This window comes from Actinomadura rupiterrae (assembly GCF_024172125.1).
Lineage (GTDB): Bacteria > Actinomycetota > Actinomycetes > Streptosporangiales > Streptosporangiaceae > Spirillospora > Spirillospora rupiterrae.
Genome location: NZ_JAMZEA010000004.1, coordinates 1 through 229,258, shown reverse-complemented (window position 1 = coordinate 229,258; position 229,258 = coordinate 1). Strand labels below are relative to the sequence as shown.

Sequence of the window (229,258 nt, the reverse complement as noted above, 5' to 3'; positions counted from 1 at the left end):
GCACCGTCATCCCGGACGAGTCCTACTCGCGCACCACCCGCCGACACCAGCTGCTCATCAGCCGCTGGCTGTAGCAGGAACGGCCCACCCATGACTCTTTACGGACTGTGGTGGGGCGGCCCGAGCTACAGCCGCCCCACCCCCGATGACGATCTCGAACGGCTCCACAGTCTGAGCGCCGCCAAGGAAGCCCTACGCGACAGGTACCACAGCAACGGCTGTCGGACCGAGCACTTCGACTTCATCGAGCGGGAGCCGGAACAGGTGTACCTGCCCGCCGTCACCACCGACAGCGAGATCTGGCTCTACGCCTCCCCGGACAGCGACCCCGCCTGCCCTGACTGGCGCGTCTACTTCGGGCCGCGCGCGGGTGTGCGCGTCGAGCGGTGCTGACCGTCTCCGGACGAACCGAAGCAGACCAGCCGCCTCGTGGGCCGTGTGTGCCTTGTCGCGCACGGCCCTTCGCGCGGAAAGGACCACCACCGATGAACCTTCCGATTCCGCCGTCCGGCCTGCCCGGCGTGGGCGCCCCGGCGCGTTTGACGGTCCGGACACCGGCCGACATGATCGCCGCCGTCCCGTACCTGCTCGGGTTCCACCCCGCCGATTCCCTGGTGGCCGTCGGCTTCAACGACTCCAAGGGAGTCGGCGCCATCCGGATCGACCTCCCTGACCCCGGCGACCCGTCCGAGGACCGGACGTGCGGGTCACAGATCGTCGCGGTCCTGCGCAACCGGGGCTTCCGGAAGGCCATCCTGATCGGCTTCGGCAGCGAGCGGGCCGTCGAGCCGCTCGGCCGGCGGCTCATCCAGGACGCCGCGGAGGCCGGCCTGAGGATCGTCGACCTTCTTCGCGTGCAGGACGGCAGGTGGTGGTCGCTGAACTGCCCCAATCCCGCCTGCTGTCCGCCCGAGGGCGTGCCGTTCGACCCCTCCGCGCTACCGGTCTCCGCGTCCGCCGTCTTCCAGGGCCTGGTCGCTGAGGCCAGCAGGGACGACCTGGCTCTGCGTCTGGCGCCAGTCGTCGCCGAACTCCCGGCGATGCGCGAGGCCGTCGCGTGCGCGGAGCGTCGTCACCACGACACCCGTCACATCGACCCGAGGCGCACGCCGAAGGAGACGATCACCGGCTTTCTGCGCGGCCTCGACGACCTGCGCGCGCGGACGCGTGACGGCGGGCCGAAGGCGACGGTCGAGGAGATCGCCGAGTTGAGTGTCCTGCTGGGCAATCTTCGCCTTCGGGACGAGGCGTGGATCCGTATCGACACCGACGATCCCGGCGTCGACGTCGCCCTGTGGACCGACGTCCTGCGCCGCACCACCCCGGAGCTCGCTGCGGCGCCCGCGTCACTGCTGGCGTTCGCCGCCTACATGACCGGCAAAGGCGCACTGGCCAACCTCGCGCTCGACCGCGCCGAGCGGGCCAACCCGAACTACGCCCTGGCAGCACTTGTCCGGGTCACCATCAGTCAGGGTGTTCCGCTCTCCAGGCTGCGCGACTTCGTGAATCGCGAAGACGTCGACCGCGCCTACGGGGCACCGTCCGAGTCCACCTGATCCACCGACCGCCCCGCGACGCGCGCCGACCCGTCGCGCGCGGCGGGTGCTCACCGAACGGCGGGCCGTCCTCACCGCAGGGACGGTCCGCCGGTCCCGTCGTAAGGAGGCAGGCCACCATGGCCGAGGACAAAGCCAAGCAAGTGCGGAAGGTCAAGCAGCTCCTGGCGTTGGCCGAACACCCCGACACCTCCGATGCCGAACGTGAGGCGGCGTTCGCGCGCGTGGGGCTGCTGATGCTCAAGTATGAGATCGCCGATGCCGACCTGGACACCGGCACCGGTGAGGTCAGCGAGCGGATCGTCCTATATGAGCACGCGGTGTCGGGACGCGGCGGCCACGGCAAGGAACGCGCTTGGGCCCTCGGTGACGTCGCCGAGGGGATGGGCTGCGAGGTCGCCTTCCGCGGCAACGATGTCGGCAACCGCATCCGCTGGGTCCTGATCGTCGGCCCAGAACCGACGATCGACAATCTCAAGATCCTTCTTCCCTCCGTGCTGCTCCAGATGGAGAACGCCGCGGGCAGAAGCGCCAGGGAACGGGTGCGCGCCCTGCCCAGCTGGTTGAGCCCAGCCGAGAAGACGGCCGAATCGGCCAGAGCGCGGCGCAGCTTCATGCGCGGCTTCGGTGTTGGCATCAAGGACAGGCTCCAGGCGGCCCGCGCCGAGTACGCCGACGAGCTCAGCGGCGACGCCGCGACCGGCGACACGCTTGCCAAGTCGCGTGAGCTGGTACTGGTGAACCGCGAGCAGCTCGTGCACGCCGAGTTCCAGCGCCGGTTTCCCAAGCTGGGCAAGGCCCGCGGCCGCCGCCGCTTGGACGAGCACGCCTATCGACGCGGCAGGGCCGCCGGACGGTCCGCCGATCTCGGTGACAGCCAGCTCGGCCGCCCTCGCCGAGATGAGCTGAACTGACCGAGCCCTACCCGCCTTCCGTCGGTCCTACGGTGGGACATGACGGCAGGCGGGCGGCGGGTGTCACGACGGAGGGCTGAGGATGAACGATGAGACCGAGGCGCTGTTGCTCGACGTTGTCGCTCGTGTCTCCAAGGCCGTCGAAACCCGCGACTGCCCGGCCATCGTCGTCCTGGACGGCAACCCCCGCCTGGTCCTGAGCGACTACGACTACCTGCGCAACCAGGCCACCGCCCGCGCTTTCGAACGGCGCGCTGCGGACAAGGCCAAGCAGACCGGCGCGACGCGCTGGGCGCTGGCGGTCCCCATGGTCTGGCTCATCACGCCCGACAGCATCGCTGCCCGCCCCGTCTCCAATCACCCGCTCCGCGAAGGCGAGCAGGAGGTCATCATGTGGACCACCTGCGACCTGGCCGAAGGCGTCGACTACGGCCGCGTGCCCTACACCCGTCGTCCCGACGGCACCCCCGTCTTCGACGATCCTGAAATCGTCACCGTGGCCCTCCGCCCCAGCGAGCACACTCTTGGTCACACGTTGCTTCGGGTGCTCTGCGGCACCCCTCCCGGGTGAAACATCATCAGAAGCTATGGAAGCGCTTGCCGCCTGAGGTCGAGTGGACGCCTGGAGTTCGGTGCTCCGACCGCGAGGTTGAGGTGTTGGCACGGACAAGCTCAGTGAAGTGGACAACTGAGCGCTGCGTAGGCGAGTCGACCAGGTAGGAAATGGCCGCGACCAGGTGGTACCGGAGGGTCCCTGGCGTGCGGCCGCGCAGGTCAGGAGCATCGACGATGACGAGTGGCGACAGCGGTGCTGACAGGCGTCATTTCTGGGGACGTGACAGGGGTTGACTCGCTTCGAGGAGTTGCGGCATGATCACGCGCTGAGTCCCCGCGCCTTCTCATCCGCTCCGCTCCCCCGGAGGAGTCGATGGCCCATGACGGCCCGAACACCAATCCACAGGACAACTGGAAGGGACTCGCCAGCGCCGGTCAGGACATCATCCACCAGGACCTGCGTCCCCTGGCCAAGAAGCTGGAGGGCTACCTGGAAGTCATGGTGGACTCAGCGACCGCGCATCTGAGCACGGCCAGAGCGATCCCGGCCGCCGCCTACGGCCAGTGGGACGCCGCCGTCGGACTGGCCGGCAACGTCGCGACCGCCCATCGAGGCATCACCGCGCAGCATGTCGCATTCGTCCATGCTCTGCGTGACATGGTGCGAAAACTGCACGCCTCGATGCAGGTCTACGACGAGCACGAGCAGATCATCGACGCCAAGATCAAACGCCTCGACCAGCTCCTCAAGGCCGCCCCGCAGCCCAGCCAGATGCCGAGTCCGCTGACCACCCAGCCCAGGCCAACCGGCCCATCCTGGTAGAGGGGCGTTCCTGTCATGACCAACGTCAACGACGTGCCCCTGAAAGGCTCCGCACCGGCGGGTTCGCCGGGGTCCTACACCTCCAAAGAGCAGATCGTCGCGCTGCTGAAGGGCACCGACCCCGCCGCCGTGAGCCGTGCGGGGCAGTCCTACGTCAACTTCGCCGGTGCCTACGAGCAGATGGTTGCCAACCTCAAAGGGTTCTCCAACGAGTTGGCGGAGGCGTGGACGGGCCCGGCCTCCAACGCCGCTCAGGCGCAGCTGCTGGACATGCACGAGGCGGCGATGCAGATCTTCCAGCAGTCCGACAGCACCGGGCGGGCGGTGCAGGCACACGGTGACACCTACCTGTCCTGGTATCACACCAGCATGCCCACCCCCAAGACCACCCAAGAGGCTCAGCAGTGGATGCAGGCCGCCAACGGCCGCATCAGCCAAACCTGGCAGGCCATGCCCGACAGCCTCGCCACCAGACTTCCCCCACCACCGGGTGGGGGGCGTGGCGACTGGGGGCCTCCGAGCAGACCCGACTCCGGACCGGGGAACGGCTCGGGCCCTGGCAGCGTGGCGGGACCGGTCGGCGGGGGGAAGGGCCCGGAGTACCACCCCGACGAGTCGTCGACGGGGGGAGGACATCACCCTGGCGGAAATGGATGGCGGCACGGGTCGGGAAACGGTGCGGCCACGCCGCATCCCCAGGGCCACGGTCAGCCACAGCAGTGGTGGCCGGATGGCAACGGCGGCCCACGCGGAACCGATCTGTCCAGCTTCGCCCCCTCCGCTGATGGACAGGGTCCAGGAGGATTGGGGGCTGGACCCGCAGGCTCAGGTGGGCCGCCTGGTTCGTCCCCCTTCGGAGGCGGCCTGGGCCCCGGCGCCAACCCGGGAGGCCCGGGCTTCGGTGTCGTCCCCGGGCCGGGTGTCGGCCCCGGCTCGGCCATTGGCCCGGGTAGGGGCACGCCCGGCATCGGGGGCCCCGGCGTGAGTGCCGCGGGACGTTCCGGATCGCCGGGCGTTGCGGGCGTGCCCGGCCACCGGACCGGCGAGGGCGAGGACCGCGAGCGCAACCGCGGTGCCTGGCTGGCGGAGGAGCGGTCGCTCTGGGACGGCGACGTGGAATCGGTCCCGGGGATCATCGGTGAGGCCCCGCCACAGCCGAGCACGGAGGCGCCAGAGGACTCAGCGGCGACCGAGCCCGACACCGCGGAGCTGTTGCAGGCGGCCCTGGCGCGCATCATCGAACTCGAAGCCCGCGAGGCGCAAGGCCCCGCAGCCTCCGAACCTCCGAGCGTGCCATGATCAAGCGCGCTGCGCGTCCGTGGCGCAGACTGACCGCGGCGGTGCTGGCCGGCACCGCCGCGATCAATTCACCGGTCCCCGCCGGTGCCGCCGCTCTGTCGCCGCGACCGGACGAGTGGTGGTTTCGGACCTGGTCGATTCAAGACAAGATCTGGCCTACCACCCGGGGAGCCGGGGTCACCATCGCGGTCCTTGACTATGGCGTCAATGCCAAACTGCCGGAACTCTCCGGTGCGGTCGTCCCCGGCGTCGACCTGATCGACCAGAGCACCGACGGCCGGGTCGACCTGGACAGCGAATCACCCGGCCACGGAACCGCCATGACCGTTCAGATGGTCGGCCGCGGTGGAGGGGCGACCGGCTACGTGGGCATCGCCCCGGAGTCGAAGGTGCTTCCGATCCGTGTCCCGGTCTCCACACTGGACGGGGACGTCCTGGCCAAGGCGATCACGACCGCGGTCGATCGAGGCGCCAAGGTCATCAACATGTCCTTTGGCCAGACCTCCTCGACCTTCTTGCCCGTGCACTGCAGTCCGCAACTGGCGCCGGCCATCGGCTACGCCCTCGAACACGACGCCGTGTTGGTGGCGTCGGCGGGCAACGACGGGAACGCCGATAACGCGCCGGAGCAGCCCGCGTCCTGCCCCGGCGTCCTCGCCGTGGGCGGTGTCACCAAGAACCTCACCCCATGGAAGAAGACCCAACGCCAGAACTATGTGACCCTCGCGGCGCCAGGTGCGGACACGACCCTGGTCGACAAGCACGGCGTCCCTCACTCCGGAGCCGGGACCAGCTCTGCGTCCGCCCTGACCTCGGCCGCCGTCGCGCTGATCCGGGCGGCGAACCCGACCATGCCCGCTCGAACCGTGGTCCAGCGACTCTTCGCCACGGCCCGACCCGTAGGCGGCCCGGGCTGGAATGACCGAACCGGCTTCGGATGGCTCGACCTCGCCGCGGCCATCGATCCCCGGCATCACCCTGTCTCCGCCTCTTCTCCCAATCCGCTGTACGACGCCTACGCCCACTGGCAGGGAAGCGCGACCAGCGCCAAACCGTCGGGCCCCACGGCGAAGAGCGCCCAGCGAGCCGACAAACACGACCACTCCTCCAGGGTGCTCTGGATTTCGGGAGGCGCGGGCACAACGCTGCTGGTCCTCATCGTGGGGGCAGCCTTGATCACGTCACGGGTGCGGAAGAGTTCCGTTCGTACACGCTGAGTGTCTCCCGATCGGAGAAACATTGAGACTGGAGATGATCCGTGGATAAATCCATCGGCGGGCTGCTTAATTCCCGCATTCAGAATGCCCCCAAGGACGCGGACGAGGTCGCTCGTCGTATCGGCGCCACGCCTGTAAGCGCTCCCGTCCACGCCGCTGAACGCGAACCTGAGCCCGAGCCCGAGGAGAACGGCGCTGCCCCGGCGTACGTGTACGTTCCAACCCGCTCGTACGACGACTCTGGTGAGCGGGCGCAGGAGGTTCGCCTCGAGCTGCGGAGACTGGCCGACGGCGAACCGGGGCTGGCCGTGTTCACAGACTCCCACATCCTCCTGCAGGAACTTGGCCCCGGCCAGCCCTATGCCAAGGTGTCGGTGTTCGAGTTGATGCTTCACATGTGCGAAGCGAAGATCAGGGTCGTTGCGAACCCCACGCTAGAGGCCGGCATGGAGAAATCCGAGAAAGATGCGACGGACGGGAGACGTAACCCATGACCGGCTTCGAAGTTACACTGGACAGCCTTCATGAGACAGGGAAGAAGCTGGAATTCCTGGGAGTGGATTACGCACTGCTCCTGCCTCCGCTCTCCCTGCCCAAGCCGAACACCCAGAACGCCGAATGCAACAATGCCATATCCACGGCTCTGGACATGGTGGCGGATCTTCAAAGCCTCATCGGCACGGGGGTGCAACAGCATGGCAAGAAGCTGCGGTGGGCTGCGGAGAACTATCAGAACCACGACGACAACGTCGCCTCACTTTTCACCTACGCCATAAATACGGCCGCTCCCGGCAGCGACGCCCAAACGGGGCTTCCCGAGGGCGGCCCCGACGGCAAGAAGAAGTAAGCGGAGGCCGCCGATGGGTAATCACGAGCAGGAGCCACTCCCGAATCCTCTCAAGATCGAGGAGCCGGCCCCGGGGACCCTGCCTTCACTCCCGCAATGCTGGGGGCACGAGATCACGGCCGACTACAAGGGCCTCGATGATCTCGCGCACCGACTGCAGGATTTTGTGAGGCGCGCGAACCCTCTGATCACGCGACAAGTAGGCTACGTCAACGCTCTGGTCGCCACGGACAACGACACGTGGCGTGCCATATCGGCGCGGGAGTTCCAAAGGTCGTTCGGCCAGGACGCGGCACTGATGAGCGGTTTTCACAAGACCCTGTTGGGTATGGCGAAAGTCATCAACAACCTGGCTCGTGGACTCGCTACCATTCAGCGTGATATCGACTCCGCCTGGCAGCGAGGGATCAGCGCTGGCGAATTCGTCACCGGGGCGAGTGTGGGGCACCCCGAGGTTCCGGCATCCCCGATCCCGGGGAACCAGGTCTCCAATGCCAAGTACGCGGCGATGCTCAGGTGGATCGTACAGAAGAAAGAAGACGCTGATCAGGCTTGCCTCAAGACCGCCACGGAATTGGTCCTGTACCAGCAGTACCTGATGGCGGGGCTTGACTATTACACGAAAGGAACCGGCATCCCGGGCACCCTGGATCCGAACGGACTCCTCTCGGGGCCGGCCAAGACCGCGTCCGACCAGTTGGCCAAGAATCTAGAGCAGCAGATGGAGGCGGAGAAGAAGGCCCTCGCGAAGTCTGGCGTCGACCTCAACTCCGTAATAGCCGATCTGCAGAAATTCAGCGGGAAAGCCAATACGGTCGGAACCGCGCTCGGAGACATCGAGAATCTCCGGAACGCGACAAGCGCCATGGGCAGGGCAAAGAGTATCGGTCCCATCGCGGGTGACATCGCCTTGTTCCTCCTGATGGTTCCCAAATGAGCAGCAAGCTGCGCCTCGGGTATGCACTTCTCTCCGCTCTGGTGGTGTCCGCCGCGTCGTGTTCCGCCCAGTCGGACGACACCTCCCACGGGCCCCCCACGCCTTCGCCGTCCGGCGGTGCGCCGGACTGGGCCCTGATCGGCGCCAGCCCTCCGCCTAGGGCGCCGACCGACAAAGAGGGCCTGGCGACCGAACTCCCGGACGTCTTCAACCTGGCGATCGGTTCCATCCCCGCGGATATAAAGTCTGGACAGCCAGGACGAGATGTAACGGACTTTCGAAACAATCAATCCTATTACTGGGTCAGCGTCGGCGCGAAGAACATCAGGATACTGAGGATCTCGGTCAGGCGAGAGAAAAGTATCGCCGCAGCTAAAAGTTGGATTCTTGGTCAACGGAAAGGCTTGAGCGGCAATCCCGGCCCGGCGTCAGGCGAAGGAGCTGCGGAAACCGGTCGTGCCGAGAACCTCACGGGTCTGGGTGATGAAGCGTTCACGTTCTGGATGAAACAGAATGATCTTCCTCAAGGTACTGGGAGTGCCCGCTCCAAGTACAATGTCGGCGGCGCTTTCATCTGCGCCCGCCAAAAGAACGTCTGGATCAGCATCACCCTTGAGGGCGCCGACGGCCTCCAGGGCGCGGCTTCGGGAAGATCGATCTCGGGAACGCCTCTGCCCTTCGCGCCATCCCGCGACCAGGAGGTGTCCATCGCGCGTTCCATCTTCTCCGGGATGAGATAGGCGCCGCAGCTTCCCCGCTGATGAGGCGACAGTGGATCTGATAACTGTAATAGTCGAGGCGGCAGGGTTTTGCGCAGCTTTGGCGACCGGAGCCTGGCGATTCATGGCAGGTACATAGAACCTTTTCCAGCAGCCTCTTCAAGGCTGCTGATCACAGCATGATCGCGGGCGGCGTGGCTGGCCGTGGAGGTGAAGAAACCCCTGGTAGGAGAGGGGTCTCTGACCTCCGCCCCCCACAACCAGAGGTTTCACGTGCTTTTCTATCGTGCTTCGCTGCCGTTGTCGCGTTCGACTCTGAACTACCTGACCGGTCTCGTCCGGCGGGAGCGGACGAAGCTGAAGAGCAAGGGCCGGGCTTTGAACGCGGGGCAGCAGGCGCTGATGACGCTCGCATACTTGAAGAAGGGCGATACGTTCGCGCAGCTCGCGGCAGGTTTCGGGGTCGGGACGACGACCGCGTGGAGGTATGTGAACGAGGTCGTGGCTTGGCTGTCGGCCCGCTCACCCAAGCTCGGCACCACACTCGCCAGGGCGAAGAAAGACGGGCTGGGACATCTGATCCTGGACGGCACTCTCATCGCGACCGACCGCCTCCGCGCCGACCGGCTCTTCTACTCGGGCAAGCATCACAAGCACGGCGTGAACCTGCAGGTAATTGCCGGCCCGTACGGGCAGATCGTGTGGGTGTCGGGTGCGGTACCCGGCTCGATCCACGACCTGAAAGCGGCCCGGAACTGGGGAATCATCCGCGCCCTGGCAGCGTGCGGGCTGCCGGTCCTGGCCGACAAGGGCTACGTCGGCGCCGGTCCCGCGATCATCGTTCCTTACAAGGGCAGGAACAAGCCCGCCTCCCAGAAACAAGCCAACCGGGCCCACGCCAAGCTCCGCGGACCAGGTGAACGCGGAAACGCCCAGCTCAAGTCATGGAAGATCCTCACCAAGCTCCGCTGCTGCCCCTACCGCGCCGGCCACCTCGCCAAGGCCATCAGCGTCCTACAAAACCGCGAGGCCGCCCTCGCCCCGTGATGGAAAAGGCTCATAGTCCGGGCCGCCCATCTATCCTGTTCCCCATGAATGCCCGTGAGTCCCGACCGCGTTGTATCGATTGATGAGATGGAGCGATCTGCTGGTATCGGCGTTGTCGCGAACCTGTGGTACTGGGACTCGTCATGCGTTGGCCGTCGATGTTGAGGGCGACGTGGTGGATGGTGGCGGGGTCGCTGGGGTTGGTGGCGAAGAAGATCAGGTCGCCGGGCTGGAGCTTGTCGCGCGGGATGTGGGGGCCGTCGTGCCATTGGGTGTCTGTGGTGCGGGTGATGGAGGTTCCGGCCCTGGCCCAGGCGTCCTGAGCGAGGCCCGAGCAGGCCCAAGTCTCCGGCCAGCTTCTGAAAACGGTCACCGGAATCACAGCGGGAGTGCTTGCCGGCCACATCATCAGTTCAGTCACCCTTTGGTGCGGCCAATGTGCCGGATGTCAGGATCCTCCAGGCGGAACTCGACGACAGTGTACTTCGGGAGTGGAAGGATTATTCGTCAAACCCTCCTGACCCCAGGAGGTTGACGAAAGATGAGAACGACTTGGCGGAGAAGCTGCACCGAACCCGCAAGGAGATCAAGGATGCCATCCATAAGGTCAAGGATGGCCCGCCGAAATGGCGGAGCCTTGGAAAGAGTAAGAAACCCGACATGTACGTAGACCCCGAAACCGGGGAGGTCTACCCCGAAATGCCCAATGGAGAGCCGACTGAAGATAGTGTCGGAAACCTCATCGAAAAGCTCCCTGATGGAGAGCCGGTACCTAAGCCGGAGCCGGAAGGGGGTTCTTAGTGAGTGACGGTCAGCAGTACCTGTACTACGAAACGTTTGAAGACCGCAAGATCATGCGTTTCAGGGACCTGTTGGTGAGGCGCCTCGAGATCCGCCCGCATTTCGTCATCCAGCTCGATCGCGGGGTTTCCTTCGAGTCCACGGCGCTGCCGTACAAGAAGTCCGGGCCGGAGACGGGCGCTGCCACGACTTCTTTCGCCAAGCTTCCTTCGCAGGACCTGGAGACCCTGATCGGTTCGAGGCCGCTGGTATGGTTGATATTCGATGATGGCCATCATCTGATGGTGTTTTCAAACGAGTGGCACGTTCTTCTCGCTCCGCGCGCGGGCGACACGTGGAAGCTCGATGTGCCGGGCTATACTCCGCTCACGTACCCGTCGGCCGAGTTCAGTTCCAACACGCCCGGTTAATTCCAGCCCGGGCGTGAATTTCCAGGACTGTGCCGTGTGAAGGCACGGCTTTGAGAGTTCCCCGCGCTCGGTCGGCCGGAGGTCGAAGGGAATTCATCGATGACCGGTCTGGGGACGAACGCTGCCTATGTACTGGGACTCGTAATAGGGATTGCCGGTCCAGCGGGTGATCTCGACGGTGCGGCCGGTCTGGGGTGCGTGCACCATGCGCTGGCCGTCGAAGTTGAGGGCGACGTGGTGGATGGTGGCGGGGTCGCTGGGGTTGGTGGCGAAGAAGATCAGGTCGCCGGGCTGGAGCTTGTCGCGCGGGATGTGGGGGCCGTCGTGCCATTGGGTGTCTGTGGTGCGGGTGATGGAGGTTCCGGCCCTGGCCCAGGCGTACTGGGCGAGGCCCGAGCAGTCGTAGCCAACGGTGCCCGCTCCCTGATCGGTACCGGTGCTGGGGCCGTCGGTTCCGCCCCCGCCCCAGGAGTAGGGGACGCCGAGTTGGCTCATGGCGGCGCGGATGGCCATGACCCCGCGGCCGGAGCCGGTCAGGTTTCCGGGCCGATCCGGCGTGTCCGCGCCCAGTTCGGCGCAGAGTTGGGCGGCGTCGTCCTGAAACTGCCGTGCGACGGCGTCGGCGCCGGGTTTGTTGGGGGAATCGCCGAGTGAGCCGGTGACCTGGGTGAGTGCCTGGTCGCGGGGGAGTTTTCGGGCGGCGGTGAGGACGAGGCCGGTGGTGATCCGGTCCTTGATGTCGTCCGTGGGGAAGGTGCCCGGGGGCCCGGGCGCGGAGGACAGGGTGCGGACGATCTGGGTGGCGCGGCCCTCCTGGTGGGCGTAGGCGCCGGGGGAGGCCGACTTCTGGATGGCCTGGGCGGCTTGGGTGAGAGGGAGACGCTGCCAGCCGTCGAGGTGCGTCAGGCGAGCGTAGAAGGCCCGGGCGGCGTGGTGGGGGTCGAGGATCTGGGTTCGGGTGCCGTAGCCGCTGGTGGGTTTCTGGTGGAACAGTCCGAAGGATGTGCCGTGGTCGCCGGTCAGGTCGTGACCGAGGTCGGATTCCTGCAGGGCGGTGGCGATCGCGATGACGGCGGCGCGGTCGGGCAGGCTGAGTTGATTGGCGGTGTCGATGATGGCGCGCGCGTTGGAGAGCTGGCCAGCATCCAGGCCAAGGCCGCCGGAAGCGGTGCCACGGGGGGCGCCGGATGGTGATCCGGTGGGGCCGGAGCCGGCGTAGTCGCAGATGGTGGCGACGGTGTCGGGCTGGTGGGCGAGGTCGCTGAGGTGGGTCCCGCTGGAGGCGGCGCCGGTGACGATGGCGACACCGCCCAGCAGGAAGCCCCCGGCGGTGGCCAGTTTGAAGCCGGTTCCGGCGGCGACGATCACGACGTTTGCGTTGGGGCAGGTGTGGTGCGGTGGAGGTGGGGCCATTCGGTGGCGAGTGCGGCGAGGCGGACCCGGGGTGCACCGGTGCCGAGGGGGAACCAGACGCGTCCGGCGGGCGCTTCGTCCTCGGGATGGATGAGCGCCGAGCGGCAGGCTGTGGCGATGGGCAGGTCGTGGGCGGCCGGGTGGGTGGTCAGCCGGGCGCGGAGGTTGGCTTCGCGGCGGGGGCCTTGGAGCCAGAACAGGACGGGTGTGGTGATCCCGGTGGCGCGGGCGAGGTCGGCGTAGCCGTTGAGCTTGCGGGCGACCTTGTCGAGGGTTTCGGTGCCGGTGTCGTACTCGAGGAAGAAGTCCAGCGTGTCGGAGTCCTGAATCCATCGGGCGTAGGCATCGGGCCGGACGTGCCGGCCCCAGAGCTTGGCGCAGGAACGTTCGTGCCACCAGGCGGCGAGCGAGCTGGCGTGGGCGTGGCGGGAGGTGTGGACCAGGCTGGTGAAGAAGCCGTTGACTCCGAGCGTGTGGGCCAGGCGCTGTGAGTAGGCGATCGACAGGACGCTGGCGCGGCGGTATCCGAACGCGGCGAACTCGACGCCGTCCTCGGCGGCCAGGATCGCCGCGCCGGTCTCGCCGAGGACGTAGTGGAACGGGGCCGATCCCGAGCCGACGGGCCGGTTGGGCTGGAAGCGCTCGACGACGCCCATGTCGTGCAGGCGCAGCAGCCTCTTGCGGGCGGTGCCGTCAGACTCGAAGGCCAGTTCGGTGATCTGGGGGGCGGTCAGTACGCGGTGTTCCCAGACCATGCGCAGCACGTACCGGTCACGGCTGGTGATGCGGGCGGCCAAGGAGGCCAGGACGGCGGGGTTGTTGCGGCGGTTGGTCACCTGTCGGGTCCTTCCGTGCTGTTGAGCCGGGGGTCGTCGGGCCGCGGGGCGGGATTGGTCATATGGCGGCCATGCGCGGCGCTGGCGGCGGCGCGGATCTGGTCGGCGCGGGCCCGTTCGGGTGAGGGCAGAGGGCGCGTGCCGAGCGTGAACGGGGGTGCCTCGGCGGCCTTGACGACCAGGCGGGCGGCGGCCTGGTAGGCGTCCAGGCCGGCCAGGTCGTGCGCGGTCAGGACGGGCCGGAAATGGCTGGCCAGGGTCGTGGCGTCGCTGGGGGACAGCGCGAAGTAGAGCTTGTTGCGGGCGTCGGAGGAGACCGCCTGCTGCAGGCCGCGGGGAAGTTGGTCGAGGTACTGGTGCGCCAGCGTGAGTGAGACGCGGTAGGCGCGGGCCTCGGCGAGCATGTCGGAAAGGGCATGCGGCAGCGTCAAGAAGTTGTGGCACTCGTCGCAGTAGACGGCGGCGTGTGCGCGAGTCTGCCCAAGGCGGGCGCGGCGCGCGGCGGCCTGCCAGACCTGCGCGAGGATCATGGAGCCGAGCAGGCGTGCGGTGTCGTCGCCGAGGACGCCCTTGGGGAGCCGGACCAGCAGGACGCCGCCGTCCAGGATGTCGGTGAGGTCGAAGGTGGAGCGGGCCGAGCCGAGGATGTCCCGGACGAACGGGCGCAGCAGGAACGCGCGCAGCTTGTTCATGATCGGGCCGGTGACGTGGGCCTGGGCGGGACCGGACAGGCTGTCGTACCAGGTCCAGAAGCCGCGCAGCAGCGGGTCGGGGAGCCCGGCGGTGAGGCGGCGGCGGTAGAGCGGGTCGGTGAGCAGGGCGGGGATGTCGGCCAGGGTGCCGCCGCGCGCGGCCAGGGTGAGGCAGCAGCCGCGCAGGATGTCGTCGGTACGGGGCCCCCAGGTGTCCGCGTAGATCTTGTGGAAGATCCCGACGAGGTTGTCGGTGGCCATCGCGACGTCGTCGCCGCGTCCGCCGCCTTGCAGGACGTTGAGGGCGGGGCGGGGATGGGGGTCGTCGGGGTCGACCAGGACGACTCGGTCGGCGCATTCCTCGGGGAGCAGGCCGAGCAGGTCGGTGATCAGGTCTCCTTTGGCCTCGATGACGACGGTGCCGCGTCCGGCGGTGACGTCGGCGAGGATCATGTTGGCGAGCAGGGTGGACTTGCCGGTGCCGTTGGGGCCCATGACGTGGACGTGGTGGACGGCGTCGGCGACCCGGAGACCGACGGTGCGCGCTGGTCCGGCGTCGGCGTCGCCGAGCGGCTTGGTGTTCGGTCCGTGGTGGGCGATGACGGGGGAAGGTGCGACGCGGTTGGCTCCGGCGCGCTTCAGGCCGGGGACGGTGGTGTCGAGGGGCAGGTGGGCCAGGGCGGCCAGTTCGCTGACCGAGACGAGCTGCCCGCGGCCCAGGCGGCGCGTGTTCAGGCAGTGGGCGGCTCGGCGGAGCCGCCTGCGTTCCAGCCGGTTGTGGCCGGAGTACAGGGCGAACGCCGAGGCGATGGCGTGCGCGCGTCCGACCATCGCGTTACGGCGCGCCTGTTCGATCCCGGCCGTTGCGTGTCCGTCCGGGGGGTCGGTGGTGACCGCGTACCGGATCGCGATCGCATAGCGGGGCTGGGCGGATTTGTCGGCGGCCGAGCGGGCCTGGGCGGCCTGGCTGATCTGGTCGGCGCGGTCGCTCACGGTACGGGTGACCGGTGCCGGGGTGCGGCGGCGGTCGGGGGACTCGAACAAGGTGAGCAGGGCGCGGGCGTAGGGTTCGATGGCCAGCAGGTCGAAGGCCGACAGGCGACGGCCGGTCGCGGGGCGCGCCAGGATCTGCACGCAGGCGTGCTGGCCGTGCGGCATCGCAGAGGCCGCGCCGACCAGGGCGCGCAGTGGGTCGGTGTCATGCCGGTCCCTCAGCGGCAGGTGTTCACCGCGAGCCAGGATCAGCCAGCCGCCGGCACTCCATGCGTCCACCGGGACGGGCGCGCCGTCCTTGCCGGGGACCTGGGTGGTGCGTGCGGACGGCCACGCCGCCTCGATGGCGTGTTCGGCCAGGCCATCGGGGACGTTGCCGGGCACCCAGAGCCGGATCCGCATTCCACGCGCATCGAAGGTGTACTCGAACGACAAGTGCGGCTGGCCGAGCAATATCCGAGCCCAGGCCGGACGCAGCAACCCCATCAGATTGCTCCACAACGCTTGGGCATTGGCCAGCTCGGCTTGCGGCGGAGGCTCGATCTCGACGCAACGGCTGCCGACGGCCATCCGCCGATATCGTGCGCGGACGACGCCCAAGCGGGCCAGTGCGGCGGCGGCCAGCACCGGGCAGGCGATCAGATAGTGCGCTGCAAGCCAGGACAGCAGCATCTCCAGCAGGAACCAGGGATCGGTGTTCACAGGGGGGCGTCCTCCTCCAGCCCGGCCAGGAACTCCGGGCTTGTGGTGGCCAGCCGGGTTTCGGCGTCTGAGGCGATGGCCTGGAACGCCACCCGCTGGGATCCGGCGGTGAGCAGGCCGTGTCCGCGTTCGGCTCCCAGCAGCAGTTGCCGTTCGCCGTCGGACAGGGCGAACGCTTCGGCGATCGCGTCGATGGCCTGCGGGGCTTGGCGGAGCAGGATCTGGGTGGCGGCGTTGGCGACGACTGCCTGGCCCAGGTCGGAGCCGAGCAGGTCGGCGGCGTCCTGGCTGATGACCGCGAGCCCGGCCCAGTGTTTCCGGGCTGCCTTGGCCATCCGGTAGAGGAACTTCGCGCCCTCGGTGTCGCGCATCAGCAGCCACGCCTCGTCGACCACGACCAGTCGAGGGCGGCGGTGGCGTGGGTCGGACACGCGCCGCCACACCGTGTCCAGAGTCATCAGGGTGCCGACCGCCTTCAACTCGTCGGGCAGGTCGCGCAGCGAGAACACGATCAGATGGGAGTCGGGGCGCGTGGTGGTGTGCCCGTCGAACAAGATGCGGTGGCTGCCTTCGGTGAACGGGGTGAGCCGGTCCGCCAGGGCACCGGCTGTCGCGTCGCCATCGGCTGCCAGAGTGCTCGCAAGGTCGCGGAGCAGCGGCGGGCTGCGTCGCCAGGTGCGCGGATCGGGGGTGATTCCGGCCGCTCGGTAGGTGCGCATGATCGCCCGGTCCAGGGCGGCCTTGGTCCCACCGTCCATCGACTCGCCCAACAGCACCGAGATCAGCGTGTGCAGGAACACCGCCCGGCGGATCAGCGCGTCGGGCTCGGGACGGGACGGCAGATCGAAAGGATTGAGGCGCACGTCGGGAGCGCCGAGCCGCAGGCAGACGCCGCCGACAGCGCGGGCCAGGCGCCCGTACTCGTCCTCGGGGTCGATGACGGCGACCTCGACGCCGGTGTACAGGTTACGCAGCGCCTCGAGCTTGGCCAGGAAGCTCTTGCCCGCCCCGGAACGGGCGAGGATCACCGAGTTGTGGTTGTCCTGAGCGAACCGGTCCCACATCACCAGGGAGGAGGAGTCGGCGTTCACCCCGTACAGCACCGGGTGCTTGCCGATCTCCGTGTTCAGGTCGGGGGAGGTGAAGGGGAAGCTGGCGGCCAGCGCGGCGGTGTCGAACGCGCGGCGCAGCCTCAGCCGGTCGGTGCCCAGCGGCAGGGTGGTGGTCCAGCCCTGCAGGGTGCGGAAGGTGGCGGGTTTGGCGTCCAGCAGCAGGGACGCGGCCAGGGTCCGGACGCGCCCGACCTCGATCTCCAGCCGTCCCAGGGTGGGGGCGTGGACGGTCAGGTACAGCCCGGCGCGGAACATCCGCCCCTGTCCGCGCGCGAGCTGGGAGGCCAGTTCGTAGGCGTCCTCGGCAGCTGCCTCAGCCTCGAAGTCTGCCAGGCGACCGTGTTCGGCGTCGGCGCGGCCGGTGGATTCCAGCCGGGCGAGCTGACGCCGCAGCCGGTCGGCGGCGACCAGCGGCGGGATCGGCTCGACGTGCAGTGACACGTCCAGCCGTCCGGGGTAGGTCAGCAGCGGCTGCAGCCAGCCCTGGCCGACCTCGCGGGGATAGCCGACCACGGCCAGGGAGGTGCACACCGAGCCGTCCAGGCACAGGTGCCGGGGCGCGACCTCCACCGCCGGAGACGGCACCGGCGATGGTTCGGCGGGGCGGCGGTTCAGGCGGATCACAGCTGGTCCTCCTCGAAACGGCGAGAGCCGGTGACGGGATCGCCGGGCGCGGCGAGATCTGTCAGGCCAGGCGGCATGTCGGGGTCCAGGCACGCCGCCAGCACGGCGGTGGTCTGCGAGGCGTCCAGGATGCGGGTGATGACCTGCGCGCCGGCCAGGGCATGGCAGGCGTCCTCGGCGCGGCGTAGCACCCGCCCGGCGGCGCCCGCGACGTCGTGGCCGCCGCTTTCGAAAGGTTCGCGCAGCACCAGCAGGACCCGGCGGCGCAGCAGGTCACGGGAGGAACCCAGCCGCGCCAGGAACGCCGCGTGTTCCAGCGCTGCCCGCTCCAGCGCGGCGTGCGCCAGGCCGGGCGCGTCGGCGCGCAGCCGCTCGATCGCCGGGCGCAGGTTGATGCGCTCGGCCACGACGACGACCTGGACAGGGTGGGTGAGGGAGTTCAGCCAGCGCCCGAACGCCGCGACCAGCGCCATCTGCTCCTCGTCGGTGCGCAGCGCGAAGCTGATGGTCGAGCAGTCCACGATGACCGCGACCCCGTCGGCGCCCAGGTCGAGCACGCCGTCTCCGCGGACCGAACGGACCGGCAAGTTCAGCACGCCGGGTGGTGGCTGGTCGGTGTCCGGCCCGAGGGCGCACGGCGCCGGGACGCCTTCGGGCGCGTATACCTGGCGCCGCGTGGTGCGGTTCTGCCGCCACGCCGCGAGCAGAAGCCGGTCGAGGCCCACCCCGTCGCGGCGGAACAACGCCAGCGCCGACCCGGCGGCCAGCGGGGGAGCGGCGACCGCGAGCGCGACCGCCTCAGGAGCGAGCCGGGCGGCGAGGCCGTACAGCAGCCAGGCCACGACCGCGGCGACGGCAAGGATCGCCAACTGGCGTGCGCTCAGTCCCCAGAGCAGGCGATCTTCGCGTTCCAGGTCGGCGGGAATCAGCACGCGGGTGTCGTCGCGCATCACGATCTCTTCCGCGGGTCCGGTTGCGTCCGCATGCTGGCTCTGGTCGGCGGTGGCGTAGAAGGTGGCTGGGACTGCGGCGGGATGGTTGGCCGCGGCTGGCCGGAGGGGCGTGGTTGTCGTGGGGGGCCAGGCTGCCCCGCGGGTCGTGGCCGCGGTTGATGCGGTATCGGATGACCCTGGTATCCGTGAGGCCGCGCGGTGTAGGGGACCGGGCGCGGCTGCCTGCCGTCGCCGCCCGCGCCGGTGCCGCGCCCGCCGGCCGGTCGACCCCGGCCGCGAGCTGCACGCCGGGCGCCGCGCGCGGTCCGCTGCGTGCGGTGCAGCCGGTACAGGACGTACATGTAGGTGCCGGAACGGGCAGCCGGGCTGCGCGGGGCCGCGCCCTGCACGACGATGTGCCACACCCAGACCGGGACGCGGACCAGCACGTACAGCAGGCAGATCACCAGGACCATGTCCCACAGCTGGCCCTTGTCGCTGAAGGCCCGCGAGCCGTCCGGAGTGAACAGGACCTGGAGCGCGATGAGGAAGACCAGCGACTGCACGACCTGGATCAGCAGGACGGCGACCAGGACACGCCACCAGATCCGCGCGACCATCTCGGTCTGGGGGAGTGCTTGGCAGGCCAGCGCGAGCGGTCCGCCGACCAGCAGCACCAGCAGGATCATGACGCGTACGGCGTAGGTGACGACCAGGATGCAGCCCAGGAAGGCCGCGACCAGCACCAGGATCACCAGGAAGATCGACCCCGAGCGGATGTGATGACTCAGGCGGTCGCCCAGCACCTTCACCGCCACGTCCGGGTCGGCGCCCGGCCCGATGATCGCCGCCGCCAGCGCGTTGGCGAATCCGACACTCCCGCCAATGATCTCGCTGCTGAAGTTCGCGGTCACGAACGCCACTACCAGCCGCGGCGCGACGTCCTTGACCGAGTAGGACGTCTGCACGGTCTCGTGACCCATCAGTAGCAGCCCGCCCGCGATGACCAGCAGCACGAAGCACGAGTCGGCGATCCAGAACGCCTGCTGCCAGGCCTGCCGCGCCCGGGGGATCCGGTCCACCCGCGGCGTGTGGATCAGGTGGTCGCCCATCCCGTCGAACACGGTCTTGACCGCCGACCGGGCGAATGAGACGAACCAGTCATCGATCGTGTTCTGGATCTTGCAGGGGTAGTCGAGCGGGTCGCACTTCTTGTCGTCCGGCGATGGTGTGTCTCCATCGGAGGCGCCGCCGGGCGAGGAGGGCCGGCCTCCCGGAGGCGTCGGAGCCGGTCCGGGTGCCGGGCGCGGGGAGGGACTGTCCGGACGGTTCGGCGGTGGCTCCGGCGCTCCACCGGGCGCAGGTGAGGGGATGGGCGGCTCGTACGACGACACGGGCTCGGAATGTGGCTTGGGATGGAGATGCGGGACGACCGTCAGTCCGAGGACCGCCGAGAGAGCCAGAGGTCCCATGAGCCGCAGAAGGGACCGGTGCGAAAGAGTCCAGAGCGACCGGGGTCTCCGGGACAGAGGCCAGCGGGAGCGGGGGCGATGCGTCGTGGTCATGGTCACGCCCCGACGATCTTCTTGAGCGCGTCGACCAGGATCGGGGCCAGCGCCGCGATGCCGTAGCCGATGGCCGCGCTGCGCAGGGAGTTCTTCGCCTTGGCGACCTCGCCGGGATCACCCCCGGCCAGCAGGTAACGCAGGCCGCCGAACGTCGCCATCAACGTCGCTAGCCCCACCAGGAACCCGACCAGCCACGTCCGCAGGTTGTCGATGATCTGGCCCAGCCGTTCTTTGGGATCCTGCTGGTTCGACGGCGGACCGGACAGGACCTGTGCGTGCGCTGCCAGCGTGGCCGACAGCACCACGATCGCGACGCACGCCAGCACCAGGACGGCCCGCAGGGCGATCCTTCGCCGCCTCGAGTGCCGGGCGGGTACGGGACGACGCGGCCCCGGCCTGTCCTGGAAGGAACGGTCACCCGGTGTGGAGCGTCGCACGGGCGTCGAGGCTCCGCTTCGCGGGAGAGGACGGCCTGGTGCAGCGGACCTCGCGCGGTCCGTACCGTCGCGCGTCCGTGTTCGCCGACCGTTCGCGGCCGGACGGGCGAGGACGCAAGCGCCCTCACCCGTTCCAGGGGACCGCCAGGCGATCGTCGGGGACAACCCGGCACGGACCTGCCCGGACCGGATCGCCGAGCACAGCACCGGCTCGGCGCGTTGCCGCCGCTTCTTAGCCGCCTCGGTGCTCAGCCCCAACTCCGCCGCGACCTCGGCCAGCGTCCGGCGCTCCAGCCGGGTACGGCCGATCAGCTCGGCGTCCAGGTCTGACACCACCCCTTGGGCGACCGCGTCGGCCAGCACGAAATCCGGATGCGACCACGGCACCCGCGGCATCTGCGAGGTGTTCAACGGCAACCGGCGGCAGGCGGACGCCTCGGCGAGTTGCCGGGCGCGCATTCCGGCCCTTCGCGCCGCCTCACACAGCCGGGGCCGCACGTTCGGCCGGTCCACATCCACCGTCGGCAACGCGGTGAGGAACCCGGCCAGCACCTCCGCGTCAATGTCGGCAGGATCCCCGGCCGCGTAACCCCGCGTCAGCCTCCCCGCGATCGACCGGAGCGCGGGAAGCGACATCCCGACCGCGACCATCGTCCAGACAGCCCCGTCCCGGCGGGCCCGCAACACCAGCTCCCGCCACACCAGATCCCGCGTCGCATTGTCCGTGGCCGGGCTGCACAGCAGCTCACGCACCTCCAGCAGCGACGACCCGTCCGCCTCCAGGCCAGGAAGGCACGCGCCAGCTGACAGGCAGTCGGTGACTTCGGCCAGGAGGCGGAAGGCGGCCTCGGCGACGTCCAGTGGAGAGCCGCCGCCGGCGAGATTCGGAGGGGTAGAGCCCATCTGTTGCTCCCGAGGACGGGGACACGTCTCGGGGACCGGTCTAGAGAGCGGCTCTGGCGGACCTCTGGCAGCGCCCCCGGCGCCGCCGCCCATATCCGCGGGCCGGTACGGCTGCCAGAGTTCCGCCAGAGCCGTGCGCTGGGAGTTCCGCACTCCAGAGGCGGATGAGCGGCATGGCATGAGCGGTGGTGCTCTGGTGCCAGAGTTCTGCCAGAACAGCTTGGTGCCGTGACGCCATGAGCACCATGCGCGACACCGAGCTCACCATCCGCGATGACGAGCAGAGGCCGGGGAACGTGCCCGCGGACGGCGACGGGCTCGTCTTCTACCCGACCCCGGCCAAGATCCACGCCCGCTCCACCCCGCTGCGCGAGCCGGTCCTTCGGGTCCTGGCCCTGGACACCACCCCGCAGGCCTCAGCGCTGTTGATGCTCGCAGTCGACGGCGACATCCCCAAGTTCGACCTGGCCCTGTACCCGGACCGGCCCGCCACCCGCCCGCAGATGCTCGCGCACTTGGCGCTGGTCCAGCAGCACGCCATCGGCGCGGGTATCCCGATCCTGCGGGTGGAGACCACCGGGTCCGCCGAGAAGGCCCTGCACGCCAGGATCCGCGAGATCCTGGGCTTCCCCGAACCCCGGCATGTCCCCGCGGACGTGGTCGCCGACCTCGCCCTGCCCGCCAGCCTGGACACCATCCACCTGGCCGTCGGCTCACGAGTCCCTTTCCTGCGGCACACCTTCCCACTGCTGGAGCTCGGCTGGGCTCTGGGTGACTGCCAGGGCTACCTGCGCTCCCGCCGCCTCGACCGGCCCGGGCTGCCTGGCCAGGCGAGGTGAGCGTGCGGTTCTACCTCGGTACCCATCAACCCTCCTGGTTGTCCACCGCCACCGTCCCGCTGATGGCCTCGCATCGTCGGCTCGGCCAGTACAAGCGCCTGCCGCGCGCCGCCGCCACCTGGGCGTTGGATTCGGGCGGCTACACCGAACTGTCCCTGTTCGGCACATGGCAGACCCGCCCTCGCGGCTACGTCACTGCAGTCGCCCGTTACACCAGCGAGATCGGAAATCTCGCCTGGGCAGCCCAGCAGGACTGGATGTGTGAGCCGCGCGTGCTGGCCCGCATCGGCCTGACCGTCGCCGCACACCAGCGCCGCACCTTGGACAACTACCTTCAACTGCGCGATCTGGCCGCGGATCTGCCGTTCATGCCCGTACTGCAGGGGGCCGTCCCAGAGGACTACCAGCGCGCCGCCGACGCCTTCGAGCACGCGGGAATCGCCCTGGCTTCCCTGCCGATCGTCGGCGTCGGCACCCTGTGCCGCCGCACCGGCCTCGCCGAGATCCACAACGTGCTGGCCCCGCTGCGCGCCCGCGGCCTGCACCTGCATGCCTTCGGTGTCAAGACCCGCGCCCTGACGGCCGTCGCCCACCTGCTCGACTCGGCCGACTCGATGGCCTGGAGCCTGCGCGGCCGCTACCTGCCCGGCTGCACTCCCACCCATAGCAGCGAAGCCAACTGCCGCGCCTATGCCCTCGCCTGGCACGCCGCCGTCCTTCGCGACCTCCCCGACGCCGATACCGGCAACCGGGACCGGAGGCCGGCATGAGCCAGACCGGCTACCTGCGCGTGGGGTCGCTGTGCACCGGTTACGGCGGTCTCGACCTGGCCGTCCATGCTGTCGTGGCGGGCGCCGAACTGGTCTGGTGCGCCGACAACGATCGCCATGTGGGCACGCTACTGGCCACGCGATGGCCGGACGTCCCCAACCTCGGTGACCTCATCGACGTCGACTGGGCCACGGTGCCTTCAGTCGACCTGGTCACCGCCGGGTTCCCCTGCCAGGACATCAGCTTCGCCGGACGCGGAGCCGGGATCAGGAAGGACACCAGAAGTGGGCTCTGGATCATCATCGCCGACGCCGTTCGCCTGCTACGACCCCGGTACGTCTTCCTGGAGAACGTCGCGGCGCTGCGGTCACGGGGCCTCGACACGGTTCTCGGGGACCTGGCCGCGCTCGGGTACGACACGGCATGGATGTGCCTACGAGCGTCCGACGTCGGGGCACCCCATCAACGCGACCGGATCTTCATCCTCGCCGCCCACCCCGATAGCCCAGGCCCACGGACTCCAGAACCCGGCCCTGCGCAGGGCTTGCGGACAGCAGTTCCACCTGGCCGGCGTGGCCAGCTTCCGGCTGTTGCCGACCCCGGCGGCGTGCAACGCCAACGACACCGAGCGCCTGGAATCCTGGCTGGCCCGCGCTCGCAGGCAGCGGCCGAACCGGGCAATGCCGCTCAGCATCGCCGTCCGGTTGCTGCCGACGCCCAGGGCGGCCGACGGGACGCACTGAAGCCCGAACAGCCTCCGCTCCAAAGGGGGCTTGATGCCGCCCGCGGCGGCGCTCCGGATTGGTGCGACTACGAATCCGCCGTCCGAAGCTGGGAGAACCTCCTCGGACGCCCGGCCCCCTGCCCCACCGAGCCGGGACGCAACGGGCGCCCCCGCCTGAACGCCCGCTTCGTCGAATGGATGATGGGCCTGCCCGACGGCCACGTCACAGACCTGCCGCTACCCCGCGGCGCGCAAATGCGGATCCTGGGCAACGGCGTCGTTCCCCAACAGGCTGCCGCTGCCTTCCTCCTGCTCGACACGGCCCTGAACACGGAGGGCAGGCATTGAGCCCCGCGTATTGGAGCGACCGGACCAGTCGCCTTCACCACGGAGACGTACGGCAGATCCTGCCGCGCCTTCCGGACGGCAGCGCCGACTGCGTCGTCACCGCCGTCCCCGCCTACCGTTCCGGCGGCAAGCACCTGGAAGGGCACTTCGGCGACGCGGAAACCCCGGCCGCCTACCTCCACACGCTGCGGCAGGTGTTCGCCGAGATCTACCGCATCCTGGCAGCCGACGGCACCTGCTGGATCAGCCTTGACGACCACCGTACGGCTTGTGATGCCGCGACCGGCGACGGCGCCGACCAGATGCCCGGCGGTTTGCTCTGTCTGCCTTGGCGAGCCGTCACGGCTCTGCGAGAGGACGGCTGGATCGTCCGCGACGCGGCCGTCATTTCTCCCGCCCTGGCCCCGCCGAACACCGTCGGCCGATTTCCCGAGCGTCACCGGACACTGTTCCTGCTGGCCAAGCAGCGCGACCATTGGTTCGCGCCATCCGATTGGCCCCAGAGCCCGCGATGCCCGTGCTCCTCTCCATGCCATGTCCGGCGCCCGGGGAAGCTTTGCGGAATCTGGCGCCCGCCTGCCGGTTCACGCCCACCACGCTGCCACGACCCGCGGCCAGAGCTCGAGATGTCGCCTACGTGCTGTCGGCAACATGCGAAAGGGAACGGCACGATCGGTGGAAACGCCTGCACGGCTCCTCTTCCGTCTTCCGGAAACAGGCGCCCGCCCGGCATCTCGACCAGTCTCGCTTTCCGCTGCGTCCAAGCTGCTTGCCGCCCCGGCGGCAAGGTCCTGGATCCGTTCGCCGCCACCGGCAACGTCGGTATCGCCGCACGGCGACTCGGACTCCGGTTCGTCGGCAGCGAACTCAGTGCCTGCCGCTGCGCGCTGATCGCCTGCCGCCTGAATGCCGTGAACGGCCGCGACCTGCCCCGGGACGGCCGGGATGGCTGAACCGGCACAGGAATCCTGCCGCGAACCTGCCACCAGGCCACAAACCCCCTCCCAGGGACCTGCCGAACATCGTTCAGCCCCGTACCGTCGCAGGTCCAGAGACGATGCGGCAACTGCGGAGGGGCAGCCGCCCAGGCGTCCCCGCCCCGCGGGCCCCCTCACCGTCGAGCCTCGGTTCGTGCGCGTTGACGGGGCTGAGGGTGAGGAACTTGAACGGGCGCAACTCGGTGTGATCAGGGAGGTCCTCGAATGGCTGTGCCGGCACGCGGCGGCGCGGGAGTGAGCGACGGGGAGTTTCCCTGGCCGTGGATGCTGCCCGAGGAGAACGCGCCTACGGCTCCGCAAGCAATGTCGGTCGTGCCCGTGGCCTGGCTGGGGCGGACATCGACTGAGGACCAGCAGGACCCCACACTGTCCTTGCCCCGGCAATTGGCGACTTCCCGAAGGTCTCTGCCGCAGGGGTATGTGATCGTGGCCCACTTCTACGATGTCGAGTCCGGGAGGAAGGAGCTCGAGGCGCGCGGCCAAGGCCGTGCTCACGAGCAGTTCGACATCGCGGTCCCGCGTGACGGCGGAATTCAGGATCTGCTGGACGAGGCGACGCGTCCTGACCGCCGGTTCGTCGCGGTGATCTGCGAGTCGATCGAGCGGGTGGCTCGCCGCACCTATCTCGGGACCAAGATCGAATATCAGCTCGAACAGGCCGGGGTCATCCTGCTGGCAGCCGACGAGCCGATGCCGACCTCACCCACGACCGGCGGGGCCGCGCCCAAGCGGGCGACGCCGATCCTGACGCGGCGCGTCAAGCAGGCCGTGGCCGAGTGGTATGTCCTCCAGCTTCTGGAGAACTCCTGGGAAGGCACGCGCGAACATATCCGTCAGGGCTGGAACATCGGCCCAGCGCCCTACGGATACGATGCGGAGCGCGTTCCGCATCCGGTTCCGGCGCGGCGCGCGCAGGGGAAGACGAAGAGCCGTCTGATCCCGAATCCCGTGCGGGGCCCGGTCGTGACCATGATCTTCATGTGGAGGGCGACGGAACGGATCGGGTATCGCGAGATCGCCGACAGACTGGACCAGGATCCGGACAGGTTTCCGCCGCCGGTGCCGACCAGGCCGGAGCGGCGGGTCGGCCGATGGACCAGGTCGGCGGTCCGGGAGATCCTGCACAATCCCAAGTACACCGGCTACATGGTCTGGAACCGGAGGGCCACCAAGCAGGGTGGCCGGCTGAATCCGCCTTCGGAATGGACATGGTCGCCGCGCCCGGTTCACGAGCCGCTGGTGGCCATGGAGGTGTTCAAGGCCGTCCACGGGGTCGACTCGAGGGCGGTCCGGGCTCGCGTCTCGCCGAGCCTGCCACCGCAGTCCAACACAGTGTCGAGTTATGCGCTGCGCTCGTTCGTCGAGTGCCATCGCTGCGACCGCCGGATGCGGGGACGCCGTCGGCACGGGCACAAATACCACGTCTGCGAGATCGACAAGCGCCATCACCGTGACCGGCGGGAGTGGTATCCCGATCATCCGTCCACTTACTGGGTGCGGGAGGAGTACCTGTTGGCGGCGGTGGAGGAGTTCTTCAGCCGCTGGATCTTCGGCCCGCACCGGAGGGAACTGCTCGCGGCGCAACTCGGGGAGCACCCGCAGGACGACTGGACAAGCCGCAAGCGCGGGCGGCTCGAGGCCGAGATCGCTGACCTGCGGCGGCGTAGAGCGAATCTGATCTCGCAGTTGGAACTGGCCGACGGTGACGATAGGGAGTTCCGCGAGTCGATCCGGAGGCGGTTCGCCCAACTGGGCGAGGACATCGACGGACTTCAGTCCGAGATCACTGCGATCGACCTGGCCATGGCGGGGAACGATCCGCGGCTGCTGGAGCTGTTGCCACAGGCGGAGATCGAAGTGAGCCGGCTGCCGGTGCGGCTTCAGCAGAAGCTGTTCGGAGTGTTCCGCCTTCGGGTGCGTTACGACGCTGAGGGTTCGCGGGCGATCGTTCAGGTGACGTTGCGCGCACAGACGGCCGATGAGCTGGCCCGAGACGACGGAGCCGGACCTGATCCAGGTCCGGCAGAGGAAGGAGACGAGATGAATCCGAGAACCAAACAGTTGTTTGTTACCCGAAAATGCGTACCCCCTACCGGATTCGAACCGGCGCTACCGCCTTGAAAGGGCGGCGTCCTAGGCCGCTAGACGAAGGGGGCCTATGGGTGGGTGTGTGGTTCCACCGTGGTGCCCAGCATAGGGGACAACGTGGGCGGACGCACAAACGGTTATGGGCGGGACGGGGGTGTCGTGGGCCACTGGGACGGCGGGGTGGTGGGCCACTGGGACGGGGGGAGGGACGGGAAGGGGGAGGACGGGGTGGGGGCGGGGGAGGGGGCCGGGGGTGTGACGGGGCGGTCGGGGTTGGGTTCGAGGTGGCGCTCGATCTGGGCGGACGTGAGGCCGAGGCCGCCGAGGCGCAGGTCGTCCCAGCCCTGGAGGCGGTGGGTGGCGCGGCTGAAGTAGAGGACGGAGAGCTCGATCGGGGTGGGTTCCTCGTGTTCGAGGCCGCGGAGGCCGGCGCCGCCGGTGGAGCCCTGGACGAACAGGCGGGTGCCGGTGGGGAGGAGCGAGGTCTCGCGCTTGTGGAGGTGGCCTGAGAGGACGAGCGGGGTGAGGCCGGAGAAGGCGGAGCCTTCGGCGGGGTCGTGGGTGAGGACGATGTCGGGGAGCGAGCCGGAGGCGCGGAGCTTCTCGGCCAGGCGGAGGCCCTCGGCGTGCATCTGGGTGTCGCCGACGGAGTCGCCTCGGGTGGATTTGTCGGGGGTGTAGCGGGGGTCGCCGACGCCGTAGATACGGAGGTTCTCGATCTCGCGGGTGGCGTTGTCGAGGACGACGCCGTTCTTCTGGCGGGCGACGGCCTTCTGGGTGCCGCGCGAGTCGTGGTTGCCGCGGACGTAGACGTAGGGGACGCGGAAGTTGCGGATGTCGTCGGCGAACTTGTCCTCGGCGCGGGTGCCGTGGTCCATCAGGTCGCCGGTGTCGACGATCAGGTCGGCCTGGAACTGGTCGGCGACCGAGCGGATCACGTCCCACGCGGCGGGGTTCAGGTGGATGTCGCTGACGTGCACGATCCGCAGGGTGGACGGGTCGGGCTCGTAGGTCGGGAGGGTGGACGTCGCGGCGTACAGGCGGGACATGTTGCCGACGAGGCGGGCGAGCTGCGCGCGGTAGGAGGTGAAGCGCTCGACCAGGTTGCGGGCGTCGCCGACGACGCGGGGGGCGTTGGCGAGCAGGCCGGTGTAGCGGGGTTCGGCCAGGGAGCTGGGGCTGAAGGACAGCCAGGCGGTCAGGGAGACGGCGACCATGCCGGCGAGCGCGACGCCGGAGCCGGACAGGGCGCGCTTCCACGAGCGGAAGATGAGCAGGCCCGCGATGAAGGCACTGGCCAGGGCGCAGAGGACGGCCCGGAGTAGCATGATCCAGATGCCGTGCCAGAGCTGACCGGCGATCTTGTCGGTGAGCGCCTGGTCGGAGATGTTGGAGCTCTCGATGAACTCGCGCGCGGCGGCCAGGCGCAGCTCGGTCACCTGGGCGCGCAGCGCGATCGGCCCCCAGTGGGTGTCCAGGTGGAGGGCGCCGAGCGGCGGGATCGCGATGGTCGTCCCGCCGTGCCAGGACCAGCGGAGGGTGAGCGCCACGTTCGTCGGGCCGACGGGGGTGTCGACGCGTCCGCCCAGCAGGAGGCCGGCGAGGCCGCCGAGCAGGCCCACGGCGATCACGAGCAGGACGCGGCCGGTGCGGCGCATCCGCGGCGTCCTCAACCGGGCGCCCAGAGGACGCAGCCGGGCGCTGACCGGGCGCAGGCGGGCGCTGACCGGGCGTAGGACGGCTTCGGTGGACCGGCGGATGCGGGAGGCCGGGGATGCGGGCTTCTCGCTGCTCGGCAAGGAGATCCCTCCGTGACGCAGAATGGGTCGTGTGATCGATATGTCGCGGGACGCGTTCGAGGACCTGGTGTCGCAGGCCCTCGACTCCATCCCGGCCGAGCTGACCGCGCACATGCGCAACGTCGTCATCGTGGTCGAGGACGTCGCGCCCGAACCCGGCCTGCTCGGCCTCTATCAGGGCGTACCCCTCACCGAGCGCGGTGACTGGTACGCCGGAGTCCTGCCCGATCACATCTCCATCTACCGCGACCAGATCCTGCGAATCTGCGAGACGCCCGAGGACGTCGTCGAGGAGGTCAGGATCACGGTCGTGCACGAGATCGCGCACCACTTCGGCATCGACGACGCGCGGCTGCACGAGCTCGGGTACTGACCCCGGCGGCGGAAAACCGCAGATCACAGGCCGGTCAAGCGTTCCGGCGGCAATGGGTTGCACGAATCAGGCACGGTAGGTCACATAACTGCCACGCAGCGTGAGTTAATGGAGGGAGGGAGAGCGGAGTGGAGAGCGCGTGGCTGGACGGCAGAGCGGTCGGCACCGGCGGCCGCCGGAGGCGCAGGCCACCTATCGCGAGGTGTTCGCGGTGGGCGAGTTCCGCGCGCTGTGGCTCGCCCAGGCGCTGTCCTTCATCGGCGACCAGCTCGCCCAGGTCGCGCTCGCGGTGCTGGTCTACCAGCGCACCGGGTCGGCGCTGTTCACCGCCCTCACCTACGCGCTGACCTACCTGCCGCCGATCGTCGGCGGACCCGTCCTGTCCGGGCTGGCCGACCTGTTCCCGCGCCGGACGGTCATGGTGATGTGCGACGTCGCGCGGGCCGTCCTGGTCGCGCTGATGGCGCTGCGCGCGATGCCGTTCTGGATGCTGTGCGTGCTGGTGTTCTTCACCGTCCTGCTCGGCGCGCCGTTCACCGCCGCCCGCGCGGCCCTGCTCCCGGACGTCCTGGACGGTGACAAGTACGTCGCCGGATCGGCCATCAACAACATCACCCACCAGGCGACGCAGATGCTCGGGTTCGTCGCGGGCGGCGCGATCGTCGCCATGGTCGGGACGTACCAGGCGCTCGGCATCGACGCGGTGACGTTCGGGGCGTCCGGGCTGATCCTGCTGGCCGGGCTGCGCGCCAGGCCGGCGCCGCGCGGACGCGAGCGCAAGTCCACCAACCTGTGGCGCGGCACGCGGGACGGCGCTCGCCTGGTGTTCGGCGACCCGGTGCTGCGCGCGCTGGTCTCGTTCGCGTGGCTGTGCGCGTTCTACGTGCTGCCAGAGGGCCTCGCCGCGCCGTACGCGGCCACGTTCGGCCGGGGCGCGGTGACGGTCGGGGTGCTGATGTCGGCGATGCCGACCGGCATGGTGGTCGGGATGTTCGTGTTCAGCCGGTTCGTCCGGCCGACGAACCGGCTGCGGTCGATGGGCTGGATGGCCATGCTCGCCTGCGCGCCGCTGATCGTCGCGGGCGCGCATCCGCCGCTGTGGGGCGTGGTGGCGATCTACGCGCTGTCCGGGGTGGGCAGCGCGTACCAGCTCGCGGCGAACGCGGCGTTCGTCGCGGCCGTCCCGCCGGACGGCCGGGCGCAGGCGTTCGGACTCGCCCAGTCCGGCATCCTCGCAGGCCAGGGCCTCGGCATCCTGGCGGGCGGCGCGGCCGCACAGTACCTCGGCCCGGAGACCGTCGTCGCGCTCGCCGGAGTGCTCGGCCTGTCGGTCGCCGCGATGCTCACCCTCACCTGGAACCAGATCCGCGGCACGCTGATCACCGCGTCCCGCGAGCGCGCCGACTCCCGCGAAGTCCGCGAGACCCCCGAAGCGCGGGCGAACGAGCAGGAGGACCGTCCGCCGGACGGCACGGGCCCGCGCACCGGTCCCGCCCCCGCGGGAACCGCCACGGCCCGTACCTCGTCATCCCCGCTCCCGAACACTGTCCACAGCCCTGTGGATAACGCACCGCACTCTTTCGAGAACCCCCCACACCCGCTCGACACCGGCGCACACCCCCTCGACAAGGGCGCACGTCCGCTCGACACCGGGCCGCGCCCGTCCGACACCGCCGCGCGTCCGCTCGACATGGACATGCGTCCGTCCGATACCGGCGCACCTCCGTTCGACGCGGGCGTGCGTCCGTCCGACAGCAGTGCGCGCCCGTTGGACACGGGGACGCGGCCGTCGGGCGCTAGCGCGCGTCCGTCCGACACCGGCGCGCGGCCGTCTGACATCGCCGCGCGGCCGTCCGACACCGGCGCGCGGCCCTCCGAGATCGCTGCGCGGCCGTCCGGCAGCAGTGCGCGGTCGTCCGATGCCGGTGCGCGGTCGTTCGACGCGGGCGGGCGGCCGTTTGATGCTGGGGCGCGGGCGGCGGAGGGGGAGAAGCGGGCGGGGCCTGGACGGTCCGGTGGGATCTGGCCGTCCGCGTCCGCTTCGTGAGGCGCCTGTTCCGCTTGGCACGGCCGGCCAAGCGGCCGGGCCGGGTCAGGAGGAGTGGGGCTTGGCGGCGAAGACGTCCTTGGCCTTCTGCGTGGCCTTCTGGGTGGCGTCCTGGACGCTCGGGTTGTCCTTGGCCTTCTGGAAGAGGTCCTCGGCGACCGACGACTCGGCGCCGTCCTCGGGCATGACGAGCCAGGCGACGATGTAGAGGCCGATGCCCGCGCCGCCGAACAGGGTGAAGACGCCGAGGCCCAGCCGGACCAGGTTCGCGTCGACGCCGAGGTAGCGGGCGATGCCGGAGCAGACGCCGGCGATCATCTTGCCGTCGCGGGTCCGGCGGAGCTGCTTGCTGCTGTTCTGCGTGTCCATGTACCGATCATCCCTCCGGGACGGACCGGAGCACATCGGGATTCGCCCTGAAGCGACCCTGAAAGCACCCCCGAGATACGGGTCGTTCGACCCTGTCCTGGCCGGTCCCGGTCGCCACGCACCTGGGTGCTGGTGCGAATACTGAACGTGTCGTTAACGTTACTCGGTGCAACGATTCACGATCCCACTGGCGGTGCTGGCCAGTGCCGCGACGCTCGCCGCGCTGGCCGCGCCCGCCCCCGGCGCGGTCCAGGCCCGCGCCGCGGGCGCTGGGCAGGACGTCCGGTACGTCGACTACGCCTGGACGCCGCCGCCGAAGAACATCATCGAGATGCGGCGGAACCGGGAGAAGCTTCGCGTCCCGTCGCTGCTGGCCTGGGCCTGCGGCCGGCAGTCGCCTCCCGGGTTCACCGAGGACTTCGGCACCCAGCAGCTCGCGAAGGTCGAGCTGCTGCGGATGCTGGAGACCCCGCGCGGCACCGAGGCGCTGCACGCGGCGCTGCGTCCCGGCGAGGACAAACCGCTCATCTCCTCTCCGCCGGACCCGCGCGGCTGCATGCAGGAGTTGGACCCCAAGTGGAACCTGCCCTTCGGCCAGCACTCGGGCGCGGCGGCCCCCGGCTGGCGGGCGCTCAAGAAGGCGTTCGACGACCTGCCGTACTTCAGCGGCATGCCGGGCAGCCCGTTCGGCATGTGCAACCGGCCCGACCCCGGTGACGCCGACCTCGGCATGGCGGTGCTGATGCGGGTGTACCTGCGCGCCCGCGACCGCTTCCCGGCCGACTACGACGCGACCGTCTCCCGCAAGCTGTGGCTCCAGGGCGGCTTCAAGGACATCGACCACAGCTACTGCGGGATCGCCGGGGTGGACGTCCCGGAGACCGAGAACCACGAGATGCTCATCGACAGCACCCGGTTCCTGCACAACGACCACCTACCGCCCATCACGCAGGGCGAGGTCCGGGCGAGCGGCAACAAGTGGGTCGCCGAGTACGACGACGACAACTTCGACTACAACAACCGGTCGAACGGCCTGGACGCGCACCTCGGCAGCCACCTCGACCTGGTGCTGTCGAACCAGCAGACCTTCTTCCCCGCGAAGTTCAGCGACTTCAACGAGTACAACGCCCGTCCGTACAGCCGGTACCAGATGGTCTCGCTGCTCAACCTGTACGACTTCGCGCGCGACAGGACGCTCAAGTCGCGGGTGCGGGCCGCGCTGGACTTCCTGATGGCGAAGAACACCGCCGAGTCCCTCACCGAGCTGCGCGTCTCGCCGTTCCGGCGGCGCATCGACACGCCGGGCCGGCACAACCTGTTCGACTACGACCCGCTCTCGGCGATGGCGCAGGCGTGGGTGGGCGACCTGGCCCCGTACCGGACGACCTCGCCGAACTTCGCGGGCGAGGCGGTGTTCGCGGGGTCCAGCGACTACCGCGTGCCGGACGCCCTGGCCGACGTCATGCTCGACCCCGCGCACCATGCGTGGCGGCAGGGCTTCATGGGCCGCGGGCAGGACGAGCGGGCGTTCGCGCGTCCGGGCTACACGATCACCGGCGGCGGGATCCAGACCGACTGCCCGTACTACAACAAGGCCCCGGTCAAGTTCGGCGGCCACTGCCCGGGGAGCGGCAACGACAGCGGGACGTCCGAGCCGATCGTGGTGGTCCCGAGGCTGGGGTCGATCCTCGGGCCCGGCGCGGACGGCCCGCGCGAGCTGCTGCAGTACGACGTGATCCACAGCACGACCCCGCACAACGCGGTCATCCAGGCGAACTCCTGCATCGGCGCCGGCTACGCGTGCGCGCCTGCGTTCGCTCCCGGAGGCCCGTGGGTGAAGCCCGAATGCACGGTCGACAAGGTCGATTCGCGTACCAAGGACCGGGTGCGGGCCTACCGCTTCGACAAGGACTGCTCCCTGCTGCTCGGCGAGATGCCGGACGCGTGCTTCTTCACCTACATGCGCGAGGTCAAGGAGATGCCGAAGCCGCTGTCGTACGTCGTCACGCACGACTGCGACGCGGGCGGACCGGACGCCGCGCACGCCGACCAGTTCCGCCGGTTCGTGAACTTCCAGGACCGTCCGGACAACGCGCCCTCGTCCGTCTCGGTGCAGGCGCGCGGGCCCGGCGCGGTCGAGGCGTCCGTCACGATCGGGACGCCGCCGAGCGTGGACGGGCCGATCGCCGACCCGGCGCGGCGGGTCAGGCTGGCCCTGGTCTGGCCGCCCAAGGAGGAGAAGTACCAGTACTACAGCGACGGCGACACGGGCTGGCCGCAGTACGCTCCCGGAACGCTAGCGGCGGGAGACCTCGTCAACGTCGACCACGGCGACATCAACGGGGACCGGCTGCGGATCGACGACCAGGGCGCCGACCAGCGGCTTCTCGACTACTACCCCGCGGGCGGGGAGACGCAGAGCCTGCCCGGCATCCGGTCGCTGCGCACCCGCTCCAGGGTGATCCCCGGCAACGGGAGCCCGGACACGGTCGAGGTCACCGACCGGTCGATCCGGCAGCCCCGCCAGCTCCGGGAGGCCCGGATCACCGTCACCGACCTGTCCGGAAAGGTTCTGGGCAGGGGCTATCGCGGGTTCGAGTTCGGGGAGCAGCAGGCGGATACCCTCACCGTCCCGGTGAACCTGACGCAGGTGGCCTTCCCGCACACCTACTTCGTGCGGTCGTGCCTGACCTGGTACCGGTTCTACACCGCCGACGACTACGCCGAGGACCCGTACGGGGAGCGCCCGGACGGCGTGACCCGCTGCGTCCGCTCCACGGTCTCGTCCCCCCAGGCCCAGCGCGGCGGACCGTCCGGCCCGAAGTGACCGCCTAGGTGCGGCGGATCGGCCGACCGGCATCCGATGGGGTGAGCGGCAGGGCCGACCTGGGCGGGAACGCTTGGGTCGGCCCTGGTCGCGTTCGGGGGACGGGACGCGTCGTACCCTGTCCCGCGTCGCCCTGCCCCCGACGGATGGGATGCCCTCATGGACGTGCTGCGCGTGGACGACGGCCTCAGCGACGAGGAGCGGATGGTGCGGGACACCGTCCGGGCGTTCGTCGCCGAGAAGATCACTCCGCATCTGGCGCAGTGGTTCGAGGACGGCACGTTCCCGGCCCGCGAACTGGCTCCCGAGCTGGGCAAACTCGGCCTGCTCGGGATGCACCTCACCGGCTACGGCTGCGCCGGGGCGAGCGCCGTCGCCTACGGGGTGGCGTGCCGGGAGCTGGAGGCGGCCGACTCGGGGCTGCGCAGCTTCGTGTCCGTGCAGGGCTCGCTGGCGATGGCCGCGATCCACAAGTTCGGCTCGGAGGAGCAGAAGAACGCGTGGCTGCCGCGGATGGCGGCGGGCGAGGCGATCGGCTGCTTCGGCCTGACCGAGCCCGACCGCGGCTCCGACCCCGGCGACATGCGCACCCGCGCCCGCCGCGACGGCGCCGACTGGGTGCTGGACGGCGCGAAGATGTGGATCACCAACGGCTCGATCGCGGACGTCGCGGTGGTGTGGGCGAAGGTCGAGGGCGAGGGCATCCGCGGGTTCGTCGTCCCGGCCGGGACGCCGGGGTTCAGCGCGTCCGACATCCACAAGAAGCTGTCGCTGCGCGCGTCGGTCACGTCCGAGCTGGTGCTGGACGGGGTGCGGCTGCCGGGCGACGCCGTTCTGCCGGGCGTGACCGGGCTGAAGGGGCCGCTGAGCTGCCTGTCCGAGGCGCGCTACGGCATCCTGTGGGGCGCGATCGGCGCCGGACGCGCCTGCTACGAGGCCGCCGTCGACTACGCGCGGACGCGCGAGCAGTTCGGCAAGCCGATCGGGGCGTTCCAGCTCACCCAGGAGAAGCTCGCCTGGATGGAGGTCGCGCTGGGGCAGGCCGGGCTGGTCGCCCTGCACATCGGCCGCGCCAAGGACGAGGGCAGGGTCACGCCGCAGCAGGTCTCGTTCGGCAAGCTCGCGAACGTCCGCGCCGCGATCGACGTCGCCCGCGAGGCCCGGACCGTCCTCGGCGCGAACGGGATCACGCTCGAATACCCGGTGATCAGGCACATGAACAACCTGGAGAGCGTCCTGACCTACGAGGGGACCCAGGAAGTGCACCTGCTCACGCTCGGGAAGGCGATCACGGGCCTGGACGCCTTCCGCTGAGCCCCGCATCGGGCCGCGGGGGAGCGGAAAGTGGCGGGTTCGGCAGGCGGCCGGCGCGCCGAGTGAGCACGATCACCGTGTAGGAGTGCTTAAGGTCGTTCTGAAGGGAAACTGACTGGACGGCCCGAATGCGGGCTGGGCAGACTCTGTTATCCCAGGTCACGGCATCAGCGTAGGGAGCGGCATGAGAATCGGGATCGTCGGCGCCACCGGACAGGTCGGCGGGGTCATGCGGAAGATCCTCGCCGAGCGGAACTTCCCGGTGGACGAGCTGCGGCTGTTCGCCTCGGCCCGCTCGGCCGGCCGGACGCTCCCGTGGGGCGACACCGAGGTCACCGTCGAGGACGCCGCGACCGCCGACTACCGCGGCCTGGACATCGCGATCTTCTCCGCCGGCAAGACCACCTCGCTCGCGCTCGCGCCGAAGGTCGCCGAGGCCGGCGCCGTCGTGATCGACAACTCGTCCGGCTGGCGGATGGACCCGGACGTCCCGCTGGTGGTCTCCGAGGTCAACCCCGAGGCCGCCCGCGTCCGGCCCAAGGGGATCATCGCCAACCCCAACTGCACCACCATGGCCGCGATGCCCGTGCTGCGCCCGCTGCACGAGGAGGCCGGGCTGACCGCGCTGGTCGTCGCCACCTACCAGGCGGTGTCCGGCAGCGGGCTGGCCGGCGTGGAGGAGCTGCACCAGCAGGCGCTGAAGGTCGTCGCGGGCGCGGACGCCCTCACCCACGGCGGCTCGGCCGTCGAGTTCCCCGAGCCGAACGTGTACGTCCGGCCGATCGCGTTCAACGTGCTGCCGATGGCGGGCTCGATCGTGGACGACGGCCTGGCCGAGACCGACGAGGAGCAGAAGCTCCGCAACGAGAGCCGCAAGATCCTCGGTATCCCGGGCCTGAAGGTCTCCGGGACCTGCGTCCGGGTGCCGGTCTTCACCGGCCACTCGCTGCAGATCAACGCGCGGTTCGACCGTCCGATCAGCCCCGAGCGCGCCGCTGAGCTGCTCGCGGACGCGCCGGGCGTCGTGCTCACCGACGTGCCGACCTCGCTCCAGGCCGCCGGGCAGGACCCGACCTACGTCGGCCGCATCCGCCGCGACGAGACCGTCGAGCACGGCCTGGCGCTGTTCGCCTCCGGCGACAACCTCCGCAAGGGCGCCGCGCTCAACGCCGTCCAGATCGCCGAGCTCGTCGCCGCCGAGTAGCGGCCCGCACCCCACCGGGCCGTCCGCCTCGCGCCTGGAGCGGTCACGCCTGACCGCCGCCGTGAGGCACGCGGACGTCCCGCGCAGACCGCGGGTCGTCGTCGCCTGACGCCCCGCGCCGCTGGTCGGGCCGCCGTGCGGGGCGGCCCGATCAGACAGCCTCCGGGCCGTCCGGGGTCAGGACTTGGCGCCGCGGACCTCCAGCGCGTCGAGCAGGGCGGCGCTGGCGCGGGTGATCTCCTCGACGGCGCGCTCGAACGCCTCGGCGTTGTGCGCGGCCGGGGCGCGGAAGCCCGAGATCTTGCGGACGTACTGGAGCGCGGCCGCGTGCACGTCGTCCTCGGTGACGTCCTCGGCGTACGGCGGGCGCAGCGTCTTGATGCTTCGGCACATGCGTCCATGGTGACTCACGGGACCGACAGACCGATCCTTTCGTGCGGTTTTGCCGAAGCGGCCCGGGCGAGATGATCTCTAGTTTGGCGGGATGAGAACCCGCCGCATCCTCCCCGTCCTGACCCTCGCCACCGCCGTCGCCGGAGCCGGAGCGGCCCTCGTCCCGACCGCGGCGGACGCCGCTTCCCCCGCGTCCCACGGGCGTTCGGCGCACTGCGTCTTCACCCCGACCCCGGACAACCCGGCCGCCAAGCCCGTCCACCCGCCGAAGTCCAAGGCCCGGGCGCACGGCACCGTCGACGTCCGAATCTTTACCAACCACGGCGAGGTCCGGATCCGCATGGACCGCCGGAACGCGCCCTGCGCGGTGGAAAACTTCGTCAGCCTGACCAGGCAGAAGTTCTATAACCACACCCAGTGCTGGCGGCTGACGAACTCCGCGCGGCTCGGCGTCCTGCAGTGCGGCGACATCTACGCCGCCGAGAAGGGCGGGCCCGGCTACAAGTTCAAGGACGAGCTGACCGGCAAGGAGACCTACCCGCGCGGCACGGTCGCGATGGGCAACTGGGGCCCGGACACCAACGGCAGCCAGTTCTTCATCGTCCACACCCACGCGAACATCCCGCCCGCGTACACGGTCCTCGGCAAGGTCACCCGCGGCATGAACGTGCTGGACGAGATCGCCGCGGGCGGCATCATCCCGCAGAACGGCCCGCAGGACGGCCTCCCCAAACACCCGGTGAAGATCTACAAGGTCAGCGCCCACGGCTGACCTCGAAACCGCCCGACGGGCCGTCCGGTGTCACGAACCGGGCGGCCCGTCCGTCATTACTGTGGACGCCGAAGACCGATCTTGAGGAGCGAGGATGACCGCGCACAACGACCGGGCCGCACGGCTGCGCGAGCTGCACCGCCCGGGCGACCCGCTGATCCTGCCCAACGTGTGGGACGCGGCGAGCGCCCGGGTCGTCGCGGACGCCGGCTACCCGGCGCTCGCGACCGCCAGCGCCGCCATCGCCGCGATGCTCGGCTACGAGGACCACCAGAACGCCCCCGCGGACGAGATGTTCGCCGCCGCCGGACGCGTCGTCCGCGCCGCCGGCGACCTGCCCGTCACCGTGGACGCCGAGGCCGGCTACGGCCTGCCCGCCGAGGAGCTGGTCGCCACCCTGGCCGGCATCGGCGCGGTCGGCTGCAACCTGGAGGACTCCGACCTCGCCGCCGGCGGCCTGCGCGACGCCGCGGCCCAGGCCGAGTACCTCGCGTCCGTCCGCGAGGCGGCCCGCGCGAACGGCACCGACCTGGTGATCAACGCGCGCGTGGACGTCTTCATCGGCAAGTCCGAGGTGACCGCCGCCGACATCGACACCGCACTCGACCGCGGCCGCCGCTACCTGGACGCCGGAGCCGACTCGATCTACCCGATCCTGCTCACCGACGAGACCGCCATCGCGACCCTCGCGAAGGAACTGCCGGGCCCGATCAACGTCCTCTGCCTGCCCGGCATGGAAGTCTCCCGCCTGGCCGAACTAGGAGTCGCCCGCATCTCCTGGGGTCCCCAAGCCCAACGCCACGCCATGTCCGCCCTGACCACGTACGTGACCGCCCTGCGCCCCTGACCAGGCGCGATATCCGTCCGGCCCGGACCAGGGCCGGACGGCCTACCGGACGCTCAGCCACAGGCTTCCCCACGACAGGCTGCGGTGGAACTTGATGTGCCAGCAGCCCGCGCTGGGGAAGCGGTAGGTCATCGTCCAGCCGTCGCCGGGACGGTCATACGGGATGTTCCCCTGGGACGGTCCGGACGCCGGCGGGAGCTCGGACCTCCCCGGTCCGCGCGTCTGCACGCGCAGCGCCCCCTGCCCGGTCATCCGCACCAGGAGCCGGACGTCCCGGCCCGGCTTCAGCGGCACCTGGTCGGTCAGCGCCCAGAGTGTGGCGTTATGGGCACTGCCCTGGATCTCCGGCCGCCCCTGCCACTGCCCGATCGGTGAGCCGGGCTTGCAGCGGCGGTGGGAGTCCACGGTGACGATCCCGACCGGCTTGGTGGATGCGGAGCCGTGCGCGCATCCGCTCAGCGGCGCGGCCGCGCACGCCAGGCTCGCACCTGCCGTGAGGACGGTCTTCATCATCACGTCTCGCCCCCGCTCGACGCTTTGCGACCCCTTTAACCTCACTGTCCGGCACCTTCGCCGGTCCGTCCACCCCCGCGTGAACGCGGTGTACCGGTCAGGCCACACCAGGTCGAACCGGGAACCCGCCTCCGGCGTCCTACAGACCTAGCCCGGATACGGCTCGGCGGAGGACGATCTACCCATGACCGAGGGCTCCCTGATCGGTGACCGGTACCGCCTCGAAAGCGTGATCGGCGCGGGCGGCATGGGGACGGTCTGGCGCGCGCGCGACGTCCTGACCGACCGCGTCGTCGCCGTCAAGCAGGTGCGGTTCCCGGACGAGTCGGCCGCCGCGGCGTTCCGTCCGCGCCCGAGGCCGTCGCTCGTCGGCCCGGGCGTTGTCGAGCTGCTGGACGTGCTGGCCGACGGCGACGCCGTCTACTTCGTCTCCGAGTACGTCGCGGGCAGCCGCTCCCTGGCCGAGATCCTCGCCGAGGACGGACGGCTGGAACCGGCGCGGGTCTCCGAGATCGCGCTGGGTGTCCTCCAAGCGCTGGACCTGGCGCACGCGCGCGGCCTCGTGCATGGTGACCTGCGTCCGAGCAAGGTCCTGATCGACCACTCCGGGCACGTCAGGGTGACCGGATTCGGGATCGGGATCACTGCGCCGCCCCTGCTCAGAGCGGCGCAGATGCGCCCCGGCCTGATCGGCAACGCGGCGTACCTCGCTCCCGAGGTCGTCTCGGGCGAGGTGGGCGGCGCCGCGGCGGACCTCTGGGCTCTTGGTGTGCTGCTCTTCCGGGCCGTCGAGGGCGAGCTTCCCTTCGAGCGCTCCTCCGTCGCGTCGACCATCGTCGCGATCGTCCGAGGCCAGATCGGCGAGTTCCAGCACGCGCCCCCGGTGCTGCGCTACGTCGTCCGGAACCTGCTCAACCCGGACCGGAACGAACGCCTGGGCTCGGCGGAATCGGCACGGATCCTGCGGTCGTCCACCCCGCCCGAAACCGAGCCTCCGGCCCCTGGGCCGCAGCAGCAGCCCGCAGCGCCCCCCTTCACCTCTCCACCCGAGATACGCACCGCGCCGCCTGGGTATGGCGCGCCATCCATGGGGGCGGCCGCGCCTTGGGCCGTGCCCGAGCAGGGGGCTCCCTCACCTGCGGTTGCCGGGCGTGCTGCGCCCTCCGCGCCCCGCGTGGCGCGCCTGTCGGCGGACGTGGAGCTTCGGCGCCGGACGGCGCCCGTTTCGGTCGTCCTGCTGGTGGCGCTGGGGAGCGCGGTCGGGGTGCTGCTCGGGGTGCTGCTCGGGCAGGACCTTGTGGTGCTCGCCGTCTTTGCCGCGCTGATGGCCGCGGCGGTTGTCGTCACGGCCGTCCGGTGGACGTTCACGAGCCTGGACGCGCGGAGGCGTTCGGACGAGGCGCTCGTCGTTCGCGGACGCCGTTCGCTGGCGCGGGGCAGGTACGCCGAAGCAGAAGTGCAGCTGCGCGAGGCGGTGCGGCGCTCGGCGCATCGCTCCGCCGATCTGTACGCGGACTACGCGGTGGCGCTGCGCGGGATCGGCCGCCTCGACGAGGCACGCGCCGTCCTCCAACGGGCGCTGCGCCAGGACACCGGCGACCGGATCCGCGCCGACCTCGCGGTCCTCGACCACGAGCTGACGCATACCGGAGCGGACGAGCTGGCCGGCTTGCTCGCGGAGCGGGCACCTTCCGTCGCCGAACGCGTCGACCGGCGGTCGAACCACGCGGTCGCGCTCCGGGACCAAGGGCTTCTCGCCGAGGCGGAGGCGGAGGCGCGGCAGGCGGTCGCGACGGCCGAGGGGGCGCTGCGGCGCGGCCATCCCGCGGCCGGGCGGGCGCTGGCGAACCTCGGCGCGATCCGCTTCGAGCAGGGCGTCCCGGACGAGGCAGCGGAGCTGCTGGCCAGGGCCTTGCGCATCGCGCGGCGGGCGCTGGGACGCGGCCATCCCGAGGCGCTGACCATCCAGGCGAGCCTGGCGGCGGTCAAGCAGCGCAAGGGCGATCTCGACGGGGCTGCCGAGCTGCTGCAGGACGTCGTCCAGCGGCGCGCCAAAGCGCTCGGCGAGCATCATCCGGCAACGCTCAACGCCCGCACGAGCCTCGGCTTCGTCGCCATCGAGCGGGGAGCGGCGGGCCAGGCCGAGCAGGCGTTCGCGTCCGTACTCAAGGCGGGCGCGGACACAGTCGAACCGGACGCGGTCCTGGTCAGAGCCGCGGACGGGCTGTCGCAGGCGCGGGCCATCGCGCGGGGCGCCGAGCCCGGGGACGACGCGTGAACCGGCGGGCGCGGGCCGTGCTCAGCGCGTCGTCGGTCGCGCTGGCGTCCACGGCCGCGGGGATCTCGGTGAACCTGGCGACCGATCGCGGCGGCAGCGCGATCGCGTGGATCCTGGTCGTGGCCTGCACGGTGGTCCTGGTCGCGGTGACGGCCGTGGTCGAGGCGCTGTCCGCGCCGCCGCCCGACACGTCCGGGATCAAGCTGGTCATCGAGCTGGACGGGCGCCGGATCATCGCCTACACCGACGAGGCCGTCCGCGAACTCGGCCACCTCGCCACCGCGCCGTCCCGTCCTGACGGAGCCGTCCCGCGCGCAGCGATGGCCGCTCCCCGCCCGGACGAGGTTGTTCTGCGCGCCGCGACTTCCCGTCCGGAGGAAGTCGTTGCGTATGGCGCGACGGGTGGCCCGGGGACGGTCGCCGTTCCGGCGGTGGTGCGGGTGGCGCTGGTGACGCGGCGGCGGTCGACGGGGATCACGCGGCGGCTGGAGCGGGTGCACGCGGCCTCCGGGGCGCCCGCGCTGGACGTCCGGCTGCACGTGGACGACGATCCGCGGCGCAGGCTGGCGGGGCTGCTCGCGGCGCACGTGGCCGTCCTGGACGATCACTGCTCGGTGGCCGGCGAGGGCCTCGCGCCGCTGGTCGGCGGCCTCGACCTCGCCGCGCTGCGGGACGCGGGCGGGCGCGGGCCGCGCGCGTTCCTGGTCGTCCTGGCCTGCCGGGACGGCGACGACGACGCGCACGCCCGCGCCCTGGCCAGCAGCCTGGACGGCCCGGCGGTGCTGCTCGCCCCGCGCGGCGCCGCGCCGCTGGAGCACCGGACCGTCCTGCTCCCGGCGCTGCTCGGCGCGGTCGGCGACCTGGCCGGACGCCGCGTCACCACCGCCGAGCTGGGCAAGGCCGTGGACGGGGCGCTGGAGCACGCACGCGACCAGCGGCCCCAGATGGACTGGGGGCGCTGGCGCGTGCGCGTCCTGCGGGCCTGACCGGTGGTCAGGTGGAGATCTCCTCGATGACCGAGACGCCGCGGGAGGCGTGGGGCCCGTAGCGTTCCCACTCCTCGCGCAGGCGGACGCGGCCGTCCGGCAGGAGCTCGGGCGTGGAGCGTACCCGTCCGCTGACGACCGTGGCGTCCGCGAGGACCTGGCAGTACGCGAGGTCCAGGCTGTCGTCGGCGGTGCGGCGGCCGACGAGGTAGCCGCGGACGACGCGGCCGCCGTCGAAGTCGGCCCAGACGGTGTCGCCGTCCTGGTGGTACCGGCCGACCGGGACGTCCCCGGCGGACGCGGTCTCGGCGGCGGACGAGCGGAACACCCGGCCCTCGTAGTCGATCGGCACGCGGCTCACCCCCACACCACGCTCGGCGCGGCGTCCCGGACGGTGTAGACCTCACGCTCGAACAGCGAGTTGATGATCGTCGCGGCCCGGACCGGCAGCAGGGTGAGGTTGGCGTCCGCGACGCCGTGCGTGAACCGGGCCCGGTTCTGCACGAAGATCTTGTTGCGGTCGGCACCCTTCCAGCGCAGCGAGTAGTCCGAGTCGACGATCATCTCGCCCGCGTCGTCGTGGTCGATCAGCTCGGTCAGCGACGGTGCGAGCGGCGGCGGGGTGAAGGTCCGCCCGGTCGCGAGCACGACGTGCCGGGCGGCGACCTTCTCGTGGCCGGTCGCGGACGTCGCGTCCAGCACGAAGCCGTCGCCGTCGCGGGTCGCCGAGGTGACGTCCCGTCCGGGCCGCATGGTCAGCGGGTAGCGGTCGAGGCGCAGCATCCCGTCGTAGTTCGCCTGGTAGATCGACTGGAGGATGCCGGGCGTGATCGCGTCGCCGGTGAGCGTCTGGCCCTCGATCAGCCGCCGCCGCGTCTCCCGCGTGACCTGCTGCAGGAACTCCACGTACGCGGGGCGGTAGAAGTCGTTGGCGGGCGGCGAGTCGTCCATCGGCTGGAACCAGGGGCGGCGGCCGAGCCAGGTGATGTCGGTGAAGCCGTGGCCGAGCAGCTCCATGACGCATTCGGCGCCGGTCTGGCCGCCGCCGACGACCGCGACCGGGGCCTCGCGGTCCATCCCGGGCAGGCGCGCGGTCAGCTCCTCGGGCACGAACGCGTCGTCCCCCACGATTCCGGACAGCCCCGGCGGGACGTACGGGACGCTCCCCAACCCGAGGACGAGGTGGTCCGAGCGCGCGATCGTCCGCCCGTCGCTGGTGTAGGCGAAGCCGACTCCTTCGGTGTAGGAGATCTCGTCCACCGACACGCCGTACCGGATGCCGTCGATCTGCTCGCTCGCCCACGCCAGGTAGCGCTGGTACTCGCGCCGCGGGATGACGTTGAACTGGGCGTTGATCAGCGCGTAGATCCGTCCGGTGGAGACCAGGTAGTTGACGAACGACAGCCGGTGCGTCGGGTCGACCAGCGAGACCAGGTCCTTCAGCCACGACGTCTGCATCCGGACGCCCGACAGCAGCAGCTGCGGGTGCCAGGTCGAGACCGGACGCCGCTCCAGCAGGACGAGCCGGTGCGGCGCGACGGCCTCGAACAGCGCGGCCAGGCTCAGGTTCGCCGGGCCGGCGCCGACGCCGACGGTGTGGTGGTGGGGGACTTCGACTTCGGACATGGGCAGTGCCTCCAGGAGGGTCATGCGGGGGTGCGGATCCGCAGCAGCTCTTCGGCGGCGTCGCGGGACGCGGCGAGCGCGGTCTTGGCCGAGCCGCCGCTGCCGCCGGTGAAGGTGGCCAGCCGGGCGGACGCGCCGGACACCGGACGCAGCCGCAGGCCGGGGTCGGGGTGGTAGCAGTCGGCGGCGACGACGGTCCGGACGGCCGGTCCGAGCCGCAGCGCCGGGAAGGTCACGCGGGCGAGCGCGGACGCGGCGTGCGCGAGCGCCGGTTCGGGCCGCCGGTCGTCGGGGTCGACGTCGTAGCGGTCGCTCGGCACGCCGAGCAGCACGCCGTCGCCGAACCGGCGCCCGTAGAGGCTGGTCGTCTCGTCCACGAACGCCGCGGCGGGCGGGTTGTCCGCCTCGTGCACCGCGTACTGGATGCGCTTGGTGCGCAGCCCGTCGCGGGCCAGGCCGAGGCGGGTGAGCAGGCCGGGCGTCCACGGTCCGGCGGCGAGGACGACCAGGTCGAACGTGGTGCTCGTCCGGCCGAAGTGCAGGGTGGGCGAGCCGTCCGGCTCCTCGGTGAGGCCGGTGACCGGCGCGGTCGTGCGGCGCCCGCCGATCCGCAGGAGGTCCGCGACGATCTCGCGGCGCAGCGCGCCCGGCGCGATGTGCCCGGCGCGCCGCTCGACCACCGCGGGCGGACGGTCCGGAAAGCCCGGCGCGTCCGCCAGCACGGCCGAACCGGGCAGCGCCGCGCAGATCTCCGCCAGGTCGGACGGCATCGGCGGCGGCCCGGACTGGATGTACACCGAGCCGGTCTCCCGGTACTCCGCCCAGCCGCGCAGCAGCCGGCTCCCGTACAGCTCGGCGAGCGACGCCGTGGCCTGGCGGCGCAGCGCGGCCTCCGGCTCGAAGCCGCGCACGATCCCGCCGGACGCGGCGGTCGCGTCGTCCGGCTCGGGCGGGCCCGCGAGCTCCACCTCGGCCGTCCGGTCGCCGAGCCGCAACCGCCAGGCCAGCAGCGACCCGGCCAGCCCGGCCCCGACCACGCAGATCCTCATGCCCCGTCCCCAGCGGCTCCCGCACCGGCACCGGCCTCGCCCGCACCGGACGCGTCCGCGGCGGGCGCGGCGGTGATGGCGGCGAGGAGGGCTTGGGCACGCGGGTCGTCGCGCAGCGGGAGGAGGAGGCGCGTGGCGAGGGGCGGGTCGAAGCCGGACGGGGTGAGCGCGTGCCGGGCGCGGTCGAGATCGGCCTCGGCGGACGGACGCCCCGTCTTGAACGCGTCGCGCGTGAAGTCGCTCTCGTACCGGTCCGGACGGTCCTGGGCGAGGAAGAGCCGGACGTCGGCCGGGTCCTCCTCGTCCAGGATGTCCAGCGCCCAGACGGCGTGGTTCCGGCTGGTGGAGAACTTCAGGCCGTCCAGCGTGTAGAACTCGTTCACCACCAGGCCGCGCAGCACGCCCGGACGGACGCCCGCCGCCGCGAACACGGCCGGGATCAGCACCGTGTAGTAGAACGCGTTGTCGACGCCGAGGAAGTGCCACAGCTCGTCCACCTGGTTCCAGGCGGCGACGCAGTCGGCGAGCGAGCGCACGGACGGGGCGAGAGCGCGGGCGATCACGTACAGGTAGCCGAAGGCCATCTCGACCCAGACGTCCAGGCGCAGCGCGTCCGGACCGTCCAGCTGGATGCCCCAGTCGGTCGGGTAGCCGACCGGGATTTCGGGCAGCCCGTCGGCGAGGTAGCGCCGGACCAGATCGACGACGCGCGGGTGCAGCTCGGCCTCGGCCCACACGCGGGTGAGCTGGTCGCGGTAGTCCTCCAGGCGCAGCACCGGTACACGCGCGGTGAACTCCTCGGGGACGGCGTCGCAGCAGGTCGAGCGGGCTTCGCGGAGCGTCGCGCCGGTGTTGTAGGCCATGCACGCCTCGCACGCGCCGCCCGCCGCGCCCGCCCCGCACGTCCCGCAGAGGCCGGCGACGTAGGCGTGGTGCATCGTCCGCTTGCAGGACGGGCAGCGCAGCAGGACGGTCTCCTCGGCCTCACTGCACAGCTCGCCGACCAGCCGCCGCATCGCGTCGCGGTAGTCGGCGTCCTCGGCGGGGTCCAGGAGGACGTCGTACTCGATTCGGGCCTTCACGAACGCCGTCCGGATCTGGTCCGAATAGTCGCGCATGACCTCGTCCACCGGACGGCCCAGCGCCTCGGCCTTCGCCAGGACGTAGTTCTGGTTGCTGTCCAGGCCGGTCATGGTCAGCACGTCCGCGCCGGCGGCGCGCAGCGCCCGCGCCGCGATGTCGCCCGCGACGTACGGGCCGCTCAGGTGCCCGACGTGCAGCGGCCCGTTCGGCGTCGGCGGGGGTGTGGTGATGACGGTGGTCATTCCGCGTCTCCTCCGGCGTCGGCCCGGGGTGCCTCCTCGGGCAGCCAGTAGATGCTCAGCAGCACCAGCGGCTCGCTGTCCGAGCGGTTGTGGATGACGTGCGGCTCCTGGCTGGGCAGCAGGATCGCCGCGCCCTGCGCGGCCTCGGTCCGCTCGCCGCTCTCCGGCGCCTCGTAGTCGGCGTGGCCGGACGCCACCACCGACAGCTCGACCTCCGGATGCTGGTCGCGGTCGCTCGACCCGCCGGGCGGGATCACGCACCACATCGCGTCGAACGGCAGCTCGCGGTCGGCCGGGTACTGGCTCCACCGGCCGATGCGGATTCCGTATTCCTCGGTCAACTCGGCGGAGGAATATTGCAACTTCTGCACGCGATCTCCCGTCAAACCTCGTCCGAATCGAGGCGGTCGCCACGGAGGGATTGTGACCCGGATAAGGCGCTTTCCCGGTGGCAGGAAGATGACAGGACGGCCCGTGGCGGGCGCCTTCGCCGATTGCCGCCCGACCTGAACTGCCGCCATTCGCTTTCCGTGATGCGGGCAATGCGAACCGCTACGGAAAGGGAATATTGACGATCTTGTGACGGCCGGGAGACCATGCGGCGCAGTGCCCGGCGAGGCCCTGCCCGGCGGCGTCTCCGCACTCGCGGCCGCGGCTCCGCACCCGCGGTCCACGGGACCGGACCCGCCACCGCCCGGGCGCGCCGAGCCTGATGACCGAGTCGAAGGGGACCCTGGCATGGATGTCCGTCCGCACCTGGCACTGATCGCCACCGGCATGCAGGCATGGCGCGAGTACCTCGTCGAGTCGATCGCGCGGGAATACCGGATCCACCTGTTCGCCAAGGCCGAGCCGTCCTGGGAGCTGGCCTACGTCGACGGCGTGACCGTGGTGAACACGCTCGAACCCGACCTCGCGATCGCCGCCGCCCGCGCGGTGCACGACACCGACCCGTTCGACGGCGTGCTCTGCTGGGACGAGGCCCGGATCTGGCCGGCCGCCTGCGTCGCCGAGGCGCTCGGGCTGCCCGGAGTGTCCCCCGAGGTGGTCGAGCGCTGCCGCGACAAGCACCTGTCCCGCACCGCGCTCGCCGCCGCGGGCGTCCCGCAGCCGGAGTCGGTCGCGGTCGCCTCGCTGGAGGAGGCCCGGCGCGAGGCGGACCGGATCGGCTACCCGGTGGTCGTGAAGCCGCGCGCGCTCGCCGCGAGCGTCGCGGTCATCGTCGTCGCGTCCGCGGACCTGCTCGCGGACGCCTACGAGCGCGTCCGCGGCACCACCCTGCCCGAGGTCGAGGAGTACGAGTACGGCGTCCTGGTCGAGGAGTGTCTGCGCGGCGAGGAGATCAGCATCGACTCGGCCGTGTTCGGCGGCAAGGTCGTCCCGCTGTACCTGGCGCACAAGCGCAAGGGCTACGAGCCGTTCTGCGAGGAGGTCGGCCACCTGCTGCTCGCCGACGACCCGCTGCTGAAGGACCCCGCGCTGCTCAAGGTGCTGGAGGACACGCACGCCGCGCTCGGCTTCCACACCGGCATGACGCACACCGAGGTGTTCCTCACCGAGACCGGGCCGCGGGTCGTCGAGCTGAACGGGCGGCTCGGCGGCGACTTCATCCCCTACCTGGGTGGACGCATCACCGGCATCGACGCGGGTCTCGCCGCGGCGGCCGTCGCGGTCGGGCGGACGCCGGCGCTGGAGCCCACGCGGACGGGCGCCGCCGCCGTCGAGTTCTACTACCCCGAGGTCGCCACCGTGTTCGGCGAGCTGCGCGTGGACGAGTCGCTGCTGCACCCGGCCACCGACAAGATCGTCCCGATCGCGCAGCCCGGCGAGCTGGTCGAGCGCGCCGAGGACGGGTACATGTGGGCGCGCTACGCCGCGTCCCTGGTGATCGCCGGCAGCGAGGACGAGTGCCGCGACGCGCTGGAGGCCGCCGCCAAGGCGATCACGCTGGAGCCCGCGCCGCCCGGGACCGCGTCCGTCCCGGCCGGTCCGCCGATGTCGGGCGCGCCGTCCGAGCCGACCCCGATGGCGTCCTGGCGCCGCACGCCGGGCGCGGGAACGGGAGCCGGCTCTGATTCGGACGCCGGGAGCGCGGGGTGAGCAGCGGCGGGGCGACGCGCGCGGCGGGCGTCTGGCAGACGTGGCGCGAGGCGCCGGTCCCGGTCCGGGCCGTCATCGTCGGGCTGATGGTCAACCGGCTCGGCACGTTCGTGCAGGTCTTCCTCGTCCTGTACCTGACGCACCGCGGGTTCTCCACGACCGAGGCCGGGATCGGCCTCGGCGTGTACGGCGCCGGGTCGGTGCTCGGGCTGCTGGTCGGCGGCGGCCTGACCGACCGGATCGGCAGCCGCCGGACGATCGTCCTGTCGATGGCCGGATCGGCCGCGCTCACCCTGGCCGTCCTGTACGCGCCGCAGTACTGGGCGATCCTCGCCGCGCTGGCGCTGCTCGGCGCGGTCGCGCAGGTGTACCGGCCCGCGTCGGCGAACCTGCTCGCCGAGATGGTCCCGGACGAGCGGCAGGTCATGGTGTTCGCGATGCTGCGGCTCGCGCAGAACGTCGGCGCGACCGTCGCGCCGCTGTTCGGCACGCTGCTGCTCACCGCGTCCTACTCGCTGCTGTTCTGGGGCGAGGCGGTCGCGGCGCTGGTCTACGCGGTGATCGCGCACCTGACGCTGCCGGCGTCCGCCACCGCGAAGGACGACGCGCCGGAGGACGCCGCCGAGCAGCCGTCCGGCGGGTACCTGGCCGTCCTCGGCGACGGCCGCTACCTGCTGTTCCTGCTCGCCTTCCTGCTCAACTCGCTGATCTACGTCCAGTACCTCGCGGTGCTGCCGCTCGCGGTCAAGGCGGCCGGGCATCCGACCGTCGTGTACGGCTCGCTCGTCGCGCTGAACGGCTTCATCGTCATCGCGTGCGAGCTGCCGCTGACCAAGAAGACGCAGAACTGGCCCGCCCGCGCCGTCGGCGTCGCCGGGCTCGCGCTGCTCGCGGGCGGCCTCGCGCTGTACTGGGTGCCGCTCGGCATCGCCGCCCTCGTCCTGGCGACCGTGGTGTGGTCGCTCGGCGAGATCGTCGGCGGCCCGACCATGTTCGCCTACCCGGCCAAGGCCGCCCCGGACGGCCTGCGCGGCCGCTACCTCGGCTCCGCGCACGCCATGTTCGGCCTCGGCGCGGCGCTCGGCCCCGTGGCCGGCGTCGAGCTGTGGCACGCGGTCGGACGGCCCGTCTGGCTGTGGTGCGGAGCGCTCGGCCTGGTCGCCGTGCTCGCCGCCCGCGCCGGAATGGTCGAAAAATCAACAATTCCCCGCCCGATCGAGAACAAACCTTCACCGGACCATTCAGGAAACGAAAGCACCTGTGTTATCCGTACGGGCAGTGATGCCCCGGTCGCGGCAGAGGACAATGTATAGAGAAGCGCGCGTCCGCAGCCATGGCGGGCCGAAATTGTGTGTTATGGAGGGCATGGCAACCCCACCGCACGAAGTGGCCGAGGCGCCCACCGGCGCCAAGGCCGGGACGTCCGGCTCCGGCGTCCCGCGAGACTGCCGCGTGGAGATGTTCGCGGCCCGGCCCACCGGACCGCCGGGCGGCGAGTCCGCGCGCCGCGACCTGGCGCTGCTGGACGGCGGCGTCCGGGTCCGGCTCCTCTACCCGCACTCCGTCCGCACCGACCCCGCCTTCCTCGGCTACGCCCGCATGTTCAGCGAGGCCGGGGGAGAGATCCGCACCGTCGACCGGCTGCCCGCACCGGTCGCGGTCCTGGACCGCTCGCTCGCCCTGCTCGACGTCGGCCCGCCCGGCGCCGAGCCCGTGGAGATCACCGCCGCCCCCGTCGTCGACCAGCTGCTGTGGACCCTCGCCTACACCTGGGACCACGGCTGGCGCTGCCCCGGCGACGGCGAACCCGAGGAGCTCCGGACAGCGATCCTGTTCATGCTCGCCAACGGCGACAAGGACGAGACGATCGCCCGCCGGCTCGGCATGTCCGTCCGCACCTGCCGCCGGCACGTCGCCTCGATCATGGCCGAGCTCAACGCCGCCAGCCGCTTCCAGGCCGGCCTCATGGCCGCCCGCGTAGGCCTCCTCGGCACACCGCCCCACCCCTGATCCCCGGGGCCGCCGACCCCGCCCGGCGGCCCCGCCCGGCCCCGCGCCCCGCCGTCCCGCTCGGCCGTCCGGCCCCGCGGCCTGCCGTCCCGCTCGGCCGTCCGGCCCGGGGAGCGCTGCCGGTTCCGTTCCGGGCGCCGCCCGTCCCGAAACCGCTGGAAACATCATCCGGCACGACGGGAACGGCTACCGCGTAACCCGCCGCCAGGCCATTCCGTCGTCCATGTCGAAAACCCTGGCCGAAGAGCTCCGGCCTTGACCGGCCATTCTGACGGCGAACCGTGATCGGGCTCCTACTTCTGGTCACCTATCCGGGCCTGGAATGGCGGCAAGATATTTTGGGTATCGCTAACGCAGGAACAGCGCAGTCTCGGGCCTGCCAGCGACATAGGAGCTCACATGACCTCGTATCCGGGGCCATTGGTATGCCGCGTCCTCCTACTCTCAGAACTGCGTGCCCTCTGCCACGGCGCCGGCCTCCGGGACGCCGACCTCGCGGGCCGCCTCGGCCGGACGTCCGCCGAGGTGACCGCCGTCCTCTACCGGGCGCCCGCCCGTTCGGAAGGGGAGTTCCACGATGTGCTGAACGCGCTCGACGTGCCCGGTGATGTCAGGGAACGCCTGCTGGAATTGCGCGCGAAGGCCGGTGAACCCGGCTGGTGGGAGCCCTTCCACGCCGACCTGGACGACGCGGCCTTCCTCGAATACCTCGCCTACGAGAACGCCGCCGACGCGGTCGGTTCGGTCGAATGCCAGTGGGTCCCGGGACTCTTGCAAACCGCGTCATACGCGCGGGCCGTCCTGCGGCTGTTTCGTCCGGACGCGCCGGACGCGCAAATCGACGCGCTCGTCCGCCTGCGACTCGAACGCCAGCGCCTCCTCAGCCGGGAGGACGCCGGGCAGGACGCGCCTCCGGCTTGGCAGACGCACCTGATCGACGAGGCGGCACTCCGGCGCCGCATCGGCTCGGACGAGATCGTGGCCGAGCAACTCGACCACCTTCTCGACGCGAGCCTGCTCCCGAACGTCTCCATCCGCGTCCTGCCCATGGAGTCGGGCTATGCGGGCGTGCACGGCCCGTTCCTGCTCGCCGAATCACGCTGGGCCGTGGCCGACGCCCTTCACCTGGAACGCTCCCCGCGCAGCACGACGATCACCGGCATCGCATCGCCGGAGATCGTCGCGCATCGCGGGATCTTCGCCGACCTCCAGGCGGCGGCACTGGACGAAGACGCGTCGCGGACCCTGATCCGCACCCTCCGCGACACCCCGTCCACCTGACCGTCCACGATCACCCGCGGGCAGGCGTCCGCGAGCGGGCGTCCGCGAGTGGCCGGACACGTAAAGCCCGTGTGCGCAGTGCGGTCGCACACACGGGGCGGGGGAGGGGGTCAGGCGAGATCGGCGCCCCCGGCTGAGTCCTTGACGCGGTCGAGGAAGGCCCGCCACTCCCCGCGGCCCAGCCGCTGCACCGGGCCGCCCGGGTTCTTGGTGTCACCGATGAGGACCCCACCGTCCAGTGCGGCAACGCGGACGCAGTTGCCGCCGCCGCTGGCGAGGGCGACGACCCACTTGGGCTCGTCGGTCGTGTTCGGAGATGGTGCCGTCATCATCGGTCCGTTTCTGGTGATCGGTCGAATTGGGAAACACGGTCAAGGTTCCAGGCGCCGCGCGCGGTCGGCGATCAGGTTGCGTGAGGAGGCGGGGCCCAGTGCGAGCGCGCGCAGATGATCGACGGCCTCGCGGTACCGGCCGATCTCCGCCCTGCCTTCGAGGTAGAGCTCGCCGGCCAGCCCTTCGGTGTATACAACGGGTGTCTGGGTGCTGTCGCGGAACTCCACGAAAGAAAAGGCACTGTTGAAGCCGGGGTGGGCTCCGACATCCAAAGGGATGACCTGGACGGTCACGTGCGGAAGTTGCGCTTTGTCCAGGAGTTTCGCGAGTTGCCCGGCGAGGATCGCCTCGTCGCCGACGTGGCGGAGCAGCGCGGATTCGTCCAGCAGGACCCACAATGTGGGGGGATCGTGCTGTTCCAGGAGGCTCTGCCGCCGCATCCGCGCCTCGGTCCGCTCTTCGAGGACCTCCTCGCTGATCCGCGGGAGCATGCCGCGGATCGTCGCGCGCGCGTAGTCGGGCGTCTGGAGCAGGCCGGGGACGAGGCAGGTGTCGTACTCGATGATCGACGACGCGCCGTCCTGGTAGTCGATGAGGGTGGTGACCTGTCCGAGGTCGGAGTACTGCCGCCACCAGCTGTGCTGCCGCGCCTCCCGGCTGAGCTCCATGAGTTCGTCACGGGTGCCGGCGTCGGTCAGTTCATAAAGCTGGCAGAGGTCGCGGATGTCGCGGGGGGTGGCGACCCGCTGGCCCGTTTCCATGCGGCTCACCTTGCTCAGCGAGCACAGCAGGGCCTCGGCCACCTCTTCCAGCGATCTACCCGATTCGGTGCGCAGCCTGCGCAGCCGTGACCCCAGTTCCCGCCTGCGCAGGGTCGGGCTGCTGCCGTCCGTCATGATCGGACCGCCTGAGTGTTCGCCCCGGTACTCAACGCATTTGCCGCAGTGAAATGCCGATGGCCACAACCGTTTGGCACTTGCCAAATGTTAGTTGCCGAAGCACCATGCAGGGAAGCGGTACCGCGAAGAAAGAATGATCGGCGGGGGCCCGGGTGAAGGCGCGTTCGCGCTCCGGACACAGGCGCCGAGAACGCGAGTTGGGCCGGTCTGACCCACCGGCCCAACGGTGAACTCCATGGCTCTGGCAAGCAACGGAGGTCGCGACGTTGAATCTACGCAACCGCGTCGTGGATCGCAATGGGCCGGGGGTGGTACTCGCATGCCTCGCCCTTCTCGCCCTGACGCTCGTCCTGGCGCATTGGGGGACCGGCTCGCGCGCCCTGGCGGTCGTCGCCTGGACGGTCGTCGGCGCGCTCGCGTCCACCCTTTACTTTTACCTTCAGGTCGTCCTGATCAGGCGCATGCTCGAAACGGCCGGCCCTGATACCACTGCTCGGGCGCGCGAGTCGCGTCCGTCATTCTGGGCCCTGCTCGATGACCACGAGCGTTCGGAACTGCTGGTCCGCGGCGTGTGGCGGCGGTTCGAACAGGCGGTCGTGATTTTCCGCGAAGGCGCGCCCGCCGATCACGTGCTGGTCATCTTCACCGGCCGGGTGGTGGTCGGGGCCTGGCGCGGCAATCGCGCGTGGCAATTGCCGATCCGGGGCCCCGGGCAGCTGATCGGCGAGCGGGCGGCGCTGCGGCCGAGCGTCCGGTCGGCGACCGTCACCGCGCTCGAACCGGTCGACGCCCTGGTCATCGGCACGGCGGAGTTCCTGGAGTTCGCCACCCGGCACCCGCGCGTCCTGGCCCTGCTCGAAGACCAGATCTACGACCGCCTCACCGAACCACCGGCAGGCGGTCTTCCGGTTGCAGCCCCTTCTCTGATGCCCGCCGGAGCGACGCGGCCGCGGTTCGGCGGGGAGCACTGCACGGTCGTCATGCTGGACGTCGTCGGCTTCTCGTCCGAGCTGCGCACCGACGACGACCGCGACTACCTTCGGGCCGTCCTGAACACCCTGGTGGCCGAGGCCGCATGCCGCGCCTGGGACGGCGGCCTCGACCGCTGCCACTGGGAGGACAGGGGCGACGGGTACCTCATCATCGTCCCGCCGACGGTTTCGGTCCGGACGGTCCTCGCCGCGATCCCGCCGCTGGAGCGCGAGCTGCGGCGGCACAACCGGCGCTCCACCGCGCCCGTCCGGATGAGCCTGCGGCTGGCCGTCAACGTCGGCCCCGTCCGGTCGGACACGGCCGGCGTCTCGGGCCAGGCGATCATCCACGCCGCGCGCATCCTGGAGGCGGAGCCGGTGAAGCGGGCGCTCGCGTCCAGCAACGCCTACCTCGGCGTCGTCACGTCCGAGACCGTCTACCGGGACGTCGTCCGGCACGCGGTCGAAGACCTGGACGCGCACGAATACGAGCAGTTCAGCGCCCACGTCAAGGAATCCGAGCTCACCGCCTGGCTCCGCCTCACCGGCCTCCCCGCACGCGTCTGTGCGCCCGCGACCTGAAAAGCGAATGTGCGCCCGCCACCTGAAAGGCGAAGGCCGACGCCCCTGCGGAGAAACCGCAGGGGCGTCAGTGTCTTCTAGAAGAGTGTCTTTCTAGAAGTGGGTGGAGAGGGTCGCGCCGGAGAAGCCGGTGGTGGCGTAGAGGCTGATGTAGTTGTAGGCGTTGGGCTTGACGTTGGTGACGGTGAGGGTTTCGGCGTTGCCGGTCTTGGTGGATTTCGCGGTGTAGGCGCCGGTGGTGGCCCAGGTGGACGGGTTGAAGTAGAGGTCGGCGTTTCCGCTGCCGCCGGACGAGGTGATGGTCATGGTGGTGACCCCGGCCGGGACGTAGACGTAGAAGTAGGCGTAGTTGCCCGTCGTCGCGGAGATGTTGGCGCGCTGGCAGTCCTTGCCCATGGCGCGGGTGTCGGTGCCGTCGCAGGTCGGGTAGCCGGGGGTGGTGCTGCCCGAGAGGGAGTCGAGCCAGGTGTTGAACTCGGTGTCGTAGTTCAGCGTCTTGACGAAGTTGTAGGCGTCGTCGTACTTGCCGGCGCGGTAGTAGCCGAGCAGCTTCGTGACGTCCGCCGGGTGCTTTTCGAACATGAACCGGACCGCCAGGTAGCCCCAGTGGTAGGTGCGGTTCACATTGGTGTTCGCGTAGGTGGTGTCGAAGAGCGTGCTCAGCGCGTAGGTGTGCTTGGGGGCTTCGTTGAGCGCGTCGGTGTAGGCGAGGTTGCGGTAGGAGTAGGAGACGTATTCCGCGACGCCCTCGACCCACCAGATGTCGGGCTTGGCGGTGGAGGCGTCGAAGTCGCCGTACTGGTCGTAGCGCCCGTCGAGGTAGTGCGTGTACTCGTGGTTGAGGTTCCAGATGCGGGCGGCGAAGCCGTTGTCATCGGGACGCTGGTAGGCGATGAAGCGCGGCTGGTTCGACTGGGACGACGGGTCGCCTTCGAGGTACATGCCGCCGTTGTTGGTGTCGATTCCGAAAATGACGCCGGCGTATGTCTGGTAGTCGGTCGGCGAGGCGAAGACGACCACTTCCATGTTGGAGTTGTAGTCGTTCGCGACCGGCTTGCCGCCGTCGTTCACCAGGTTGTGGAAGTAGGCGTTCTGGTTGAGCATGCTCGTGCAGGCCGCGTTCGCCTCGTCCGTGGTGACGGCCTGGGCGATGATGTGCAGGACGTTCGCGCTGCACGTGTAGTTCTTCGTGAGGACGGCCGCCTTGACCCGGTTCGAGAGGTCGCAGGTGCCGTAGTAGGAGCAGTTCGCCTCGTCGTAGCCGTTGGTGACGTCCGCGACGCGGACCCACAGCGGCGCGGTCGTGCCGGTGATGGAGCTGCCGTCGAGCAGGCTCTTGATGAGCGGGCGCACCTTGGCCTGCAACCCGGCGTACTGGACGAACCGGGCGGTCTCGCCGCCGGCGTTGGTGTCCAGGAACGCCGAGTCCGTCCCGAGCATGCTCGTGTGGTTGCGGGCGAAGCCGTAGACCGTGTCGACGATGCTCGGGTCGGCCTGCACGGCCTCGGGGTAGCCGGTGACCCACTGGCCCCGGAACAGCACGGTGAACACGTTGTTCGCCGCGTTCCGCATGTACCAGTTCGCGTCCCACGCGCTGGAGTAGCCGTTGAGCAGGCGCTTCACGACGTACAGGTAGCGGGCGTTCTCCGAGGCGCTGTCGATCAGGGTGACCGCCTCGCCGAGGATCTCGCCGTTGGCGTCGCTGACCGTGTTGGCCGCGGAGTTGGCGTAGAAGGCGTCCAGCGCGCCCTCAGTGGCCGTGGCCAGCGTCTTGGTGTACTGGCCGACGGTTCCGGGGTTGTAGTACTGCACGTAGTACCCGGCGCGCAGGAACAGCACGAGCTGCTCGGTGCTCGCCGAGTTCGTCCCGTTGTAGGACGCGGCGTTGGCCTTGAGCGCGTTGGCGATCGTGACCATCTGCGCCTCGCGGAAGGCGCCGTACTGGTCCTGGCCGGTGATCGAGAACAGCGAGTTGACGCAGTCGACCGACGCGCCCTTCACCGCGTTGACCAGCGCCGTTCCGGTGTTGCCGGTGAAGTCGGAGACCGCGCACGAGGCCCCGGCGGTCGCCTTGAGGAGCTTCTTCGGAGCGGTGCGGGTGGACGGCGTGAGCGGAGCGCGGAGCTTGGCGCTCTTCTTCGCGTTCACCCCGTCCGGCAGGACGAGCCGGGTCGGGCCGGAGATCTCCCGGTCCTTGTGGGCGGGCGGTTTGACGGGGGTGGCGTCGCGCGGGGAGGCGAGCGCGGGGGCGCCGCCTCCGGCCGCGAGCGCGACGGTGACCAGGAGTGCGGTCACCCATCGACGTGGGGACATGGCCAGCTTCTCCTCTGAACGGGGGGAGTGGAGAGTGGACGAGACCGGCCGGTCTGTGTGACGGCAGTAAAATGTCACATGCGACATGTCCTAACAAGACCCAATTCACGGTTCGTTCACCGGCATGCGCACCGGCACTCACGGTGGTCGCCCCCTTGCGGTAAGCGATCGCTTCCGGGGGTGTTCACCGACCCGTCGCTGGAACGTTCGAAACCCGTACCCGTCAATGGCGAAAGTCGCTAAAAAGCGCGCGCTTTTTGACGGGGACTGAAATTCGCGGGCGATGTATAAGAGAGGTGATCTCGCCCCCCTTTTTTGTTCCAGGAGTGCCCATGCGCGTCCCCCGCCTGCTCGCGTTCTCCGCCGGCGCCGCCGCCGTTCTCGCCGGAACCCTCCTCCCCGCCGGCACCGCGGCCGCCGCGGGCCAGAACTACGTGGCGCTCGGCGACTCCTACTCGGCCGGTGTCGGCGCCGGGTCCTACGACTCGTCCAGCGGGTCCTGCTCGCGCAGCACCAAGGCGTACCCGCAGCTCTGGGCCAACGCCAACGCCCCGGCCTCGTTCAAGTTCGTCGCCTGCTCGGGCGCCACGACGGGCAGCGTGACCAGCGGCCAGCTGAGCGCGCTGACCTCCACCACCAGCCTCGCCAGCATCACCGTCGGCGGCAACGACGCCGGGTTCTCCAGCGTCATGCAGACCTGCGTACTGAGCTCCGACTCGGCGTGCGTCACCGCGGTGAACAACGCCAAGGCCTACGCGCAGAACACGCTGCCCGGAAAGCTCGACGCGCTCTACTCGGCGATGCGGGGGAAGGCCCCGTCCGCGCACTTCGTGGTGCTCGGATACCCGCACCTCTATTACCTGAACTCCGGCTTCTGCATCGGCCTGAGCAACACCAAGCGGACCGCCCTGAACTCCGCCGCCGACGCCCTGGACAGCACGATCTCCAGCGCCTCGTCCCGCGCGGGCTTCACGTTCTCCGACGTCAGGCCCATCTTCAACACGCACGAGCTGTGCTCGGGCGACGACTGGCTGAACTCGGTCACCTACCCGATCGGCAACTCCTACCACCCGACCGCGCTCGGCCAGTCCTCCGGCTACCTGCCCGGCTTCAAGAACGGCGTGGCGTCCGCGCTGCGCGTCGCCGCCAAGAGCTGAACCCTGCTTGACAAGGCCGACCTGACGTCCACGCACTGACGTCCGGATCCCGGCCCCACCGTCAGCCCCCCGGGTCACCCGAGGGGCTGACGTCTTTCCGCCCGCTGTCGTCCTTATCCGCCGCGACGCATGAGGGCGCCGCGGCGCCTGACGGTGCCGCGGCGCGAGGCCGTGCTAGTCGTCCCTAGCCGTCCCTAGTCGTCGTGCAAGGGGTGGCAGATCTTGCCGAGGACGTCGACGAACCCCGGGTGGGCGTGCCTGGCGTGGGCCTCATGGCAGTGCCACTTCTCGTGCGGGTGCTTGATGATGATCAGGACGTGGTGGAACTCGCCGGGGGTGTCGGGCGTGCAGTGGTGCCCGTTGACCCACGGGGGGAGGACGCGCGGAACCGGGCCGGCGAACGCGCAGTGGAAGGTGGCCGTGTCGGGCTGGGGCGGCTCGGCGGCGCGGGCGGTGGGCGCCGCGATCACGCCGGCGGCGGCGAGCACCGCGGCCGCGGCCGGGGCGAGAAGGCTGAACGAACGCATCGGATGTCCTCTCCAATGGCGGCTACTGAGCGCTCTCTTTCTATCGCTCCAAGTGGTTGCCGGAGAGGGGAGTGAGGCCGCGCTGGCGGCCCCGGATATGGCCTCTGACCTGGGCGTATCAGCGCGGGGCGTCCGGCCCGCCGCCGCCTTCCCGGACGCCGCCGTGGTCGATCCCGACGAACGGAAACCAAGGCGGGCCCTGCTCGCGGACGCGTCCGCGCTGCCGGACGCGTCGGCTCACCATTCGGTGATGAGCGGGGTGTCCGGTTCGTGCTTGCGCCAGGCTCCGGTGAGCCGGACGAGGCGGGCGGGCGCGGCGATCCCTCGGACGGTCGCGATCCGGCCGTTGGCGATGTCGAACGTCACGGCACCGATGACCTGCTCGTCCAGGACGAACAGGACGGCCGGTCCGTCATTGACGCGCGCGTAGTAGCCCGTGGGCGTCCCACCGGCGAAGCGTCGTTTCGCGGGCGTCGGCTTGAAACCGGCCCGCGCGACGGCGGCGATGCGTTCCGCGCTGTCGTACCGCATCAGCGTTGCGGCCAGCCCGGCGCCGTCCGAGACCGCGGTCGCGTCGTCGGTGAGCAGCGCCACCAACCGCTCGGTCCGGCCGGACGCGGCGGCGAGCAGGAACTCCTCGACGATCCGCCGCGCGGACGCCGGATCGACCTCGCCGCCCGCGTGCCGGCGCGCGGCGGTGATCCGTCGCCGGGCCCGGTGGAGGTGCTGCTGGCTCGCGGACTCGGTGATGTCGAGGATCCCGGCGATCTCGGCATGGCCGTAGGAGAACGCCTCGCGCAGGACGTAGACCGCCCGCTCTAGCGGCGACAGGCGCTCCATCAGGGTCAGGACGGCCAGCGAGACCGATTCGCGCTGCTCGACCGTGCCGTCCGGGCCGAGCATCGGGTCGCCGTCGAGGAGCGGTTCGGGCAGCCAGGCGCCGACCGCCCGCTCGCGGCGGGCCCGCGCCGACCGGAGCCGGTCCAGGCACAGGTTCGTGACGACCTTCGTCAGCCACGCCTCCGGCGTCCGGATCCGCTCCCGGTCGGCGGCCTCCCATTGCAGGAACGCGTCCTGCACGGCGTCCTCGGCGTCGGCCGCCGACCCCAGCAGCCGGTACGCCAGCGAGGCCAGCCGGTGGCGGCCGGCCTCGAAGCGCGCCGTGGCGATGCTGTCCACACAGACTCCCTGGCCGAGCTGATAGCCCGAACTCCCTGGCCGGGCCGCTAGACGGCCGCCTTCTCAGCGTAGGCAACCGTCGTGATGGCGGGCGCGTCCGGGCCGGTCACCACGCGGCGCCTGCGCTTGGGGACGAAGAAGGTCGGGTGGAAGTTGGCCTGCAACGACCCCCACAGGATGCCCGCCTTGATCCGCGCGGCCTTCCGGCCGGCGATGTACGTCCGCTTGGCCTGTCCCTTGTCGTCTACCGGCTGCAGGATGCCGTCGCGGCGTCCGAGGCTGATGTGGTTGAAGGTGTAGACGAGCTTGGTCTTCGCGACCTCGCGTCCGGTCAGGCGCCCGACGATCGCGGCCGTCGCCTGGACGCCGGTGTAGCCCGCGGACGCGCAGGACATCGGCAGCTCTCGCCCGCTGTCGCCGATCGCCTGGACGCTGTCGCCCGCGGCGTAGACGTTCGGATGCGACACCGACCGCATCGTGCGATCGACGACTATCCGGCCGTCCTCGGTGACCTCCAGACCGCTGGCCGCGGCGAGCGGGCCGACCGCGAACCCGGCCGTCCACACGGTCGCGTCGGACGCCAGGACCGTGCCGTCCGCGCACACCACCTTTCCGTCCTCGACGGCCGCGACGGTGCTGCGCTCCACGACCGTGATGCCCATCCGGTCGCAGGCCCGGCGCAGGTGCGCGCGTGCCCCGGCGGACAGCCGGGCGCCCAGCTCGCCCCTGGCGACCAGCGTCACCGACAGCCCGGGCCGTCCCTCGGCGATCTCGGTCGCGGCCTCGATGCCGGTCAGCCCGTCCCCGACGATCACGACCCGCCCGCCGTCCAGCTCGTCCAGCCGCGTGCGCAGCCGGATCGCCGAGGGACGCGCGGCGACGTTGAAGGCGTGCTCGGCCACACCGGGGACGCCGTGCTCGGCCACGCGCGAGCCGAGCGCGTACAGCAGCGTGTCGTACCCGAGCTCGCCGCCGCCGTCGGCGTCCGCCACCGCGACGACCTGGCGCTCGGGATCGATGGCCGTGATGCGCGCGATGCGCAGCCGCACCCCCGTGCCCGCGAAGATGTCGGCGAGCTTCGGAGCGGCGATCTCCCGTCCGGCCGCGAAGTGGTGCAGCCGCAGCCGCTGGACGAAGTCCGGCTCGGCGTTGACCACGGTGATCTCGGCGTCCGCCGCGGACAGCCGGCGGGCCAGGTTCCCGGCCACGTAACACCCGGCGTATCCGGCGCCGAGGACGACGATGCGGTGCTTCATGCGCTGCTCCTGTCGGTTGCGCTTGCTCTCGCCGACTTGAGCGGGACAGCACCCCGATTGCTGACAGAACGCGCCTATGACATGGGTCACAGCGCAGTTCCCTGCGCGCGCCCCTCGTGACTCGCCGCGGCGGGTCACAAGGGGCGCGGGTAGGAGGCCGCTACGGGCGGGGCGTGGGCGGCTGCGTCGTGCAGATCAGCGGTCCGTGCGCGGGGACGAGCCGCTCCACCGACCCGGGACGCCCGTGCGTGACGCCGATCTGGGCGGACGTCAGGAAACCGATGAACAGCTGCTGGCCGTGCGGCACCGCGGACGGCCTGAACACCAGCGTCACCGAGCCGTCCCCGGACCTCCGGCCGGACAGGACCTTGTCCATCCCCGGACCCTCACCGGCCGGGGTCAGGCGGCCGTCGTCCTTCGGGCCCCGGCAGAACACGCCCTCGCGGATCTGCACGGGCAGCCCGGCCTTCCGCAGCGCCTGCTCCAGTCCGGCGTGGTCGGTGAAGTAGCGGTGCTTGTCGTAGGACACGGTGACCGTGCCGTCGGTGTTCCGCGCCACGGTGAACGCCGCCGTCTGGATGTGCAGGGCGGGCGGCGCGGTGGACGACGGGTTGCTCAGGGTGCTCATCCCGAGCGCGAGCCCGGCGACCGCGACGCCGGTGACCGCCCCCGCTCCCGCGACGCGGCGGTTCCGGCGGCGCGCGCGCCCGCCGGCCACGATCTGCTCGACCGGGGTGCTCATCGTGACCCCGTCCAGGGAGTCTTTCAGCGCGTCCAGGACGGCCGCGTCGGTCTTGTTGGTGCTCATGGTCGTGCCTCCGGGTTGTCGATGGTGACGAGTTGTCCGCGCAGCGCGGCGACGGCCCGCGACATGTGGGCGGTGACGGTGCCGGGCGCCATGCCCAGCGCCTTCGCGGTCGTCCGGGTGTCGAGATCGAGGAACACCCGGAGCGCGATCACCTCCCGCTGCCGGGGCGGCAGCGCGCGCAACGCGGTGAGCAGTGCCGGGTCCAGGCCCTCGCCCGAGGCGTCCCCGCCGGGGACGGCCCGGTCGGCGGTGCCGTCGAGGGCGACCTCCCGCCGTCGCCGCCGCCACCACGACACCCGGGTGTTGAGCGCGGTGCGCACCACCCATGCCGGTGGAGCCGGATGCCTGCGGACGCTGTGCCAGGACGCGAACGCACGCGTGAACGCTTCGGCGACCAGGTCCTCGGCAAGCTGCCGGTCGCCCACGCTGGCCAGGACGGCCCGCAGGCAGGCGTCCCGGCTGGCCTGGTAGAACTCCTGGAACTCCAGTTGCTTCACACCTACTCCACGCCCGAAGCCCCCGTTTCACTTACCCCGCGAACGAAACCGGCCGGAAGCCCGGCCGCCTCACCTCGCGGCAGGGGGAGATCAGTGGGGAAGGACGCGGTGGGCGAGGGTGATGAAGTCGGCCGTGGCGTCGGTGATGGAGGCCGCGACGACCAGGCAGACCGCCAGGCACAGCGCGATGGTCGTCGCGGCGAGCGTGCGGCCGGCGGCGGACGGCGGGGACTGCAGGGCCCGGACGCGTCCCAGCACGTCGAGCCGGGTGTAGGCGAGCGCGGTGCGCGCCGCCGAGGCCGTCGCGAGCGCGGCGCGGGCGAGGGAGCGGGCGGCGGCCGGACGGCTCCCGACCTCAAGCGCGGCCTCCTCGTCCGCCCAGCGTTCGAGCAGGAACGCCACCGTCCGGCGGGTCGGGATCAGCAGCGGGTCGACCGCCGCGGCCAGCGCGAGGACGGCCTGGAACAGCTCGTGGTGCAGCCGCAGGTGCGCGCGTTCGTGCGCGAGCAGGACGCGCCGCTCCTCGGCGTCCAGCGCGACGAGCATCGTGGTGGTGACGACGATCCGTCCTGGGCGGCCCGGCACCGCGAACGCCTCGGCGCGAGGTGAGGTGACGACCACCAGTTCGCCGTCGTGGGGATGGTCGGCGCACAGCCGCGCCGTCCGGGCGCGCACCGCCCGGTGGCGGCGGACCACCGCGACCGCCCGCGCGCACGCCAGCCCGAGAAGCGTGGCGGCGGTCAGGGAGACCAGCTCGGGGATCGGCTCGGCCAGCCGCATGTCCTCGCGGACCGCGCGATCGGTGACCGGCCCGGCGGCCTCACCCAGCAGCGTCGCGGTCATCAGCACCAGGCCCCACAGCGCTGCGGCGGCGCAGGCGGCGGCCGCGAGCGCCAGCGACCAGGCGGCCCGGGCGGGCGCCATCCACCGCGCGACGAACGGTCCGGCCCAGGCCAGTAGCAGCGAGCAGAGCCAGGGGAGGTAGACCGAGATCGACATCGCGGCCGCTCAGGGGCGTTCGTCCAGCATGGCCCGGAGCGCCTGCTCCTCCTCGGCGTCCAGGCCGCTGACGAAACGCTGGAGCACCTCAAGGCGGCTGGGGCCCTGCGCCATGAGGTCGCGCATCAGCCCGGCCGTGCGGTCCACGGCCGTCCCGGCCGGACGGTAGGCGCCGCGCCGCCCCTGCGCGTCGCGGACGACCAGGCCCTTGTCCCACAGGCGTTTCAGGATGGTGTGGACGGTGTTGTACGCGAGGTCGCCGCCGATCGCGGCCTGGATCTCCGCGGGCGTCAGCGGCTGCTCGGTCGCCCACAGCGCCGCCATGATCTCGCTCTCCAGCGCGCCCGACGCCCGCCGCCGGTCCCGTCCCGTCCTCTTGTCCGTGGTCTTGCGCGTCCTGCCCGTGGTCTTGCGCGTCACGCCGCCAACGCTACGCCAGGTAGGGCGCCGCAGACAGGGCAGCCGACCCGGGCTTAGACCGTGGCCTCGGCTGGCCAGGCGTCCATGGCGGTCGCGGCGATCGCTTCGAGGTCGGCCCGGGACGCGCCGTCGCGGGCCTGCTGGGACATGCCCTGCATGACGGCGGAGCTGAACCGGGCCAGCCGCGCGGCATCGACCGTGGCGGGGAGGCGCGCGGCGTCGATGTCGGCCTGGATCTTGTCCCGGACGTCCTGGACGGTCTGGTTGCGGTAGCCGCGCAGCCGTTCGGCGATCGCGGCGGTCTTGTCGCTCACGTTGGTCGCGGCGCTGGTCACCAGGCAGCCGGGCGGGTGGCCGGTCGCGGTGTACTCCGCCGCCGCGTCGCGAAGCATCCGCGCTACGGCGCGGCGGGCCGTGGGCTCCTCGGCGAGCGCGCGCCGGGAGAAGTCGCCGTAGGTGCGTCCGTAGGTCTGCACGACCTCGTCGAACAGGGCCTCCTTGTCGCCGAACGCCGCGTACAGGCTGGGCGCGCCGATCCCGGTGGCCTTGGTCAGCCGGGGGAACGACGTCGTCTCGTACCCGTGCTCCCAGAACTCGCGCAGGATCACCTGGAGCACCGCGTCCCTGTCGAACTCGCGGGGGCGCCCCCGCCGCCGGTCGGCCATGGCCCCATTCTATGACGCCCTTTACAGATTCTGCTACGGTCCTCTTCTGTGACGACCTTTAGAGAATTGGAGGGCGGCCATGACCGCACCCGCAGGCCGGTTGCTCGGCAGGACGGCCCTGGTCACCGGCGCCACCCGCGGCATCGGCAAGGCGATCGCGCTGCGCCTCGGCCGGGACGGCGCCGACGTCGTCGTCAACTACCGGGCGTCCAGCGAGGGCGCCGCGGGCCAGGCCGCGGACATCGCCGACGAGATCACCCGGACGGGCGGGCGGGCCGTCCCGGCACCGGGCGACGTCGGCCGCTCCGCCGACGTGGCGGGCCTGTTCGACGCGGCCGAGAGCGCCTTCGGCGGCCTGGACATCCTGGTCAACAACGCCGCGATGTTCGCCGCCGCGCCGATCGAGTACCTGCCCGAGGACGTGTTCGACGCCCTCGTCACCACCAACCTCAAGAGCGTCTACCTCACGGGGCAGCAGGCGGCGGCCCGGCTGCGCGACGGCGGGCGCGTCATCAACGTCTCCGCGGGCATCCCCAGCGGCGGCGTCGCGTTCATGGGCGTCTACGGCGCGACCAAGGCCGGCGTCGAGCTGCTCACCCGGTCGCTCGCGCACCAGCTCGGCGGGCGGCGGATCACCGTCAACGCGATCGCGCCCGGCCCGACCGACACCGCGATGCTCGCCGACGAGGCGCGCGCCATGGCCGACCAGATCATCGGCTCCACCCCGCTCGGCCGCCTCGGCCTCCCCACCGACCTCGCCGACGTGGCCGCCCTGCTCGCCTCCGAGGACGCGCGCTGGATCACCGGCCAGGTCATCGCCGCCAACGGCGGCTTCGAGTGACCCGGCGAACCCCCCGACTCCGCCCCGGGTCGGCGCCTCGGCGGCCGCCGTTCTGCTGGCCCGCTTTAGGTGCGCGTAGAGGGAGGGGCGGGCGCGGTCGATGGCGCGGCGGTCGGCGTCCGCCAGCGGGCCATGACCCTCGCTACGGCGGACGGCTTGAACAGCGCGGTGGGTGGGGCGGTCATGCCGAAGACCTGGAAGATCGTCCGGCAGGTCGCGTCGTCGACGTTGCCGGCCGCGACGACATGGCTCATGTACTGGTGCAACGCCTTGACCATCGCGCCGGGCGGTTTCCCCTCGGTCCAGGGGAACCGCAGATCTTCGCCGGTGGCCAGCCCCCAGGCGTTGGCCGACTGCGCGGCCGCGGCCCGTTGCAGGCGTTGCGAACTGCTGTGAATCCGCGCCGGGTCCATGCCGTCGATCGCGTCGGCGATGGCCTTCGCCGACATCGCCGCGACCGTCATCCCCTGCCCGTAGACGGGATTGAAACGGCACAGCGCGTCGCCCAGGACCACGAAACCGGACGGCCAGCGTTTCAGCGATTCGTAATGGCGCCATTCGTTGGCAGTGTTGCGGTACCCCTGCGCGTCCGACAGCGGCTCGGCACCTTTGAGCGCCTCGTACAGGACGGGACTGCGCAGGCTGCGCGCATAGTCGAGGAACTGGTCGTCCTTCGTGGGCGGGATGTGCTCGCCGCACCCGAGCAGCGTCGCCATCCAGCGTCCGCCTTCGACCGGGACCAGCACTCCGCCGCGCGGCATGCTCGGGCTGGTCTGGATGTAAATGGCCTTCCAGTCCCGCCGCGCCGAATCGGGCAGCTTGTAATAGCGGCTCGAATACCCGAACCCGGCGTCGTAGCGCTCCACGGTCGGCGCCGGGTATCCGAGTTCGGCCAGCCATTTCGCCGCTTCGGACCGGCGTCCGCTCGCGTCCACGACCAGTCCCGCTGAGAGCGGCTCGCCGGAACCCGCGCTGCGCAACCGCACCCCGTGCACACCGCCCGACCTGGCCACCAGCCCGGTGACATGGCTTTCCGGCAGGAACTCGATGCGCTCGTCCGCGCCCGCCATCCGCCGCAGCACCCAGTCGAGCAGGACCCGGCTGCACGTCAGGTCGGCCGCGCCCGACACCCGCGGGAACCAGCCGACCGGGCTCAGCCACAGGAAGTCCCGCGGGACGATCAGCCGGCACGCGCCGTGGTCGGTCAGCTCCTGCGTCAGCCCCGGAAGCAGGTGCTCGGCGCAGTCCACGCCGTGCTTCCAGAACGCGTGGATCTGCGGCGACTGCGGAACCCCCGGACGGAACGCGGGCCCCTGGTCCGGCAGCGCGTCCCGCTCGACGACCGTGACCCGCCGGAACCGCCGCGCCAGCGCCCGGGCCGTGAGCACCCCCGCGACCCCTGCCCCGATCACGACCGCATGATCGTCCACATCTCCCATGCCCAGGCACCCCTCCCACCGCGGCGGCTTCCCCCACCACGATGAATCGCCCCCACCCCCGAATCAACGCAACCCAGGTGACCCTCCTGTCACCTCCGTCCGGCATGGGTGCGGCGCGGGTGCGTCCCTCCCCCGTGGGGGCGCACCCGCGCCGGGTTCATGGCGGACCTACCAGGTGCCGATCCAGCTCTGGAAGACCGTCGCGTTGCACGGATAGCTGCGGACGCCGAATTCTGGGCTTTCGTCCACGCAGCGGCCGGTGGCCTGGTTCTTGAGTTGGGTGGTGCCGTCATTCCAGCGGTGCAGCCACCAACTCTGGTATTGGGTGGCGTTGCATGTGAAAACGCGGAGGCCGTAAGCGTTGCTGTCGTCCAGGCACTGGCCGCTGCCCAGCGACTTGAGCTCGTATGTGCCGTCCCGCCAGCGGTGGACGTTGTAGCGGATATCGGCGTTGATGAAACACCAGGCGGTCAGTACTGGGTTCGCGGCGCTTCCTGCCCCGATGCAGACTTCGGAGTCCTGCCGTTGCCACTTGGTCGTTGTGTCGGCATAGGCGGACGGCGTTCCTGAAACGCCTACCGCGATCACTGCCGTCGCCAGTGCGGCGCCCGTTCCCATGACCCGGCGCATAGACCGCCGGACGCCATTCTTTGCGCTGGGTCCTTTGAGCTTCATACTCCTCCTTGGAAATGCGGTATGCAGGTGCGTGTCGGGCTGGTCATTCGACTGCGGAACCAGTATTCATGCTCGGCCGGAGCGGGTCAGTAAAAGATTGTTCGGGCTTCGCGGCGATTGATACGGTTCTCGGATGATCGGACGGGACCAGCGGCACTCCGGGCAGAACGCGCCTACGGCCTACCAGCTGCATCTGTTCGTCACGCTGGCCGAGGAGCTGCACTTTCATCGGTCCGCGCAGCGGGTCTTCATGTCGCAGGGGGCGTTCTCGCAGCAGATCAGCGCGCTGGAGCGGCGACTGGGGCTGCGGCTCGTCGAGCGGACGACGCGCCGGGTCTCGCTGACCGCGGCGGGCGCCGCGTTGCTGCCTTACGCGCGGGACGTCGTCGCGGCGTCCGATCACCTTCTGCGGGCCGCGCGGCGGCAGCAGGACGCGGCGTCGCAGCGGATCGTGATCGGGGCCTTCGAGGCCATCACGGCCGTGCCGCCGATCTCCGACGTGATCAACGAGTTGCGCGACCGGCTCGATGATCCGGACATCCAGATCGTCCGGTCCGGGTTCGCCGGGGCGGGGCAGGCGCTGCTCAACGGGGAAGTCGACGCGGCGTTCCTCGCGCTGCCCGTCCCGGACGGGATCCAGACGTTGCCGCTGGCCAGCGGGCCGCGGTGCGCGGTCATGGCCAGTACCGACCCGCTCGCCGACAAGGGGCCGCTGACGCTCGCCGATCTCGCGGACCGTCCGGTCGTCGGCTTCTCGCCGCAGGTGCCCAAGGTCTTCCGGGACTTCTGGGCCATCGACCCGCGGCCGGACGGGACGCCCGTCCAGTACACCTCGCACGGCGTCGGCGACTACGAGTCCGCGCTCTCGGTGATCGCGCTCGGGGACGGCATCGAGTTCGTGCCGACCATCGCCCGCGATCTGTATCCGCGCCCGCAGGTCGCGTATGTCGAGGTCAGCGATCTCGAACCGTGGACGATCGCGCTCGCGTGGCTCCCCAAGAACCGTGACGACGAGAACGTCGCGGCGCTCAGGGCGGTCGCGCGCGCCGTCGCGGCGAGGCGCTGACGCTGACGCTGTTTCAGCTCGCCGGCGGGCGCAGGCCGTCCAGCAGGACGGTGAGGTAGGCGTCCGCGAGACCGGGCGCCGGGTGCTCGCCGCGGGCGACGCCCAGCGCCGTCGCGCCGATCAGTGCCGTGGTGACGGCGAGGTCGAGGTCCGTCCGGATCCGGCCGTCGCGGCGGGCGCCGTCGATCATCGCCTCGACGGCGGCGAGCAGGTCGGCGCGCAGCGCGGTGGTGGCGGGCAGGTCCAGGCCGCCGAGCTGGTCGTTGACGGCGTGGTGCCGGGCCTGGAAGGCGATCAGCTCGCGCAGGAAGGTGTCCAGGGCCTCGTAGGGCGAGGTCTGTTCGAGCAGGTCGCGGGCGCGCTGGACGACCGGGCCGAGCAGCCGCGCGACGGCGGCGTCCAGCAGCGCGTCCTTGCCGCCGAAGGCGCGCACGACGGTCGCGGCGCCCAGGCCGGCGCGGGCGGCGATGGCCTCGACGGTCAGGGTCCCGCCCGGCTCGGCGAGCAGGGCCATGGCGGCGTTCAGCGCGAGGTTCCGGTTGCGCTCGGCGTCGGCGCGGCGCTTCGGGGACGGTGCGGGGGTTGACAACTGGAATGCCTCTTCCACATACTCGAACTGGAATGAACATTTCAGTTAAGTCTAACCCAGCGAGGAGCCCCCCGATGAACGAGCGGATCCTGATCTCCGGAGCGAGCATCGCCGGCCTGACCCTGGCCTACTGGCTGGCCAGGAACGGCTTCCAGCCGACCATCGTCGAGCGCACCACCGAGCTGCGCACCGGCGGCAACGGCGTGGACGTCACCGACGACGCCGCCACCGTGATCGAGCGGATGGGCCTCATGCCGCAGGTGCGGAAGGCCGCCGCCGACGTCCACGGCATGAAGTTCGTCAACGCCGCCGACCGCCCCGTCGCCCGCGTCGACACCCGGGCCGCCGGCTCCGTCGAGATCATGCGCGGCGACCTGGTCGCGCTGCTGCACGAGGCCGCCGCGGACGTCGAGATCATGTTCGGCGACTCCATCCGCGCCCTGGACCAGGACGCCGACGGCGTCACCGTCTCCTTCCAGAACGCCCCCGACCAGCGCTTCGACCTGGTGGTCGGCGCCGACGGGATGCACTCGAACGTCCGCCGGCTGGCCTTCGGCCCCGAGGACGGCTACGTCAAGCACAAGGACCACTACTTCGCCTTCGCCAACGCCGACGCCACGCTGGCCGAGGACCGCTGGGTGACCATGTTCAACACCCCGGGCAAGATGACCGGGATCTACCGCTCCGGCAACCACGCCCAGGCCAAGGCGTACTTCATCTTCCGCTCCGACCGCATCGACTACGACTACCGCGACATGTCCGAGCACAAGCGCCTGGTCGCCGAGGCCTTCGCCGACCACCCCTGGCAGCCCACCCGGGGCATCCTGAACGCGGCCCTGGCCGACCCCGACTTCTACTTCGACGCCCTAGCCCAGGTGCAGATGGACTCCTGGACGAACGGCCGCATCGCCCTCGTCGGCGACGCCGCCTGGTGCGCCTCCCCGGCCTCCGGCGCGGGCGCCGAACTGGCCCTGGTCGGCGCCTACCGCCTCGCGGGCGAACTCGCCGCCGCCAACGGCGACCACCGCGCCGCCTTCCCCCGCTACGACGCGTCCCACCGTCCGCTGGTCGACCGCAAGCAGCAGATCGGCCCGAACGTCGGCCTCATGGTCCCCAAGACCACCCTCGGCCGCCGCGTCCGCAACGCCCTCGTCCGCTCGCAGCTCCTCCGCGCCGCCGAAACCGTCGACCGCCACCTCCGCGGCCGCTCCGCCAAGCCCCTGACCACCTACCGCCGCCCCGCCTGACCCGGATGCGGCCCTGATGGCCCGGACGTCGGCGGAGTCGGCGGTCAGCCCTTCGGCGGCGGTGGGGACGTCGGGCCAGATGTCGAAGGGGCCCCAGCGGAGGGGCCAGGAGAAGCGGCGGTCGATCGTCCAGGCGAGTGCGGTGCCGAGGTCGTCGCGGCGGTCGGGCGGGCCGATCGCGGCGGACGGCTCGACCGGCACGAACCAGGTGCCGTCGGGGAGCTTCACGTAGCGCCGGAAGAAGTGTTCGAGGAGGTCCTCGTCGAGGATGTCCCCGGGTTCTTCCCAGCCGGAGTAGGTGTGGTCGGCCATGACCTCGCCGGAGTCGGCGCGGACGAACCGGACGCGGTGGCCGGAGACCAGCACGATCGCCTGGCCCGCACCCCAGAAGACGCCCTCGGTTCCCTCGGGGACGGGGAAGGAGCGCTGGAGGCGGGCCGGGCCGGTGAGATCCCAGATCTGGACGTGCCCGTCGGCGGTGAGGAGAGCGGCTTGGGAGCCCGAAGGAGCCCACGCCCATGCCGCGCAGTCGCCCTTGTCGATGGCGTTGAGCGGGGTCACGTTCGGAAGGTGGAACTCGGTGCGCTCGTCGATGATGTGGACGCCCGGCTCGGCTGCGGTGATCACCACCGCGAGCCGGGACTCCGCGCCGCGCGTGCCCCAGTGCAGGGACGTGTTGAAGCGGTCGAGGGACGGGGTGCTCAGCCGAACGCCGATCGGTCGCCCGTCCGTCGCGTCCAGGAACTCCACCCCGTCCTGGGAGACGTGGGCGAGGTGGCGGCCGTCCGGGCTCCACTCGGCCACCCAGCCGGTCTCGGCGTACCAGGTCGGCAGGCCGGTCGCGACGTCGACGACGAACGCGCCGCCTCGCTCCCGGCAGTACAGCAGGCCGCCGTCGGGCGACCACAGGGGCGTCCGCTCGACCCGCAGCTCGTCCTTCCCGATCTCGGCAGGGAGCGTCTCGGGGAAGGTGTACTCGTCGGACTCCGGCGGCTCGAAGATCACGCCCGTCTGCAACGGGACGACGCATCCTTGGACGCCGGTCCGCCCGTCCGTGCCGATGGCGACGAAGGCGCACGTCCCGTCAGGATGCAGGCCCCACGCGGGCGGACGCGGATTGCCGTCCGTCACCTGGGCCTCGGCCCGGGGTTCGCTGGATTCGCCGAACGGGTCCCAGACGCCGACCGCGTTCGTCCGGAAGGCCATGCCGATGTGCCGCGCGTCCGCCGACCACTGGATCGTTCCGCGTTCGCCCGGCCAGCCGACGCCGCCGTCGATCTCGGGGAGGGTGTTGACGCACTTGCCGGTGGCGGTCTCCCAGATCTGGAGGGCGCCGTAGCCGTCGTACTCGCCCTCCATGAGCCAGCTACCGGTCGCCAGGTAGCGGCCGCAGGGGCTGAGGGCGAACGCGATGATCTCGCTTTCGTGGCCGCGCGGGCGGCTCAGCGTCGTTCCCCGTTCGAGGATCCGCAGGGTGGCGGCGCGGTGGGCGGCGGTGACGCCGCGCTCGCGTTCGAGCGCCTCCAGCCGGGGGCGCAGGGGGAGCAGGTCGCGTTCCGGGACGAACGCGGCCCAGTCGGCGTCGTCCAGTCCGTCGAGGTCGGGTGTGCCGAAAAGGCCGGCGGGCCGTCCACTGGAATCCACGGGGGCCGACCCTAGTCGTGACCTACGACGGTCACTGGGTTTCCTGGATCTTGGTGGCGTTGCCGCCGTCGAAGTGGACGACGACGTTGTGCGGGGACTTCTGCACCCACTCGTCCATGCCGTCGAGGCCGCACCGCATGTTCGGGCCGGAGGACGTGCCGTCCGGGCAGGTTCCGCTCGCGACGACCAGGACGGTGTCCTCGGTGGTGAAGAAGGCGGTGTTGCCGACCGTGTACTTGCCGGACGCGAGGTAGCGGAGCGGGCCCGCCTTGGACGAGACCGGGCAGGCGCCCTTGCGGATGGGCGAGACGTTCGGGTCGCAGGGCTTGGCCGAGGGGCCGGAGTCGGAGCCGCCAGAGCCGGAACCGGTGGTGTGGTGGGACGGCTTGCCGGCCGGGGCGTTCGCGCCGCCGGTGCTGCCCGGCGCGGACGCGGTGGAGGACGGTCCGGAGGCGTCGGCCTTGCCGTTGACGTTGAAGTTGCAGGCAGAAAGGCTGAGCGCCATCGCGGCGGTGGCACCGGCGAGCAGGATCTTGCGCATGGGGGGAGCTCCCGTCCTCGGGGCGCGATCTCCGTGATCGCGCTGTTGTGGGGTGTGATGCGGGCGGGGTCCCGGGGGTTGGGGCGACGCGACGTGATCAATCCGACCCGCTCCGCGCCGAACCCGGGGCGCCGGCGCGGCGTCTGGATGTCACGAGAGCGCGAAGAAGTTCGCCCGTTCTGTAGATCTTGTGCTCGGGGCAGCGCGCAGTGTCGTTGGGCCAGGTCATTCGGGGTTTTGCTGCCGGATGTCGCATGGATGATCAAGAATGGCCCGGCATGGGATGGATCGGGATCGCGACAGGCCATGAACTCACCGTCACCGGGACGCTGCGTCCGGAGGTCGTCTGCCGGACGGCCGCGGGCAGTGTGCTGGCCAAGGTGCCCGCCGGCGTGAAGAAGGATCCGGACGCGGAGCGGCTCGCCGCCCTCTGCGACCGGCTCGGGGAGCGCGCGCGGGCGGTGCGCGATCTGGTCGAGTCCTGGATGGTCAGGTCGCTGCCCGTCCCGGCCGCCGTGCTGGAGGCCGTGTGGGACGACCCGGTGTGGCGCGAGACGCTCACCGACCTCGTCATCGCCCCGATCGCCGGCGGCGCTCCCGACCTCGGCCGCTGCGAGCCCCTGAAAGAGGGCATCTGGACGCAGGCGGACGCGTTCGCGATCCCGCATCCGCTGCTGCTCGGCGACGAGCTGCTCATCTGGCGGGCCCGCAACCTCAAGCAGGTCGTCGAGCAGGTGCGCCGCGAGACCTGGACGCGTCCGGCGAGCATGGACCGGACGGTCGGCGAGGTCGGTTTCCACGCCTACTTCGAGAGCGGCGGCGCGTTCGAGCGGCGCGTCCATGACCTGGGCGGACGCATCAAGCGGGACGCCGCGCGGTTCACCGTGCACGCGCCCGAGCCCCTCGGCATCGAGATCGGGGTGGACTGGAGCGGGCCGATGAGCCCGGCCTACCTGGAGAGGATGCGCTTCACCTCGGGCGGCGGGGAGATCGGCGATATCGCCTGGTCCGAGGGCGTCCGCATCCTGATGGCCCTGTACGCGCACCGCAGCGGGGACGATTCGCCGGAAGCCGCCGACGCGTACGCCGACTACTGCGACTTCCACGAAGGCGAGCCCGGCACTGTCGCGGCGTCCAGTGTCGCGAAGCCGACGCGCGACGGGTTGCTGCGCGCCGGAGCGGTGCTGGCGGGGACGCCTGCCAGCTCTGACGAGGACGAATGCGTCGCCGTCCGTTACGAGCACCCCGTCCTGGACGAGCCGGTTGTCGAACTCGTCCGGCGCGCGGCGGTCGATGGGGACAAGGCCGAGAAGTCGCTGTACGACCTGGTTCCGGTGGCGGAGACCGGGGTCGGTGCCGTGCATGCGGGACGGCTCGGGTTCCTCGCGTCCGCTCTGCACCGGTAGCCGGCACTCCGGGCCCGGATCTTGGCCGCGCACACCGACCTGCGGGCGGCGCGTGGGCTGGCCGCCCGCAAGCCCGGCCTCGCGCGCACCTCGCTGACGCGCACCGGCGACGGCCTGGAAGCGCACGGGCCCGCGCTCCTGCCGCAGTTCTTCGAGGAGTGCGCCCAGATCATGGACGAAGCGGGCAGCGACCGTTTCGCCAGCGCGTTCTTCGAGAAGGCCCGCGCCGCCGAGGAGGCGCACGCGCTGCCGGTCGACGAGGCCGCGCTCATCGCGGCGCACCTCGCCGCCGGACCGGACGCCGCCGGATCCCCCACGCTCAAGAAGCACGGCAAGCGCCTCGCCGCCCGCCACCCCGCCGCCGCCGACGCGTACCGCTGGCACCGGAGCCTGCTCATCGAGTGGTGCGAGCAGGTCCCGGACGGCGCGGACGGTGCCCTGGCCCTCGCCGACGGCTGGACGACCCTCGCGAAAGCCGCCAAGCACACCCTCGGCGGCCCCGACGACGAGCGCGCCATACGAGCCCTGCTGGCGTGCGGCTGCATGGAGTCGGCATCGCCGGCGCTGTGGAAGTTCGTCCTCCCCCTGCTCGGCCCGATGGCGACGGCGGACGCGGACGTCGGCCGCACGCTCGTCGGCGTCCTCCCGCTGCCCGCCAAGGACACGGCGAAGGCGAAAGGCGCAGCAGTGTCGCTGCTGTTGAGCAACCTCGCGCGCGCCGACCTGACCGCACCGTTCACCACGTTGCCAGGAATGGCGGCGAAGGGTTGGCTCGCCCGCTTCCTGAAGCGGTACGCGGGGCTCGCGCTCCCCGTCGCCGGTCTCGGCGAGCTGCTGCGCGACGCCGGTTCACGGCTGCGCGCGGATGGCGACACCTGCGACGAGCACGAAGCGATCCTGGGAGCGGACGAGGACGAGGTCAACCGCTGGGAGGAGACCGCCGCCGACTTCCCGCTGCTCGATCTCCTCCTGGAGTGCGGCGTCCCGCTCGCGCGGCCACGGCTGCTGCACACGTTCAAGCTGTACAACTGGCTCGCCTCCGGCACGGGCGCCGACCTGGCTGCCGCGGGCGCCGACCGGGACTGGGCGCCGCTGCTGCGCGACGCGATCACCGGCAACGTGACCAACCAGCTCAACGTCACCGAGCCCGCCGTCCCGGAGCAGACCGCGCCCGAGACCGTCCGCGCCCTGACCACCACGCCGGGGACGGCGCGGATCGTCGCAGAGATGCTGGCCGAGCACGCCGGGCGCGTCCCGAACCAGGGCCTTCCGGACGCGCACGCGGCGCTGTGCGACGCCGAGCGGTTCATCGTCGCCGGGATCCCCGAAGCCCTCCTGGACAGCGTCCGGACGATCGCGACCGGCACGGACCCGGCGCGCGCCCTCGCCGCCACGCTCAGCGGCGGCGTCCTCGACGAGCTGGAGCTGCCCGCCTTCGTCCCCGGCCACGTCGACACGATCACCGATTACCTGGAGGAGAGCGGTTCCGACCTGCTCCTGATCGAGTCCGGACGGCTCTGGGAGCACCAGTTCCGCGCGTCCGTCGTCGCGCCGGACCGGGTCGGCCCGTCCCACGGCTTCGGCACGTACGAGCCGATCTCGTCCCGCTCGCACGAGCGGACCGAGGCGCGCGACCTCGACGCCCGCTGCTTGATCGCCGTGGACGGCCGGGTGACCGTCCTCGACCACGGCGGCCCGCACTGCCCGCACGGCAGCGCGCATCCCGCCGCCCGCCGCGTCGTCCAGGCCGACGGCGAGCAGGTCACCTTCCCCGGCTTCCCCGGCGCGACCGCGACCGTGTGGCGCGGGCCCGGCCGCCTCATCGAGCTGCGCGACCCCGCCGGGCGGACGATCGGCCGCTACGTCCGCGGCTGGAGCCATGTGCCCGAACACGACGGCGCCGAGAACATCGGCACGGTCGAGCACCAGCGCTATGCGTCCGGGACCCGCCTCGTCGCGCCGCCCGGATGGTGGTCGGCGATGCGTCCGCGCGACCCCGAGGGGTCCCGCGCGCTGCGCGCCGTGGACGAGAAGAAGGCGCAGGCCCTGATCGACGTCGCGGACGCCGCGTTCGCCGCCGAGATCATGCGCGTCCTGGACCCCGACGGCGGCTACCAGGAGAAGACCGCCGCCCGCGACGAGCTGGCGGGACGGCTCCGGCCGCTGCTGCCGGAGATCACCGACGAGTCGCTCTGGAAGGGCGTCACGTACCTGGTGTGGACGGCCGTCGAGTGCCGCGAACGCGCGTTCACCCTGCTGGACCGGCTGTCCGTGCCGTCCCACCTGCCTCCGGCGCCCGCGTCCGCGACGCCCGCCGCCGCTCGGCCCGAGAAGGCCCCCGAGCCGGACGATCCGGGGCCTGAGTCCGCCTACGCGCGGATCGTCCACTTCGCTCGGAAGGCCGTTGACGTCCCGTACGACAGGACGATCGGGACGTTCGACGCGTCCGCCGTCAGCGGCATCGAGAACACGCTGGGACGCCTCGGCGCCACCGTCCTTCAGGCCGCATGGGACGGCGGACATGCCCGCCTCCACCAGCTGGCGGAAGCACCCGAACTACTCAGCACGGACGGAACCTGGCATGTAGCCCGGCTGCGTCCGGAGTACAACCTGGGGGAGATCCGGTCGGGCCGCGGCCCCGTCGCGGCCGCCGCCGTCGCCGACTACGAGTCGGTGGGGCACGGCTACGTGGTCACCGCGCTCCTGCACACGCCGGACGGCCCCGACCCGCTCCTGTTCACCCGCAACCGCGCCGTCGAGCTGCGGACCTGCCGCGGCTGGGGCGACGCGGACCGGTTCCGGCGCGCGCTCGACCTGATCGCCGAGAACGGCCCGCCGCCCGTGGACCGGGACGCGACCGTCCAGGCGTTCGCCGAGGCCACCGGCCTGTCACCGGCCCAATGCCTGATCCTGCTGTCCACCTCGGCGCGCACGATCTGCTGGCCGGACGGCTGGGCCCGCGGCCGCGTCGCCGCCTTCCGCGAGGACGACGCCGCCCGCGCCCGCGACCTCGGCCTGACCGAGGACGAGCTGGACCTCGCCGCGCTCTCCCTGGAGGCGCTCACCACCGCCGACGAAGCCATCGAGGTCGTCGAACTCCTCATGCCGGACGACCCCGCCGACCTCTGGCGCACCGGCCCCGACCTGGACCGGGCCGTCGCGTACTGGACGTCCCGCCACCCGAGGCTCACCCCGCTCACCTCGCAGCAGTGGCTCTTCCTCGCCGCCGGAGCCGAGGACGCCCTGGAGCCGCTGATCGCCCTGCTCGGCGAGCGCCTGTCCGTCCCGCCTCTGGGCCGCATCGCCGCCGCCGCGCAGCTGTTGGACGACCGCCTGCCCCAGGCGCATCCCGCCCGTGCGACCGTTGCCGCTCGACTGCGCGACCTGCGCGAACACGTCAACGACCCCGACACGTCCCTGCCCATCGCGACCGGAGTCACCTCGGTCACCGCGCTCGAACGCGCCGCCGGAGCGACCGCGACCCACCTTCCGGACAGCAGGCTCGCCATCGGCGACGCCCTCATCCTGGAACCCGCCGGCGACGGCTACCGCGTGCACCTCTGCCCGTCCCGGTGGCCCGATCCGTCCGCGCTGGGCCTGGCCCTCCGGCGCAGCGGCGCCGCCAACGTCGCCCTGACGATGGAAGACCTCCGCTACCTCCGCTCGTCCGAACCCCTCCGGGAGTGACGGACGCGAGGCGTCCCGTCCCTGCGGCCGGTTTTCGCGGGGACGGGCGGTCATCCTTCGGCGCGCGAGGCGGATCGGGTCAGCCTTCGGTGCGCGAGGCGGAGAGGATGGCGTGGAAGGCGGCCCGGACGCGATCGGCGATCTCATCCGGCCTGGAGGCGTCGAGCTTGCCGTCCAGATGGAGGAACGCCAGGCCGTGGACGAGCGCCCACACGGCGTTCGCGAGTGGTTCCGGCTCGGCGCCGGGGAACACCCTGTGCACGATGTCCCGGACGTAGTCGGTGATGGCGGCGACCGCGGCAACGCGTTCATCGTTCGCCGGGTCGCAGGGTTCGGCGAACATCACGCGGAACATCGCCGGACGGTCCAGGGCGAACCGGATGTAGGCGACGCCGATGTCGACCAGGTCGTCCGGCGTGGCGGGCGCCGGGTGCGCGGCGGCGAGGTCGCGGGCGAGCTCCCGGTAGCCCTCGGCGGCGACGGCGGAGATGAGCGCGTCGCGGTTGGGGTAGTGGCGGTACGGGGCCATGGACGAGACGCCGGCCCGCCGCGCCACCGCGCGCAGCGAAAGGCCGGTCGCGCCGTCCTCTTCGAGCAGCTCCAGCGCCGCGCTGAGGCACGCGGCGCGCAGGTCGCCGTGGTGGTAGGACGAACCCGACGACGCCATGGCACCCTCCGCATCCTGCCCGCACCGGAACCGAACGAAGTGGGCGGTGTACACATCCTAGGCGGAGCGGGACATCACTCGTTGACCAGGAGGATCTTCCCGAAGTACCCGCCCGCGGCCATCAGCCGGTGCGCCTCGGCGGCCTGCGCCATCGGCACCTTCCGCTCGATCACCGGGCGGACGGCGCCGGACTCGATCATGGGCCAGACGTTGCGCTGGACGGCCGCCACGATCGCGGCCTTCTGGTCGGCGGGCCGCGAGCGCAGGGTCGTGCCGAACACCGACTTGCGCTGGACCACCAGCTCGACGAGGTTCAGCTTGGCCTCGTAACCGCCCTGCATGCCGATGATGACCAGGCGCCCGTCGCGCGCCAGGGACCGGACGTTGCGCTCCAGGTAGTCGCCGCCGATGACGTCGAGGATCACGTTGTACGGGCCCTGGTCGGCGAAGTCCTCGCTCTTGTAGTCGATGGTGACGTCCGCGCCGAGCTCCCGGACGCGGGCGGCCCGCTCGGCGCCGCTGACCGTGGTCGCGACGCGCGCGCCGAGCGCCTTGGCGACCTGGACCGCCATCGTCCCCACACCCCCGGCGCCGCCGTGCATGAGGAACGTCTCGCCCTCGGCGAGCCGCCCGATCATGACGACGTTCGACCAGACCGTTGCAGCCGCCTCGGGCAGCCCCGCCGCGTCCACCAGGCTCACCCCGCGCGGGACGGTCAGCAGCTGCGCCGACGGGACGGCGACCTTCTCGGCGTACCCGCCACCGGACAGCAGCGCGCACACCTCGTCCCCGACCGTCCAGCCGGTGACTCCGTCGCCGACCGCGCTGATCCGTCCGGACGCCTCCAGCCCGGGGTACGGCGACGCGCCCTCCGGAACCGGGTAGAGGCCGAGGCGCTGCGCGGCGTCCGCGCCGTTCAGCGCGCTCGCGGCCACATCGACGACCACCTCCCCGGCGCGCGGCGCGGGGTCGGGGACCTCGCTCCACTCCAGCACCTCCGGCCCGCCGGGCTCCCTGATCGTGATCGCCTTCATGCCTCCCCCTCCGTTGTTTACAGTGCCGACATCAGCTCCAATGTATGCGCCGTCAACATTGGGTGTCGAAAATTGCGGGGCACGAAATATTTCGGGGCGCGCACTTTGTTGCTACCGTGGCGGGCATGGAGAACCCGGCGGACGGGCCCGGACTGCGGGAGCGCAAGAAGCGGGAGACCCGGCTGGCCCTCGCCAGGGCCGCGCTGCGGCTGGCCGTCGAGCAGGGCATCGACAACGTCCGGGTGGACGACATCGCGTCCGCGGTGAACGTCTCGTCCCGGACCTTCAACAACTACTTCTCCAGCAAGGAGGAGGCGATCGTCTCGCTGGGCGTCGAGCGCGACCAGCGCATCGCCGACGCCCTGGAGGAGCGCCCGCCCGCCGAGCCGCTCGGCCGGGCGCTGGTCGAGGTGTTCGCCGAGCAGTACGGCCAGCGCGGCTTCGGCAGCGATCCCGAGCAGCGGGAGCGGCTGCGGCTGGTGCTGTCCTCCCCGGCGCTGCGCGGCGTCTACCTTCAACGGCTGGCCGCCGGAGAGCGCCGGCTCGCCGAGGCGATCGCGCACCGGCTGGGCGCCGACATCGATGCGGACGCCTACCCCGAGGCCCTGGCGGCGGCGCTGAGCGGCGCCGTCCGGGCCGCGGTCACGCACTGGGTCCGGTCGGGCTCGGTCGGCGACCTCCCGGAGCTGGTCAGGCGCTCGGTCGCGCAGATCGTCGAGGGCGTCGGGGCGGTCGGCGGAGGCGAGGGAGTCGGGGCGGTCGAGGGAGCCGGCGGAGCCGGGCAATGATCAGGTCAGGAGGACGGGATGAACAGGCGTCTGACGGGCGCGCTCCTCGCCGCACTGCTGGGCGTCGGCGCGTGCCAGGCCGCGAAGGCGACGTCGGAGCGGAGCGGCCCCTGGCTGAGCGGCCCCCTGACCGCCGGCCGGATGACGACCGCCGCGCCGGTGCCCCTGCCGGGGTACACCGAGCGGGAGTACGTCATGCACGGGACCGCCGCGTCCTACCTGTTCGACGGGACGCCGCAACCTGACGGGCGCTGGAAGGTACGCGCCGCCAGGCACGCCCGCTACGACACGCGGCTGATCGTCCGGCGTCCGGCCGATCCGCGGCGGTTCAACGGGACGGTCGTCGTCGAGTGGCTCGACCTCCCGCCCGGCCAGGGCGGGATCGACCTCGATCCGGACTTCCTGACCGAACGGTCCGAGCTGCTGCGGGCGGGGTACGCGTGGGTGGGAGTCTCGGCGCAGCAGCAGGGCGTCCAGACGCTCAAGAGCCGGGACCCGAGCCGCTACGGAGCGCTGAACCACCCCGGCGACTCCTACTCCTACGCCATCTACTCGCAGGTCGCGGACGTCCTGCGCCACCCCGGCCGGACCGACCCGCTGAACGGCCTGCACCCCCGGACGCTGATCGCGGACGGCTACTCGGGATCGTCCCGCCGCCTCACCACGTTCTACGACGCCGTCCAGCCGCTCGCCCGCCCCTACGACGCCTTCCTCGTCCACGCGCGGAGCGCCGCCTCCGCGCCGCTGACGCCCGAGCAGCCGTCGCCCGCCACCGTCGCGTTCCGGACCGACGCGTCCACTCCCGTCCTGACGGTGGAGACTGAGACCGAACTCGTCCCGCCGCCGCCCGACTTCCCCAAGATGAACTACCTCGCCGCCGCCCAGCCGGACGGCCCGAACTTCCGCCTCTGGGAAGTCCCGGGAACCGCGCACGTCGACAAGGACCTGGCCACCCTGCTCGCCCGCGAGGCCACAGGCGGTGAGCCGAGCCCCTGCGCGAAACCTCCCAACGACGGCCAGGGACGCTACGTGATGGACGCAGCCCTGGCGCACCTCACCCGATGGACCCGCACGCACACCCCCGCACCGACGGCACCTCGCATCGACGCCCGTCTCGTCCGCGACCCTGACGGCAACCTCCGGGGCGGCCTGCGCACACCGGCCCTCGATGCCCCCACCGCCACCCTCACCGGAGACGGGAACACCGGCGCCAACCCCCAATGCCAGCTGGAAGGCGTCACCACCTCCTGGCCCGGATCCCGCCTGAAGTCCCGGTACGCCGACCACGGCGCGTACGTCGCCGCCGTCCGCAAGGCGACCCGAGCCGCCCAGGCCGCCGGCCACCTCCTCCCCGCCGACGCCGCCGAGATCCTGGCCGCCGCGAAGGCGGCCGACATCCCCTGAACCGGGGCAATCGCCGTTCGCGGAACTTCTTCCCCCAGTTCACGCGTCCTTCATGCGAGAGGGACGTCCCTCGACTGCGCCCGGCGGTCCCGCGTCGGCGGTGGTCCCCGTCGCCGCACGGACGGCACGCGAACGGAGCAATCGATGATCGTTGGTCTCATGACCGCCCTCTCCGCCTCGGCCTGCTATGGCGTCGGGTCGGTGCTGCAGGCCATGGGATCCCGCCGGGCCGGCCGCCAGATGGCCGCCGCCACGGCCACGACCCAGCACGGCGGCCCGAGCCTCTCGTCCACCGCGAAAGCCGCCGTGACCTGGGAGTTCATGGTCGGGACCGTCCTGGACTTCGTCGGCTTCGGGCTCGGCGCCCTGGCCGCGCGCCTACTCCCCCTGTTCCTCTCGCAGACCGTGATCAGCGCCAACCTGGTGATCACCGCAGTGCTCGGCATCAAGCTGCTGGGCGTCCGGCTCGGCGGACGGGAGTGGGCCTCGATCGCCGTGGTCTGCGCGGCCCTGGTGCTGCTCGCCGGCGCCGCCGGCCCCGAGGGCGGCGGCGACACCCCGATCTCCAGCCACTGGTGGCTGCTCGCCGCGTCCGTCCTGCTGATAGGCGGCGGCACCCTCGCAGTGCGCTGGCTAGGTGCGAAAGCCGCGATCCCGGCCGGACTCCTCTCCGGCCTGGGCTTCGGCGTCGTCGGCATCGGCGTCCGGGTGCTGAACGGCGCGGACCCGATCGACCTCACCGCCCTCCTGACCGACCCGGCCCTGTACGCCATCCTGGTCGGCGGCATCGGCGGCATGTACCTCCACACCGTCGCCCTGCAGATCGGCTCGATCAACGGCGCCACCGCGGCCCTGGTAGTGGGCGAGACCGTCGTCCCCGGCATCCTCGGCGTCGTCTGGCTAGGCGACGCGTCCCGCCCGGGCTACGCCTGGGCAGCCATGCTCGGCTTCGTCCTGGCCGTAATCGGCGCCGTAGCCGTCGCCTGGTACGGCGAACCCGCAGAAGCCCCAGCCGAGGCCCCCCACCCGAACGAACTAGCCACCTCGAACTGACACCCCGCTCACCGTTCCGTCCGACGCCCCGACCGCAGGACGGCCCAACTGCCCCACCCGGCCTCCGCCTCGATGGCACGCCACCGTCCGGGCAGAGCCGCCGCGACCGTGCCGGTAGCCAGGTACAGCGGCCCATCCACGCCGAGCTGATTCGGGGCAGGCGGGTTAGGACGCGGTGGGGGCCGGGGCGGGCTTGGGGCGGGTGGGGAGGAGGTGGTCTAGGGCGAAGGTGCCGGGGCCGGTGAAGACGAGGAGGAGGAAGGTCCAGCTGAACATGGCGGAGAGTTCGCCGTGGTTCTGGAGGGGGAGCAGGGCGTCGGACTGGTGCTCGACGAAGTAGGCGTAGGCCATCGAGCCGGAGGCGAGCAGGGCGGCCGGGCGGGTGATCAGGCCGGCGAGGACGAGGACGCCGCACGCGAGCTGGATGACGGCCGCGTACCAGTAGGGCCAGACGCCGGTGTGGACGGTGGCGCCCGTCCCCATCGAGCCGCCGAAGATCCCGAAGAGGGACGAGGCGCCGTGGCAGGCGAACAGGAAGCCGACGACGGCGCGGAAGAGCGCGAGGACGTGCGGTCTGGCGAGATCGGCGTACCGGGTGAGAGCGGCCATGGCGGACTTCCTTCGCGGGTGGGGGAACCGATGGCGGTAGATTAGGCAAGCCTTACCTAACTTTGCAACCCACCGGGGCCTGCCGGATGCGCTGAGTCGTCAGCGGGCGGCGAGCAGGCCGTCCACCAGGGCTTGGAGGCCGTCGTCGTAGGTGTCCTCGGCGGTGAGCGCTGCCCAGCGGTCGGCGGTTTGGGCTAGGCGGGGCAGCTCGTCCGGGTCGAGGTCGGCGAAGACCTTCTCGCGGTACGTCGCGCGGTCGTCGTCCGCGCGGCGGCGGCCCGCGGTCGTCCTGACCACGATCTCGCCGGCGGTGTAGTACCAGATGGCGCGGTAGCCGTGGACGGCGCGGTCGGGGGAGAGGCCGCATCCGACCAGGCCGTCGACGATCTGCTCGACGAACCAGAGCGCGCTCGTGGACATCAGGTCGTCCGCGGTCAGCACCTCCACGATCCATGGGCAGGCGGCGAGCGCCTCATGGATTGCGGTGGCCGCCGCGATGACGCGCTCGCGCGGGTCGGCGGACGGTCCCGGGCGGCGCAGGGTGCGCGCGGCGTAGTCGTCCAGCAGCAGGACGAGCAGCTCCTCCTTGTCGCGGACGTGGTGGTAGAGCGCCATCGGCGTGCTGCCGACCTCGGTGGCCAGCCGCCGCATCGTCAGCTTGCCGACGCCGTCCCCATCCACGATCCGGCGGGCCGTTTCGATGATCTCCTCGCGGGAGATCCGGGCAGGTCGGCCGGGGGATCGGCGCGGCGCGGACGGTTGCGGCATGCCCCCATCATGGCGCAGGCATCGACAGCGGCCGAGTCCGGCGCTAAGTTTTCTTACATGTATAGAAACTCTCCCGGGCGGCCCGGTGTCGTGCTGGCGGCCGCCGCCGTGGCGCAGTTCGTCGTCGCGCTGGACATGTCCGTGGTCAACGTCGCGCTGCCCGCGATCCGCACCTCGCTGGGGTTCGCGCCGCTGGACCTGTCCTGGGTCGTCCACGTGTACGCGCTCACCTTCGGCGGGTTCCTGCTGCTGGGAGGCCGCGCCTGCGACCTCTACGGACGCCGCCGGATGTTCGTTTCCGGGCTGGCCGTTTTCGGCTTGTGCTCGCTGGCGGGCGGGCTCGCCCAAGCGCCCTGGCAACTGATCGCCGCCCGCGCCGGGCAGGGCCTCGGCGCCGCCGCGGTCGCGCCGGCCGCGCTCGCCATGCTCACCACCACCTTCGCCGAAGGCCCCCGGCGCGTCCGGGCGCTGGGCGTGTGGAGTGCGGTGAACGCCGCGGGCGGCGCGCTCGGCGTCCTGGCCGGCGGCCTCCTGACCGAGTACGCGGGCTGGCGCTGGATCATGCTCATCAACCTCCCGATCGTCGCGGCGGCCCTCGTCCTGGCCTTCGCGGGCGTCCCGGGCGGTGCGTCGCCTGTCCGGCGCGAGCGGCTGGACGCGCTGGGCGCCGTCCTGGCGACGGGCGGGGTCGGGTCGCTGGTGCTCGGGGTCGTCCGCACCGACACCGAGGGCTGGGGCTCGCCGGTCACCTGGACGACCCTTGCTGCGGCTGCCGTTCTGCTCGCCGCGTTCGTCTTCGCCGAAGCGCGGGTCGCCGCGCCGCTGCTGCGGCTTGGCCTCCTGCGCAGCCGCTGGGTCGCCGGCGCGAACGTCCTGGTGTTTCTTGCGGCGGCGGGACAGTTTGCGGCGTTCTACTTCGTGTCGCTCTACATGCAGCAGGTCTTGGGCATGGGCGCGGCAGCGACGGGCGCCGCGTTCCTGCCGTTCTCGTTCGGACTCGTCGCGGGAACCATCGTCGCGACCCGCGTCACCGCGTCCCGTACTCCTCGCGTTGCCCTGGTGCCCGGCGCCGTCCTGGCCGCCGTGGGGTTGGGCTGGTTCGCCTTCATCAGCCCGGACGGAAGCTTCCTCGCGAACGTCCTCGGCCCGTCCCTGGTGACCAGCGTCGGCGCCGCGCTGGTGCTGGCCCCGGTCGCCGCCGCCGCCACGACCGGAGTTGCCCCGCGTGAGGCAGGCATGGCGTCCGGCCTGATGAACAGCTCCCGCCAGCTCGGCGGCTCCATCGGCCTGGCCGTCCTGGCGACCATCGCCGCCCACCGCACCGGCGCATCGTCCGCCCCCAGCGCGCTCAACGACGGCTACGCCCTGGGCCTGGTCATCGCCGCCGCCGTGTTCGCGCTCGCGGCTGTCGTGGCCATCGCCGTCCTACCGCGCCGCCGCGAGACCACCCCGTCCGCGACGTCCACGGCCCTCGCGGAGATGCAAGAAATCCCGTCCTGACGAACGTCCTGTCCGATTGATTGGCGGTCTACTTCTCGCCGGTCAGGTAGACCGAGCGGAGCTTGAGGCGGTCGGTGGCGGGCCTGCCGTGGGCCCGCAGGTTCCACGCGTCGCCGCTGCAGTGCGGGCCGGTGTAGACGACGGCGCGCTCGTCGGTGTCGTTGTGCGGCGCGAACGCGGGCTCGGACGCGTGGGGGTCGGCGACCTCCGGCAACGTGATGCAGTGGTGGCTCGCCGGGTTGTGCAGCGTGGCCGACCGCGGCTCGCCGTGCAGGCCGACGAATTTGTACGAGAACCCGCCCATCGCGGCGTTCGCCACGCCCGACGCGGCGAACAGGATGCTGACCGATCCGGCCGTGACGGCGGCGGCAGTACGAAGACGCATGTGAGGTGACCTTTCAGTCAGGAGAAGGTGACTTTGCCCTTGCCGTGGACGGCGCGCATTCCGGTGATGGCGCAGCTTCCGGTGTCGCTGGTGGGCGTGGCGGCGCCCTGAACGCGGCTTCCGGACAGCAGCCCGGACGTCGCGACACCGGTGAGCATCGCGTCGCCGGGGTTCGAGCTGACGACCTGGCTTCCCACCGGACGCAGCGTGGTGGTGCCGAGGCGGCGTCCCTTGGCGTCGTACCAGGCGATCGTGCCGTGGCCGCTCTCAACGCGTGCGGCGGTGCAGGACGCGAAGGCCGTCCCGCGCGCGGTCAGGCGACCGTGGTGGACGGCGCGCCGGGATCCGTTCGGCGAGGAGCAGTTGGTCAGGTCCGCGATGCCGGTGACGGTCGTCCGGTGGGGGAGCAGGCCCACCGCCGGGGTGAAGGTCACCGGACGGCCCGGAGGCGTCGCCGCATCGCAGACCAGCGCAGCGGCGGACGCGCTCGATACACGGGACGTCGTCGATGCCGTCGCCGGGACGGCAAGGACAGTCGTGAGCGCGGCGGCCGTGAGGCCCGCGGCGGTGAGGCGCCGGGCGCCGGGTAGTGGACGGTCGTTGGTCGGTCGGGACACGGATTCCCCCCTACGATGATCACTCAGAGTAGGAAGATCATAACTGTCCGGAGTGATGTCCTCGGGAGGGGACCGATGGTTCTGCCGCCGTCACTGGAACGCCGCGACCACCAGCGGCGCGACGCCGGTTCTGCAAATCGTGCGGTGCCGGGACGGTTGGCGGAGATCGTCACGGCGCGGCGCCGAGTGGTGCTGGTCGTCTGGGCCCTGCTGATCGCGGGGTCGCTGATGACCGTGCCGATGCTTCTGAGCGCGCTCGGCAGCCCGTCGCTGCGGGTCCAGGGATCGCCGTCCGCGCAGGCAGCCGAGCTGCTGCGCCAGGGGTTCCCCAAGTGGGGCGACGAGCAGGTGGTGGTCGTCTTCGACTCGGACGAGCTGGCCGCCGATGATCCGTCGTACCTGCGCGCGGCGTCGGCGGGGTTGAGGGCGCTGGCGGCGGCGCCCGGGGTCGGCGGAGTTCAGATCCTTCCGCCCAGCGCGCGGCAGAACGTCCACCACCTGTACGCCCTGGCAGGACTGGCCGGTGACGAGGCGGCGCGTCACCGGGCGCTGCCAGCGGAGAAGTCCGCTTTGTCGGACAGCGTCCGTCGGGCCTCGGCAGGACGGGTGTCCGCGTCGCTGGTCGGGGTGTCCCCGGTGTTCGCCGAGGTCAAGGACGCCGATCTCGCCGACCTGCGGCGCGCGGAACTCATCGCGGTGCCGCTCGCTCTGCTGGTGCTGTGGGTGGGGTTGCGCAACCTTGCCGCTGCGGCGGTGTCGCTCGCGGTGGCCGGAGCCACGACGGCGGTCGGCGTCGGGATGCTGATGCTCGCGCACCTGGCGTTCGGGCTGCGGCTCGACATCCTCGTCCTGACGGTGACGTGCTCGGTGAGCCTGGGCCTCGGCCTGGACTACAGCCTGCTGCTGTTGCTGCGGTACCGGCGGGCGCGGGCTGATGGCGAACCGGCGCGGCGCGCGGTGCAGTCGGCGACCGCCATGGCCGGGCGGACGGTCGTCTGGTGCGGCTTGGCGGTCGTGGTCACCGCGTCCTGCACGTTCGCCGTCCGCGCGGAGCTGCTCCGGACGGTCGCCGTCCCCGCGATCCTGGCGACCGTGACCGCCGTGGCGGCGGCATTGACGCTCCTGCCCGCCGTCCTGGCGATCATCGGTGACCGCGTCACGACGTCCCCGAGACGAGCCGGAGCTGCGCACCGGGCGGCTGTCGGCGAGGGCGGTTGGGCGCGGTGGGCGCGGCACCTGATGCGCCATCCCTGGCTCTACCTGCTGCTGGCCACGGCGGCACTGACGCTGTGCACACTTCCGGCGTTCGGCATGCGGCTGGGCTTGGACTTCGACCGGCCCTCGTTCGCCCGCACCGATGCCGGACGCGGCCTGGCGCTGATGGAGGGCGACGGCACCGCGACCTTCACCCCGCTGCTGCTGCCGCATCCGCCGGGTGCCGGTCCGGTCGACACGTCCGCCCTGCTCACCGCGCTTCGGGACGACCCGCGCGTCACCCTGGCCGTCCCTCTGGACAACGGCCGCGACCTGACGATGGTCACCCTCGCCACCTCGCAGGCGGCCGACAGGCCCGCGGCCGCCGCGCTGCTCACCGATCTGCACCGGCTGGGCGCGCGGACCCTGCCCGCCGGGCAGCGGATGCTGATCGCCGGACCGACCGCGCTGCTGGCCGACCTCAGCGGCGAGGGCCTCGGACGGCTCTGGCAGGTCGGCGCGCTGGTGGTGGCCTGCTCGCTGGCACTGCTGGTGGCGGCGCTGCGCAGCGTCCTGCTGCCGGTCAAGGCCGTGGTGATGAACATGCTGGCAGCCGGGGCCGCGCTCGGCCTGACCGCCCTGGCGTTCGGCGGCGCGGCGGTGAACGCGCTGCTGCCCGTGGCGGTCTTCACCATCGTGTTCGGGCTGTCGATGGACTACGAGGTGTTCCTCGTCCACCGGATCGCCGAGCACTACCGGCGGCACGGCGACAACACCGCGGCGGTCGCGCACGGCCTCCAGCACACCGCCCGGACGATCACCCTGGCCGCAGCCGTCATGATCGTCACGTTCGCCGCCCTCCTGGCCGGGCATCGCCTGGAGCTGCGCCAGATCGGCTTCGCCACGGCCGCCGCGGTAGCCCTGGACGCCACCGTCATCCGGTTGATGCTCGTCCCTGCGCTGATGCAGCTCCTCGGCCACCGCAACTGGTGGCTGCCCAAACCCCTAGCCCGCCTCCTGCGCTAAGGCGCCCTGTCAGCGGGCCCGACCAGCGGACGGGGTGACGTGCTCGCGCGGCCCGCCGGTGGGCATCAGATGATGGCTTCCCGCGAGGGCTCGCGCCGTCCACACCGGAGCGAGCCGGTACAGCTGCCACAGCAACTTCACCCGCGCCGGGGCGACGATGACGGCACGGTTGCGGGCTATACCGGCGAGGATGTCGGCCGCGAGCCGGTCCACCGGATATGGGCCGAACTGGAAGCGGCGGGCGATCCCGGGCCAGCCGTCCTCCATGCCGGTCCGCGGTAGGCCCGCGTTGGCGCGTCCGAGCATCGGGCTGTCCACGAAACCGGGGCATACCGCGCTGACCCGGACGCCGTGCCGGGCGGCCTCGGCGCGCAGCGCCAGCGACAGGCCGACCACGGCGTGCTTGGCGGTCGCGTAGGGCAGCATGAACGGCACCGGGACGAGCCCGGCCATGGACGCGATGTTGACGATGTGCCCGTGCCCCTGCGCGGCCATGATCGGGTAGGCGGCGCGCGTCCCGTGGACGGCGCCGCGCAGGTTCACCGCGAGCGTCCGGTCCCAGTGCTCGTCGGCGAGGGTCTCGGCTCGTCCGGCCACGAAGATCCCGGCGTTGTTGACGACGTAGTCCAGCCTGCCGTGCCTCTCCCGGACGTCCCTGAACAGCGGCGGCAGGGCGGCGGCGTCGGCGACGTCCAGCACGGACGCGGGCGCGCCCAGCACGGTGGCCGTGCGCTGGAGCGCCCGGGCATCGACGTCGACGAGGGTCACCGCGCAGCCCTGGCGCACCAAGCGGGCGGCGATCGCGGCCCCGATCCCGGACGCCGCGCCCGTCACGATCGCGACGGGCGGGCCCTCGGGCGCGCCGCGCGGATACCTGGCCGGAAATCTCATGGCTCCCTCACCGTCCGCCAGTCCGTGTCATCGCGGGCGGCGGCCGTCAGGGGCGACGCAGCAGGTAGGAGATCAGGCGGTCGATGGACGCCAGCTCCGCGCCGAAGCTGGGAGGCGGCGGCGTGCTCAGCGGCCATCGGCGCCGCCCGGACAGCCTGACGGCGGCGCTCGTCCCACCGGACGTCCCGGCGGGCGTCCCACCGGGCGTCCCGGCGGGCGCGGGGACGTGGCGTGCGCAGGACGCGGGTGCGCCGATCACCATGAGGTGCCTGAGCCGGTGCCGCTCGTCGTCGTGGTGGAAGAGCGCGCAGCCGGGATCGAGCGCGCCCGCCCGCCGACTGATCATCCGGCGATCGTAGGGGGACCGCACGGTCCCGGCGGCCCGTCCCCGCTCAAGATCACCTAAAGGCTTCTTCGAGAGTCGTCCCAGGTCAGCGGCCATAAGCGCGGGTGTGAGGTGATCCGGCGCGGCAGGTTGACTCGCGCCGGGCCCGCGTTGAGCGTGATCTCGTCCTCACCTTGCGTGATCTCCACCAGAGGCCCGGCGTCCCTCCGGACATGGACCAGGACGTCCCGGCGGAAACGGCTCGAAGGACCAGACATGGCAGCGCACGACACGGCCCGGCTCGACCCGACCACCGGCACCGCGACGGCGGACGCGGGACCGGCGCGCGGCGAAACGCCGCCGGCCGGCGCGGTGGCGATCGTGGGCGCGGCGTGCCGCCTCCCCGGCGGGATCGACGGCCTCGACCCGCTCTGGACGGCGCTGCGCGAGGGCCGCGACCTGATCGGCCGGGTCCCGGAGGCGCGGTTCGAGGCGGACCGGTTCGTGGACGAGTCGATGCCGCGCCGGGGCAAGAGCTACACCGCCGCCGGCGGGTTCCTGGACGAAGTCGCCGACTTCGACGCCGGCTACTTCGGGATCTCCCCGCGCGAGGCGGCGCAGATGGACCCGCAGCACCGGCTGCTGCTGGAGATGGCGGTGGAGGCCCTGGACGACGCGGGCATCGACCCCGCGCCGCTGGCCGGGACCGACACCGCGGTGTACGTGGGCATCTCCGACGCGTCCTACGGCGCGTTGCAGATGCTTTCCACCGACACCGTCAACGCGTACACGATGGCGGGCGCGGCGTCCTCGATCGCGGCGAACCGGCTGTCGCACTTCTTCGGGCTGCGCGGGCCCAGCATGGCGGTGGACACGGCGTGCTCGTCCGCGCTGGTCGCGCTGGACCGCGCCTGCAAGACGATCCTGGAGGGCACCAGCCGGGTCGCGCTGTGCGGCAGCGCGAACATGCTGCTGAGCCGTACCACTTCATCGGGTTCTCGCAGGCGTCGATGCTCTCGCCGACCGGGCGCTGCCGCTCGTTCGCCGCGGGCGCGGACGGCTACGTGCGCGCCGAGGGCGCCGGGCTGGTGGTGCTCAAGCGCCTCTCGGACGCCCTTGCCGACGGCGACCGCGTGCACGGCGTCATCCTGGGCAGCGCGGCCAACAGCGACGGCCGCACGATGGGACTGGCACTGCCCAGCGCCGAAGCCCAGGAGGAGCTGCTGCGCCAGGTGTACCAGCGGGCCGGCGTGCATCCCGACCGGCTGGTGTACCTGGAGGCGCACGGCACCGGCACCCCGGTCGGCGACCCGATCGAGGCCCACGCCATCGGACGGGCCCTGGGGACGAACCGGACGTCCGGGCCGCTGCCGATCGGGTCGGTGAAGACCAACCTCGGGCACCTGGAACCCGCGTCCGGCATGGCGGGGCTGTTCAAGGCGCTGCTGGTGCTGCGGCACGGCACCGTCCCGGCCTCGCTGCACGCCGGGACGCCCAGTCCCGAGATCGACTTCGCCGGGCTGAACCTGACGCTCGCGGCCGAACCGGCACCGATCGCCACGGTGGACGGCCCGGTCGTGGGCGTCAACTCCTTCGGCTTCGGCGGCGCCAACGCGCACGTCCTCTTGGCCCGCCCGCCCGCGCCCGGCCCGGAGGCGGCGCATCCCGTGGTGCCGAGCCCGCGCAGCCTCGAACAGAAGCGCGGGCTTCCGGTGATGGTGACGGGGCGGACCGCCGAAGCCGCCGCCGGGGCCGCCGCGCGGCTGGCCGACCGGCTGGAGTCGGCATCGCCGCAGGAGTTCTACGACATCGCCTACACCTCGTCCCGCCGCCGGGCTCGGCACCCGTTCCGCGCGGCCGTGCTGGCGGACGGTCCCGGGCAGGCGGCCGAGCGGCTGCGATCGGCCGTCCCCGGCAGGACGGTCGAGGACGGCCGGGTCGCGCTGGTGTTCTGCGGCAACGGCGCGCAGTGGGCGGGCATGGGCGCCGACCTGCTCTCCGACGCGGTGTTCCGAGCGGCCGTCGAGGCCGTTGACGCCGAACTCGCTCAGCATCTCGGCTGGTCGGTCGCGGACGAGATGGCGCTTCCGCCGGAGCGGTGGCGGCTGTCCGCGACCGAGGTGGCCCAGCCGATGCTGTTCGCCGTCCAGGTCGGCTTGGTGCACATGCTGCGCGCCCGCGGCATCACGCCCGCGGCCGTCGTCGGGCACAGCGTGGGCGAGGTCGCCGCGGCCCATGCCGCCGGGATCCTGACGCTGGCCGACGCGGCGCGCGTCCTGGCCGAGCGCAGCCGCGCGCAGGCGCCGACCGCCGGCATCGGCCGGATGGCCGCGCTGGGCATGCCGCGCGACGCCGCGGAGGAACTCCTCGCCGCCTACCCGGGCGTCGAGATCGCCGTGGTCAACACGGCCGCTCACCTGACCGTCTCCGGACCGTCCGGGCAGATGAAGCTGCTGGCCGACGAGCTGGCCCGGCAGCGCAGGACGTTCGTGGAACTGGACCTGGACTACGCCTTCCACAGCGCCGCCATGGACGACGTCCGCGACACCCTGACCGGGACGCTCGCAGGACTCGAACCGGCGGCCGGGCACACGCCCTTCATCTCCACGCTGACCGGCGGCCTGCTCCCCGGGACGGACCTGGACGCCGAGTACTGGGCTCGGACCGTCCGCGAACCGGTGCTGTTCGCCCCCGCCATCGACACCCTGCTGGACCAGGGCTTCGAGCTGCTCGCCGAGATCGGCCCGCAGCCCGTTCTGCGCCCCTACCTGCGCCGCATCATCGCCGCCCGCAAGAACAGTGCCTCGAACAAGCGACCCGCCACGACCGCCGGAAAGGACACGGGAGCGGGCGCGGTCGCGGTGCCGACGTTGCGGCACGGCGACGACGGTGTCCAAGGCGTCCATGCCGTGGACGGCGCCGTGGGCACGCTGATCGCGGCGGGCGCCGATGTCGAATGGCACCGCCACTTCCCGCGTCCCGGCCGCGTGGTGGATCTGCCCGCCTACCCCTGGCAGCGCGAACGCCACTGGAGCGGCGGACCCGAATCCTGGGTCAAGTCACTGGGCGACGGCCGCCTGGCGCATCCGCTGCTGGGCGAGCGCCTGCCGGTCCTCGACCCGACCTGGTACGGACGCATCGAGCCGGTGCGCGTGCCGTGGCTGACCGACCACCGGATGGGCGGCTCGGTCATCATGCCCGCCACCGGCCACGTCGAGATGCTGCTCGCCGCGGGCCGGCACGCCTTCGACGCGCCCGCCGAGGTCCGCTACATGGAGATCGTCCGGCCGCTGGTGGTGCCGTGGGGCGACGAGGGCGGCGTCGACTTGCAGGTGTCGCTGTCCTCGGAGGACGGCGTGGTGAGCATCGCCGGGGTCGACACCACCGGCGGCGAGCCCGTCCAGTACGCGCGCGCCGAGGTGCGGCGGCTCCTGCGCCGCCGACCCGAGCCTCTGGACGTGGCGGCCGTGCGCGACAGGCTGGAGACGTCCATCGACGCCGATGGCTTCTACGCCCAGGCCGCCGGATTCGGGCTCCAGTGCGGTCCCGCGTTCCGGCTGCTGACGGACGTCCGGTACGACGAGCACGAGTTGCTGGCCGCCTACCGCCACGACCCCTTCGGCGACCGCTACGCAGACGGTTACGAGGTGCACCCGACCCTGCTCGACGGAGGGCTCCAGGCGGGAATCCCGCTGATGGCGGCCCTGATGGGCGAGGGACGCGGCTACCTGCCGCACCGGATCGACGCGGTGCGGATGTGGCGGCGCCCCGCCGCGTCCGGCCTGTTCCACCTGCGGCTGCGCAGCGGCAGCCGGCTGGAGATGCGCTGGGACGTCACCGTCACCGACGAGGACGGCACGGTGACCGCCGAACTCGAAGGCTGCCGCCTGCGCCGCTACGAGGACAAGCAGCGGACGCCGCTGTCCCGGCACCACGTCGCGCTCCGGGCCGCGCCGCATCCCGCCGAGCCGGCCGCGCCCAGCCCGCTGCCCTCGTCCGCCGACATCATGGCCGCGGCGGCCGGCTGGATCGCCGACCTGCGCGAGGACTGGCGCCGGCAGGACTACGAAGCGACGGAGGCGGCGACGCTGCGCGCGGTGGCGCACTGCTTCGCCCATGCCGTCCGCGACCTGCTCGCCTCACCGGACGACCCGTCCGGCGTCCCCGACCTGTTCGGCGTCCCCGACCGGTTCGGCGTTCCCGACCGGTTCGGCGTCCCCGACCTGGTCGCCGCTGGCATGGAGGCACGCCACGGACGGCTGATCGAGACCGTCGCACCGCTCATGGAGCAGCACGGCCTGCTGGCGTCCGAGGAGCCGGGGCGCTGGCGCTTGACCGGGACACCCCAGGCCGCCGAGCAGCTCCGCACCCTGCTGCTGGAGCACCCGGCCGACATCGTCCAGACGTCCCTGACGGCGCGGATCGGCCGGTACTTGCCCGAGGTCCTGCGCGGCTCGCGAGACCCGCTGGAGTTGCTGTTCCCCGAGGGGGCGATGGACAACTTCGAGCACCGCTACGACCTCGTCCCGTCCCAGTGGTTCCACAACCGCCTCGCCCAGGAGCTGCTGCGCCGGATCGTCGAGCGATGGCCGGACGACCGTCCGCTGCGGATCCTGGAGGTCGGCGCCGGTACCGGCGGGCTCACCGCCGCGCTGCTGCCGATCCTGCCCGCCGACCGCACCCGGTACCTCTGCACCGACGTGTCGCCGTTCTTCATCACGCGCGCGCAGAAGAAGTTCACCTCCTACGACTTCGTCGAGTACCGGCCGCTCGACCTGGACGCCGATCCCGAGGAGCAGGGCTTCACGCCGGGCACGTTCGACCTGCTGGTGGCAGGTAACGCCCTGCACGCCGCCAGCGACATCACCGCCGGGCTGCGGCGCGTGGCCGCGCTGCTGGCGCCCGGCGGCCGACTGCTGGCGCTGGAGGCCCACGACCCGCAGGTGCTCGCGCTGCCCTTCGGCATCCTCGACAGCTTCTGGAACATCGCCGACCCGGACGTCCGTCCCCACGCCATGGTGCTTCCCCGCGACCGGTGGACGCCGCTGCTGCGGGACTGCGGCTTCACCGAGGTCGAGCTGTCCGGCGACGACCGCGCACCGTGCCGCGACCGGTACTCGGTCATCCTCGCCACCGCGGGCACCGTGCCCCGGCCCGTCCCGCCCGACCAGACCCGGGACGACGCCGAGCCGCAGCAGGACGAGCCGCAGCAGGACGTGCCGGTGAAGGACGAGGCCGACCGCACCCGCAACTGGCTGATCCTGACCGAGGCGGCGAGCGACCGGCGCCTCGGCCACGCCATCGCGGACCGTTTGCAGGCGGCGCACCGCCAGACCGTCCTGGCCGACGCCGCCGACGACCTGGACGTCGAGACCCTCAACACCCTCCTGAGCAAGCTGCCGACGCCCGACGCCTCCGCCCCGGCCGCCGAGCCCGGCTCCGAGCGGGCGTCCGAGGTCGCCATCGTCCTCGTCCTGGGCGACGACGAGACCACGGGCACCGCCGGCGAGACCACGGGCACCGCCGACCGGAGCCCGGACGACATGGTCCGGCAGGCAACCCGGCGCGCGGCGCTCATGCGCACCATCGCCGCGGCCTGCACGCGGCGCTCCCCGAGCGAGGCGGCGTTGTGGCTGGTCACGCGGCCCAGCGGCGTCCAGCCCCACCCCGAGCGGGCGCTGGTCCCCGCCGATGCCGCCGCGTGGGGCGTGGCCCGTTCCCTGGACAATGAGGAACCGCGCCTGCGCGTCCGGCGGATCTCACTGGACCGCACCGGCAGCACCGGCAGGGACGCCGAGCGCCTGGTGACCGAACTGGTCCAGCCCGACGACGAGGACGAGATCGTCCTGACCCGCGGCGGCCGCTTCGTCCCGCGCGCGATGGACCTGCCCGCCTCGCCCCCCGTCCCAGCCCGGGCCGTCCCGAGCGGGGACGCTCCGCACTACCGGCTGCAGGTCCGCGACCCCGGCCTGTTCTACGAGCTGGCCTGGGTGGAGGCCGAGCCGCTGCGTCCCGAGCCGGACGAGATCATCGTGGACGTCAAGGCGGCGGCGCTGAACTACCGCGACATCATGCTCGCCGTCGGCCTCCTGCCCGCCGAGACGACCCGCGACGCGTGCGGCGAGCAGAGCGTGGGCGCCGAGTACGCCGGGGTGGTCTCCGCGGTCGGCTCGGCCGTGACCACCCTGAAGCCGGGGGACCGGGTGATGGTGATGAACCCCTCGCGCATGGGGTCGCAGGTGCGCGTCCCCAAGGACATGGTGTGGCCGATGCTCGACACGCAGAGCTTCGTCGAGGCGGTCACGCTGCCGGTGGCTTTCCTGACCGTCCACTACGGCCTGATGGAGCTGGCGCGGCTGCGGGCGGGCGAGACGGTGCTGGTGCACGGCGCCGCCGGCGGTGTGGGGATGGCGGCGCTGCAGTGCGCCGAGCACCTCGGCGCCCGCGTGATCGCCACGGCCGGGACGCCCGCCAAGCGCGACCTGCTGCACTCGCTGGGCGTCGAGCACGTCCTGGACTCCCGCAGCCTGGACTTCGGCGAGCAGATCATGGAGCTGACCGCCGGACGCGGCGTGGACGTGGTGCTGAACTCCCTCTCCGGCGAGGCCATCCCGCGCAGCCTGGAAGTCCTCGCGTCGCGCGGGCGGTTCATCGAGCTGGGCAAGCGCGACATCCACGAGAACCGGCCGCTGCTGATGCGCGCGCTGCGCGACAACATCACCTTCGCCACCATGGACCTGTCGCTGCTGATGAGCGACCTGCGGCCGCTGCTGCCGCACCTCCACACGACCGCCGAGCGCATCGTCGAGGGGACCTACCGGCCGCTGCCGCACCGGGTGTTCCCGGCGGCCCGGGTCCGCGAGGCGTTCCAGCTCCTCCAGCGCTCCCGGCACACCGGCAAGGTCGTCATCGCGTTCGACCCGCTGGACGAGGCCCCGCCGGTCGAGCCGCGCCTGCGTCGGCCGGACCTGGACCCGGAGGCCGCCTACCTGGTGGTCGGCGGGCTGACCGGCTTCGGCGCCGCCACCGCCCGCTGGCTGGCGGGCCGCGGCGCCCGCCACCTGGCGCTCGTCGGCCGCCGCGGCGCCGCCACCCCGGACGCCGACCGCCTGCTCTCCGACCTGGCCGCGCGGGACGTCCAGGTCACCGCGCACGCCGCCGACGCCACCGACCTGGACGCCATGCGCGCCGTCCTCGCCGATATCGACGCGACCGGACGCCCGCTGCGCGGTGTCGTCCACTCGGCCATGCGCGTTGACGACGACCTCCTCGCCGACCTGTCCGACGAGCGCTTCGCCGCGTCCCTGGCGCCCAAGATGGCCGCCGCGGCCAACCTGGACGCCCTCACCCGCGACCGGGACCTGGACTTCTTCCTGATGTACTCGTCCTCGGCCGGCTTCGTCGGCCAGGTCGCCCAGTCCAACTACGTGGCGGGCAACCTGTACCTGGAGGCGCTCGTCCGGCAGCGCCGCCGCGCGGGCCTGCCCGGCCTCGCCATCGCCTGGGGCGCGCTGGGCGACACCGGTTACATCGTCCGCAACGATCTCGCCGGCAACATGGCGCGCCTCGGCGTCGAGACGGTCTCCACCGAGGAGGCCCTCACCGCCGCCGGCCACCTCCTGACCGGCGACCGCGACGTGGCGGGCGTCGGCCGCTACAACTGGGGCCGCCTGCGGGAGCTGCTCAGCAGCCTCACCACCAGCCGGTACGGCATGCTCATGCCCCCGCTGTCCCAGGTGAGCGGCCAGACCCGCGAGGACCTCGTCCGGCAGCTGAGCGCCCTGCCCGCCGCCGAGGCCCTGGACTGCATCGCCGAGCACCTGGGCGCCTTCCTCGCCGAGGTCTTCCAGATGCCCGCCGACCAGCTCGACCACACCCGCCGCCTGGACGAGTACGGCATGGACTCCCTCATGGGCGCCGAACTCCTGGTGATGCTCCGCGAGCAGTTCGGCGTCGAGATCCCGCCGATGGAACTCGTCCGCAGCAGCGGCACCGTCACCGAGATAGCCCGCATCATCCACACCCGCCTCGGCCTGACCTCACCGGCCGAACCCATCCCGACGTGATGCCGGATTACAGGGTCTGGGCGCCGTGGGCTTCGGCGGCTAGGTCTTGGTGGTCGTCCCAGGTCTTGAGGCGGTCGGCGTAGGCCTGCTGGACCAGCGGGTAGAAGCCCTGGCCGAACAGCACGCGCAGCGGCGGGGCGTCGGAGTCGACGATCTTGAGGAGGGTGCGGGCCGCGGCGGCGGGGTCGCCGGCGGGCTGCTTGCCGGCCGCCTCGGCGAGGTGCCGGCGGAGACCGGCGTAGGCCGGGTTCGGCTCGGCCATGTGGCCGTTGGCGAGGGGGTCGGGGTTCTTGCCGTCGCGGGTGGCGAACCCGCCGGGCTCGACGATGGTCACCTTGACGCCGAAGCCGGCGACCTCGCGGGCCAGGGCCTCGTTCAGGCCCTCCAGCGCCCACTTGGACGCGTGGTAGGCGCCGCCGAGCGGCATCGCGATCAGCCCGGCGGCGGACGACAGCTGGACGATGTGCCCCGACCCCTGCTCGCGCAGGTGCGGCAGCGCGGCCTGGACGACCCAGACCGCGCCGAACAGGTTGGTCTCCATCTGGTCGCGGAGTTCCTGCTCGGTCAGCTCTTCGACCGCGCCGATCTGCGCGTAACCGGCGTTGTTGACGATGACGTCGAGGCGTCCGAAGTGCTCCTTGGCGCGCGTCACGGCGGCGAAGACGGCGGCCCTGTCGGTCACGTCCATGGACAGCGGGAGCACCGCGCCGCCGTAGGTGGCGACCAGGTCGTCCAGGCTTCCGGTGTTCCGGGCGGACGCGGCCACCTTGTCCCCGCGGGACAGCGCGGCCTCGACGAAGTGGCGGCCCAGGCCGCGGGACGAGCCGGTGACGAACCAGACCTTGCTCATGATGGCTTCCGTTTCGCTCGGTATCGCTTGCCGGACATCAAGACACCGGCGGACCGGGCGCCATAACAGCGCGCCGGCATGACCTGCGTCACTGTCCGGCGGACGACCCGGCTCGGGCGCGGGCCTCGGCGGCCCAGTGGGGGGCGTTCCACAGGTCGGCGATGGCGGCGGCCCGGGTGAAGTGGCCGGCGGCCTCGCCGTCGCGGCCGAGCAGGACGGCCAGCTCACCGAGGGTGTGCGCGACGGGCGGCAGCGCCAGCGACACGCTCTCCGCGCCCGCCGGGGGACCGTCGCGGAACGGGAGCAGCGTCGCGTAGACCTCCTCGGCGGCGTCCCGGTCGTCCAGGGCGAGGGCGGCCATCGCGCGCAGCGTGGTGAGGAAGGTGAAGAAGAAGTCAGGACGGATCGGACCGGACGCCGCCGTGCGGACCTCGCGGGCCTCGGCGTCCAGGCCGTTCGCGTGCAGGGCGAGCACGAGCAGGTCCGCGGTCATGGACCCGAGGACGGCGTGGAGGGCGCGCACCTCGTCCAGGTGCGCGCCGAGCGTGCCGTCGTTCAGCCAGATCGCGGCCAGGGCGAGGTCGAGGAACCCCGCGGCGTGCACCGACCCAGCGCGCCGCATGCCCTCGTCGGCCTTGAGGTAGAGGGCCTCGGCGTCGGCGAACCGGCCTTCGATGAGCGCCAGGGACGCCAGCGTGATCTCGGCGACGGCGATCGCCTCGGGCATCCGGTAGGCGCGCGCGAGGTCGAGCGCCTCGGCGATCACCCGGCGCAGGGCCGCCGGGTCGTTGCCGGCCGCGGCGGCGCCGGCGAGGTCGAGCAGCCCGGTGACGCGGTAGACCGGCAGGTCGTGCTCGGTCCCGAGGTCCACCAGCTCCCGGCAGAGCCCGGCGTCGCGGTGCACCTCGGCGAGGATCGCGAGCGCCGCGGCCCGCAGCCGGGGCTCGGTCGCGAGGTCGAGCGCCTCCTGCGCCGCCGCCAGGACGGACGGGTCGTCCTCGCCGACCAGCTCGTTCGCGTACGCCGTCAGCAGCCGGGACCGGACCGCCGGGTCGAGGTCGCGCTCCAGCAGGCGCCGGAGCCGCTCGATGACGGGCCGGTCGACCGTGCCGTACGTGCGGGCCTGCCAGACGGTCGGCTCCGTCCACGCGGTGAACGCGGCGATCATCAGGTCGTCGCGTCCGAGGGACTCCGCGTACTCCACGGCCTCGCGGCGCGTCTCGCGGGCGGCGGCGACGGCGCCCGCCCTGATCCGCGCGCGCATCAGCCGGCCGAGCAGCTCGACGCGTTCGTCCGGGCCGGTCGCGTTGGCGACGGCGTCGGCGAGCAGGCAGGCCGCGACATCGTGGGCATAGCGGGCCTCGGCCAGCTCGGCGGCGCGGACGCAGTACCCGACGGCCTTCGGCGATCCGGCGCGCGCGTAGTGGTGGGCCAGCGCCGCGACGTCCCCGGAGCCTTCGAGGGCGTCGGCGATCCGCGCGTGCATCCGGGTCGCGCGCAGCTTGCTGACGTCGGCGACGAGCGTGTCCCGGACCAGGGCGTGGACGAACCGGACCGTCCCCGGTGCGGGCTCGTCGAGCAGCCCGGCGATGACACCCGCGTCCAGCGCGTCCATCACGCCGTCCTCGTCGGCGTCCGCGGCCTTGACCAGGACGTCCACCGAACTCTCGCGGCCCGCGACCGCCGCGAGCCGCAGGACCGACACGCCGCCCTCGGGCAGCCGCGCGAGCCTCCTGCGCAGGACGTCCCGCACGCCCTCGGGGACCTCCGACAGCGCGACCAGCGCGCCCTCGCCGTTCAGCAGCCGCGCGCTCTCCCGCACGTAGAACGGGTTGCCGCCGGTGCGCTCGGCGATCCCGGCGATGGTCTCGTCGTCGGTCTCGCACTCGGTCCGGACGAGCTGCGCGACGGCCTCGCCGTCCAGCCCCGGCAGCGCCAGGCGGAGCGGCGTCGCGCGCGCGAGCGACGCCAGCGTCTCGGTGAGGTGCCCGCTCTCGTCCGCGCGGTACGCGGCGACGACCAGGATCGGAGCCCGCAGGCCGAGACCGCCGCCGAGCAGCTCCAGCGTGGCGGCGTCGGCCCAGTGCAGATCGTCCAGGACGACCGCGACCGGACGCTCCCCGGCGACCGCCGCGAGCCACTTCCACACGGCCTGGCGCAGCCGGAACCGCCCGGCGGTCGCGTCGGCGTCCGCCGCTCCGGTGTCGGTGAGCAGCGGCGCCAGGTCGTCGGCGAACCCTCCCGGGGACGCGGACGCGGCGACGGCCCGCAACGCCTCGGTCCAGGCCCACGCGGGCGGAGCGCTGTCCACCTCGGGGCACTGCCCGACCGCGACCAGCCACCCGTCCCGTTCGAGCCGGTCGCGGAGGTGCTGGAGGAGCGTCGACTTGCCGAGCCCGGCCTCGCCGGTGACCAGCGCGATGCGGGTTCCGTCGACGGCGGCCTCGGAAGCGGCCGCGACCAGCGCCGACAGCTGCGCCTCCCGTCCGACGAACGTCGAAGACGTCGCTGACGGCGGTTGCGCGGTCGGCAGCGACGGCGGTTTCGGCGCGGATGGAGGCGGTGGCGGGGTCGGCAGCGGCGGCGGTTTCGGTGCGGACCGAGGCGGTGGCGGGGGGACGGATTCGCGCATGACGTCCGTGCGCTGGTTGAGGATCGCGTCCTCCAGCGCCGCAAGGTCCGGGCCCGGGTCGAGACCGAGCTCCTCGGCGAGGACAGCGCGGGCGCGGCGGAGCGTCGCGAGCGCGTCGGCCTGGCGTCCGCTGCTCCACAGGGCCAGGGCGTGCAGCCGCCAGCCCTCCTCGCGGAGCGGCTCGTCCCGAGTGAGCCGCTCGGCCTCGGGAACCACCGCGGCAGGATCACCGAGGCGCAGACCCGCCGCGACGTGCAGCTCGGTCGCGACGAGGCGCAGCTCGTCCAGCCGGGCCTTCTCGGCCGCCGCCCACGGCTCGTCGGCGACCTCGGCGAACGCCGGGCCCTGCCACAGCGCCAGCGCCTCGGCGAGCCGGGCCCGGGCGGCGCGCGGGTCGGCGTCCGTCCGCGCCCGGTCCAGCAGGTCCTCGAACCGCCACGCGTCCACCGACTCCGGCGGCATCCGCAGCGCGTAGCCGGGCGACGCGCTCACCAGCATCCGGGCGGGCGTGCGCGGCGGGCGGCCGGGCTCCAGCAGCCGCCGCAGGTTGGACACGTACGCCTGCAGGGACATCAGCGCCCGCGCCGGCGGCTCCCCGCGCCACAGGTCCTCGATCATCCGGTCGACCGGCACGACCTGCCCGCGCGCCGCCACCAGCAGCGCCAGCACACCCCGCTGCCGCGGCCCGCCGAGGTGGACGACCGCACCGTCCACCTCGGCCGCGAACGCGCCCAGCACCCGGACGAAGACCATGATCCGCACATCGTACGGGGCCGGTCCAAGTCGGTTCCAAGTCCGCTCCAAACGCCCGGGAGCAGCCTGGACACGTCGCAACCGAGGAAGGGCAGGGCAGATGAGCGTGAACACCCGGGACATGGAGATCGTCCACCGCGTCCTCCGCCGCGAGTCGCGGCTGCTGGTGGAGCTCGTCGCCGCCGTCGCCCCCGGCGACACCGCCCGCGCCAGGGTGCTCGCCGACCACTTCCGCATCTACCGGCTGGGCCTGCGCAACCACCACGAGGGCGAGGACGAGCTGCTGTGGCCGCCGCTCCTGGCCCGCGTGGACCTGAAGGCCGACATCGTCCTGCGCATGGAGGCCCAGCACGAGCGCATCACCGCCACCCTGACCAGGCTGGACGCGGCCGTCCCCGCCTGGGAGGCCGCCGCGGGCGCCGACGAGCGCGACACCCTCGTGGCCGCCCTCACCGAGCACCGCGCCGTCCTGCTGGAGCACCTCGACGACGAGGAGGCCACCCTCCTCCCGCTCGCGGCCGAGCACATCACCGAGCGGGAGTGGGCCTCGCTGGGCGACCACCTGGTGAACAACACCCCCAAACCCGTCCTGCTCACCCTCTTCGGCGCCGTCCTGGAGGACGCGGACCCGGCCGAGCGCGCCCTCGTCCTGCGCGGCGTCCCCGCTCCGGTCCGCCTCGTCTGGCACGTCATCGGCCGTCCCCGCTACGCCCGCCACATCCGCCGCGTCCGCGGCTGAACGTCCTAGGAGAAGAACCATGACGCTGAAGAACGTCAACACCGTCCTGGCCGCCATCGTCATCCTGTTCAGCTTCTACCTCGGGATCACCTTCCTCCTGATCCCGGACGTCCAGGCCCCGGGCTTCGGCCTGCCGCACTGGCCGTCCGGCGACGGCGGCGGCTTCCTCAACGTGAAGGGCAACCGCGAGAACGGGATGGGCCTGGCAGCGGCCCTCCTGCTCCTGACGGGCCACCGCCGCGCCCTCGGCTGGGCCCTGCTGGGGGTGGCCGCCGCCCCGTTCGGCGACATGATCACCGTCCTGGCGCACCACGGCTCCACCGCGATCGCGCTCAGCGTCCACGGCCTGACCTCGGTGTTCATCGCGACCACCGGCCTGCTGATCCTCCGCGAGACCCGCAAGCCCCGCGAGACCCGCAAGCCGCGCGGGACCCGCAAGCCCCGCGAGACCCGCAAGGCGCGGGAGAGCCGCAAGGCGCGGGAGACCGCCGCCCCGACGTCCGCCTGACACACCCTTACCGACTTGGAGACGACCATGACGATCAACGACCTGCGCAGCGTCCTCACCGGCCGCGTCCTCCTGCCCGGCGACGAAGGCTTCGACCAGGCGAGCAAGGCGTGGAACCTCACCGTCAGCCAGCCCGTCGCGGCCGTGGTGGAAGCCGCTGACGTCCCGGATGTGTCGGCGCTCGTCCGCTACGCCCGCCGGACGGGCAGGACGGTGGCCACCCAGCCGACCGGCCACGGCGCCTCGGGCGATGTGGACGGCCTGATCCTGCTGCGCACCGGCCTGCTGAACGAGGTGGAGGTGCGGGCCGAGGAGCGTGTCGTCCGGGTGGGCGCAGGCGCGAAGTGGGCCCAGATCCTGGCGGCGACCGGACCGCTCGGCCTGACCGGCCTCGCCGGCAGCGCGCCCGGCGTCGGCGTGACCGGCTACACCTTGGGCGGCGGCGTCGGCTGGTTCAGCCGCAAGTACGGCTTCGCCTCCGACAGCGTCCGCGCCTTCGACATCGTGGACGCCGAGGGCGAACCGGCCCGCGTGACCGCCGAGTCCGACCCCGAACTGTTCTGGGCCCTGCGCGGCGGCGGCGGAGACTTCGCCGTGGTGACCGCGCTCGAACTCGACCTCTACCCCGTCCCGTCCCTCTACGGCGGACGCGTCGTCTGGCCGGAACACCGCACCCGCGAGGTGTACGACGCCTTCCTGGAGATCACCGCTGACGCCCCGCGCGAGCTCAGCGTCTGGATCAACCGGCTCCAGCTCCCCGGCGGCCCGCCGATGGTGACGCTCGACATGGCCTACCTCGGTGAGACCGCCGAGGCCACCGCGCTCCTGGCCCGCATCGACAAGATCGGGGACGCGCTCTCCGACAGCCGCGGCATCGTCCCGATCGCCGACCTGGGCGGCATCACCGCCGAGCCCACCGACCCCGTCCCGTCCATCACCCGCGCCGAACTCCTCACCTCCCTGGACGACGACGCCGTGGACCTCCTCCTGGCCAAGCCGGTGGCGCCGGTCATCAACGTCCAGATCAGGCACCTCGGCGGGGCGCTGGCCGACCCGGACCCCGCCGCCGGCGCGAGCGGCGTCCTGCCCGAGCCGTACCTCCTCGGCCTCGTCGGCGTCGGCCTGCCGCACACCACCGACGCGACCCATGCCAAGCAGGCGGACGTCGTGGCCGACCTGGAGTCCTACGTCAGCGGCCGCAAGCCTTACACCGTCCTCGCCCCGGGCGAATCGGCCGCGCAGGCCTTCTCCTCCATCACCCTCGCGCGCCTCCAGCAGATCAAGCAGGCCCGCGACCCCCGCAACGTCCTCCGCGCCAACTACCCCGTCCTCGGCTGACCCGCCCCGCCCCGGCCCCACCGCGCCAAGCACCGCGGTGGGGCCTCCGGCACGTCCTCATGGGAGGCGGACGCCTGGGTAGACCGCAATGTAGGCCCGCGAGATTTCTTCCCGGGATGTCGAGAAGCCGGCGGCGGCTCCGACCACCAGGTGGAAGGGGCCCGCGAAGGCCCGGTGACGGAACCGCGAATCCGCAGGAGTCGATATGACCTTCAACGTGCTTGAAACGCCCGATGTGGACCTCGTCTACGACGTCCAGGGGCCCTTGCCGACCGCGGACGGACGGCCGCCGCTCGTCATGATCGGCCAGCCCATGACCGCCGAGGGCTTCCGCGCGCTCGCGGCGCACCTCGGCGACCGCACCGTGGTCACCTACGACCCGCGCGGCCTGGGACGCAGCAAGCGGAGGGACGGCCGCACCGACAACGACCCCGAGACCCAGGCCCGCGACGTCCACGCGATCATCGAGGCGCTGGACGCGGGCCCGGTCGACATGTTCGCCAGCAGCGGCGGCGCCGTGACCGCGCTCGCCCTGGTCACCGCCCACCCCGGCGACGTGGCGACCCTGGTGGCGCACGAACCGCCGCTCATCACCGTCCTCCCGGACGCGGAGGCCGCCGAACGCGCCCGGAACGCCGTCCGCGACGCCTACGAGGCCAGGGGCTTCTTCGCCGGGATGGCCGCGTTCATGGCGATGGCCTCCTGGCAGGGCGAGTACACCGACGCCTACTTCGCCCAGCCCGAGGCCGACCCCGCCGCGTTCGGCATGCCGTCCGAGGACGACGGCAACCGCGGCGACCCGCTGCTGTCGGACGCGTCCTGGCCGATCACCGGCTACGAGCCCGACTTCCCGGCCCTGATCAGCGCCCCCACCCGCGTCGTGATCGCCGTGGGCGAGGAGACCGGCGACGCCTTCACCGGACGGACCGCCCGCGCGACCGCCGCCCTCCTAGGCCAGGAAGCCGTCGTCTTCCCCAGCCACCACGGCGGCTTCGTCGGCCCCGAAACCGGCTACCCCGGAAAGCCCGAAGCCTTCGCCCAGAAGCTCCGCGAGGTCCTCTCCTGACGGCACGGGGTGTGCAGGGCGTGCGGTTCGCTGTGCAACGCGTGCGAGTGAGCCACCCGCCTGCCGGCGCCTGCCCTCACCTGTGCGAGCATCTGGCGTCCTCACTCCTTTGATCAGCCTTGGGGGGCTGCTGAATGAGAACGAAGTTCGTCGTGGCGGGCGCGGCCTGCGCGGCGTTCGCGGTCACCGGCGGAGTGGCGCTCGCCGAGTCGGGCGGCGCCCACGGGACCAAGGCGGCTCCGGTCGCCGCGACGGCGGCCGCCGCGCCCAAGTCGCTCACGCTGGTGCGCTACTTCGGTGGCGCGCAGCGCAAGCACTGGGTGACCACCGCCGCCTCACCCGGTCCGCTCTACCGCCGGGAAGGAACGTTCCGCATCCTGGCCCAGCCGGTCAGCGGAACGAGGGCGCTCTACAGCTGCCTCAACGGTTACGTCCTGCTGGACCAGTTCGTTTCCACGCGTTCGGACTGTGAAAGCTCCAAGAGCGTGTTCCTGGGTCGCATCGGCTACGTGTACGTCAAGCCGCCCAAGGGCGTGAAGGTCAAGCCGCTCTACCGCTGCTCGATCCCGACCGGCTCCCACTCGGAGCACTTCGTGTCGTCCCGCTCGGACTGCGAGCGCCGTCCCACCTCGGGCAAGCTCGTCGTCGAGGGCCGCCTCGGCTACGCCCTGGCCTGACCGCGCCCTGGGGGCCGCCCTTTCCCGCGGCCCCCACAATGGCGGCCGGCATGCGGCGGCGTATCGAGTCCGCGATTCGCGCGCGGTGTGTCGTCGCAGGTCACAGTGTCGCGACGTGTCCGTAGACATGTCGGGGCACGTGCTGACACCGTTCCCTCTGGTGCCCGACGCTCCGGCTCTGCTGTCGTGCTTTCGCGGGTCACCGGCAGCTGTGGACGACCACCGCAGCGGTGCCGGATCGGATCCGCAAGCCATCGGATTCAGCACAAGGAGAACGTCATGCGGAACGCATTGCGCGGATCGGCCATCGCCGGCGCCCTGGTGGGCGGCACGCTGCTGTTCGGCGGCGCCGCCTACGCCTCGGCCGCCGCACCCGCCGCGCCCGCCGACCCGGCGGGCCCGGCCTCGGCCGTCCAGGCGGCCGAGCCCAACGGCTGCGCGAAGGTCCGGCACATCACCGACAACGGCGTGCAGGTGACGAACGTCAGCTGCGGGCGCGTCATCAACGTCCAGGTCGTCTGGAGCACGCCTCCGTACAGCCGGATCTACGCGATCGCCCCGGGCGCGAGCCGGGACTACTACCCGCACTTCTCGTGGCAGCACTACGAGACGATCAGGATCTACTGACCTCTCCGCCCGGCTCAGGGGCGATGCCTCCGCGCTCCGGGCGCGGGGCGTCGCCCCTCAGCTGTGCCGGAAGCTCAGCACCGCGACGGACGGGAGCGGCTCCCGTCCGAGGTGCTGCAGGATCGTCACCTGACCGGTGCAACCCGTCCCGGCGAAGAGCCGCTGCCGCTCCCTGCTGTTGTTCTGCACTGAACGGGCCACGAACGGCAGGGCCTGGCACCTGCTGTCGCTGAAGTAGTCCGGCGGCAGCGTGATCTTCCGGCCGAGGTAGTTCGGCTCGGGCCAGAAGCAGACGTTCCCCTGGAGGCAGTCCGGGGTGCCGGCGGCCGCCGCGTCCTCGGGCGCCTTGCCGCCGGCGAACCAGCCCATGAACAGTGCCACCGCGACACCGGTCGCCAGCGCGCTCGCCCCGGCTGTGGCCACGACCAGAACCACGAAGCGCGGCCGCACTTGGTATGCCTCCGCGGACGTCCGGACGTTGCCGGCGGCTGCCGCTTCGACCCGGCGGCGCACCGGCTCCAGCTCGTCCAGGAGGCCGAGCTTGCCGCATCCGTGCAGGTAGCAGCAGAGCTGCTGGGCCGTCGGGAGCGCGCCGTTCTCGATGTTGGAGACCCGCTGGCGGGTCAGCGAGGCCCGGTCGTTGTGCGAGCGCCTGGCCACGGCCGCCTGGGTGAGGTCTCCGCGCAGTTCCCGGAGATGCGCCCCGAACTCCCGGGCCGAGGTGATTCCGCTTGTGTCCACCCGCACTCCACACCAGACAGGGGAACACCAAGCGTATCCGCTCGACCACGAAATGAAGCGGGGGTCGTCACCGTCGACGCGGTACGAGTCCGGACTCGAAGGCGATGATCGCCAGGTGGACGCGGTCGCGGGCTTCGAGCTTGGCGAACAGGCGCGCGACGTGGGTCTTCGCCGTCGCCGCGCTGATCACCAGCCGCTCGGCGATCTCGGTGTTCGACAGCCCCTGCCCGACCAGGGCCAGCACCTCGCGCTCCCGGTCGGTGATCTCCGCGATGAGAGGAGCGTCCGTCTCGGGCTCGGCGACCGGTTCGGGAGCCGCGGGGGCGGACGTCCCGGCGAAGTCGGCGATCAGCCGCCGGGTCACGCTCGGCGCGATCAGCGCGTCGCCGGCCGCCACCACGCGGATCGCGTCCAGGATCGCGTCCAGCGCCATGCTCTTGAGCAGGAACCCGCTGGCCCCGGCGCGCAGCGCGCCGTAGACGTACTCGTCGTCGTCGAAGGTCGTCAGCACCAGCACCTTGGGCGGATCCGGCTCGGCGGTCGCCCGCCGCGTCGCCTCGATCCCGTCCATGCCCGGCATCCGGATGTCCATCACCACGACGTCCGGACGCAGCTCGCGCACCAGGCGCAGCGCCTCGTGGCCGTCCCCGGCCTCCCCGACCACCTCCAGGTCGTCCGTGTCGCCGATCAGGATCGCCAGCCCGACCAGCAGCAACGGCTGATCATCCACCAGCAGCACCCGCACACTCATGGAGTGTCCCTTTCATGCATCATGCGGGGAGCCTCGCGGTTACGCGGAAGCCGCCCTCGGGCCGGCGGCCGGCGCTGAACTGGCCGGACAGCAGGGTCACCCGCTCGCGCATGCCGAGCAGGCCGAAGCCGCTTCCGCCGGCCGCGGAGAGCCTCCGGCGGCCCGTCCCGCCGGGGCCGTCGTCCCCGTCGTCCTCCACCTCGATCGTCACGCCTTTCGGTTCGTAACCGACGGCGACCCGGCACGTCCGCGCCCCGGAGTGCCGCACGACGTTCGTCACCGACTCCTGGATGATCCGGTACGCCGACAGCTCGATCTCCGGCGGCAGCGGCCGCTGCTCGCCCTGCCAGGTCACCTGGACCCGCACCCCGGCGTCGGCCGTGCGTTCGGCGAGCCGCGGGACGTCGGCCAGGCTGCCGGCCGGGGCCAGCGGAGCGGCCTGCGGCATGGCGTCGTCCGGTTCGGCGCGGCGCAGCGCCCCGAGCATGCGCTGCAGTTCGAGCAGCGCCTCCCGGCTGGTGGTCTCGATGCCGGTCAGCGCCTGCCGCGTCTGCTCCGGCTTGGTCTCCACGACCCGTGCCGCCGCTCCCGACAGCACCGTGATGATCCCGATGCTGTGCGCGACGCTGTCGTGCAGCTCGCGCGCGATCCGCAGCCGCTCGGTCAGGACGGCCCGGGCCGCCTTCTGCTCGTCCAGGGCGTCGAGGTATTCACGCCGCTTGCGATACACCCCGCCGAAGACCCACGCGAGCGCGAACGACAACGCGAGCCCAACGGCGAACTGGGCCGCGTCGCTGACGGTCTCCCCGGCGGTGTGGGTGACGTTGACGAACGCCGCCGGGACGGCCGCGACGGCGCCGACGGCGGCGATCTTCGGACGCCGGACGGCGAGGTACCCGCACAGAGCGACGAGCAGGACGAACACCACCGAGGGCCGCATGCCGAAGATGTCGCCGGCGACTGCTTCGCCCAGGATCGCCGCGAAGGCCACCGTCGGCAGGCGGCGCACGAGCAGCACCGGAAGGGCGAGGGCGAAGAAGAGCCCGGTCCGGGAGGCCGGCATCGTCCAGGCGAGCATCAGCGCGTAGGAGCAGGTGGTGGCCAGCACCGCGGCCTGCGCCGTCAGCCAGGTCACGCCCCTCGACGTCGAGAGTCGCTGGAGAAGCTCTTCCATACCGGGATCGTATGCAGCGGCGCCCGCTGCCCGCGTCGGCCCGGGGATGTACGCGGGTACACCGCCGGGCCGACGACCTGCGGAACGGTGACATCCGGCGGCCGACGCGGCGGACGGCGTCCGGTTCCTAGGTTCGTGGACATGACGAATCCACCGCTGATCGATCTTCGCGATGCGACGAAGAAGTACGACGACGGCCCGCCCGCGCTGGCCGGTGTGACCCTGTCCGTGGCGTCCGGTGAGTGCGTGGCGATCCTCGGCCATTCCGGCAGCGGGAAGTCCACCCTGCTGAACCTGATCGCGGGCCTGGACAAGCCGTCCAGCGGCAGCGTCACCGTCGCCGGCACCCGCGTCGACCGGCTCAGCGAGACCGGTTCGGCGAAGTACCGCCGGGCCTCGATCGGCATGATCTTCCAGTTCTTCAACCTGCTGGACGACCTGACCGTGCTGGACAACGTCATGGTTCCGGCGCAGCTGGCCGGGATGGGCAGGGCCGAGGCGAAGCGGCGGGCCGCCGAACTGCTCGGCTCGCTGGGCATCGACCGGCATGCCGGCGCCTACCCGCAGCGGCTGTCCGGCGGGCAGCGGCAGCGGGTGGCGGCCGCCAGGGCGCTGATGAACAAGCCCGCGCTGCTGCTGGCCGACGAGCCGACCGGCGCGCTGGACTCGAACTCGGCCGAGGGCGTGCGCCGGCTGCTGCTGGACCTCAACGGCGAGGGCCAGACCATCCTGCTGGTGACCCACGATGCGCAGCTGGCCGCGAGCACCGCGCACCGCACGATCGAGCTGGTGGACGGCGCGGTCGAGCGGGACGTCATCAACCACGGCCGCGGTGCCGGCCTGGCTGCCCGCACGCCGCTGCCCCGCCCGGCAGGAGCGGCCGAATGAGCGCCCTGGGCAAGGTCGTCCGCTCCGGTGTGGGCCGCCGCCGGGTCCAGCCCCTCGTCATGACCCTGACGACGTTCGCCGCGGTGACGTCCTCAGTACTCTCCCTCGGCCTGCTGGCCGTCGTGCAGGCCCCGTTCGAGCACGCTTTCAAGGACCGGAACGGCGCGCACCTGGCCGTTCAGTTCAACAGTTCGAAGGTCACGGCCGCGCAGGCCGCCGCCACCGCCCACGCGACCGGTGTCACCGAGGCGTCCGGGCCGTACCCGATCGCCGCCGCCCTGGAGACGACCGTCGGCACGGACTGCCCCAAGAAGGATCTCGCCGGACACGACAACGGTCCGATCACCGTCAGCACCCGGCCCGACCTGGGCAGCACCCATGGGATGGACCAGCTGGCGCTGACCAAGGGACGCTGGCCGACCGGCCCGGACGAGATCGCCCTGCCGTGGCAGCACTACGCCACCGGCTGCTTCGGCAGTTCGGTGGTGTTCTCCTCGCTGCCGGGCAAGCCGTCCTTCAAGGTCGTCGGGTTCGGCGGCTCGGTGACCAGCAGCGCGACCGCCTTCACCACCGCTGATGGGTTCGCGCGGCTCACCGCCGCCGGCGCCACGTCCGACCGGCAGATGCTCTACCGGCTCGCCAAGGCCCGGACCGCGGCCGACATCACCACCGGCAAGCAGGCCGTGGCCGCCGCCGCACCGGCCGGCGCCGTCCAGGGCGGGCAGTCGTACCTGACCGCGGAGCTGCAGGCGACCGGCAATGCCAAGGCCTACGTGCCGTTCCTGACCGCCTTCGGCATCCTGGGGCTGTTCCTGTCGGTGCTGATCATCTCGATCGTGGTCAGCGGGGCCGTGGCCTCCGGAATCCGGCGCATCGGGATTCTGAAGTCGCTGGGCTTCACCCCTGCGCAGGTGGCCCGCGCCTACACCGCGCAGGCCATGATCCCCGCGACGTTCGGCGCGGTCCTCGGCACGGTCTCCGGCAACCTCTTGGCCGTACCGATCCTGGACGGCGCCACCAAGCAGCTCGGCGCGTCCAGTACCGCCATTCCGCTGTGGGTCAATGCAGTCGTGCCGCTCGGCACCCTGCTGATCGTCGCCGTCACGGCTTTGATCCCCGCACTGCGGGCCGGCCGGATGCCGGCCGTGCGAGCCCTGCTGGTCGGCCGCGCCCCCAAGGCCGGAGGCGGGCAAGCAGCACAGCGCCTCGCCTCGCGACTGCCGCTGCCCCGGGCCGTGTCGCTGGGCCTGGCCCAGCCGTTCGCCCGACCGGCCCGGACCGTCGTGGTCGGCTTGGCGGTGCTGTTCGGCGTGGTGAGCGCCACGTTCGCGGTGGGACTGGAGAACGGGTTCACCAAGTACCTGAACGCCAGTACCTCGGGCTTCAGCGAGGGGTCGAGGATCGTGATCCCCACGGCCGACGTGGGCGTGCCGTGGGGCCGCTACAGCCCCAACGACCCGCGCCACAACCACCTGGACGCCGCCAACGTGGCCGGCGCGCTCGCCAGGACCCCGGGCACCAAGGCCGCGTTCGGCTGGGGCGACAGCGGCGCGACCATGGTCGGCGGCCCGCCCGGCGGCGAACCGACGACGGTGTACACGATCACCGGCGACTTCTCCTGGACGCACATGGAGCTGCTGTCCGGCCGCTGGTACTCGTCCCCGGGCGAGGCCGTGGTCGGCGACAAGCTGGCCTCGGCGGCAGGGATCCACGTCGGTGACGACATCACGGTGGTGCAGCTGGGCAAGCACCTGTCACTCCACGTCACCGGTATCAACTACGACACCAACATGGGCGACTACACCGTCCTGACGGACGCGGCCAGTTTCACCGCCAGCGGACTGACCCCGCGCATCGACCAGTTCAACGTCAAGCTCGCGTCGAACGTTAACGAATCGGACTGGTCCACCTCGGCCACCGCCGCGCTGAAGCCGCTGAACGCCTCGGTCGAGTCGAACTCGAACAGCGGCAAGACCATCGTGGTGCTCACCATGGGCGCCCTGGTGGCCGCGCTCACCCTGATGCTGGTCGCGGTCGCCGCGCTCGGGGTGCTGAACATGGTCGTCCAGGACACCCGGGAGCGCGTCCACGACCTGGGGATCTTCAAGGCCCTCGGGATGACGCCCAGGCAGACCATCGCGATGGTCCTGACCTCGGTGACCGTCACCGGCCTGATCGCCGGGCTGATCGGCGTCCCGCTCGGAGTCGCGGTAGAGAAGGCGACGCTGACCCCGATGGGCAACGCGATCGGCCGCCACCTCCCACCAAGCGTCTCCCACACCTACACCGCCGGCCTGATCATCCCCCTACTGGTCGGCGGAATCGTGATCGCCCTGCTAGGCGCCCTCCTCCCAGCCACCTGGGCAGCCAAATCCCGAACCGCCACCGCCCTACGAACCGAGTAGCGCCCGTCCCTGTCCCGCCAAAACCGCGCCGCGCCCGGCGGCTGGATCAGGTCACGGCCGCCGGACGGCTTTCCCGGAGCCCGGCGAAGGCGATCACCGCTCCAGCCAGCGGGATGAGGGTGATGGCGACGGCTCCGAGCCGTATCGCGTGTGTCGCCACATCAGGTGCGGCGCTCCCGGCGGTGGCGCCGCCCAGGGCAGCGGTGACCACTGCGGCGACCAGGGTCAGCCCGAGCCCGCCACCGACCTGGAGCGCGGTGTTGTTCAGCCCGGCCGCGGCGCCGTGGTCGGCCGGGTCGGTGCGGATCAGACCGCCGACGGTCGCGGCGGGGTAGGCGACGCCCATGCCGATCCCGAGGGAGAGGACGGTCGCCGTGACGATCAGGTAGACGGCCCGTCCCGGCGTGAGCGCCGCCAGCAGCGAGTCGCCTGCCGCGACCGCGACCAGCGCGCCGGTGTAGCAGATCCGCAGCCCGAACCGGTCGAGCGCGCGCGGCGCCACCCACCGTCCGACCGCCGCGGACGCGACCCCCGCCGGGAGCAGCGTGAGCGCGGTGGCCATCGGCGAGTGGTGCAGGACGTCCTGGAGGTAGAGGGTGGCCAGGAACGACACCCCGATCGGGGCCGCGAGGACGGTCAGCGCGGCGGTGTCCGCGGCGACCAGGCCGCGCGCCCGCAGGAGCCGGGGCGGTAGCAGGGGCGCGCCGCTGCGCCGCTCGATCATCGCGAAGGCCGCCAGGAAGAGCGCGGCCACCGGCAACGGGATCGTCCTTGCCGGCACACCGGCGGCCGGGTCGGCGAGTTCGGTGATGCCGTAGAGGAGCAGGATCGCGCCGGTCGTGGCGGTCAGCGCACCGGCGAGGTCGTAGCGTCCGCGCCGGGTAGCGGCCGAGCGCGGCGTCGAACGGACGGCCGCGACCAGCGTGGCGGCGACCAGCGGCACCTTGGCGAGGAAGATCCACCGCCAGGACGCCCCGCCGGTGATCAGCCCGCCGAGGACCAGACCGGCGCTGAAGCCGCTGGCGGCCGCGGCCGCGAAGGTAGCGAACGCCCGGTTGCGGGCCGGACCCTCGGGGAACGCGGCGGCCAGCATCGCGACGGCGGTCGGGACGGTCGCCGCCGCGCCGACGCCCTGGACCACGCGGGCGCCGAGCAGGACGGCGCCGTCGCCCGCCAGCCCGCAGGCCAGCGACGCGATCCCGAAGACGGCCAGGCCGACGAGGAAGACGGGGCGGGCGCCGAGGATGTCGCCGGTCCGACCGCCGAGCAGCAGGAACCCGCCGTAGGTCACCACATAGGCCGTCGCGACCCAGGGCAGGGCACTGGTCGACAAGCCCAGGCCAGTCTGGATGCTCGGCAGCGCGATCTGCGTGATCGACAGGTCGAGCGCGTCGAAGAAGATCGCCGCGCAGACCACCGGGAGCAGTGTCGCCGGGGCCCGAACGGCCGGCGGGTCCTGCAGGGAGCTGGTCATGACACGCTCGCGACCGGGAAGTCCGCTCCGCGCGCGAGGTCCTCCCACGCGTCGATCTCGGACAGTCGGGAGCGGTACTCCGCGCGGAACTCGTCCACCGCGTAGCCGCCGAGGGGAAGGCGCAGCGGCGGATCACCGGCATCGACGACGGTCAGGATCGCTTGGGCGGCCCGTTCCGGATCTCCCGGCTGGGCGAAGGTCTCCAGGAAGTCCCTCGTCCGCCCGACCGAGTCGGCGTATTCCGGGCGCGGCTGCGAGCGCACCATCGAGCGCGTGAAGAAGTCGGTCCGGAACGGGCCGGGCTCCACGATGGTCACCTTCACACCGAGGTGGGCGACCTCGGCGGCAAGGCTGGCGGAGAAGCCCTCGACCGCGTGCTTGGTCGCGACGTAGAGGCTGAACCCGACCCACGGCTGCGCGCCCGAGATGCTCGACATCTGGACGAGATGTCCCCTGCGCTGGGCCCGCAGGACCGGAAGCACCGCCCGGGTGACCGCCAGCATGCCGAAGAGGTTCACCTCGACCTGCCGCCGGACGTCCTCCTCGGTCAGCTCCTCCAGCGCCCCGAGCACCGCATATCCGGCGTTGTTCACCACGACGTCGATCCGTCCGAAGTCCGCGACCGCCGACTCCACCGCGCGCTGGACGGAAGCGGGCTCGGTCACGTCCACGGTGGCCGCGCTGATCCGCCTGGGGTGGGCCTGGACGAGACCGTCGAGATCGCCCAGAACACGGCCCGTGGCAACGACCCGGTCACCGCGTCCAGCCGCCGCGAGGGCAAGGGCTCTACCGAACCCGCTGGAGGCGCCCGTGATGAACCAGACCAACGAAGAAGACGACATGACAACCCTTCAGGTCAGCAGGGGCCGAATTGCCCCCAGGCCGACCGTAGGCAGGGCGTCCGCGCCGACGGAAACACCGATTACACGCCCATTCACACGCCCAGGTTGTCAATGCCGACGGACGCGAGGAAGGCTCGCAACTCGGGGCTCCAGTCGTCCTCCGGCGCCGTCATCAGCGACCAGGCGTGGACGGGCGCCGGCTCCACGAGCGGACGGAAGACCAGGTCCTCGGGCGGGTCGGCCCAGGCGACCGTCGGGGTCAGGCAGTCGGTGCGGCGCAGCACCTCGGCGGCAGCGGCCGAGCCGTGCGTGGCGGCGGGCCAGCGTCCCGGACGCGCGCCCGCCTGCGCGCAGAACAGCAGGACGAACTCGACCCACTCGACCGCGGCCGCATCGGACGGCAGCAGCAGATCGACACCGGTCAGCCGGGAGACCGGAACCGCGTCCAGCCCGGCGAGTTCGTGATGGCGTCCCATCCCGACCAGAACCGGCTCCCGGCACACCAGCTGCGCCTCCAGATCCGCCGGACAGTGCGTCGCCAGGCCCAGAAGCGCGTCCAGCCGGCCCTCACGCAAGGCATCAAGCCCACGGGGAACGCCGTCCTCGACGAGTTCCGTCGGCACATCCGGCTGATCGAGCCGCCACCGCCGCAGGATCCTCGCCGGCGTGAGCAGTCCGGTGGACGCCAGATCAAGGCGGAGCGGCCGGACCCCGACCCGCCGCGCCGCGCCGACCGCCTCCTCGGCAGCGGCGATTGCCCGCCGCGCCCAAGGCTGCATGGCCTCACCCGCAGCGGTGAGCCGCACCGACCGTGTGGTCCGCTCGAACAGCGTGACCCCCAGCTCCCGTTCGAGCTGCTGGATCACCCGGCTGAGCGCCTGCTGCGACACGAACAGCCGCCGAGCCGCAACCGAGAAGTTCAACTCCTCCGCAACCGCAACAAAAAACCGCAACTGCCGCATTTCCAACCCCACCCCCCGAACCTAACTCCCCCACCCCCCACCCGGCCGCCCCAACAGCCCAGCCCGCCCAGCGTCCTTCCCTCATGCCCCAAGGGGGCGGCGGGAGTTCCAGAAAGAAGGCCCCGCCACATCTGCCCAGGCCGGCTGAGGCCGCCAGGGCGGCGCGGATCTCGGTTGCGACGTGGCGGAGGGCTGAGGATGATCTCTCGCTGGTGCCGGCCAAGACCCGCGTCGCCGTCGAGAAGGCGCTCAAGACCTTCAAGCGCAGGCCGCAGGAGATGTCGCCGAAGGCGGCCAAGCCGGCCGAGCACGCGAGGAGGCTCAGCGCGGGGATGCGGCCCTACCCTCGCACTCTGGCAGAGGAGGGTTCGGGCCCAGGTCAGCAGGCGCAGCGAGTGGCCGAGCTGCCGCCATCGGCCAGCCCCCGCCTCGGCCAGATCCCACAGTTCCCCGGCGAGTTCCTCGGCATATCGAACCCGCTGACCCACCGGCAGCAGCCTGGCCGCCGCCGTCGTCGCGGGGTACGCCAGACGAGACACCCGCACGGCCCCGCCTGACCGCCCAGCCTGCTCGCCGTCCCCGCCCGACATCAACCGGACGAGCTCGGAACGAGCTGCCGCCACCGCATCCGCAAGGGCAAGGGTCTGGTCGCGCGCGACGTGGAAGTCGCCCACCGAGCGCCCGCGGGATTAAACGCCCCGTAAACGGCGGTGGGTGAACCCTGGATCGACCGCACACTCGGCGCGGCGGGCGGGGCCGGGTTCGGCGCGGGGAAGTGGAGCGTGGCGCCGCTGGGGCGGACGGAAGCCCGTAGGTTGGGGTGGTGGGTCGGTGCTTGCAGGCCCACGGGAGGTGGAGCTCGTGAGCGGAACCTTGCCCGAGGTTTGGATCTCGGCCGCTGATGGCGATCTGATCCGTGCCGATGCGATCGTGATCCTGCGCCTGGACAGGACCGGGCGATTGACCGTGCAGTTGCGCGATGAGGCGAAGGTCAGCGTGACCTTGCTGGAGGGCGCGTCGGGAGGCGGCCACCCGCCCGCCGACTTCCACCGCGCGCTGATCCGGATGATCGCCGAGGTGGCGGACTCCGGCAGCGCGCAGCTGATCAGCGCGCGGCAGCTGGACGGCGGGTGGCGCTGGGTCAGCGAGCCTCTGTAGGCGCGTCCGGTCCCGTGCGGCCGGCGGTCAGCCGGGAACGCGGAGGGCGAGGATGGCGACGTCGTCGTCGCCGTTGGGCTCCATGCGTTCGAGGAGCCGGTCGCACAGCTCGGGCAGGGGGAGCCGGGCGAGGTGGGCGCTGTGCCGGCGCAGGCCGGTGAGGCTGTCGGTGAGGTCGGTGCCGCGGGTTTCGATGAGGCCGTCGGTGTAGAGCAGAAGCGTCGACAGCGGCGGTAGGTCGCGGGTGCCGTCGGGTCGGCCGCCGGTGAGGTCGGGGTTGCCGAGGAGCATTCCGTGCTCGTCGAGGAAGGTCGTGTCGCCGTCCTGGCCGATCAGCAGTGGTGGCGGGTGGCCGGCGTTGCACCACTGCAGGCGCCACACGCCTTCGGTGGTCTTCGCGGTGCGGGCGAATACGGCGGTGGCGAGCTCGGCGTCGCTGACGGCGTCCATCACCGCGTCCAGGCGGGCCAGTACGGTGCTCGGGGACGCGTCCGGATGCCATGCCAGGGCCCGCAGCATGTTGCGGACCTGCGCCATGCGGGATGCGGCGTGCAGGTCGTGGCCGACGATGTCACCGATGACCAGCCCGGTGGCGCCGTCGGCGAGGGGGAAGGCGTCGTACCAGTCGCCGCCGACCCAGCCGACCCTGGCGGCGGGCAGGTAGCGGGCCTGGAGTTGCAGGTCGTCCGGTTGGGGGAGGGGGGTGAGCAGGCTGCGCTGCATCGCCTCGGCGGTGTTGCGCTGCGCGGCGAAGAGCCGGGCGTTGGCCAGGACGAGGCCGGTACGGCGCGCGATGTCCTCCACGACGAGGCGGTCGTCGGGGCCGTAGCCGTGCCCGGGACGGGAGTGGCCGAGCGTCAGCGCACCGTAGGTCTCGCCGCGGGCCGCCAGCGGGGTGATGATCGCGGTGCGGGCGTCCATGAACTGGAACAGCTCGTGCTGGGCCGCGGCGAGCGGTTCGTCGGGATACCGGCGGGCTGCGTCGCCGCCGACGATCAGGGTCGCGCCGCCGTGCAGGACCCGTGCGAGCGGACCGCGCGGGGTTCGCGGGAGCGGGGGGAGCGGCCCCTCCAGGGCGGCGATGTCGTTCGGGGACAGTTCGTGGTGGGTGGCGGCCGCCCGTTCGATGCGTCCGTCGGGGACGAGCAGGTCGACCTCGGCCCAGTCGCCGAGCGCGGGCACCACCAGCCGGACCAGCCGCCGCAGCACCTCGTCCTCGTCCAGCGTGGACGACAGCACCGTGGTGATCTCGGCGACCAGTTCCAGGCGGGAGTTGGCGCGCCGCACCTGCGCCATCTGGTCGTGGCGTTCCCGCTCGATCCGGTACCGGCCGGCCACGTCCTGCAGCACGATGACCGCTCCGGCCACCGTCCCGGTGCCGGGCTCCTCCGCGGCCGGATCATCGGCGTAGATCGGCGCGGACGACCAGGAAAGCATCACCTGCCGCCCGTCGCGGTGGGTGAACGGATCGCCGTCGGCGTGGTCGGGGACGCCGCTGCGGAGCGTCCGCAGCAGGCGGCAGTGCCGCTCCGCGGGGAGGCCGTCCTCGGCGGCGCGGTGCAGGAAGCCGTCCAGCGATCTTCCCAGCGCCTCGTCCCGGGTGTATCCCAGCAGTTGCCGGGCCCTGGGGTTCCAGGCCGTGATCCGGCCGGCCGCGTTGACGGCCACGACCCCGGAGTTCATCGCCTCGACCAGGCCCGCGTGGTCCTCGCCGGCCCGGCCGTCCCGGCTGCCGCTCATCTGATCCCCCGATCGGATACCAGGAATCTGCCCAGGCGGCGATTCCGAACACCTCTGCCGGGGGGACAGGAGGAACGCCCGGCCGCCGGATCGTTTCCCGGCGGGGTCGGCCCGGCGACGGCGGGCTCTCCTCCTGCGGGCTCAGGAGACGATCAGGGAGGCGGCGGCGATGACCGCGCGGACGGCGGCCGGCGCGAGGGCCGCACCCGCGCGGGGGCCTTTCACCAGCGGCCGGTATCCGTCCCCACCGTCATCCGCACGTTGGCCTCATCGTCATCCGCACGTCGGCCTCATCGTCATCCGCACGTCGGCCTCATCGTCATCCGTGCGTTGGCGGGGGAGTTCGCCGGGTCACGCCGCGGGTGCGGCCTCGGCGTGCGGGGCCGCCTGGACGGCGAGCACCCGGTCCAGGCCCGTGCGGTGAAGGATCCCGGTGGGCTGCCGGCCGGCGGCGCTCAGGCGGACGGTGATCCCGAGTGCCGCGGCGCGGTGCTGGATGCCGACCAGGACGGCGAGCCCCGCCTCGTCGCAGGCCGGCACCTCGCCCATGTCGAGGATCAACAGCGGGCCGCTGGACCGCAGCACGCCCAGCAGGTGCTCGCGCAGCGCCGGCGCCGCGGCGAAGTCCAGGGCGCCGTGCAGCGCGACGATGGTGTGGCCGGGGCGCCGGTGGGCGGGCATCCGCACCTCGGCCGGAGCCGAGCCCGGGCCGTCGGAGGCGGCGGTCAGGGACGTGGTCATCGGTGAGCTCCGATCACCGGGCGCCCTGCGGCGGCCCGGGAGGCAGGCGATGAGCGGCACAGCAGCGTGCGGCTCAGGGGCGGGCGGTGGAGCGTCGCAGGAGGCCGGGATCTCCTCCGGCAGGACATCGCCGCCCAGGGCCGCCGCCCTGGCCAGGCGGAGATCCTGGGCGTGCCGGGCGGGATGACCGGAAGCAGGATCGGCGCCGCGGCGCCGCGGGCGACCGCGGCCGCGCCGGCAACGTGCACGAGTCGAGAGCCGTGGCGGGCCATTTCGAGGGCCCCGATTCTCGGTCCGGCAAGGACCGGGTCGTGATCCCCGAGAACGGCGGCGGCATGGCGGCCTACGCACGAAGTGCCCTCGGTGCCACCAGCCTACGCCACGGTGCCCTGCCCTGACGGGACATCCGTCCGGCATCCGACGGCCCGCCCGCGTTCATCGGCGTCTCGTCCCCGCCGACCGGGCGGCCGGCCGATGCTGCGGTGATGTCAGTCCGGCCGTCCGCCGGCGTGCGGGTAGTCGGGGGAGCGGTGCTGGAACGCCAGGACGGCGGGGTTCTGGACGACGCCGTCGCGGATCTCGACGGCCCGCCGGATGGTCTTGTCGGCGTCCCAGGCGGCGGGGCCCGCGAGGACGGTGGCCAGGTGCGGGATCAGGGCCTGGCTGATCTCCCAGGTCGCGGAGTCCCACAGGTAGGACGGGCTGTGGTCGACGCCGTAGTGGTGGACGTTGTGGCCGACCGTGAACATGGGGTCGGTGAAGGTGGTCGGCCGGGCCCATTCGACGCCCATTCCCGCGTCGCAGGAGACATCGACGATGAGGGTGCCGGGCGAGAAGACCGGCAGGTCGTCGTTCGCCGCGAACATCAGCGGTGCGCCGGTGTCCTGCAGGACGCAGTTGACGACGATGTCGTGCCGGGCGAGGAAGGCGGCCATCGCGATCGGGCCGTCGTCGGTGAGGGCGCGGGTGCGGCCGGGTCGTTCCGGGTCGCGGTCGAAGTGGACGATCTGGGCCGAGTGGATGGGCGAGGCGACGGCGCTGACGCCTCGGGCGGTCAGGACGTGGACGTCGTGGACGCCGTGGGCGTTGAGGGCCGTGACCGCGCCGCGGGCGGTCGCCCCGAAGCTGATGACGGCGGCGCGTCGCCGCCTGCCGTAGGCGCCGGTGGATCCGGTGAGGGCGAGCGCGTGCAGGACGGAGCAGTAGCCGGCGAGCTCGTTGTTCTTGTGGAAGACGTGCAGGTTGAAGCCGCCGTCGGCGGTCCAGTGGTTCATCGCCTCGAACGCGATCAGCGTGAGGCGCCTGTCGATGGCGGCCTGGGTGAGTTCCCGGTCCTGGACGCAGTGCGGCCAGCCCCACAGGATCTGGCCGGGGCGCAGTTCCTTGAGGTCGTGGGCCTGCGGTTTGAGTAGCAGGACGACGTCGCAGTCGGCGATGAGCCGGTCGCGGGGGAGCAGTCCGGCGACCTGGGGCGCCAGTTCCTCGTCGGAGATGCCGAAGCCCTCGCCGTAGCCGAGTTCGAGGTAGATGCGGGAGCGCAGGGCGGGGTCGATCCGCTGGAGGTGCAGCGGATGGAGCGGCTGCCGGTGCTCGTTCTCCTTGGCCGTGCGGGCCAGGACGCCGAGGCTCAGACCGCGTTTGCGGATCACCGGTGCCGTGCCGGCGCCGGGATGGTTCGAGCCGTTCAAGGTCGGCAAGACGTCCCCTCTCGGGGGGTAAGCCGGTGGGGCGGGTCAGCCTCTGGGCTGGATGTCGCTGTTCCCCGGCTCTTCGGACCTTACTTCAGGAATCGCCGGCGGCTTCGCGCCCGCTTGCTCGGCACGTGTACGCCCGCCCACGCCGGAGCTTCGGGCAGCTGCGGCGCGATCCGGGCGACGTCCCGCGGCCGGGACCGCAACGGGCTGAACGAGTGAGTCGGCTGAGGCTCGGTGGCGCCCAATGACCGGCAGTTCGCCGGTGACGGGGCTATGCTGCACTGTGACAGCAGTTGGTCGCAGTAAGTGACGATCTGCTCATTTGGTGCATATCTGCACATCGATGTCTCCTGTGTCGTGGTCCGTTCACGGCGCATCTGGCTCGGTCCGGCCCGGGGCTTCTGGTGCGCCCGGGGGCCCCGGCGGATGTTCCGATCGGAACGCGGCACAGGGGATGAGATGACTCATGGACGGGCTGCGCCTGGCGGCGCGCAGGGCAGGCACGACGGTGACCATCACGGTCATCGGCGATCTCGATATGGCGACCAACCCCGAGCTGGTCGCCTTCCTGAACAGCACCCTTCAGGCCGGTGACCAGCATGTGTCCCTGGGCCTGGCCGGGGTGACCTTCATCGACGCCGGAGGGCTCGGCGTGCTGGTCGGCTTCCAGAACCTCGCCCGGAGGCAGGGCGCCGACCTTGACCTGGTCGGCTGCGCCGAGTGCGTCAAGCGCCTGCTGAGAGTCGCACGCCTGGATGCGTACTTCGTTCTGAACTGATCCGCTGCCGACGAGGGCGGGACCAGGCGGAGCGAGGGCGGGACCAGGCGGAGCGAGGGCGGAACGAGGGCGTCCACGGGGCAGACCGGCGACACTCAGCGGTCACCGGCAAGGGCGAGCAGCCGGTGTGGTCGCCCCTGAACCGCGGGAAACCGCTCCCGCCCGCCATCGGCCGTGCCGGCCTGCGGGCAGGGAATGGCGCGCTGCTGAGTGAACCACACGGTCTTGCCGGTCAGGGTGAGATACCATCCGCAGCCGTCCGACAACGCTCCCACCAGCGCCAGGCCCCGCCCGCCGTCGTCCCGCCCGCCGTCGTCCCGCCCGGTGGGAGGCTGCCGCGGGCGCAGGGTATTGGTATCGCTGACCCCGCACACCACCTCACCGGGCTCCAGCACCAGCCACAGAACGATCGGCCCGGCACCGCCGTGCCGGACGGCGTTGGTGGCCAGCTCGCTGGCCAGCACCAAGAAGGTGTCAAGGACCTGTGGCGGCACCCGGTCCGACAGCATCGCAGCGATCAACGCGCGGGCACAGGCGGGCATATCCTCCCGATGGGGCAGCTCCCACCGCCACCGATCCGGCTCCTCGGACCCCGCCTCCACCACCGCCGAGAACACGGCTCCGGCCGCGGCCACCGATTCAGCCGCCATGCCGCCGGGAGGTTCCGCCATCGCCGCGGCGGCGCCGTCCCGTGCCACCCGCTCCCACACGGCGGTGCGCACGTAGACCGGCACGCTCGCCCCAGCCAGCGCAGCGGCAGCGGTGAGAGCCACAGCCTGCTCAGTGGTCACCGCCAACCCCGCCAGCCCCATCGCCTGCAAGGCATCACGGGAATCTTCGAAGGACTGCACAGAGCCTCGCATGCCAGCGCTCGAACGACGGGCGGATGTCGCTGGCGGCAAGCAGCCGCCCGCTACAGCGCCCCATCCAAGCCCGGTCCGCCAGGAAGACGCAGGCCTGAGCAAGGCGCCGACTTGGACCCACCCTACGTCCGACACCCCAGCCCCCCAAGATGAACAGGAGGCTGGCTCGACACCCTCTCACCACATGACGACATCACCGCGCAAGCCCGATGTCGTTATCCCTCGCGGCCGCCCCCCATCATGCGGGCGTGGCCCCCGGAGGGGACGAAGTCCACGGAAACGCGGCAGACTGCCCGGATTGATGGATCGCAGTACGGGCGAAGTCCCACCGCATGCAGAGCCGGAGTACTCCCGGAGGCCCGGTGCGGGGGCGCGCTTTCGTGCTGGGCGAAGCCGCCAAAGCACGTGCAGTTGCGAGTGAAGGTGCCCGGAGGCCATGAGCGAAGCGGATCGCGCGGGACGGGCCGGCGATCCGCGGCAGGCGAAGGCAAGTTCGGTACGGATGGGTCGGCCCCATCCGAACGCCTGGCCAGGAGCTGTTCCGTCCGGCCGGGTACCGCAGTGCCACTGATAGGCGGTGATGTTCGGTCACGCTATTGCGATCCTCGAGTCTAGGTTCGTGCTGGGTGGAGGCGCGGACGCGACATGTCGGCTCATCGTCCTGGAAGACGCATCGGTGGGCCAAAGCAAGCAAACGGCCGACGTGCGCCGCCCCCGCCTCCGGTGAGGGATGGAAGCAACGGCCCGCGTTCTCGGGCTTGCGGTATCGGGACTTGGCCATAGGCATCAGCAGGCTCGCGCCGCCCTGGCCCAGATGGGGCAGCGCCGCCAATTCTGCAGATCCCACCCGACACCCGGGGCGGCGGACGCCCGGAGCCCTCGTTTTGGGGCCGACCTCTGCGGACTTTGTTGATCTGGTGTATGGTCAGTATCAATGGTTGTAGTCGAGTTTTGCGAACGTGAAAACGCCCGCGGAGTTCTTCCGTCGGGCGTTTTGTCTTTTGGGGGCGACTCCAGGCGGGCGTACGGCCAGCAGCCCGGACCGCGCAGTCGCGCGGCCCGTCGCCCGATGAGAGGACACCCACATGACTCAGGGAACCGTGAAGTGGTTCAACCCCGACAAGGGATTCGGGTTCATCGCCCCCAGTGACGGCAGCGCCGACATCTTCGTCCACCAGTCGGTGATCGACACCGACGGTTTCCGCACCCTGGAAGAGAACCAGAAGGTGGAGTTCACCTCCATCCGCGGCCCCAGGGGCATGCAGGCCGACCTGGTCCGCGCGCTTTAACAACGCGCACCAGCAGCAGACCACCGACGGGCAGGACCGCGCAAGCGGCCCTGCCCGCCGGCGCGAGACCCGCCAAGACGGCGACGATCTTGCTCCAGCGCGGACCAAGAAATGCGAAACGTCCTTCGAGCCAGCGGCCGCGCCTGATGGGTGCTTTCAGCTCAGCTTCTCCGTTGGACTGGTCTGTCCGGATCTCGTCGATCGCGCGGTCCAGGCCGGTGCACCCAAGCCGCGACCTCGAAGCTCAGGGCTGCCTACGAGCCGTACATCCAACGCGCCATGCGCCCCGCTAGCCGCCCCGGCACCCGCACAACCCCCGCCGTTCGCAGCCACACGCTTCCGAGCAGTCGGCTTCAGCGACGACTCAAATGCGCAACCTCGGCCATGCAGCCCAGCCATCTATCCCGTACAGCGCACGCCGCTACTAGATGACCTAGGAAGGCAGGGCCGGGAGAAAACAGCCCCTGAAGGCCCGGCGGAACCGGAACGGCCCCGGAATCCAGAGCTGACCAGGGCGGATGCGGGTCACCGAGCAGACATGGAGCAGGCACGGGGACAAAAGGGGATGAAGCGACGTCGGGTGAACGCGCCGGTGGCTGCGTTTGCACAGGTCAGGCGTGGTTGGTCGCGTGAAACTCGAACCCACAACCTACGGATTAAAAGATCCGGGCCACCGTATCGCTGGGACCGTCGCCGTGCCGGGATGTGTTGCCGTGTCCGCGTACGTGCCCCTTTGTGTGCCGCCCCGTGTCGCCGTCTGATGTCCGCTACCGCAACCACCGAGCGACCACGGAGCGACCACGGCACCCCGGGGGCGCATCCCGCGCCCCGGATGGCGGTTTGTGTCAGTGGAATGGGGGCCTTGGTCGGCGAGGTCAGCGAGGCCGTCCAGGAGTTGGTCGGCGGGGACTTGCCGGATCTGGCGCGACGAGGCCCCGGCCACCAACGGCCGGGGGCCCGTGGTGATCACGCTTTGGTGCACAGGCGGCTGGGCGGGTGGCGGTTCACCACAACCACTGCTGGTTGCGTTGGCTGCTGCCGAGGTCGTGCCAGAGCTGTACGGGCCACTGCTGGGAGCCCGCGTAGTTGAGGTCGGCGTCCAGGGCGTCGGCCGTGCCGATCCCCAGCATCACGTCCCGGTAGCCGGTCAGGTTGTAGATCGGGCCCCACAATGCGGTAGCGATGGAGCTGGTGCCCCATCGCTGGTTCTGTTGCGCGTCCAGGCATGTCCAGGTCTGGACCCTGTCGCCGTTGTGGGTGATGTTGTTGGCGTCGGCGTCGAGGCAGAGTCCGTTGTAGCGGTTGACGAACTTGTACCAGTGGCCGGGGAATCCGGCGCCGTCTACCTCGTACATGTCCCACAGCTGGTCGGTTCTGTCCCCGCAGTAGTCGGTGTAGGCCTGGTAGCCGCTGATGTTTCCTCTGGCGGTCAGGCAGCCCCCTGTGATTTTGACGTCCCACCCATAGGCGCCGATGTAGGAGCCGAGGCCGCTTGGGGATGCTTGCTTCGGGGCGACCCGCCGCCCATCCGGCAGCGCGACCGGTGCCGGTTTGGTGTACTCGGTGTGCTGGCGGAGCCCGGGCGGGTGCGGCAGCGCCGGCTTCGGTGTGCTGGTGGACGCCTGAGTGGGAACGGGGACCGCGAGAGCCGCAACGGCGGCAAGGGCCGTTGCCGTCGCACGTAGTCCAAGGTTCACGGGGTGCCTCCTCAGCCTTGAGGATCAACGTCGACAGGAGTCTGTTGCCGGAACGTTCGGCTGTCCCTCCTTTAGGCCCAGCCCCTAATTGCTTGACAATGCCGGGCGCCAGTTCGGCACCCCGGGACGTACATGAGCTGGCAGAGCATCACGAGCGGCGGTGTGACGAGGTGGTCCTGGCGGAGGCGGAGAACCGTTTCGTCGAGTTGATCCATCTGGTCTTCGGTGACGGTGCCTTGGGCGAGGGTCCGGTCCATCCACTTCCGGACGTGTTCGACCTCGGCGAGGAGGTCGGCGACGGGGTGGGCCGGACTGCGCAGGTAGCGATAGAAGAGCGCGGCAGGAGCTGCATCGCTGCCAACGGGTGATGTGATCTCGCGGGCAACCGGTACGACCGGAGCGGTCTCTTCGTCGCCGTAGTCGGCGGCGAAGCCGAGTCGGATTGAGTTGGATTTGTACAACCGTGCGAGCTGGTCGATCGTCTCAACGAGCGGTCGGGAGCGACCGTTCTCCCATGAGTTGAGTAGGTCGATGTTCGCCTTGGGCGCGGGGAGGTTTTCGCGGGCACAGAGCCGGGCCAGTTCCTCGATGGCGGCGGAGGCGGTCCAACCCCGTGCGAGCCGGTGGGCTTTGAGGTAGCTGACTCCACAGCAGTCGTGGATTGCTTGGACGGTTTGCCACGATGACATGCCTTCCCGCTCGGCCCGTTCGCGCCACGTCTTCGCGCAGGACGGCCGGTGCTCTCCTCGGGCCATGTTGCCTCCGGCTCGGGATGTCCGCCTGACAGCAGCGTAGGCCGCCCCGGCCGTCCGGTCTTGGCATGTCCACAGGTGGCGACCGTTTCCGTCTCGTGGACGCGGATTGGGGGACGGAATTTCGCGCAGGCGGTGCGGATCCGGCGAACTCGCGTTGTCGACGCGATTGGCAGGCGCTGCGGTGAGCGCCACAGTTCAGGCGTCGTTCACAACGAACGTGTCTTCTGGGAGCGGTCGATGATTCAGGGAACCAACGCGGCGGTGGCCTTGATGGCCCTGCTCTTCATGGTGTCAGGAAGCGCGGTCGCGATCGCGCTGCTGGTTCGGGTCGTGATGGTGCAGCCTCGACATGTCCACCAAATCGGAAGGCACCGCCGGGGGAGGAGGTCGCACGGTGCATGAGTTGGTGATTGCCCCCTTCCTGGACGATTTCTATGTTCTGCGTCCCGGACGAAACGGCGGGTTGAAGATCCCGTATCGCAAGTACGCCGAGCTTCGGCAGGCCGTCGCCGCCGGGCTTCCGGTCCCGGGTTGGCTTGCCCGGGCCGCGCGAGAGGCCTGGCAGCTCGACCTGTCGGAGCGGCAGGCGGCGGGTGTCCTGTTGGCCCGGTCGGTCTCGCCTCTGGCTTATGGGCGCGCGTCGTATGAGCTGAATCTCGGCTGTAACTACGACTGCAAGATGTGCTACCTCGGGCTGAAGAAGTTCGAGGGCCTGGCCTGGGACGACCGCGTCCTGGTCCTGGAGGCGATGCGGAACGCCGGAGTGGTGTGGTGTCAGCTCACTGGTGGCGAGCCGATGATCGACCGGCTGTTCGTTCCGGTCTACGAGCACGCCTGGGACCTGGGCATGATGCTCGATGTCCTGACGAACGGCTCGCGACTAGCGTCACCGCTCGTCTTGGACAGCTTGACCAAACGCCGGCCGCACAAGGTGACGCTCAGCCTGTACGGGGCAACGGCCGACACCTATGACGGGCTCACTCAGCGGCGCGGCGCCTTTCGCCGGTTCATGCGCGGGTTGCGCGCGGCCATCGAGGCTGAGCTGCCGCTCGACCTGTCGCTGATCATCACCAAGGACAACGTCCACGAGGTCGAACAGATGCAAGGACTGGCTGATCGATTCGGCCTGCGCTACCGCGAGTACTCGGCGATCTCGCCGACGATCCGCGGTGGGGCGGAGAGCCTGCCGAGCCAGTCCCCGGAGTACCTGACCAACCGTCGTCCCTTCACCGGCTGCGATGCCGGGCACACCTCGTTCCATGTCGACCCGCTCGGCCGGGCGTCCATCTGCAAGATCGGTCGCGAACCGAACATCCTCCTGCACATCGAAGGGGCGGACGGGCTCAAGCGTCTCGGCGCCATCGCCGATCAACTTCTCAAACGACAAGGCGGATGCACCGGTTGCACCCTGGCCGGGAACTGCGCCACTTGCATGCCCTTGGCGGCCCTCTACCGCAAGGCCCAAGCCCCGCTGGCGACCTACTGCCAGCACCGAGAAAGGAGTCCGAATGCAGGTTGACCTCCAACCGGCGCCGCCCGTGCTGACCGACGAGGAGGAGATCGTGTTCATCCAGGACATGGACACGATCGCCTCGCCCGACGCGATGCTCGGGTGCGGCGACGACAACCCGTACTGATCCCGATCACACCCGGCGCGGCCCACACCCTGCGAGGGAGGGGCCGCGCCGGGACCCCGCCCATAAGGTTCCGCAATGAACAAGCGACACACCTGGCAGGACGTCCGCGACCTCATCGAAGCCCGAACCGGCCCCATCCGGCGCGCCGAGCCGGTGAGCCAGGGACGCAACGCGGAGATCGCGGTCGTCGTCTACACCGACCAAGGCACATGCTTTGTCAAAGGCATGCGAGAGGACCATCCCCGCGCATGGACCCAGCATCGCGAGCAGCAGGTGAACCCCCACGTTCTCTCGGTCTCCCCGCAATTGCTGTGGTCGCAGCAGGCTGACGGCTGGCACCTGCTCGGCTTCGAATACATCCCAGGGCGCCCCGTCGACTACACGCCTGGGTCGCTGGACCTTCCCAAGCTGATCGCGACCCTCGACCGCCTCCAGCGGATTCCCGCACCGCCGATAGAGCTCAAGGACGCACGCCAACGCTGGGCCGCGTACTCGGACAAGGCCGCCTTGTTCGCCGGCGATCGGCTCCTGCACACCGAGTGGACACCCACCAACGTCTTGATCACCGACGACAACGCCTGGCTCGTCGACTGGGCCTGGCCGACGGCAGGCGCCGACTGGATCGACCCGGCCTGCCTGATCGTGTGGCTCGTCTCCGCAGGGCACACCCCGCAGCAGGCCGAGGCCCAGGTCTCTGCTCTCCCGTCCTGGCGCCACGCACCGGACGAGGCGGTGACCGAGTTCGCCCGTGTACAGGCCCAGATGTGGCGAGGAATCGCCGAAAGCGATGGGCACCGCTGGGCGGAAGACCTCGCCGCCGCCGCCCGTGCCTGGACCGAACACCGAACCTAGGAATGCCCCCACCATGGGAACTACAGAGCCGCCGATTCACCCCACGTGCGAACTCATGTCGCCAGACGGGCAGCCGATTCCGGTCGACATTGACATGGTCCCGGTCATCCAGGCGCTTTGGCGCGGTGGTTACCGGACGCTGGGCTGCTGCCAGGACTCCGGCGAATACGCCGCAGCCGCCCGCGCCGCCAAGCCGAACCGCCCACCCACCGGCCACGCCGGATACCTGGAGTACTACCGCGGCTGGGCCTGGCTGAAGATGCCGGTGCCTGACACCATCCGCCTGGTCAACATCCTCGCCCGCACCGCACTTGGCCCGGCTGTGACATCTCGGTGGCAGCACGGATCGTGGCGCATCGACGTCCCGCTCCTCTACGAGCCCGAGCAAGGCACCGCCTTGTCTGAGTCCGCTCGCATCTACCTGCCCCGCGAACAGCTCCTGACGCTCGCGTACGCCCTGACGTAATCCCTGCGGGACGGCTGAGCCCAGGCCCTCCGGGATCTGGTGCCGACAAATGCCCGAACGTTCACACGCCCTCAACCGACTACGAAGAGCAGCATCCCGCTCACCGAAAGGCGATGTATGCAGAACTGGAATGCCACTTCCAAGGCGCACTACCGGACCTGAGTCGCGCCTTCCGGAGCTGCTGAATAGTCCCACCTGCTGGTGGCCCCATCCCCCAGCGTGTGAACGGGGGTAGATGTCCGGTCGATACGCCCGTGGCAAGTAGGTACCGGTGACCGCTTGGTAGGTGGGATAGGAAGGAGGAACACCGAGGATGAAGTGTCTCAAGCACACGCCGGGTTCGGCGGCGGAGTTTCTGTGGGGATCGGAGGAGATGCGATGGCGCCGCACCTATGCGGGCCGACCCGAGCAAGCCCGGGCGGCCCGCGAGTTTGCGCGGACGTTGTTCTCTGGCGCGTTGTGCGTGGACGTGGCCGAGTTCATCGTGAGAGAGCTGGTCGCGAACACCATTCGGCACACGCGCTCAGGCAAGGCGGGCGGCTGGTTCGGTCTGGAGGTCGTCTATGACGACCCTGCCTACGTCGCGGTCGTTGACTTGGGTGGTGGAGGGATCCCGATCGTCAAGACGCCGGACGAGTTCGCCGAGAGTGGCCGCGGCCTTTATGCGGTGGCCAGATTGGCCGAGCGGTACGGGATCGAGCGCACCATCCGCCAGGGGCACAAGGTCTGGGCCGAGTTCCACCTCGACAAGCCGCTCGCCGACCTCTTCGAACTGGAGATCCCGCCTGTCTCGTAGGAAGGGACCAGCCTGTCCCTAACAGGCTGGTCCCGACCACAGCGTACGGGAGACGGAGTCTAGGGACCCGTCCATTCCGTCGTATCGGACGGAATGGGCGGGGCCTCACATTACCGGGTGGGACGGTTGCGGGCCCCCGGGCAGCCGTCCCGCCCCTTTCCTCCTCGGCCCTCTTCACTGCGGCGGGCTACATCGGTTCCATGCGTCGAGAGCTAACTCGGCGACCTGAACGAATCGGCCGGACAAGGGTGACCACTCCCGGCCCGGCTCAGGCTCGTTCAGCCGTCCAGGTAGAGGAGCGCTGTGATGGTCTTCTTGCAGATATCGCAATGCATGGGCGCTTCCTCGCTGGCGAGGTCGGCTTCCACGGTGGTGATGCGGTCGATGACGCCGGTGTTCTGTTCGGCGACGAACGCGGCGTGCCAGCGGGTGGTGTTGTCGGCGAGGTCGGCGACGTAGCGGGCGGTCATTTCGTAGAAGGCCCGGACGCCGTGCTGCTTCATGTAGCCCCAGTTGAACTCCAGGGACCGCAGTGCGATGGGGAACGGGTGCGATACCAGGCCCTTGGCCCAGCGCTCGGTCATGTCCTGGGTGTCCAGGCGTGCCGCTCGTTGGTCCAGGACGGTCCACATGCCGGACGCGTCGTATTCGTCGGTGACCTCGGCCAGCAGCCGCTGGGCGGCCTCCAGGTTCGCCGCTTTGCGTGCGAACAGATCCAATGCCTGGACGGCGGCCGGCCCGTCGGGGTCTTTGCGGGCGGTGTCGATGTGGGCTTTGAGCTGGACCGCGAATGCCGCTTCCCAGGAGAGGTGTTCGCCGAAGGTCGCCCATGGGTCGGGGAAGCCTCGCTCGGCGACGGCGGCGAACACGCGTTCGGCCTGCACACCCATAGCCAGCCTCGCTTTTCGATTGTCGGCAGGGGCACCTACATCCTGAGTTGGGAGTCCAGGGCTGTGAAGAGGTCGCTGACCGAAACCCGACTTTGATCGCCGGACTCCATGTCCCGAATCGTGACCGCGTGGTCGGCGTGCTCGGTGTCGCCCTGGAGCAGCGCGAAGCGCGCCCGGCGGTCGGCCGCCCATTTCAGCTGCTTGCCCAGTTTGCGGGTGGTGCCCAGGAACACCTCGGTCCGCCAGCCCGCGGTGCGGAGTTGCTGGGCGAAGCCGAGCGCATCGGAGGCGTAGTCCTCGTTCATGATCGTGACGGCGACGTCGATCCGGTCGGCCTGGTCGTCGGTGTCGATGAGCGCGCCGATGATCCGCTCGACGCCGAGGGAGATGCCGCAGGCGGTGACATCAGGTCCGCCCATGGCCTGGATCAGGTGGTCGTAGCGGCCGCCGGAGGCGATCGAGCCGGGCATGCCGGGGGCGACCACTTCCCAGATCGCGCCGGTGTAGTAGTCCAGGCCGCGGACCAGGTTCGGCGCGAACCGCAGACGGCTCTGGCCCACGTGCGGGCCGGCCAGCTCCAGCAGCCGGTCCACCTCGGCCAGGCCCTCGGCGCCGTCGGGGTTGTCCTTCAGCGCGGTGCGCATCCGGTCGACCGCGTCGTCGGCGGTGACGTCGTTGACCAGGTTCTCGGCGGTGGCCGCTTCCAGACCGCGGGCCTGGACCAATTCGGCGGCCACCGACGCCGGAGTCTGCTTGTCGAGCTTGTCCAAAGTGATCAGCGCACCCGCCGCCTGCTCGGCGGGGACGCCGTAGACCTGCATCAGGCCGGTCAGCGCCTTGCGGCTGTTGACCAGGATGGTGAACTCGGCAACTCCCATCGCGTCCAGTGCGTCGGCCCCGGCGCACACCACCTCGGCCTCCACCAGCGGGGACGAGGACCCGACGATGTCGATGTCGCACTGGGTGAACTCACGGAAGCGTCCCTTGCCCGGCCGGTCGGCCCGCCACACCGGTCCGATCACATACCGCTTGTAAGGGCTGGGCAGGCGGCTGCCGTAGGCGGCGACCACACGCGCCAAGGGGACGGTCTGGTCGTAGCGCAGGGCCATGTCGGCCTCGCCGGACTCCTCATGGACCCCCCGCTTAAGGATCTTGAAGATGAGCTTGTCGCCCTCGTCGCCATACTTGCCCATCAAGGTTTCCAGGCGCTCGAACGCCGGAGTCTGCAGCGGCTCGAACCCGTACCGCTCGAACACCTGCCGCGCTGCATGGAACACCCGCTCCCGCTGGCGCAGGTCGGCGGCGAGGAAGTCCCGCGTGCCCGACGGCGGCTCGAACTGCTGCGATGCCATGGAAATCCTCTTCTAGCCGAACGTGTCCTGGAAGACCTCCAACGTAATGGAGTTGAGGCGGTGATACGTGGAATCCGAGCCGGTTCGGGCTGGGCTCATGGAAGTGCGATTCAGGACGTACCAAGGCCCCTCACCCTGGAGATCTTCGCGCTTATGACGGCGAGATGTCGCAGATGAGGCGGCTGGTTCTGGTGCCTTGACCTTGGGGCTGGAGGTGTTGGTGGATGTCGGTCGGTTCGCCCGTGGTACATCGGTGACTGCCTACGGGCTGCGTGGTGAGGTCCGTACGGTCATTGGCATGGCGGGTGAACGGCGGGACCTCCAGCACGGCGGGCCGGGCTGGACGGTGAACTCGGTGTCGGTGGTGATCGGCTCGGTGGTGCAAGGCCGCGACATCACCGTGCAGCTGCCGCCCCAGGTGCCTTCCGGGCTCAACAGGTGGCGGGCCCCGGCGGCCGGGTTCGTCGGCCGCGCCGGCGTGTTGGCCGACCTGCTGGAGGTCCTGGCGCCCGCCCCCGGCTAGCACGCTCACCCGAGCCCGCTTGCTCGTGCGACGGCAGCCGAGGCGGGGGCGGGTGTGCCGGAGGGCGGGCAGACGGGCGTCGTGCTGCTGGCTGCGGCGGTCGCCGGGCTGGGCGGCATCGGCAAGACCGAACCGGCGGTCCAGGCCGTCCACCACGCGCTGAACAACGGCTGGTTTCGGGGCGAGGTGCTGCCGATCGTCCTGCACGGCTGGCCCCCTCACCCATTGGGCTCACCACCGCGTAGGCGGTGGCGAACCTGCTGCGCGGACTGGGCGGGCACGAGGCGTATCGCTGTCTCGATCCCGGGAGCGCTGCCGGCAGTGCTGCGGCGATCGTTCTTGGAGGCGCTTCACCACGAGGCGTCCTTCGCGACTCCCGCAGTCCGGACCAGCAGACCGGTTCTGGTGAGGATGTGCCGTTGCCGGAGCAGTGACTGGGGCGCGGTGGGTGTACAGGGCCGCATCAGGGAACGCCTTGTCCCCCTGATGGATCCACCCTTTAGCCGAGTTTGCGCGCGTTTGTCTCACTCGGGTTGTCGGCCGGTCGGCTGGAGTGCCAGCGTGTCGAGGAATGCTCGCACCGTTGCGGCGAATCCGGTGGGATCGGTTTCGTGGACGGTGTGCCCGGTCGCGAGCTGGGCGAGGTGGGTGTGGGGACGGCGGGTGGTCATCGCCTTGGCGTGGGCTTCGGTGAGGACGTCGCTTTGGGTGCCGTGGACGAGGAGGGCCGGGCAGTCGGTGGCGAGCCAATCTTCCCAGTGGTCGCCCATGAGCCGGCCGTGGGAGGTGACCATGTCCTGTGGGCGGAAGGCCAATCCCCAGCCGTCGGGGTATTCGCGGATGGCGTCGGTCAAGTAGCGGGCCGAACCTCCGAGTTGTTCGACCAGGGCGGTGCGGGTGGGTGCCCGGTGCGGCCAGGTCAGGCAGAAGGACAGGTCGTTGTCGACCTCGGCGCCGATGTCCTCGATGATGAGCGCGCTGACCAGGTCGGGACGGCGTGCGGCGAGCTGGTAGGCGTTGACACCGCCGAGTGAGTGGCCGAGCACCACCGTCTGGCTGAGGCCGAGGTGGGCGACGAGCGCGGCGGCGTCATGGACGTAGCCTTCCCGGGAGTAGTCCGGGCCTCTGTCGGAGAAGCCGTGTCCACGCTGATCGGGGGCCACGACCCGCCAGTCGGGAGCCAGCGCCTGCGCCAGCTTGGCGAAGGTGCGGCCCTGGTTGAAGTGGCCGTGCAATGCAAGCAGGGGCCGGCCCGAGCCGCCGAAGTCGAGGTAGGACAGGCGACGGCCATCCACCGTCATGGCGGCGCGTGCCGGTTCGGACTGCCGAGACAGCGAGATCATGAAGGTCAGCCTGCCACCCGGACGGTGCCTCGCAGAACCCACCGACCTTCCCCCCAGCTTGGGTGGGGGCCGGTGGTCGGTCCGGGGCTGTCCAGTAAAGTGCGACAGAGCCGAAAACCGTACAGTCCCCGTCGGCCGAGCCGGCGAAGGCGTCACGGTAGGGCAGGGGCGAGGTGGGTTCCGCTGGGATCTGGCCGAGCCAGGAGCCGCCGGAGGCCGGGACGATGTTGGCGGTGGGGAACTCGGACTTGAGCTGCTGCCAGATTTCGTCGGTGCCGCTCGGGTCGGGGAGCGGCTCAGGCGCGTTCGAGGAAGGCATGGCGCGGTCCTAGTAGCAGGGTGCGGGTGAAGGCATGCCAGGTCGGGCAGGCTGGCTCTGCTCCGGCGCGCGGCCGGGGGTGAGCGGGTGGTCATGAGCGGAGGCCGGTGGCGAGCATGTGCCGCTCGATCATGACGGCGGCGGCCGCGTCGTCCTGACCGTTCCGGCGCAAGATTCCGGCGAGTGCGTCCATCGCCTCGATCCGCACCGATGCGGCACCGGCCTGTTCGGCCAACTCCAGTGCCCGCCGCAGATCATCCATGGCGTCGAGCCAGGCGAGGCGCACGGCTGCTTCCTTCACCTCTACGTAGGTACCCGCCTTGGCCTTGCGGTGGCGCCCGCCCTCCAGGGCGGGCGAGGGGCCGGCCCCCGAACCGCCCAAGAGCCCACACATCTCCCAGGACGACCGCTCCACCACGGCACCCAGAGCTCAAAGCCCTCCCAGACAAGCTTCCCGAAGCCCGGCAAACCCTCACTGGACCGCCGCCACCGCGCTCTGGGAGGGGGTGGGGACGAGCCGTCGCTCCGCAAGCAGGCCGACTGGTCCGGCGCCCGGCGGCATGCCAACACCCGACTGGGGTCATGACGCACGTTGGCCGAACCGATCACCAGTTCCCAGACTGCCACGCGGACAAGCCACCGGAAGCTGATGCCGGCCCGTCAACGGCCTGCATCAGCGGGCCTATTTACTGCACACGACCCGTCGAAATTCCGCTACAGACGAGACATGGGCCGTCGCGGCCTTGAACGAACCGGGAGGGTTGTAGAAGTACAAGACGGTACCGGGCGCGAGGTTCGCCAGGCTGTCTTGAGTGAAGTCCACGGCGACGGTGGTCGCGGAGTTACCCGCGTACGCGGCGAGGTTGAAATCGCGATACTCGCGAAGAAGGTTCGGGTCTCCGTCTCGTACCCAGCCGTTCCCTCCCGCCGCGAGCGGCCACGTGCTGAAGTCCCGAACCGGACCGGAATGACGCCATCGGATCTTCGTGTCGTCGTCGCGCACGTCCAGCTCCGCTTTGTCCACCGAACTCCGACAGACCTGCACGACTCCGATGAGCTCGCCCGTGCTCGCTCTTGATATGCCGGTGAATCCGACTCGCGCGGGGGTGCATCCCGCAATGAACAGAGAGGGGGTGAGTGCGCACAGGGCCAGTATGATGCGCCGACAGTGACCGATCAGCGCCTGTTGCCTCCATCCTTCAGACCGGCACCCCGCTCGAACGAGTTACCGCAACTGGTTCCGTTGACCGGGGCCTGGCCGAAGTACATCAAGGGGAAGGCCAACGGTCCCAGTCAGACCTTTGATGCATCATCCACCCCCACCGGTAAGCTCGCGAACTTCTGCGCCCCCCACCGGCCCGCGGACCGCCACGAGACAAAGCAGTAGCCAACCACGCGAGCCCTGCCGAAGATGAGCAGATGATCGACAGAGACCATGCCGTCCGCCTCATCGAGCAGCTATAGCAAGGCGACCAGGACAAGCCCTTCCTCGGAGGGCAACCGCCCCACCTGGCCATCACCGGCGTGACCGAACATCGTCTCGGATGGATCATCCATTACCAGAGCCAGGCCTACCTCCACAGCGGCCACATCCGCGACATGCTCGTCCCGAACCCTCCCTACCTGGTCGACGGCCACGACGGCAGCATCCACGGCATCCCGGCCCCCGACTATGCAGCCGGGCTATGGGAACAGGACTATGAGCAACGCATCAAACCCGCACACACCATCGAGCACGACCCATGGGACGACGTGCCGTTCGCGGCCGAGCTACGCCAGGCCCTGGACCAGGACGGACGGATCGCCGCGATCCGCCTCCTTCGGCACCGCGCCCCGACCCTCACCATGACCCAAGCCGCAGACTTCGTGACCGCAGTCGCCGCCGGCGAACGCCCCTCACCCACTCTGCTAGACCAGGCCAGATCACCCGAACCGCACTGCCCCCGCTGGGGATATGGACCATCACCGGCCAGCCCCCAACCACCATGAAGCCATAACGCCCCCGCCCCCACGCCGCCCGTAGGGCGCGGTGCGATGGCGCCTGAACCGCCTCCAGACAGAGCCGAACACCTGTGACCAGACCGTCTCCCGTGACCGCCGGACTGCCGCGGGGCAAGACCAAGCCTGCTTGTACGCCGATGACACAGCTGCCACAGTGCACAGATGGCGGAGCTGCTGGGGGACAAGCGTAGATTCGCCGTCGAGGTCGGAGACCGAGACGGCCCGGCGCTGCGGCAGGTGGATCTGTGGGTTGCTGATCAATGGGTGACGTGTGAAGACAACAGGGTCTTCGTCGAACAGTTCCGCCACGACCTCGCACGCACGGCAGCCGGGATCGGCTCCGCAGAACACCTGCCCCCAACGCTCGTCGGTCTGTCTCCCACCGCCACTCACCGCCGGCTTGCCATCGGGACCAGGAACGGCGAGCAGGAGTACGAGCGGTTCGGGTTCTTTCACCGCTGGGGATGGGGACCCACAACCGACAACGTGACGTCCTTCCTCTGGCAGCATGACCACCACCTGGTAGTCACGGTGGAGTTCTGGCGGAAGGACCACCTGCTCGCACACCCCGAGCACGCCGGAACCGTCTTCGTCGCCGAGCTCCCAGCCGCCGAGCTCGCACAGATCCTGGCGGAGGCGGTCACTACCCTCAGTGAAGATTAAGGCGCATCGGTCACATGACGGCCGCAGCGAAGCCGTCTGCAGATCTCAGGCATGGATGTCATCCGGGTGTAGGCGTTGCGCCTCGTCATGGCGCGTGGCGGCGGCGCTGCGCTGCGGGCTCAGACCCGCCTCAAAACAGCCCTGCAGTCACTACCCCGGAGACGACGAACTGAGATGCAGAACTCCGCAGCGACAGCGCCTCGAAGGCGCGGCCCCCTTTCAGGAAGTGGAGAGGTCGACCTGTGGCTTGAGGAATCGGTCCCAGATCTGCGCCTTGCGGTATGGCCCGGAGCCGTCAGCTTGATACTGGGGTCGGTCGAAGGTGACCCAGTACTTCAGTTCGCCCGGCCGGGCCTGGTCGTGTTGAACCGGCTCAGGTGGGAGGAACCAGTCGATGGTGGCCGGGAACTCAGCTAGCCAAGGCCCTGCCCATGTCTGGCCGTGGATGACCGTCACTCGGGTTCCCGCGGCGAGCGCCTGCGACGGCCACGGGCCAGTGGGTGAGCCGCCGAGAACCTGCCCGGTGGCTTCCCAGTCGCGACCGTCAGGTGACGCGAGGCGCGACTCTCCAGACGCTCGCCCATTCTCCATGCAGCCCATCTTCATACAGCCCGATCTCCTGGCCAAGGCTCCAACATCGTCGGAGCAGTGCGGGGGAGCGTTGGCACTGGATGCGACTCTTCCGCAGCACTCTCACCAAGCCGGCCAGATCCTCCCTGGGCACGAGCCGCACCAAACCCGAAACGAGGATGCCGCCGCCCTTGCGATCATGCGGGATGCACTGTGACATCTGCGGCTCAGCAACGCTCCGCGAACTCGAACCCACCACACCCGCCGGAGGAGACTGGTACGCCTGCGCCAACTGCCTGGCCACCTTCATCGTGAACCTCGACGAACACTACGTAGGACGGCCGCCCTACATGCCCATCAACGACCGATGGTGCAGCGTCGAGGAAACCCACGGCCCGGCGACCATCACCCACGCCTCCATCGGCAACAACACCACCCTGTGCGGCCTGAACACAGCGACGTTCCAAGGACAAGCCCACTCCTGGTCTCCGCACGGGCCCGAGGCATGCAACGACTGCCACCAGGTCGCCCTGCGAGTGGACGCCCTCTGGCCGCTCGACAAGCGCGGCCGAGCAGACCGGCCCAGGACCCGCATTGCCACACCCTCGACAACGACCATGCCCTGAAACAGCCCACCCCCGCGAGCAAGGAGTCCACCGCCATCTTCGATAAGGACGCGCGACGGGGATGCCGCTTCCGTGAGGTTGTGACTACTGCAGGCCGGTCTCGTCCAGCCGTCTGAGTTCGTCCTGAAAGACAGCTTGCGCGCCGAGGACACCCGCCACCCCTACCTCGCCTGCGGGCACGAAACATCAGCATCACTCTGCGTCGGTCACCGGTCGAGCAACGCCCGCTACAAGGACACCCCTGAACCGAGCCGACGCCAGCCCGAAACCCTGCACGACGATTCAGAGAGGCGCCGGGGCGTACTCGGGCAGCGAGCGAACAAACCCACCGACGGCTTCACATCGGCAACGACAGCACGACGTGCTGCCCGCCGATCATCTGTCTTGTCGGTCGTGAACGGCCATTACTCACCCAGGCCTCAACCCCACTGACCAATACTGGATTCCGCCTGCTCACATAGCTGAGCGGCAACGGAACTGAGCATCGCCTCAGGACCCGGCAGAGGCCCGGCGGGACTGGACGACGGCGATCGCATCCTCGACCTGTCCAAGGCTGGCAAGAAGCCACGCCAACCTTGAAGCGCTGGCGGGAAGATGCGACCGAAGGACAGTAACGGCCTCGTCGAAGCGCCCAGCATCAATCAACAGATCGGCGACACCCTGAGCCACGTACCAGCTGTCGGCATCGGCGTGCGAGCCCGCCAACTCGAGCGCCTCGCCATGGCGGCCGCACGCGCCCATCAACGCCAGACGCAATGGGAAAAGTCCCACCAGGCGTCAGGGTGGCGCGCCTCGCACGCATCAAGGAACGCCAGCCCCTCACCGGCACGGTCCTGCTCGAGGTACATCACACACGCCAGATGGATACTCCAGTCGTCGCCGTGAGGAGATTCGGCGAGCATCCGAATCACCTCAAGCGCCTCCCCGGCCCGGCCATGCCGCTGCAGCAGCTGCGAAAGCTCCGCCGCGCTGTTCACCTCAAACGCGACCGAAGCATTAGGCGCTTCCCGGTACACCTCGATCGCACCGTCCAGATCACCGCGCGCCTCCAACAGCTCAGACAAGCACCGCGTCACCTCAACCAGCGGGGACACTTCGGCATAGGCGCGCAGCTCCTCCACCCGGCCGTGCCGCGCCAACAGATCCGCCAGCGGCTCGCGGCCACCCCCGGCCACGCTCTGCCGGGAACGCAGCAAAGCGATCGCCTCCTCAACCCGGCCTTGCCGCTCGCGGATCCCAGCGAGCAACTCGATCGCATTGGATGGCTTGATACGGCGTGCCTGCAGTTCGGAGAGTCGCAGCAGGGTTCACCCGCCTCGATACGCGCCTCCAGCAGCGTCGCGGCCTCACCGCCTCGGCCGGCGGCCTCAGCCGCCTCCACCGACACCTCGGCCAGGAACCAATCAACGAGGTGCGGGCTCAACAGACCGAATCCCTCGTCGGCTCGCCCATGCCGAGCCATCAGCCGACCGACGAACCGTTCACGCAGCGGCAGCTGCCGGCGTTGCGTTCTTCGTATGCGTCGCAGCCACAGATCGGTATCCCATCGGCCCTCACAGCCGTGGTTTGCGCTGCGCTGGTCAACCAAGGCCAGGCCGGCTTGTTGCCAGGACCGGCGGCGGCGCGGGTGCCGATGGACTCCATCAGATTGATGAGCTCCAGGCAGTCGCTGTACCTGCCCAGGCGGGGGGCACCGGACGAGCGGGCGGCCGCGCCGGTCGGCGACTCGGCGGATCCTCGTCGACGGTCCACAGGACTGCCCGAGTACGTCGCCCTTCTCTCGTCACGCCTTCGTGACCGCCGCCTTCCAAGGGCTGGCTGACATCCGTCACTGCGACCGGCCCTGCGGCTCAGGAACAGGCAGCGTTCCGTGGCCGGAGCGCGACTGAGATAAAAACGCGAACAGTTTGTGAGGGGAGTCACACCGCTCTCCCTAGTTGGTGACGGATTCGAGGTAAACCGATGCGCTAGCTAGCGCGTCTAGCGAAATGGTTCGACGTACGCAGCCTCACTCACAATGAGTAGTCAAGTATGCGTAAGGTTAGAAAGTTGATGACCTGGGCTTCCCCGGCGCTTATGTCTGGTTTATAACTGTCCGTGCGCATGGCGGGGATCTATGCGTGTGGAACGTCCGCGCTCAGATGACGCGGCTCGAACGTAGAGGGTTGCGTGGTGGCGGGGCGTGCTATCTCGCGGCTTCAGGCTGCACAAAAACACAGGTCACCGACCCGACGAGTGATCGCTGCCGCGCTGGCGGTGGTCACCACGTGTGGAGTCCTTCAAGGCTTGCCTCAAGCGTCGGCTCATGCCGACAGCGCAGATTCAGGGCCCCCGAAGGGGACCGCGCTGTGGGCCTCGGCAGAGGCACGACGTACCGGAAAGCCAGTCGAAGTATCGGCGCTGACCACCGACACATCAGTCACCGAGGCGAATCCCGACGGGGCCTACAAACTGACGATTTCGTCGATCCCGCAGCGGTTCCGGACCTCTGGCGGCGGCTGGCGTGCCATTGACACCTCGCTGAAGGCCGCAGCCGGCGGAGGCCTGGCCCCAGCGGCCAGTCCGGCTCAGGTGGTGTTCAGCAGCGGCGGCGACAACCGGCTGGTCCGCTTCTCCGACCACGGACGCTCGATGGAGCTGACCTGGCCAACGAAACTGCCCGCGCCGGTGGTGTCAGGCGACACCGCCGAGTACCGGGGCGTGCTGCCAGATGTCGATCTGCGGGTGACCGCGGACTACTCCGGCTTCTCAGAGGTGCTGGTCGTCAAAACCCCCGAAGCCGCACGCAATCCGGAACTGGCGAAAATCCGGTTCGGGGCGCGTACCGTCGGGGTCGGGTTGCGTTCGGACGGCTCCAACGGTGTGAACGCCGTGACCTCATCCGGCGAGACGGTCTTTCACGCCAACCAGCCGCTGATGTGGGACTCCACCAACGCAACGGCCCCCACTGCAGGCGGGACTGGGCAGGTCGCGCCGAAGGCGGCGGCCGCCGAGCCGCAGGACGCGCCGCAGGACAGGCCGCAGACCAAGCCGATGCAGACCCAGGTGGCGCCCGACGCGGTGACGGTGATCCCCGATCAGGCAATGCTCACCGACCCCAACACCAAGTTCCCGGTCTACGTGGACCCCACGTTCTCGCGAGGGCGTAAGCACTGGGCCTACATCGACGGGTCATCCGGCCTGCGCGACAACGTCTGCTACGACAACAGCTGCAAGCAGTCTGACGGGACGCCGTACCCGCCGCGGGCGGGCCGGTACAGCAGCGCGGGCGCGATCCGGTCGATGTTCGCGATGGACACCTCACCGCTGCCGACCGGCGCGAAGATCATCACCGGGGACTCCAACCAGAAGACGACCTTCTCCATCACCGGGACCTGGACGCCGCAGTGGTCGTGTAGCTACGAGGTGAACGTCGACCTGTACCTGGTGTCGGGGATCAACGGCAACGAGACCTGGAACAACTTCTCCGACTCCAGCCACTGGCAGTCGGTGAACAAGCAGGGGACGGCTTCTGGGTCGTTTGGGCATACCGGTTGCGGAGCTAAAAGCCTCACATGGAACATGACCGCCGCCGCCCAGAAGGCCGCGACCAACGGCTGGGACATCACCACGCTCGGACTGCGGACCCAGGTCGAAGACAACAGCGACCAGTGGATCCGGATGAAGCTCGACCCGAGCCTGACGATCTACTACAACCGGGCGCCGTCGGCTTCGCAGGTGACGGTCGAAGGCAAGGTCTGTTCGCGTGACCAGTCCAAGCCGACACTGATCGGTGCGCTGTCCAGCCGACAGGCTCCGAAGCTCAGCGCGCTGGTGAGCGACCCTGACGGCGACAGCATCGTCAAGACCGAGTTCAACTGGTGGAACAAGTCGGTGTCGCCGCCGCCGACCTCCCCTGGGGTCGGGTACGACACCACAGCACACACCAGTGGTGCCAGAGCCTACGTCAATGCCCCGCCTTCAGGAATGCTTCCCGACGCAGTGTGGGAGGTGTGGGTCCGCGACTATGACAAATGGGGCCAAGCCAACGGCGGGCTCAGCGCGTGGACCGGCCCGTGCTACTTCAAGCAGGACTCCACCAAACCCGACGTCCCCGCACCGACGATCACGGCAGCAAAGGACCCGGTCACCGGAGCTGACCCGGTCTACAGCCTTGACCCGTCGGTGTGGGCTGGTCAGCCCGGGAAGACCGGATACTTCACCTTCAGCCTTCCCGCCGGCGCCGGCAACGCCGATGTCGATCTGAGGGGCCTCGCGTTTTCCGGACACCTGCTTGATGGGTGATCTACGCGGCTTGCTGCCGGTCCAGGTACTCGTTGTGGACCTCCCATGGGGTCCGGTACCCGTTCGCGGAATGTAGCCTGCGTCGATTATAGAAGCCCTCGATGTAGCGCATGCACGCCCGGCGGGCCTTCGCGCGCGTGGCAAATACCATACGGTTCAGCCACTCGTTCTTCAACGCCCCGAAAAACGACTCGGCCAAGGCATTATCCCAACATACGCCCGTCCGGCCCACCGACCGGCGCATTCCATGCCCGGCCAGGTGCCGACCGAACTCGGCACTCATGTAATTCGACCCGCGATCGGAGTGGAAGACACATCCGGGCTCGATGTCGATGTTCCTTGCGGCCGCATCCAGGGCGTCGGTGAGCAGCGAGGTTTTGAAATGGTCGCCCATCGCCCACCCGACCACCATCTTGGAGTGGCAGTCGATCACCGTCGCGAGATACGCGAAGCCCTCCCAGGTGGGAATGTAGGTGACGTCCCCGACCAGCTTGGTGCCCGGCGCGGCGGCGGTGAAGTCGCGGCGGACCAGGTCGGGGACCGCGCCCGGGCCGTCGGCCCGGGTCGTGACCGGCCGCCACGGCCGCGGCTGCACCGACTCCAGACCCAGCTCGCGCATCAGCTGCCGGACCAGTTCCGGCGACACCCGAACACCCGACCGAGCCAGAACCGCATGCACCCGCCGATAGCCATAGGTCTGGTGGTTGGCCGCAAAGACCGCCTCGATCATCAACTTGAGCCGCTCGCGGCGTTCGCGGGTCGCCAAGGCCGGCCGCCGCCGCCACTCGTAGAACCCCGAGCGCGAAACATGCAGCCAGGCGCACATATCGATAATGCTGTGGTTGGCCTTCTCCGCGTCGATGAACTCGTACTTGGCGGTCACGGGTGTTCCCTGGCGAAGAAGGCCGCGGCTTTTTTCAGGAAGGCGTTCTCCTCGCGCAACCTCCGGTTCTCGCGTTCGAGTTGGAGTTCCCGCTCGGTCCTGCCCTCGCCCGGACCCGATGCGGCCTGCGTGTCGGCGCCGTGCGTCAGCCGATACGCCTTCACCCAGGATCCCAGGGTGGTCTCGTGCACATCCAGGTCTCGTGCCACATGGGTGATGGGCCGCGGACCGTCCAGCACCATCCGGACGGCCTCGTCCTTGAACTCCTGGGAGAAGTACCGCCGTTTACGCCTTGCCAATGACCTTCCTTCCGGTTCGTCCACAATCCTAGCTATGGACGTGTCCGGAAGATCCGGGGCACCTCAATCACTACCTGTGGTCTCTGGGCAGCGCCGCCCCCAACACTTCGGTAGCGGCCGGTACTGATGCCAACAAAACCTCCAAACCGGTCCCGGTGACGCCGTCGCAGTTCGGGCCGACCACCATCAACTTCGCGGCTGTGGACGCCATGGGCAACCGCGCCGATGCCGGCATCGCCACCTTCAACGTGGGGGATGTGTTCTGCCCCGCGGGTGCCGACGGAACGGTGCCCGACCTGTGCCCGCAGCGCGCGGCTGGCTTCTGGCGCATGGCCGATGGGAACGCGACCACCAGTGCGGACCTGTCGGGCAAGAACCATCCGCTGGTCCTTGGGGAGGGCACCGCCGCAGCACCGGGACGTTTCGGCGACACCGACGCGATCGGGTTCTCCACCGGCTGCGGCACAACGCAAACCACGGTCACCAACTGCAAGGGCAGCGACGACTCCACCGGCAGGGCGCCGGTGGTGAGCACCGATCAGAGCTTCACTGTGACCGCCTGGGTCAGGCTGCCGAGCCTGCCCGACCGCAACATGACCATCGTCAGCGAAACCGGCGACAACACCACAGGCTTCTCGCTTCGCTATGTGGTGGATCAAGGCCAGAAGTACTGGTCGTTCGAGATGGCCAACCCCGACGAGAAAAAGACCGGTTTCCAGGTCCGCCAGGCCCGCTCGAGCTTGGACCTCCCGCCCACCGACGCTTGGACCCACCTTGCGGGCGTGTACGACGCCACCGAGGACCAGCTGTACCTGTACATCAACGCACGCCCGGGGCCCGATGACCAAAGAACAGGGCCGGGGCCAATCAACCTGAGCGCAGGGTGGACCGCGGGAAGCCTCCAAATTGGCCGCTCGCGGTGGCCAGGCCCGTTCGCCGGAAACGATCTGGCCGGGCTGGTGTCAGACGTGCACCTCTACCCGTCGGCCTTCAACGGAACCAGTGCCGGCCTGGTCAAGGTGGACCAGGCCGGCACCGACGGCCACTTGTAACGCGCCGTCGGCCCTCGGCAGCTCGCCTCCGCGGGCTGCCGAGGGCGATCGGCGAACCCTGAACTTTGCATGTGACATCTCTTCCCTCGGAGTGTTGTGGTGCGTGGCTGGTTGAACAGCTCGTTTTGGCATGGCCGCCTGGCGGCTCGATTGGCGACGGTGACCTCGGTTGCGGTAGCGGCCTCGCTGGCCAGCGCGATGCCGCCGCCGGCGTTCGCCGACAAAGGCGGCGGCCGCCCCGACCCCCGCCGTGAGCATCCGGTGAAAACCCGCAAGGTCCCTTCGAAACCGTCGCGACCGACGCGCTCAGACACCGCGGCACTGCGGCACACACCCAGCGCTAACTGGCCTGCCCCAGGCGCCGCGGTAGTCGAGCTGACACCGGGCGGACACCCGCAGGCATCCGGGAAGGCTCTCGCCTCATCCCCGCCCCGGCGTGCAGGGAACCTGCCGGTCTGGGTCGGGCCTGCGACGCCCGCATCCGGTGTGCAGACCAAGAGCCGCCAAGCCGCGCCTGCCACGCCGGGACGGGTCCGCGTGGAGGTCCTCGACCGCAAAACCACCAGCAAACTCGGCCAGAGCGGGCTGGTGCTGCGGGTGACGGCCGCTGACGCGCAGGCCGGTGCCGGTCGTGTCTCGGTTCGCGTGGACTACTCGGCTTTCGCACATGTGGGCGGCGCCGACTGGGCGTCGCGGCTGCGACTTGTCCGGTTGCCCAACTGCGCAACCTCCACCCCGGATGCCTCCGCCTGCGCACCGGCGCCGGTCGCCGGAACCTGGAACGACGCGCGAGCAGGCCAGGTCGTCGCCAACATCGACGTCCCCGCCGTCGCCGACGCGCCGGCAACGCCTCCCAACACCACGCCTCCCACTACCGCGCCGACACCGAACGCCAGCGGGCAGGGCGCCGGTGGCGGCAAGACCCCGCAGGTGAAGGCCTCCACCTCCACGCCAAGGACCTCCCCGCGACCGGGCCACACCCCCTCGACCGAGCCCAAGCGGCAGCCGTCAACCTCGCCGTCGGCGCCCCCCGCCCAAGCACCCAAGGCGTCATCCGCGCCGTCCTCCTCTGGCGGGGCGCTGCTCGCGCTCACAGCCGGGGCCTCCGGCCCCCAAGGCGACTTCTCCGCCACCCCACTGTCAGCGTCGGCGACCTGGCAGGTGTCCAACCAGTCCGGAGACTTCACCTGGTCCTATCCAATCCGGCTGCCCGCCACCCAGGCCGGCCCCACACCACAGATCGGCCTGTCCTACTCCTCGGGCAGCGTCGACGGCCGCACCTCGGCCACCAACAACCAGCCGTCGTGGATCGGTGAAGGCTTCGACTACTGGCCCGGCTACATCGAACGCAAATACAAGCCCTGCAGCGACGACGGAGAAAAAGGCACGCCCGCACCCGGCGACCAGTGCTGGGGCGGCGAGAACGCGACACTGTCGCTCAACGGCAGCGGCGCCGAACTGGTCCGCGACGACAAGACCGGCCAGTGGCGGCCCAAAAACGACGACGGAATGAAGATCGAGCACCTCACCGGCGCTCCCAACACCGACAACGACGGTGAGTACTGGCGGGTCACCACCGACGACGGCACCCAGTACTACTTCGGCAAGAGCAAGTGGAACTCCACCGCCGCCGACACCAACTCCGCCTGGACCGTCCCAGTCGCCGGCAACAACGACAACGAGCCCTGCCATGCCAGCACGTTCGCCGGCTCCTTCTGCGACCAGGCCTGGCGCTGGAACCTTGACTACGTCGTCGACCCCCGCGGAAACGCGATGGCGTACTACTACGCCAAGGAGACCAACTACTACGCCAAAAACAAGGCCACCGACACCGGCACCGCCTACATCCGCGGCGGCTACCTGGTGCGGGCTGACTGGGGCCTGACCACCAGCGACATCAGCCCCGCCAACTCGCCCTACCGGGTGAACTTCGACGTCAAGGAACGCTGCCTGACCGACGGCACCTTCAACTGCGACGACGACACCAAGTTCGTCACAGCCAACGCCGCGCACTGGCCCGACGTTCCGGTCGACCAAAGCTGCCTCAAGGGCAAGCCCTGCAAGGACCACAACTCGCCGACATTCTGGACGCGCAAACGCCTGGCCACCATCACCACCAAAGTGTGGAACGGCACCGCCTACAACACCGTCGACACCTACGACCTAGCCCAGAGCTACCCCGGGGCCAGCAAAGGCGTGGACGCGGCGCTGTGGCTGCAGTCCATAGCGCACACCGGCCACCTCGGCGGTACTGACACGCCCATGCCCAAGGTCATCTTCCACGGCGACACCCTGCCCAACCGTGTCGACGGCCTCAACGACGGCCTCCCGAACTACGCCCGCTACCGGATCATCGCCATCGACAACGAGAGCGGCGGCACCACCAACGTCGTCTACTCGCCGACCGAATGCGCCACCGGGCAGACCCTGACACCCGAAACCAACGACAAACGGTGCTTCCCGATCCGGATCCCGCGCCCGGGCGCGACGGACCCAAACGACCTGATCACCGACTGGATGCACAAATACGTCGTCACCCAGGTCTCCCAGGACGACCGCGTCGGAGGCTCGCCCGCCACCGTTACCTCCTACCAGTATCTGGACAAACCCGCCTGGCACTACCCCGACAACGACGCACTCACCGCACCCAAGTACAAGACCTGGTCGGACTACCGCGGCTACTCCAAGGTCCGTGTCCTGCAAGGCAGCGCAGGCCCCGACCAGACCCGCACCGACTACCTGTACTACCGCGGCATGGACGGCGACCGCGCCGACCCCAAGGACGCCACCAAAACCAAACCGGTAACCATCACCGACTCCGAAGGCACCGACAGCAAGGACGACCCCGCGCTGCAGGGTTTCCTGCGCGAGCAGATCACCTACAACGGCGTGAACGGCCCCGAGCTCGGCGGATCGATCAACACCGCCTGGGTGCACGGCCCGACCGCCACCCAAGGCGCGCTGAAGGCCAATATCGTCAACACCGCCAAGGTCCGCTCACGCACCGCCCTGGTCGGCCAGCCGGGCGGCTACCGCCGCACCGAACTGATCAAGGAATACAACGACGACGGCACCGTCCGCACCCAATGGGACCGCGGCGACCTCGGCGCCACCATCGGAACCGACGACGACCGCTGCACGCACTACACCTACGGCAGCGTGCCGGCCAAGGGCATCGACGGCCTGGTGCAGCGGCAGTGGACCGACTCCATCCCATGCCGCGACGGTGACGGCACCGGCGACCCGGTGGCACCCAAGTACCCCGACCAGTCGGTCTCTGACATGGTCACCAGCTACAACGACTTCGGCGAAGCGACCAAGGTCGAAGAGGCCAAGTCCTACTCCGGCGGCACTCCGCAGTACGTCACGGTCAAGACCAACGGCTACGACTCCTACGGTCGCATCACTTCCAGCACCGACGCCCTGGGGCACAAGACCACCACTGGCTATACCCCTTCGACCGGCGCGATCATCAACAGCATCACCGTCACCAACGTCAAGGGCCACACCACCAGCCAGACCCTGAACGCGCTCGGCAGCGCGGTCAGCACCACTGATACCAACGGCAACGCCACCACCTTCGCTTACGACGGTCTGGGACGTGTGACCAAGGTGTGGGGACCGGGCCGCACCACCGCCCAAACTCCCAACGCCGAGTTCGCCTACCAGATCACCGGCACCGCCCCCACCGTGGTGACCAGCAAGTCTCTGCTGCCATACGGCGGGCAGAAGAGCAGCTACCAGATCTACGACGGCCTGCTGCGGCCCCGTCAGGCCCAAGGGCCGGTGTCGGGCAGCGGCCGGATCCTCGCCGACACCTTCTACGACTCGGCAGGACGCGCCTGGAAGTCCAGCTCCCCCTACTACGACAAGGATCACGCATCGTCTGGGGTCCTGGCGGCCCCCGCCGACGACAACCAAGTCCCTTCCCAGACCGTCACCACCTTCGACGGCGCGGGCCGGGCCATCAAGGACACCCTGTACAGCTTCGCCAGTGAGAAGTGGTCCACCTCCACCCAGTACCTGGGCGACCGCACCATCGTGAACCCGCCCCAGGGCGGACGAGCCACCACCACCCTGGTCGACGCGCGCGGCAAGACCACCGAGCTGTGGCAAGACAACGGCGACGGGTTCGACAAGACCCGCTACGAGTACACTCCGGCCGGACAGCTGGCGAAGGTCCTCGACCCCGAAGGCCGCGAGCACTCCTACAGCTACGACCTACGCGGTAACAAGATCTCCCAAACCGACCCCGACAGCGGCACCACGTCGATGACCTACGACGACGGCGGCGAGCTCAAGACCATCACCGGCTCCCGCCCGGCGCCCTCCGGCGGTAAGCAGACCATCGGGATCGACTACGACGAACTTGGCCGCAAAACCGGTCTCTTCGACCAGTCCGCCACCGGCCGCCCGCAACTGGCCGGCTGGGAGTACGACACCCTCGCCAAGGGCCAGATGACCCGCTCGGTCCGCTACTCCGGCGGCCAGCAATACGTCAACCAAGTCACCGGCTACGACAAGGCAGGACGACCCACCGGCAACACCATCACTATCCCCACCACCGAAGGCAACCTCGGCAAGAGCTACACCAGCTCCATCACCTACAACCTCGACGGCAGCGTCGACACCCAAACCATGCCCGCCGCCGGCGGCCTGGCGGCCGAAACCGTCAGCTACAGCTACAACGGCCTCGGACAGCTGACCAGCGTCGACGGCACCATCGGCGGAAAACTCACCACCTACGCCTACGGCGCCTCCTACACCGAGTTCGGTGAGCTGAACCAACTCCAACTCGGCACCTCCACCGCCAAGTCCACCTGGGTCACCAACTACTACGACCCCGCCACCCGCCGCCTCAACGAGGTACGCACCGACCGAACCGGCACCAGCCAGGCCGACGACGTTCACTACAGCTACGACCCGTCCGGCAACGTCACCAAGATCGCCTCAACCCCGCAAGGCCAGACCGCCGACATCCAATGCTTCCACCAAGACTCACGACGGCGCCTGGACGAAGCCTGGACACCCACCACCGACGACTGCTCCACCCGCCCCACCACCGACAACGCCTCCACCCTGCTGGGCGGAGCGGCACCGTACTGGCAGTCCTACGGCTACAGCGCCGGCGGTAACCGCACCGGCGAGACCGACCACGACCTCACCGGTGACACCGGCAAGGACGTCCGCCGCACCTTCAACTACGACGAGAACGGCACGCACCAGCCCAACACCCTCACCTCGGCACTGACCGAGACCGGCGACAGCAAGTCCCGCAACACCTACACCTACGACCAGGCCGGCAACACCGTCGAACGCGTGATCAACGGCGACACCCAGAAACTCCAATGGGACCCTGAAGGGCGCCTCGACAAGTTCACCACCAACGACGGCAAGGACAGCACCTACCTCTACGACGCCGAAGGCGACCTGCTGCTGCGCCGCCAGCCCGGCGCCACCACCCTGTACCTGGACGGCCAAGAACTGGCCATGGACGCCACCGGCAAGGTGACCGCCACCCGGTACTACGCTCACGGCGACCGCGTCATCGCCGTCCGCACCGAAAACCCGACCAAACCAGTCACCGTCCTGCTCGCAGACCCCGCCGGGACCGCCACCACAGCGATCGACCCGGTCACCCAAGAAGTCACCCGCCGCCGCTACACCCCCTTCGGCACCGAACGCCTTCCCGCAGGCCAAACCCAACCGACCGCCTGGCCCGACCAGAAGGGCTTCGTCGGCGGCACCAACGACCCCCAAACCGGCCTGGTCCACCTCGGTGCCCGCGAATACGACACCTCCACAGGCCGCTTCATCTCCGGCGACCCGCTCTTCGACCAGGGCGACCCGCAGAGCATGAACAGCTACGCCTACGCCGACAACAACCCCTCCACCAACTCCGACCCCACCGGAACCAGATGCTGGCCGGGAGAACAGGGAGAATGCCACAACGGCGACGGCGTCAACCGTCAGCCCAACGCCCACGGACCCGGCTACACCGTTCGCGACGACGACGGCAACGTCATAGCCCGCAGCGGAAACAGCAACGGCGGCGGCTGGGCCGCAGGCCACCCCACCGGCCCCACCCGCGAGCAACTCCTTGAGCAAAAGGCCAAGGAAATGCGCGCCCGCGTCGCTGCCGCCCAAGGCCGCCTGAAGAATGCCCTGCTCGGCATCGTCAAAATCGCCGCCGATGAACTCGGAATTACCGCAGGCATCGACTGCGTCACCAAGGGCGACTTCGGAGCCTGCGGCGAAACGGTCCTCAACATCGCGATGTCCTTCGCCGGAGGAATTGCCGCCAAAATCCTCAGCAAGTACGGCGCCCCATGGAAGTGGGCCAAGGGGGCCCGCCTCGCCAAGCGCCTATGGAAACTTGCAGGCGAAGCCGTCACTGCCATCAAGGACTTCATCAAGGCAGGCAAAGAGGCCCGCACAGCTGAACGGGCACTCGAAGCAGAACGACGAATCGCTAAAGTCGCAAAATCCTGCCCTATAAACAGCTTCCCAGGCAATGCCAAAGTACTTTTGGCGAACGGACGTATCAAAAATATTTCCCAAGTCCAGCCGGGCGACAAAGTGCTGGCCGCGAACGTCAAAACAGGAAAGACTGGCACCTCTCAGGTGACGGGCACCATTTCGGGGACCCGTTACGTCAAACTGATCAAGGTATCGTTCTTTGACTCCAAGGCACTGCGCGGCAGTACGGTCACCGCTACTGAACACCACCTCTTCTGGGACAGGGAAGCCCAGCAATGGCTCAGGGCTGATGAACTTTCACCGGGGCGCAAGCTGCTCGACAGCGACGGCAACGAGGTTCGCGTCACCAGCGTCGACGAGGTCCCAGGGCATCCGCGAGTTCATGACATCACGGTCGCTGATACGCACTCCTTCTATGTGAGCGCAGGTGGAGTATTCGTCCTGGCTCACAATTGTGGCGACCACGTCGATACACGCGCGGGCCTGGACTTCACGGACGCTGAGCGTCAGAAGGTCTATGATGCCAACGCGGGGGATGACGGTGGGTTCACCTGCGACTACTGCGGCCGCTCGGTGTTCCGGCGCCCATCCAGAGTGAACGGAGTAGCGCAGAAAGGTCTTCCCGACGACGCCCAAATCGATCACATCATTCCGAAAACCACTGGCGGTTGCGGCGCTGCTCATAATGGTTGCGTAGCTTGCCGGCTATGCAACAGAAGCAAGTCGAATAAGCCGCTGGAGGACTGGGACGACGAGTTGAGAGAGTTCTTGGCCGATGACTGAGGGACTGGACCACCGTGAGGCCCTGCCGCAGGCACTGACCGGTCGAAAGCTTTTTAAGATCGCCTTCGACCTGGAGCAGGAGCGTCCAGACTGGCCGCCAGTTGCAGTGGAACGACTCTGGGGCGAGAAGACCGGGATTCGACTTGAAGTGCGAGTCGTCAACGTCCCATTCTTCGCTCGAGGCCTTGCGATCGGCGACCTTGTCCAGGTGCGCCCTGATCATGACCGTCGTGAACTGGTGTTTGATCATCACAAAGCGAAGTCCGATCATTCCACAATTCGAATAGTGGAGATGGAGGACGGATGCTGGCGAAATTTCGTGGCCGACATCGAAGCCCTGGGATGCCATTGGGAGGTAGGTGACGTAAAGGCTATGGTAGCCATCGACGTACCAGGCGATGTCAACTACGCGACAGTGATCGATCTCCTCCTGCGTCACAAGCTTGAAGGACGGATCGGCGTCCAGGAGGCGGCCATCTCCAAAATCCACGCTGAACAACTGCAAAACTGAGGAACCCGTGTCGCTCCTCCGATTCATCTGAGAAGATGGTGATCAGTGCGCGCTGTCTTGCGTGCCGTGAAAGCCCTACCAGATCGATCAGTTCTCGATTTTTGAGGTGACCAGGTCACTGGGCGCAGCGTACGTCTAGAGCCGGACAGGCAGCGGCCGCTGCGCCCTGCGACATGAACCAGCTGGGTAATTGGAAAGGAACGACCATGCGGCGCACTGACGCCACCAGGCCTGGCACTGGCCCCCTTCGGTAACCTCGATGCAGGGATGTCAGTTCTCAACGACGGTCCTCAGACCGACGGACACAACCGGAATTACCAGACGAGCCCATAATGGGCTGGCTGCTCCAACGGCCACTTCGACCGGAACGCCTACGACCCAGGGCCACCAGCACTACGTCAGCGGTGGCCACAGAACCTCCGCACCGTCCAGCATCTTCAACCGACAGCAGGGACACCTGCCCAACGACACACCCATTGGACGTACCGGCCGAAGAGGACTGCGCTACGACCTTGGTGATTTGCTCTCATCCCCCTCTTGTTCACCTCTGTGACGGCGCGGAAGGCAGCAGGAGCTGCCCTCACAACGCTCGCCTTCCTGGCGATGGCCGGACGGCCCACGCCGCCACGCAGCCGCACTGGCGATTGGTCCGCAGCGGCCCGTCGCGGCCTGTTACCTGGTTCACCGGCCTGACCGCCAGCGACGCCAACAACGCATGGTCGGTGACCAACGACTAGCACGGCATCCACATCGAACACTGGAACGGCCACTCCTGGAGCCGCCTCACCTACCTGCCCTCACCAGACAAGAAGCTCACACGCCTGTACCTGGGCGAGATCCAAGCCACGGCCCCCTCCAACGTCTGGGCCGCAGGATCGGCCAACCAACCCGACCAGGCACCCGCATGGGCTGAGCACTTCAACGGCACAAAGTGGGTCTCCACGCTCTGGCGCGGCGAAACCTTCCTGGACCTCACCACCTTCGGCCCCAAGGATCCGGGCCACCGTATCGCTGGGACTGTGGGCGTGCCGGGATGTGCCGCCGTGTCCGCGTACGCGCCCCTTTGTGTGCCACCTGGTGCCGCCGTCTGACTTCCGCTACCGCAACCACGGAGCGACCATGGCCGCCCAGGGTGGCGCTATGGTCCCGTTCCATCCACGTTGTGTGGTTCGCGCGATTTTGATGGGGCTGGTCACTCACCGAGGCGGGCCGGGAGGCGTTGGAGAGTTTCCCGAGCCCCACCGAGCTGTACCGGGAGTTGCTTCGGCTCGGTCGCGAAACCCGGGCGCGTCGCGCCAAAGCTCTGGAAGATCTTGAGGAATGGCAGCGGTGGATCGCTGATGCCCTGTCGGTAGTCCCAGCAGGTTCCTGGACCAGCTTCGGAGACCTCGCCGTCCTTGTGGGCACGGATTGGCAGACCGTGGCCGACTTCCTCTCCGCGACACTCGTACCCGGCTCTCACCGCGTTCTGGACGATGACGGATCACTTCCGGCAGAGAGCCGGTTGCATGCGGAGCACCGCATATCCGACCTGCTTGGCAGACTCACCGATGAAGGGCTGGAGTTCACCCCCGAAGGACATGCTGAGCCCGACCGGCGGCTTGCCGCTCCGGACCTTCAAGATGCTATTGACCGGCTCAACGAACCGGACGAGGACGGAGCAGAGGACGAACTTCCCGTCCACCGCGCATGGGCGGTGCGCGGGTCCAGTGTTGAGGGGTACAACGTCGTCCCGCAATGGCTTGAGCAGGGGTTCATCTCACTCAGCGCGTCACACCTGCGGCCAGTCCCTCCTGAGGTGCCTTATGAAAAACTCAAGCGGGCTGTCGAGATCGACTACGCGCACAAGGCGTATTCGTTCCGAGGGCAGCGGCTTGAGGAGTTCGACCGCTTCATCCGGCGGATGCGCGAAGGAGACCTCGTGCTCGCCGCCTCGGGTGGGAAGGTGTACATCGGTCGTGTCGACGGCCCGCCACAGTTCATCGACTCCGAGCGACGGCTGACCAACCTGCGAAGGCGGGTGCTGTGGCTCAACCCGGACGAGGGGCTTCTGCTCAGCAAGCTGCACGCGCCCGTGCCTGCCCTGCTGGCCAGTCACTCCCACGTGGTCGATCTGACCGACGCCCTCGACCAGCTCGAAGCGCTGGCCGGTGCGCACGAGCAAGACACCCCATGGCCCCTGCCAGAGACGCTCGCCGAGCGGAAAAGTGACGAGGCCGGCGCCGACCGAAAGCCCGAACCGCTCGTTCTCGGCGCGCCGCGCGAGCTGAGTTTCGAAAAGGTGACCGACGATCTCGCGGAGGAGCTGAACATCGACATCAGCTACCTCCAGGAAATTGCGGACCTGCTGTGGGAGCGGAAGCAGGTCATCCTGCACGGACCGCCCGGCACAGGGAAGACCATGCTCGCGCGTAAACTCGCGAACGCCCTCACCCAGATCGGTGCAGTTAGGCTCATCCAGTTCCACCCGTCCTACACCTACGAGGATTTTTTCGAGGGATTCCGTCCGATCAAGGCGGAGAGCAAGGACGAAAAGGATCAGAAGACTGGTTCTGCGCTGGCCTTCGATCTGCTTCCCGGCCCGTTCAAGCTGTTTGCCGAGCAGGCGGCCTCGGACACTCCCACCCCCTACATTCTGATCATCGATGAGATCAACCGAGCCAACCTGGCCAAGGTCTTCGGAGAGCTCTATTTTCTGCTGGAGTACCGCAACGAGGCGGTCAGTCTCCAGTACTCGCCGGAAACAGAGTTTTACCTGCCGGAGAACCTCTTCATCATCGGCACGATGAACACTGCCGACAAGTCGATCTCCCTGGCCGACTGGGCCATGCGACGCCGGTTCGCGTTCTACGAACTCCATCCCTCGACTGAGCCTATCCGCGACCTACTTCGAAACTGGATGCGAAACCAAGCGGAACCATTGGAGTCCATGGTTCCTGAGCTCCTTGAGGAGCTCAACCGCCGCCTGGAGGAATACATCCCGGGGGGACGGGACTATGCGATAGGCCCCTCATATTTCATGCGACCGGCCGTCCATCAGGACGAGAAGGTTCTGGAGCGGCTTTGGCGGACCGACATCATGCCGCTGCTGCGCGAGCTGACCGCCACCTTCGGAGGTCACGCCGAGGAGCAGTACGGGCTGTCCTCGCTGCGCGAGGCCCTGGGCAACGGCACCTGATGGCGCGCGTCATCAGGGTGAAGGAGGTCGGCAGGGGAGAGCCGCAGCCGCTGTCCCAGCGGGACGTGGACGCCCTCAAAGCCTCTGCATTGTTCGTTGCGGAAAAGGCGAAGGAACAGCCCGGTCTCTGGCGGGTCCGGCTAAAGCCCAACATGACCCGGGTCGGAACTGTCCGCGTGGAGCACCTGCACGTGCGCATCGACCCGAAGTTCCCGATCAGGCGGGTGCTGTTCCTTCTCGGCTACTCGACGACCAGGCATGCGAAGATAAACTGGCAGGACGACCTCGCTGGTTACACAGACGCCCAGTCCCTGGTTCCGGCATTCGCGCACCTACTGTGGCGGCGCATCGACGCGGCGTTCGCGCCTGGACTGCTGACCGGATACGTTCCACACGAGATGTCCTCCACGGTGTTGCGAGGCAGGGTCAGGGAGTCGAGCCTGCTCAACCGCTCACGCGGACTCGGCTATCCGCTCGAGGTCCAACATGACGAGTTGTCGCCCGACATCCTGGAGAATCAGGTCCTGAAGGCCGCCCTAGCCCGCATGCTCACCATCGGCGACTTGAGCGATGCAGCACGGCGCGGGCTATTGCGACAGCTCATCCTGCTGAGGGGCGTGTCGGCCTGGCCCCTTCATCAGCCAGTCCCGAACTGGCGCCCGAGCCGTTTCAACGGCCGGTACGCCGAAGCCTACGCCTTGGCCAGCCTCGTCCTCTCTGAACGGTCAGCCGAGCACGGAGAGGGCACGATCCTCGCCGATGGCTTCCTGGTGGACATGAAGTACCTTTTCGAGGACTTTGTCCGCGAGGCGATCGGACGAGAACTGGTGACGCTCGGCGGCGGAAAGTACGGTCATCCGACTCTGTATCTCGACCAGAATCGCACCCTGAAGATGCTGCCCGACCTTGTGTGGGAGCGAGGTAATAAGACGGCCGCCTTGGCCGACGCCAAATACATGGCGGAGCGCCAAAGCCTCAGTGGCAGCCGGGAGGCGATCTTCCAGATGGTCACCTACTGAGCCTTTTCCATCACGGGGCGAGGGCGGCCTCGCGGTTTTGTAGGACGCTGATGGCCTTGGCGAGGTGGCCGGCGCGGTAGGGGCAGCAGCGGAGCTTGGTGAGGATCTTCCATGACTTGAGCTGGGCGTTTCCGCGTTCACCTGGTCCGCGGAGCTTGGCGTGGGCCCGGTTGGCTTGTTTCTGGGAGGCGGGCTTGTTCCTGCCCTTGTAAGGAACGATGATCGCGGGACCGGCGCCGACGTAGCCCTTGTCGGCCAGGACCGGCAGCCCGCACGCTGCCAGGGCGCGGATGATTCCCCAGTTCCGGGCCGCTTTCAGGTCGTGGATCGAGCCGGGTACCGCACCCGACACCCACACGATCTGCCCGTACGGGCCGGCAATTACCTGCAGGTTCACGCCGTGCTTGTGATGCTTGCCCGAGTAGAAGAGCCGGTCGGCGCGGAGGCGGTCGGTCGCGATGAGAGTGCCGTCCAGGATCAGATGTCCCAGCCCGTCTTTCTTCGCCCTGGCGAGTGTGGTGCCGAGCTTGGGTGAGCGGGCCGACAGCCAAGCCACGACCTCGTTCACATACCTCCACGCGGTCGTCGTCCCGACCCCGAAACCTGCCGCGAGCTGCGCGAACGTATCGCCCTTCTTCAAGTATGCGAGCGTCATCAGCGCCTGCTGCCCCGCGTTCAAAGCCCGGCCCTTGCTCTTCAGCTTCGTCCGCTCCCGCCGGACGAGACCGGTCAGGTAGTTCAGAGTCGAACGCGACAACGGCAGCGAAGCACGATAGAAAAGCACGTGAAACCTCTGGTTGTGGGGGGCGGAGGTCAGAGACCCCTCTCCTACCAGGGGTTTCTTCACGTCCACGGCCAGCCACGCCGCCCGCGATCATGCTGTGATCAGCAGCCTTGAAGAGGCTGCTGGAAAAGGTTCACTGTGTAGCGAGAGGGTTGACCCGGGGCCACCTGGTCTACGCCGCAGGCCCGGAAGCCGAGGTCACCCACACCATCACGACCGCGGGCATCGAGATCGTCTGCCACGTCCTGGACCTTGACCAGGAGCCAGGTCCGTTGCTGAGCCGGGTTCGGAGTCTGGCTAAGGCGATTGCCGACCCCGTCCTCGCCTCCGACTGAAGACACAGCCGGACGTGGACGCAGGCGGCCGGGCATGGCCTTTGCCTAGCCGCTGCACGGTTCCCGGCCGAACCGCCCGTCCGCTCAGAGCGGGGCCCTCAGCGGACGGATCACTCGTCGCTGGTGCCTCGTCGGCCCTGAATTTGGCTGGCCTCTTGCCGGAGCGTCGTAGCGGCAGAGCCGTGGCGGATTATCTGCGGGAGCGCGGCCGCACTCACTTGTGGGGCCACCTCCCCCCAACTCGCGCGCCGGAGCCGACACCCATCCCCGCTTGGGGTGTGTGGTCTCGGGGAACCAGGTCCCCCGACCTCCCTGGGGCCGAGACGCCACCATCCGGCGGACGAGGCGATACGTGCTCGCTACCGCAAGGCGATCAACGCGGCCAAACGGTGAGGGCTGGTACCGCAGGACCAGTTGCTTCACACCGGCAGAGATGGCGGACCGCTGATTATTGAGCTCGGCGATGACGGGCGGCAGGTCGCGACCGACTGGAGCCGCATTCGGCTGCGCGCCCGTGGCGAAGTCACTGGCGATGACCTGCTGGAGCTGTTGTGACGGGATCAGCAGCTGCTCAAAGTTGGCGATGCGGCACGCAAACGAGTCGTGCAGCCTGCTTCGGCGATCCTGTCCAGCGCGCTGCCGCCTGCTAGCGGACAGGTGAAAGTGCTGGTAGGTGGACTGTTGAGTGCAGGTGGGTGGCCAGGGGGTGCGGGCTGGTGGCCAGGAAAAGTGCGGGTAGCCGATCGGCCCGTTGTTGATCAAGCGGGGGTGTTACGCAGAGCGGGGTCCCCTCCTGTGAGGGGAGAGTTCGGATGTCACTCAGCGAACTCTGCTCACGGAGGGGACCCCGTTCGGGTGAAGTCTGACGCGGAGATCACCGAGATCCTGGCTGCCTACGATCTGACACGCAGTGTGTGGGCGGCGTCTGAACTGGTGGGATGCCACTGGCGGACGGTGAAGCGGTATGTGGGGCAGCGGGAGTCGGGTGCGTTGCCGACGGCCCGGGAGCGGCAGTGCCGGGTGATCGACCCGTTCCTGGAGAAGATCGAGGAGAAGGTCGAGGCGTCTCGGGGGAAGATCCGCGCAGACATCCTGCACGGCACCCTGGCGGCGATGGGGTTCGAGGGGTCCGAGCGGACGACGCGGCGGGCGGTGGCGGAGGCGAAGAAGGCGTTCTGGGCGGGTCGGCGCAGGGTGTATCGGCCGTGGGTGGCCGAGCCGGGGTTGTGGCTGCAATTCGACTGGGGCGAGGGCCCGCGGATCGGTGGCCGCCGCACCAAGCTGTTCTGCGCGTGGTTGGCTTGGTCTCGGTTCCGGGTGGTGGTGCCGTCCTGGGACGAGACCTCGGGTTCGTTGATCACCTGTCTGGACACGGTGCTGCGCAGGATCGGCGCGGCGCCGATGTATCTGCTGACCGACAACGCCAAGACCGTGACGGTCAAGCACATCGCCGGGGTGCCGGTCCGGCATCCGATCATGGTGGAGGCGGGGCGTCACTATGGCTGCAAGATCGAGACGTGTGAGCCGTACGATCCCGAGTCCAAGGGCGGCGCGGAGTGCACCGTGAAGATCGCCAAGGCGGATCTGGTGCCCACCGACACCAACCTGCAGGAGGCCTACGGTTCGTTCGCTGATCTGGAACGCGCCTGCCTGGCCTGGAACTCGGCGGTCAACGGCCGTAAGCATCGGGAGACCCAGCAGATCCCGGCGGTGATGCTGGCCGAGGAATTGGCGCTCATGCACGCCGTGGCGGCCGAGCCGTTCGCCGCCGCGCTCGGTGAGGAACGGCTGGTCGGCGATGACCGGACGATCCGGTGGAAGCATGTGAAGTACTCGGTGCCGCCGGGGTTCGAGGACACCGCGGTCTGGGCGCGTGAGCACGGCGAACAGCTGATTGTGACGGCGCAGACCGAGCACGGGCTGGCCGAGATCTGGCGGCACGAGCTGTCACGGCCGGGCCATCCGGTGATCCTGGACGAGCACTACCCCGACCATCCCGGCGGCGGGAACGATCCGCGCCCGGTCCACATCCGGCCCCGCACCGACGCCGAGGAGGCGTTCTGCGGCCTGGGCGAGGGCGCCAAACGATGGCTGGTGGAGGCCGCCGCGTCCGGCGCGGCCCGCATCCAGGCCAAGATGGCGCGGGCGGTCGAACTCGCCGACGCGGTCGGCGCCGACGTCGTCGAGGAAGCACTGGGCATGGCGGCGATCTGGGGCCGGTTCGCCGAAGGCGACCTGCCCGCCCTCTGCGACCACGTCGCCAGGACCCGGCAGGGCGATCAAGGCGTGTGGGTGGACGAGGAGTACTCCGCCCAGCCCGGCACCAGCGGCTGGGCCGCGCTCCCCGGCATCGTCTCCACCAGCAAGTAGACGCCCCACATCCCGAAGCTCTCCGCCTCCCCGCCCGCCGCTGCGATCAGGGCGGTGAGCGTTGGCCGCTCCGCCGTCACCTCGCGCCATTCCAGCCCTTTCCGAAAGGACGTCCCGCCCATGGCCACCCAGACAGTGACCAAGCCCAAGACCACTCCCAGGACCACCACGGCGACCGCGGCCGACCTGCTCACCCCGCGTCCCCGCCCCGAACCGGGCGGCGCTGGCAGGGCGGCGGGACGGCAGCCCGCGCCGCTCCCCGACGACGTGGTCGAGTCGATCACCCGGCTGAAGATGAAGTACGTCGGACCGGTCGCGGCCGAGTTGGTCGCCACCGCCAAGGAGCAGGGCTGGAGTCTGGAGGAGTTCCTGCGCCGCTTTTTGGGCGAGGAGGTGATGGGCCGCGACGAAGCCCTGCGCGTCTCCCGGGTGCGGGCCGCCCGATTCGAGGCCAACGCCAAGTCCTTCGCCTCCTGGAAGGCCGAGTTGTCCTCCATCGACGTCGAGGTCCAGCAGGCGCTGATCACCCTGGACTGGGCGCGGCGCAAGGAGACCCTGGTCTTCTTCGGTCCGTCGGGCACGGGCAAGAGCCATCTGGCCGGAGCCCTGTCCCGGCACGCCATCGACCAGGGCCTCAAAGTCCGGTGGAACACCCTGGAGACCCTGGGGGATCAGCTCGCCCAGGCCAAGGTGGATGGCACCGTCACCCGCACCGTCGCCAAGAACTGCCAGGCCGACATCGTGGTGATCGACGACATCGGCGACCTGCCCATCGACTCCACCCAGGCCGAGGCGTTCTACCGGATCATCGACTGCGCCTACGAACGCCGCTCCATCATCCTGACCAGCAACACCAGGCCGGATAAATTCGACACCCTCATGCCCAAGAACATGGCCACCGCCGCCGTCGACCGTTTGATGCATCATGCGCACCTGATCATCACCGAAGGCGAATCGTTCCGGCTCCGCGAAGCCAAGAACGGCGGCGGCGTCACCCCGCTGATCTCATCAGAAGCCGACCGATGACGGGCACCATCACCTCAGGCAGTGGCGGGCAGAGCCCCGGACAAGAACCGGGAAGCCGCCGACCGCCGGCTTCGCCCGCTGGATCGCCGACGTCGGCTACGGCTTCCGCAGCGAGGACTTCTCGGCCCGTGAGACCGAACGGCCAACGGCGACGGCGACGGCGAGTTATGCTGGGCTCGTACCGTGAGTCGTCCAGGCGGCTGGGACTGCCACAGCGGCGACTTTGGCGGATACACGCGAATCGAGGCGACACCGGAAAGCGTCCGTCAGCGGGCATCCACGGCTCTGTGCAGCCGGCCCCCTAGGTTTGCCTCTCGGCGTGTTCACCGCGTGCCCTCCTCGCCGTCGCGTGTCTGAGAGGCGACGGAACGGACCTTCGATGTCTGTGACGCGCTACGACGTCCTCGCCACCCAGGCCGTGCTCGACCTGGCCTCCCGCCCGGACGGTTTCGACGTCCTGGAACTGCTACACGATCTGACCACCCACGCGGTTAGCCTGGTGGGCGTGCGCTCGGCCGGGGTCACCATCCTCAACAAGACCGGGCAGGTCGACCACCTGACCGCCTCCGACGAAACCTGCCTGCGTCTGGAGGAAGACCAGCGCGAACTCGGCGAAGGCCCCTGCCTGGACAGCACCCGCTCCGGCAACGCCCTGGCCCCGGTCGTGCTGCACACCGCCCACCCCGACCGCCAACGGTGGCCCCGCTTCACCTCCCGCGCACTGCGCGCCGGCATCACCAGCGTCGCCGCCGTGCCACTGCGCACCCCCCGGCAGCCGCTCGGCGCCCTCAACCTGATGAGCGCCGGGCGCGTGCCGACGCGAGAGGACTTGTCCCTGGCCCAGGTGCTGGCCGATGCCGCCGGGGTCTGCCTGCACCACCGGCAGACCCTGCTCGCCAGAGACAAGCTCATCGGCCAGTTGGAGACCGCCCTGGAATCGCGCATCGTGATCGAACAGGCCAAGGGCGTGCTCGCCTCCCGGCTGGGGCTCGACGTGGACGAGGCATTCACCCGGCTGCGCGGCCACGCCCGTTCCCGGCAGCAGAAACTCACCGAGCTGGCCGCCCGCATCGCCGGTGGAGCCATCCCGGCCGAACTCGACAAGGCGCCCTGACGTGCCCCCACGCGACCAGGACGCCGCCTGCGGCGACGCTCCGCCACCCCACGACGACCTGGCCGAACTGCTGCGCGCGCACCTGGCCGCCCGCAGCACACACGACCCGGACAGCGCCGTCGCCCCCGGAGCCGCCCGCCGGTTCGGCCTGGACGCCCTCACCCTGAACATGCTCGCCCACGACGGCCACCTGGAACTCCTGTGGTGCGACCCGGCCAAGGGTCTGGGCCCCGAACTGGACAACCTGCAATACACCCTGGGCGACGGCCCCGCCCTGGAAGCCGTCCAGCGCGGCCGGCCCCTGATCGAACCGGACCTGCTCGCCGCCGACCCGGACCGCTGGCCCCTCTTCCTGGCGGCCGCCGCTCGCACCCCGGTCCGCGCCGCCATCGCCACCCCCCTGCGCGTGGGCGCCGCCACCATCGGTGTCCTCACCGGCTACCGCACCACCACCGGCCCCCTCACCCCCGCCCAACTCCGCGATCTGGACCGCCTGAGCCGCCCCCTGCTCCTGCTGCTGCACACCGAACTGACCACCCCGGCCGACGACACCAGCACCGGCCTGCGGCTCTACCGTGCCGAAGTCCACCAGGCCACCGGCTTCCTCGCCAACGAACTCGGCATCCCCCTGGGGCAGGCCCTCCAGCGCCTGCGTGCCCACGCCGCCGCCCACGACCAACCCCTGACCGACCTCGCCCGCGCCCTCCTCACCCGCCGCCTTCCCCCCGACACCATCAACCCCGCGAAGTAGCCACACCTCAGATCACTGAAAGAACCCCGCCCTCAAAGTCCTCGCCGACCATCACGGCGAGGACGTCGCCATGACTGTCGACGGTCGCTGAATTGAGCCAGGTAGGTGGCTTGCCTTTCACGGATTGGAGCCAGGTGGCGGGGTGCGGTCACGGTATCGATCCGGATTACTCCGCGTGGCGTGTCGAGCGGACTCCGCAACCTTGCCGTCAAGATCATCTAGGTGGTCGGCAACGATGCCGGGCCACACCGACCACGTCGCCGACACCGGAGAAACCGGCACCGGCACCGGCACCCCACGCTCGTTCCGGAAGGCGGCCTGATGATCAACGGCATCCGGCCCATCGAACGCGTGAACGGCGACGCGCGGCAGGCTCTGCGGGAGGTTCTGCGCGAACGCTATGAGGCGGGCGCGACCATCCGGCAACTCCAGGACGCCACCGGCCGTTCCTACGGCTCCATCCACCTGCTGCTGAAAGAAGCGGGCGTGACCTTCCGGTCCCGCGGAGGCGCCACCTACCTCCGCTCGCGGCCCGCATCCGGCACCCCGGCGGAAGGGCCCGGTCGGTGACGGAGGTCGGGAGGCTCATGCCACCAGGTACCAACGGGCATCGTTGTCGCAGGTGGGGCCGATCGTGGTCTGGCTATGGCAGGGGAGGGCACGGTCGCGGTTCGATGGGCGGGCGGTCCCAGGTGTGATCGAGGCTCGTCGGGTCGAAACGTCTGACCGTCCGCCGTGGCGGGGTTATGCTGCACCATGAAAGCGATTAGTCACAGTATGTGACGATCTGCTCATTTGGTGCATAACTGCACATCGTCGTCTCCTGTGCCGCGCTCTGCGGCGGCACGTCAGCTTCGATCCGGGCCCGGGTGGCGGAGGGGCCATCCGGGAACCGGCGGGTGTTCCGGTCGGAACCCGGCACAGGAGACGAGATGGCAACATGGACGAACTGCGCCTGCGGGCGCGCAGGGCCAGCACGACGGTGACCGTCACGGTGGCCGGTGATCTCGACGTGGCGACCAAGCCCGAACTGGTGGTGTTCCTGGCCGGTGTTCTGCTGGCGGGTGACCAGCGCATGGTACTGAACCTGGGCGGCGTGACCTTCATCGACGCCAGCGGGGCCGGCGCGCTGGTCGGCTTCTGGAAGCTGGCCCGACAACAGGACACCGCCCTGGTCCTGGTCGACAGCGCCGACTGCGTCCTCCGCCTGTTGGCGATCACCGGCCTGGACCTGCTCTTCGTTCTGGCCTGATCGGCCTCGGGGAAGCGGCCGCTCACCCGGCCAGGTCGTCGGCCTCGTCGGCGGCTGACGGTGCGGTGAGAGCCAACCGCTGGTCGGTGCACAACTGCTGTGCACGGTCCCATAGGAGACCGGACCGGACGCCTAAACAACCCCAGGCCCCAACCACAACGGCCCGCGCAGCAGGTTGTGCCGCGCAGGCCGTCCCACATCCATCCCGAGCACGAACCAAACGATCACCAAGTCGAGACAGACGACACCAAACGCTCAACACGGACACTCCCCGCCCCCGACCAGCCGCACAAACCTCCACGACAGTGGCTCAAATCCAGGACGCGCACCCCGGCCCCATTCACTGACCGCTGCCACCATGACCAGCCAGACAGCAGAGACCAGCACTTTTCCTGGCCACCCACCGGCACCCCCTGGCCACCTAACAGCACACTCTCCGGCCACCTAACAGCACCCACCTGACCACCCACCAGCACGAACAACGGCCACCACACAGCACTTTCAAGACCGCCTACCAGCCCTTCCAGATGACCGCTGGCACCGCCCACCGCAACAGCCAGAGCACTGCCGCAGGCCGCAGGCAAAGATCGTCATCGACGAGCTCCTTGCCACGGCGGGACCAAAGGGCACGGTAAGCAACCGAAGTGGAAGCAACCTCAGGTCACGATCGCTGTTGCCTTGGGTGGTTAGGGTTGGTTTCATCAATTTGCTCTGCGCGTTGGCCGTGCTTGGGTGGTGCGACGAGCCGCACGAGGGGGAACCGCCATGCCTTTGGAGATCGGTCTGTGGCGTGTCGACGGTGACCCAGAACGGGTGCCCATGTCGTCCATCCCTCTAGAGTCACGGCTGGAGGAGCTGATCGAGGCGGATCCCGACATCTTGGGAACCCCACTATTGATCATCGGTCGGCAGGTGCGCACCGACTACGGCAAGCTCATCGACCTGCTCGCCCTGGATGCCGACGGCGCGCTGCACATCCTGGAGCTCAAACGCGACCGCACACCACGCGAGGTCGTCGCGCAACTACTCGACTATGCGTCATGGACGAGCAACCTCACCAACGAGGACATCCGCGAGATCTTCGCCAACTACGTGCGTGAGCGCGCCGCCAGCACGGACTTGGACCAGGCCTTCGCCGGGATGTTCGGAGCTAGCCCGCCCGAAGCTCTCAACACCGAGCACACGCTGACGGTGGTGGCCGGCGATGTGGACTCCTCCACCGAGCGCATCGTGACCTATCTGGCATCCCGCGGCGTGCCGATCAACGTGCTGTTCTTCCGCTACTTCGAAGACCACGGCCACAAATACCTGGCACGGACCTGGCTCATGGACGAGGCCACCATCACCGCGGCCGAGTCCAAGAGCCAGAGCAAGAAGGAGCCCTGGAACGGAAGCGACTGGTACATCGCCTTCGGCGAAGAGGACAACGTCCGCAGCTGGAAGGACGCGCGGCGTTACGGATTCGTCTCGGCCGGCGGCGGAGACTGGTTCTCACGGACGCTACGGTCGCTGCCTGTGGGCGCCCGGGTGTTCGTGCACATCCCCAAAGCCGGATACGTCGGCGTCGGGACGGTCACACAAGAAGCACAACCGTACGAGGACGCCGAACTCCGGGTCGACGGCGAGTTACGAAGGATGACGGACCTGGACTTGGAAGCGGGCTACCAGCACAACGTGCCCGACGACGATCAGGACCGCAGAGAGTGGGCCGTCGCCGTGGAGTGGATCAAGACCGTTCCACGCGAGGAAGCGCTGTGGAAGGCCGGGATGTTCGCCAACCAGAACTCCGCCTGCAAGCTCCGAGCGCGATTCACCATCGACGAAGCCCTGCGCCACTTTGAGATCGAATAACCCACGAGGCCAGACCGCAGAACAATCAGTCGTCGGTCTGCACCCTGCGCCAGCGAGCCGGAACATCCAAGCAGCAGAGCCCGCCGACCACACACAGCTCGCCCTTCCTGGACGAGGACTATCCGGTGGAAAGAGGCAGTGATGACGCTCAGCGCTCAAGCGGCCCATCCGACCAGCACGCTGTGCACCTTCCTTGACACCCATCTCCCGCAGCGCGGCGTACTCGTCGGCGCCCCTTTGTGTGCTACCCCGTGCCGCCGTCTGACGTCCGCTACCGCAACCACCGAGCGACCACGGAGCGACCACGGCCGCCCGGCGTGGCACCACGGTCCGTTCCACCCGCGTTGTGTGGTTCGCGCGACTTGATGGTGATGCGCTTCCCCTCGTGGCGTGGAGGCCTGAACCAGAGAGATGGTTGTCGTGACTTTGGTCGGTCTAGAAGTGGAACCTACGCCCGTCCGTATTTACGTCGGCTTCAGGACGCGACCGAGAGCGGCGTTTGGCCAACGTGCGCGCTCTGGCCGGCAGCCGTGCAGGTCAGGAGCGCTGTCAGATTGGGGCGCGGCAGCAATGCTGACAGGTGACCTTGCTGGTGACATGACCGGGGGTTGACTGGATTCGGGGAGTTGCGGCATGATCACGCGCTGAGTCCCCGCGCCCTCTCATCCGCTCCGCTCCCCCCGGAGGAGTCGATGGCCCACGACGGCCCGAACACCAATCCACAGGACAACTGGAAGGGACTCGCCAGCAGCGGCCAGGACGTCATCCATCAGGACCTACGACCTCTGGCGAAGAAGCTGGAGGGTTACCTCGAGACGATGGTGGACTCAGCGACCGCGCATCTGAGCATGGCCAGCTCGGTTCCGGCCTCTGCGTACGGACAGTGGGACGCCGCCGTCGGACTGGCCGGCACTGTGGCCACCACCCATCGGGGCATCACCGCTCAGCACGTCGCGTTCGTCCACGCGCTGCGTGACATGGTGCGGAAGCTCCACGTCTCGATGCAGGTCTACGACGAGCATGAGCAGGTCATCGACGCCAAGATCAAACGACTCGACCAGCTTCTCAAGGCCGCTCCCCAGCCAAGCCACGTGCCGAGTCCGCTGACCACCAGCCCCAAGTCGACCGGCCCGTCCTGGTAGAGGAGGAGTTCGTCTCATGAGCAACGTCAACGACGTGCCGTTGAAGGGCTCCGCGCCGGCGGGATCACCCGGGTCCTACACCTCCAAAGAGCAGATCGTCGCGCTGTTGAAGGGTACTGACCCTGCGGCGGTGAGCCGCGCAGGCCAGTCCTATGTCAGCTTCGCCGGCGCCTACGAGCAGATGGTCGCCAATCTCAAGGGGTTCTCGAACGAATTGGCGGAGGCATGGACGGGTCCGGCTTCCAACGCGGCTCAGGCGCAGTTGCTGGACATGCACGAAGCGGCGATGGAGATCTTCCGGCAGTCCGACAGCGCTGGTCGGGCCGTTCAAGCGCATGGTGAGAGCTACCTGTCGTGGTACCAGTCCAGCATGCCCGCGCCTAAGACCACGCAGGAGGCCCAGCAGTGGATGCAGGCGGCCAACGGCCGCATCTCTCAAACGTGGCAGGCGATGCCCGACAGCATGACTACCCGGCTGCCCGGTGTGACGCAGGACGGGTGGCGTTCCCCCAGTGGTGCCGATGCGGGTTCGGGGGGAGGCAGTCCGGCCTCTCCAGGAGGTAGTGGCTATCTGCCTCGCTCCGGGGGCCGTCGCTCGGTGGGCATCATTCACATCACCCTGGCGGCGACGGTTGGCAACATGTCCCGGGACATGGGTCAGGGAGCACCTCACCCACTCCGCACCCCAGCGGCAACGGTCAGCCTAAGCACTGGTGGCCCGAAGGGGCAACGGATCTCACAGAACTGAACTGTCCGAGTTCGATCCTTCGTCTGGGGGATCTGGCCCGTTCGGAGCAAGCGGGCCGGGTTTCGGCGGACCGCCCGGCTCTCCTTCCTTTGGAGGAGGCGGTATTCCCGGATCAGGGTACGTCCCTGGAGCGCCCGGTCTGGGGGTGATTCCGGGCCCAGGTGCCGGTTCTGGTCTGGGGAGCGGATCCGCACAGGGGCCTCTGGGCAGCGGGGGATCTCGTGCCGGTTTGGCGGGTCGTCCTGGATCACCTGGTGTTGTTGGCACTCCAGGCCACAGAAGCGAGGCCGAGGAGGATCGCGAGCGGGAGCGCGACGCATGGATGGCCGAAGAACGCGGGCTGTGGGGTGGTGAAGTGGAGTTCGTCCCCGGCATCATTGGCGATGCCCCAGCCCGCATGACTCCCGACCCAGCCCCAGTTGAGGAACCGGAAATCGACGAGCAAGATGCTGTGGCGCTGATGCTAGGGGACCTCAGCAGCCTTGTCGCGCCTGAAGGTAACTCTCCGGAGCAGTCCACGTCTGCTGAACCGCCGGTCACATCGTGAATATCCTCACCGCCTCGCGCGCGCGGTCACTGGCGGCGGTATTGGTCGGCGTCGCCATCTGCAACCTGCCGGCTCCGGCCGGGGCTGCCGCGCCTTCGCCTCGTCCCGACGAATGGTGGTTCCGCACATGGGCGGTCCAGGACAGGATCTGGCCGCTGACCCGGGGAGCTGGGGTCACGGTCGCGGTCATCGACGGCGGGGTGAACGCCAAGCTGCCCGAACTCACGGACGCGGTGGTTCCTGGGGTCGATCTGGCCGATCACAGCACCGATGGCCGGGTTGACCTCGACACCGGCAGTCCAGGCCACGGCACTGCGACAGCCGCGCAGATTGCGGGTCGGGGGGGTGGCGCCAGCGGTTACGTCGGGCTCGCCCCGGAGGCGAAGATCCTCCCCATTCGGCTCTCCCTTTCGGGTGAGGATCACACGCCGGAAGCCATCAGGGCCGCAGTGGACCACGGAGCCAAAGTCATCAACATGTCCTATGGTTCAGATGCCAGCACGATGACACCCGCCTACTGCAGTCCGGACATGGCTCCTGCCATCGACTACGCACTGCGCCACGACGTGGTTCTCGTAGCGTCAGCGGGGAACGAGGGAGACGCCGCCAATTATCCCTCGCAGCCTGCCTCATGCCCGGGCGTCCTGGCTGTCGGCGCTCTCACCAAGCAACTCCGCCCCTGGTGGAAGACCGAACGTCAGAGTTATGTGACGGTTGCCGCTCCAGGCGCTGATGTGAGTCTGCTGGACAAGCGCGGCATCATGCACATGGGGGACGGAACCAGTTCGGCCGCCGCGCTGACCTCAGCGGCAATCGCCTTGATCAGGTCGAAAAACCCGGGCATGCCCGCCCGCACCATCGTCCAACGCATCTTCGCCACCGCGCGCCCCACCGGTACTCCTGCCTGGAACAACCGCACCGGTTACGGGCTCCTCAACCTCTCCGCTGTCATCGATCCCGAACACCACCCAGTCTCCGCCGCTGCTCCCAATCCCCTGTACGACGGATTCGACAGGTGGCAACGCCAACTCGCCGCTTTGACGGCGTCCCCTAAAGCAGTGTCTACGTCGGGTTCCGCGCGGCAATACGCGGAGAAGCCGACTTCTTCCGAATCGACAATTCTGTGGATCGCCGTCCCGGGGACTGCCGTCGCCTGTCTTGTCTGCCTGGCAGCGATCGCATTCCTGCGTTACCGCAAAGGCCCCCGCCGGGGAAGGGCGGGTACGTAAATGTCCACTGTCGTGATCTGTCTGCGCTCTCGCCAGCAGAACTAGTGGAGTCATTATTTCTATCGGTTTCGGGAGTCGGACAATCAACCAGGAAGTCCCGGCCGCTTATCCCGAGTGCCAAAGCCAGGTCGCAATAATGATCAAGGAACAGCCGGAAGGGGATTTGCAGTGTCCAGATCAGACCCTCCCACATCGCTGGAAAATTTGCTCAATAGCAGCACTCCCTATGCGCCACGCGATGTCGATGATGTGCGTGAGCGCATTAGTACCTATCAGCCGACTCCGGATACTCAAGAGACAACACAGCAACGGCACGCAAGCGAACCACGCGGGGATGACTCTGAGGGGAAGGAGGGCCTCATTCCAGAAGAACCTCATTCGGGCACGAGGCCAATTGAGCTGTCCGAAATTACGCAGAGCTACCAGTATGCCGAGATGTTCAATTCGCCATCGCGGACATCAGGACTCTCTGAAGAATTTATAGAGCGGCTGGAAGCAGAAATGGCGGCGAGGGAGAGGAGAAGATTTCGTGCAGCATCACCTGACGGACTCGTCGCAGCGGAAGTAGACGGAAATGGCCAGTTGATCGCCTTGAAGATCAGCGATGACATTTTCAGGAAGGTGGACTCGCAACGAATCGGTTCGAAGATCGTTGACGTAGTGACTGCAGCCACGATACACAGCGCCAAGAAGAGCAGCGCGGAACATTAGGCGAGGCCGTACATGAGGATGGATGCGTCTTGATTGATTGGGCAGAGTACCTACGCGCCGAGATCGAATCGCTCGGCAATTTCGTATACAATGCAGAAAGAGAGTACCGTAACGCGAAAATTGAAGCCGAAAATAGAGTGCCACGGTTCTTTGAACAGGAAATTGAGGGAAATATTGGCACGGTGCGAGTAAATTACTTCGGCTTCCTGGTGGGCGTGGAATTGACCGCAACGAACCTCCGAAGCTATCGGGGAAATGTTCTGGCTGACCGTATAGTGCGATCTGTTGCGCTTGCAGCAAAGGATGCCGCGCGAGCTCGTGAAAGGCATAATGAATCATGACCGAAATTAAGGTCGATGCAGAGAAGATGCGGACAGCAGTCGAGAAGCTCCTCGAATGCTACCTGAAGTGGCACGACTGCTCTACTGAAATTCAAAATGCAACTCTTGGGCCAGACGATCTGGGCTTTCTGGGAAGTGTATTCCATATTCCCGACAGGTACAATGCTGTTGTCGACCAGGCTTTCGATAGGGTCTCCGAGGGAGAGAATGTCCTTCGTCTGGCGGGAGCGGATCTATATGAAACCGCCAAGAACTACGATGACGTCGAAGACAAAAATATCCTCGCGATTCTCGATCGTGCTTCCGGCGGCTAAAGAGGAGTGAGTCATGGGTAGCTACAATATTGATAAGATCGTCCCGTTTCCCAAGGACGCCGCCTCGAAGATTCGACAATTCTCCGACGTCCCAGGGGTACCCTCGGCGAGTGATGTGCTCGATAAGGTAGAGAACATGCTCGGCCATCCAGAGAAGATAATCAGCACGGTTGACGCATGGAGGAAAGCGGCCGCCCATATGGCGGAGTCAACGACTCCTCTTGATACCGTCCAAACTGCCCTCGGGTCCACGTGGTCCGGACCAGCCGCTGCTGCATTTGGCAAATGGGTTGATGGCGTTTCCACGAGGAGCAGGAACAATCTCACCGCAATACAACAAGCAGGCCAGGCAACAGCCACATTTTACAATACTCTTATCCAGATGTATCAGCAGTGTGTCACTTTTATTCTCGATTGCGCCAAGGATCTAAACAATCTTGTGGGCGGTATGATGGGCGACTGGAAGTCATGGATCGCTGGCGGAAGCGTCGAGCTATCCGGTGGACTCACCGGCCCATTCTTGGCAGCCGCAGAATGGAAGCACATAGCTGACCTTATCTCGTCGATGATTGATCATATCGAAGGTGTATTCAAGGGAGTTCTGGAGCAGCATGTGGTGCAAATGAATGCATTCCAGACGGTGGGTAATGCGATTAGCGGTATCACTGCGCCCGGCGCGCCAGATGACAGCACCTTCAATCCCAACAGGTGGAAGCCTGTATGAGGCTAATGAAGATGCTTTCATCTAACACCCCTGCGTTCATTGCAACCTTTCTTGGAGTCGCTGCTTGTTCGAGCTCTGGCCCCACAGCGCCGTCTGGCAATATGGACACGAATTCCGCATCCCCAAGCCCGGATGCTCATCAACCCTCCACTGTCGTGGCCTGTAGACTTGCGACATATCCAGACCGGGCTCTCCTGGCCGGAGGTACGCTTCGAGTTCGAAATAAGTCTACTGTCGCCGAACAGGCACACTGTGAGAGCAGAACCGAGGCCGTTGGGAAGATGGCCTCTTCGGTCACTGTGAGGGTCTATGCAGGCTTGGGCCCGTCGACTGTCGAATCAATTCAGGGCGAAATCGATTCAGGCAGATGCCGAAAGTTGGAAAATATTCGGGACTTGGCATGTTCTTGGATAGATGGTCAAAATGGAGAACTGAGAGTCGCGCGGGGCGGCATTGAGGTCGGGGTGGCCTTCCATTTGGCCGGCCTTAATGGAGCCAACCAGTCCACGGCGTTTATGCGCAACTATGCCTCAGTAATCTCCAGGGATGTTGCCTCGTGACTCTGAGTGAGTGAGTTATCCACCTTTCAGTTGGTGAGGACGGTGTTGCTTACGTGCTTGGGCGGCCTCGGCGGGCCAAGGCGGCTGCCCGGGCCACGGGGCCGTACTGGTGCTTAATCTGTCAGGACGAGGATGCCCTCCAGCCGGCTTTGGCTTGCAGCAGGCTGGGCGTATTACAGGCTGGGCGCGTTAACGGTACTGGCATAGATCCGGCAGTGCGGCCAGTTTCCGGGCGGTCGTGGCAGCAGGTCGGCGACTGGCGGTGGCAGCAGCGTGGTGGTGGCGAGTTCGGCCAGCGTGAAGAGGGATCGGGATCGCTGGGTGCCCGGCAGACGCGCCGAAGTTGAGGTGGCCGTCGAAGGCGGAGATCTGGACGATTGCTGTGGCGGGGTCTGCCGCGGCGATGTTCTGCGGATCCGCAGTCGACCATGGTGCGGGAGGGCTGGTTTCATCAGAGGGGCGGCAGGGGCAGCCGGCCCGGGACGTTGACACCGATCAAAGCACCCCGGACCGGCTCCAGGGATGGGACAGGCCACCGACATAGAGGGAAGGCGGGGTGGCCTGGCCGGTGGGTTCAGCTCGGCCGCATCGGGAGAAGACCCCCCGTGAGAGGACACCGGACCGCTGATGTCGCGGCCCATCACCAGCGGACAATGGTTCGCTCCGCCGCTGAACACCTTGGACACCGCCCCGTCCGCTTCCGCCGACTCGTCCTTGAGTGCCGGCCTGCCCGCGGCCTCGGTGCTGGATGGCGGTCACGGGGCGACTGGCGGGGCAACTGGGGGAGGGGCCAGCGGACTGGAGGTGACCGAGCCGCTGATGTCCCGGCCCATCACCAGCGGGTCCGGCGTTGGTTCCGCCGCTGGAGGTGTTGCTCGTCGCGGCAGAAGGACCCCCTTCCGCCGCTGCCAGCCAGCCCGCCGCCAGGCTGCTCAGCCTCAGACTCCGACGGGGAAGAAGGAGACCGCAGAGGCAGCGCCATCACGAAACGCCGCCAATGTGGCGAACGCGCTGAGCACCCGGCCAGCCACCCGGCCTTGCTCCAGACCCTGCACCAGCCAGAACACCACCAGCACCACCGCAGCCGTTACGGCGACCGGCACGCCCACCCACACCAGCACGCGTCCGCTCATACCGGCATCATCAACCCTCGCTCCCGAACAGGGCGGGCCCTTGGGCACATAGGCCCGCAAACGGCCACCCAACAACCACGACTGGCCGTATGGCGCGCGTCTGGTGCCGCGCTGGTCCGCAACGGGCCGGAGATTGGCGGCCGGGTAGAGCTTGACCTTCCCCACGAGCGACAACTACCAGCCCTGGAGTCCACAGACGGGTAGGCGAGGTCCCCGCGTCTCACGGTCCACGTGGCTGAATGGGAAGAGTGCTGGGGGTCGGGCGGAAGCGGCAGCTCGTGCGGACGAGGTGTACGGGGATGAGCGGGCAACTGAGTCCCGTAGGAGATGCCGCGAGGATGCCGGTCGTCCAGGAGTCAGCGTCGCCAGATGAGTGCGCTGCGGCCGTCGGCCAGCGGGAGGGGCGTGTAGGGGCATGAGCGCGTCTCCCTTCCCGCTCGATATCTTCTCGGCCGGCAGTCGTAGTGTCCGCGGCGGACAAGCGCTCGGACCGAGCCAGAGGCCTCGGTTTCCCGGCCCGTTGCGTGTGGCGTTCGTCGGACGCACCTCCACCGATGACCAGCAGGACCCGACCTTGTCGATCCCCCGACAGCTCAACAACTGCCGAAGGGCCTTGCCCGAGCGGGCCGCCATCGTCGCGCACTTCTACGACATCGAATCCGGCCGCAAGACCCTGGCGGCACGCGGGCACGGGAGCCGGCACCAGCAGTTCTCCATCCCGGTCCCGCGGGACGGCGGCATCCAGGACCTTCTCGAGGAAGTCGAGCGTGTCGACCGCCGCTTCGACGTGGTGATCTGTGAGTCGATCGAACGCATCGCCCGCCGCGCCTACGTCGGCATTCTCATCGAGACCCGTCTCGAAGAGGTAGGAGCGCTCCTGCTGGCATCCGACGAGCCGATCAGCTTCGACGGCAGACGCGCGACTCAGGTCCTGACCCGCCGGATGAAGCAGAGCGTTGCCGAGTGGTACGTCCTGGAGCTGCTGGAGAAGTCCTGGGAGGGGCTGGAGACCCACTCTGTGCAGGGCTACAACATCGGCAAGCCGCCGTACGGCTACCTCGCCGAGAAGATCCCGCATCCTGTGCCCGCCAGGCGCGCCGAGGGGGCCTCCAAGCACCGGCTCACGCCGCACCCGGTGCATGGTCCGGTGGTGACCCTGATCTTCGCTCTGCGCGTGGAGGAACGACTCGGCTACCAGGAGATCGCCGACCACCTGAACGCAGACCGCCGACGCTTCCCGCCGCCGGTACCGCCCGACCCTGCTCGCGCAGTCGGCAGATGGACCAAGTCCTCGGTTCGCGACGTCCTCACCAACCCCAAGTACACCGGCTACATGGTGTGGAACCGCCGCGCCATGAAGTCGAAAAGAGGCACCTACAATCCACCCGAGGCATGGGTATGGTCCCGAATCCCAACCCATGAGCCGCTGGTCGCACTCGATGTGTTCATCGAGGCGCAGAAGACTGCCAAGATCCGAGAGATTTCTGGTCGGCGCACTGGGCCAAACGCCGTCCCGCCGAGCGACCTCGGCCGCTCCTACAAGGAGCCTTTTCCATCACGGGGCGAGGGCGGCCTCGCGGTTTTGTAGGACGCTGATGGCCTTGGCGAGGTGGCCGGCGCGGTAGGGGCAGCAGCGGAGCTTGGTGAGGATCTTCCATGACTTGAGCTGGGCGTTTCCGCGTTCACCTGGTCCGCGGAGCTTGGCGTGGGCCCGGTTGGCTTGTTTCTGGGAGGCGGGCTTGTTCCTGCCCTTGTAAGGAACGATGATCGCGGGACCGGCGCCGACGTAGCCCTTGTCGGCCAGGACCGGCAGCCCGCACGCTGCCAGGGCGCGGATGATTCCCCAGTTCCGGGCCGCTTTCAGGTCGTGGATCGAGCCGGGTACCGCACCCGACACCCACACGATCTGCCCGTACGGGCCGGCAATTACCTGCAGGTTCACGCCGTGCTTGTGATGCTTGCCCGAGTAGAAGAGCCGGTCGGCGCGGAGGCGGTCGGTCGCGATGAGAGTGCCGTCCAGGATCAGATGTCCCAGCCCGTCTTTCTTCGCCCTGGCGAGTGTGGTGCCGAGCTTGGGTGAGCGGGCCGACAGCCAAGCCACGACCTCGTTCACATACCTCCACGCGGTCGTCGTCCCGACCCCGAAACCTGCCGCGAGCTGCGCGAACGTATCGCCCTTCTTCAAGTATGCGAGCGTCATCAGCGCCTGCTGCCCCGCGTTCAAAGCCCGGCCCTTGCTCTTCAGCTTCGTCCGCTCCCGCCGGACGAGACCGGTCAGGTAGTTCAGAGTCGAACGCGACAACGGCAGCGAAGCACGATAGAAAAGCACGTGAAACCTCTGGTTGTGGGGGGCGGAGGTCAGAGACCCCTCTCCTACCAGGGGTTTCTTCACGTCCACGGCCAGCCACGCCGCCCGCGATCATGCTGTGATCAGCAGCCTTGAAGAGGCTGCTGGAAAAGGTTCAAGCTAAGCTCTTTCATCATTTGCGCCATGTGCAAGCATCGGGTGAATGGGAAGACCTGCGGCAAGTACACCTACTATGCATGCACGCCGAACAAAGACTACCTCCTCGAAGGGCATCCCAAGTCGTTCTGGTTGCGGGAGGAGAAGCTCCTGGAGGTGTTGACGAAGTTCTTCAACGTCTACGTCTTCGGCGCAAACCGACGGGTCCATCTCACCCGCGCCCTGAGGGAGTCCTTTGAGTGTTCTGCTCGTGAGTACCACATCCAGATGGAAGCGGTGCAACGGGTTATTGCGGAAATCGAGGACCGGCAAAACAACCTCGTGCGCAGTCTCGAGCTATCAGGCGAGGCCGGCCAGGTGGCAATAGGGGAGATCTCCGACCTGTCCCGGGAGCTCAGGAACCTGTGGAGCAGGAAAGACGACTTGCTGGCCGAGGTCGAAGCACCCGAGCTCGCGCAGACCGCACCTGAGCTGCTCGAAATGCTGCCGTTCGGGGAAGTCGATCTCGCTGATCTCGCTGAGCCGACGCTGCGGCGACTGTTCGAGGTGCTCCAGCTGGAGATTCACTACGACTGGCGGACCAACGTCGCCGAATGCAAAGTCACCCTCACAGATGTAGCGATCCAGGCGCAACGGGAGGTCACTCGAAGAATCTTGCATCGAGCCGTGAAGTTGGATGCCACCAGTCCAGAGCCCCCACCCCCGCCGCCGTTCGGGCTTCGACCGCCGGGGAACCAGCACAGAGCAGGAGTCCTGGCTGATCAAATATTGATCAGCCACGGCTTTGTGATTGACGTCACCCACAAAGCTCAGAATCGGACCATAAAGTAGATGGAATTGGGATGAGGCTGTGTCCGTCGACTCTCTCGATCACGGACATGATGACGCTTCTCCCGAAAAATTGGTGATCCCCGGCCGTCTACAAACGGCATACCCATCACCGGGTGGTCACTACCGTCTGCACACGGCCGCATGGTGGGCTCCCTGGTCCGACCTAGCCTGTAGGCGCAGCCCATCGCTGCTGTCTCTCTGTCCGGGAAGGCGAAGCTTGCTTCGGTGAGAGGGCGGACGAGCTTAGGCGGTACTTGCCCGCCCAGCTGAACTGAGAAGACTGCTTGGTGTAGCTGACATGTCACTCAAGGCATGTATGGGCAGCTCGTTGGTTGAGGGCAGTCGCGCCACCCCCGGTTCCGGGCCGTCGGCTACGGCAGCATTCCCCTGCCACGAGGTGATCGCGATGAACGACCGTCTGCAGTTCAGCGACGACGAGTGGGCCGAGTTCGTCGCCGAAGGCCAGGAACTGGTCGAGAAGGAGTCGTTGATCCAGTTCAAGCTGGGCGACATCACCCTCGACCGGATTCCGGTGGGCTCCGGTGCAAGAGGGGTGGAGGCGCTCCTACACCGTTACGCCGACGACATCGGCTCGACGTTCGAGTCGCTGGCGACGTACCGATACGTGGCCAACGCCTGGCCCAAGGAGCAGCGCGTTCAAGGGGTCAGCTTCACGGTCCATCGTCTGCTGACCCCGCTCGGGGACCGCTTCGAGGTGATCAAGCACCCCCCGGAACATCCCACCACTCACCGCCGGTACTGGTCCCCTGACCAGGTAAGACGGTTCCGAGACCAGACTCCCGTGGTTCCGGCGACCCGAGACGAAAAGGTCAACCGGGCACGTGAACTACTGAACGCCGAGGAGGACGCAGCAACCATCGTCAACGAGATGCTGCGCCGCCCCGAAGTCGCCGGCCGCGTCGTCGCAGACGCTGGCAGTCGGAACATCTTCGACCGAACGCGCACCGAGCAGTACCGCCAACGCCGCGACATCGCGCCGCCATCTCGCGACCAAGCGCCGCCGCCTCATCCGACATCGGCGCCGTACCAAACAACGCCGATGGAGATCCTGGAACTGATCTCGGTGTTCACCAACTTCTCGGTTCAGATGCACCGCCTGGTCCCACGGCTACCGGGCCTCACTTACGGCCCGGACGAGGAAGCCAGCATCAAAGACCGCGCGGTCCAGGCACGAGCCTGCATCGACTGGTGCCTCACCGTCGTCGAGACCGGCAAGACCGACATGGACGAGCAGCTGGCCCGGCTGATCTCGGGAGAGCCGTCATGAGCGCCCGGCCGCTAGCCCGAGCATTGAGCGGCAGGTTGGTGTGGGACCAAGTCGCAGCCCATCCCGAAGGACTCCGGATCGACCAGATCCTGCAGGCCACCGAACTCACCGAGGGGCAGTTCACCACCGCCAAGGCCGAGATCTGGGACCGCATCGCGGGGGAGGAAGGAAAAGCCTTCGTCTGCTACCGCGGGCACTACATGATCACTGATGACCCGGAGCTATGCCTGGACTGCCTGCTGATCCGGCTGCGCGGAATCCGCAGCAACGTCCAGCACCTGCTGGACGGGGTCCTTGACCCGCTCGGCGACCGTGGCCGCCAGCATCCCGTCCTGCGGATGCTGCGCGGAAACCTCGATGCCATTGCGGGAGCCTTCGCAATGGCGGATCAAGCGCAGGATGGACCTGGGAACAGCACGGCAGCCCCGAAAGTGCCACGCTGATGAACGACCTCTCCGGGCGGGGCACACGGCTAGACAACGCTGGCGCCTGACTCCGCGGTACTAGGCGGGGCGCCCCAGTTCCTTCTGGAATAGGCGGTGGACGTTCTCGCCAAGGATCTTCAGTATGTCGGACTCGGGGTGGCCGCGGCGGAGCAGGGCCTCGGTGACCAGAGGCAGGCCGCGCGGGCCGTCGAGGCCGGGGACGACTGCGTTGGTGTCGAAACCGGCCAGGGCGCTCAGGTCTTCCTCGCAGCAGGGCGGGGTGAGGTCGAGGCTGACCTCGCGGATGAAGTCGGGGCCGAGGCCGACGTGGTCGATTCCCGCAACGGAGGCCACGTGCTCGATGTGATCGACAAGGCGGTCGATGGTATAGCCGCCGGGATCCTCACTGAGGAAGCCCGCGACGAAGTTGATGCAGACCACTCCGCCGGTCGCGGCGACACCGCGGAGCTGGTCGTCGGTGAGGTTGCGGTGGTGGTCGCGCAAGGCCCGGGCCGAGGAGTGGGTGGCCATGACCGGGCGGGTGGCGAGCTCCAGGACGTGGGCGACGCCGGCGGCTCCCAAGTGGGAGACATCGAAGATCACGCCCAGCCGCTCCAGCTCGGCCGCCGCGTCGACTCCGGCGGCCGTCAGGCGGCTGCCGGTGGCGTCCTCGCCGCTGCCGTCGGCCAGCGCAGTACGGCCCCAGTGCGCGATCGAGGCCACCCGCACGCCAAGCCGGTGCAGGGTGGAGAACAGTTCCACGTTCGCGTCGAGGCCGGGGGCGCTCTCCAAGGCCAGCACCAAGGCGATCTTCCCGTCCGCCAGCGCCCGATCGATATCCTCCCCGTCCCGGCACAGGCTCACCTCCTCGGCGTTGCCCTCGGCGAGCACGTGGGCGGCCTCGACCATCCGAAGGGTTTCGCGCAGCGCCCCCTCCGGTCGGAACTGATCGTCGATGAAGACAGGGAGAACCTGCAGGTCCACGCCTCCGTCGCGCAGCTGGGGCAGCCAGCGGTCCCGGAAGAACCTGGCCCACAGCGCGGGCGGGCGGGCCGCCACGGCCATCAACAGATCGTTGTGGGTGTCGGCGACGACGGCCCGGCGATGGAGGTCAGCGGACATCTCGGTTCCCTTCTGTGCCAGATGGGCGCAGCTTTTGGCCATCCGTTTAAACTAAGCGGCCGGGTTGCCATGTGTCGCTGTACCGGGTCCCGCGGTGGGCACTGCGGTTTGACATCTCCTCTCCAGACCGAGCGCCGGTTGTAGTCTTGGTCGGTCGGATGCGGAGCGTGCCTGGTTCTGAAGCGTCCGACACGGCAGTTCTTGGAAGCAGGACATGCGGGCCTGACCTCCGCCTCTGTGGCTGCGAGGCCTCCTGTGGCGGCCGCATTGGAGCGGCAGGGTCGCGCCGTTGAAGGTCCCCACAGCGCCGATGTGCGGCGATCGTGGTTACGGGGTCTCAGACTGGTGTGTGGTCGGCACGTTGTTGCCGACGGAGACAGCGAATCGTCCCTTTTCACCAGGTGATCCACGCCGGGCCGCAGAACTGGCTCGGGGCTCCTCCGCAGGCTTTGAAAGATTTGGCTTGATCGTCCCGAATGCCTGCTGTGTAGGTGGAGGTTTTGCCCGGCCAGACCTGGGCATCGCTTGCTCCAGAGGAGTCGCCGCAGAAGTACTCGTTGCTATTTGCATCGAACCATATGGTGTTGACGTAGCTTCCGACGGGGGCTTGCATGTAGCTCCATGCGTACCAGTGAGGCCCGTAGTAGCCTTCGTACATGGCTAGCCATGAATTGTTAGGGCCGTAGGCGACAGAGTTTTTCATCTGCTGTTTTCCGTATGCGACTGAGGGGTCGCTCAGCCAGCTTCCACACCAGGTGCCCCAATCCTTCTTCATCAGAGAACGAGCTCTAGGGCGAGGGGGGTCGGTGACCGGGCTCCCCACGTTCATTCTGATGTACTTCGCCGCGACGGTCGAGGGCGGCGTTGCAGTGCCCGCCGAACTTGAGGTGGGGCTGGCCATAATAATCCCAGATGCCATTATCGCTCTCAGTCGTCCCCGACCGGACACATGCATCTTAAACATGCCACTCCCTTTCAGTTTCCAGGATCGTTGAATACTGGTCGTCTTCCTTGGAGGTGCGGGACTTTGGAGGTCGAATGTTCGTTGCGGTCAGTGTTGTCTGGCGACGTACCTTTTTTGGCCGGGGTCAAGGCCATGGTCTTAATGTCGGATCTTGATCTGCTCGAGGTGTGAGGCTCTCCGCGCCGACCGGATGGCTTCGCTGGCTGGGTTCCAGTGGCCAGTTGGACGGCTTTGGATGAGACAAGTCGCCTGGTGTGCTGGCGGCGCGTGTGGTCGCCCGGGACGGCTGCGGGTCACCGCCACGCCGTAGCTGCGGAACGCCTTCGCCAGAACGGTCGCCGAGGCGAGCGAAGCAGGGCTGGCCCATCGCCTGCATCGCGACGGGAACAACCCGGCGCCCGGTTCCTTGTGCACCAGTGCCGGCCGAACACGCAGATGGTGGGGGTCCCTGGATGGGTCTGGGTGTCGGTCGTCGTGGAGCGGCGTTTCGGTGGCGGTCTCGATGCTGGCGGTCACCATGCAAGACACCTGTCGGGAGCCTCGCAGATCTGGCGGGCGGTCCCGGCTGCCGGGGTGAACCGCAGGATGCCCAGTGCTCGTTGGTACCGCAGCAGTTGCAGGTTCCTGATCGCTGAGAGGGTCGCCTGTTCCTGTCGTATCGTGTGCTCCTCCTGCTGGCTGATGGCTGCGCGGAGCGAGGTGGAGTAACGGGCTTTCATGCGGCAGCCCAGGTCCGTGCGGGCGACCTGGATCTGGTGCGCTGTCACGTTGCCGTTCCTGCTCCACTGGGGGTCGTTCTCGGCGGAGAGGGGGTCGTCGTAGGGGAGTCCGGCCCGGGCCATGCAGCGCACCCATACTTTGCGGGCGGTGGATACCTCCGTCGACTTCTGTGCGCTGTCGTGGGCGTCTTCGGCCATGTACTGCAGCGCCCGCCATGGCATGTCGGGTCGGTGGAGCCGGTCGGCGAGCCATTTCGCCTGGGCGGGGTCTGTCAGCACCCTGTCGGGGAGGGCGCTGCAGCCGCCCTTGGGCACGGGGTGGCCCTTGAACGTCTTCACGCTCCCCTTGAACAGGGGGGCGAAGTCCTGGGGGATGGCGATCTGTTCGACTCCGGTCGCCGCCAGGTGCATGTCGGGGACGAAGTTCCTGGGCCCCTGGTAGCCGTACTCGGCCACCTGCCGTCCTTCCAGGGAGCCCAGCAGAAGGGCGTTCTTGGGGTAGCGGGCCGGCTGGGGCGGCGCTAGGAGAAAGGGCGCGCTGTAGTACTGGGCGCACCGCTGCCAAATGCGGTAGACGGCCTTTCTGACAGTGAGGTTCTGGTCTGGCGTGAGGTCGAAGAAGTCAAGCGGCAACGCATCCGCTGACCCCGAGGCCCCGGACAGGGGTCGCGTCGGGTTCCTCCCCTCGGATTTCGGCAGCATCGCATAGGCGGCTGCGGAGCCGCTGGCGACGAGAAGGACGGCCACGACGGTGGCCACGATGGTTCGCATGCGTCCGGGGTCGGAGGTTTTCATGCGGTGAGGTCCATTTCTGTGGACCGTGCGTCGGGGGAGTGGGGGGCCCGTAGGTCGCTGTGTCCTCGGGTGTTCGGTTCCTGGGGCGGGCGAGGACGGAGCGGAAGGAAGCCTTCCAGAGCTAGGGCTGCGGCCAGTGTGATGGCCGGGATTGCCGCCATCACGTAGCGGTGGTCGAAGTCCAGGACCGCCACTGGCCCCACCAGCAGGAACAGGCCGACGATGAGGGGGGTCGCGACCTTTTTGCGGCGGGTGACGACGCCTGCCATGCCGAGCAGGAGCAGCAGGAGGAGGAGTGGCCCGCGGGTGTAGGCGGGGTGTTGGTACCACCGCACGGCTGCCGCGGTCGGCTCGACTGATCGGACCGTCCGCGCGGATGGATCGTAGGCATGCACGGGGCGGGTACCGCCGTTCTGCCCTGCCGGCCAGCTGCCCTGGACGAAGCCGAACGCTGGTGTGACCCGCCGGGGGTGCCGGGCCGGGGTCCAGGCGAAGGCCAAGGCGGTGTCGCGGCCGACGGCCGCGGTGTAGGCGATGGGTTGAGCGATGATCGCGCAGAGTGCGAAGGACCGCGCCTTGTCGTTGTTGGCGAACCCGCCGCGGGTCCGGTTGAGGGGAGAGTCGGCGGCCCAGACGTACTCCGAGGCCGCGTCCTGATGGTGCCCGTTCGGGCAGAGCGGCCGCAGATTCGAGGGTGGGGAGATCTTCGTGCAGTCGGCGAACGTCATCGTTCTGGCCCATAGCGCGATCCCGTCGCCTCCGGCGAGGGTGTAGCGGCCGTAGTTGTGGTGGTACCAGGTGGCATAGGCGGTGAGCGGCAGTGCCGCGGCTAGGACGAGCGCCCCGGCGGCGCGCCACCGGCGCTGCCCGGTGACCAGGGTGTGCACCAGCAGGACGGCGATGAGGAGCAGACCTATCGTCCGTGTCAGGGCGGCGCAGGCCAGCAGCAGCCCGCAGGCCACGTGCGGGGCGATGCTCGTGCCCTTCGCCGGGATAGTCGTTGCGAGCACCATGACCACGAGGACCAGGAACAGCGAGTCCGAGAGCACGCTGTTCTCCGCCTGGATGAACTGCGCGTCGAGGAGCAGCGGAGTGCTCGCGGCGACGCTGATCCAGGCTCGCACTCGGGCCCGCCTCAGCAGCACATATGACGCGACCCCCGCCACGATGCCCAGGAAATGCTGGGCAAGAGACACCAGCACCAGGCTATGGAATGGCTTCAGCAGCCAGAGGAAGAAGGGATATCCGCTGGGCTGGAATCCCCAGAGCGGCTGAGGGTGGTTGGCGACTTCAAGATAGGAGTAGGAATCTGGGTACAGCCAGGGGAGCGGATAAGCCAGCGCAACAACGATGCGCACTATTATTCCGAGGAGTAGCAGGACGGTGAACGCCCGGTGCGCGCGCGGCAGGAGCGCCGCACGCGACACGCGGGCACGAATAGTCGACATCAGACCCCGATACGACAGCTTCGTCTGGCGAGGTCAGCCGTTCCAGCCGATACTGCCGCCCTGGAATGGTTGATCGCCGACTTTAGCCGCAGCCCCGAACAACGTTGCCTCGTCGTCGCGGACGCCAGAGGTGTAGGTGGAGGTTCCGGACCACACTGTCGCTTGGGAATTGCCGTTGCCGTCGCCGCATTGATAGGTCACCGTATGGAGGTAGACCCAGCCGACCGCGAGCGCGCTTCCCACCGGCGCCTGCAGGTATCCCCAGGCGAACCAGTGGGGGCCGTAATAGCCTTCGTACATTCCGGTCCACGCGCCGTTCGGCCCTCGGCCGAGGGAGCCGTTCATGTACTGCTTGCCGTATGCGACCGCGGGATCGCGTAGCCAGCTGCCGCACCACACCGGATAAGCGCTCGCCGCGCGCATAGTCGGTCGTGCCGCACCAGGGGCTCCGGAGGCGGACCTGAGGCGCTTGGAGATTTCCGGAAGGGCAGCCTTCAGCTTGGCGCGTTCACCAGGAGAAGATGGAGTCGTCGGACGGGCCGGAGGGCGAGGAACGGGGGTCGCCACCGCCGCTGGCCCCAGGGCGAGCGACGTTCCGCAACTGAGAGTCGCGACGGCGATGCTGGTGGCGGTGATTTTGTTGGCTTTGCGCACAGAGCTCTCTTTTCTTGTCGCCGGTTGATAAGAATTGTTTGGCATGGCGTTTCGAGGCCGTGGCAATAATTGAGACTGACGAGCAATCTGTCTACCAGTCAGAGTGATGGTGTCCGGAAGCGGCCGCATCGAAGGTGTCGAGAAGGTAGGAAAGTGCGCGACCGCTACCGCGCTGGTGGTGGCAGGTGAATGACGTGCGGGTGAACACAGGTTGGGCATGCCGAAGTCGCCGAATGTTCCGGGCGACGGCGTCATCAACCTGGGCTGCGGCCGCCTGCCGGGAGACAGATCAAGTGCCCGGCGGCCTGGTATCGCGCAGTGGCGCTGCGGCGCCTGCGGGCGCTGGTGCACGCGATCACATGCCGCACCGCAGCGCTGTTCAGGGCTGCTCGAGCTGCTTCCGAATCAGGGTCAGGCCGTCCATGCCGGGTGTGCGGCATGAGTCGATGGAGCCAGGTCTCGATCGCTGCGGTGTCGATGGCCGCTCCAGTAGCCGATGCTGTCCAGGAGCGGGTTCAGAGGTGTGTGCCGGGCGGTATCTGGTGGGACACCTGAACCAGGACCGCACCATCTCCAGCGCCTGCTCAATCTGACCTCGGGCGAGGTGACGTGGCCGATGCGGCTGGTGTGACTCGGCCTGCCGGAACGGGTTGCCTAGCAGTGCCCACTGGTCGGCGGCGCAGGTGAAGTAGTCGATCGCCTGGTCGTGGTTGCCGGTGCGGCGGGCCCAGACCCCGAGGCGGTCCAGGGCCCTGGCGGCGGCTTCGGCGTCGCCGAGGAGTTCGGCGGCGTGGAGCGCGGCATCGTCGCCGGTGAACCAGCGTTGCGGGTCGATCAAGTGGTGCAGTGCGAGCGGCCATCCGGCCACGGCCAGTGCGATGACCAGGTGGAACGCGCCGCGGTCTTCGGCGGTCTGGAGGCAGCCGGTGATCACCTCGTGCTGGTCGGCCAGCCAGTCCAGCGCGGCGGGGGCGGTGAGTTCGGGCCGGTTTCATCAAGGAAGGAGGAGGGGAGCCGGTCCGGGACGTTGACGCCGATCAAAGCGTCCCGGACCGGCTCCCGGGGTCAGGCCACCGACTCATGGGGGAGGTCGGGGTGGCCTGGCCGGTGGTTTCAGCTCGGCCGCGCCATCCAGGCGGCCGAGGACGGTTCGGCCGTCAGAGCGGCGTCCAGCTCCTGCGGGCTGCCGACAACCACCACCTGGCCACCCGCGCAGAGCGCGATCCAGGCGCGCGCGAACGGCTGGTAGACGATCCCCCAACCAGGATGCGCCGCGCGCAGCCGCGCCAGCTCGCACTGTGCGAGCTGTTCGAGCGCCGGGTCGTCAGGGAGGGTGCCGGGCCAGGCCGCCCGCGCCTGGAACGGGCGCAGCAGCTCACCGATGCGAGCCAGGACGACGCTGCCGCAGTTTCGGCCGGTGACGTCCGTGGGGCGGGTGCCCGCGCCGGGTGCTGGGCGGGCCTGGGCCTGGTCCTCGATTCCGGCTGCGGGCGCGGTGGCGGCCGGGTGCTGCGGCCGCGCGCGGAAAGGTGCGCGCGGGGCGGTCTGGAGCGCGGCGAGCGCAGGAGTGGGGTGCTCGAACCGCTCCGGCCCGGCGGCGGGCGAGGGAGGCAGGGACGGCCGCGCCGTTGCGGCCACCGCGACCGCGTCCGCCAAACCATTGCCCGCCGGGATCTGCTGCGCCCACACCCCAGCACGCGCCGCACTCTCGGGCACGGCACCAAGCCCGCCGCCGGAGGTGGCGGCGGACGCCCGCGGGCCGAGACGACGCTGAGGCCAGCGTCCGGACCCGGCGCTCACGACGCCAGCCTTTCCTCAAGCTGCTCGCAAGCGGCCACGTAATCGCCGAACCGGGCCAGCGGGGCGACGTCGGAGCCGGTGCCGGTGCCGGTGTAGAACCATGCGGCACCGTCTGCGGGGTCCAGACCACCGGTCACCACAATCCGCGCGGAGCCATCAGGGCACGCGACCGTGAGGGCGGGCCTCACAGGATCGAACTCGGTTCTCAGGCCATGGGAGGCCAGATGCATCCCCAGCCGGGACAGATGCCTGATGGTCGTGCCCCGGTCGGCGATGAGCGGCCTGGCCGCCCCGGCGCCCAGTGCTCCGGGCGGGCCGGCCGTGCGGTCGGAGTCGGCGTTGCCGAGGCCGCGGCGATGCTGCTCCCGCCGCAGGGCCTCACCGGGACAACGACGGGGGAGATCGACGCTCACCAGGAGCACCCCCCATCAACCACCCTGGCCTCGGTCGGCTCTTCCGCGTGCGGCTGTTCGGGGTCGTCGGGGCGGGCGATCGGACGGGCCTCCTGCGACACCGCGCGCGCCAGCCAGGACGCCATCCGCACCGGATCGCCGTACGGAAGCGGACGGCCCACCTGCTCCGGGGACGTTCCGGGACCAGGACGGGCGCCGGGGCGGCGCAGCCAGAACACCGGCTGCGCATCCCGCAACCCGACCTCGCAGACGATCTCGCAGTCCAGCGCCTTGCCGAGGCTGGAGGTGACGGCCAGCAGCGGCCCGGCCGGGGAGTTGTGCAGCGTGCTGGCCACACCGAGCTGCTCCAGTTCGAGCGTGAGGGTCTGGAGCCAGTCGTAGGGCGTGCGGCGGCTGGTGATCGGTCCGGGGTTAATCGGCGCAGCCTCCTGCGAACTTCCTGGGCCGCGGCCCGCATCGATTGGGCGGGCGCGATCGGCTCGGACGCATCGGCGAGGCCGCCGTGCTCGCGGCCGGTCAAGAACCAGGTCTCTCGAGGCCGCGTCATTGCCCTCGAGCGGGTCGTTGTAGGCCCGGGCGATGCTCGGCGGGAACGGCGCGCGGACAAGCTGGTCACCACTCCTCCCGGTCAGCGGGCGAGTTGGAGGTCATGTCCAGCAGTCGGGCGCGCAGTTCGTCGGCCGAGTCGGCGAAGGCGTCGTGGTAGAGCAGCGGCGAGGTGGGGTCGGCCGGGATCTGGCCGAGCCAGGAGCCGCCGGAGGCCGGGACGATGTTGGCGGTGGGGAACTCGGACTTGAGCTGCATCCAGAGTTCGTCGGTGCCGCTCGGGTCGGGGAGCGGCTGAGGCGCGTTCGAGGATGACATGGCGGGGTCCTGGTGGCGGGGTGCGGGTGGCCTGCGTGTCCCGTCGGGCACAGTTGGCGGTGTCTCGGGCGAGCCACGCAGGGGGAAGGCCGCCCCGTCTCGACGGGAAGGTGTCGAGACGGGGCGGGGGCGGGCCCGTATCCGACGGCGCAGCACCGCCGTGATACTCCGACAGCTCGGCGGTGCGAGTTGTCCGCAGTCGGTTCCTCCCTTGCCGAGGGGGCCAGGCTCGGCGGCGGGCCCGCTGGCGCCGAACGTGTAGTCCGACGCCAGTCAGAGGAGACGGCCACGTTCACAGATGGCCTATCTGGGAGAGAAAGGTGATCCGGTCGGCGGCCTTGCCTGCCTCGTCGACCGTGCCGAAGTAGGAGTTCGGCCGATCGATGAGGACGTATGAGACGCCGATAGCTGGTAGGTCACGGCAGGTGAAACGTCTGACACGGCCGAGTGCGGTTGGCGGGTTGGCGATGAGGGTCGGGACGCTCTCGTTGCGGTAGTCCTTGCACGTCGACGACTCGACCAACCAGCGCTGGCCTTTGAGCGCCTCGGCAAGGTTGTCTAGGTGGGTGATCGTGGCGTCGACATTGATGGACAAGTTGCTCGGCCTCCTCACGGGGTGTGGAGACCACGATGACGACGGAGCTGATCTCACCCAACGTGAATGTGGCATTCAACGGCCCTGCGCGAATATGCCGCATTGGCATATCGGCTGTTGAGGCTGGGCTTACGGTGGGTTGGCGGCCACGCTTCAGGCCGCAACCGCAGTGTTGTTGCCGATGATCCGATTCGTGGGCGGTCCCAGTGAGCGCATCGCAAGATCGTGTTTGCCCAGCTTGCCGCTACACCCATTTGAGCCGGTACAACCGTGACCCTCTGTGCGGGCCTTGCCTGGTCGCCGTCCGTGCACAGCGAGGTGTGACTCCTGAGTGGCTGTGGGACTCGATGCCGCTGCGTGCCGCTCTCGCCAGGCACGACATGGGCGCTGTGCTGGCGATCATTCGCGGCTCCATGGGGATGACGCAGTTGGAGTTTTCGCAGCTGGCTGGCTGGGATCAAGGATCCGTCAGTCGAATCGAGCGCGGTGATCGCAGAACCATGGACGACATCGGCGAGATTCTGCGGGTATGGGATGTTCTGGAGATGCCGCGTCAGGCGCTTCTTCCGATGATCACCGGGCGGGTGGATGCCACATTGAGTACTGAGGACGAGGCCGCGTTCTGGGGCGGCCCCGACTACAGCCGTCGCGAGTTCGGTGCGCTGGTAGGCGCGGCAGCGGCAGGGATCGCTCTGCCGCAGTTGGCGAATCTGCCCGGCCGCGTCGATGCCGGGCACGTGCGGTTCCTTCGCGCCAGCCTGGAACAGATCCGGGGCCAGGATCGAGTGATCGGCGGCACGGGCCTGCTACGGCAGGGGCAGCGACTGCTGGAACGCGCGCGGGCGATGCTCGACGAATGCGAGTACTCCACCGCGACCGGGAATGAGTTGCTGGTGGTGACCGCTGACCTCGGCATCGTCACCGCATGGCTGGCTTACGATGCAGGAAACCAGGAACTCGCACGGACGCTGTACAACGACGCGGCGTTGCTGGCGCACTGCTCCGGCGACCCGGAACTACAGGTCCACGCTCATGCGAACATGGCGCAGCAGGCGACCTACCTCGCCCGCACGACCGGTCGCAAGGGGACTGCGCGCGAGGCGCTCCGGTTCGCCGACCAGGCCGCGGTCGCGGCACGCCATCTTCCGTCGGCGACGCTGCAAGCTCTCATCGCGCTCCGTCAGGCTCTCGCGCATTCCGAGCTCGGCGACGAGATCGCATTCCGCCGGCTGATCGGACGGGCACGAGACGAGGTCGACCGCGGCCGTCATGACTCCGATCAGAGCTGGACGCATTTCGTTGGCCATTCCGAGATCACCGGCTACGAGGCGATCGGCTACGGCACCCTGGGCCGCCCTGAACGCGCAGCAGAGCTGTATCGCCGTGTGCTTGAGGATGACCGGTCGCCCCGTGACCGCGCTTACTACCGTGCCAGGCTGGCCGGAAGCCTGGCACAGGTTGGAGACCTCTCCAGTGCGATCGATGAAGGGCTCGCCGTCCTGCCCCAGCTGGTGGAGGGGAGCTTGACCTCCGGGCGGGTCCTGCACGAACTGCGTCCGGTCCGGGACGCGGCAGCAGCTCGGGCTGAGGAGTTCCGCGACCAGTACGACCGGGCTGAAGCCATGCTCGCCAGCGCCTAGGGCGGAGAGGGACTCGAATGATCGTTACGTTTCGGCACTTCGGCAGCAAGGACGCTTCAGAACTGCGCGACGTCGTCGCCGACATCCACCAAGACGCCTACGGCCAGAAAATCGCCGAGGGCGACCGATTCGCCGCCGAGCAAGCGTTCATGCGCCGCTTCGACGCCTACACCCAACGCGACGGTTTCGACCTGGTCATCGCCTACAACGACGGCTGGCCGATCGGACAGGCATGGGGATGGCCCCTGCCCGCAGACACCGCATGGTGGGACGGTCTGCAAACGCCCGTCCACCCGGGATACACCGACGAGGACGGCACACGCACCTTCGCCCTGTCGGAGCTGATGGTCCGACAGGAATCAGCCGGACAGGGTATCGGCCACCGGCTCCACGATGAACTCCTCGGCTCACGCCCCGAGCAACGCGCGACACTGCTGGTGCGCCCCACCAACCACGCCTACGAGGCGTACCGCCGATGGGGATGGAAGACCATCGGGCAACTCCGCCCCGATATACCGGATGCACCGACATTCGACGTCCTCATGCTGGAGCTTCCGCTGCAGCGCTAACAGAACCTACGCAAGCCAGCAAAGCTAGCGCCGCCGCATCTTCCTCGGGCGATCTCGCTGGGGAGGAGTCCAGGGGCCTCTCGTCTGCATGTCATCGGTCACCATGCGGGGGGCGTGGTTTCAGGTCAGCTCGACGAGCAGTTCGGAGGCGATGGTGGCCATGGTGTCGGTGAGTGGGCCCTTGCGGCCGGTGCGGTTGAAGGCTCTGGCGACGTTGGCGCACTGCAGGAGCCGCACCAGCCGCCCGGTCCGGGTGGACAGGACCTCGTCGAACACCTCAAGCACCTTGGCGGCCAGGGGCGGCACCTGGAGGGAGGCGACCCACAGGGTCGCGGCGTCGAGGGCGGCTGGGCCTTTGCCCCAGGATTCCCAGTCGAGGAGTGTGAGCGTTGGTGCGCACACGTTCGCCCATCCCAGGTCGCCGTGAACGGTGGCCCAGTCGGTGATCGTGGTGTCGAGCCTGTGGCCGTACACCTCGGCGATCCGCTGGGACAGGTGTTCCTGGGTCATGGAGACCCGGCGGGTCTGGTAGCAGGCCAGCGTCTTGATCGCGACCTGCAGGTCGGCCCACCAGGTCTCGGGCAGGTCGGGGTCGCTGGTGACCGCTCCGGTTGGCGATACGGCGGGGGCGGTGACCCGTGTCATCTCATCGGCCCGCCACACCACTTCCCGGTCATCGTCGTACCAGGTCGCGGCGGATCGCCAGACGGGGCGCGGCACCTTGGTCAAGACCAGCGCGGTCTCGAACCCGGTGAGAGCTTCTGCGTTCAGCTCGGCCGGGCGGTGCCAGGCCAGGCGGACCCAGGTGCCCGTACCGGTGGGGAATCCGGCGGTTCCGTTCAGGGCACTGTAGTGCCCGGCGGCCCGGTCGAGGGTGAGGCCCAGCCGCGCCTCGATGATGTCGAGCACATCGTCGTGCGGCACCTTCGACAGGTCGAACAGGGACGCTTGGTGGTTCACGCCGTCACCGTAGCCTTCCGTTGCGTGAGCAGGGCCCGGTATGCGGCCACCCGCGCCGGGTCGATGTCGAGCTCGGCTGCTGCGACCAGTTCGGCGAGGTGCTCGGCGGTGTCCAGCGCCGCCGGGTAGCAGGTGAGCCTGTATCTGGTCATCAGCGCATCCGGGGCAGGAACCTGGGCCAGGTACAGCATGAGCGCTTCGATGTTCCAGGAGGAGATGCCCACTGGTGGGGCGTGCCGTTTGACGGTGTTGGTGAGTGGGGTTATGGCCTTTTTGAACGTGACTCCAGCCGGCTGCGTATGAGAGGGAACAGGGATTGTAGAGGAGTGTTTCCCCGTAGGCCCATCGAGCATGCTGGTCGAACTGGAGGGTGGCATGACGGTCATCGACGCCGGAAAGCCTGACGAGGCTCGCGAGGAGAATCAAGCTGATCCGTCCGGCGCGAACGCCGCAGCGGCGGCTAATTGTCCCAGCTGGTGCCAGACGCACGTTGATCATTCTGCGGAAGGGGTTTCGCACTGCCGTCTGATTGAAGAGATCGCAGTGAGGGAGGCCGAGTGTTGGACGCTCGAAGTATCGGTGATCCAGGAGCGTGTCGGAGGAGTCTCGTCCGATCCTGCCGTTTACATCGGGAATCGTGCCATCCGGGAGCATGAGGTCATCAGACACACTCCTGAGAGTGCTCACGTTCTCGCCGGACTCGTGGACGCCGCAGTCCGTAATCGTGCCTGCGCAGGTCTTCTGGGGGAGCTGGGGGGTGACGTCCTTCCGCATCTACCACTGAAGGGTAATAATGGTGAGATTGAGTGGCTTGAGCGGCTCCCCATTGCCCTTCGCCTGGCGGCCCATGCGATCACCGACCTCAAGCGGAGTCTTTGCCCGTCGTGGTGCGTGGAGGAGCATACTCTGAGCTTCGACACACTCCATATGGCGGCGGGAATTGCGATTCCGCTGAGTCGATACCCTTACTGGGTGAAAGGCGAGTGCTTTTTTGCTCCCGCCCTGGTGGGGCTTCGGCAAGATTGGGACGATCGAGCTCCGGCTGTCGCTCTCGCGAGCCATGACGATGCAGCCGAAGAGCTGCTGACGCTTGACGAGGCAGAAGATCTCGGTAGTAGCCTCCTTCAAATGGTCGCGATCGCCAGAGGTCAGGAGTCGCCATCCAACCTGTGAGCGATTGGCAGTTGGGCGGTTCGCCCACGACTGATCTCAGGAGGGATGCCGTCGCTCCCATTGCTGGAGCAGAACGACAAGGCGTACGGACCACCGTTGCTGAACTACGCGTGCAAGGTGCCCGGTATGGCCTTGATTGCTTCTGCCAAGGATGTTGAACGTAGAGCGGAGTCCAAAGGCAAGCGGTTTAAGTTTCACTAATGATCACGAATGGAAGGTCAGGTCCCGTGATCAAAGGGGGACTGTTCGTCGGCGAACTCTTCCTCTTCGTCGGCGTTGGGACGGTCTTCGGGTGGGGTGGAGCGGCGGTATTCGGGGTGGTCGAGGTCGATCTGCTTGGCGGCGCGGAGGGGGGCGGGGTAACGGGACCGGTCGGACCAGCCGATGGTTTGGTGGCACAGGCGAGCGGTGGCGTGGGCGAGGGCTGCGCCGTCGATGGCCGGGGGTGAGCACGATGGGGTGTGGTTTGTGAGGGCTCAGGACATCTTTGACGGCATGGCCTCGGGACTTGCTTCACCGGTGGAGGTGGTGTGGCGATGTTCAAGGTTGCGGAACTTGCTTTACGTTGCCGAGCGTGACCGGTGGGCGTGGACGTGGAGTTGGGTGATGGGCCCGAGAGTCTTGCGCTGGCGGACCGCGAGTTCTTCGTCTCCGTCCATCACCCGCAGGTGGGTGTCCTCGATCACGCTGGTGACGATCTTGCCTGCGTGAAGCTTGCCGATCTTGATCCGTTGACTGTTGATCACCATCTGCCCGTCTTTCCCAACTCGTCGTTGGACTCGGATCGAGCCGGGTGGCATGGGGCGCGCGGGTAGCTTCGGATCGGCCGCGTGGGCTCCGCTTAGGGAAGAGAGCCGGTCACGATTGACGGGGCATGGCCAGGTAGCAACGAGAACCCCGTCGCAGATCGCGTGCATGAGGTGGCCATCCAGACGCAGGACAGCGCGCTGCCCGTAGCACTGGCGGCCGAGGAGGAACTGCTGGCCTGCGATATTGACGAAGCCGTCATGACCGATGTTCCGTTCGACTTCAACGGCTTCGCCATCTTGCACTCGCGGCCGTCGGCGAGAAACACCCCGCCGACCAGATCCATCTGCCACAGCTGCATCGGAGCGGCCCGCTGCCACCGCTTGTACTGGCGTTTGTGGTCTTGGACCTGCGGCGCCACTAGGCCGTTCCGGACCAGGACCCGATGGACTGTCGCCCTCGACGGCGTCGGATCCACGCCCCTGCGCAGCAGTTCGTAACGGATCCTGCGCCCCCCACCGCGGGTGAAGACGCCGGAGCTCACACACCTGGCCTCGACCTCGGCTGCGGTCCGGCCCGGGCTCGTCTTCGGTCGGCGCGACCGATCCGCCGGACCGGGCATGCCCTCCTGCTCAAACCGCTTCTGCCCCATATGCAGTGACTGGCGCGAGGTCCCGTACCGTTCAGCAACCTCACCGATCGGCGACCCGGCCAGCACCTCGCGCACCGCTCGGTACGGGTACTCCTGCAACTCCTCCGGCTGCATACCCGCCACAGGTCACCCCCGTCGCACCAGCTCGAACGTCAAGTACCTGCTGCGACCAACGGCAACGCCCGTGAAACGAGTAAAGGATCTGGCGACGACAGCCCGTCGAGGAAGTCGTGAGCCGTTACAAGCCAGGAGTGGCGTGAACAGAGGGATACGGGGGGGCGAGGTTCACATAGGGTCGGCGGATGGCCTGCATCGTGGTGTGCGAAGACGACGCGGCGGTTCGCGACGTCCTCAAGCGCGTCCTGGAACACGACGGCCACACCGTCGCGGCCGCGGCCACGGCTGGTGGTCTGCTGCGCAACCTTGAGCCCGCCCCTGACCTGGTCGTGCTGGACCTGGGGCTGCCGGACGCCGATGGCCGCGACGTCTGCCTGGCGTTGCGGGCGCGCCTCGCCGCCGTGCCGGTGCTGATGCTCACCGCCCTGGACGGCGTGCACCACAAGGTGGGCGGCTTCGAGGCGGGCGCCGACGACTACGTGACCAAGCCGTTCGATGTTCCGGAACTGCTGGTGCGGGTGCGTGCCCTGCTGCGCAGGACCAGCGCGACCGCCGCGCCGAGCGGCACTGTCGTCCCGTCGAGTGGCATCGTCCTCGATCCGGCGAAACACGCGGTGATCCGCGGCTCGGTGAAGGAGAGCCTGACGCCGACCGAGTTCCGGTTGCTGGGCAGGCTCATCGCCTCCCAAGGTGAGGCGGTGCGCCGCCACGCCCTGGTCGCGGCCGGCTGGCCGCATGGCGCGCACGTCAGCGACAACACCCTGGACTCCTTTGTCCGCCGCCTGCGCACCAAGCTCGGCGCGCTGGGCGCGGCCCATCACCTGGTGACCGTCCGGGGTGTGGGCTACCGATGGGAGTGACGGGGTTCCGCGGCCGGGTCGTCGCGCTCACGGCGCTGATCGCCACCTCGGTGGTCGCGGTGCTGGTGGTGGTCTCGCACGTGTTGCTGGCCCGGGTGACCGAGGCCGACTCGAAAAGGCTGGCACGGACACGCGCCGAGGCGGTCGCGGCGAACGTCACCGTGCGCGGCGGGCGCGTGGTGATGACCGAGAACGGCAACGAGGCCTTCGACACGGTCTCCTGGGTGTACGCCGACGGGCACCTCATCGACGGGGCCGTGCCGGACGGCATCCTGGACCACGTCCAGAGCCTGGCGCGCGCCGAGCGGGCCCGGACCGCCACGATCGACAACCACCTGCTGCACTCCCTGCCGATTCCCCTCAGGGGCCACCATGTGGTGGTGGTCGCGAGCGTGGATCTGACGCCCTACGAGACGTCGGAGCGGCGCGGGCTGGTGATGTCGCTCATCCTGGGCGGCCTGGCGATCGTGCTCGCCAGCGCCGTCGCCTACCTGGCGGTCCGCCGGGCGCTGCGGGTGGTCCACGACATGGCCGCCCTCGCCGACGACTGGGGCGATCACGAACCCGGCCGCCGGTTCGACCTCGGCGTGCCGCGCGACGAGTTCGGCGAGCTCGGGCGCACCCTCGACCGTCTGCTGGAGCGGGTCGACACCGCCCTCGCCGACGAGCGCCGGCTCACCGACGAGATCGCCCACGAGCTGCGGACGCCCATGACCGTCCTGCGCGGTGAAGCCCAGCTGGCGCAGCTGTCCGGCCGCGATCTGGCGCCGGACACGGTCCTGCGGGAGGTCGGACGCCTGGACACGGCGGTCACCACGATCCTGGGCACCGCCCGGCCAGGGCACGACGGCGGCACCCGCTGCGATCTGCGGACCGCGGCCCGGCAGGCCATCGCGGGCCGCTCGGTCGACCTCGCGGTTCCGGCCGGCATCGGCGTCGCGGTGCCGGGCGAACTGCTCGTCGCCGTCCTGTCGCCCCTGCTGGACAACGGCCTGCGGCACGCCGGCTCGCGCCTGCAGGTCACCGCGCGCCGCCACGCCCGGAGCGTGGTGGTGGAGGTCGTGGACGACGGCCCGGGGTTCGATCCGGCCCAGGTCGACCGGGTCTTCGAGGCGGGCGTCTCCGGCGGCGGCGGGCACGGGCTGGGGCTGGCCGTGGTCCGGCGCCTGGCCGCGTCCGCCGGCGTGCAGGTCCGGGCGGTCGCCGGCGGGCACGGCCGCGTCGAGGTGGTGCTCCCCGCAGCGCCGCCGTCCCCGCAGTCAGGTTAAGTGCAGGTAGGGCGGTCCAGCCTGGCGGCATGACAACCACAAGCGCGGTGCACCCGCGGCACGAGCGGCGCGGGCGGCTCCCGCTGAACAAGGTGCCCGAGGTCACCATCTGGTTCTGGGTGATCAAGGTCCTCTGCACGACCGTCGGGGAGAGCTTCGCCGACTGGATCAACACCCGGCTGGGCGTGGGCCTGGTGAACACGGCCGGAATCTTCACCGCGGTCCTCGTGCTGGTTCTGGCCGTCCAGCTGGGCCTGAAGCGGTACGTCCCGTTCCCGTACTGGCTCACCGTGGTCGTCGTCAGCGTCACCGGTACCCTGTACACCGACATCCTGACCGACCAGCTGCACGTGCCGCTGTGGATCAGCTCCGCGGTGTTCGCGGTCCTGCTCACCGCGGTCTTCGGCGCGTGGTGGCTGCGCGAGCGCACCCTGTCGATCCACGCGGTCACCACCCGGTCGCGGGAGTCGTTCTACTGGCTCACCGTCCTGGTCACCTTCGCGCTCGGCACCGCCACCGGAGACTGGACCCTGGACCTCACCGGCTGGAGCCCGGGAGTGTCGGTCCTGCTGCCGCTCGGCCTCATCGCCGCGATCACGCTGCTCTGGAGGTTCGGCGCGAACCCGGTGCTGTCCTTCTGGCTCGCCTACATCCTGACCCGCCCCCTGGGCGCCAACATCGGTGACTGGCTCGCCTCCCCGAAGGTCGCCGAGACTCCGGGCGACCCGACGGGCCTGGCTCTGGGCACCTTCACCACCAGCCTGATCTTCCTCGGGCTGATCCTGGCGACCGTCCTGTACCTGACCGCGACACGCACCGACGTCACCGACACCCACCGGGCGCCGCAGCCCCCGCGCACTGCGGGCGACCTGCGCAGGGAGCGCGTCGCGCTGGCAGGCTTCGGCCTCCTCGCCGTCGCCACCGCCGTCCTGCTGGTCTGGGCGCACGGCAGGCCGCACGTCACCCCGGCACCCGAGAGCGACACCACACCGACCGTCCAGCTCGCGCCCGGCCAAGCGGTCGAGCACTTCCCGCCCGGCAAGATCAACGCGCTGCGGGCACTGGCGTCGACCGCGCTCAAGGACGCCCGCGCGGGGAACCCGGCCGGAGCCCACAAGGCCGCCAAGTCCCTGCGTGACCTCTGGGACGCCGACGAGAGCACCCTGCGTCCCCTGGACGGCACCGGCTGGACGTCCATCGACGCCCAGATGGACCAGGTCCTGAAGACCTTCGGCATCGACCACTCCAACCCGCCGATGCCGGCGGCGAAGCAGGAAGCCGAACTCACCACCCTCCTCGCCGACCTGCGCTGACCCGCACCGGCTCGCTCGCGCTGCGACGAGGGGCGAGCCGCCGGGTCAGCCCGGCGCCCTGATCGCGCTTCGGGCGTGGTCGCGCCACGGGCCGTAAAAGGGTGAGGCACCCGCGACGACGAGTCGCGCCGCGGGTGCCTCCTGGTGATGCCGCTCGGCGCGTTACCGCTCCGCGCCGGATTCGGGCTGGGTGTCGCCCGGGCCGTCCTCGTGACCGCTGTCGGTGTCATGCGCGCCGGTGGCGTTCTTGCCCGACTCGCCGCCGTCCTTGCCGCCGTCCTCGGTTCCCTTCTCCGAGTCCGGCTTGGCGCCGTCGTCGTTGGTCTCCTTGTCGGCGCCCTTCTGGCCCGTCAGCTGGACGGTGTCGCGGTCGGGGCCGGTGGCCGGGTCGGTTCCCTTCTCGTCGGTGCCGTGGTCGTCCGCCTGGGTGGGGGCCGGGGGCGTGACCTGCCGGGAGACGGCCGGGACGGGGTGGTGAGAGGAGGAGGCGGCCGAGGCCGCTCCCGCGAGCGATGCGCCCGCAGCCCCAAGGGCGAGAACGCCGAACGCCGTGGCCGCGATCTTCCGGTTGAGCTTCATGGATCCGCCTTTCACACGGATTGACGCTGGAGCGCTCCAGTCTGCATAACGGCAGGTGAGAGGACCGTGTGTGCGGAATGTGAAAGTTGACATGCGGCGTCGCGGGCGCCTGTAGGGTGCCTCAGGGCGCGTCCCTGCGGCGGCTCGGAGCGGGTGGCAGGGGGAGTTCCAGGCGTACTCGGGCGCCCCCGCCGGGAGGGTTGTCCGCGACGACGCGTCCGCCGTGGGCGTGGGCGATCGACCGGACGATCGCCAGCCCGAGGCCCGTCCCGCCGTCGGCTCGGCTGCGTGCGGTGTCGGCGCGCCGGAACCGCTCGAACACCGCGGGCAGCAAGTCGGGCGGGAAGCCGGGCCCGTGGTCGCGGACCTCGATGACCGCGACGGCCCGTCCGGACCTGCCCCGGTGCCCGAGCCCGACGTCGATGACACCGCCCGGCGGCGAGTGGCGCAGGGCGTTGTTGAGCAGGTTGTCCACGGCCTGCCGCAGCCGGTCGGGATCGGCCACCAGGTGCAGACCCTCGTCACTGTCCAGGCGCAGCGTGACCTGGTGGGAGGCGGCCCGCGTGGACGCCGACCGGACCGCCGCGGCCAGGATCTCGTGCGGCGCGATGCGCCGCGGACGCAGGAAGGCGTGCCCCTCGTCGGCCCGGGCGAGCAGCAGCAGGTCCTCGGCGAGCCGGATGAGGCGGTCGGTGTCCTCGGCCGCCGCCGCGACGGCCGAGGCGAGCGCCTCGCGCGAGCGCCCCGGCTGCCGGGCCAGCTCCAGCTCGGCCTTGAGCGTCGTCAACGGGGTGCGCAGCTCATGACCGGCGTCGGCGACGAAGCCGCGTTCGCGGGCCAGGGCACGGGCCAGCCGGTCCAGCACCGCGTTCATGGTCCTCGCCAGGGTCGCGATCTCGTCGCGCGTCGACGGCACGCGCAGGCGGGCGTCGAGGTCATGCTCGGAGATGTCGGCCAGGCGTCGCCGCAGCCGTTCCACCGGACGCAGCGCCGCCCCGGCCAGCAGGTAGGCGCCGAACCCGACGAGCGCCACGGCGGGCGGCCCGGCCGTCAGGAAGATCTTGCCGGTGCGGGCGGCCGTCGCCTCCACGATCTGGGTGCTCGTCCCGACGACGACCACGGCCGGCCGGCCGGCGGCGCGCGCGGGGACTGCCAGCATCCGGTACTGCTGGCCTTCGATGACCGTGGTGAACTTCTCGGGTTCCCTGGCCGCGTCCTGCAGCCGGGCGCCGCTCGCCAGCGGCTGGCGGCTGTCCCCGCTGCTCTGCAGCACCTGCCCGGTCAAGGCCAGGACCTGGGCCACGTCATCGGAGCCGCTGTCGTGCGATTCCGCGCCCTGCTCCTCGTGGGCCCCCGGAGGCGACGGGGGAGGGGGCGTGGCGGAGGCCAGGCGGGTCACCTGGGCGTCGGCGCGGGCCCGCAGACCGTCGTCGAGAGAGGAGTTCATCCCGATCGTCAACTGGTGCCGGAACAGCACCGCGACCCCGCTGATCAGGACGGCGGCGACCAGCGCGAACAGCAGGGCCAACCGCCACCGCAACGGCACGGCCGATCATCCCCCGCCGGACGGGACGACGGCCCGCAGCCGGTAGCCCGCCCCGCGGACCGTCTCCAGATGCGACTCGGCCCCCGGCTCGTCGATCTTGCGGCGCAGGTAGGCCACGTACTGGTCGACGACGTTGGAACCCCCGGCGTAGGCGAAGTCCCAGACGTGCTCCAGAATCTTGGTGCGGCTCAGCACATCGCCCGGATGCCGCATGAACAGCTCCAGCAGCGCGAACTCCTTGGGGGACAGGGGCCGCTCGCGTTCGCCCCGCCACACGCGGCGGCTGGCGGGATCCAGGCGCAGGTCCCCGACGCTCAGCACCGCGGGCCGCTCCTGAGCGCCGCGGCGGATCAGCGCCCGCAACCGCGCCAGCAGCTCCGCGAAGCTGAACGGCTTGGTCAGGTAGTCGTCGGCGCCCGCGTCCAGCCCATGGACCCGGTCACCGACCGCGTCCCGGGCGGTCAGCATCAGCACCGGCGTCCAGCAGTCCCGCGCCCGCAGCCGCCGGCACACCTCGAACCCGTCGAGCCCCGGGAGCATGACGTCCAGGACGATCACGTCGTAGGGGTGGGCGACCGCCTGCCACATCGCGTCCAGGCCGTTGGCGGCGACCTCGACCCGGTGGCCCTCCTCGCGCAGCCCGCGCTGCAGCAGCGCCGCTGTGCGGACCTCGTCCTCGACGACTAGCACACGCACTCTTCCATCATAAAACCGCTGGATGTGACAACGATGTGAGCCGGATGCGCCGCCGGGCGAGGCGGTCCAGGACGCCTGCATCATCACAATATGTGTTCGAGTATCGCTGTACGTTATGGGGGCTGGGGTGCCGTTCTCTCGTCGGAGCCGCGCGGTCTGCCGCTGGCGTCACACCTGCGCCTGACCCGCTCCCCGATCCGTCCTGGCAGGTCTCAGGACGAGGCGCCTCGGCGTGTCCGTCCGCCATCGGTAGCGGGGTTCCGGTCAACTGGGGCATGGCGTTTTCGCAGGTCAATGGGATATTTACGGGTGCATCGGGACGAAACGCGCGGCTGGTGGTCGCGGCGCGGGCGGTCCGGACGTTCGGTTACGGGTGCACGAGCGTGCTGCTGGCCGAGATGCTCACCCAGGACGGGGACGCGCCGTGGCAGACGGGCCTGCTGCTGGCGGTCGCGGCGGCCGGATCGGTGGCGTTCAGCCTGCTGCTGGGCCTGTTCGCGGACCGGTGGGGCCGACGCCGCGTCCTGATCGTCTGCGGAATGCTGATGGCGCTGGCGGGGGTGGCCTTCGCCCTGAGCGAGTCGTTTCCGGTGCTGGTCGCCGCGGCGTTCATTGGCACGATCTCACCCTCGACCAACGACAACACCCCGTTTTCGGGGGTCGAGCAGGCGATCTTGGCGCAGTCGTGCGACCGGGCCCGCCACACGACCGTGTTCACCTTCTACAACGTCACGGCGCTGGGCGCGGGCGCCCTGGGCGGCCTGGCCGCCGCCGGCCTGGGGGCCCAGGATCTGGTCTCGGCGGGTGATGCGGCGTTCGCGCTGTATGCGCTGCTGGCGGCTACCACGGTGGTGCTGTTCGCCCGGCTGTCCCCGCTCGCCGAAGCCCGGCCGGGCGGACTGACGGAGCCCGAGCCTGAAGCCCCGCGCCCGGCCGAGGACCGGGCCGCACGCCTCCCGGCGGCGGTGCGGCGCTTGGCCGCCCTGTTCGCCATCGACGCCTTCGCCGGGGGACTCGCCGTGCAGGCGGTGCTGGCGTGGTGGTTCGCCCATCGCTTCGGCGCCTCCACCGCCCAGCTGGGGCTGGTGTTCTTCGCCGCCAACCTCGTCCCGGCCCTGGCTCAGCTGGCCGCGCCGCTGCTGGCGGCCCGGCGAGGGCTGCTGGCGGCGATGCTGGTCCCGCATCTCGCCTCCAACCTGGTCCTGGCCCTGATCCCGCTGGCGCCCAGCCTGGGCGGCGCGGTGGCGCTGCTGCTCCTCCGCCAAGCCCTGTCCAAGATCGACGTGCCGGCGCGGCAGGCTTTCACCGCCGCGGTCGTCCCGGCTCGGGACCGGACCGCAGCCGCGAGCATGACCAGCCTGGCCCGGAGCATCGCCGTCTCGGTCAGCCCGCTGGCCGCCACCGCGCTACTCACCGGCCCGCTGGCCGCGGCCGGTGCGCCGCTGCTGCTCGGCGCCGCGCTGGCGATCGGCTACGACCTCACCGTATGGCGCAGCTACCGCAGCACACCCCTCGGGGAGGCGGCAGGCTGACCCGCCCGCCTTTCGTGCGCCGCCCGCGGAGCGACCCTCGCGGTCCGGCAGTGCTACGAGCTACTACATTGGTGTAGAAGTTCGGTCGCCGCAACCAAAGGACCAGTGTGATCGCAGCTCTCAATCCCCTCGACTCGACCTCCCTGCTGACCTCGGCGGGAGCGTTGGGAGTGTTCCTGGTGTTGTTCGCCGAGACGGGCCTGCTGGTCGGGTTCTTCCTGCCCGGCGACTCGCTGCTGTTCACCGCCGGACTGCTGTGCACCACGCGGGCGGGCGACACGGTCCATCTGTCGCTGCCGATGGTGCTGGTGGCGGCGGTGGCGGGCGCGCTGGCGGGCGCGCAGACCGGTTACTGGCTGGGACGGCGCGGCGGGCGCGTGGTGCTGTCGCGCACGACCAACCGGCACCTGCTGCGGGGGATGGACCGCGCCCAGCAGTTTCTGGCCCGCTACGGGCATGGCCGCGCGATCGTGCTGGCACGCTTCGTCCCGGTGGTGCGCACAGTGCTCAACCCCCTGGCCGGTGCGCTCGAGGTTCCCGTCCGGACCTTCGCGCTCTGGCAGGTGGTCGGGGGCCTGGTCTGGACGGTCGGGGTGACCGTCGCCGGGTACCTGCTCGGGGCGAGCATCCCGGGCATCGATCAGTATCTGCTGCCGATCGTGGGTGTCATCGTGGCGGTCTCGCTGCTCCCCGTCGCCGTGGAGATCTGGCGGAGCAGGCGCGCCTCGGCCGCCTTGCGCGGCTCTGCAGGCGACGGCGACCAATAGCGAGGGCCACTGCCGACACCGACGCGGTGGCCATCGCGCCGGCCCCTCCCCCGCTGGCGGCCGGTCCCGGTGATTTGTCCCTCACCGCGGAGCCACCTTTGCTTCTACAGTCCTGTAGACGAACCGTCGAACTGAGGTTAGCCTCAGCTAAGTCATGGGGACGGAACGACAGGAGTAAGACATGTCAGGCGAGAAAATCGCGCTGCTCGGAGCCATCGCCGGCTTCACGATCTTTCTCGGCCTGCCCATCGGGCGGCTGCGCGACCCGCGTCCGCGGACCCGGGCCCTGCTCAGCGCCACCGCGATCGGCATCCTGATCTTCCTCATGGTCGACGTCCTGTCCCATGCCTGGGAGCCGATCGACGCGGCACTGAGTAAGCACCACGCCGCAACGGCCGCCGGATACGGCGCGGTGCTGGCCGCCGGCCTCGCCGCGAGCCTGGCCGGACTGGTCCACTTCGACCGCTGGATCGCCACCCGCACCCGCAAGACGTCCCCACCCAAGGACGGCCCCGGCGCCGCCGCCCTCCCGGCCGCCGGCACCCGGCCCGCGCCCGCCGGTGACCCCGCCCAGCGGCTGGCCCTGCTCATCGCCACCGGAATCGGCCTGCACAACTTCGCCGAAGGCCTGGCCATCGGCAACGCCGCCGCCTCCGGCGAACTGAGCCTGGCGGTCCTGCTGGTCGTCGGCTTCGGCGCCCACAACGCCACCGAAGGCTTCGGCATCGTCGCCCCGCTCGCCTCCGCCGGACAGCGCCTCGGCTGGGGGCGACTCGTCCTCCTGGGCCTGATCGGCGGCGGCCCCACCCTGGCAGGCACCCTCATCGGCCAGAGCCTGACCAGCGACACCCTCGGTATCGCCTTCCTCGCGCTGGCGGCCGGCTCCATCCTCTACGTGGTGATCGAACTGCTCGCCGTCGCCCGGGCCGCCGCCATGAAGACCATCACCACCTGGGGCATCCTCACCGGCCTCATCCTCGGCTTCGCCACCGACGCCATCATCACCTACGCCGGCGCCTGACCCCCCTGAAGCAGACCGCGCACGGCACGCCCGGGCTTTCTTTCGCCGTCGGGGACGGTCACGGTGACGCTCCAGGTCCTGCGGGGTTTGGGGGTATCTCTCCACGTGTGTGAAGTTGATCTTGAGGGGAATCAAGTTCAACGTGAGCGGGAAGCGCTTACTTGTTCGGGGGGAGAAGCATCATGTCGATCATCGAGGGTGTCGACGGCTCAGCGTCGACTACGGTAAGTGATCTTGCGTCTACTGTGGTGGGCGGGGTGGAGACGGAGCGTCGTCCGATCCGGGAGCTGATGGGTGATCAGCTGCTGGACGAGCTGCTGGTCCGTTCCCGGGACGAGGCCGGCGGGCTGCGTCTGACCGGTGAGGGCAGCATGCTGGGCGAGCTGGTGAGGGCGGTGCTGGAGCGGGCGCTGGAGGCAGAGCTGACCGCGCATCTGGGCTATGGCCGGCACATGCAGGGTGCGGGCGCGGTCGCCGGGAATACCCGCAACGGCAAGATCCGCAAGACGGTGCAGACCGGGGTCGGGCCGGTGCAGATCGCGGTGCCGCGAGATCGGACTGGATCGTTTGAGCCGGTCCTGGTGCCCAAGCGGGCAGGGCGGGTGTCGGGCGGCCTGGACGACATGGTCATCAGCCTGTATGCGCATGGTATGTCGGTGCGCGACTGAGGTGCCCCGGATCTTCCGGACACGTCCATAGCTAGGATTGTGGACGAACCGGAAGGAAGGTCATTGGCAAGGCGTAAACGGCGGTACTTCTCCCAGGAGTTCAAGGACGAGGCCGTCCGGATGGTGCTGGACGGTCCGCGGCCCATCACCCATGTGGCACGAGACCTGGATGTGCACGAGACCACCCTGGGATCCTGGGTGAAGGCGTATCGGCTGACGCACGGCGCCGACACGCAGGCCGCATCGGGTCCGGGCGAGGGCAGGACCGAGCGGGAACTCCAACTCGAACGCGAGAACCGGAGGTTGCGCGAGGAGAACGCCTTCCTGAAAAAAGCCGCGGCCTTCTTCGCCAGGGAACACCCGTGACCGCCAAGTACGAGTTCATCGACGCGGAGAAGGCCAACCACAGCATTATCGATATGTGCGCCTGGCTGCATGTTTCGCGCTCGGGGTTCTACGAGTGGCGGCGGCGGCCGGCCTTGGCGACCCGCGAACGCCGCGAGCGGCTCAAGTTGATGATCGAGGCGGTCTTTGCGGCCAACCACCAGACCTATGGCTATCGGCGGGTGCATGCGGTTCTGGCTCGGTCGGGTGTTCGGGTGTCGCCGGAACTGGTCCGGCAGCTGATGCGCGAGCTGGGTCTGGAGTCGGTGCAGCCGCGGCCGTGGCGGCCGGTCACGACCCGGGCCGACGGCCCGGGCGCGGTCCCCGACCTGGTCCGCCGCGACTTCACCGCCGCCGCGCCGGGCACCAAGCTGGTCGGGGACGTCACCTACATTCCCACCTGGGAGGGCTTCGCGTATCTCGCGACGGTGATCGACTGCCACTCCAAGATGGTGGTCGGGTGGGCGATGGGCGACCATTTCAAAACCTCGCTGCTCACCGACGCCCTGGATGCGGCCGCAAGGAACATCGACATCGAGCCCGGATGTGTCTTCCACTCCGATCGCGGGTCGAATTACATGAGTGCCGAGTTCGGTCGGCACCTGGCCGGGCATGGAATGCGCCGGTCGGTGGGCCGGACGGGCGTATGTTGGGATAATGCCTTGGCCGAGTCGTTTTTCGGGGCGTTGAAGAACGAGTGGCTGAACCGTATGGTATTTGCCACGCGCGCGAAGGCCCGCCGGGCGTGCATGCGCTACATCGAGGGCTTCTATAATCGACGCAGGCTACATTCCGCGAACGGGTACCGGACCCCATGGGAGGTCCACAACGAGTACCTGGACCGGCAGCAAGCCGCGTAGATCACCCATCAAGCAGGTGTCCGGAAAACGCGAGGCCCCTCAGGGTGAGCAGTGTGGTCTTGCCCGAGCCGGTCGCGCCCCACAAGATCACTAACGGCATCCGTGGGCCAGCTCCCAGGACTCATCTGTAGGACCAGATGAGGGGGCGCGGGGCTCGGGTCTCTTCTTCCGTGCGGAGGGTGAGTGGAGAAGACCCGGACGGTGGCGGCGCTTCAGTCCTTCACGGCCCACTTTTGATCCGCGGCCACGCGTGCGTGAGCCACCGGGCGATCTCGGCCGCGTCCCGCTCGACCAAAGCCATGCGCCCGGGGCCCTGGCCCAGCGCGGCCCGCACCCGTTCGCCCTGGTCATCACCGAGTCCGGGCGGCCGTCCGCTGGCCGGGCGCCGCCGCAACGCCGTGGTCCCGCCCTGTTCCCACAGCCGCCTCCGACGCCGCACACTCTCGGGATGAACCCCCGGATCCGCGCGACCTGGACCTGGCGCACACCCGGCTCGAACAGCGCGACCGCGCGCATCCGCCGGGCCTCGCTCACCTGCGGGCGGGTCGGCGGCGGAGCCGAGGGCGCGGGAACAACCACCGAAGACTCGGAGGCCGCGCCACGAGACTCACACCGCAAGAACCCCTCACGTCCACGGAACTCACGAAAATCTCAGTAGTCCAGGACGACGGCGTCGCGGTCCAGCCGTGCGCCCATCAGCCGCTGGGCCTCGGCGATCAGTCGGGGCCGAGGCGGTCGAACCCGGCGTAGGCGGTGTCGGAGGAGGCGCGCGCCGCGGCGATCCTGTTCTCCGGACGCCAGATGCGGACGTGACCGTCCAGATCGGGCAACCGGACCACCCAGCGGGTATCGGGTCCTTCGTCGCGACGTGACGATTGCCACACACCGTGCCCGGGTCCGGCAATCCCCGCCGGGCGGGCACGGACTTGCAGGTCACAACCTTGATCAACTCGGGCCGGGTGGCATTGGATCATGATGTGCGGGCGGTGAAACGGGCTGTGACCTGCAGGATCAGGAATCATCCGGGCATGGCACCCATGAACTGTGAGAAAACCTCACATTAAGAGGTGATTGATAAATCCTGCTAAGGCAAGTTGATCGAAGTGACAAGACAGCCGCCTTGAGCGGCCCTATCGTCATGCAGACATCACTGTTCATATGAAGGATCCATGGGCGCGGATGATTGGCGCATGGGACGCCATGGCGCCACTGCGGAAGGAGTCCGGGCTCGGTGAAAGTCCAGAAGAGACCCTGGATCGAATTCCGCGTCTCCGGCAGAAATAGCGTGGCCCGGAAAAGGGGGGGCGGGGTTGTGCTGAATGGCCGCGTCAACATCCAGAAGCTTCTGGCCGGGCACGGGCCATCTCTGACCTTTGAACACGAACGGGAGTCGTCATGACGCAGCCACCGCCGGCCACCGGCGCGCCGGCCCGCCTGCACGAGCGTAACGCCCGGCGGCTGGGGGCCCATGACATCGTCATGGCCACCCAGACCGGCTCCGGGGCCACCCTGCTCGGCAACATCCTGCTGGAACTGGACATCGACGTGCTGGACCCCTTCGGGGCGGTCATCGACGAGGACGGGTCGGTCCGCGCCAACGAGCCGGTGCTCGCCAAGCGCGAACGCATCTCCGCGGTCGCCTCGAAGGAGCGGAGCCTGCGCAACGGATCTGCCACGAGCAATCCGGAGGTGCGGTTCTTCAAGAACTTCCTGGCACCGGAGGTCTTCTCCGCCCAGACCGTCCGCGGGGTGGTCCTGCTGGTCCGCGACCCGCGCGACGCTGTGTACTCGAAATACTGCTTCCTGCGCGACTTCGGGGAGTTGATCCCCGGCCGTGACGATATCGAGGAGCAGGGCACTTTCGGTGAGTTCCTCGAGGGGCAGGGGTCCGGGCTCGAGCCGCCGCCGCTTGAGTACTGGACCTCCTTCTACCAAGGCTGGCTTGAGGCCGCCGACCGGTTCGAGCGTTTCATCGTCCTCCGTTTCGAGGACCTGAAGGCGGACGCCGTCGGCGCCGTAACCGAACTGCTCGGGCTGTTCGACGTCAGGATCGCGGCGGCCAGGATCGCCGACGCCGTCGAGCGCAGTTCGTTTGACGCGATGCGCCGACACGAGGACGCGCACGCCGCCGCGACCGGGGAGGCGGTCAACGCCCGAATCATGCGCCGCGGCAAGGTGCGCGAATGGGAAGAGTGGTTCGGTGCCCCCGAACTTGCCGCACGGTTCCGGAACGCCGAACTCATCGAGATGGCGGCCCGGTTCGGCTACTCGCTGCCGGAGTGAAAAGATCGGCCACCCTTTAATTCGGCACCATTTCTGCTGCGAAGAAAGGGAACGTTCTAATGACTTCACTGAAGCATGACTACACACCGTTCTCGTCCACCTATGCGCAGCGTCCGGACTATGCGCCGGGGGTCGTGGACGGGCTGGTGCGCATCGCCGGCGCCGGCCCGGACGACCGCGTGTGCGACATCGGCGCAGGCTCGGGCCACCTGACCGTCCCGCTGCTGGACAGCGGCCTCATCGTCGATGCGGTGGAGCCCAACGCCGCGATGCGCGAGATCGGCATGGGACGCACCGCCGGCTTTCCCCGCGTCGCCTGGCACGAGGGGTTCGGTGAGAGCACCGGACGGGCCGCCGGGGTCTATCGCCTGGTGACGTTCGGGTCCTCCTTCGACCGCACCGAGCGTGCGGCCGCCTTGCAGGAGGCCGACCGGATCCTGCGCCCCGGCGGGTACTTCGCCTGCCTGTGGAACCACCGCGACCTCAACGACCCGCTTCAGGCGCAGATCGAGGCGCTGATCCACCGGCAGGTGCCGGACTACGACTACGGCCCCCGGCGCCAGGATCCGTCACCGGTGATCAGGGCGAGCGGGCTGTTCGAGGAGCCGCTCGCGCTGCAGCAGCGCGTGGTGCATCCGGTGGACGCCGAGAGCTGGTGCGACGCGTGGAGTTCGCACATGACGCTGGGGACGCAGGCCGGGGACCGGTTCGGGGACGTCCTGGACGGCATCCGCACCCTGGTGCGCGCGCACGCGGGCGGTGTGGTGGAGGTGCCCTACACGACGCGGCTGTGGATCGCCCGAGCCCGCAGCGACCGCGGCGACCGCGGCGACCGCGGGGGCCGCGGGTGAAAGCGGCGCCCGAGGTCCGGCTCGGAACCAAGGGGGAGACGCTGGCCGAGCTGACCGGACGGGTGCGCGCCGCCAGGATCCTGCCCCTGGCCCTGCACGATCTCGCCGAATGGGAGGCCGACAGGGAGGCGGTCCTGGACCAGGTGCTGGCCACGCCCTGGGGGACCGGCCGGCTGATCGTCCGCAGCAGCGCCGGCGCGGAGGACGCCGCCGCAGCATCAATGGCGGGGCGGTTCCTGACCGTCCCGGCGGTCGCGGGCCGGGACGCTCTCGCCGCCGCCGTCGCGCGGGTCTTCGCCTCCTACGGGGAGCCGGACCCCGGCGACCAGGTGCTGATCCAGCCGGAACTGCTGGAGCCGCGGCTGAGCGGCGTCGCCTTCACCTGCGACCCCAGCAGCGGCGCCCCCTACACGGTGATCAACTGGAGCGAGGACGGGCTCACCGACACCGTGACCGGCGGCCGGGTGGAAGACCTGCGCTGCTGGTACGGGGCCTGCTACACCGGCCTCGCCCGCCCGCCCGAGGCGGTCGCCGGGGTCCCCGTCCTGCTGGCGGAGCTTCGGCGGCTGACCGGGCACGACCGGCTTGACGTCGAGTTCGCGGTCGCCGCCGACGGCGCGCTGGTCCTGCTGCAGGCGCGTCCGCTGGTGGTCAGGGCCGGGACGGTCACCGAGGCGGCCCACCGCCCCGCGCTCGCCGGTGCCTCGCGGCAGATCGCGGCGGCCGGGACCCGGCCGTCCGCCGCGCTCGGGGAGCAGACCGCCTACGGTGTGATGCCGGACTGGAACCCCGCCGAGATGATCGGCCTGCGCCCGCGGCCGCTGGCGCTGTCGCTGTACCGGGCGCTGATCACCGACGGGGTCTGGGCGCGGGCCCGGCACCGGTACGGCTACCGGGACCTGCGCGGGACGCCGCTGATGGTGGACTTCTCCGGGTTGCCCTACATCGACGTGCGGGCCAGCGTCACCTCGCTGATCCCCGCGACCGTGGACCGGCCACTGGCGACGCGGTTGACCGAGCACTGGGTCCGAACGCTGCTCGACCGGCCGCACCTGCACGACAAGCTGGAATCCAGGGTGGTGGTGTCGGCGCTGGGGCTCGGGCCCGACCACCGGCTCGGCGAGCTCGGCGAGGCCGGCTTCACCGCTGCCGAACGCGCCACGCTCGCCGGCCACCTGCGGGCGCTGACCGACCGCATCATCAACGGCGGGTTGTGGCGCGAGGACCTCGACCGGCTCTCCGCCCTGGACGGCCCCGCCACGCCACGGCCGGCGGCGGAGGCTCCAGCGGCCAAGGTGCGCCGGTGCGCCGAGCACGGGACGCTGCCCTTCGCCGGGCTGGCGCGGGCCGCGTTCATCGCCACCGACCTGCTGGACCACCTCGTCGCCGCCGAGGCGATCTCGGAGCAGGACCGGGCGGACCTGCTCGGCGGCCTGGACCTGGTGGCCAGCGGGCTGCGCCGCGACTTCAGCGCCCTCGACCGGGACGCCTTCCTCAAGCACTACGGCCACCTTCGGCCGGGCACCTACGACATCCTGTCGCCCCGCTACGACGAGGACCCCGACCGCTATTTCGACTGGTCGACGCGGGCGCTCGCCGAGCCGCCGCGCGCCCGGTGGACCCCGCGGCCCTCGCAGGTACGCCGGATCGAGCGGCTGATCGCCGACAGCGGCTTCACCTTCGACGCCGCGCGGCTGCTGGAGTTCATCGGCACGGCGATCTGGGGACGGGAGAAGGCCAAGTTCGAGTTCACCCGCGTGGTCAGCGACCTGCTGGTGGACCTCCGCGCGCTGGGCGAACGGCACGGGCTCGGCGTGGACGACCTGTCGTTCGTGGACCTGCCGGTGTTCACCGGTCTCACCGGTCTCACCGGCCTCACCGGCCTCACCGGGCTCAGCGCGGACCCGGCGGCCGACGCGCGCGCGCTGGCGCGCGCGGCCCAGCAGGGCCGCAGCCGGTACGCCGAGGGGCAGATGCTGCTGCTGCCGCCGCTGGTCGGCGGGCCCGCCGATGTGTGGGGCTTCCAGACACTGCGCGCGCAGCCGAACTTCGTCACCCGGGGCCGGGCCATCGCCAGGGTCGCCGACGTGGACGCCGGAGCCGACCCGCAGGGCGCGATCGCCCTGGTCGCCAGCGCAGACCCGGGCTACGACTGGCTGTTCGCGCGCGGCATCCGCGGCCTGATCACCGCCTACGGGGGCGCGAATTCGCACATGGCGATCCGCTCGGCCGAGCTGGGCATCCCGGCGGTCATCGGCGCCGGCGAGCTGCTGTTCCGCACCTGGGCGGCGGCGCCGGCGCTGGAGATCGACGCGGCCAACGGCCTGGTGACGGTGCTGCCATGACGGCCCGCGCGAGGATCGGCCTCACCCAGCGGGCGCTGCCGCCCGACCGGTTCGGCGAGCACCGGGACGCACTGGACGTCCGGTGGCACGAGTTCCTCGGCACCTGCGGCTTCGTCGCCGTCCCGCTGCCCGGCCTGCCCGAACACGCGCTGCGCGGCGCCGCCGCGCTGGGCCTGCGCGGCCTCGTGCTGACCGGGGGCGGCGACCTGGCCGTCTGCGGAGGCCCCGGCGGCCGCAGGGAGGCCGCCGAACGCGCCCTGCTGCGCTGGGCGCTGGACACCGAGCTGCCCGTGCTCGGCGTCTGCCGCGGCATGCAACTCCTGCTGGACGAGTTCGGCGCCGAACTCGTCCCGGTGGACGGCCATGTGGCGACCCGGCACGAGATCACCGGCCAGGAGAGCGAGCCCGGCGGCGCGCGCAGCGGTCGCGGTCGCGGTGACGGGCGCGGTGACGGGCGCGGTGCCAGGCGTGAGGTCAACAGCTACCACCGGTACGCTGCGCGCTCGGTGCCGCCTCCGCTGGTGGCGACGAGCACCCACCGCGGGGTCGTCGAGGGGGTCCGGCACCGCCGGGCCCCCGTGGAGGGGATCATGTGGCATCCCGAGCGGGAGGCATCCTACGCCGACCAGGATGTGGCGCTGGTGCGCGGCCTGTTCGGGGGTGCGCGGTGAAGGGCCTCATCCTGGCCGCCGGACGCGGCTCCCGGTTCGCGCCCTTCACCGCAGACCGGCCCAAATGCCTGGTCCAGATCAACGGCCGGACGCTCCTGGACCGCCAGGTCGCCGCGCTCACCGCCGCGGGAGTCGGCGAGATCGGCCTGGTCACCGGCTGGTCGGCCGAGGCGTTCGCGCACACCGGCCTGCGCCGGTTCGACAACCCGCGCTGGGCGGAGACGACCATGGTCGAGTCGGCGGCCGCGGCCCGCAGTTGGCTGGCGCGGGAGCAGGTCGTGGTGTCCTACGGCGACATCGTCTACACCGCGGACACCGTCCGGGCCCTGCTCGCCGCGTCCGGCCCGCTCGCGCTCTCCTACGACCCGCACTGGCGCGCGCTGTGGGAGCGACGGTTCGAGCGGCCCCTGGACGATGCGGAGACCTTCCGGCACGACGCCGACGGGCGGCTGCTGGAGATCGGCGGCCGGCCGGCCGGGATGGCGGAGGTCATGGGCCAGTACATCGGGCTGCTGCGGTTCACGCCGGACGCGTGGGCGGCCGCCGACGAGGTCGCCCGCGACGCCGGCGGCGGGCTGGACATGACCGGCCTGCTGCGGGAACTGCTGAGACGGCGCCGGCTGCCGATCACCGTGGTGCCGACCCGCGGCCCGTGGTGGGAGTTCGACCACCCCTCGGACATCGAGGCGGGGATGCCCGTCCTGCGCGACCTCGACGCGGTCGCCCCATGATGCGCCGGGGCGTGGTGTGGGTGACGGGCCTGTCGGGCAGCGGCAAGAGCACGGTGACCGCCCGGGTGCGCGACCGCCTGGCACAGAGCGCGGCCGATCCCGTGGTCCTGGACGGCGACCGGCTCCGGGCGATCCTGCCGGTCCGGTTGGGCTATGACGAGGCCGACCGCCGGCGGCTGGCGATGTTCTATGCCCGGCTCGCGCACGAGTTCGCCTCGCAGGGGCGGCTGGTGCTGTGCTCGACGATCTCGCTGTTCCACGAGGTGCACCAGTGGAACCGGCAGAACAACGAGCACTACCTCGAGGTCTGGTTGCGCGTCCCGCTCCCGGATCTGAGCGCGCGCGCCGGCCGGGCCGCGCTCTACGCCGGCGGCACCGCCGTGGGTGCCGGCGTCGCGGCCGAGTTCCCCACGGCCGCGCACCTGGTGATCGACAACTACGGGCCGACGACCCCGGACGCCGCCGCCGACCAGATCATGGCCGCGCTGGCCGACCGCCAGGTTCCCGAGTCCGGCTAGCCCGGGCCGAGGACGCCGGCGCGGCGTCCGCCACCACCACATCGACTCCACCGACAACCGACCTAGCACGCAACCGGACCGGCGTGGGCCGTCCCGGCCGACGCGGGAGACCGACCCGCGCCCCGGGACGGGTGCGCCACCGGCCTGAACCGCCACTATCAGGAGGTCCCCTTGTACACCGCACGCATTTCCGGACTGGCGACCGCGGCCCCGCAACTGGTGAAGATGCGCGATGTCGCCGGCCACCTCGCCGCCGACCCCGGCGGCGCCGACCTCGCCCACCTCGTCGCGCTCTCGGCCATCGAGTCGAAGGCGATGGCCATCAACCCCCTGACCGAGGACCCGCGGTCATGGGGCCCGGCCGAGCGCTACCGCCGCGCCCTGGCGGCCGGCAAGGACATCGGCGCGCGGGCGATCCGCAAGGCGCTGGCGGCGGCGGGCGTCGCGGCCGACGAGATCGCCATGCTGGCCACCGTCACCACCACCATCCAGTCGCTCCCCGGCCTGGACGGGCTGGCCGCCGACCTCGGGATGCGGCCCGACACCGAGCGGCTCCAACTGGGACCGATGGGCTGCTACGCCACCGCACCGGCCCTGGCGACCTGCCGCAACTGGGTGAGCGTGCACGGCAAGCCGGCGGTGCTGCTGTGCGTGGACATGTTCTCCCCGCACCTGCAGCCGCCCCCCTACGACAAGGAGCAGGCGATCATCCTGACGCTCTTCGGCGACGGGGCGGCGGCCCTGGTCATCCGGCCGGGCGAACCGGGCATGCCGGGAATCGACATCGTCGACAACCAGATGATCACCATGCCGGAGCATGCGGACAAGCTGCGGGTCTACACCGGCGACCACGGGGCCGCGATGCGGCTGGCGCCCGCCATGCCCGAGGTGGTGGCCGCCGCGGTTGGCCGCCCCCTGGAGATCCTGCTCCGCCGCAACGGGCTGCGCCACGAGGACATCCACTGGTGGGCGCTGCATCCGGGCGGCCGGCGGGTCCTGGAGCAGGTCGCCGCCGAGGTCGGCATCCCCGACCCGTCGCTGGAGGCGGCGATGGAGGTGATGCGCGAGTACGGCAACACTGTCGGACCGGCCGTGCTCATGGTGCTGGAACGGCTCCAGCAGACCCACCCGCTCCCCCCTGGCGGGTACGGCGTCGCGCTCGCCTACGGTCCCGGCGCCACCATCTGGACCGTTCTGTTGCGCGGTTGAGCCGCGCTGCACACCCGCACCAAGCCACACGGCAACGACACGGCAACCCCTCTCAGGGCGAAGGAAGTAGGACCATGTCCCAGGAGCAGGCCGCGGCGACGACCGCCCCCCATGTCCAACTACGCGAGATCTGCATCGCCCACTACCGGTTCCAGTATCTGAGCACGGCGTTCGAGTTCGGACTCTTCGCGCTTCTCTCCCAGCGCCCCGGCCTTGCCAGGACCGAGATCGCCGCCGGGCTCGGGCTGGCGGAACAACCGGCGCGCATCCTCCTGCTCGGCTGCACCGCGTTCGGAATGGTACGCAAAGACGGCGACCGCTACTACAACACCGAACTCACGCAATCCCTCGCGCACAATCTCGACCAATTCCCGGCTGTCTTCATTCCCTTCTACCAGCACATCACCTACCGGGCCATGGGATGGTTTGGCGAGTCGCTGAAGGCGAACACCAACGTGGGGCTGAAAAAGGAGTTCGGCGCAGCGTCGACGAACCTGTACTCGAGAGTGGCCGGCGATCCGGTCCTGGAGGGCGCGTTCCACAACGCGATGGGCGCGCTCAGCGCCCACCTGTCGGACGAATTCGTCCAAACCCTCGACCTGTCGCGCTACCGCCACGTGCTGGACATCGGCGGCGGAACGGCCGTCAACGCGATGAACCTCGTCCGCCGCTGGCCACAGCTCCAGATCACCATCCTGGACCTTCCCAGCGTGGCCAAGGAGGCGAACGAGCGCGTGTCGGCGGCCGGGCTGGGCGACCGGATCCGCGCGCTCGGGGCCGACGCCCTCGCGGACGCCTTCCCGTCCGGGAGCTTCGACTGCGTCCTGTTCGCGCACTTCCTGGAGATCTGGTCGACCGACCGGATCCGGGCCGTGCTGCGCAAGGCCGCGGAGGTGGTCGACGCCGGGGCCGGGATCTTCATCGTCACGCCGTTCCAGGACGACGACGAGACCGGCCCGCAGAACGCCGCTGAACTGTCGGCCTACTTCCACGCCGTGGCCTCGGGCGAGGGGATGGTCTACACGCCCCGGGAGTTCGAGGCGTGGATGGCCGAGGCCGGTTTCGAGTCGTCCGGACGCACCTTCGTCAACAACCTGGTCGACCACATCGTGATCTCAGGGGTCCGGACCGACCATGCGGTGCAGAAGGATGAGTGAGGGACGGCGCTGACGGCACCGCAGGCCGACCACCGTCGCTGGCCCGCTGAAGGACATGGTGGTCTCCGGGAGGATCGCGTTGGTGCATCTGCCATGACGCAGGTAAACCCACAGCTCGACCGACCACACCAGCCGTCATGGGCCCCGGAGGGCGGGGCGGTGAGAGGTAAGCCCGCACTCGGTGAGGTCAGCCCGGCGCGCACCGCGTCGCGGTCGGCGGCGATGCCGTGGGCGAAAACCGGCAGAGCGGGCAGGCGGCCGTCGGCGACGGAGTCGATCCAGGCGTCCCGGCCGTCCCACAGGGTGAGCGGCAGGTGCGGGGTGACGTCCACCAACAGCGTGCCAAAGACGCCGCGCCCCTTGCGCAACGCGAATTCGTCCACGCCCAGCACCGTCGGGGTCACCGCGGGCGGATCGGGCGACCGCGTCAGCACGTTCAACAGCGTCGCCCAGCTCAGCATCAGGTGCAGGTGGGCCAGCAGTAGCCACTGTGCACCCACTCCGACACCTGCCCACAGCCGGTACAGGCCGCCGGACCGTCACGGGTACGCGCCCGCACCACCAGCACATCCGCCTCGACCGCCACCGACTCGACCTCCACCAACGCCAGCCGCGGCAACAACGTGATCAGCAACTCGTCCTCACACACCGCCAGCATTCCGCCACCGGCCCGCCCTGTCACGCCCCAGACACCGCGCCGATCACCGGCTACGAAAATCTTGTATGAGCCCGTTTACGAACGTCATAGCCACCGAAATCCCCATCCATGCCCAGGTCGGCGAATACTTCGGGAGGAGCGGCCTTCTAAAATCCGGTGCACGCCGGACGCGCAGTTTCGCCATTCTCGTGACGGACTACCGGGTTGCGGGTGACGGTGTGTAAGGCTGGCTGGTCGTCAGGGGATGGCGGGTGGGCCGGCCCAGAATCCAGGCGCTGAACGCTGAACCCGTGTGCGCGCGCCCCGGTCTACGGCACCCAGTTGCGGACCGCTAAGGGGCGTCGGTCCGGGGCAGATCCTGATGGTGCGCCGGGGCTGACCATCCCTGGCCGCTGCCGTTTCGGCCGGTTGCGAGAACGCGTCAGCCTGTGGGCGCGCCGATCTGGTCGCGCTCCAGGACGGAACGCAGCTCCGAGAGGGCCTGCGCGGCGGCCGCCAGCGGGGACGCCTCGAGCGCATCTGCGGTCAGCTCGGCCAGACGCTCGGTGAAGGTTCTTTCGGCCGCCTCGGCCAACCGCAGGCCGTCGTCGGTCAGGGCCAGCAGGGAGGACCGGCGATCGGAGGGATTCGGCTGCCGGACGGCCCACCCCTGCTTCTCCAGGCGGTCGACGGTCTTGCTGGTCGCCCCGATGCCGATGGCGAACTCGGCGGCAAGGTCCGCCACGCGGGAGTCGGGGTGGTCGCGCAGGTAGCGCAGGGCCTCGAACTGCGAGGTGACGATCCCGTGCTGCTCACGGAGACGGTCGTTGAGGGCGTTGTACAGCCGCGTCTCGCATCGGACCAGGTCGGCGAAGAAGCCCGGCAGGTCGACTGCCTCACTGCTCGCTTTGGATGCCACGGCATGTAGTCTACGATAGATGCTGAGGAATATAGTTCCGTGGAAGTTACTTACGGCGGGAGAAGCAGATGAGCAAGGACCAGCGCGCAGCTCGACGCGATGCTGCGGCAGCCGCGCCCCGCGGGCCCCCGGTCGGTCGAGGTGATCCGGGCCGGATTCAAGGCGCTGATGGACCGGATGATCGTGCCCGACGGCATCCGCACCACGCAGACAACGCTTGGCAACCGACCAGCACTGCATGTCGAGCCGGACAGCGGCCCGCGCGCCGGGACGATCCTGTACTTCCACGGCGGCGGCTGGGTATACGGCTCCCCCGAAAGCGTGCTGGCGCTGACGGGACACCTCGTCGCCAGGACCGGCCTCGGGGCGTACTCGGTGGACTACCGGCTTGCGCCCGAGCACCCGTTCCCGGCCGCGATCGAAGACACTCTGAGCGCCTACCGCGCCCTCCTCGACGGCGGTCAGGACCCTTCGGCCATCGCGTTCGCCGGGGACTCCGCCGGCGGCGGCCTCGCCGTGACGACCTGCCTGGCCGCCCGCGACGCGGGCCTCCCGCTGCCCGCCGCCATCGTGACGTTCTCCGCGGGCCTCGACGCCACCCGCACGGGCGAGAGCATGGACACCAAGGAAGGCATCGACCCGATCCTCACCCGCAAGTCCGTGGAACACACCGGAGCCATGTACCTCGCCGGGGCCGACCCGCACCAGCCCATGCTCAGCCCGGCCGTCCTCGCCGACCTGACCGGCTTCCCCCCGATGCTCATGCAGGTGGGCACCAATGAGATCATGCTGGACGACTCCACGCGCCTGGCCGTGCGGGCAAGGGCGGCCGGAGTGGACATCATCCTGGACATCACCGCCGACGTGCCCCACGTGTTCCAGTCGTTCGCCGGCGTCCTGGACGAGGCCGACCAGGCACTGGACCGCGCAGCCCTGTTCCTCGCGCAGCACGTCCACTCCCCGGCACAACGGCCGCGTCAGCCGGGTAGATCTCGGAGCCGTCCGGCCACACGCCAGGCTGGGTGGCTCGGAGCCGCACAGTGAAAAGCCGGCGACATCGCCGGGATCCGCCGCGAGGAACCCCAAGTGTTCGAGGCCACATCCGGCGGTCCGAACCCTGACCGGCGTCGCGCTGTCATACGCCCCATGAATCTCGACTGCCACACCGCCATGGGGGGATGACGATGCTCCTGCTTGTTGCCGGACTCGCGTTCGCGGCCGCCGGCCTGATCGTCGTCGTCAGGACGAGGAGGCTGTCACGCAACGGCGTGCGGACGACCGGCGTGGTCGTCGGCCTGGCGCCGGGGTCGTCGGACGAAAGCGGCAGGCGCATCATGCATCCCGTCGTCTCCTTCGCCACGGTGGCCGGTGAGGCGGTCACCGCGCAGGCGTCCCTCGGCAGCGGTTCGGGCGGTCCGCGCGTCGGCGCCACCGTCCCGGTCCTCTACGACCCGACACGCCCCACCCGCATCGCCATCGACACCTTCGCGCAACGCGGCACGTGGCTCGGCTGGATCGGCCTCCTCATCGGGCTCGGCCTGCTTGGCACCGGCGTCGCCGGTCTGTCCTGACCGCCCGCACGGTCGCGACCGCCGCCGGGCCGTGGTCTGCGCCTACCGCACCGGCCTGGCCGGCTGGGGCCGGCCGGAGCCGGCCTGCGGGCTCAGTCCCGCCGCGGCCAGCCGGAACAGCCGGTCGGCCTGGGCGGCGGGTTCGGGATGGTGCTCGGTGGCCAGCGCGATGCCGACGACCAGCGTGATCAGGTCTGCGACGGTGACGTCCGCCGCCACCGCGCCGTCCTGTACGGCCCGGTGCAGTAGCGGACCCGCCGCCTCCTGCAAAGCCGCCGAGCAGGCGTTCCCGTGCACCGCGCCGGCCTCGCCGCCGTCATAGGCCAGCGCGGCCGCCAGCCCGCGGGCGGAGACACGATCGCAACCACCTGGGCATCCGGCGATTACCTCAACGCGTGGGGGTGGCGCCCGCCCTCCGGGACGGGCGAGGATCGCAACGCCGCCGTGCACCGCCTGGTCGGCGGTTTGGAGTTGGTGGCGCCCGCCCTCCGGGACGGGCGAGGATCGCAACAGCGTCGTCTCGATCGCGAACCACGACAGCCCGTCCGTGGCGCCCGCCCTCCGGGACGGGCGAGGATCGCAACGATGAGGATCAGCCGCGGGTGATGCTGTGCGGCGTAATGTGGCGCCCGCCCTCCGGGACGGGCGAGGATCGCAACAGCGTCGTCTCGATCGCGAACCACGACAGCCCGTCCGTGGCGCCCGCCCTCCGGGACGGGCGAGGATCGCAACGATGAGGATCAGCCGCGGGTGATGCTGTGCGGCGTAATGTGGCGCCCGCCCTCCGGGACGGGCGAGGATCGCAACCTGTCGAGCTCGACGGGCGCGGTGACGCCGGGCCTGAGTGGCGGCCGCCCTCCGGGACGGGCGAGGATCGCAACTACCGGTTCCCGCGGGCGGGGCAGACCGTGTCGGGTCGTGGCGCCCGCCCTCCGGGACGGGCGAGGATCGCAACCCGCGTGCGGAGGTGACCCGGTGAGCGCCGCGTCCGAGGTGGCGCCCGCCCTCCGGGACGGGCGAGGATCGCAACTGAGATGTCCATCCAGGCTACGCCTGGGCGGCCGAGGCCGGTGGCGCCCGCCCTCCGGGACGGGCGAGGATCGCAACTGAGATGTCCATCCAGGCTACGCCTGGGCGGCCGAGGCCGGTGGCGCCCGCCCTCCGGGACGGGCGAGGATCGCAACTCATCACCGCGGGACGGCAGTGCGGCGAGCCGGTCGCGTGGCGCCCGCTCTCCGGGACGGGCAAGGATCGCAACCATGAGGGCAACGCCTGGACACACCTCGGCGACATAGGTGGCGCCCGCCCTGCGGGACGGGCGAGGATCGCAACGTGAGGCTGGTCGCCACCATGCTCGCGTTATAGCCGGTGGCGCCCGCCCTCCGGGACGGGCGAGGATCGCAACAACCAGGGCGTCCCGTTTCATGACGGCGGCGAGACCGTGGCGCCCGCCCCCCGGGACGGGCGAGGATCGCAACCTCAAGTCCGCGAAGGGATGGTTCGCCGAGGGGCTGGTGTGGCGCCCGCCCTCCGGGGCGGGCGAGAATCGCAACCGCCCAGTGCAGGCCGAGGATCTGCGCCGCGAAGAGGCGTGGCACGCGCCGTTGGGGGGCGGGCGAGGATCGCAAGGCCTTCGGGATGGCGTTTGAGGGGCTCACGGGACTTGGAACTGGCACGAATGCAAGCGGTTGACATCGCTCAGTGGTCACGGGTTGCTCGCCGATACGTGTCTACCGTTGAGGCGCTCGGTCGGAGCTTGAGGGGTGTGAGGAACTCGGTGAGTTCTTGGTAGCAGTGGTGAGCGGCCGTGGTGTTTCCGAGTGCAGCGTAGGCCTGTATGCGGCTGCGGTAGAGGTGCTCGGAGGTCGGGGCGATGGTCGTCGCGCGTTCGAGGTAGATGGGGGCTTGCTCTGGCGCGCTGGTCTCGGCGAGTTGGACGAGGGCTTGGACCACTTCGCGGTCGAGTGCGCGGCGGGCGGTGGTCGCGAACTCGTGGTCGCAGTCGGGCAGGTAGGGGCCGGTGTAGAGGTCGACGGCGGTCCGTAGAAGCGCAGCCTTGCTGGTGGTTGGGGCGGCGCGTGCGGCGTTGAGCTTGTCGCGTAGTTGCCAGACGTCGGTTTGGCAAAAGCCGGCGTTGAGGCGGTAGCTGCTGCGGCCGATCTTTTGGATGACCTGGCTGGCAGCCGGCCCGCCGCCCAGTGCCTTGAGGAGGTGACCGCGGGCTTCTCGCATCGGTCGCCAGAATGCGTCTCGGTCCTCGGCCGGGTCGCTGTCGGGCCAGAGCCTGGAGTATGCCGTCAGACGGGGGAGGGGAAGGTTCCGGAACTCCGCCAGGAGGCCGAGGAGCGGCCAGCCGTCCGTTCTGCCTTCCGTTTGGATCACCCCGCCGCTGCCTTCCACGGAGTATCGCCCTAGGAGGCGGATGAGCACCGAGCCCTTGGGGGCGCTCTCCTCATCGAGATGCTCGGCACTACCGGTGGCCCCCGTGGCTCGGGAGCCAGTCGGGGACGCGGCAGCCGCCGCGACGGACCAGGTCGTGCCGCCCGCGGGCGGTGGATTGGGACGCGGCCTACGGGGTGCGGGCGGCGATGGCTGGAGTTCTCGAAGGGCTCCGTGCAGGAACGCTTCGACATGTTCTCCCACCGCACGGGCTCGTGGGGAACGCTGCAGGAGCGTCGCGAGGATGGTTGCTGGCGACGACTGGCGAGGTCCTTGACGAGTCCACGTACTCAATGGTCCTCCTGATAGGTGCTGACGAGCGGCGCATCTTGTCCAAATACGTCATTGTCGGCAAGTAGGGAAATGGACGTTTTTGGGATCAGTGCACAAACCGAATGGTTGGCAACGGGTCTGCGGACCTGGACTTCGGTATGAGAGGGCGGCAGACTCTCACTTCTAATCACAGGGTGGGCGTCAATCTGAGGTGAAGCCGTACTGCCTCGTTTCACTTCCTAGTGATGCGGGCAGGTGGCACGCTAGGGAACGGGCGTTCCTGGAGTCAACGACCTCGCGACTCCGGTCGGTGTGTGTCGCATGGAGTTGATGACAACCCGGACAAGACCTACAAAAGCCAGGTTTGGATACGCAACAGGTGTTCTTGGAGAAGCTGTGCAACTTTCCGAGAAAATTGATTCGCTCTTCCGCACGGTCTACCCGGCTGGAGGTAAGCCGTACTCGCTGCAAGAGGCCGCCGAGGGGATCGAGGCCCTGACCGGCGAGAAGGTGTCCCACAACACCCTTTGGAAGTTGCGGACGGGCAAGGCGGAGAATCCTACCAAGCGCGTTCTTGAGGCCATAGCAAAGTTCTTCGGGGTGAGTCCGACATATTTCTTTGACGACGAGTCGTCGGAGCGGATCGCCAAGCAGATCGAGCTCCTAGTGCTGCTGCGCGAAAGTGGCATCCAGGGGGCGCAACTCAGAAGTTACTGTGAGCTTTCCAAAGAGGGGCGTGACATGGTCGGTGAGATGATCTTGCGGACTGCGAAGATAGAGAGGATGGGGCGCGAGGGCAGAGCGGAGTGAACGGCTCCCCGCCCTGGGCATGTAGGGGAGTCCATGTTCCGAATATCCGTTTTTCGTCCGAGACGGTCGGAAAAGGCGTCTGACCTGCGCGGGACGAGTGGAGTCGAGGATCGATGCAAGAGGTTGATCCAGGAGCTTCACGGGGCAGGCGTCGTACCGAGGCCTTTCGACATTGATCAAATGGTTGGACGCTTGGCCAGGTATCGCCGGCGTCCTGTGCACCTGGAGGAGATGGAAGCGGAGAAGGCATCGCGCTTTCTGCCTTGTGGCCTCCTGGTCCAGACCACTACTACCGATCACATCATGTTCGCGCGAGGGGCGACTCCGCTCCACCGTGAGCACATCATCGCCCACGAGGTCGGGCATATCATGTTCGAGCACGGCGAAGGAATGTCTTCAGTTGAACTCGGCATCGCGATGCTGCCGAACATTGATCCACAACTGATCAGGCGAATGCTGGGAAGAGCCTCCTATTCGTCTACGGAGGAGCGCGAAGCCGAGACGTTCGCTTCCCTGCTGGTTGAGAGCGGCCGAAGGATGCCTCCTGGCCCCGAGAGTTCGCGCCTTGGCCCTGCGCTGGCTGTCGCCCAAGTGGAGCAAGCCTGGGGAGACATGAGAAGGCCCCCGCAGTGAGCGCGCTCTTCTACCTCCTCGCGTTCGTTTGCTGGGCAGGGGCGCTGTGTCGAATGGTAGGGGCACGGGGGGACCGTAGCTCTCCCGCGAAGCGCGCCACCTGGATGACCTTGGCTCTGCTCGGGCTGGCCTTCGCCGTGCTCCCCGAAGCCAGCCGACCATCAATTGACGCACTTACAGGAGTCAGATGCTCTGCCCGCTGGTTCGGTAACAGTTGCACATTGGCGGCTGCATTTTGCATTCAAGGAGTGTTTGGTCGCTTTGGAAACCAAGGCAGTCCCAGCGCTCGTGCTTTTGGGGTGCGCCTAGCTTGCTTCGTCGCCGTTGTTTCTGTGATGGCAGGTCTGATTTTTTCTGCGAACCCTAGGGATGCTGCCGATTTCATAGAGGTAAATGCCAAGACTGGTGCAGTCCTGGGTTATCTCCTGCTCAATCTCTGCTACTTGTGCATTGTGATGACTCAGGCGATTGGCGTGACTTTCCGTTTCGCTCCTCAGGTCAGCTCATCGGCACTTCGGCTTGGCCTTCGGCTAGTCGCCTGCGGTAGCACGTGTGGTCTAACTTTCTGCCTCTATAAGTCACTGGTCGCCGTGTCGGCCTTCCTGGAGCTTAAAGGTCGATACTTTGAGAAGATCATTGGACCATCACTCGGCCTGCTGGCCGCGGCCCTTATTGTTGCTGGTCTCACCATCGCCTCACTTGGGCCTGGGGCCGCGGATGCGGTACGTCAGCGTGCAGCCATCAAGAGTCTGGAGCCGATGTGGCTGGAACTGACTCAAGCCATGCCGCAGGTCGTGCTGAAGGCCGACCATCAGAATCGAACTGAGCGGCTCTATCGGAAGATCATCGAGATCCGCGACGCTCAGCTCGCTCTCAATGCGTACCAAGATGACGAGCTGAGGTGCCTGGTTCGTAAGACAGCTCAAGTGCGCGGGCTCTGCGGCTCACGCCTGGACGCCGCAGTAGAAGGAACACTCCTCTCCTTGGCGCTCGCAGCGATGAAAGCTGGGCGGGAAGCAGCAGCCAGCTCGCCGGTCAAAGATCTGGGTGGCCGTCCGTCACCAGACCTCATGAGTGAATGCCAATGGCTTGTCCAAGTGTCAGAGTTCTTTCGCTCGCCCTTGCTTGAGGACTCGGCGACATTGCCGGTGTGATTCCGAATCGGAGGCTCAATATGTCGAGTGCTGCCACCCAGGATGAACCTTCTCCGCGGGAAATAGAGGATCGTGATTGGCGATCGAGCGTGGCCCGCGCCGTCACGGAGGTCTTTGCCCCCTGGCTGCTGATCACCGGGCTGTTCCTGGGGGTCGGCGCGAAGTACGGAGCCACCGGGCTTGGCTGGGGCCTCCTGGGAGCCCTCTTTGCCAGCTTGGGGCCGATGGGCTTCATCGTCGGCGGGGTGATCGCCGGCCGATTCAGCGACCATCACCTCACGACTCGTGAACACCGCATCGTGCCGCTCGTTCTCTCGCTGCTATCGGTCGGCCTGGGGATCGTGACGCTTCAGATGGGCGGTGCTCCCTCTGCCCTTGTCGCCGTGGAAGTCTCTATGCTCGGAGGGCTCCTTGTCATGGGTCCGATCACCGCCATCTGGAAGATCAGCTTCCACACCGGGGTCGCGGCAGCAGCAGCCTGCATACTGATGGCCGTCCACGGGCTCGCCCTAGCCGGCCTGCTCCTCCTCGTCGTCCTCATCGGATGGTCGCGCGTCGTCCTGTCTCATCACTCAGTCGCTCAAGTAGTGGCCGGGGCCCCAGTGGGCGTCCTGGCCGCGCTCCCGGCCTTCCTACTGGTGCGTTGATCCATCGGTTGCGAGGTCCTTGGCTAGGGCGCGGTTGATGCTGGCGTCGCGGTCGCGGTAGGCGGGGATCGGGTGGTAGCCGGCTCGGGTGTAGAGAGCTAGGGCTTCGACGTTGCGTGAGCCGGTTTCCAGGACGATGCGCTTGGCGCCGTTGGCGCGGGCTGCGTCTTCGAGCGCTGTGAGGACGCGGCGGCCTAGACCGGAGCGTCGGTGGGTGGGGGCGACGTACAGCTTCTTGATTTCGGCTACGCCGGGAGCGTGGGTGTGGATGCCGCCGCAGGCGCACGGTTTCTCGTCCTCGTAGGCGACCAGGAAGAGTCCGCTTGGCGGGGTGAAGTCATCTGACGGGTCGTCCGGAGCGTCCGCGAAGCCGTAGCGGTCGAACTGCTCGCGGTAGAGCTCTGCGGTGAGGTGGCGGGCGTCGGGGTGGTCGTACGGGCGGGCGCGGAGGTCGAGCTGGTCGACACGCTCGGGGGGAGTCGGGGCCTGAGCCATTCCTCCATGGTCACGCACTACGGAGCGCATCATCCAATTCGGGTAGTAGGTCGGCCACGTAGGGGTTCCTGGCACGCCGGGCGAAGGTGCGGCGCAGTTGCCTGAGCAGGGACTGGCAGCGGACGGATTGGACGCCCGAGAGACGTTCGGTTGCCTTGCGCAGGGCTTGGACTGCGGCTTCGAGATCGTGCAGCTGGAGGTGGGCCTGGACGAGGTAGCAGCCGTGCAGGAGCGCCGACCGCTGGTACTCATTTCGCAGGCCGGTGGATGAGAGAGGCGTCAGAAGGTCGACGGCTTCGTTGAGTAGGGCGCGCGCCTGGCCGGGGTTGTGCCTTGCGAGGTCGACCAAGGCCTGACCGGTCTCTGCGGCCAGCTGCTCGCCGTTGAGGTAGTAGAGGAAGGGCGGGTCGTCTGCCCGGTGTCGGGCTTGGAGGAGCGACTTGGCCTGGTCGGCCGCATTGCGGAAGGCATGTACGTCCCCGGCGGCGGCCTGCGCGGTGGCGAGACGGCCGCTCAGCCGTGCACGCATGCCCGGTGAGGCGTGAGTGCTCTGCTCGGTGGCGGCCTCGGCGATACGGATGGCGTCTGAGGGGTTCCCACTGTGGGCGATCTGGTAGGCCAGCATCCCTAGTGTGTTGGCGGCACTCTCGGTTGCGATCCGGCGTAGTTCGCTTGTCGAGGACTGCGCAGTCGCGCGGGCGGCACGGACGGCGAGGAGCAGGTAGCGCTGGCTGGCGGCGTAGTTGCCGGAGTCCCAGAACATCCAGCCCGACAGTTGGGCGAGGTCCGCGGTCGCGAGTAGGAGGCGTTCGCGGATGTCAGCGCTTGCGGAGGCGTTACGCAGCAGGTCAAGTACGGCGTGCAGTTCGCCGTTGACGTAGCGCAGGTTGAGAGCCCCGCCACCGGCCTGGTCGTCGAGCAGACGGAGATCGGCGATGTGCCGGGCGATGAGGGTCATGAGCGCCGGGCGGAGGGCGTCCTTCCCTGAGGTGTCAGCCAGACGAGATGGAGAATGGTGGATCCCACCCAGGGCGGCGGTGATCAGGGGGACGCCCTTGGCGGGGACGTAGCGGTCCGGGTCATCGTGCGTGAGTTCTGAGATCTTGGCGATCACCTCGTCCACGTCCCAATCGGCCGCCAGGGCTGCGATCGCGGACGCGGGCTGATGACGGTCCAACGCCGACCGTCCGGGCCAGATGTCTGCGGGCGAGATGACACCGCCCAGCTCCATCGACAGGACCTCGGCCACGATCTGCGGGTACGGGGCGTAGGGACAGAACCCCTTGGCGACCCAGTGGTACGGCGTCGTGGGGTGGATCCGATCTGACGCCCGCCCGCGTGCCTCCAGCCATGCGTTGATCGCATGCGCCAGCTCCCGGGGCGTCCAATTCAACCGATCCAAATATTCGGTGAGAAGCGATTGTTTTGCGCCCATATGATCTCCGCGCCGAATCGGCATTTTCGAGCAATGTAGCTCCGCTCGGCACGCGTGGTGGGAGCGAAACCGGCTCCCGACCGACCTTCACAACCTTCGCGGCTTCATCGGTCACCGTCACGACGTTCACGCTCCGATGGTCTGCCATCGACGCATCGTGATGCATCAGGGTTCTCACTGCCGCCCGGTGTCGCGCCCGGCCCGTGGCGAGCAACCCCGCACGCATACCGAACAGAAGAGGCCCGAAGATGAAGGCTTCCCGATCGATCATCTCGATCAACGCCCGTATCCCTCTGTCAGTGCTCTGGCGCGTCCTGTCCGCCGCGGTGGCAAGGAGCTGCACGCCGCGCACCTCGCTGGTCTCGGAGCGCCTGGTCGTTCCTGCGTCTCCGGAGCAGGTCGCCACGGCTAGGGCGTGGCTGGACGATCGGCTCGGTCCGGCGCATCCGTGTGGGGATTCGGCGCGGACTGTGGTGAGCGAGCTGGTAGCGAACGCGATCGTGCACGGCTCGCGTGAGAACGATCCGGTCCGGGTCGCTGTCCGTCGGCTTCCGGGCCACCGTGTCGCTCTGTCGGTGGCGGACTCTGGGAACGGTCCCGGGTCTGCCCCTCGGCTCAGGAAGGTGGACCTCGCGAGTACGAGCGGCCGCGGGCTGCAGATCGTCGGGGCCTTCGCGGCGAGGTGGCGGATCCGCCGGCGCGGCAACGGCTACCAGGTGTGGGTGCTTCTCAGCCCCAATGGTGGGCCAACGGAGGACGCGCCCCTCCTCGGCGATTTCAGCCGGGTGTTGGCGGAGCCTGACGACGCCTTCCCGGAGTTCCGGAACGAGGCGGTTGAGCGCGCGGTCACGGGGGCTGTGCAGCCCCCGCTCGCGTGACCGGCTGGTATCCGGCACAGGGCGGTCCGGCCGAACTCGGAGCGCTCGCTGAGGTACTTCGTGAGCGCTATGAGCTGACCGCCTTCTGCGAGGACTCCGCGGGCTCGTACCGACTTCTGGTAGCGAGCCCGCGGTTCGCCTCGGCCCGAGTTCTCAGCGCACGCGGCTGGTTCTGGTGGGGGTGGGGAGAAGGGATCGCCCTCATTGAGGAGTTGGAGGTCGCGGCAAAGTCAATTGCGACACGTTTGGCAGCCCATATGGACGACGGCGTCCTCGACTTGACGGGTCGGGAGAGGTGAGCGCCGATGGTCCCATGCCGTTCGGCCAGCCCGCAGATTAGAGCGGGCGGCGGCATTCGGGGAGGTGTTTCACGATGCAGTGCCACAGCAACCTGTCGGGCGGAGCCAATGAATGGCTGCACGGGGGGCCTGCTGGAAGCTGGCGCCAGGTATATCCGGGGCGGGCGGACCAGGTGAAACCTGCGCGATCGTTCGTCGGTGCCTTCTTCGCGGAATACGACCGTGAGGATGACGCGAAGCTGATCGCATGCGAGCTGGTTAGCAACGCGCTGCTGCATTCCCGTTCGGGGGAGCCGGGTGGTTGGTTCGGCGTCGAGGTTCGGCAGGGTCGGCTGATGCGAATCGCGGTCCAGGACCTGGGAGGGCGGGACGTTCCGAGGCCGGGTGCGCCGGTACCTCGAACGACGCTTGCAGTTGGAGGGTGGGGCCTGCGCGCGGTCTCGGACCTTTCCGCTGGGTGGGGAGTCTGTGGATCTCCGGAGGTGGGCCATCTGGTGTGGGCGGACCTGGCGGTGAACGCCCGTAGGGCGTGGCCGCATCGAGCTGGTCGCCGGCCGCCGACGAGGTGAGTCGAAACGTCGTCTTGGCGGGGCCACGCGGGGGCGTGCTCGGGGGGCCACTGCCCGGACCGGCTATGACCGGCACGGGCGCCGGCTTCGGTTGTGGCAGGTCGGGACGTATG

The 229,258-nt window shown here is 69.6% G+C and carries 211 protein-coding genes, 1 tRNA gene, 2 pseudogenes and 1 CRISPR repeat array (1 of these 215 cut by a window edge); of the genes and pseudogenes, 122 read left to right on the top strand and 92 right to left on the bottom strand.

What is annotated here, in order from left to right:
* From FHU30_RS14045 to FHU30_RS13985, 13 genes are all read left to right on the top strand, one after another.
* Window positions 1–74, top strand: the 3' portion of a protein-coding gene (locus FHU30_RS14045; RefSeq protein ID WP_253875775.1) for a DUF8033 domain-containing protein. Its footprint begins 226 nt before the window's first position; 74 of the gene's 300 nt are visible here — the last part of the coding sequence; the start codon falls outside the window, past its left edge; its stop codon occupies window positions 72–74.
* 16 nt (window positions 75–90) lie between these two features.
* Entirely contained in the window at window positions 91–393 is a 303-nt protein-coding gene (locus FHU30_RS14040; protein WP_253875773.1) for a hypothetical protein, read from the top strand.
* Window positions 394–485: 92 nt separating this feature from the next.
* Window positions 486–1,556 (top strand): DUF4192 domain-containing protein, encoded by a 1,071-nt coding sequence (locus tag FHU30_RS14035; RefSeq protein WP_253875770.1) that lies wholly within the window; start codon window positions 486–488, stop codon window positions 1,554–1,556.
* A 119-nt stretch (window positions 1,557–1,675) separates the two neighbouring features.
* On the top strand, window positions 1,676–2,470 hold the full coding sequence (locus tag FHU30_RS14030) for a DUF2786 domain-containing protein (RefSeq protein ID WP_253875767.1): 795 nt from the start codon (window positions 1,676–1,678) through the stop codon (window positions 2,468–2,470).
* A gap of 82 nt (window positions 2,471–2,552) precedes the next feature.
* A complete protein-coding gene (locus FHU30_RS14025; protein ID WP_253875765.1) occupies window positions 2,553–3,041 on the top strand; it encodes a hypothetical protein in 489 nt (162 codons plus the stop codon).
* A gap of 357 nt (window positions 3,042–3,398) precedes the next feature.
* The gene (locus tag FHU30_RS14020) at window positions 3,399–3,848 is read left to right on the top strand and encodes a hypothetical protein (protein WP_253875762.1); all 450 of its coding nucleotides are present in this window, start codon (window positions 3,399–3,401) and stop codon (window positions 3,846–3,848) included.
* 15 nt (window positions 3,849–3,863) lie between these two features.
* Window positions 3,864–5,147, top strand: coding sequence for a WXG100 family type VII secretion target (locus FHU30_RS14015; protein ID WP_253875760.1), 1,284 nt, complete (start codon window positions 3,864–3,866; stop codon window positions 5,145–5,147).
* Window positions 5,144–6,364 carry a S8 family serine peptidase gene (locus tag FHU30_RS14010; protein WP_253875757.1) on the top strand — a complete coding sequence of 407 codons (1,221 nt, stop codon included), beginning with the start codon at window positions 5,144–5,146 and terminating at the stop codon, window positions 6,362–6,364. Before FHU30_RS14015 ends, FHU30_RS14010 begins: the two co-directional genes overlap by 4 nt.
* A 41-nt stretch (window positions 6,365–6,405) precedes the next feature.
* Window positions 6,406–6,858 (top strand): hypothetical protein, encoded by a 453-nt coding sequence (locus FHU30_RS14005; RefSeq protein ID WP_253875753.1) that lies wholly within the window; start codon window positions 6,406–6,408, stop codon window positions 6,856–6,858.
* Window positions 6,855–7,211, top strand: coding sequence for a DUF6317 family protein (locus FHU30_RS14000; protein WP_253875751.1), 357 nt, complete (start codon window positions 6,855–6,857; stop codon window positions 7,209–7,211). The genes FHU30_RS14005 and FHU30_RS14000 overlap by 4 nt, the downstream gene beginning before the upstream one ends.
* A 13-nt stretch (window positions 7,212–7,224) precedes the next feature.
* Window positions 7,225–8,148, top strand: coding sequence for a hypothetical protein (locus FHU30_RS13995; RefSeq protein WP_253875748.1), 924 nt, complete (start codon window positions 7,225–7,227; stop codon window positions 8,146–8,148).
* On the top strand, window positions 8,145–8,888 hold the full coding sequence (locus FHU30_RS13990; RefSeq protein WP_253875744.1) for a hypothetical protein: 744 nt from the start codon (window positions 8,145–8,147) through the stop codon (window positions 8,886–8,888). The genes FHU30_RS13995 and FHU30_RS13990 overlap by 4 nt, the downstream gene beginning before the upstream one ends.
* 252 nt (window positions 8,889–9,140) lie before the next feature.
* Window positions 9,141–9,914, top strand: coding sequence for a transposase family protein (locus tag FHU30_RS13985; RefSeq protein ID WP_253874200.1), 774 nt, complete (start codon window positions 9,141–9,143; stop codon window positions 9,912–9,914).
* A gap of 10 nt (window positions 9,915–9,924) precedes the next feature.
* Here the strand turns inward: FHU30_RS13985 and FHU30_RS47650 are convergent, their stop codons facing one another.
* On the bottom strand, window positions 9,925–10,320 hold the full coding sequence (locus FHU30_RS47650) for a C40 family peptidase (protein WP_372503901.1): 396 nt from the start codon (window positions 10,318–10,320) through the stop codon (window positions 9,925–9,927).
* Window positions 10,321–10,352: 32 nt separating this feature from the next.
* On the opposite strand from FHU30_RS47650, the gene FHU30_RS13980 reads away from it, so the two are divergent.
* Together FHU30_RS13980 and FHU30_RS13975 are read left to right on the top strand one after the other, a co-directional pair.
* The gene (locus FHU30_RS13980) at window positions 10,353–10,715 is read left to right on the top strand and encodes a hypothetical protein (protein ID WP_253875742.1); all 363 of its coding nucleotides are present in this window, start codon (window positions 10,353–10,355) and stop codon (window positions 10,713–10,715) included.
* Complete coding sequence (locus tag FHU30_RS13975) at window positions 10,715–11,125, top strand: hypothetical protein (RefSeq protein ID WP_253875739.1); 411 nt, start codon at window positions 10,715–10,717, stop codon at window positions 11,123–11,125. Before FHU30_RS13980 ends, FHU30_RS13975 begins: the two co-directional genes overlap by 1 nt.
* 93 nt (window positions 11,126–11,218) lie before the next feature.
* Here FHU30_RS13975 and FHU30_RS47050 read toward each other — a convergent pair whose 3' ends face one another.
* The 7 genes from FHU30_RS47050 to FHU30_RS13940 form a co-directional block, all read right to left on the bottom strand.
* A complete protein-coding gene (locus FHU30_RS47050; protein ID WP_253875737.1) occupies window positions 11,219–12,493 on the bottom strand; it encodes a C40 family peptidase in 1,275 nt (424 codons plus the stop codon).
* Window positions 12,490–13,374, bottom strand: coding sequence for a replication-relaxation family protein (locus tag FHU30_RS13965; protein WP_253875734.1), 885 nt, complete (start codon window positions 13,372–13,374; stop codon window positions 12,490–12,492). Before FHU30_RS13965 ends, FHU30_RS47050 begins: the two co-directional genes overlap by 4 nt.
* Window positions 13,371–15,761 carry a type IV secretory system conjugative DNA transfer family protein gene (locus FHU30_RS13960; RefSeq protein ID WP_253875732.1) on the bottom strand — a complete coding sequence of 797 codons (2,391 nt, stop codon included), beginning with the start codon at window positions 15,759–15,761 and terminating at the stop codon, window positions 13,371–13,373. Before FHU30_RS13960 ends, FHU30_RS13965 begins: the two co-directional genes overlap by 4 nt.
* On the bottom strand, window positions 15,758–17,497 hold the full coding sequence (locus FHU30_RS13955) for a VirB4 family type IV secretion system protein (protein ID WP_253875731.1): 1,740 nt from the start codon (window positions 17,495–17,497) through the stop codon (window positions 15,758–15,760). Before FHU30_RS13955 ends, FHU30_RS13960 begins: the two co-directional genes overlap by 4 nt.
* Window positions 17,494–18,447, bottom strand: coding sequence for a PrgI family mobile element protein (locus FHU30_RS13950; protein ID WP_253875729.1), 954 nt, complete (start codon window positions 18,445–18,447; stop codon window positions 17,494–17,496). Before FHU30_RS13950 ends, FHU30_RS13955 begins: the two co-directional genes overlap by 4 nt.
* Window positions 18,447–19,553 (bottom strand): TrbL/VirB6 family protein, encoded by a 1,107-nt coding sequence (locus FHU30_RS13945; protein WP_253876868.1) that lies wholly within the window; start codon window positions 19,551–19,553, stop codon window positions 18,447–18,449. Before FHU30_RS13945 ends, FHU30_RS13950 begins: the two co-directional genes overlap by 1 nt.
* Window positions 19,554–19,996: 443 nt before the next feature.
* On the bottom strand, window positions 19,997–21,337 hold the full coding sequence (locus FHU30_RS13940) for a pilin (RefSeq protein ID WP_253875726.1): 1,341 nt from the start codon (window positions 21,335–21,337) through the stop codon (window positions 19,997–19,999).
* Window positions 21,338–21,573: 236 nt separating this feature from the next.
* Between FHU30_RS13940 and FHU30_RS13935 the strand changes: the two genes are divergently transcribed.
* The 5 genes from FHU30_RS13935 (at window position 21,574) to FHU30_RS47645 (ending at window position 27,138) form a co-directional block, all read left to right on the top strand.
* Window positions 21,574–22,176 (top strand): hypothetical protein, encoded by a 603-nt coding sequence (locus tag FHU30_RS13935; protein WP_253875724.1) that lies wholly within the window; start codon window positions 21,574–21,576, stop codon window positions 22,174–22,176.
* A complete protein-coding gene (locus FHU30_RS13930) occupies window positions 22,173–22,946 on the top strand; it encodes a deazapurine DNA modification protein DpdA family protein (protein ID WP_443612888.1) in 774 nt (257 codons plus the stop codon). The genes FHU30_RS13935 and FHU30_RS13930 overlap by 4 nt, the downstream gene beginning before the upstream one ends.
* Complete coding sequence (locus FHU30_RS13925; RefSeq protein ID WP_253875718.1) at window positions 22,943–24,019, top strand: DNA (cytosine-5-)-methyltransferase; 1,077 nt, start codon at window positions 22,943–22,945, stop codon at window positions 24,017–24,019. Before FHU30_RS13930 ends, FHU30_RS13925 begins: the two co-directional genes overlap by 4 nt.
* Entirely contained in the window at window positions 24,016–24,972 is a 957-nt protein-coding gene (locus tag FHU30_RS13920) for a DNA-methyltransferase (protein WP_253875715.1), read from the top strand. The genes FHU30_RS13925 and FHU30_RS13920 overlap by 4 nt, the downstream gene beginning before the upstream one ends.
* Window positions 24,973–25,221: 249 nt before the next feature.
* The gene (locus FHU30_RS47645; RefSeq protein ID WP_372503900.1) at window positions 25,222–27,138 is read left to right on the top strand and encodes a recombinase family protein; all 1,917 of its coding nucleotides are present in this window, start codon (window positions 25,222–25,224) and stop codon (window positions 27,136–27,138) included.
* Here the strand turns inward: FHU30_RS47645 and FHU30_RS13915 are convergent.
* A tRNA-Glu gene (locus tag FHU30_RS13915) sits at window positions 27,101–27,173 on the bottom strand. The two genes, FHU30_RS47645 and FHU30_RS13915, sit on opposite strands and share 38 nt — an antisense overlap.
* A gap of 69 nt (window positions 27,174–27,242) precedes the next feature.
* Window positions 27,243–28,763, bottom strand: a complete 1,521-nt coding sequence (locus tag FHU30_RS46055; RefSeq protein ID WP_301323126.1) for a metallophosphoesterase family protein — start codon at window positions 28,761–28,763, stop codon at window positions 27,243–27,245.
* On the opposite strand from FHU30_RS46055, the gene FHU30_RS13905 reads away from it, so the two are divergent.
* The 3 genes from FHU30_RS13905 to FHU30_RS13895 all read left to right on the top strand — a co-directional run bounded on the left by FHU30_RS13905 (window position 28,753) and on the right by FHU30_RS13895 (window position 31,324).
* Window positions 28,753–28,920 (top strand): hypothetical protein, encoded by a 168-nt coding sequence (locus FHU30_RS13905; RefSeq protein ID WP_253875712.1) that lies wholly within the window; start codon window positions 28,753–28,755, stop codon window positions 28,918–28,920. The two genes, FHU30_RS46055 and FHU30_RS13905, sit on opposite strands and share 11 nt — an antisense overlap.
* A 6-nt stretch (window positions 28,921–28,926) precedes the next feature.
* Window positions 28,927–29,277 (top strand): metallopeptidase family protein, encoded by a 351-nt coding sequence (locus FHU30_RS13900; protein WP_301323125.1) that lies wholly within the window; start codon window positions 28,927–28,929, stop codon window positions 29,275–29,277.
* 139 nt (window positions 29,278–29,416) lie between these two features.
* Entirely contained in the window at window positions 29,417–31,324 is a 1,908-nt protein-coding gene (locus tag FHU30_RS13895; protein ID WP_253875707.1) for an MFS transporter, read from the top strand.
* Window positions 31,325–31,369: 45 nt separating this feature from the next.
* Here FHU30_RS13895 and FHU30_RS13890 read toward each other — a convergent pair whose 3' ends face one another.
* A complete protein-coding gene (locus FHU30_RS13890; protein WP_253875705.1) occupies window positions 31,370–31,693 on the bottom strand; it encodes a PspC domain-containing protein in 324 nt (107 codons plus the stop codon).
* Window positions 31,694–31,859: 166 nt separating this feature from the next.
* Between FHU30_RS13890 and FHU30_RS13885 the strand changes: the two genes are divergently transcribed.
* The 3 genes from FHU30_RS13885 (at window position 31,860) to FHU30_RS13875 (ending at window position 37,038) form a co-directional block, all read left to right on the top strand.
* Window positions 31,860–34,520 (top strand): hypothetical protein, encoded by a 2,661-nt coding sequence (locus FHU30_RS13885; protein ID WP_253875702.1) that lies wholly within the window; start codon window positions 31,860–31,862, stop codon window positions 34,518–34,520.
* Between the two features lie 159 nt (window positions 34,521–34,679).
* The gene (locus FHU30_RS13880) at window positions 34,680–35,834 is read left to right on the top strand and encodes an acyl-CoA dehydrogenase family protein (protein WP_253875699.1); all 1,155 of its coding nucleotides are present in this window, start codon (window positions 34,680–34,682) and stop codon (window positions 35,832–35,834) included.
* Between the two features lie 184 nt (window positions 35,835–36,018).
* Entirely contained in the window at window positions 36,019–37,038 is a 1,020-nt protein-coding gene (locus tag FHU30_RS13875) for an aspartate-semialdehyde dehydrogenase (RefSeq protein ID WP_253875696.1), read from the top strand.
* A gap of 177 nt (window positions 37,039–37,215) precedes the next feature.
* Here FHU30_RS13875 and FHU30_RS13870 read toward each other — a convergent pair whose 3' ends face one another.
* On the bottom strand, window positions 37,216–37,431 hold the full coding sequence (locus FHU30_RS13870; protein WP_253875693.1) for a DUF2277 domain-containing protein: 216 nt from the start codon (window positions 37,429–37,431) through the stop codon (window positions 37,216–37,218).
* Between the two features lie 91 nt (window positions 37,432–37,522).
* Between FHU30_RS13870 and FHU30_RS13865 the strand changes: the two genes are divergently transcribed.
* A complete protein-coding gene (locus tag FHU30_RS13865) occupies window positions 37,523–38,203 on the top strand; it encodes a peptidylprolyl isomerase (protein WP_253875690.1) in 681 nt (226 codons plus the stop codon).
* Window positions 38,204–38,297: 94 nt separating this feature from the next.
* On the top strand, window positions 38,298–39,050 hold the full coding sequence (locus FHU30_RS13860) for an isocitrate lyase/PEP mutase family protein (protein ID WP_253875687.1): 753 nt from the start codon (window positions 38,298–38,300) through the stop codon (window positions 39,048–39,050).
* Window positions 39,051–39,092: 42 nt separating this feature from the next.
* Here FHU30_RS13860 and FHU30_RS13855 read toward each other — a convergent pair whose 3' ends face one another.
* Window positions 39,093–39,563 (bottom strand): hypothetical protein, encoded by a 471-nt coding sequence (locus FHU30_RS13855; protein ID WP_253875684.1) that lies wholly within the window; start codon window positions 39,561–39,563, stop codon window positions 39,093–39,095.
* A gap of 184 nt (window positions 39,564–39,747) precedes the next feature.
* On the opposite strand from FHU30_RS13855, the gene FHU30_RS13850 reads away from it, so the two are divergent.
* Complete coding sequence (locus FHU30_RS13850) at window positions 39,748–41,841, top strand: serine/threonine-protein kinase (RefSeq protein ID WP_253875681.1); 2,094 nt, start codon at window positions 39,748–39,750, stop codon at window positions 41,839–41,841.
* Window positions 41,838–42,827, top strand: a complete 990-nt coding sequence (locus FHU30_RS13845) for a hypothetical protein (RefSeq protein ID WP_253875679.1) — start codon at window positions 41,838–41,840, stop codon at window positions 42,825–42,827. The genes FHU30_RS13850 and FHU30_RS13845 overlap by 4 nt, the downstream gene beginning before the upstream one ends.
* A 7-nt stretch (window positions 42,828–42,834) precedes the next feature.
* Here FHU30_RS13845 and FHU30_RS13840 read toward each other — a convergent pair whose 3' ends face one another.
* The 5 genes from FHU30_RS13840 to FHU30_RS13820 are packed head-to-tail and all read right to left on the bottom strand — an operon-like array spanning window position 42,835 to window position 47,198.
* Complete coding sequence (locus tag FHU30_RS13840; protein WP_253875676.1) at window positions 42,835–43,188, bottom strand: avidin-fold protein; 354 nt, start codon at window positions 43,186–43,188, stop codon at window positions 42,835–42,837.
* Window positions 43,185–44,453: a lysine N(6)-hydroxylase/L-ornithine N(5)-oxygenase family protein gene (locus FHU30_RS13835; protein WP_253875673.1), complete on the bottom strand. Its 1,269-nt coding sequence runs from the start codon at window positions 44,451–44,453 to the stop codon at window positions 43,185–43,187. Before FHU30_RS13835 ends, FHU30_RS13840 begins: the two co-directional genes overlap by 4 nt.
* A 20-nt stretch (window positions 44,454–44,473) precedes the next feature.
* Entirely contained in the window at window positions 44,474–45,502 is a 1,029-nt protein-coding gene (locus FHU30_RS13830; RefSeq protein ID WP_253875671.1) for an NAD(P)/FAD-dependent oxidoreductase, read from the bottom strand.
* Window positions 45,499–46,827, bottom strand: a complete 1,329-nt coding sequence (locus FHU30_RS13825; protein ID WP_253875669.1) for a class I tRNA ligase family protein — start codon at window positions 46,825–46,827, stop codon at window positions 45,499–45,501. Before FHU30_RS13825 ends, FHU30_RS13830 begins: the two co-directional genes overlap by 4 nt.
* On the bottom strand, window positions 46,824–47,198 hold the full coding sequence (locus FHU30_RS13820) for a cupin domain-containing protein (RefSeq protein WP_253875668.1): 375 nt from the start codon (window positions 47,196–47,198) through the stop codon (window positions 46,824–46,826). The genes FHU30_RS13825 and FHU30_RS13820 overlap by 4 nt, the downstream gene beginning before the upstream one ends.
* 367 nt (window positions 47,199–47,565) lie before the next feature.
* On the opposite strand from FHU30_RS13820, the gene FHU30_RS13815 reads away from it, so the two are divergent.
* The 4 genes from FHU30_RS13815 to FHU30_RS13800 all read left to right on the top strand — a co-directional run bounded on the left by FHU30_RS13815 (window position 47,566) and on the right by FHU30_RS13800 (window position 52,218).
* Window positions 47,566–48,927, top strand: coding sequence for an ATP-grasp domain-containing protein (locus FHU30_RS13815; protein WP_253875666.1), 1,362 nt, complete (start codon window positions 47,566–47,568; stop codon window positions 48,925–48,927).
* Window positions 48,924–50,240 (top strand): MFS transporter, encoded by a 1,317-nt coding sequence (locus tag FHU30_RS13810; RefSeq protein ID WP_253875664.1) that lies wholly within the window; start codon window positions 48,924–48,926, stop codon window positions 50,238–50,240. The genes FHU30_RS13815 and FHU30_RS13810 overlap by 4 nt, the downstream gene beginning before the upstream one ends.
* A gap of 52 nt (window positions 50,241–50,292) precedes the next feature.
* Window positions 50,293–50,937, top strand: coding sequence for a response regulator transcription factor (locus FHU30_RS13805; protein ID WP_253875662.1), 645 nt, complete (start codon window positions 50,293–50,295; stop codon window positions 50,935–50,937).
* Window positions 50,938–51,336: 399 nt separating this feature from the next.
* Window positions 51,337–52,218, top strand: coding sequence for a helix-turn-helix domain-containing protein (locus FHU30_RS13800; protein ID WP_253875661.1), 882 nt, complete (start codon window positions 51,337–51,339; stop codon window positions 52,216–52,218).
* A gap of 110 nt (window positions 52,219–52,328) precedes the next feature.
* Here FHU30_RS13800 and FHU30_RS13795 read toward each other — a convergent pair whose 3' ends face one another.
* Window positions 52,329–52,550 (bottom strand): DUF397 domain-containing protein, encoded by a 222-nt coding sequence (locus tag FHU30_RS13795; protein ID WP_253875660.1) that lies wholly within the window; start codon window positions 52,548–52,550, stop codon window positions 52,329–52,331.
* 39 nt (window positions 52,551–52,589) lie between these two features.
* Window positions 52,590–53,447 (bottom strand): helix-turn-helix domain-containing protein, encoded by an 858-nt coding sequence (locus tag FHU30_RS13790; RefSeq protein WP_253875659.1) that lies wholly within the window; start codon window positions 53,445–53,447, stop codon window positions 52,590–52,592.
* A gap of 311 nt (window positions 53,448–53,758) precedes the next feature.
* Between FHU30_RS13790 and FHU30_RS13785 the strand changes: the two genes are divergently transcribed.
* On the top strand, window positions 53,759–55,003 hold the full coding sequence (locus tag FHU30_RS13785) for a cyclic nucleotide-binding domain-containing protein (RefSeq protein WP_253875658.1): 1,245 nt from the start codon (window positions 53,759–53,761) through the stop codon (window positions 55,001–55,003).
* Between the two features lie 93 nt (window positions 55,004–55,096).
* On the opposite strand, the gene FHU30_RS13780 is transcribed toward FHU30_RS13785, so the two are convergent.
* Window positions 55,097–57,316, bottom strand: a complete 2,220-nt coding sequence (locus tag FHU30_RS13780) for a M9 family metallopeptidase (RefSeq protein ID WP_253875657.1) — start codon at window positions 57,314–57,316, stop codon at window positions 55,097–55,099.
* 332 nt (window positions 57,317–57,648) lie between these two features.
* On the opposite strand from FHU30_RS13780, the gene FHU30_RS13775 reads away from it, so the two are divergent.
* On the top strand, window positions 57,649–58,473 hold the full coding sequence (locus FHU30_RS13775) for an SGNH/GDSL hydrolase family protein (protein ID WP_301323124.1): 825 nt from the start codon (window positions 57,649–57,651) through the stop codon (window positions 58,471–58,473).
* Window positions 58,474–58,667: 194 nt separating this feature from the next.
* Here the strand turns inward: FHU30_RS13775 and FHU30_RS13770 are convergent, their stop codons facing one another.
* The 9 genes from FHU30_RS13770 to FHU30_RS13735 form a co-directional block, all read right to left on the bottom strand.
* On the bottom strand, window positions 58,668–59,000 hold the full coding sequence (locus FHU30_RS13770; protein ID WP_253875656.1) for a hypothetical protein: 333 nt from the start codon (window positions 58,998–59,000) through the stop codon (window positions 58,668–58,670).
* Window positions 59,001–59,118: 118 nt separating this feature from the next.
* On the bottom strand, window positions 59,119–59,244 hold the full coding sequence (locus tag FHU30_RS46050) for a hypothetical protein (protein ID WP_301323123.1): 126 nt from the start codon (window positions 59,242–59,244) through the stop codon (window positions 59,119–59,121).
* Window positions 59,238–60,179, bottom strand: coding sequence for a sigma-70 family RNA polymerase sigma factor (locus FHU30_RS13765; RefSeq protein WP_253875655.1), 942 nt, complete (start codon window positions 60,177–60,179; stop codon window positions 59,238–59,240). Before FHU30_RS13765 ends, FHU30_RS46050 begins: the two co-directional genes overlap by 7 nt.
* 47 nt (window positions 60,180–60,226) lie before the next feature.
* Window positions 60,227–61,435 (bottom strand): NAD(P)/FAD-dependent oxidoreductase, encoded by a 1,209-nt coding sequence (locus FHU30_RS13760; protein WP_253875654.1) that lies wholly within the window; start codon window positions 61,433–61,435, stop codon window positions 60,227–60,229.
* Window positions 61,436–61,595: 160 nt separating this feature from the next.
* Window positions 61,596–62,243, bottom strand: coding sequence for a hypothetical protein (locus FHU30_RS13755; RefSeq protein ID WP_253875653.1), 648 nt, complete (start codon window positions 62,241–62,243; stop codon window positions 61,596–61,598).
* On the bottom strand, window positions 62,240–62,740 hold the full coding sequence (locus tag FHU30_RS13750) for an RNA polymerase sigma factor (RefSeq protein WP_253875651.1): 501 nt from the start codon (window positions 62,738–62,740) through the stop codon (window positions 62,240–62,242). Before FHU30_RS13750 ends, FHU30_RS13755 begins: the two co-directional genes overlap by 4 nt.
* 90 nt (window positions 62,741–62,830) lie before the next feature.
* The gene (locus FHU30_RS13745; protein WP_253875649.1) at window positions 62,831–63,739 is read right to left on the bottom strand and encodes a M48 family metalloprotease; all 909 of its coding nucleotides are present in this window, start codon (window positions 63,737–63,739) and stop codon (window positions 62,831–62,833) included.
* 9 nt (window positions 63,740–63,748) lie between these two features.
* Window positions 63,749–64,159 (bottom strand): BlaI/MecI/CopY family transcriptional regulator, encoded by a 411-nt coding sequence (locus FHU30_RS13740; protein ID WP_253875648.1) that lies wholly within the window; start codon window positions 64,157–64,159, stop codon window positions 63,749–63,751.
* 53 nt (window positions 64,160–64,212) lie between these two features.
* Window positions 64,213–64,824: a TetR/AcrR family transcriptional regulator gene (locus FHU30_RS13735; RefSeq protein ID WP_253875647.1), complete on the bottom strand. Its 612-nt coding sequence runs from the start codon at window positions 64,822–64,824 to the stop codon at window positions 64,213–64,215.
* Window positions 64,825–64,903: 79 nt separating this feature from the next.
* Between FHU30_RS13735 and FHU30_RS13730 the strand changes: the two genes are divergently transcribed.
* The gene (locus FHU30_RS13730; protein WP_253875646.1) at window positions 64,904–65,665 is read left to right on the top strand and encodes an SDR family oxidoreductase; all 762 of its coding nucleotides are present in this window, start codon (window positions 64,904–64,906) and stop codon (window positions 65,663–65,665) included.
* A gap of 65 nt (window positions 65,666–65,730) precedes the next feature.
* Here FHU30_RS13730 and FHU30_RS13725 read toward each other — a convergent pair whose 3' ends face one another.
* A complete protein-coding gene (locus tag FHU30_RS13725; RefSeq protein ID WP_253875645.1) occupies window positions 65,731–67,104 on the bottom strand; it encodes an NAD(P)/FAD-dependent oxidoreductase in 1,374 nt (457 codons plus the stop codon).
* 168 nt (window positions 67,105–67,272) lie between these two features.
* On the bottom strand, window positions 67,273–67,779 hold the full coding sequence (locus FHU30_RS13720) for an RICIN domain-containing protein (RefSeq protein WP_253875643.1): 507 nt from the start codon (window positions 67,777–67,779) through the stop codon (window positions 67,273–67,275).
* 133 nt (window positions 67,780–67,912) lie between these two features.
* Between FHU30_RS13720 and FHU30_RS13715 the strand changes: the two genes are divergently transcribed.
* Window positions 67,913–68,845, top strand: a complete 933-nt coding sequence (locus FHU30_RS13715; RefSeq protein ID WP_253875641.1) for a LysR family transcriptional regulator — start codon at window positions 67,913–67,915, stop codon at window positions 68,843–68,845.
* 13 nt (window positions 68,846–68,858) lie between these two features.
* On the opposite strand, the gene FHU30_RS13710 is transcribed toward FHU30_RS13715, so the two are convergent.
* A complete protein-coding gene (locus FHU30_RS13710; protein ID WP_253875639.1) occupies window positions 68,859–69,452 on the bottom strand; it encodes a TetR/AcrR family transcriptional regulator in 594 nt (197 codons plus the stop codon).
* A 56-nt stretch (window positions 69,453–69,508) separates the two neighbouring features.
* Between FHU30_RS13710 and FHU30_RS13705 the strand changes: the two genes are divergently transcribed.
* Window positions 69,509–70,681, top strand: coding sequence for an FAD-dependent monooxygenase (locus FHU30_RS13705; RefSeq protein ID WP_253875637.1), 1,173 nt, complete (start codon window positions 69,509–69,511; stop codon window positions 70,679–70,681).
* A 1,675-nt stretch (window positions 70,682–72,356) separates the two neighbouring features.
* Here FHU30_RS13705 and FHU30_RS13700 read toward each other — a convergent pair.
* Window positions 72,357–72,866, bottom strand: a complete 510-nt coding sequence (locus FHU30_RS13700) for a hypothetical protein (protein ID WP_253875634.1) — start codon at window positions 72,864–72,866, stop codon at window positions 72,357–72,359.
* Between the two features lie 278 nt (window positions 72,867–73,144).
* On the opposite strand from FHU30_RS13700, the gene FHU30_RS13695 reads away from it, so the two are divergent.
* Both FHU30_RS13695 and FHU30_RS13690 read left to right on the top strand, forming a co-directional pair.
* Entirely contained in the window at window positions 73,145–74,272 is a 1,128-nt protein-coding gene (locus FHU30_RS13695; protein WP_253875632.1) for a DUF4132 domain-containing protein, read from the top strand.
* A 21-nt stretch (window positions 74,273–74,293) separates the two neighbouring features.
* A complete protein-coding gene (locus FHU30_RS13690; RefSeq protein WP_253875630.1) occupies window positions 74,294–77,959 on the top strand; it encodes a hypothetical protein in 3,666 nt (1,221 codons plus the stop codon).
* Between the two features lie 79 nt (window positions 77,960–78,038).
* Here the strand turns inward: FHU30_RS13690 and FHU30_RS13685 are convergent, their stop codons facing one another.
* Both FHU30_RS13685 and FHU30_RS13680 read right to left on the bottom strand, forming a co-directional pair.
* A complete protein-coding gene (locus FHU30_RS13685) occupies window positions 78,039–78,626 on the bottom strand; it encodes a TetR/AcrR family transcriptional regulator (RefSeq protein WP_253875628.1) in 588 nt (195 codons plus the stop codon).
* Window positions 78,627–78,700: 74 nt separating this feature from the next.
* Window positions 78,701–79,660: an NAD(P)H-quinone oxidoreductase gene (locus tag FHU30_RS13680; protein ID WP_253875626.1), complete on the bottom strand. Its 960-nt coding sequence runs from the start codon at window positions 79,658–79,660 to the stop codon at window positions 78,701–78,703.
* A 125-nt stretch (window positions 79,661–79,785) separates the two neighbouring features.
* Between FHU30_RS13680 and FHU30_RS13675 the strand changes: the two genes are divergently transcribed.
* From FHU30_RS13675 to FHU30_RS13665, 3 genes are all read left to right on the top strand, one after another.
* A complete protein-coding gene (locus tag FHU30_RS13675) occupies window positions 79,786–80,448 on the top strand; it encodes an acyl-CoA-like ligand-binding transcription factor (RefSeq protein WP_253875624.1) in 663 nt (220 codons plus the stop codon).
* Between the two features lie 18 nt (window positions 80,449–80,466).
* Window positions 80,467–81,852, top strand: coding sequence for an alpha/beta hydrolase domain-containing protein (locus tag FHU30_RS13670; RefSeq protein ID WP_253875623.1), 1,386 nt, complete (start codon window positions 80,467–80,469; stop codon window positions 81,850–81,852).
* 144 nt (window positions 81,853–81,996) lie between these two features.
* Complete coding sequence (locus tag FHU30_RS13665) at window positions 81,997–82,905, top strand: DMT family protein (RefSeq protein ID WP_253875620.1); 909 nt, start codon at window positions 81,997–81,999, stop codon at window positions 82,903–82,905.
* Window positions 82,906–83,070: 165 nt separating this feature from the next.
* Here the strand turns inward: FHU30_RS13665 and FHU30_RS13660 are convergent, their stop codons facing one another.
* Both FHU30_RS13660 and FHU30_RS13655 read right to left on the bottom strand, forming a co-directional pair.
* A complete protein-coding gene (locus FHU30_RS13660; RefSeq protein WP_253875617.1) occupies window positions 83,071–83,514 on the bottom strand; it encodes a DoxX family protein in 444 nt (147 codons plus the stop codon).
* Window positions 83,515–83,613: 99 nt separating this feature from the next.
* On the bottom strand, window positions 83,614–84,282 hold the full coding sequence (locus FHU30_RS13655; RefSeq protein WP_253875615.1) for a TetR/AcrR family transcriptional regulator: 669 nt from the start codon (window positions 84,280–84,282) through the stop codon (window positions 83,614–83,616).
* Between the two features lie 57 nt (window positions 84,283–84,339).
* On the opposite strand from FHU30_RS13655, the gene FHU30_RS13650 reads away from it, so the two are divergent.
* Window positions 84,340–85,782, top strand: coding sequence for an MFS transporter (locus tag FHU30_RS13650; protein ID WP_253875612.1), 1,443 nt, complete (start codon window positions 84,340–84,342; stop codon window positions 85,780–85,782).
* 28 nt (window positions 85,783–85,810) lie between these two features.
* Here the strand turns inward: FHU30_RS13650 and FHU30_RS13645 are convergent, their stop codons facing one another.
* On the bottom strand, window positions 85,811–86,167 hold the full coding sequence (locus FHU30_RS13645; RefSeq protein ID WP_253875610.1) for a hypothetical protein: 357 nt from the start codon (window positions 86,165–86,167) through the stop codon (window positions 85,811–85,813).
* Window positions 86,168–86,184: 17 nt separating this feature from the next.
* Window positions 86,185–86,784 (bottom strand): hypothetical protein, encoded by a 600-nt coding sequence (locus FHU30_RS13640; protein ID WP_253875607.1) that lies wholly within the window; start codon window positions 86,782–86,784, stop codon window positions 86,185–86,187.
* Between the two features lie 75 nt (window positions 86,785–86,859).
* On the opposite strand from FHU30_RS13640, the gene FHU30_RS13635 reads away from it, so the two are divergent.
* On the top strand, window positions 86,860–89,004 hold the full coding sequence (locus tag FHU30_RS13635) for an MMPL family transporter (protein ID WP_253875604.1): 2,145 nt from the start codon (window positions 86,860–86,862) through the stop codon (window positions 89,002–89,004).
* Window positions 89,005–89,013: 9 nt separating this feature from the next.
* On the opposite strand, the gene FHU30_RS13630 is transcribed toward FHU30_RS13635, so the two are convergent.
* Together FHU30_RS13630 and FHU30_RS13625 are read right to left on the bottom strand one after the other, a co-directional pair.
* Window positions 89,014–89,895, bottom strand: coding sequence for an SDR family NAD(P)-dependent oxidoreductase (locus tag FHU30_RS13630; protein WP_253875601.1), 882 nt, complete (start codon window positions 89,893–89,895; stop codon window positions 89,014–89,016).
* A 46-nt stretch (window positions 89,896–89,941) separates the two neighbouring features.
* Entirely contained in the window at window positions 89,942–90,241 is a 300-nt protein-coding gene (locus FHU30_RS13625) for a hypothetical protein (RefSeq protein ID WP_253875598.1), read from the bottom strand.
* A 255-nt stretch (window positions 90,242–90,496) separates the two neighbouring features.
* Here FHU30_RS13625 and FHU30_RS13620 point away from each other — a divergent pair.
* Window positions 90,497–91,275, top strand: a pseudogene (locus tag FHU30_RS13620) (beta-ketoacyl [acyl carrier protein] synthase domain-containing protein); the annotation flags it as partial.
* 126 nt (window positions 91,276–91,401) lie between these two features.
* Window positions 91,402–98,286: an SDR family NAD(P)-dependent oxidoreductase gene (locus FHU30_RS13615; protein ID WP_372503899.1), complete on the top strand. Its 6,885-nt coding sequence runs from the start codon at window positions 91,402–91,404 to the stop codon at window positions 98,284–98,286.
* Between the two features lie 7 nt (window positions 98,287–98,293).
* On the opposite strand, the gene FHU30_RS13610 is transcribed toward FHU30_RS13615, so the two are convergent.
* Both FHU30_RS13610 and FHU30_RS13605 read right to left on the bottom strand, forming a co-directional pair.
* On the bottom strand, window positions 98,294–99,136 hold the full coding sequence (locus FHU30_RS13610; protein WP_253875593.1) for an SDR family NAD(P)-dependent oxidoreductase: 843 nt from the start codon (window positions 99,134–99,136) through the stop codon (window positions 98,294–98,296).
* 88 nt (window positions 99,137–99,224) lie between these two features.
* Window positions 99,225–102,521, bottom strand: a complete 3,297-nt coding sequence (locus FHU30_RS13605; protein ID WP_253875591.1) for an ATP-binding protein — start codon at window positions 102,519–102,521, stop codon at window positions 99,225–99,227.
* Window positions 102,522–102,621: 100 nt separating this feature from the next.
* On the opposite strand from FHU30_RS13605, the gene FHU30_RS13600 reads away from it, so the two are divergent.
* The 6 genes from FHU30_RS13600 to FHU30_RS13575 all read left to right on the top strand — a co-directional run bounded on the left by FHU30_RS13600 (window position 102,622) and on the right by FHU30_RS13575 (window position 107,476).
* Window positions 102,622–103,260: a hemerythrin domain-containing protein gene (locus FHU30_RS13600; RefSeq protein ID WP_253875588.1), complete on the top strand. Its 639-nt coding sequence runs from the start codon at window positions 102,622–102,624 to the stop codon at window positions 103,258–103,260.
* Between the two features lie 19 nt (window positions 103,261–103,279).
* Window positions 103,280–103,768, top strand: coding sequence for a DUF4267 domain-containing protein (locus FHU30_RS13595; protein ID WP_253875585.1), 489 nt, complete (start codon window positions 103,280–103,282; stop codon window positions 103,766–103,768).
* 27 nt (window positions 103,769–103,795) lie between these two features.
* On the top strand, window positions 103,796–105,106 hold the full coding sequence (locus FHU30_RS13590) for an FAD-binding oxidoreductase (protein WP_253875583.1): 1,311 nt from the start codon (window positions 103,796–103,798) through the stop codon (window positions 105,104–105,106).
* Between the two features lie 205 nt (window positions 105,107–105,311).
* The gene (locus tag FHU30_RS13585; protein ID WP_253875580.1) at window positions 105,312–106,172 is read left to right on the top strand and encodes an alpha/beta fold hydrolase; all 861 of its coding nucleotides are present in this window, start codon (window positions 105,312–105,314) and stop codon (window positions 106,170–106,172) included.
* Between the two features lie 134 nt (window positions 106,173–106,306).
* Window positions 106,307–106,849: a hypothetical protein gene (locus FHU30_RS13580; RefSeq protein WP_253875578.1), complete on the top strand. Its 543-nt coding sequence runs from the start codon at window positions 106,307–106,309 to the stop codon at window positions 106,847–106,849.
* Between the two features lie 279 nt (window positions 106,850–107,128).
* On the top strand, window positions 107,129–107,476 hold the full coding sequence (locus FHU30_RS13575; protein WP_253875576.1) for a hypothetical protein: 348 nt from the start codon (window positions 107,129–107,131) through the stop codon (window positions 107,474–107,476).
* 57 nt (window positions 107,477–107,533) lie between these two features.
* On the opposite strand, the gene FHU30_RS47045 is transcribed toward FHU30_RS13575, so the two are convergent.
* The 3 genes from FHU30_RS47045 to FHU30_RS13560 form a co-directional block, all read right to left on the bottom strand.
* On the bottom strand, window positions 107,534–108,217 hold the full coding sequence (locus FHU30_RS47045; RefSeq protein ID WP_253875573.1) for a peptidase inhibitor family I36 protein: 684 nt from the start codon (window positions 108,215–108,217) through the stop codon (window positions 107,534–107,536).
* Between the two features lie 67 nt (window positions 108,218–108,284).
* Entirely contained in the window at window positions 108,285–108,968 is a 684-nt protein-coding gene (locus tag FHU30_RS13565; protein WP_253875570.1) for a response regulator, read from the bottom strand.
* 19 nt (window positions 108,969–108,987) lie between these two features.
* Window positions 108,988–110,142: a sensor histidine kinase gene (locus tag FHU30_RS13560; protein ID WP_253875567.1), complete on the bottom strand. Its 1,155-nt coding sequence runs from the start codon at window positions 110,140–110,142 to the stop codon at window positions 108,988–108,990.
* A gap of 141 nt (window positions 110,143–110,283) precedes the next feature.
* Between FHU30_RS13560 and FHU30_RS13555 the strand changes: the two genes are divergently transcribed.
* Window positions 110,284–111,030, top strand: a complete 747-nt coding sequence (locus FHU30_RS13555; RefSeq protein ID WP_253875564.1) for an ABC transporter ATP-binding protein — start codon at window positions 110,284–110,286, stop codon at window positions 111,028–111,030.
* Window positions 111,027–113,435 carry an ABC transporter permease gene (locus FHU30_RS13550; protein ID WP_253875561.1) on the top strand — a complete coding sequence of 803 codons (2,409 nt, stop codon included), beginning with the start codon at window positions 111,027–111,029 and terminating at the stop codon, window positions 113,433–113,435. The genes FHU30_RS13555 and FHU30_RS13550 overlap by 4 nt, the downstream gene beginning before the upstream one ends.
* Before the next feature lie 46 nt (window positions 113,436–113,481).
* On the opposite strand, the gene FHU30_RS13545 is transcribed toward FHU30_RS13550, so the two are convergent.
* The 3 genes from FHU30_RS13545 to FHU30_RS13535 all read right to left on the bottom strand — a co-directional run bounded on the left by FHU30_RS13545 (window position 113,482) and on the right by FHU30_RS13535 (window position 116,713).
* Window positions 113,482–114,909 (bottom strand): MFS transporter, encoded by a 1,428-nt coding sequence (locus FHU30_RS13545; RefSeq protein ID WP_253875559.1) that lies wholly within the window; start codon window positions 114,907–114,909, stop codon window positions 113,482–113,484.
* A complete protein-coding gene (locus FHU30_RS13540; protein WP_253875557.1) occupies window positions 114,906–115,751 on the bottom strand; it encodes an oxidoreductase in 846 nt (281 codons plus the stop codon). Before FHU30_RS13540 ends, FHU30_RS13545 begins: the two co-directional genes overlap by 4 nt.
* 92 nt (window positions 115,752–115,843) lie before the next feature.
* A complete protein-coding gene (locus FHU30_RS13535; protein WP_301323161.1) occupies window positions 115,844–116,713 on the bottom strand; it encodes a LysR family transcriptional regulator in 870 nt (289 codons plus the stop codon).
* 212 nt (window positions 116,714–116,925) lie between these two features.
* Between FHU30_RS13535 and FHU30_RS13530 the strand changes: the two genes are divergently transcribed.
* Together FHU30_RS13530 and FHU30_RS13525 are read left to right on the top strand one after the other, a co-directional pair.
* The gene (locus FHU30_RS13530) at window positions 116,926–117,270 is read left to right on the top strand and encodes a hypothetical protein (RefSeq protein ID WP_253875552.1); all 345 of its coding nucleotides are present in this window, start codon (window positions 116,926–116,928) and stop codon (window positions 117,268–117,270) included.
* A gap of 304 nt (window positions 117,271–117,574) precedes the next feature.
* Complete coding sequence (locus FHU30_RS13525; RefSeq protein ID WP_253875549.1) at window positions 117,575–117,871, top strand: hypothetical protein; 297 nt, start codon at window positions 117,575–117,577, stop codon at window positions 117,869–117,871.
* Between the two features lie 27 nt (window positions 117,872–117,898).
* Here FHU30_RS13525 and FHU30_RS13520 read toward each other — a convergent pair whose 3' ends face one another.
* The 3 genes from FHU30_RS13520 to FHU30_RS13510 all read right to left on the bottom strand — a co-directional run bounded on the left by FHU30_RS13520 (window position 117,899) and on the right by FHU30_RS13510 (window position 122,049).
* Window positions 117,899–119,611 (bottom strand): SpoIIE family protein phosphatase, encoded by a 1,713-nt coding sequence (locus tag FHU30_RS13520; protein ID WP_253875547.1) that lies wholly within the window; start codon window positions 119,609–119,611, stop codon window positions 117,899–117,901.
* Window positions 119,612–119,962: 351 nt separating this feature from the next.
* Entirely contained in the window at window positions 119,963–120,352 is a 390-nt protein-coding gene (locus FHU30_RS13515) for an STAS domain-containing protein (protein ID WP_253875545.1), read from the bottom strand.
* Between the two features lie 488 nt (window positions 120,353–120,840).
* Complete coding sequence (locus tag FHU30_RS13510) at window positions 120,841–122,049, bottom strand: N(5)-(carboxyethyl)ornithine synthase (protein ID WP_253875543.1); 1,209 nt, start codon at window positions 122,047–122,049, stop codon at window positions 120,841–120,843.
* Between the two features lie 463 nt (window positions 122,050–122,512).
* On the opposite strand from FHU30_RS13510, the gene FHU30_RS13505 reads away from it, so the two are divergent.
* Window positions 122,513–122,824 (top strand): STAS domain-containing protein, encoded by a 312-nt coding sequence (locus FHU30_RS13505; RefSeq protein WP_253875540.1) that lies wholly within the window; start codon window positions 122,513–122,515, stop codon window positions 122,822–122,824.
* A 95-nt stretch (window positions 122,825–122,919) separates the two neighbouring features.
* On the opposite strand, the gene FHU30_RS47040 is transcribed toward FHU30_RS13505, so the two are convergent.
* A complete protein-coding gene (locus FHU30_RS47040; protein ID WP_253875538.1) occupies window positions 122,920–123,675 on the bottom strand; it encodes an ATP-binding protein in 756 nt (251 codons plus the stop codon).
* 1,097 nt (window positions 123,676–124,772) lie between these two features.
* Between FHU30_RS47040 and FHU30_RS13495 the strand changes: the two genes are divergently transcribed.
* On the top strand, window positions 124,773–124,976 hold the full coding sequence (locus FHU30_RS13495; RefSeq protein WP_253875536.1) for a cold-shock protein: 204 nt from the start codon (window positions 124,773–124,775) through the stop codon (window positions 124,974–124,976).
* 1,004 nt (window positions 124,977–125,980) lie between these two features.
* Here FHU30_RS13495 and FHU30_RS47035 read toward each other — a convergent pair.
* Together FHU30_RS47035 and FHU30_RS13485 are read right to left on the bottom strand one after the other, a co-directional pair.
* A complete protein-coding gene (locus FHU30_RS47035) occupies window positions 125,981–126,673 on the bottom strand; it encodes an RICIN domain-containing protein (RefSeq protein WP_253875533.1) in 693 nt (230 codons plus the stop codon).
* A gap of 71 nt (window positions 126,674–126,744) precedes the next feature.
* Window positions 126,745–127,428, bottom strand: a complete 684-nt coding sequence (locus FHU30_RS13485) for a helix-turn-helix domain-containing protein (RefSeq protein WP_253875531.1) — start codon at window positions 127,426–127,428, stop codon at window positions 126,745–126,747.
* A gap of 394 nt (window positions 127,429–127,822) precedes the next feature.
* Here FHU30_RS13485 and FHU30_RS13480 point away from each other — a divergent pair, with 394 nt between their 5' ends.
* The 5 genes from FHU30_RS13480 to FHU30_RS13465 all read left to right on the top strand — a co-directional run bounded on the left by FHU30_RS13480 (window position 127,823) and on the right by FHU30_RS13465 (window position 131,179).
* Window positions 127,823–128,947 (top strand): radical SAM protein, encoded by a 1,125-nt coding sequence (locus FHU30_RS13480; RefSeq protein ID WP_253875529.1) that lies wholly within the window; start codon window positions 127,823–127,825, stop codon window positions 128,945–128,947.
* Window positions 128,937–129,065: a hypothetical protein gene (locus FHU30_RS46030; protein ID WP_301323122.1), complete on the top strand. Its 129-nt coding sequence runs from the start codon at window positions 128,937–128,939 to the stop codon at window positions 129,063–129,065. Before FHU30_RS13480 ends, FHU30_RS46030 begins: the two co-directional genes overlap by 11 nt.
* A gap of 75 nt (window positions 129,066–129,140) precedes the next feature.
* Window positions 129,141–129,917, top strand: coding sequence for a protein kinase family protein (locus FHU30_RS13475; RefSeq protein WP_253875526.1), 777 nt, complete (start codon window positions 129,141–129,143; stop codon window positions 129,915–129,917).
* Window positions 129,918–129,972: 55 nt separating this feature from the next.
* Window positions 129,973–130,383 (top strand): hypothetical protein, encoded by a 411-nt coding sequence (locus FHU30_RS13470; protein ID WP_253875525.1) that lies wholly within the window; start codon window positions 129,973–129,975, stop codon window positions 130,381–130,383.
* A gap of 313 nt (window positions 130,384–130,696) precedes the next feature.
* On the top strand, window positions 130,697–131,179 hold the full coding sequence (locus tag FHU30_RS13465; protein ID WP_253875523.1) for an ATP-binding protein: 483 nt from the start codon (window positions 130,697–130,699) through the stop codon (window positions 131,177–131,179).
* A 278-nt stretch (window positions 131,180–131,457) separates the two neighbouring features.
* Here the strand turns inward: FHU30_RS13465 and FHU30_RS13460 are convergent, their stop codons facing one another.
* Both FHU30_RS13460 and hisS read right to left on the bottom strand, forming a co-directional pair.
* A complete protein-coding gene (locus tag FHU30_RS13460; RefSeq protein WP_253875521.1) occupies window positions 131,458–132,069 on the bottom strand; it encodes a hypothetical protein in 612 nt (203 codons plus the stop codon).
* Window positions 132,070–132,104: 35 nt separating this feature from the next.
* Window positions 132,105–133,421, bottom strand: a complete 1,317-nt coding sequence (gene hisS / locus FHU30_RS13455; protein WP_253875520.1) for a histidine--tRNA ligase — start codon at window positions 133,419–133,421, stop codon at window positions 132,105–132,107.
* A 298-nt stretch (window positions 133,422–133,719) separates the two neighbouring features.
* Between hisS and FHU30_RS13450 the strand changes: the two genes are divergently transcribed.
* Complete coding sequence (locus FHU30_RS13450; RefSeq protein WP_253875519.1) at window positions 133,720–133,944, top strand: hypothetical protein; 225 nt, start codon at window positions 133,720–133,722, stop codon at window positions 133,942–133,944.
* A 524-nt stretch (window positions 133,945–134,468) separates the two neighbouring features.
* Here the strand turns inward: FHU30_RS13450 and FHU30_RS13445 are convergent.
* The 3 genes from FHU30_RS13445 to FHU30_RS13435 all read right to left on the bottom strand — a co-directional run bounded on the left by FHU30_RS13445 (window position 134,469) and on the right by FHU30_RS13435 (window position 136,609).
* Window positions 134,469–135,287 carry an alpha/beta fold hydrolase gene (locus FHU30_RS13445; protein WP_253875517.1) on the bottom strand — a complete coding sequence of 273 codons (819 nt, stop codon included), beginning with the start codon at window positions 135,285–135,287 and terminating at the stop codon, window positions 134,469–134,471.
* Window positions 135,288–135,697: 410 nt separating this feature from the next.
* Complete coding sequence (locus tag FHU30_RS13440) at window positions 135,698–135,907, bottom strand: hypothetical protein (RefSeq protein ID WP_253875515.1); 210 nt, start codon at window positions 135,905–135,907, stop codon at window positions 135,698–135,700.
* Between the two features lie 381 nt (window positions 135,908–136,288).
* Complete coding sequence (locus tag FHU30_RS13435; protein ID WP_253875513.1) at window positions 136,289–136,609, bottom strand: hypothetical protein; 321 nt, start codon at window positions 136,607–136,609, stop codon at window positions 136,289–136,291.
* 506 nt (window positions 136,610–137,115) lie between these two features.
* Here FHU30_RS13435 and FHU30_RS13430 point away from each other — a divergent pair.
* Together FHU30_RS13430 and FHU30_RS13425 are read left to right on the top strand one after the other, a co-directional pair.
* Entirely contained in the window at window positions 137,116–137,595 is a 480-nt protein-coding gene (locus tag FHU30_RS13430; RefSeq protein ID WP_301323157.1) for a YrhB domain-containing protein, read from the top strand.
* 174 nt (window positions 137,596–137,769) lie between these two features.
* Window positions 137,770–138,270: a hypothetical protein gene (locus tag FHU30_RS13425; protein WP_253875508.1), complete on the top strand. Its 501-nt coding sequence runs from the start codon at window positions 137,770–137,772 to the stop codon at window positions 138,268–138,270.
* 219 nt (window positions 138,271–138,489) lie between these two features.
* Here FHU30_RS13425 and FHU30_RS13420 read toward each other — a convergent pair whose 3' ends face one another.
* Window positions 138,490–138,726 (bottom strand): hypothetical protein, encoded by a 237-nt coding sequence (locus FHU30_RS13420; RefSeq protein WP_253875504.1) that lies wholly within the window; start codon window positions 138,724–138,726, stop codon window positions 138,490–138,492.
* A 320-nt stretch (window positions 138,727–139,046) separates the two neighbouring features.
* Here FHU30_RS13420 and FHU30_RS13415 point away from each other — a divergent pair, with 320 nt between their 5' ends.
* On the top strand, window positions 139,047–139,466 hold the full coding sequence (locus FHU30_RS13415; protein ID WP_253875502.1) for a hypothetical protein: 420 nt from the start codon (window positions 139,047–139,049) through the stop codon (window positions 139,464–139,466).
* Between the two features lie 489 nt (window positions 139,467–139,955).
* Here the strand turns inward: FHU30_RS13415 and FHU30_RS13410 are convergent, their stop codons facing one another.
* A complete protein-coding gene (locus FHU30_RS13410; RefSeq protein ID WP_253875499.1) occupies window positions 139,956–140,237 on the bottom strand; it encodes a hypothetical protein in 282 nt (93 codons plus the stop codon).
* Window positions 140,207–140,713: a tetratricopeptide repeat protein gene (locus FHU30_RS13405; RefSeq protein ID WP_253875496.1), complete on the bottom strand. Its 507-nt coding sequence runs from the start codon at window positions 140,711–140,713 to the stop codon at window positions 140,207–140,209. Before FHU30_RS13405 ends, FHU30_RS13410 begins: the two co-directional genes overlap by 31 nt.
* A gap of 988 nt (window positions 140,714–141,701) precedes the next feature.
* On the opposite strand from FHU30_RS13405, the gene FHU30_RS13400 reads away from it, so the two are divergent.
* The gene (locus tag FHU30_RS13400; RefSeq protein WP_253875494.1) at window positions 141,702–143,750 is read left to right on the top strand and encodes a hypothetical protein; all 2,049 of its coding nucleotides are present in this window, start codon (window positions 141,702–141,704) and stop codon (window positions 143,748–143,750) included.
* A gap of 1 nt (window position 143,751) precedes the next feature.
* On the opposite strand, the gene FHU30_RS13395 is transcribed toward FHU30_RS13400, so the two are convergent.
* Window positions 143,752–144,875 (bottom strand): IS3 family transposase gene (locus tag FHU30_RS13395; RefSeq protein WP_372503897.1). Its coding sequence is split into 2 segments (ribosomal slippage): window positions 143,752–144,656 and window positions 144,656–144,875, totalling 1,125 coding nucleotides; the frame shifts between segments, so codons are not numbered across the junction.
* Window positions 144,876–145,087: 212 nt separating this feature from the next.
* Here FHU30_RS13395 and FHU30_RS13390 point away from each other — a divergent pair.
* From FHU30_RS13390 to FHU30_RS13370, 5 genes are all read left to right on the top strand, one after another.
* Entirely contained in the window at window positions 145,088–145,984 is an 897-nt protein-coding gene (locus FHU30_RS13390) for a LamG domain-containing protein (protein ID WP_253875492.1), read from the top strand.
* Between the two features lie 537 nt (window positions 145,985–146,521).
* Entirely contained in the window at window positions 146,522–153,247 is a 6,726-nt protein-coding gene (locus FHU30_RS47030) for an RHS repeat-associated core domain-containing protein (RefSeq protein ID WP_253875489.1), read from the top strand.
* Window positions 153,240–153,758: a DUF4265 domain-containing protein gene (locus FHU30_RS13380; protein WP_253875487.1), complete on the top strand. Its 519-nt coding sequence runs from the start codon at window positions 153,240–153,242 to the stop codon at window positions 153,756–153,758. The genes FHU30_RS47030 and FHU30_RS13380 overlap by 8 nt, the downstream gene beginning before the upstream one ends.
* Before the next feature lie 1,219 nt (window positions 153,759–154,977).
* Window positions 154,978–156,936 carry an McrB family protein gene (locus FHU30_RS13375; protein WP_253875485.1) on the top strand — a complete coding sequence of 653 codons (1,959 nt, stop codon included), beginning with the start codon at window positions 154,978–154,980 and terminating at the stop codon, window positions 156,934–156,936.
* Window positions 156,936–157,955 carry an McrC family protein gene (locus tag FHU30_RS13370; RefSeq protein WP_253875482.1) on the top strand — a complete coding sequence of 340 codons (1,020 nt, stop codon included), beginning with the start codon at window positions 156,936–156,938 and terminating at the stop codon, window positions 157,953–157,955. Before FHU30_RS13375 ends, FHU30_RS13370 begins: the two co-directional genes overlap by 1 nt.
* A gap of 10 nt (window positions 157,956–157,965) precedes the next feature.
* Here the strand turns inward: FHU30_RS13370 and FHU30_RS13365 are convergent, their stop codons facing one another.
* Window positions 157,966–158,739 carry a transposase family protein gene (locus FHU30_RS13365; protein WP_253874200.1) on the bottom strand — a complete coding sequence of 258 codons (774 nt, stop codon included), beginning with the start codon at window positions 158,737–158,739 and terminating at the stop codon, window positions 157,966–157,968.
* Between the two features lie 110 nt (window positions 158,740–158,849).
* Here FHU30_RS13365 and FHU30_RS13360 point away from each other — a divergent pair, with 110 nt between their 5' ends.
* The 16 genes from FHU30_RS13360 to FHU30_RS13285 all read left to right on the top strand — a co-directional run bounded on the left by FHU30_RS13360 (window position 158,850) and on the right by FHU30_RS13285 (window position 173,194).
* A complete protein-coding gene (locus FHU30_RS13360) occupies window positions 158,850–159,074 on the top strand; it encodes a hypothetical protein (RefSeq protein ID WP_253875479.1) in 225 nt (74 codons plus the stop codon).
* A gap of 855 nt (window positions 159,075–159,929) precedes the next feature.
* Entirely contained in the window at window positions 159,930–161,444 is a 1,515-nt protein-coding gene (gene istA / locus FHU30_RS13355) for an IS21 family transposase (RefSeq protein ID WP_253875476.1), read from the top strand.
* A gap of 120 nt (window positions 161,445–161,564) precedes the next feature.
* Window positions 161,565–162,470 carry an IS21-like element helper ATPase IstB gene (istB, locus tag FHU30_RS13350; RefSeq protein ID WP_253875473.1) on the top strand — a complete coding sequence of 302 codons (906 nt, stop codon included), beginning with the start codon at window positions 161,565–161,567 and terminating at the stop codon, window positions 162,468–162,470.
* Window positions 162,471–162,855: 385 nt separating this feature from the next.
* Window positions 162,856–163,584 carry an ANTAR domain-containing response regulator gene (locus FHU30_RS13345; protein WP_253875470.1) on the top strand — a complete coding sequence of 243 codons (729 nt, stop codon included), beginning with the start codon at window positions 162,856–162,858 and terminating at the stop codon, window positions 163,582–163,584.
* A gap of 1 nt (window position 163,585) precedes the next feature.
* The gene (locus FHU30_RS13340; protein WP_253875467.1) at window positions 163,586–164,335 is read left to right on the top strand and encodes a GAF and ANTAR domain-containing protein; all 750 of its coding nucleotides are present in this window, start codon (window positions 163,586–163,588) and stop codon (window positions 164,333–164,335) included.
* Window positions 164,336–164,656: 321 nt separating this feature from the next.
* Window positions 164,657–164,905 carry a helix-turn-helix domain-containing protein gene (locus tag FHU30_RS13335; RefSeq protein ID WP_253875465.1) on the top strand — a complete coding sequence of 83 codons (249 nt, stop codon included), beginning with the start codon at window positions 164,657–164,659 and terminating at the stop codon, window positions 164,903–164,905.
* 370 nt (window positions 164,906–165,275) lie between these two features.
* Window positions 165,276–165,587 carry an STAS domain-containing protein gene (locus FHU30_RS13330; RefSeq protein ID WP_253875462.1) on the top strand — a complete coding sequence of 104 codons (312 nt, stop codon included), beginning with the start codon at window positions 165,276–165,278 and terminating at the stop codon, window positions 165,585–165,587.
* 765 nt (window positions 165,588–166,352) lie between these two features.
* A complete protein-coding gene (locus FHU30_RS13325; RefSeq protein WP_253875461.1) occupies window positions 166,353–167,438 on the top strand; it encodes an endonuclease NucS domain-containing protein in 1,086 nt (361 codons plus the stop codon).
* Window positions 167,439–168,130: 692 nt separating this feature from the next.
* A complete protein-coding gene (locus FHU30_RS13320; RefSeq protein ID WP_253875459.1) occupies window positions 168,131–168,580 on the top strand; it encodes a hypothetical protein in 450 nt (149 codons plus the stop codon).
* Between the two features lie 16 nt (window positions 168,581–168,596).
* Window positions 168,597–169,328, top strand: a complete 732-nt coding sequence (locus tag FHU30_RS13315; protein WP_253875457.1) for a WXG100 family type VII secretion target — start codon at window positions 168,597–168,599, stop codon at window positions 169,326–169,328.
* A 322-nt stretch (window positions 169,329–169,650) separates the two neighbouring features.
* The gene (locus FHU30_RS13310; RefSeq protein WP_253875456.1) at window positions 169,651–169,875 is read left to right on the top strand and encodes a hypothetical protein; all 225 of its coding nucleotides are present in this window, start codon (window positions 169,651–169,653) and stop codon (window positions 169,873–169,875) included.
* Window positions 169,872–171,104: a S8 family serine peptidase gene (locus FHU30_RS13305; RefSeq protein ID WP_253875454.1), complete on the top strand. Its 1,233-nt coding sequence runs from the start codon at window positions 169,872–169,874 to the stop codon at window positions 171,102–171,104. The genes FHU30_RS13310 and FHU30_RS13305 overlap by 4 nt, the downstream gene beginning before the upstream one ends.
* Window positions 171,105–171,272: 168 nt before the next feature.
* The gene (locus tag FHU30_RS47025; protein WP_253875452.1) at window positions 171,273–171,815 is read left to right on the top strand and encodes a YbaB/EbfC family nucleoid-associated protein; all 543 of its coding nucleotides are present in this window, start codon (window positions 171,273–171,275) and stop codon (window positions 171,813–171,815) included.
* Between the two features lie 29 nt (window positions 171,816–171,844).
* Window positions 171,845–172,156 carry a hypothetical protein gene (locus FHU30_RS13295; RefSeq protein ID WP_253875449.1) on the top strand — a complete coding sequence of 104 codons (312 nt, stop codon included), beginning with the start codon at window positions 171,845–171,847 and terminating at the stop codon, window positions 172,154–172,156.
* Window positions 172,153–172,470 (top strand): hypothetical protein, encoded by a 318-nt coding sequence (locus FHU30_RS13290; protein ID WP_253875446.1) that lies wholly within the window; start codon window positions 172,153–172,155, stop codon window positions 172,468–172,470. The genes FHU30_RS13295 and FHU30_RS13290 overlap by 4 nt, the downstream gene beginning before the upstream one ends.
* A 13-nt stretch (window positions 172,471–172,483) precedes the next feature.
* On the top strand, window positions 172,484–173,194 hold the full coding sequence (locus FHU30_RS13285; protein ID WP_253875444.1) for a WXG100 family type VII secretion target: 711 nt from the start codon (window positions 172,484–172,486) through the stop codon (window positions 173,192–173,194).
* Window positions 173,195–174,692: 1,498 nt separating this feature from the next.
* On the opposite strand, the gene FHU30_RS13280 is transcribed toward FHU30_RS13285, so the two are convergent.
* Window positions 174,693–174,887, bottom strand: coding sequence for a hypothetical protein (locus tag FHU30_RS13280; RefSeq protein ID WP_253875442.1), 195 nt, complete (start codon window positions 174,885–174,887; stop codon window positions 174,693–174,695).
* 415 nt (window positions 174,888–175,302) lie between these two features.
* Here FHU30_RS13280 and FHU30_RS13275 point away from each other — a divergent pair, with 415 nt between their 5' ends.
* Window positions 175,303–176,475 carry a recombinase family protein gene (locus FHU30_RS13275; RefSeq protein WP_253875440.1) on the top strand — a complete coding sequence of 391 codons (1,173 nt, stop codon included), beginning with the start codon at window positions 175,303–175,305 and terminating at the stop codon, window positions 176,473–176,475.
* Here FHU30_RS13275 and FHU30_RS13270 read toward each other — a convergent pair.
* Window positions 176,443–177,216, bottom strand: coding sequence for a transposase family protein (locus FHU30_RS13270; RefSeq protein WP_253874200.1), 774 nt, complete (start codon window positions 177,214–177,216; stop codon window positions 176,443–176,445). The genes FHU30_RS13275 and FHU30_RS13270 overlap by 33 nt on opposite strands.
* Before the next feature lie 162 nt (window positions 177,217–177,378).
* On the opposite strand from FHU30_RS13270, the gene FHU30_RS13265 reads away from it, so the two are divergent.
* From FHU30_RS13265 to FHU30_RS13255, 3 genes are all read left to right on the top strand, one after another.
* On the top strand, window positions 177,379–178,182 hold the full coding sequence (locus FHU30_RS13265) for a hypothetical protein (RefSeq protein WP_253875439.1): 804 nt from the start codon (window positions 177,379–177,381) through the stop codon (window positions 178,180–178,182).
* 406 nt (window positions 178,183–178,588) lie between these two features.
* The gene (locus FHU30_RS13260) at window positions 178,589–179,470 is read left to right on the top strand and encodes a DUF6192 family protein (RefSeq protein WP_253875437.1); all 882 of its coding nucleotides are present in this window, start codon (window positions 178,589–178,591) and stop codon (window positions 179,468–179,470) included.
* Entirely contained in the window at window positions 179,467–179,913 is a 447-nt protein-coding gene (locus tag FHU30_RS13255) for a hypothetical protein (protein WP_253875436.1), read from the top strand. Before FHU30_RS13260 ends, FHU30_RS13255 begins: the two co-directional genes overlap by 4 nt.
* Before the next feature lie 60 nt (window positions 179,914–179,973).
* Here the strand turns inward: FHU30_RS13255 and FHU30_RS13250 are convergent, their stop codons facing one another.
* The 11 genes from FHU30_RS13250 to FHU30_RS13200 form a co-directional block, all read right to left on the bottom strand.
* Window positions 179,974–181,017 (bottom strand): dipeptidase, encoded by a 1,044-nt coding sequence (locus FHU30_RS13250; protein ID WP_253875434.1) that lies wholly within the window; start codon window positions 181,015–181,017, stop codon window positions 179,974–179,976.
* Between the two features lie 394 nt (window positions 181,018–181,411).
* Window positions 181,412–181,792 (bottom strand): hypothetical protein, encoded by a 381-nt coding sequence (locus tag FHU30_RS13245; protein ID WP_253875433.1) that lies wholly within the window; start codon window positions 181,790–181,792, stop codon window positions 181,412–181,414.
* Window positions 181,793–182,493: 701 nt separating this feature from the next.
* A complete protein-coding gene (locus FHU30_RS13240) occupies window positions 182,494–183,495 on the bottom strand; it encodes a hypothetical protein (protein ID WP_253875430.1) in 1,002 nt (333 codons plus the stop codon).
* Window positions 183,492–184,943 (bottom strand): hypothetical protein, encoded by a 1,452-nt coding sequence (locus FHU30_RS13235; RefSeq protein ID WP_253875428.1) that lies wholly within the window; start codon window positions 184,941–184,943, stop codon window positions 183,492–183,494. Before FHU30_RS13235 ends, FHU30_RS13240 begins: the two co-directional genes overlap by 4 nt.
* Window positions 184,944–184,976: 33 nt before the next feature.
* Complete coding sequence (locus FHU30_RS13230; protein ID WP_253875425.1) at window positions 184,977–185,597, bottom strand: hypothetical protein; 621 nt, start codon at window positions 185,595–185,597, stop codon at window positions 184,977–184,979.
* Window positions 185,598–185,976: 379 nt separating this feature from the next.
* On the bottom strand, window positions 185,977–186,531 hold the full coding sequence (locus FHU30_RS13225; protein WP_253875422.1) for a hypothetical protein: 555 nt from the start codon (window positions 186,529–186,531) through the stop codon (window positions 185,977–185,979).
* 179 nt (window positions 186,532–186,710) lie between these two features.
* Window positions 186,711–187,313, bottom strand: a complete 603-nt coding sequence (locus tag FHU30_RS13220) for a hypothetical protein (protein WP_253875419.1) — start codon at window positions 187,311–187,313, stop codon at window positions 186,711–186,713.
* An 80-nt stretch (window positions 187,314–187,393) separates the two neighbouring features.
* Window positions 187,394–187,810, bottom strand: a complete 417-nt coding sequence (locus tag FHU30_RS13215; RefSeq protein ID WP_253875417.1) for a hypothetical protein — start codon at window positions 187,808–187,810, stop codon at window positions 187,394–187,396.
* Window positions 187,807–188,145, bottom strand: coding sequence for a hypothetical protein (locus tag FHU30_RS13210; RefSeq protein WP_253875414.1), 339 nt, complete (start codon window positions 188,143–188,145; stop codon window positions 187,807–187,809). Before FHU30_RS13210 ends, FHU30_RS13215 begins: the two co-directional genes overlap by 4 nt.
* A gap of 277 nt (window positions 188,146–188,422) precedes the next feature.
* Window positions 188,423–188,674, bottom strand: coding sequence for a hypothetical protein (locus tag FHU30_RS13205; RefSeq protein WP_253875410.1), 252 nt, complete (start codon window positions 188,672–188,674; stop codon window positions 188,423–188,425).
* Between the two features lie 292 nt (window positions 188,675–188,966).
* Complete coding sequence (locus tag FHU30_RS13200; RefSeq protein WP_253875407.1) at window positions 188,967–189,269, bottom strand: hypothetical protein; 303 nt, start codon at window positions 189,267–189,269, stop codon at window positions 188,967–188,969.
* A 347-nt stretch (window positions 189,270–189,616) separates the two neighbouring features.
* On the opposite strand from FHU30_RS13200, the gene FHU30_RS13195 reads away from it, so the two are divergent.
* Together FHU30_RS13195 and FHU30_RS13190 are read left to right on the top strand one after the other, a co-directional pair.
* Window positions 189,617–190,909: a helix-turn-helix domain-containing protein gene (locus FHU30_RS13195; RefSeq protein WP_253875405.1), complete on the top strand. Its 1,293-nt coding sequence runs from the start codon at window positions 189,617–189,619 to the stop codon at window positions 190,907–190,909.
* A gap of 17 nt (window positions 190,910–190,926) precedes the next feature.
* Complete coding sequence (locus FHU30_RS13190) at window positions 190,927–191,478, top strand: GNAT family N-acetyltransferase (protein WP_253875402.1); 552 nt, start codon at window positions 190,927–190,929, stop codon at window positions 191,476–191,478.
* 120 nt (window positions 191,479–191,598) lie between these two features.
* Here FHU30_RS13190 and FHU30_RS13185 read toward each other — a convergent pair whose 3' ends face one another.
* Window positions 191,599–192,438 (bottom strand): aminoglycoside phosphotransferase, encoded by an 840-nt coding sequence (locus FHU30_RS13185; protein WP_253875399.1) that lies wholly within the window; start codon window positions 192,436–192,438, stop codon window positions 191,599–191,601.
* Window positions 192,435–192,590 carry a hypothetical protein gene (locus FHU30_RS13180; RefSeq protein WP_253875397.1) on the bottom strand — a complete coding sequence of 52 codons (156 nt, stop codon included), beginning with the start codon at window positions 192,588–192,590 and terminating at the stop codon, window positions 192,435–192,437. Before FHU30_RS13180 ends, FHU30_RS13185 begins: the two co-directional genes overlap by 4 nt.
* Window positions 192,591–192,789: 199 nt before the next feature.
* Between FHU30_RS13180 and FHU30_RS13175 the strand changes: the two genes are divergently transcribed.
* Window positions 192,790–193,611, top strand: a complete 822-nt coding sequence (locus tag FHU30_RS13175; protein WP_253875394.1) for a hypothetical protein — start codon at window positions 192,790–192,792, stop codon at window positions 193,609–193,611.
* 218 nt (window positions 193,612–193,829) lie between these two features.
* Here FHU30_RS13175 and FHU30_RS47640 read toward each other — a convergent pair whose 3' ends face one another.
* Complete coding sequence (locus tag FHU30_RS47640; RefSeq protein WP_372503898.1) at window positions 193,830–194,012, bottom strand: RNaseH domain-containing protein; 183 nt, start codon at window positions 194,010–194,012, stop codon at window positions 193,830–193,832.
* A 159-nt stretch (window positions 194,013–194,171) separates the two neighbouring features.
* Window positions 194,172–194,663: a hypothetical protein gene (locus tag FHU30_RS13165; protein ID WP_253876867.1), complete on the bottom strand. Its 492-nt coding sequence runs from the start codon at window positions 194,661–194,663 to the stop codon at window positions 194,172–194,174.
* Between the two features lie 649 nt (window positions 194,664–195,312).
* Between FHU30_RS13165 and FHU30_RS13155 the strand changes: the two genes are divergently transcribed.
* Genes FHU30_RS13155 through FHU30_RS13145 form a run of 3 tightly spaced genes read left to right on the top strand, consistent with a single transcriptional unit; the run spans window position 195,313 to window position 198,568 of the window.
* A complete protein-coding gene (locus FHU30_RS13155; protein ID WP_253875390.1) occupies window positions 195,313–195,987 on the top strand; it encodes a response regulator transcription factor in 675 nt (224 codons plus the stop codon).
* Window positions 195,978–197,255: a sensor histidine kinase gene (locus FHU30_RS13150; RefSeq protein WP_253875387.1), complete on the top strand. Its 1,278-nt coding sequence runs from the start codon at window positions 195,978–195,980 to the stop codon at window positions 197,253–197,255. Before FHU30_RS13155 ends, FHU30_RS13150 begins: the two co-directional genes overlap by 10 nt.
* A gap of 29 nt (window positions 197,256–197,284) precedes the next feature.
* The gene (locus FHU30_RS13145) at window positions 197,285–198,568 is read left to right on the top strand and encodes a COG4705 family protein (RefSeq protein WP_253875386.1); all 1,284 of its coding nucleotides are present in this window, start codon (window positions 197,285–197,287) and stop codon (window positions 198,566–198,568) included.
* A 162-nt stretch (window positions 198,569–198,730) separates the two neighbouring features.
* Here the strand turns inward: FHU30_RS13145 and FHU30_RS13140 are convergent, their stop codons facing one another.
* From FHU30_RS13140 to FHU30_RS13130, 3 genes are all read right to left on the bottom strand, one after another.
* The gene (locus FHU30_RS13140) at window positions 198,731–199,147 is read right to left on the bottom strand and encodes a hypothetical protein (RefSeq protein ID WP_253875385.1); all 417 of its coding nucleotides are present in this window, start codon (window positions 199,145–199,147) and stop codon (window positions 198,731–198,733) included.
* 121 nt (window positions 199,148–199,268) lie between these two features.
* Complete coding sequence (locus tag FHU30_RS13135; RefSeq protein ID WP_253875383.1) at window positions 199,269–200,693, bottom strand: sensor histidine kinase; 1,425 nt, start codon at window positions 200,691–200,693, stop codon at window positions 199,269–199,271.
* 6 nt (window positions 200,694–200,699) lie between these two features.
* Window positions 200,700–201,389, bottom strand: a complete 690-nt coding sequence (locus FHU30_RS13130) for a response regulator transcription factor (protein ID WP_253875381.1) — start codon at window positions 201,387–201,389, stop codon at window positions 200,700–200,702.
* 335 nt (window positions 201,390–201,724) lie between these two features.
* Here FHU30_RS13130 and FHU30_RS13125 point away from each other — a divergent pair, with 335 nt between their 5' ends.
* The 13 genes and pseudogenes from FHU30_RS13125 (at window position 201,725) to FHU30_RS13065 (ending at window position 216,386) form a co-directional block, all read left to right on the top strand.
* Complete coding sequence (locus FHU30_RS13125; RefSeq protein ID WP_253875380.1) at window positions 201,725–202,921, top strand: MFS transporter; 1,197 nt, start codon at window positions 201,725–201,727, stop codon at window positions 202,919–202,921.
* A gap of 107 nt (window positions 202,922–203,028) precedes the next feature.
* Complete coding sequence (locus FHU30_RS13120) at window positions 203,029–203,688, top strand: DedA family protein (RefSeq protein WP_253875378.1); 660 nt, start codon at window positions 203,029–203,031, stop codon at window positions 203,686–203,688.
* A gap of 181 nt (window positions 203,689–203,869) precedes the next feature.
* A complete protein-coding gene (locus FHU30_RS13115) occupies window positions 203,870–204,709 on the top strand; it encodes a ZIP family metal transporter (protein ID WP_253875377.1) in 840 nt (279 codons plus the stop codon).
* 290 nt (window positions 204,710–204,999) lie between these two features.
* Window positions 205,000–205,374 (top strand): annotated as a pseudogene (locus tag FHU30_RS13110) (transposase); the annotation flags it as partial.
* Window positions 205,375–205,497: 123 nt separating this feature from the next.
* A protein-coding gene (locus tag FHU30_RS13105) for an IS3 family transposase (protein WP_372503897.1) occupies window positions 205,498–206,621 on the top strand; the annotation gives its coding sequence in 2 pieces (ribosomal slippage) (window positions 205,498–205,717 and window positions 205,717–206,621; 1,125 coding nt in all).
* Between the two features lie 1,395 nt (window positions 206,622–208,016).
* The gene (locus FHU30_RS13100; protein WP_253875373.1) at window positions 208,017–208,904 is read left to right on the top strand and encodes a sulfotransferase domain-containing protein; all 888 of its coding nucleotides are present in this window, start codon (window positions 208,017–208,019) and stop codon (window positions 208,902–208,904) included.
* Window positions 208,905–208,963: 59 nt separating this feature from the next.
* Window positions 208,964–209,755, top strand: a complete 792-nt coding sequence (locus tag FHU30_RS13095) for a class I SAM-dependent methyltransferase (RefSeq protein WP_253875370.1) — start codon at window positions 208,964–208,966, stop codon at window positions 209,753–209,755.
* Window positions 209,752–212,100, top strand: a complete 2,349-nt coding sequence (locus tag FHU30_RS13090) for a PEP/pyruvate-binding domain-containing protein (protein WP_253875368.1) — start codon at window positions 209,752–209,754, stop codon at window positions 212,098–212,100. Before FHU30_RS13095 ends, FHU30_RS13090 begins: the two co-directional genes overlap by 4 nt.
* Window positions 212,097–212,771, top strand: coding sequence for a glutamine amidotransferase-related protein (locus FHU30_RS13085; protein ID WP_253875365.1), 675 nt, complete (start codon window positions 212,097–212,099; stop codon window positions 212,769–212,771). Before FHU30_RS13090 ends, FHU30_RS13085 begins: the two co-directional genes overlap by 4 nt.
* Window positions 212,768–213,502, top strand: coding sequence for a phosphocholine cytidylyltransferase family protein (locus FHU30_RS13080; RefSeq protein WP_253875364.1), 735 nt, complete (start codon window positions 212,768–212,770; stop codon window positions 213,500–213,502). The genes FHU30_RS13085 and FHU30_RS13080 overlap by 4 nt, the downstream gene beginning before the upstream one ends.
* A gap of 11 nt (window positions 213,503–213,513) precedes the next feature.
* Window positions 213,514–214,020 (top strand): adenylyl-sulfate kinase, encoded by a 507-nt coding sequence (locus FHU30_RS13075; protein WP_253875361.1) that lies wholly within the window; start codon window positions 213,514–213,516, stop codon window positions 214,018–214,020.
* Window positions 214,021–214,191: 171 nt separating this feature from the next.
* Window positions 214,192–215,229 carry a type III polyketide synthase gene (locus FHU30_RS13070; protein ID WP_253875360.1) on the top strand — a complete coding sequence of 346 codons (1,038 nt, stop codon included), beginning with the start codon at window positions 214,192–214,194 and terminating at the stop codon, window positions 215,227–215,229.
* Between the two features lie 74 nt (window positions 215,230–215,303).
* Window positions 215,304–216,386 carry a methyltransferase gene (locus tag FHU30_RS13065; protein ID WP_253875359.1) on the top strand — a complete coding sequence of 361 codons (1,083 nt, stop codon included), beginning with the start codon at window positions 215,304–215,306 and terminating at the stop codon, window positions 216,384–216,386.
* Between the two features lie 460 nt (window positions 216,387–216,846).
* On the opposite strand, the gene FHU30_RS13060 is transcribed toward FHU30_RS13065, so the two are convergent.
* Entirely contained in the window at window positions 216,847–217,068 is a 222-nt protein-coding gene (locus FHU30_RS13060) for a hypothetical protein (RefSeq protein ID WP_253875358.1), read from the bottom strand.
* Window positions 217,069–217,465: 397 nt separating this feature from the next.
* Window positions 217,466–217,942: a MarR family winged helix-turn-helix transcriptional regulator gene (locus FHU30_RS13055; protein WP_253875356.1), complete on the bottom strand. Its 477-nt coding sequence runs from the start codon at window positions 217,940–217,942 to the stop codon at window positions 217,466–217,468.
* A 99-nt stretch (window positions 217,943–218,041) separates the two neighbouring features.
* On the opposite strand from FHU30_RS13055, the gene FHU30_RS13050 reads away from it, so the two are divergent.
* Both FHU30_RS13050 and FHU30_RS13045 read left to right on the top strand, forming a co-directional pair.
* Window positions 218,042–218,986 (top strand): alpha/beta hydrolase, encoded by a 945-nt coding sequence (locus FHU30_RS13050; RefSeq protein ID WP_253875354.1) that lies wholly within the window; start codon window positions 218,042–218,044, stop codon window positions 218,984–218,986.
* 134 nt (window positions 218,987–219,120) lie between these two features.
* Window positions 219,121–219,513: a DUF3592 domain-containing protein gene (locus FHU30_RS13045; protein WP_253875352.1), complete on the top strand. Its 393-nt coding sequence runs from the start codon at window positions 219,121–219,123 to the stop codon at window positions 219,511–219,513.
* Window positions 219,514–219,555: 42 nt separating this feature from the next.
* Here the strand turns inward: FHU30_RS13045 and FHU30_RS13040 are convergent, their stop codons facing one another.
* Together FHU30_RS13040 and FHU30_RS13035 are read right to left on the bottom strand one after the other, a co-directional pair.
* Complete coding sequence (locus FHU30_RS13040; RefSeq protein ID WP_443612890.1) at window positions 219,556–219,852, bottom strand: SbtR family transcriptional regulator; 297 nt, start codon at window positions 219,850–219,852, stop codon at window positions 219,556–219,558.
* Window positions 219,853–219,914: 62 nt separating this feature from the next.
* Window positions 219,915–221,066: a CRISPR direct-repeat array (repeat unit 37 nt; unit sequence GTGGCGCCCGCCCTCCGGGACGGGCGAGGATCGCAAC).
* A gap of 145 nt (window positions 221,067–221,211) precedes the next feature.
* Window positions 221,212–221,895: an AfsR/SARP family transcriptional regulator gene (locus tag FHU30_RS13035; RefSeq protein ID WP_253875349.1), complete on the bottom strand. Its 684-nt coding sequence runs from the start codon at window positions 221,893–221,895 to the stop codon at window positions 221,212–221,214.
* Between the two features lie 651 nt (window positions 221,896–222,546).
* Between FHU30_RS13035 and FHU30_RS13030 the strand changes: the two genes are divergently transcribed.
* The 4 genes from FHU30_RS13030 to FHU30_RS13015 all read left to right on the top strand — a co-directional run bounded on the left by FHU30_RS13030 (window position 222,547) and on the right by FHU30_RS13015 (window position 225,469).
* On the top strand, window positions 222,547–223,035 hold the full coding sequence (locus FHU30_RS13030; RefSeq protein ID WP_253875348.1) for a helix-turn-helix domain-containing protein: 489 nt from the start codon (window positions 222,547–222,549) through the stop codon (window positions 223,033–223,035).
* A 231-nt stretch (window positions 223,036–223,266) separates the two neighbouring features.
* Complete coding sequence (locus FHU30_RS13025; protein ID WP_253875346.1) at window positions 223,267–223,668, top strand: hypothetical protein; 402 nt, start codon at window positions 223,267–223,269, stop codon at window positions 223,666–223,668.
* Window positions 223,665–224,822 (top strand): MAB_1171c family putative transporter, encoded by a 1,158-nt coding sequence (locus tag FHU30_RS13020; protein WP_308211287.1) that lies wholly within the window; start codon window positions 223,665–223,667, stop codon window positions 224,820–224,822. The genes FHU30_RS13025 and FHU30_RS13020 overlap by 4 nt, the downstream gene beginning before the upstream one ends.
* 89 nt (window positions 224,823–224,911) lie before the next feature.
* Window positions 224,912–225,469 carry a hypothetical protein gene (locus FHU30_RS13015; protein WP_253875342.1) on the top strand — a complete coding sequence of 186 codons (558 nt, stop codon included), beginning with the start codon at window positions 224,912–224,914 and terminating at the stop codon, window positions 225,467–225,469.
* Here the strand turns inward: FHU30_RS13015 and FHU30_RS13010 are convergent.
* Both FHU30_RS13010 and FHU30_RS13005 read right to left on the bottom strand, forming a co-directional pair.
* A complete protein-coding gene (locus FHU30_RS13010) occupies window positions 225,455–225,964 on the bottom strand; it encodes a GNAT family N-acetyltransferase (RefSeq protein WP_253875341.1) in 510 nt (169 codons plus the stop codon). The two genes, FHU30_RS13015 and FHU30_RS13010, sit on opposite strands and share 15 nt — an antisense overlap.
* A gap of 10 nt (window positions 225,965–225,974) precedes the next feature.
* Window positions 225,975–227,423, bottom strand: a complete 1,449-nt coding sequence (locus FHU30_RS13005; RefSeq protein ID WP_253875339.1) for an NsdA family TPR-like regulatory protein — start codon at window positions 227,421–227,423, stop codon at window positions 225,975–225,977.
* Window positions 227,424–227,647: 224 nt separating this feature from the next.
* Here FHU30_RS13005 and FHU30_RS13000 point away from each other — a divergent pair, with 224 nt between their 5' ends.
* The gene (locus FHU30_RS13000; protein ID WP_253875338.1) at window positions 227,648–228,277 is read left to right on the top strand and encodes an ATP-binding protein; all 630 of its coding nucleotides are present in this window, start codon (window positions 227,648–227,650) and stop codon (window positions 228,275–228,277) included.
* Window positions 228,278–228,650: 373 nt separating this feature from the next.
* A complete protein-coding gene (locus tag FHU30_RS47635; RefSeq protein WP_372503874.1) occupies window positions 228,651–229,145 on the top strand; it encodes an ATP-binding protein in 495 nt (164 codons plus the stop codon).
* Window positions 229,146–229,258 lie beyond the last annotated feature (113 nt).

Coding starts and splice junctions, on each gene's coding strand:
- FHU30_RS13790 (WP_253875659.1), bottom strand. CDS start 53,447: ATGACGGACGGCAGCAGCCCGACCCTGCGCAGGCGGGAACTGGGGTCA.
- FHU30_RS13925 (WP_253875718.1), top strand. CDS start 22,943: ATGAGCCAGACCGGCTACCTGCGCGTGGGGTCGCTGTGCACCGGTTAC.
- FHU30_RS13290 (WP_253875446.1), top strand. CDS start 172,153: ATGACCGAAATTAAGGTCGATGCAGAGAAGATGCGGACAGCAGTCGAG.
- FHU30_RS13880 (WP_253875699.1), top strand. CDS start 34,680: ATGGACGTGCTGCGCGTGGACGACGGCCTCAGCGACGAGGAGCGGATG.
- FHU30_RS13335 (WP_253875465.1), top strand. CDS start 164,657: ATGATCAACGGCATCCGGCCCATCGAACGCGTGAACGGCGACGCGCGG.
- FHU30_RS13535 (WP_301323161.1), bottom strand. CDS start 116,713: ATGCGGCAGTTGCGGTTTTTTGTTGCGGTTGCGGAGGAGTTGAACTTC.
- FHU30_RS13285 (WP_253875444.1), top strand. CDS start 172,484: ATGGGTAGCTACAATATTGATAAGATCGTCCCGTTTCCCAAGGACGCC.
- FHU30_RS13680 (WP_253875626.1), bottom strand. CDS start 79,660: ATGAAGGCGATCACGATCAGGGAGCCCGGCGGGCCGGAGGTGCTGGAG.
- FHU30_RS13700 (WP_253875634.1), bottom strand. CDS start 72,866: ATGCGCAAGATCCTGCTCGCCGGTGCCACCGCCGCGATGGCGCTCAGC.
- FHU30_RS14000 (WP_253875751.1), top strand. CDS start 6,855: ATGACCGGCTTCGAAGTTACACTGGACAGCCTTCATGAGACAGGGAAG.
- FHU30_RS13825 (WP_253875669.1), bottom strand. CDS start 46,827: ATGACCACCGTCATCACCACACCCCCGCCGACGCCGAACGGGCCGCTG.
- FHU30_RS13205 (WP_253875410.1), bottom strand. CDS start 188,674: ATGTCATCCTCGAACGCGCCTCAGCCGCTCCCCGACCCGAGCGGCACC.
- FHU30_RS13045 (WP_253875352.1), top strand. CDS start 219,121: ATGACGATGCTCCTGCTTGTTGCCGGACTCGCGTTCGCGGCCGCCGGC.
- FHU30_RS46050 (WP_301323123.1), bottom strand. CDS start 59,244: ATGGTGAGCCGACGCGTCCGGCAGCGCGGACGCGTCCGCGAGCAGGGC.
- FHU30_RS13235 (WP_253875428.1), bottom strand. CDS start 184,943: ATGTCGACTATTCGTGCCCGCGTGTCGCGTGCGGCGCTCCTGCCGCGC.
- FHU30_RS14040 (WP_253875773.1), top strand. CDS start 91: ATGACTCTTTACGGACTGTGGTGGGGCGGCCCGAGCTACAGCCGCCCC.
- FHU30_RS13175 (WP_253875394.1), top strand. CDS start 192,790: ATGCTGGTCGAACTGGAGGGTGGCATGACGGTCATCGACGCCGGAAAG.
- FHU30_RS13805 (WP_253875662.1), top strand. CDS start 50,293: ATGGCAACCCCACCGCACGAAGTGGCCGAGGCGCCCACCGGCGCCAAG.
- FHU30_RS13665 (WP_253875620.1), top strand. CDS start 81,997: ATGATCGTTGGTCTCATGACCGCCCTCTCCGCCTCGGCCTGCTATGGC.
- FHU30_RS13835 (WP_253875673.1), bottom strand. CDS start 44,453: ATGTCCGAAGTCGAAGTCCCCCACCACCACACCGTCGGCGTCGGCGCC.
- FHU30_RS13745 (WP_253875649.1), bottom strand. CDS start 63,739: ATGTCGATCTCGGTCTACCTCCCCTGGCTCTGCTCGCTGCTACTGGCC.
- FHU30_RS13770 (WP_253875656.1), bottom strand. CDS start 59,000: ATGCGTTCGTTCAGCCTTCTCGCCCCGGCCGCGGCCGCGGTGCTCGCC.
- FHU30_RS13240 (WP_253875430.1), bottom strand. CDS start 183,495: ATGAAAACCTCCGACCCCGGACGCATGCGAACCATCGTGGCCACCGTC.
- FHU30_RS13050 (WP_253875354.1), top strand. CDS start 218,042: ATGCTGCGGCAGCCGCGCCCCGCGGGCCCCCGGTCGGTCGAGGTGATC.
- FHU30_RS13645 (WP_253875610.1), bottom strand. CDS start 86,167: ATGCGTCTTCGTACTGCCGCCGCCGTCACGGCCGGATCGGTCAGCATC.
- FHU30_RS13760 (WP_253875654.1), bottom strand. CDS start 61,435: ATGAAGCACCGCATCGTCGTCCTCGGCGCCGGATACGCCGGGTGTTAC.
- FHU30_RS13255 (WP_253875436.1), top strand. CDS start 179,467: ATGAGCGCCCGGCCGCTAGCCCGAGCATTGAGCGGCAGGTTGGTGTGG.
- FHU30_RS13670 (WP_253875623.1), top strand. CDS start 80,467: ATGAACAGGCGTCTGACGGGCGCGCTCCTCGCCGCACTGCTGGGCGTC.
- FHU30_RS13325 (WP_253875461.1), top strand. CDS start 166,353: ATGCCTTTGGAGATCGGTCTGTGGCGTGTCGACGGTGACCCAGAACGG.
- FHU30_RS13850 (WP_253875681.1), top strand. CDS start 39,748: ATGACCGAGGGCTCCCTGATCGGTGACCGGTACCGCCTCGAAAGCGTG.
- FHU30_RS13505 (WP_253875540.1), top strand. CDS start 122,513: ATGGACGGGCTGCGCCTGGCGGCGCGCAGGGCAGGCACGACGGTGACC.
- FHU30_RS13585 (WP_253875580.1), top strand. CDS start 105,312: ATGACCTTCAACGTGCTTGAAACGCCCGATGTGGACCTCGTCTACGAC.
- FHU30_RS13150 (WP_253875387.1), top strand. CDS start 195,978: ATGGGAGTGACGGGGTTCCGCGGCCGGGTCGTCGCGCTCACGGCGCTG.
- FHU30_RS13330 (WP_253875462.1), top strand. CDS start 165,276: ATGGACGAACTGCGCCTGCGGGCGCGCAGGGCCAGCACGACGGTGACC.
- FHU30_RS13370 (WP_253875482.1), top strand. CDS start 156,936: ATGGCGCGCGTCATCAGGGTGAAGGAGGTCGGCAGGGGAGAGCCGCAG.
- FHU30_RS14030 (WP_253875767.1), top strand. CDS start 1,676: ATGGCCGAGGACAAAGCCAAGCAAGTGCGGAAGGTCAAGCAGCTCCTG.
- FHU30_RS13520 (WP_253875547.1), bottom strand. CDS start 119,611: ATGAGCGGCAGCCGGGACGGCCGGGCCGGCGAGGACCACGCGGGCCTG.
- FHU30_RS13190 (WP_253875402.1), top strand. CDS start 190,927: ATGATCGTTACGTTTCGGCACTTCGGCAGCAAGGACGCTTCAGAACTG.
- FHU30_RS13715 (WP_253875641.1), top strand. CDS start 67,913: ATGATCGGACGGGACCAGCGGCACTCCGGGCAGAACGCGCCTACGGCC.
- FHU30_RS13445 (WP_253875517.1), bottom strand. CDS start 135,287: ATGATCTCGCTGTCTCGGCAGTCCGAACCGGCACGCGCCGCCATGACG.
- FHU30_RS13555 (WP_253875564.1), top strand. CDS start 110,284: ATGACGAATCCACCGCTGATCGATCTTCGCGATGCGACGAAGAAGTAC.
- FHU30_RS13320 (WP_253875459.1), top strand. CDS start 168,131: ATGGCCCACGACGGCCCGAACACCAATCCACAGGACAACTGGAAGGGA.
- FHU30_RS13005 (WP_253875339.1), bottom strand. CDS start 227,423: ATGCCGATTCGGCGCGGAGATCATATGGGCGCAAAACAATCGCTTCTC.
- FHU30_RS13085 (WP_253875365.1), top strand. CDS start 212,097: ATGACGGCCCGCGCGAGGATCGGCCTCACCCAGCGGGCGCTGCCGCCC.
- FHU30_RS46055 (WP_301323126.1), bottom strand. CDS start 28,763: ATGCGCCGCACCGGCCGCGTCCTGCTCGTGATCGCCGTGGGCCTGCTC.
- FHU30_RS13610 (WP_253875593.1), bottom strand. CDS start 99,136: ATGAGCAAGGTCTGGTTCGTCACCGGCTCGTCCCGCGGCCTGGGCCGC.
- FHU30_RS13780 (WP_253875657.1), bottom strand. CDS start 57,316: ATGTCCCCACGTCGATGGGTGACCGCACTCCTGGTCACCGTCGCGCTC.
- FHU30_RS13470 (WP_253875525.1), top strand. CDS start 129,973: ATGTCGCCAGACGGGCAGCCGATTCCGGTCGACATTGACATGGTCCCG.
- FHU30_RS13100 (WP_253875373.1), top strand. CDS start 208,017: ATGACGCAGCCACCGCCGGCCACCGGCGCGCCGGCCCGCCTGCACGAG.
- FHU30_RS13595 (WP_253875585.1), top strand. CDS start 103,280: ATGACGCTGAAGAACGTCAACACCGTCCTGGCCGCCATCGTCATCCTG.
- FHU30_RS47635 (WP_372503874.1), top strand. CDS start 228,651: ATGCAGTGCCACAGCAACCTGTCGGGCGGAGCCAATGAATGGCTGCAC.
- FHU30_RS13540 (WP_253875557.1), bottom strand. CDS start 115,751: ATGTCGTCTTCTTCGTTGGTCTGGTTCATCACGGGCGCCTCCAGCGGG.
- FHU30_RS13475 (WP_253875526.1), top strand. CDS start 129,141: ATGAACAAGCGACACACCTGGCAGGACGTCCGCGACCTCATCGAAGCC.
- FHU30_RS13560 (WP_253875567.1), bottom strand. CDS start 110,142: ATGGAAGAGCTTCTCCAGCGACTCTCGACGTCGAGGGGCGTGACCTGG.
- FHU30_RS13600 (WP_253875588.1), top strand. CDS start 102,622: ATGAGCGTGAACACCCGGGACATGGAGATCGTCCACCGCGTCCTCCGC.
- FHU30_RS13115 (WP_253875377.1), top strand. CDS start 203,870: ATGTCAGGCGAGAAAATCGCGCTGCTCGGAGCCATCGCCGGCTTCACG.
- FHU30_RS14020 (WP_253875762.1), top strand. CDS start 3,399: ATGGCCCATGACGGCCCGAACACCAATCCACAGGACAACTGGAAGGGA.
- FHU30_RS13890 (WP_253875705.1), bottom strand. CDS start 31,693: ATGGACACGCAGAACAGCAGCAAGCAGCTCCGCCGGACCCGCGACGGC.
- FHU30_RS13605 (WP_253875591.1), bottom strand. CDS start 102,521: ATGGTCTTCGTCCGGGTGCTGGGCGCGTTCGCGGCCGAGGTGGACGGT.
- FHU30_RS13730 (WP_253875646.1), top strand. CDS start 64,904: ATGACCGCACCCGCAGGCCGGTTGCTCGGCAGGACGGCCCTGGTCACC.
- FHU30_RS13065 (WP_253875359.1), top strand. CDS start 215,304: ATGTCCCAGGAGCAGGCCGCGGCGACGACCGCCCCCCATGTCCAACTA.
- FHU30_RS13635 (WP_253875604.1), top strand. CDS start 86,860: ATGGTTCTGCCGCCGTCACTGGAACGCCGCGACCACCAGCGGCGCGAC.
- FHU30_RS14010 (WP_253875757.1), top strand. CDS start 5,144: ATGATCAAGCGCGCTGCGCGTCCGTGGCGCAGACTGACCGCGGCGGTG.
- FHU30_RS13935 (WP_253875724.1), top strand. CDS start 21,574: ATGAGCACCATGCGCGACACCGAGCTCACCATCCGCGATGACGAGCAG.
- FHU30_RS13465 (WP_253875523.1), top strand. CDS start 130,697: ATGAAGTGTCTCAAGCACACGCCGGGTTCGGCGGCGGAGTTTCTGTGG.
- FHU30_RS13800 (WP_253875661.1), top strand. CDS start 51,337: ATGACCTCGTATCCGGGGCCATTGGTATGCCGCGTCCTCCTACTCTCA.
- FHU30_RS13550 (WP_253875561.1), top strand. CDS start 111,027: ATGAGCGCCCTGGGCAAGGTCGTCCGCTCCGGTGTGGGCCGCCGCCGG.
- FHU30_RS13310 (WP_253875456.1), top strand. CDS start 169,651: ATGGCCGAAGAACGCGGGCTGTGGGGTGGTGAAGTGGAGTTCGTCCCC.
- FHU30_RS13195 (WP_253875405.1), top strand. CDS start 189,617: ATGCCGCTGCGTGCCGCTCTCGCCAGGCACGACATGGGCGCTGTGCTG.
- FHU30_RS13720 (WP_253875643.1), bottom strand. CDS start 67,779: ATGAAGCTCAAAGGACCCAGCGCAAAGAATGGCGTCCGGCGGTCTATG.
- FHU30_RS13155 (WP_253875390.1), top strand. CDS start 195,313: ATGGCCTGCATCGTGGTGTGCGAAGACGACGCGGCGGTTCGCGACGTC.
- istB (WP_253875473.1), top strand. CDS start 161,565: ATGGCCACCCAGACAGTGACCAAGCCCAAGACCACTCCCAGGACCACC.
- FHU30_RS14015 (WP_253875760.1), top strand. CDS start 3,864: ATGACCAACGTCAACGACGTGCCCCTGAAAGGCTCCGCACCGGCGGGT.
- FHU30_RS13870 (WP_253875693.1), bottom strand. CDS start 37,431: ATGTGCCGAAGCATCAAGACGCTGCGCCCGCCGTACGCCGAGGACGTC.
- FHU30_RS47645 (WP_372503900.1), top strand. CDS start 25,222: ATGGCTGTGCCGGCACGCGGCGGCGCGGGAGTGAGCGACGGGGAGTTT.
- FHU30_RS13830 (WP_253875671.1), bottom strand. CDS start 45,502: ATGAGGATCTGCGTGGTCGGGGCCGGGCTGGCCGGGTCGCTGCTGGCC.
- FHU30_RS13705 (WP_253875637.1), top strand. CDS start 69,509: ATGAACGAGCGGATCCTGATCTCCGGAGCGAGCATCGCCGGCCTGACC.
- FHU30_RS13010 (WP_253875341.1), bottom strand. CDS start 225,964: ATGGCTCAGGCCCCGACTCCCCCCGAGCGTGTCGACCAGCTCGACCTC.
- FHU30_RS13580 (WP_253875578.1), top strand. CDS start 106,307: ATGAGAACGAAGTTCGTCGTGGCGGGCGCGGCCTGCGCGGCGTTCGCG.
- FHU30_RS13380 (WP_253875487.1), top strand. CDS start 153,240: ATGACTGAGGGACTGGACCACCGTGAGGCCCTGCCGCAGGCACTGACC.
- FHU30_RS13815 (WP_253875666.1), top strand. CDS start 47,566: ATGGATGTCCGTCCGCACCTGGCACTGATCGCCACCGGCATGCAGGCA.
- FHU30_RS13675 (WP_253875624.1), top strand. CDS start 79,786: ATGGAGAACCCGGCGGACGGGCCCGGACTGCGGGAGCGCAAGAAGCGG.
- FHU30_RS13450 (WP_253875519.1), top strand. CDS start 133,720: ATGGCGGGTGAACGGCGGGACCTCCAGCACGGCGGGCCGGGCTGGACG.
- FHU30_RS13545 (WP_253875559.1), bottom strand. CDS start 114,909: ATGACCAGCTCCCTGCAGGACCCGCCGGCCGTTCGGGCCCCGGCGACA.
- FHU30_RS13695 (WP_253875632.1), top strand. CDS start 73,145: ATGGGATGGATCGGGATCGCGACAGGCCATGAACTCACCGTCACCGGG.
- FHU30_RS13950 (WP_253875729.1), bottom strand. CDS start 18,447: ATGCGCGACGACACCCGCGTGCTGATTCCCGCCGACCTGGAACGCGAA.
- FHU30_RS13140 (WP_253875385.1), bottom strand. CDS start 199,147: ATGAAGCTCAACCGGAAGATCGCGGCCACGGCGTTCGGCGTTCTCGCC.
- FHU30_RS13425 (WP_253875508.1), top strand. CDS start 137,770: ATGGCGGAGCTGCTGGGGGACAAGCGTAGATTCGCCGTCGAGGTCGGA.
- FHU30_RS13995 (WP_253875748.1), top strand. CDS start 7,225: ATGGGTAATCACGAGCAGGAGCCACTCCCGAATCCTCTCAAGATCGAG.
- FHU30_RS13990 (WP_253875744.1), top strand. CDS start 8,145: ATGAGCAGCAAGCTGCGCCTCGGGTATGCACTTCTCTCCGCTCTGGTG.
- FHU30_RS13590 (WP_253875583.1), top strand. CDS start 103,796: ATGACGATCAACGACCTGCGCAGCGTCCTCACCGGCCGCGTCCTCCTG.
- FHU30_RS14025 (WP_253875765.1), top strand. CDS start 2,553: ATGAACGATGAGACCGAGGCGCTGTTGCTCGACGTTGTCGCTCGTGTC.
- FHU30_RS13875 (WP_253875696.1), top strand. CDS start 36,019: ATGAGAATCGGGATCGTCGGCGCCACCGGACAGGTCGGCGGGGTCATG.
- FHU30_RS47650 (WP_372503901.1), bottom strand. CDS start 10,320: ATGTGGCCGGCAAGCACTCCCGCTGTGATTCCGGTGACCGTTTTCAGA.
- FHU30_RS13725 (WP_253875645.1), bottom strand. CDS start 67,104: ATGGGAGATGTGGACGATCATGCGGTCGTGATCGGGGCAGGGGTCGCG.
- FHU30_RS13245 (WP_253875433.1), bottom strand. CDS start 181,792: ATGAAGAAGGATTGGGGCACCTGGTGTGGAAGCTGGCTGAGCGACCCC.
- FHU30_RS13940 (WP_253875726.1), bottom strand. CDS start 21,337: ATGGGCTCTACCCCTCCGAATCTCGCCGGCGGCGGCTCTCCACTGGAC.
- FHU30_RS46030 (WP_301323122.1), top strand. CDS start 128,937: ATGCAGGTTGACCTCCAACCGGCGCCGCCCGTGCTGACCGACGAGGAG.
- FHU30_RS13565 (WP_253875570.1), bottom strand. CDS start 108,968: ATGAGTGTGCGGGTGCTGCTGGTGGATGATCAGCCGTTGCTGCTGGTC.
- FHU30_RS13485 (WP_253875531.1), bottom strand. CDS start 127,428: ATGGCCCGAGGAGAGCACCGGCCGTCCTGCGCGAAGACGTGGCGCGAA.
- FHU30_RS13280 (WP_253875442.1), bottom strand. CDS start 174,887: ATGAGCGGACGCGTGCTGGTGTGGGTGGGCGTGCCGGTCGCCGTAACG.
- FHU30_RS13515 (WP_253875545.1), bottom strand. CDS start 120,352: ATGACCACGTCCCTGACCGCCGCCTCCGACGGCCCGGGCTCGGCTCCG.
- FHU30_RS13755 (WP_253875653.1), bottom strand. CDS start 62,243: ATGAGCACCAACAAGACCGACGCGGCCGTCCTGGACGCGCTGAAAGAC.
- FHU30_RS13025 (WP_253875346.1), top strand. CDS start 223,267: ATGGAAGCGGAGAAGGCATCGCGCTTTCTGCCTTGTGGCCTCCTGGTC.
- FHU30_RS13180 (WP_253875397.1), bottom strand. CDS start 192,590: ATGACCAGATACAGGCTCACCTGCTACCCGGCGGCGCTGGACACCGCC.
- FHU30_RS13495 (WP_253875536.1), top strand. CDS start 124,773: ATGACTCAGGGAACCGTGAAGTGGTTCAACCCCGACAAGGGATTCGGG.
- FHU30_RS13615 (WP_372503899.1), top strand. CDS start 91,402: ATGGGACTGGCACTGCCCAGCGCCGAAGCCCAGGAGGAGCTGCTGCGC.
- FHU30_RS13685 (WP_253875628.1), bottom strand. CDS start 78,626: ATGGCGTCGTCGGGTTCGTCCTACCACCACGGCGACCTGCGCGCCGCG.
- FHU30_RS13735 (WP_253875647.1), bottom strand. CDS start 64,824: ATGGCCGACCGGCGGCGGGGGCGCCCCCGCGAGTTCGACAGGGACGCG.
- FHU30_RS13260 (WP_253875437.1), top strand. CDS start 178,589: ATGAACGACCGTCTGCAGTTCAGCGACGACGAGTGGGCCGAGTTCGTC.
- FHU30_RS14035 (WP_253875770.1), top strand. CDS start 486: ATGAACCTTCCGATTCCGCCGTCCGGCCTGCCCGGCGTGGGCGCCCCG.
- FHU30_RS13575 (WP_253875576.1), top strand. CDS start 107,129: ATGCGGAACGCATTGCGCGGATCGGCCATCGCCGGCGCCCTGGTGGGC.
- FHU30_RS13650 (WP_253875612.1), top strand. CDS start 84,340: ATGTATAGAAACTCTCCCGGGCGGCCCGGTGTCGTGCTGGCGGCCGCC.
- FHU30_RS13030 (WP_253875348.1), top strand. CDS start 222,547: ATGGAGTTGATGACAACCCGGACAAGACCTACAAAAGCCAGGTTTGGA.
- FHU30_RS13660 (WP_253875617.1), bottom strand. CDS start 83,514: ATGGCCGCTCTCACCCGGTACGCCGATCTCGCCAGACCGCACGTCCTC.
- FHU30_RS13655 (WP_253875615.1), bottom strand. CDS start 84,282: ATGCCGCAACCGTCCGCGCCGCGCCGATCCCCCGGCCGACCTGCCCGG.
- FHU30_RS13265 (WP_253875439.1), top strand. CDS start 177,379: ATGTGCAAGCATCGGGTGAATGGGAAGACCTGCGGCAAGTACACCTAC.
- FHU30_RS13275 (WP_253875440.1), top strand. CDS start 175,303: ATGAGCGCGTCTCCCTTCCCGCTCGATATCTTCTCGGCCGGCAGTCGT.
- FHU30_RS13250 (WP_253875434.1), bottom strand. CDS start 181,017: ATGTCCGCTGACCTCCATCGCCGGGCCGTCGTCGCCGACACCCACAAC.
- FHU30_RS13855 (WP_253875684.1), bottom strand. CDS start 39,563: ATGATGAAGACCGTCCTCACGGCAGGTGCGAGCCTGGCGTGCGCGGCC.
- FHU30_RS13625 (WP_253875598.1), bottom strand. CDS start 90,241: ATGATCAGTCGGCGGGCGGGCGCGCTCGATCCCGGCTGCGCGCTCTTC.
- FHU30_RS13795 (WP_253875660.1), bottom strand. CDS start 52,550: ATGATGACGGCACCATCTCCGAACACGACCGACGAGCCCAAGTGGGTC.
- FHU30_RS13460 (WP_253875521.1), bottom strand. CDS start 132,069: ATGGGTGTGCAGGCCGAACGCGTGTTCGCCGCCGTCGCCGAGCGAGGC.
- FHU30_RS13145 (WP_253875386.1), top strand. CDS start 197,285: ATGACAACCACAAGCGCGGTGCACCCGCGGCACGAGCGGCGCGGGCGG.
- FHU30_RS13630 (WP_253875601.1), bottom strand. CDS start 89,895: ATGAGATTTCCGGCCAGGTATCCGCGCGGCGCGCCCGAGGGCCCGCCC.
- FHU30_RS13865 (WP_253875690.1), top strand. CDS start 37,523: ATGAGAACCCGCCGCATCCTCCCCGTCCTGACCCTCGCCACCGCCGTC.
- FHU30_RS13900 (WP_301323125.1), top strand. CDS start 28,927: ATGGGTCGTGTGATCGATATGTCGCGGGACGCGTTCGAGGACCTGGTG.
- FHU30_RS13095 (WP_253875370.1), top strand. CDS start 208,964: ATGACTTCACTGAAGCATGACTACACACCGTTCTCGTCCACCTATGCG.
- FHU30_RS13000 (WP_253875338.1), top strand. CDS start 227,648: ATGAAGGCTTCCCGATCGATCATCTCGATCAACGCCCGTATCCCTCTG.
- FHU30_RS13775 (WP_301323124.1), top strand. CDS start 57,649: ATGCGCGTCCCCCGCCTGCTCGCGTTCTCCGCCGGCGCCGCCGCCGTT.
- FHU30_RS13860 (WP_253875687.1), top strand. CDS start 38,298: ATGACCGCGCACAACGACCGGGCCGCACGGCTGCGCGAGCTGCACCGC.
- FHU30_RS13315 (WP_253875457.1), top strand. CDS start 168,597: ATGAGCAACGTCAACGACGTGCCGTTGAAGGGCTCCGCGCCGGCGGGA.
- FHU30_RS13415 (WP_253875502.1), top strand. CDS start 139,047: ATGCACTGTGACATCTGCGGCTCAGCAACGCTCCGCGAACTCGAACCC.
- hisS (WP_253875520.1), bottom strand. CDS start 133,421: ATGGCATCGCAGCAGTTCGAGCCGCCGTCGGGCACGCGGGACTTCCTC.